Genomic DNA, 230,686 nt, shown 5'->3' with positions numbered 1-230,686 from the left:
AATAAAGTACTTTTCCCACATCCACTCGGTCCGATAATACTGACAAACTCTTTCTCATGTATAGAAGCATTTAATTCATGGATGATTGGTTTCTCATCGTAATGAAAAGAAACATTATGAAACTGTAGTATGTTCTTGCTCCTCAAATCCCCACATCTCCTTACGATAGGACATATCCCAGAATAAATATTCAAATCGACTGGAATATAAGAAAATCTCCTCTAATCTATCTAGTTCTTTCTCAGACTTTCCAACTGCCATTTCATTTAATAAATCTATTAACCAAATACAAAGATTACCGTATTCTTCCGAACTATATCCTTGAATCCACTCACCAAAAAACTCATGATCTCTTGCTCCAGGAATATCATTTAAACGCTTTCCAATTTCCCAGTAGCTCCACATACATGGAAGAAGCGCTGCTATTAATTCTGCAAGTGTGCCATTTTGAGATACAGACATCATGTAATTTGTATAAGCTAAATTTTTAGCAGATGGTTTTGCAGACTCTATCTCCTCTATAGAAATTCCAAGTCTTTTTGCATATTGTTTATGGATTGTCATTTCGCCATTTAATATTCCATCAATTTGTTCAGCGAACTTTCCCATTACTTGTGGATTCGTTGCTTTTACAACACCAATCGCATATAATTTTGCATAATCTAGCAGATATAAATAATCTTGAATAATATAATACTGAAATTTATCTTTTTCTAACGTGCCATCTCCCATACCCACTACAAACGGATGATTATGACTCATCTCCCAAACCGGTTGCACAGTTTCTAATAATCTATCGCAAAATTTCATTTCTCTATCCCCTTTCAATATATGTATCTAAATAAAAAACCACTTCTATATATAAGAAGTGGTTACAGCAAATAAAATTATACATTTATTCGATGTTCCACTTCCCTTCGCTAGTATTACCTAGATCAGGTGTTATAAGGGTTAAGGATTATTCCTCTCTCAGCAAATCAAGCACCCCTAGTGGTTTCAATATGAAATTTTCAAATAAAAAAGCCCCGTTTCTATACGCAAAGAAACGGGGACTCATTGTTAGTGTCCGAATTGCTTCCCTACGCTAGCATAATCTAGATCAGGTAATAAAAAGGATCAAAGGCTTACGGCCTACTCTCAGCTGGCAACACCAGCTCTCCTAGCAAACTATAAAATTATCACTGTCAGTATAACACCCTAATAAGACATCATCAACTATTTTAATTTTCTTAATTATCAACAAAAAATTAAAGTTATACAATACATACATTCTATTTTAGAAAATAAAACTCCAATTAATTGTTTAAAAAGGAATCATTATCCTCAAAAAATTTATTTTTATATTGATTTCATATTACATTTATGTGAATACACCCACTATATTATATCTTTATACTATAATAAAATTACAACTATACAACTAGAGGAGGTCTCTATTCCATGAATATGAAAGCTACTGCTTTAACAGCAACTACTGTAGCGATTGCTTCTTTACTTCCTTCTATGGGTGAAACAAATGTACAAAAAGCAAACGCTGAACAATTATCTAATGTTAAAACTGGGTATGTCAAAGTCGATCAAGTAGCATTACATACAGAAGATAACGTAAAGAGCACATCAATTGATACAATTCGCTTTAATACAAAAGTGAACATCCTTGAAACAACTAATGGTTGGTATAAAGTATCTGTTCATAATAAAGTAGGTTATGTACAAAAAGATGCTATTTTACTAAAAAACAAACTTCAATCTAATGATCAATACATCGTCAATGCTAATGCATTAAACGTTCGCTCTGAACCTAATTTAGAATCTTCCATTTTAGATGTATTACCAAATGGCAAGTTTATTACCGTTCAAGAAGATCAAGGCGAATGGTATAAAATATCACATAATGGCCAAACGGGTTACGTACAAAAAGCATTCATCTCTAATGGTTCACAACCCTTAGTAAAAGGAATCACCGTTCAAAATAATACAAAATATACTGTTGCAACACCTAATCTGAATGTACGTAGCAACACTAGTACAAGTAGCGCTCTACTCGGTTCATTACAAAACGGTACACAAGTACAAGTAGTAGAAACTGTAGGAACTTGGTATAAAATTCGTTTTGGCACAGGATACGGATATGTAGCAAAACACTATGTAGTACAAAATCAACCACAGACTAAAACAGATCAGCCTTCATCTATTCCAGCTGCTTTCAAATTCCCTGCTCAAGGAAGAATTAGCTCAACCTTTGATATACGCTGGGAACAAATGCATTATGGTATAGATATTGCTGCTCCAGGGAACGTCTCTATCCAAGCTGCTGCTGCAGGTAAAGTTGTGAAATCTTATTATTCAGCTAGCTATGGCAATGTTGTGTTCATTGCGCATCAAATCAATGGGAAATTATATACAACTGTTTATGCTCATATGAAGGATCGCACTGTACAAACTGGTGATCAAGTACAAGCTGGACAATTAGTAGGTCATATGGGCAACACAGGTCATTCATACGGGCAACATCTTCATTTTGAATTACATAATGGAGAATGGAATTTTGAAAAAACAAATGCAGTAAATCCACTGCCATATTTAGTTAGGTAAATTGTATGCCGCGCAATATACCTCTTATAATTGAATACGCAGCCTTTTTAGGTTTAATCTGTTGTTTAATCATTTACAATACAAACATTGTATTTTTATCTATTATTATTGCTTTTGTTGCATTAGAAATTATGATGGAATCATTTCAAGTGCAACTAAAACAAAAAATTGCCCATATTTATAACGCTATATTTCTTTTGAGTGCTCTCATAACAAATATAATTAGTAATGGCTTTTATTTATCTACTGTATTTCCAGTATTCTTTATGGCTGTTTTATTATTTGTAGCTAGATATATTAATGTCCCTTATAACCAAAAACAAAAACAAGAACAAGAAGCTTAGAAAGAGGAGACACTGTGTACCAATCTTTCAAAGATACTCCAATAAAATACATATTGCTTTTGTATAAGAAAGCCAATACTTTTTTTGGTATACAAGGAAGTTATACTGCACAACTTCTCCTATATGGAATGTTGTTTCTTGTTTTAATCACTTTCTCCTTGTTTTACTAACAAAAAAGGATCTCACATAAACTGGAGATCCTTTTTAATTTATATTAATTTTTCATATCGAAAATATTGTTTATCCACAAGCATATTTTTCATAAATAAAGCTCAGATTATATTTTTTCTCTAAGCTCATTCGTTGTTCGTCATCGCACCAATAGAAAAGAATATCATGAATCGTTGCGTAACGCTTATTTTTAAGAAATAGCCTAAAGAATGATGGTAAACAATCATGTAATTGTATAAATATATAATTGCGTAGTGTTTCTTCTTTATATTTAATGCCCTTACAAATATACAGTAATTCTTCACAATAATATGCATGCTGTGGAACTTGTATCATCTCGAAAAATGGCACATAAGATAGTAGCTTTCCAATAAAATGACCGTATCGATCCATTACTCCTATCGTCATATGCTCCATCATTTCTTTCATTACATATAAATAATCATCTACATGTGTTGTCTTTAATGGGTCTAAGCGATCGGAAATTTGAGATAATACAGCTCTTTGACATGCTAAAACTGCCTGACTAGGTCCATAATATGATAGGAAATCTGTACACTTACGATATTTCCGTAATAAATCATGTGTATATAAATCATATACGAAAGTATTACAATACATTGCTAAACTCATCATATCACTATTTAATTGCTCTTTTGATAATGATTTCGCTCTCTTACACATATAAAAGAATGTAAATTCCAATACTTCTTTATGAGATAATAAATGTTTACAATCGGTTATACATTTCTCATTAAATTTAACTCTATCCCAAATTTCAATATCCCTATCTGTCAATTCACCTATACGATATTTAATAATTAAATAGTTTAAAGCAACTGATTGCGTCAAAAGATCCCATGTTTCATATTCCAATGAAGTATGAACAAACTCAGCTAATCCTTGTGCTATCATAAAAGTATTTGCCTCTTCATACCAACCAATCTCTTGGCATAAGCGAAGAATACGCACTAAAGTTGGAATTTCATCTTTATGAAACTGCGGTAAATTCTTTACTTTATTCATGCCATATACGATAAATGCCGCTAAATTTTCTTCTTTATAAAATTCTTTCTCTTTCCATACTAATATAGTTCGTTCTTTCCCCTCACCTTTTGGGTGACAAGGTACAAGCAAAGAAAATAATTCAGCAAAATTATTTGGTTCTATATATGTATCTGTAACCAAATTCCAATTTGGATCGCCCTGTACAGCCTTCATATAATTCCCCTTCCCTTTTCATCTATGTAGGAAATATTAATTTATTATCGTACCACTAAAAATTAATATTGTTATATTCGAAATCTCTCATAATACTTATATCTATCAGTATATCATCTTTTCTCTTATTAAAAATGAAGAATAACAAATTTAAAAAAACTGTGGAAATTATTAACCATATCCTTATTATATAATGTCTCAGATACATCACGCTAACATATTAGTTTAATCCATATATACTAGAATAATGCATCTGAACTTTATATATAATTTAGCTCTTTATGAGTGACCATTAAAATCTCGGTTAATTAAAGTTTCAATTTACTCTGTACGCTCTGAGATTTCGCTCAAGGCAAATCCAGCTTGATCATCTGCCGATTCCCTTATAGCTAAATCTCCTAGTGCTAACATGCCAATAAGCTGACCACTATCAACTACTGGTAACCGTCTAATTTGATACTGTGCCATTAGCTCTGTAGCTTTTTCAATAGAATCATTTGGAGAAACTGAGATAATATTTGTTGTCATTACATTTGTAATTTTATTAGATCCAGGATGTTTTTCAGCAATCCCTCGAACAACTAAATCTCGATCAGTAACAAGCCCAACAACCTGCTCATTTTCAACAACAGGAATTAACCCAACCGATTCTTCCTTCATTTTTACAGCTGCCTCATATACATTGTCTAGCGGTGTACAATGTACAATATGGGTACTCATTAAGTCTCTAACTCGTGTCATTATTTATTTCCTCCTTTTTATACATACCATAGCTTTTCCAAAATTCCTTTATTTATTTCTGGAAAGTAAAATGATAAAAAGGATCAACAAAATAAAAAAGAGCCAGCATAATGCTGACTCTTTTTTGTATGACCCGTACGGGATTCGAACCCGTGTTACCGCCGTGAAAGGGCGGTGTCTTAACCACTTGACCAACGGGCCATGGCTCCGCAGGTAGGACTCGAACCTACGACCGATCGGTTAACAGCCGATAGCTCTACCACTGAGCTACTGCGGAATAATATATGGTGGGCCTAAATGGACTCGAACCATCGACCTCACGCTTATCAGGCGTGTGCTCTAACCAGCTGAGCTATAGGCCCATATACTTTACAGGGGCAGTAGGAATCGAACCCACACTGGAGGTTTTGGAGACCTCAGTTCTACCTTTAAACTATGCCCCTAAATGATGCCGGCTAGAGGACTTGAACCCCCAACCTACTGATTACAAGTCAGTTGCTCTACCAATTGAGCTAAGCCGGCATAAAAAAAATGGTGGCTCGGGACGGAATCGAACCGCCGACACGAGGATTTTCAGTCCTCTGCTCTACCGACTGAGCTACCGAGCCAACATAAATGGCGGTCCCGACCGGGGTCGAACCGGCGATCTCCTGCGTGACAGGCAGGCATGTTAACCACTACACCACGGGACCATTTGGTTGCGGGGACAGGATTTGAACCTGCGACCTTCGGGTTATGAGCCCGACGAGCTACCGTGCTGCTCCACCCCGCGACAATATTAAATTAAAAAATGGAGGAGGTAGAGGGATTCGAACCCCCGCGCGACTCTCGCCGCCTGTCGGTTTTCAAGACCGATCCCTTCAGCCGAACTTGGGTATACCTCCATGAAGGAAAAAATAAATATTTTATTATTATATGTCTAAACCATTTTTAAAAATGGAGGAGGTAGAGGGATTCGAACCCCCGCGCGATTCTCACCGCCTGTCGGTTTTCAAGACCGATCCCTTCAGCCGAACTTGGGTATACCTCCGAGACATATATTAAATAAAGTGGAGCCTAGCGGGATCGAACCGCTGACCTCCTGCGTGCAAGGCAGGCGCTCTCCCAGCTGAGCTAAGGCCCCATGTTTTTTGGAATATCGGGAAGACAGGATTTGAACCTGCGACCCCCTGGTCCCAAACCAGGTGCTCTACCAAGCTGAGCCACTTCCCGTTAATAAAAGCGCGCCCGAGAGGAGTCGAACCCCTAACCTCTTGATCCGTAGTCAAACGCTCTATCCAATTGAGCTACGGGCGCATATGGTGCCGAGGGCGGGGGTCGAACCCGCACGGTGGTCACCCACCGCAGGATTTTAAGTCCTGTGCGTCTGCCTGTTCCGCCACCCCGGCATGTCATATTGAAAATTGGAGCGGAAGACGGGATTCGAACCCGCGACCCCAACCTTGGCAAGGTTGTATTCTACCACTGAACTACTTCCGCAAGACATGTATGAGTTATTTTATTAAAAGTGCGGGTGAAGGGAGTCGAACCCCCACGCCAAAGGCGCTAGATCCTAAGTCTAGTGCGTCTGCCAATTCCGCCACACCCGCATGTTTTATTAAAAATGGTGAGCCATGAAGGATTCGAACCTTCGACCCTCTGATTAAAAGTCAGATGCTCTACCAACTGAGCTAATGGCTCTTAATGGCTGGGCTAGCTGGATTCGAACCAGCGCATGACGGAGTCAAAGTCCGTTGCCTTACCGCTTGGCTATAGCCCATTAATTAAGAATGGTGGAGGGGGGCAGATTCGAACTGCCGAACCCGAAGGAGCGGATTTACAGTCCGCCGCGTTTAGCCACTTCGCTACCCCTCCGACATATATGGTGGAGGATGACGGGATCGAACCGCCGACCCCCTGCTTGTAAGGCAGGTGCTCTCCCAGCTGAGCTAATCCTCCATTTTGCCTGGCAACGTCCTACTCTCACAGGGACAAGGTCCCAACTACCATCGGCGCTAGAGAGCTTAACTTCCGTGTTCGGTATGGGAACGGGTGTGACCTCTCTGCCATCATTACCAGACTGTATTCATTTAAGACAAGAATCATTTTAACTCATTTACTTTTAAAAGTCAACAAGTTTTTTATATTCTTTCAAAACTAGATAACATTGCTTCATATTATATGGTTAAGTCCTCGATCTATTAGTATTCGTCAGCTCCACATGTCACCATGCTTCCACCTCGAACCTATCAACCTGATCATCTTTCAGGGATCTTACTAGCTTACGCTATGGGAAATCTCATCTTGAGGGGGGCTTCATGCTTAGATGCTTTCAGCACTTATCCCTTCCGCACATAGCTACCCAGCTATGCCCTTGGCAGAACAACTGGTACACCAGCGGTGCGTCCATCCCGGTCCTCTCGTACTAAGGACAGCTCCTCTCAAATTTCCTACGCCCACGACGGATAGGGACCGAACTGTCTCACGACGTTCTGAACCCAGCTCGCGTACCGCTTTAATGGGCGAACAGCCCAACCCTTGGGACCGACTACAGCCCCAGGATGCGATGAGCCGACATCGAGGTGCCAAACCTCCCCGTCGATGTGGACTCTTGGGGGAGATAAGCCTGTTATCCCCGGGGTAGCTTTTATCCGTTGAGCGATGGCCCTTCCATGCGGAACCACCGGATCACTAAGCCCGACTTTCGTCCCTGCTCGACTTGTAGGTCTCGCAGTCAAGCTCCCTTATGCCTTTGCACTCTACGAATGATTTCCAACCATTCTGAGGGAACCTTTGGGCGCCTCCGTTACACTTTAGGAGGCGACCGCCCCAGTCAAACTGCCCACCTGACACTGTCTCCCGGGTCGATAAGACCCGTAGGTTAGAATTTCAATACAGTCAGGGCGGTATCCCACCAGCGCCTCCACCGAAGCTAGCGCTCCGGTTTCAATGGCTCCCGCCTATCCTGTACAAACTGTACCAAAATTCAATATCAGGCTACAGTAAAGCTCCACGGGGTCTTTCCGTCCTGTCGCGGGTAACCTGCATCTTCACAGGTACTATAATTTCACCGAGTCTCTGGTTGAGACAGTGCCCAAATCGTTACACCTTTCGTGCGGGTCGGAACTTACCCGACAAGGAATTTCGCTACCTTAGGACCGTTATAGTTACGGCCGCCGTTTACTGGGGCTTCAGTTCAGAGCTTCGCTTACGCTAACCCCTCTCCTTAACCTTCCAGCACCGGGCAGGTGTCACCCCCTATACTTCGCCTTACGGCTTCGCAGAGAGCTGTGTTTTTGCTAAACAGTCGCTTGGGCCTATTCACTGCGGCTTTCCGTTAAGAAAGCACCCCTTCTCCCGAAGTTACGGGGTCATTTTGCCGAGTTCCTTAACCAGAGTTCTCTCGCACACCTTAGGATTCTCTCCTCGCCTACCTGTGTCGGTTTGCGGTACAGGCACCTTTTATCTCGCTAGAAGCTTTTCTTGGCAGCGGGGAATCAAAGACTTCGCTCCATAAGGAGCTTCCCCATCACAGCTCAGCCTTCACGATAAGCGGATTTGCCTACTTATCAGCCTAACTGCTTGGACGTGCACAACCAATCGCACGCTTCTTCTATCCTTCTGCGTCCCTCCATTGCTCAAACGATAAAGAGGTGGTACAGGAATATCAACCTGTTGTCCATCGCCTACGCCTGTCGGCCTCGGCTTAGGTCCTGACTAACCCTGAGCGGACGAGCCTTCCTCAGGAAACCTTAGGCATTCGGTGGACGGGATTCTCACCCGTCTTTCGCTACTCATACCGGCATTCTCACTTCTAAGCGCTCCACCAGTCCTTCCGGTCTGACTTCACTGCACTTAGAACGCTCCCCTACCACTGATACCATTGGTATCAATTCGCAGCTTCGGTGGTGTATTTAGCCCCGGTACATTTTCGGCGCAGAGTCACTCGACTAGTGAGCTATTACGCACTCTTTAAATGGTGGCTGCTTCTAAGCCAACATCCTAGTTGTCTAAGCAACTCCACATCCTTTTCCACTTAATACACACTTTGGGACCTTAGCTGGCGATCTGGGCTGTTTCCCTCTTGACTACGGATCTTATCACTCGCAGTCTGACTCCTAAGGATAAGTCATTGGCATTCGGAGTTTGACTGAATTCGGTAATCCGATGAGGACCCCTAGTTCAATCAGTGCTCTACCTCCAAGACTCTTACACTTAAGGCTAGCCCTAAAGCTATTTCGGGGAGAACCAGCTATCTCCAGGTTCGATTGGAATTTCTCCGCTACCCACACCTCATCCCCGCACTTTTCAACGTGCGTGGGTTCGGGCCTCCATTCAGTGTTACCTGAACTTCACCCTGGACATGGGTAGATCACCTGGTTTCGGGTCTACGACCACGTACTAAACGCCCTATTCAGACTCGCTTTCGCTGCGGCTCCGCCTCTTCAGCTTAACCTTGCACGGGATCGTAACTCGCCGGTTCATTCTACAAAAGGCACGCCATCACCCATTAACGGGCTCTGACTATTTGTAGGCACACGGTTTCAGGATCTCTTTCACTCCCCTTCCGGGGTGCTTTTCACCTTTCCCTCACGGTACTGGTTCACTATCGATCACTAGGGAGTATTTAGCCTTGGGAGATGGTCCTCCCAGATTCCGACGGAATTTCACGTGTTCCGCCGTACTCAGGATACATTCAAGAGAGAACGAAGTTTCGACTACGGGGTTGTTACCCTCTACGACGGACCTTTCCAGGTCGCTTCGTCTACCTCGTTCCTTTGTAACTCCGTATAGAATGTCCTACAACCCCAAGAGGCAAGCCTCTTGGTTTGGGCTATGTTCCGTTTCGCTCGCCGCTACTCAGGAAATCGCATTTGCTTTCTCTTCCTCCAGGTACTTAGATGTTTCAGTTCCCTGGGTCTGTCTTCCATACCCTATGTATTCAGGTAAGGATACCATACCATTACGTATAGTGGGTTTCCCCATTCGGAAATCTTCGGATCAAAGCTTACTTACAGCTCCCCGAAGCATATCGGCGTTAGTCCCGTCCTTCATCGACTCCTAGTGTCAAGGCATCCACCGTGCGCCCTTTCTAACTTAACCAAACTAAAAATTAAAAAATATGAGCTACACTGTTATCTAGTTTTCAAAGAACATACATTTATATATGAGAGATAGTTCTCTCAAAACTGAACAAAACGAAACACGGAAACTTATATTGATGAACAGCGTTCATCAATTCTCCATAGAAAGGAGGTGATCCAGCCGCACCTTCCGATACGGCTACCTTGTTACGACTTCACCCCAATCATCTGTCCCACCTTAGGCGGCTGGCTCCAAAAAGGTTACCCCACCGACTTCGGGTGTTACAAACTCTCGTGGTGTGACGGGCGGTGTGTACAAGGCCCGGGAACGTATTCACCGCGGCATGCTGATCCGCGATTACTAGCGATTCCAGCTTCATGTAGGCGAGTTGCAGCCTACAATCCGAACTGAGAACGGTTTTATGAGATTAGCTCCACCTCGCGGTCTTGCAGCTCTTTGTACCGTCCATTGTAGCACGTGTGTAGCCCAGGTCATAAGGGGCATGATGATTTGACGTCATCCCCACCTTCCTCCGGTTTGTCACCGGCAGTCACCTTAGAGTGCCCAACTTAATGATGGCAACTAAGATCAAGGGTTGCGCTCGTTGCGGGACTTAACCCAACATCTCACGACACGAGCTGACGACAACCATGCACCACCTGTCACTCTGCTCCCGAAGGAGAAGCCCTATCTCTAGGGTTTTCAGAGGATGTCAAGACCTGGTAAGGTTCTTCGCGTTGCTTCGAATTAAACCACATGCTCCACCGCTTGTGCGGGCCCCCGTCAATTCCTTTGAGTTTCAGCCTTGCGGCCGTACTCCCCAGGCGGAGTGCTTAATGCGTTAACTTCAGCACTAAAGGGCGGAAACCCTCTAACACTTAGCACTCATCGTTTACGGCGTGGACTACCAGGGTATCTAATCCTGTTTGCTCCCCACGCTTTCGCGCCTCAGTGTCAGTTACAGACCAGAAAGTCGCCTTCGCCACTGGTGTTCCTCCATATCTCTACGCATTTCACCGCTACACATGGAATTCCACTTTCCTCTTCTGCACTCAAGTCTCCCAGTTTCCAATGACCCTCCACGGTTGAGCCGTGGGCTTTCACATCAGACTTAAGAAACCACCTGCGCGCGCTTTACGCCCAATAATTCCGGATAACGCTTGCCACCTACGTATTACCGCGGCTGCTGGCACGTAGTTAGCCGTGGCTTTCTGGTTAGGTACCGTCAAGGTGCCAGCTTATTCAACTAGCACTTGTTCTTCCCTAACAACAGAGTTTTACGACCCGAAAGCCTTCATCACTCACGCGGCGTTGCTCCGTCAGACTTTCGTCCATTGCGGAAGATTCCCTACTGCTGCCTCCCGTAGGAGTCTGGGCCGTGTCTCAGTCCCAGTGTGGCCGATCACCCTCTCAGGTCGGCTACGCATCGTTGCCTTGGTGAGCCGTTACCTCACCAACTAGCTAATGCGACGCGGGTCCATCCATAAGTGACAGCCAAAGCCACCTTTCAATTTCGAACCATGCGGTTCAAAATGTTATCCGGTATTAGCCCCGGTTTCCCGGAGTTATCCCAGTCTTATGGGCAGGTTACCCACGTGTTACTCACCCGTCCGCCGCTAACTTCTTGAGAGCAAGCTCTCAATCCATTCGCTCGACTTGCATGTATTAGGCACGCCGCCAGCGTTCATCCTGAGCCAGGATCAAACTCTCCAATAAAGTTAGTTTGTCTAGCATCTAAAAATAAAAATTGACGTTTCACGTTGTTTGTTTCGTTCAGTTTTCAAAGAACTTGTCCGCCGCTTCAGAAGCGACTTCATCATATTAACATCTTCATTTTTCGATGTCAACTAAGTTTTTAAATTTCTTTTTTGTCGTTTTCTGCGTTTCCGCATCAGCGACGTTTATTAATATACCATCATGATTTTTAAATAACAAGTGTTTTTTATAAAAAACAAAAAAAAAATTATCTATCCTACTTTCTTCTATAGAAAGAATTATTATCCTTCCTACTAAAAATAGTTATTCTGATTGTATACTACTACACTTCATTCAACCAAATTGCATTTCACAATACCTTCCCAGGTTTTCATTCTCTTCTATATTAAAGTTTATAATAATTATCCTTCTATAGAATAACGATATAACTTAGCCGTAAGAAAAAATCCCATCCACATTAAACAATTCCAATGCAAATATAAACTTAAGAATATTGTTAGAATTTTTTTACATTTAATTAATGAAAAATATCCATTTTTTGTTATATAGTAAGAAAGGATGTACTCAACTATAAATAAACCAATGGAGGAATTATTTTATGGATAGGTTAACAAAGTTTTCATTAAAAAACCGAGCTGCCATTATCATCATGATTTTTCTCATTTCCATACTCGGTGTTTATTCCGGCTCTAAATTACCTATGGAATTTTTACCAAGTATCGACAATCCAGCAATTACCGTCACAACCTTATCTCAAGGACTCGACGCTGAAACGATGACAAAGGATATAACTGATCCTCTCGAAAAACAATTTCGCAATTTAGAACACGTCGACACCATTACTTCTTCTACATACGAGGGATTATCACGTATCGACATTGCGTATACATCAAAAGCAAACATGAAAGATGCAGCACGCGAAGTCGAAAAAGCCGTCAATACAATTAAATTACCTAAAGATGTAACCAAGCCCGTAGTTAGTCAACTAAACACTTCTATGATTCCACTCGCCCAAATTACTATCCAGAAACAAAACGGGTTTTCAAAAGCAGATGAAAAACAAATTGAAAAAGAAATCGTACCACAACTCGAAAACATTGATGGTGTTGCTAATGTTATGTTTTTCGGAAAATCCACCTCTGAATTATCTATCGTACTTGATCCGAACCAATTAAAAAACAAAAACGTAACATCACAGCAGGTACTCACTGTTTTACAAGGAAAAGAAACTTCTACTCCAGCTGGGGCAATTACTGTTAATCAGGAAGAATACAACCTTCGCGTCATTGGGGACATAAAAAATGTAAATGACATTAAAAACATCACTGTGGTACCCCAAGTGAAATTGCAAGACATTGCTCAAATCGAAATCAAACAACACTACGATACAATCTCACATATAAACGGCGAAGAAGGCACTGGATTAATCATCATGAAAGAACCGAGCAAAAATGCAGTTGCAATTGGAAAAGAGATTGATAAAAAAGTTAAAGAGATAAATAAGGAATATAAAGATCAGTTTTCCATTAAACTTTTGGCCTCAACCCATGAACAAGTTGAAAATGCTGTTACTAGCATGGGAAAAGAAGTAATACTTGGAGCAATCGCTGCAACTCTAATTATCTTAATCTTTTTACGTAACTTCCGAACAACACTCATCGCTGTTGTCAGTATTCCATTATCTATTTTATTAACACTCTTTTTACTACATCAATCTAACATCACACTTAACATTTTAACCCTTGGTGGTTTAGCTGTTGCGGTTGGACGTCTCGTCGATGATAGTATCGTTGTCATCGAGAATATTTTCCGCCGTTTACAAAAAGATTCTTTCTCTAAAAATATTATTCTTGATGCAACGAAAGAAGTTGCCGTCGCAATTACTTCTTCTACTTTAACAACGGTCGCTGTTTTTTTACCTATCGGCCTCGTATCGGGAGCAATCGGAAAATTAATGTTACCTATGGTATTAGCAGTTGTATATTCTATTCTATCATCCTTAATCGTTGCACTCACAGTCGTTCCACTTATGGCTTTTTTACTACTCAAAAAAACAAAGCATCGAAAGCCAAGTTCTTCATCACGATATGTCGCTACGTTAAAGTGGTCTCTTTCTCATAAATTCATTATTCTACTTACTGCATTTTTATTATTTGCAGGATCAATTGCAGCCTATATATTACTACCGAAAGCAAACATAAAATCTGAGGACGACACAATGTTATCTATTAACATGACATTTCCAGCCGATTATAATACTGAAGCTCAAAAACAAAAAGCATTTGATTTCGAAAAGAAATTACTTTCTAATTCAGATGTAACAGACGTTATTTTACGAATGGGATCTAGCGCAGAAGATGCACAATGGGGGCAAACAACTAAAAATAACCTTGCTAGTATATTTGTAGTCTTTAAAAAAGGTTCTGATATTGATCAATATATTAAAGAGTTAAAAAAGGAAAATAAAACTTTTGAGCCTGCTGAACTTGATTATATAAAAACAAGTTATTCAAGCTCTGGCGGCGGCAACAACTTACAATTTAACGTAACAGCTACTAACGAAGCGGATTTAAAAGAGGCGGCTACTATCGTCGAAACAAAACTAAAAAGCATGGATGATCTTTCTAAAGTAAAAACGAATTTAGAAGACTCTAAGAAAGAATGGCAAATTCATATTGATCAAACAAAGGCTGAACAACTAGGTTTAACACCAGAAATAGCTGCGCAACAAGTAGCATTCCTTATGAAGAAGTCACCTATTGGCGAAATTACAATTAATAATGAAAAAACTACTATTATGATAGAACATAAAAAGGAAAACATTAGTAAACAAGAAGATATTTTAAATATAAACATACTATCACCTACTAATGGACCAATTCCTTTAAAAGACATCGCAACTATTTCAGAAAAACAAACGCAAACAGAAATTTTCCATAAAGACGGAAAAGAAACAATTCAAATTACCGCCGAAGCTTCAAATGAAGATTTGAGTAAAGTAAACACAGCAGTAAATAAAGCGATAACCGACTTAGATTTACCTAGCGGTTCAAAAGTAAATATCGCAGGAGCTACTGAATCTATGCAAGAGAATTTTACAGATTTATTCAAAATTATGGGGATTGCAATCGGGATTGTATATTTAATTATGGTTATCACCTTCGGCCAAGCACGCGCTCCTTTTGCAATCCTATTCTCCTTACCGTTAGCTGCTGTCGGTGGTATTTTAGGATTAATCATCTCAAGAACACCTGTTGATGTAAATTCCTTGATTGGCGCATTAATGTTAATCGGGATTGTTGTTACAAACGCTATTGTATTAATAGAAAGAGTCCAACAAAATCGGGAACACGGAATGGAAACTAGAGAAGCCTTACTTGAAGCAGGTTCTACTAGACTACGCCCAATTATTATGACAGCTATTACAACAATCGTTGCTATGCTCCCACTCCTATTTGGCCAATCCCAAGCAGGAAGTATGGTATCAAAAAGTTTAGCCGTCGTTGTCATCGGCGGTTTGGCAGTCTCAACTGTTCTTACATTAGTAGTCGTTCCAGTTATGTATGAACTATTAGATAAAATCGGGAGAAAAAGACGCTCCCGTAGGAAAATAAGCACTTCTACAGAAACACCTGATATTTAAAAATAAAAGACGTTATCTTCACAAATGAAGATAACGTCTTTTCTCTACTTAGTCATATAATCCATCATTTTTTCCACATATTGCTCTATAGGTTTACTAGAATCCACAATAAGGTATTCATTATTTAAAGGTCTTTGACTACCATTTAACCACTTTTCAAAACCTACTTCCGACTCCACCTTTTCAATTTGACTGATCATACGCTTACGTGTTTGCAGTCTCCTATTAATCTCTTCCATATCATTAAGATAACACTCAATATATTTATATTTCACACCATGTTTAGTTGATAATTTAATTCCTTATTCAACCATTCCCTCATATAAACACGGACTATCCAATATAACACTATGCCCTTGTTCTAAATAAGAATCAATCAATACCCATTCGGCATCATACGCAAGCCCACCAACAATCGTTGATTCAATTCCTTTTACTTTTAATGATTTTAACAACGCGGATTTCAAAACATCATGATCTATAATTACAGCACCTGTTAATTTCGCTATATACTTAGAAACTGTCGATTTTCCTGACCCAGGAAAACCTGACATTTGCAGAAAAAACAAATTAAAACTCCTCTCTAAATTACATCTGTTCGTCTATATAATTAATTACAAATTCAACAATCATTACATCCATTCCTTCTATATTAAAATACAAAAGAACCCCCTACCTATAAATAGAGAGTTCTTCTTTATAATTTATGCCGCTTTTACCTTTTTCGTTGTTTTACTTTTTCTTTTCGTTCCTGTAAAGCGCTTGTGTAATATAGACGCTATCAAGCGTGAAATAACATTGAATAGTAATACCATAATGATTAATACAGCTGCAGATTTTGTCGCAATCAACTTCGCATCTGGAATAACTCCTTCAGAATTTAATTTCCAAATGTGAACCGCTAATGTTTCAGCTGGTCTAAACGGATTTAAAGGATGCGCAGGGCTCGAGAAATCCGCTGCTGAATTTAAAATCGGGGATGTTAAACCCGCTGTGTAAATTAATGCTGCCGCTTCCCCAAATATACGACCCGCCGCTAAAATAATCCCTGTAATAATTTGTGGTAATGACGATGGGATAATAATACGAGCGATTGTTTGCCACTTCGTTGCACCTAATCCAAGACTTGCCTCTTTTACATTATGAGGAACTTCTGAAATCGCATTTTCACAAACACGCGTTAAACCTGGTAAATTTAAAATAGTTAAAGCAAGAGCACCACCCATTACTGTGTATCCCCAACCTGTCATTGTAACGAACACTAACAAACCAAATAAACCAACAACAATAGAAGGTAAAGACGCCATCGTCTCTATACATAGACGAACAAAATTTAAAAAACGTCCTTGTTTTGCGTACTCTGCTAAATATATTCCAGCACCTAATCCAAGAGGAATAGATATAATAAGCGTTATAACAAGCATGTAGAAGGAATTGAATAACTGCGGACCAATCCCACCACCAGCTCTTGTATTGCTTGGTTCTCCAAACAAGAAATTAGGATCCCAAAATCCCCATCCCTTTTGTAAAATCTCAAATACTAAGAACACTAGCAAAGCTACAACTAAAGCCGCAACCGCATAAAAGATACCCGTCCAAACTTTATTTACCGTTCTTGCATTCATTATTATCGCTCACCTCTTTGCCCAATCGCTCGAATTACTAAAATAAACAGGAATGAAATAACAAGTAAAATCATCGCTAAAGTCCATAGCGCATTGTTCCAAGCAGTTCCGTTCAATGTATTCGTCATGTCCATTGTTAAAATACCAGTTAACGTCGCTGTCGGACTATATATTCCTTCTGGTAATTTAATCGTATTCCCGATTACCATCTGAACCGCTAACGCTTCACCGAAAGCACGCGCTAAGCCTAAAACAACACCTGTTAAAATCCCTTTTTTCGCAGCAGGAACAATCACTCGGCTAATCGCTTGCCATTTCGTTGATCCTAGACCATAAGAAGCTTCTAAATAATCAAATGGAACAGAACGTATTGCATCAGAAGCGATACTAGCAATAGTAGGTAAAATCATAATACTTAATACAACAATACCCGCAATTAAACTAAAGCCTACTCCCCCAAACGAATCACGTAATAGTGGTACTAAAATCGTAACCCCTAATAATCCGTATACAACCGAAGGAATACCAACTAACAATTCTAGAACAGGCTTCAATACTTTATTTCCAAACTTTGGCGAAATTAAATTCATGAATATAGCAAGAGCTATAGCAATTGGTGCACTAATAATAACCGCACCTAACGAAACCACCGTTGAACCTACAATGAAAATTAAAGCCCCGAAGGATCCTTGATCAGCATTTGGATTCCATTTTGTCGATGTTAACATCTCAGTAAACGAGATACCACTTTGTGTAAAAGATTGAATACCTTTACCACAAATAAACGCAATAATAGCTAATGTGATTAAAACAATAAAAATACCACAAAACGTAACAAGTGATCTTCCTATATATTCACTTTTTACGTAATTAATTTGTTTTTTCCCCTTCATCACAGGACAGACCCCACTTCACAGATTGAAATGAACAGGACTGGCCTTGCAGCCAGCCCCATAAAACTTTATTACTTATTTAATTTAGACATTGGAATGTAGCCCATATCTTCTACTTGCTTTTCAAAGTCTTTACCTTTTACATAATCGATGTAAGCTTTTGTTGCTTCTTTCGCTTCACCTTTTGTTACCATATACTCGTAAGACCAGAATGGATATTTACCAGACGCAATGTTTTCAACTTTCGGTTCAGCACCATCAATTTTCACTGTTTGTAGTGCACCTTTTTTATCTCCAACCATGTAAGACATCGCTAAATAGCTTACTGAACCTGGAGTAGAATTGATAGCTTGCTCTACTGCACCGTTAGAATCTTGTGTTGTACCAGTTCCATCATTAATTTTCGCGTCTTTCATAATCGTTTTTTCAAATGTAGCACGTGTACCAGATGAAGCCGGACGATTAATTACGTTGATTTTTTCATCTTTTCCGCCTACTTCTTTCCAGTTTGTTACTTTTCCAGTGAAGATATCTTGTACTTGTTGCACTGTTAAGTTATCAACTTTTACATCTTTATTTACGACAAGAGCGAATGCAATACCCGCTACCTTGTTATCTACTAATTCTTTCGCCTTTTCAGCATCTTTTATTTTATCTCCAGACGGAACATCTGAATTACCAATTTGTACTGCACCAGATGCTACTTGGTTAATCCCAGTTCCACTACCGCCACCTTGAACTTGAATAGAAACTTTTGAATTTTTCTCCATGAATTTCTTTCCAGCTTCCTCCGCAAGAGGTAGAAGAGCTGTAGAACCAGCTGCTGCAATCGTACCTGATAATTCTTGTTTTGTATTATCGCTTCCTTTAGCAGTTTCTTTACTAGTTGTATCTTCTGCTTTCCCACACCCAACTAATGCTCCTGCTACCACTAAAGCTGCTAAAGAAAATTTAATACCTTTTTTCATAACCATGTCTTGTACCCCCATTTGGATTATCACTTTTCGAATTCATTTTCTTTCGAACACAAATTCATTGTAGGACAACAATATTATGTGAGTGTTAAGCAATTTTTAATTTTAAGTAAATGACGATAATCATCCTCAAAAGCTAGGAATCCCAACATTTGTAGTTAAAGAAGCAAACAAAAACCACACTAACTATGCTGTAATGTAAATTTATTCTTAACAATGTAAATTCAATGTAAATGTTTTTCTCTCTTTTTCCCTTTTAGTTAAAGTTACATTTACAATTCCGCTGTATTTTGTAACTTTTTCACGCCTAATTTATGCACATTAAAAAGAATTTCAGTAATATTTTTTAGTACAACTAAATAAATTGGAACAATTCTAAAATTAAATGAATATTTTTAAAGTACTAATTGACAGCATCATCCAATGTAGTCTACTATATTACTAACAAAAAGTTTACCTAAGGAAACTTTTTAAACTAACACTAAAAATATAGAGAAGAGGTAACTTTTATGGTATCGGCTAATACTAAACCCCTTTCCGAGTTTAAAACAGGGGAGTTTGTACAAATTGAGAAGATACAATTAGAAGGAACTATGAAACGACGTTTATTAGATTTGGGATTTATCCCAGGGGCAACGATTAAAGTATTGCAACGCAGTCCACTTGGAGATCCGGTCGCTTATCAAGTGAGCAACACAACTATTGCACTGCGCAAAGAAGAAAGCTCCCTTATTTTCGGGGTATTAATAGGAGATGATTTCAGATGAGCAAACATCGTATTGCTTTAGCTGGTAACCCGAATACCGGGAAAAGTACATTATTTAATACTTTAACAGGTTTAAAACAACATACTGGAAACTGGACGGGAAAAACTGTTTTAAAAGCTGAAGGAGAATATGAACATAACGGAAGTAATTATACATTAATAGATTTACCTGGAACTTACTCACTATACTCAAATTCCGCAGACGAAGAAGTAGCGAGGGATTATATTATATTCGAAAAACCAGAAGTAACTGTAGTTGTCATAGACGCAACTGCTATGGAAAGAAATTTAAATTTAGCACTCCAGGTGATGGAGATGACAAATAATGTAGTCATTTGCATTAACTTAATTGATGAAGCCGAGAAAAAAGGGATTGTTATCGATGAAAAGAAATTAGCAAAATCACTTGGTGTACCTGTCGTTAAAATTTCAGCACGTAACCGAGTAGGTATTGGTCATTTGCTAAATGTTATTGCAAAAGTAGCAAATAAAAAACTAATTCCAACACCAATTAAAATTACTTACAGCGAAAAAATCGAAAATATGATTCAGGAATTAGAACCACAAATTTATAAAGTGTTCGGTGATACGTATCCAGCACGTTGGATTGCGTTACGTATATTAGATGGAGATAAAAATTTCTTAACTACACTTCAAAAGCACCATAATGAACCACTTGTAAGGGAGGTCGTAATTAATGGAATCTCACTCAGCCAGTAAAGCTCTTCCATTAGACTATATTATTCAACATGCACAAACACTTTCAAAAGAAGATATACGAGATGATATAGTCGGAGATATTTACCGAACATCTGCAAGCATATGTAAAGAATCTGTCCAATATACAAATACTGATAAATTATATCGTTCCGAAAAACTAGATAAAATTTTCACATCTCCAATCTGGGGATTCCCAATTATGCTCGGTATTTTATCTATTATTTTTTATCTTACAATTGCAGGCGCTAACGTACCATCTGATATGATTGCCGAATTCTTCGGATGGGCCGAAGGATATTTAACATCTTGGTTCCAAGCAGCGCATGCACCTGAATGGTTACATGGCATTTTAATACTTGGTTTGTTCCGTGGTATCGGTGCTGTTATTAGCGTTATGTTACCACCTATGGCAATCTTTTTCCCTATGTTCGCGCTATTAGAAAACTACGGATACTTACCACGTGTCGCGTTTAATATGGACCGCTTATTCAAACGATCCGGCGCACACGGGAAACAATCTTTAACAATGGCAATGGGATTTGGTTGTAATGCAGCAGCCATTATGTCAACACGTATCATTGAATCACCACGTGAACGTATGCTAGCAATTTTAACGAACAACTTCGTTCCTTGTAACGGTCGCTGGCCTATGTTAATTTTAATGGCTTCACTATTTATGGCTGCTGGTTATACAGGCAGTATGCAAACATTGGTTACTGCTGGCGTTGTAGTTGGAATGGTTGTAATTGGTGTTATTATGACATTAACTGTTTCTTGGGTACTATCAAAAACAGCCTTAAAAGGGGTTCCAACTCACTACACACTGGAGTTACCTCCGTACCGCAAGCCAAAAGTTTGGAATACAATTGTTCGCGCAACACTCGATAAATCAATCTACGTTTTAAAACGAGCTATAGTTGTTGCTGCCCCTGCAGCTGCATTAACTTGGTTACTTGCTAATATTTTTATCGGTGACACAAGCTTACTTATGTATTTTGTAAATTTCCTAGATCCATTTGCTAAAATGTTAGGACTTGACGGGTTTATTCTAGCTGCATTCATTCTTGGACTACCCGCTAATGAAATTGTAATCCCAATTTTATTAATGTCTTACTTATCAACTGGGGCTTTAACTGAAATAGATGATTTTAATCAAATTAAAAATCTATTCCTAGAAAATGGTTGGACTTGGTTAACAGCGTTAAACACAATGTTGTTCTCACTTCTTCATTTCCCGTGTGGAACAACACTGGTTAACATATACAAAGAAACAAAAAGTGCAAAATGGACATTCTTATCGTTTGCAATCCCTACCGTTATCGCCATTGTTGTTACATTCCTCTCTACACAATTGGTACATTGGTTAGGGCTTGTATAAAACAAAGCATACATAGAAGGCATCCCCCTTCACATATGCTTTGCCCGAAAGAAACCTGAAAATCATTCAGGTTTCTTTTTTTGTACATCAGTATTCCACGGCTGCGCTCCATACGTTGTGAGTTTTTTATGAATGAAATAAATAGCCCCCGGCAGCACCGCCATTAATATCGTGCAACTAATTCCTAATCCAGTAAACAACTTTCATCACCTTATTTCACTCTTTTCGGTAAAGCTGAACCTGAATGTTCAATTGTTGGATGAACGTGAACAGTAATTTCAGCATTACTAAAGTAATTTTCGCCTTGATCCCAATTCTTACTTATTTTTGTCCATTCTTTATAATTATGTCTCTTATACACTTCCCCTAACTCTAATACATCTACCTTATATTTTTTTTGAACAAGCTTAATCGATTTTTGAATACGCTCCTCCATTTCTTCCGATATATCCTTCTCTAAACGCTTTTCATTCAAAACCTTTTTATGATCACTAAAGTGCAACTCAGCTATTGTACCTTCCAGAAATAAATAAATATTAAATTTCGGTTTTGTAGCATTCGTTGTGGATACTTTAATTTTTCGACGTAACTTATGAATTTCATATGTAATAAGTTGATTCTTTTTACGGATGGTAAAAAAACCTCCAATTTTTTTACCTATTATATAATTCATCCCTAATGTTTCTTCCCCACTCAAATTGCCTACACACTTATTATCCTTTCCACGAAACAATGCTGCACCGTTCATTTGTACTCCTTGCTTTGTTAGTTCCAGAATAGGCAATACAAAACTTCGGTTAGAGATCATCTTTTCCTGCACCTCACCAATTCTTGCAGCCTCAATCATTTGGGCATTTTTCGGAGGGTGTTCAGCTAACATATCAATATACTGCGCCGGTAAATTTTCAGGCTTGGCACTTTGTTTTAAAATAGCTTCGGCATTTTTATTAGAAACGAACAAACGAATATTTCTTCTCATCTCATGATCGCGAATATATACATCTAACGTATTTTGTAAAATGTATGGATGTGAAAGTAATTCTTCAGAGAAAATAATCACCTGTATATGAGGGAAAAATAATGTACGACTAATTTTTTTTGCGATTATTCTTATTTGTTCAAATACACTATCTGCTTTTGCACTAACATTAATATAATTTTCGCTATCCCCACCCCCTTGTCCGCCCTGTTGAGACAATTTACTAGGGAGTACCATCTGATAGGTCCCTTTCATAATTGGATTCGCTTTCTTCTCCTTCACGATATCGTAAGCCGCTCCTACTACAAATCCTCTTTCTTCTATCTCTTCTAACTCAGAACACCCACTCATAAATCCAGTTAAAGCCATAACCATTATAATTTTAAGAAGGTGTTTCATTGCCACCATTCCTTCTTTTTATTTTATATATAATTAAAACGAGCAAAGGAGCTAACACAACAAACCCCATATCTATCCAAGCTAAATAAGTCCCATAACTTGATAAAGTATTCAAACTACTAGGTATCATATTCACCATAAAAATAATAGGGGCACTTACGAAAATAAAAATATGTTTCTTCACTTTCGGAAACATAGCACAAAACAATAAAGATGCGACGTCATAATACATTGCTGTAGTGTTATAAATTGTAATAATCCAAGTCGTAAAAAAAATCGCATCAAACCTTTCTAAAAATCCTCCCCCAATTTCAATTTCTTTCCCTAATTCAATTGTTGGATATGTCAATCCACGTGTTGTCATATAAGTAAAAACGCTAATACAAGTTACATAAATTAAAATGTATGACAGTACGTTTACCATCACCGCTTTCGCGACTGCCATTGGCGCTTTTTTCGCTGTCTTATCATTTAGCAACACCGCATAAAATAAAGCTACTTCAAATCCAATAAACGTAAAAATAGAATTTTTAACTCCAACAGCATATTGACTTACTTTCGTTTGAAAAGCTGGTAGTAAATTATTTATTTCCATTAAATTTATATTCAATAAAGAAAGAAGTACTATTGCAATTAAAACAATAGGTAAGAATAAAACATTTAACCTTAATAAGGCTGCTCGTGATCCTGCTATTCCATAAATAACAACTAATAAGAAGAAGAAAGACAGTAGTTGTATCGGTGTATCACTAAATAAATACGTTTGAGAAATAACTGAAATCATTCGCGATTCATATGCTGTCAAAGCAGCAAACGTTAATACTAAAATACTACTAATTGTGTATGCAACAGGCTTCGTCAAATGCGCACTCGTATATTGAACAAAATTTTGTTTCGGAAATAAGATAGCTACTCTCGTCACAAACCAACCTAAAACTGCGCAAATCAATCCACCCAAAAGTAAGATAATCCAACCGTCCGAAAATAAAGTTTGGTTAGCGATATCTCTTGGCATAGACAATGCCCCTATACCAATAATGGTCGATGATACCGCAAACCCAATTTCCCGAGATCCAATCTCTTCATCGCCATACTCAAATGGTTTCACTTATTTTCGCTCCTTTGGACGTATTGTAGAATCTTTTGTTTGTAAGTACTCTGGTCTATCTTTCAACATCGATTTTGGCATGCGAATAAATTCTTCTTTCCAATCTTTATAAAATGCAGGAGCAATTGGGGTTGTATACGGTATACCAACACTTGTTAAATTTGTAATATGAATAGCAAGTGCAATCAGAGCTAGAATGATCCCATACAATCCAAAAGCCGTTGCAGCTAATACAAAGACGAAAAGTAAAATTCGGAACGTAATCGTAATACTATATACAGGAAGCGAAAACGTAGCAATCGCAGTAACCGCAATAATAATAACTAAAAACGGATTTACAATCCCTGCATTTACCGCAGCTTCTCCAATTACAAGACCTCCTACAATCCCTATCGTTTGTCCCATCGGTTTCGGCAATCGGATTCCAGCTTCTCGTATTAATTCCATAGTCAAGGCCATCATTAACGTTTCAATATATGCTGGAAACGGAACACCTTCCCTCGCACCCGCAATTGAATAAGCCAGTTTAGAAGGAATAAGTCCTTGATGGTAAGATACAAGCGCTACATACATAGCTGGTAACAAAACCGCAATTATACCTGAACCCATACGTAAAAATCTTAATAACGTTCCAATCACCCAGCGCTCGTAATGATCTTCTACAGATTGAAAAATATCAACAAATACGAGTGGCGCGATAAGAGCAAACGGGGATCCATCTACTAAAATGGCCGCCTTCCCTTTCGCTAATGAGGCTATAATATTATCAGGCCTCTCCGTATTCAAAAATTGTGGAAATGGGGATAAATTATTATCCTGAATTAATTGTTCAATCGTACCTGTTTCCAAAACGACATCTGTCACTATTGATTGAAGACGGCGATCTAACTCTTTTACAATGTGAGGATTAATAATATCCTCTATATATACTAGGGTTACTTCTTTCTGCGATCGCTTCCCCATAATATAAGATTGGAGCCTCAACTTTGGATCACGTAAACCGCGTCGGATTAACATTTTATTCACATTAATATCTTCATTTAATCCAACTCTCGGTCCGCGTATTAAATCTTCTGTCACTGGTGGTTCTAAACTTCTCTTCTCCCAAGCTCTACTATTAATAACGATAGCGGTTTGAATATTATCAATTAATATAACTGTATCTCCCGCTAATATCGCATTCATAATATCTGGAAACTTCTTCTTTACACCCACTTCTGCGATAGAAATAAAACGATCCAATAACGTTTGAACAACAGCTTCCTCATTTATAATTTCTTCGTATTGCAGTGTGCGAATGACATATTTATAAACATTATCCTTATCTGTCAATCCACATAAAAACACAACCGCACAACGTGTAAAACTCCCAGCAAGAGCAACTTCTCTAATTGTTAAATCATTAGGTGAACCTAACTCATCCCTAATTTCTTTCATAACTTCAAATAAGTTACCTTCAAGCTCTAACAATTTCCCCACCTAACTTCCTTTTCAACAAGTTTTTAGTTAGATTCCGCTAATAGAAGAAAATATATACAAAAAAGAGCTATCTCTTTGCAAAGATAGCTCCAATAAACGAATTACTTTTCTACTATTGTAGTGTTTTTCTTTATAAATACACCTTTTGTAAATCCACTAACTACAAACATCACAATCATATTAATTAACAATGCGACTATGCCCACATTCAAATCTTTTATATACTGCGGAAAACTCGGAAACATCGTAGCTATAGTTGAGCCAGATAAGGTAATATATGCGACCACTAACAGCCCAACTCCCATTCCTGCAATCGCTCCTTGCTTCGTAACAATTTGGCGTGGAAACAAGCTACATACAAGTGCAGGGAAAAGTTGCGTAACGATACTGTACCCCATTAAGAGAAGCGCTCCTATTGTTTCCCCTCCTTTAAATGTAAATAAAACTGCCACGAGCGTTACTACAGGCACAAATAATTTTGCCATCTTAGCAACTTGTCTATCTGAAGCAGATGGAACAATCGTTCGATAAATATTTTTTGCTAACAGTGTAGAAGCCGCCATAACAAGCATAGAGCCTGGAACCAATGCCGTTAATACTCCCGCACTACCAATAATCCCAATAAACCAAGGATCAAAAGTTTGTAAAGCAAGACGGACTAACGAAAGATCTACATCCGCTCCCTTTAACCCAGGAACTTGCAATATAGCAGCAAACCCTGCGAAAAATACGAAGAGTAACACTAAAGAATACAATGGCATAATTGCTGCATTTTTACGAAATACTTTTTCATTTTTTGCAGAAAAAGCAGAAGCAAATGTATGAGGCCACATATAGAAACCGAGGGCCGTTAATATAATAGTAGAAACAAACCAAGAAATACTCATTCCTTCTTCAGGTAAAGATAAAAATCCTGGTTTCGCTGCTTCTACAGCTTCAAACATCGGCTGAAATCCTCCATAATAATGATACGGTAAATATATACCTAAAAACATAACGATAAACAGTATCATAATATCCTTCAAAGCAGCCGTCCAAGCTGAACCGTGTATACCTGAAACCATTACATATATAGTTATAACAATGGCACCAATCCAAACCGCAACAACAGGTGATACCCTTCCGTAAGACGCTTCTGAAACGATAATTCCCAGTCCCTTTAACTGTAAAACAAGATATGGGATGATGGAAACAACACCAACAATTGAAACAATAAGTCCAAGCGCCTTACTTCTGTATTTCTTCGCAAAAAAATCCGACTGCGAAACAAGGTTATGCTCTTTTGCATACTTCCAAATCGGTGGTAATAAAAAATACGATAAAAGATAAGCTAAAGCGCCATAGCCTAAAATATAAAAGGTAGGTGCGCCTTTACTATATGCCCAGCCGCTTCCTCCTAAAAATGTAAACGTCGTATAAATTTCACCTGCCATAAGGAGAAAAACAAAAATAGTGCCAAACCCTCTTCCTCCAACTGACCATTGCTCTAAATTCATATCTTTTCCATGTTGTGCCCGAATCCCTAAAAATAGTGCGAGAAACAAAAATAAAATAATAATAAGTAATGCAGTCATTTTACATCCTCCTTATTAGCAGGATCAAACACGTACACAAGCCCCATACAAAGAGATGTAATAAACACTGATAATAATACCCAAAATAATAAAAAGGGCATCCCTAATACGTAAGGAGTAACCGAATTCGCAAATATTGGCCCAACTACTAAACAAAGAACTGGAATAAGCGCTAGGATGTGTATTTTCTTCATCTCATTCTCCTTTACTTATAAAATTCATAATGGCTGATACAAAGACTTCCACTCCAATCGGTAATGCATCTTCGTCAATCGTAAAACGAGGGTGATGGTGAGGATATATAATACCTTTCTCTTTATTTCCCGCTCCGATAAAAAAGAATGTCCCCGGTGCCTTTTGTAAAAACGCTGAAAAATCTTCTCCAGCCATCGTCGGCTGTAAACGAACAACTCTATCCCTTCCATAAAGTTGTAATGCCGTTTGTTCAATAAGATCTGTAGCTTCGTAGTCATTTACAACTGGTCGATATCCATATTCATATGAAAATGTATATTTCGCTCCGTAAGATTCCGTAATATACTTCACAATCCGCTCAATCTTCTTCTCTGTTTCACCTCGTAATTCATGTCTTAAACTTCTCACTGTCCCTTCAATCTCCGCTTGCTCTGGTATTACATTATGAGTTGTCCCCGCATGAAATTGTGTAACAGATATTACGAGAGAATCTAATGGATTCGTGAGGCGAGATACAATTTGCTGAAGTTGCGAAACGACTTGTGTTCCGATCGCAATACTATCCACCGTTTCATGAGGGATTCCAGCATGTCCACCTTTTCCCTCTATCTTAATTTTAAAAACATCTGGTGCAGCCATTGCAGGACCATAAATAACGCCTATTTTCCCAACCTCTAACGACGCCCAAAGGTGAGCACCAATAATATAATCCACACCTTCCATTACACCTGCAGCAACCATCTCCTCTGCACCACCAGGGAAATTTTCTTCAGCATGTTGGAATAGAAAACGAATCTCCCCTTTAATCTTCTCTCTTTCTTCTACTAACTTATGTACAACCCCAAGTAATATCGCTATATGTCCATCATGACCACATGCATGCATTACACCTTTATATGTAGAAATAAAATTAAACTCATTTTCTTCATGAATAGGAAGAGCATCCATATCGGCTCGAACCGCAACTGTTTTGCCCGGATGTTTACCTACTAACTTTGCCATCACACTATATTTAGTCGGCCGTGACACTTCTAAATATGGGAATTTCCGAAGTATATCGAACACAAACTGCGATGTTTTTTCTTCTTGAAAAGATAACTCTGGATACTTATGAAAATGCCTTCTCCACTCAACTAACTGATTTTTTGACAAAACAAATTCCTTTGCAACATCCATACCCCTTCACTCCTTCTTCACCAAGTTAAATGTTATTATAACGTGAATTGTTAACTTTTAAAAGAATCTTCTGAATTTTCAGCAATAATAATCCAAAAAGAAAAAGCCACCCAAAAGATGACTTTTTCATTATTATAAAATAGTAATTGCTTGTTTTCCCATTTGCTCCCAAGCTTTCTCAAATTCTGCTCGCGGAACAGCCAAACGCGGATTATTTTTAAGAGGATCATTTACATATACAAAGTTTTGATCATATCCAATTACTACTGCACTATGCTCATAATATGTAATTTTCACTTCACCTGAACTCGTATTCCATGTTTCAAAACTACTTTCAGCTAGCGGCTTAAACGTCGTATTAATAATGACCCATACCGGAGAACCAGAACTAATTACTTTATATATATCTTGCATGTCTCTACCTGTTAAATTAATTACTTTTTCAGGAACATATTTTTCTGCCAAATTAAAAATCGGTTGATTATATACACCATATCCAGGCTCTGCCTTTGTATAAATATTTCCAACAAACCCTTCGTAAGGATTTCCCCGTACGCCATTTTGTTCAAATGGAACGCGATGAATTTCGCTAGCAAGTTGCATCTTATCTACTTGTACACCTTTATATTGCAACAACATAGCTAAACTTGTCACTTCACATCCTCGAGGTAATTCTGGTAATTGTTTAATAAACGGAACATCCTCAATCATAGCTGCTTCTTTCATTTCAGATAGAAACTCTAAGCGTAGAACTTGCGCCTTTTGCATAATTTTATCTTTTCCTATAAAAAATGCAGCAGCAAGTATAATCCCAAAAACAAAAAGATATTTTAACTTTTTCATTATAAACAAAACTCCATTAATTATTATTTTACAGACACAACTCTTATCATTGTACCCTTCTTCTTACTAGTTTGCTAGAAAGATCATGTGAATTATCGTTCATAGAATTAATTGTAAAAATTCTAATTATTTTTAATAAAAAGAAAAATAAATATACATTTCCAGAATATTTTGCTAAAATCAAAATTGTTAACATGGTGAAGATATCACCATGTTAACAAACATTCTTAGAGTATTTAGTCATAGTTCGTTTTTTTACATACTCCATTCATTTCATAGTAAATAAACCGAGTGTGTGTTGCATCCCCCACTAATGATTAAAAACTCAGAATAAAACGAAGTTCACACATTCAAGAAAATACGGGGTGAGGGGCATATGAATCAACAAATTGAACAAACAGATTTAAAACGAACAATGAAAAGTAGACACCTATTTATGATTGCACTCGGTGGTGTTATCGGAACCGGGCTATTTATGGGATCTGGTCAAATTGTCCATAATGCCGGACCTGGTGGTGCTATTCTTGCATTTTTAGTCGGTGGATTTGTTATGTATTTAACGATGTTATGTCTTGGTGAATTATCCGTTGCTATGCCAGAAGCAGGTTCATTCCAAAGCTATGCAAGCAAATTCATTTCACCTGGTTTTGGATTTGTTGTCGGTTGGATGTATTGGCTAAATTGGGCTGTTACAGTTGGCGTAGAGTTAACAACTGTAAGTATTTTAATGAAACGCTGGTTTCCAGACGTTTCTTCATGGATTTGGTGCGTTACATTTGCAGCAGCGCTATTTCTCGTAAACGCTTTATCAGCAAAAGCATATGCAGAAGCAGAGTTTTGGTTCGCAAGTGTGAAAGTTGCAACAATTGTTATTTTCATCGTACTTGGTGGCGCTGTTATGTTCGGTCTACTAGACTTTAATGGAAAGCCAGCTCCGATGCTTCATAATTTCACTGAAAATGGCGGGCTATTTCCAAACGGTGCATTAGCTGTTCTTCTTACGATGATTACAGTAAATTACTCCTTCCAAGGAACAGAATTAATTGGAATCGCTTCAGGAGAAAGTGAAAATCCTGAAAAAACAATTCCAAAAGCAATCAAAAATACAATTTGGCGAACTCTCTTCTTCTTCGTCTTAGCGATATCAGTTGTTGTAGGTTTACTCCCGTGGCAAGAGGCTAATCTAGTCGAAAGTCCCTTTGTACTTGTATTTGATGTAGCCGGTGTCCCATATGCAGCAGACATTATGAACTTCGTTATTATTACAGCTGTATTATCCGTTGCTAACTCTGGTCTATACGCAAATTCTCGTATGCTGTGGGCGATGGCAAAACAAGGAATGGCAAGTCCAGCATTTACGAAATTAACTAAAAAAGGTGTACCGCTAAATGCATTAATTTTCAGCCTAATTTTCGCTAGCCTTTCCTTATTAACAAGTGTATTTGCGGCAGATACTGTCTTTCTAGTTTTAACATCTATTGCAGCGATGGCTGCTGTTGTCGTGTGGATGTCAATCGCCGCTTCACAGTTTTTCTTCCGTAGAAATTTCGTGAAAAATGGTGGCGACATAAATGATTTAAAATATCGTACACCGCTCTATCCGCTAGTTCCAATCGTAGCGTTCTCACTTAATTTCATTACATTTGTTAGTTTGGCTTTCATTCCAGATCAAAGAATTGCTCTTTATTGTGGCATTCCATTTATGATTATTTGTTACATTTTATACCAAGTTAAATATAAAAAAGTTGTCACACTTGAACAGCCACGAACTGTCACACAAGAAATAAACTAAATATACGAAATATTCAGCTATCTTTCTTATGATAAGATAGCTTTTTTCTATTTCTTGGATATCCTGGTATAACTTTATTTATCTTAAAATTTTCACAATCACGTTTTTCTCTGGAAAATAGTTTACAATGTAATCAAGTTACAAATGATATTCACCTTAAAAAGTGTGCATTTGTGTCTATTTTTTAACAATATATCAAAAACTATTGCCTTCTATAAATTAATAGGTTTATATTGTTTTATTGGCATAGTTTCAATCCAAGGAGAAAGGAGATTTTCAATCGTGCAACTAAAGAAAGCGTTTTGGAAGTTGGCTTCGCTTCTTCCGTTATCATTACTTCTGTTCCTCGGTGGCTGTGATAAAAAACTCGCAGTATTAAATCCGCAAGGACCTGTTGCAAAAGCACAGTATGATTTAATTGTTTGGTCATTCTTGCTTATGTCATTAATTATCGCAATTGTATTCATTCTGTTTACAGTCATCTTGATTCGTTATCGTGAAAAACCAGAGAATATGGACTATGAGCCACCTGAACAACACGGTAACACATTACTAGAAATTATTTGGACGCTTGTTCCTGTTATTATCGTTATCGCATTATCGATTCCAACAGTAAAAGCAACTTATGCTTCGGAAGAGGTTCCGAAAGAGTCCAAACATATTAAACCAGTTGAAATTTATGTTACATCTGCAAACTGGAAATGGTTATTCAGTTACCCAGAGGAAAAAATTGAAACCGTTAACTATTTAAACATCCCAGCTGGTGTACCAATTCAATTCAAACTGACTTCTGTCGGCCCAATGAATGCTTTCTGGGTACCAGAACTTGGTGGTATGAAGTACACAATGGATGGCATGATTATGGATCTTTATTTACAAGCTGACAAGCCAGGTTCTTACCTAGGCCGTAGTGCGAACTTCTCTGGTGAAGGATTCACACACATGGAGTTCGAAGTTGAAGCGAAAACTAAAGAGAAATATGACAAGTGGGTTAAAGAAGTACAAGAAACTGCTCCTAAACTAACAGAAGCTAAGTACAACGAAATTGTTAAACCTGGTGTAGTTGGTCGTATGACATTCTCTAGTCACCACTTAAGTTATGTAGATCCAAAATCACTTGAATATTGTGATTACAACTACTACAAAAACAAAAAATAATAGCTATTATTCCAACAGATTGGAGTGAACACAGTGAAGCTTGATGAATTCTTTGTCACAGGTGACCCGATTATTTACGGTGCAGACGCTTCTATCGTTCTTGTGACATTAGCAATCATTTTCGTACTAACAAAGTATAAAAAATGGAAATGGCTTTGGGACGAATGGTTGACAACTGTTGACCATAAAAAAATCGGAGCCATGTATATTATTTCTGCGGTTATCATGTTATTCCGTGGTGGTATGGATGGTTTAATGATCCGTGCACAGTTAACATTCCCAGAAACAACTTATTTAAACGCTGAACACTATAACGGAATCTTTACAACGCATGGTACAGTAATGATTCTTTTCATGGCAATGCCATTCGTTATGGGATTAATGAACCTTGTAGTACCATTACAAATTGGTGCTCGTGACGTTGCATATCCGTTCTTAAATGCTTTAAGTTTCTGGTTATTCTTTGTCGGAGCAATGTTATTCAACATCGCTTTCGTAATCGGTGGTTCTCCAGACGCTGGGTGGACTTCTTACTTCCCAATGGCAGGTACAGAGTTTACTTCAGGCGTAGGAAATAACTACTACGCAATTGCATTACAGATTTCAGGTCTCGGTACGCTAATGACCGGTATTAACTTCCTTGTTACTATCTTAAAAATGCGTACACCTGGTATGACTTTAATGAGAATGCCAATGTTTACTTGGTCAATCTTAATTACAACAATTATCATTATTTTCGCTTTCCCAGTATTAACAGTTGCTCTTGCATTAATGACATTTGACCGTCTATTCGATGCTCACTTCTTTACGATGGCGAGCGGCGGTATGCCGATGTTATGGGCCAACCTGTTCTGGGTATGGGGTCACCCTGAAGTATATATCGTTATTTTACCGGCATTCGGTATTTTCTCTGAAATCATTAGTACATTCTCACGTAAGCGTCTATTCGGTTACAGTGCGATGGTATACTCAATGGTTGCAATTTCTTTACTAAGTTTCGTCGTATGGCTTCACCACTTCTTCACGATGGGTGCAGGTCCAGCGGTTAACTCATTCTTCTCGATTTCGACAATGGCGATTTCGATTCCAACCGGGGTTAAGATCTTTAACTGGTTGTTTACACTGTATAAAGGACGTATCCGTTTTACAGTTCCAATGCTTTGGTCATTGGCATTTATTCCAAACTTCGTAGTCGGTGGGGTTACAGGGGTTATGCTTGGAATGGCAGCAGCTGATTATCAATACCATAACAGCTACTTCCTAATCGCTCACTTCCACTACGTATTAATCGCAGGTACAGTATTCGCTATGCTTGCTGGATTCACATTCTGGTATCCAAAAATGACTGGTCATATGTTAAATGAACGCCTAGGTAAATGGACATTCTGGATCTTTATGAGCGGATTCAACATCTGTTTCTTCCCAATGTACTTCTTAGGTTTAGACGGTATGACTCGTCGTATGTACACTTACTCTGAAAGTCTTGGATGGGGATGGCTAAACCAAATCGCATCTGTTGGTGCGGTAATGATGGGTATTGGCTTCCTACTTCTTTGCTACAACGTAATTTGGAGTGCACGTCACGGTGAACGTGACACAACTGGAGATCCATGGGATGGCCGTACACTTGAATGGGCAACTCAATCTCCTGTACAACATTACAACTTCGCGAAACTTCCTGAAATCAAAGAAGCTGATGCTTTCTGGTACATGAAAAAACGCGGAGAAACAGTTACACCAGCAGCAGAAGATATCAAACCAATTCACATGCCAAGTAACTCTGGTGTGCCTATTATTGCGTCTTTATTCTTCGGTCTTGCAGGTTTCGCATTAGTATTTAGCTGGTTCTGGCTTGCAGCAATCGGCGGCGTTGGTATTTTAGCTTGCTTAATCTATCGTTCATTCGATTATGATGATGGCTACTACGTAAGTGTTGATGAAATTAAAGAAACAGAACATATAGCATGAGAGGTGAAATGACATGGCGGCTTTAGATAAAAGCTTACCTTTGGAATATCAATCCGAACAAAGCAGATTGAATATCCTAGGATTCTGGATTTTTCTTGGGGCTGAAATTATGCTGTTCGCAACACTTTTCGCCTCTTATCTAGTCCTTGCTGGTCGTACGGCAGATGGCCCAACTCCAGCGCAACTGTTTGAACTTAAAACGCTTTTAATTCAAACATTACTACTTTTAACAAGTAGTTTCACATGTGGTATCGTAATTCACGAAATGCGTAAGCACAACCAAAAAGCAATGCTTGGATGGTTCATCCTTACATTACTTTTAGGTGCAGGTTTCCTATTCTTTGAAATCGAAGAGTTCATTATGTACATCGGTGAAGGCGCAACAATTCAAACAAGTGCTTTCCTATCTGCATTCTTCGTTCTTCTTGGAACGCACGGAGCCCACGTAACAGGCGGTATCATTTGGGCAACTTGTGTTATTATCCAAATTTTAAAACGAGGTTTAACACCAGTTACAGCTCGTAAAGTATTCATTATCAGCTTATACTGGCATTTCCTTGATCTAGTTTGGGTCTTTATTTACACACTAGTTTACTTGAACGGGATGGTGGCGTAAATGGCTCAAAACAACAATCAAGCAAACGGGCATGCGCATAGCGGATTCCCTTGGTCACACGTTTTCGGATTTATTTTATCGCTTGCATTAACGTTTCTAGCGTTATACGTGGCACTTTACACAACATTGCCACTTTCAACAGTCTTAACAACTATTATCATAATGGCTGTTGCGCAAGCATTGTTACAATTAATTATGTTCATGCATTTAAAAGAAGGAGAAGGAAGAGTTCAAATTCTTACAATGATATACAGTTTCTTCGTTGCAACTGCAACAGTTGGTTTAACTGTATGGATCTTCTTCTCAATGTAATGTACATGAAAAAGACTGCTGAGATTCCTCAGCAGTCTTTTTTTATCCCCTCCCCTATTACATCCACATTACGGAATTAACAACAGAATCATGAAAAATATACTTATTATGACAAATGTTAAGAAAAATCTTTCTTTATGAAATCGAATCCATATGCGTTGCTTTTCTACCTATTATATGGCTAAATAGGTACTATATTTATTTGAAGGGAGAGAACGCAATGGAACATCATACTTCTGTTCTATCACTTATGGTTGTCGTTGCAATCGCGTTTTTCGTTCCCCTTTTGTTACAACGCTTTAAATTAAAAGCACTTCCTGTTGTCGTTGCAGAAATTATTGCAGGAATCTTTGTAGGTAAAAGTGGGTTTAATATTATTGAGCCAGATATATGGCTTCAAGTTTTATCAACATTAGGATTTATCTTCCTCATGTTCTTAAGCGGTTTAGAAATTGATTTTTCTATCTTTAAACAAAAAGGGAAAAAAAATACGACAAACGAGCCAAATACATTTCAAGTAGCAAGCATTATCTTCTTATTTATTTTCATCTTATCTTATGCCCTATCATTACTATTCGTATGGCTAGGATTTGTAGATAATGCAATGTTCATGACTTTAATTATTTCAACTATTTCTTTAGGTGTTGTTGTACCAACATTAAAAGAAAACAACCTAGGAAAAACTGCAATCGGACAAATCATTTTATTAGTTGCTGTTATTGCAGACTTAGTTACAATGATTTTACTCGCTGTTTTCGTCGGATTAAATTCCGAAAGCGGCCAAAGTATGTGGCTCCTACTTCTTCTATTCGGTGCTGGTATTGTCATTTACTTTATTGCAAAACGCTTTAAAAACATTCCATACTTAGATAGTTTAAAAGCTGGTAGTGTACAAATTGATACACGAGCTGTTTTTGCACTCATTTTAATATTAGTAGGGTTATCGGAATCTGTTGGAGCAGAAAATATTTTAGGTGCCTTCTTAGCAGGTGTACTTGTATCGTTATTATCACCAAATGAAGATATGGTTGAAAAACTTGATTCCATCGGCTATGGTTTCTTCATCCCTATTTTCTTCGTAATGGTTGGTGTAAATCTAGAGGTATGGTCTATTTTCAAAGAACCTTCTAGCATGCTAATGATCCCAATCTTAATTGTAGGACTCTTTATTTCAAAACTCTTACCATCACTCGTCTTACGAAAATGGTATCCACGTAATATAGTACTTGGAAGTGCAATTTTATTAACATCGACACTTTCTTTAGTTATTGCGGCTGCACAAATTGGTGAAAAACTGGGGATTATCAGTCCAAGTTTATCTGCCTCTCTTATTTTAAGCGCAGTTATTACTTGTATTTTTGCACCTATATTGTTTAAAAAAATGTTCCCAAAAGTAGAAACACCAAAACCAAAAGTAGCTATTATTGGCGCGAGCAGAATTACCCTTCCGTTATCACTAGATTTAAAACGAGAAGATTATGACGTAACGCTATATATGATGCGTCAAAACAAAATAAATGATGAAGAAGCGAAATCGCATGACTTCCCTATCGTAAAATTAGATGACATCACAATCGCATCATTAACTGAACAAACAGCATTTGATGCAGATCGCGTCGTTGTTGCAACCAGTGATGATGAACAAAACTTATTATTGGCAGAACATGCAAAAGAGCTAGGTGTTGAACATGTTATTGCAAGTGTAGAAGATCCACTTCTACAAGAAAAAGCAACGCAAGAACATATCGCTGTATTCTCAACAATTAACTCTACACGTATTTTATTACGTGCGCTTATTGATAAACCTAGTCTCGTTCGCTTAATTACAACAGCAAACGAAACAGTACGCGAAGTTGAACTGCGCAGCAATAAATATAACGGCGTTGCGCTTCGCCGCCTCCCATTTTTAGGTGATGTACTTGTCATTCAAATCTACCGCGGTAACAAAGCATTAATACCACATGGTGATACAAGACTACAACACGGTGACACATTACTTGTAACAGGTTCAAAAGAACATATCGATACACTAAAAAACATATTAGAGTAAAAAATGCCCCTCACATAATTGAGGGGCATTTTTTTAACTTCATATGGTAAAATGTTACTATCACATATTATGAGGATGGATTACATTATGTCTATTGTAACTTTAGCTCTCTTATTATTAGCGGAAGTACTCATCGCCATTATTCTCATCGGTGTTAGCATTGAAATTTGCAGCTATGGTTGGAAAAAATCAACTGGAGTTAAATACTCATGCCTTTTACTTTCACTCTTCCTCGGAACCGCTAGTATACTCGGCCTTCTAGCTGCACCTGCATACTTCTTTATACAACTTATAGAAAAAGGTTTATAAGAAAGGATGATAACATGATTACTGTGCAATATATTGATGCATCCGAGACACACTTATTACGCCAAGCGGTGTTGCGTCCAAATCAGTCCCTAGCAGACTGTAAATACTCTTCTGACTACGAAAAAGACACATTCCACTTAGGCGCCTTTATAAACGCTGAGTTGATTAGCATCGCTTCCTTCTCAAAAGAAATATATCCTGATTTACAAAATGGTATCCATTATAGACTACGAGGAATGGCAACATTACCTAACTTTCGGAACAAAAGAGCTGGAAGCTCCTTAATTCATAAGGCAGAACAAGTTTTAAAAGAACGAAAAGCAAACATCCTATGGTGTAATGGCCGAATTACTGTAACTGACTATTACAAGCGATTAGGCTTTCAGGAGCATGGTGAAATTTTTGAAATTGAACCAATTGGCCTTCATAAAGTTTTGTATAAAAAGATATAAGAAAGGCTTTCCTCAATATAGGAAAGCCTTTCTTATATTTCAATCTTCTCTTTTTATTTTTTTCATATATATGTATATAAACAAACTTGGAACTAAAAAACAAGCAAACATAATAAGTCCTGTCATACTAATTTCCTTTATCGAAATATCTGGTGTTACAACGATACAAATAGCTAAAATCCCAATAATAATACCCACCGGAATGAATAATAGCTTCATAAAATAACGACGCGACACTCCGCCCGTATGCTCATACACTTCCACTGAATTTTTCAGATTTAAAAAGTTAATAATTATTATCCCGCCCATAAATACCATTAATAAATCCGAAACATTTTCATATCCTGCCCCTTGCAAGACATAGCGGTAAAAGACGATAGCTAGTATGACGATATTTTGTAAGATGAAAGCTAATCTAATATGTTTTAACCCTTCAATCATTAAACGTTCATCTTTCACGATTTTCATCCTACCACTCCTTTTCCTCCCAAAACAAATCATTCAACGTTTTATCTACTGCATAACAAATTTTTAAACATAAATCTAAAGATGGATTGTATTTCCCCTTCTCAATTAAACTAATCGTTTGCCTTGTAACGCCTACTTTTTCTGCTAATTGTTGCTGTGTTAAATCTAACTGAACACGCGCGACTTTTATTTTACTTACAGCCATTCATGTTCCTCCTCTACCTCTATTGTAACATATATATTCCATTAAGTAATTTATATTTTACGAAATCAATTAAGTTTTCACCTTATCCCAATTGGTGCGGGCTAATACACAGTGAGGATATCCCCTACTGCCTATAGTTTCACTTTATTATACACAAAAAGGGAGCCTCCCATAAGAAGGCCCTCTCCTATATTTATATTATAAGAATAAATGACATCCAAATAAGAATGCAAATAAGTATAGTAATGGATGTACTTCCATCCCTTTACCCTTCACAATTTTCAAGACTGGATATACTAAAAATCCAATTGCGATTCCATTTGCAATACTAGATGTTAACGGAATACCTATAAAAATTAAAAATGCTGGTAACGCATCTTCAAATTCATTCCAATTAATATCTCGAATGCTTTGTGCCATTAAACTACCTACTATAATTAACGAAGGAGCTGTAATAGCGGCTACACTTGATAAAGAAGCAATAACAGGACTAAAAAATGCCGTTATAATTGTTAGACCAACAACTACAATCCCTGTTAATCCAGTTTTACCACCTGCAGCAATACCTGCTGACGATTCAATCGTCGCTGCTGTTGGGCTTGTTCCAAAGATAGAACCTGTAGTCCCGCCAATTGCATCTGCAATAAACGCTTTACCAAAACGCTTCTCTGTATTGTCTGTAATTAAACCTGCTTGTTTAATTAAACCAAGTAATGCACCTGTTGTATCGAATAAAAGTACAAGTAAAAATGAAAATACAACACCATATAATCCGTATTCAATTACATCTGAAAATGCATTGATTGGGTTTGAAACGATAATACCCTCTGGCAAATGAGGCATCGCCACAATTTTATCAGCAAACTTCAATTGCCCTGTAAAGAAGGCGATAACTCCTGTCACAATCATACTAATAAATAATGCACCACTCACACGTAATGTCATTAATACCGCCGCTAATATTAAACCAATTAAAGTTAAAATAACAGCTGAAGAATGAAAATCACCAATCGTAACTAAATTAGATGGATGATCCACGATAATTCCAGAAAGGCGCAATCCAATAAAAGCAATAAATAGTCCAATTCCACCTGCAATTGCATGCTTTAAACTATCAGGAATTGCTAAAATTAACTTTTGCCTAAACGAAGTAAAAGATAATAAAAGAAAAATAATCCCTGTCACAAATACAGCTGAAAAGGCAACTACATATGTAATCCCTTCTGCCTTCTGTACAACAGAATAAGCAAAATATGCATTCATTCCCATAGCTGGAGCAATAACAATCGGGTAATTCGCGAAAATCGCCATACCTACTGTTCCAACAACGGTTGCAATAATTGTTGCTGTAAACGCTTGGTCAAATGGTACACCTGCATCAGATAATATTTTTGGATTGATGACAAGAATATACGCAAATGTAAAAAAAGTTGTGATGCCAGCTAAAAACTCTTGCTTCACAGAAGTGTTATATTTTTGTAATTGAAACATGCTTATGTACCCTTCCTACACCTGAATTATTATCACACATTCTTTTTCTTACTAGTATGTGAGAAAATATAATACTTAATCTTAACAATCAATAAAAAGAAGAGTCAATATATTCCCTAATAGTTCGAATTTTAAGTTTAAGTCTGACAAGTACAGATGTAGTACAGTTCATTATGATTATTTTTGTAGCATAACAGATAGAAATGTTTTATAATTTGAAATAGTTAAATATTTAGTAAACGCATTCAAATATCGTTCACTCTACAAGGGGGAGTCTTCTTATGCAGCACACAAACAAATCTGGAACTTTAAATCGTGGTTTAAAAGAACGACATATTACTTTAATGTCACTGGGCTCAGCTATTGGCGTTGGGCTATTTTTAGGATCCGCTTCCGCGATTAAACTAGCCGGTCCTTCTATTTTACTAGGCTATATGATTGCCGGACTCGTTATTTTTTTCATTATGCGAGCTCTCGGGGAAATGGCAATTGAACAACCTGTTGCCGGTTCTTTTAGTAAATATGCATATGATTATATCAGCCCACTCGCTGGTTATATTACTGGTTGGAATTACTGGTTCTTATGGGTGGTTACTTGTATGGCTGAAATTACAGCAGCTGGCATTTACATGCAGTACTGGTTCCCAGATATCCCGCGCTGGACTTGGGCGTTACTTGCTCTATTGTTAATGAGCGCTTTTAACTTCTTATCGGTAAAAGTATTTGGAGAACTTGAGTTTTGGTTTGCTCTAATTAAAATTGTCACAATTATCTGTATGATAGTAGTCGGAGCTGGTATTATTTTATTCGGATTCGGAAACGGTGGTATCGCTACTGGTATTTCAAACCTTTGGTCACATGGTGGCTGGTTCCCAAATGGTTTTTCTGGGTTACTACTCTCCATGCAGATGGTACTATTCGCTTATTTAGGCGTTGAATTAATCGGTGTTACAGCTGGTGAAGCTCAAAATCCGAAGAAAACACTCGCAAAAGCAATTGATAACGTGTTTTGGAGAATATTACTGTTCTACGTAGGAGCTCTATTCGTTATGATGGCAATTTATCCATGGAACGAACTTGGTGAGAAAGGAAGCCCATTCGTATTAACATTCCAGCAAATTGGTATCGCAAAAGCAGCAGGTATTATTAATTTTGTCGTATTAACAGCAGCTCTTTCTTCTTGTAATGGCGGTTTATTTAGTACAGGCCGTATGCTATTTACATTAGCTCAGCAGAAAAAAGCTCCTGAAAGATTTGGTCGTTTAAATAAAAATGGCATTCCAAGCCAAGGAATTGTAGCAACTGCTATCGTTTTACTCATTGGCGTTATATTAAACTATCTCGTACCTGCAAAGGTATTTACATGGCTTACTAGCATTTCAACTTTCGGCGCAATTTGGACTTGGGGCATTATATTAGTCGCTCAAATTAAATTCCGTAAAAGCTTGCCTACTCAAAATAAACAAAAGTTATCGTATAAAATGCCTTTATACCCATTAAGCTCATATTTCTCACTCGTTTTCCTTGTATTAGTACTAGGTATAATGGCGTATTCAGAAGATACACGAATTGCATTGATTGTCGGCCCAATTTGGCTTATCGGCTTAGCAATCGTATATTACATGAAAGGGTTTCATAAGATTGATGAAACACCTAACTCAAAAATTAGTTAAGCAAAGCACCCCTTCCTTATTACTTGGAAGGGGTGTTTTTATATCTATATAAATATTTCTCAACAAAATTCACGGTATTTTTACAATCTTTTAATATTTTTTATGTTTTCCGTCTTTATTTTTACAGAAAAATAAATTACATTATTAAAGCACATATATTTATTATTAGGGGGATTCTTCTATGAAGAATAAAAAATGGATTACATTTTCTTTAGCAACAGCAATTACACTAAGTATAGGGACCTCGTTCATACCGTCTACTTATGCCGAAAGCTCTGTAGACCCAGCTCCTGAAATTGCTGCAAAAGTTGTAAATCAAAACAATGGGAAGAAAGTATTATTCGATAATACACACGGTCAAACTGCTGGGACAGCTGACTGGGTTATTGACGGCGGCTTTTCTGACTTCGGAAACGGCATTGCAAAAAACGGTTATCACGTAAAAGAACTTCGTAAATCAACACCTATTACGTACGAAGACTTAAAAGGTTACAATGTATTTATCGTTCCAGAAGCTAATATTCCTTACAAAAAATCTGAGCAGGACGCTATGTTACAATATGTAAAAAATGGCGGTAGTATCTTCTTTATTGCCGATCATTACAATGCGGATCGTAATAAAAATCGCTGGGACTCTTCTGAAGTATTTAATGGATATAGACGCGGTGCTTGGGATAATCCAGCAAAAGGAATGTCTAATGAAGAAGCAAATTCACAAACTATGCAAGGAGTAGAAAGCTCTGATTGGCTATCTGACAACTTCGGTATTCGCTTCCGCTACAATGCACTTGGTGATGTTTCAGCGAAAACAATTGTATCGCCTGAACAATCTTTCGGAATTACAAAAGGTGTTTCTTCTGTAGCAATGCATGCTGGTTCTACTCTAGCAATTACAAATCCAAAACTAGCAAAAGGACTTGTTTACCTTCCAGAAAATCCATCAAAATGGAATAACGCTGTTGATAGTGGCGTTTATAATGGCGGTGGTATTGCAGAAGGCCCATATGCTGCAATTGCAAAAGTAGGACTTGGAAAAGCTGCCTTTATTGGTGACTCTTCTCCTGTTGAAGATGCTACGCCAAAGTACGTTCGTGAAGATTCTGGCCAAACAAAGAAAACTTACGATGGTTATAAAGAAGAAAACGATGCGATTTTATTAGAAAACATCGTAAATTGGTTATCGAATAAAGAGACATTTACAAGTTTAGATCAAGTAAATGGTTTACAACTTGATTCACCTACAGCTCTACAAACATTTGAACAGCCAAGCTTATCAACAGAACCACAACCTGAACCTTGGAGTGCACCAAATGCAGGTTATCAATGGTTTAATACAAATACTTTTAAACCAGGTTCATACGGTTATAACGGTGCGGTAACAACAAGCGACTACGTCGTTACACACCCTAGCATTCTACCAAACAATGAAATTTTCCAAATGAAGATTCAAGTAAACAACTTACTACCTAATACAACTTATAACAACTATTCTTTAGGTATTTTCACTACTGGTGGAACACAAGTAGCAAAAATTCAAAATACAAACGGCACTTGGCCATCTGCTTTTGGATATAGTAGTGCCTTCTCTTTCACAACAAACAGCTTAGGCTCTGCTGAGAAAGTTGTAAATGTACAGATTGATTCAAATACAACTGGACAAGCAACGCTTCGTCTACGTCAAAATACAACAGCGAAATATAATGAAACTGTAACGATTAATAAAAAATAATGAAAAAGGCAATCCATACATGGATTGCCTTCTTTTCACTTCTCTTCCTTCGAGAAAAACATTCTTGAAATAACGATACCTATACTACCGACGATTAGGAATAACACTGCCCTAATCATCATCGAAACCTCTGGTAAGTCAAGTAGGAATAACTTCCCTACCGTTACTACTAATACGATTAATCCAGCATATAATATTTCATTCATCTGTCTATAACGGCCAAACCAAACTGCAAATAACGCATATATCATCCATAATAACGATACAGATACGCTAATTATACTTCCATCTGTAGAAAGAACTTCACCAATTCTAGTGATTGTAATAAATACAATGACCATTAACCAGTAGAGTGCTATAGAGTACACATACTTACCAAAACTCGCTAACACTTCTTTCGCCTGTCTCATGCAATAATAGAACGTTCCTATTAAAATAAGATGAGCAACAAAACCTGCCGAAATAAATTGATCAAACGGGCTAAAAATCGTCTGTATCATTCCAATTGCGTAAATCGTTGCACTAACATACAACTTTATCTGTTGTTTTCCTTTAATAGAAGTAACCATACCGAGGAAACCTTGTAACAATAGTACGATCGCTGCATTCACTAAACTATACTCGTATAAAATCGCTAAACTAAATGCTCCCATTGCGAAACCAAATAAGAGATTTGTAAATGTAGAATGTCTATTTTTCCTATATTCAAATACGAACATAGCGGCATGCACGAGTGCACTAATAATTAATCCCCATGTTGTAAAATCAGGTATTTTTGAAATAGCTAGTATAAAGAACACTGCATTCGCACTAAATATCGCCAAACGCGGTTCTGGTATAAAACTTCTCTCCGTAAACATATGCCAAAATAATAGTAAATGAATCAAACCATATACAATCGTTAACTGTATTTGCAAGTTCTCTAATAATATTGACATAACAGCAAAGAAGACAAAAAGAACAATGGCCGCAACAGCGTAAGAAATCATATATAAATATTTATAACGATTTTTCAATCCATACCATAATAAACTAAGTGTTAACACTGTCTCATATCCAAAGAAAATATAAGGATTAGGAGTCGTACTATTTAACAAGAATGGCACGAAGAACGCTCCTACCGCTACGAAGATAGTAAGGTATTCCGAGTTATATCTTTTCGCTAAATAAATCCCTAAAATAACCCATGCAATATTAAAGAGAAACGCGATACTTGCCGGAATAAATGCATACAAATAATGTGCCGCAAACGTCGTTAAAACAATCCCCGAAATACTTCCTCCAACCAATACTAATCCTAACGCCTGCCGCTCTCTTTTAATTTGAATATCTCCTATATAATACAAACCGATAGATAATGCGATACCAAACACAATTCGTATTGCTGGTGTTAATAAACCAGCATCTACCCCTGCTTTAAATAACCAGATCACTCCAAGCAACATAATACCGACAAATACACGCGGTAACCACGTTTGACAAAACTTAATAATATTAAATGGCTCTGGTTTAAAAGCAGATATATCTACTTGTTTTACCTCATATTCTTGCACAGGCTCTTTTATCGTAACTATTTCTTCTTTTGGCTTTTCCTCCATTACCGTTTCAATATATTCTTTCTTTTCCTTACTAACATGTTGCTGAGCGTTCTCTACTTCTATTTCCCTTTGCTTCACTTTTAATTCAGCAAGTGCTTCTTGAATTGTTTCAATTGCCGTTTCGAGTGCTTCTATTTTCTTATCCAAATCCTTCTTCATACGCTACCCCCTTATTCGTAACTCTCATTAAACCTATATATTACCAATTATCTTTATCATACTCTTAGTCTATTCATTTTCAATAGTATTTTTTCCAAAAAAAGAAAGATGCCTTCCCAAAATAGGAAAACACCTTTTTACTCATTTATTCTTATTTAGAACAATGCTAACGATGACACCAACACACACGCCTATAATAGCTGGAACTATCCACCCAACACCTTCTGTATAAAATGGAATGTATTTTAATACTGACGTCCACTGATTCATCATTACATTTTTATTTAAAATATCAATTGCACTAAATATTGCTACAAACCAAACAGTTACTGCATATACGTATGCATACTTCCCAATATACTTATGGAATAACCCTAGAATAATAAGCGTTAATGCAATTGGATAAATAAATCCAAGAATTGGTACTGATACTTTTAAAATTTGCGTTAATCCTAAATTAGCTAAGATCATACTAACAACGCTTACTATAAATGCCCACACTTTATAAGATACTTTCGGAAATGCACTCGCAAAAAATTGACTACAAGACGTAACAAGTCCAATTGAAACACATAAACAAGCGATAGTAAAAATAAGACCTAATAAAACGACTCCGCCCTGTCCAAATAATGTAATCATAACTTGTGCTAACACTTTCGCACCGTTATCAAATGTTCCTAATGAGCCACTAATTGCCCCCACATATCCAAGGATGACATAAATAATAGATAATAATAGTCCTGCTCCAATTCCAGCAATACTCATATATTTCGCTAAACCTTTATCATCTTCAATACCCTTTGCACATAATGCATTTGCAATCACAATTCCAAAAATTAAAGCAGCTAACGCGTCCATTGTTAAATATCCATCTAAAAATCCTTGAAACATAGGAGCTTGTCCATAATTCCCCGCAGCCTCTTTCACGCCACCTACTGATGTAAACATACTTTTTATAAAAATAATGGCAATCATACATAATAATAATGGTGTTAAAACTTTCCCAAACAAACCCATTAACTTAGATGGTGATAAACTTAACCAATAAACAATACTAAAGAAAATAACTGTATAAAACAATAATACTCCGCTTCCTGCTTCAGGGAATAACTGACCTGGCCCCATTTCAAAGGCTAAACTTCCCGCACGTGGTATACCAAGCCCAGGTCCAATAAATACATACACGATACATGGAAAAATAATTGCAAATGAAGAATGAACTCTACCCGCTAACGTTTGAAAACTTCCTGCTTTTGCAATAGAGATAACACCTAATATAGGAAGACCTGTTGCTGATATAATAAATCCTACTAATGAAATCCACACATGTTCTCCTGCTTCATATCCAAGAAAAGGTGGGAATATAAGATTCCCTGCTCCAAAGAACATCGAAAATAACATAAGACTAATAAGTAAAATTTCTTTTTTCTGTAACAATTTCATTTCTTTCTCCTTCTTTAATTTTATCTCTTATGAAATCAATTCCACATATAAAAAAAGTACAATAACCTGCTTCCTTACAAAGAAAACATAGTCCATAGTCTATCACAAAAGAAACACCCCTTCTATAGCTATCCCCCTTTTCCAATTTCTTCTGAAAAATCAACCTTTATTGACTTATAATAGTTAATAAGGTAAAATATTAAATGTACAAAATTATTAACTTTGTTTTTGTTTGTGTCAGGAGGAAAATAAAATGGAATCAACGATACAACTAGAAAGAGAACAACAAAGAAAAAAGAAACATCCTCCAGGTTTATACTTACTCTTCTTTACAGAAATGTGGGAAAGATTTAGTTACTATGGATTACGAGGATTATTAACATTATATTTAACGACAGCTTTAGTAAGCGGTGGTCTTGGGTTTAGTCCCGCATGGGCACTCTCTATTTACGGATTTTACACTGGAGCCTGTTATTTCACACCAATGATTGGTGGATACTTAACAGATCGTTTTCTAGGTAGACGAAAAGCGATCACAATTGGTGGTATAACAATGGCAATCGGTAACCTTACACTATTTGCCTTGCAAAACCAATTAGGCCTATACCTCGGATTAGCGCTTATTATTATCGGTAACGGATTCTTCAAACCGAACATCTCTACACTGGTTGGAGAATTATACGAAGAGAACGATCCAAAACGTGATAGTGCATTTACCATTTTCTATATGGGTATTAACGTCGGGTCATTTTTAGCTCCACTCGTTTGCGGATTTTTATCAGAAAATTTATTCAAAACAACAGTTGATGGCGTTGTACATTACGGATTCCGTTACGGTTTCTTAGCCGCTTCAATCGGAATGATTATTGGACAAATTTTATTTACAACACTATCAAATCGCTTCCTTGGTAATATCGGTAAAAAACCAACTCGCGATTTACAAACAGCTGCTGGACAACCATCAGTAGGAGATACACCATTAACAAAAAAAGAAAAACAACGTACCGCAGTTATCGTCATTTTAACATGCTTCGTTGTCTTCTTCTGGGCTGGCTTTGAACAAGCTGGTAGCTCATTAACATTATATACAAACAAATTTGTAGACCGCTCTGTGTTCGGATGGGAAGTTCCAACATCTTGGTTCCAATCGGTCAATCCATTATTTATTATTTTGCTTGCTCCAGTCATTTCTGCATTATGGGCAAAACTTGCAACTCGCAAGCGCGGTGATTTAAAAATCCCAACTAAAATGGGACTTGGGATGATCTTGCTCGGTATCGGTTATATCATTCTCGTTATCGCAACATTAAAAACAGGTAGTGATGAACATAACATTACAGAAAAAGCAAACTTACTATTTATCGTCTTTACGTATCTTTTCCATACGTTAGGTGAGCTATTCTTATCACCTGTCGGACTATCAATGGTTAGTGCGCTTGCTCCGGTAAAATTAGCATCTTTACTAATGGGTGTATGGCTAGCAAGTTCAGGTATCGCCAACATTTTAGGCGGACAACTTGCAAGCTTCACAACTTCACTTGGATACGCTGAAGTATTCACAGTTATTGGCGCTGTGGCAATTGTATTAGGTTGTGTTTTATTATTAATTTCTAAGAAATTAGTGAAATGGATGGATTAAAAAAGATGAGGAATTTCTCCTCATCTTTTTTTATGCTGTTTTACCTTTTTCGATTGCTTGTTCGTACAGCTCTTTATGTTCTTTATATTCACTTGGTACGAAACTCTTATAGAAGAATGAGAACCAGCTGTCTCCCTTTTTATACCCTTCTTCTCGAATTTCCGCTGCTTTTTTATTCGATTTAAATCCTTCAGTAAACCATTTCTTTAACAATTCATTTCTTTCATACTTAGCAGGAACTTTTAAATCATAGTTTTCAAATGCATACTTATAGCCAGCTTTTTCTACTGCCTTTTTTGTAGACTTATAGCCTTTTTCATACGCTGTTTCATATGCCTTCACGTATACTTCTTTCTCTCTATTTCCAGGATTCTTTTCAGCTAGTTCTTTCCCTGTCTTTTCCCCTAACTCAGCTTGCTCTTTTTCAATTTTTTCTGTTCTTTCTTTATTCCCTACTTTGAATCCGTCTGCAATGTTTACCTTAAACTCTGGAGCAACTTGACTATCGTCCATCGTCTCTTGTGCTAAACCTTGTTCTTTTCCTTTTTCAAAATGCGTTTTCTTCTGCTCTTCTAAAGACCATGCGGCTGCATAAGTCGCTTTAAACGCTTGTTTATATGCATCAGATTTTCCAGCTACATGCACTTCTGCATCATTTTTTCCTGCTTTAAAATCAGTTTCTCCATTCTTTTGACCTTCAAGTTGACCTTTTTCCATATCAGCTTGGCGCTGCGCTTCCTCTTGCTTACGTGCCTCTTCAGCTTTTCTTTGTTCCTCGGCTACACGCTGTCTCTCTTCTTCAGCTTTACGCTGTGCTTCTGCAGCACGTTGTTTTTCAGCCTCAGTATTGCGCTGTGCTTCTGCTTGTCTCTCAGCTTCTACAGCACTATTATTATTCTGGCTAGGAGCTGGGCTCGTTGCACCACTACTAGAGGCTGGTTTATTGTGATAATGATATTCCCCGTACTGTAATCCCCATTTCTCACAATTTGTACGACACGTATGTCCGCCATTAGCATCTGTACGCCCTGGATGCGCATAAGCTGAAATTGGAGCTACCAATAACGCTATACTCGTTGTTAAAAGAAGTTTCTTCACCTGTTGTCTCACTCTTGTTCCTCCCAAAATATAGAATTCTAACTTTATTATACATAAATAGAAGAATACTTAAATACCAACCAAAATAATCTATTATTTCTCAACATTAGTAAAAAAGAAGGTGAACTCTTTAAAAAGTTCACCTTCTTTTTTACTTCTTCGCCTTCGTTCCTACTAAATCACCAGCAACAACATAACGCTTAGAATTATCCTTTACAGATACACATGTAATAAGCGTTATCTCATCTTTCCCATGATCCTCTACAACTTCCCACTTATCAGGAGTTACTTCAGATACACCAGTAACCGCATACTCATATTCATTTTCATTGTCATACAAATAAATTTTATCGCCTTTTTTCAAAGAAGCTATATCACTAAATAAAACACCTTTTTTAGACATGTTATGTCCTGCTAGTGCGTAATTCCCTTTTCCCATAACTTGATTCTCTTTTACTGTCGCTGCACCTGATAATAAGTTTTTTTCAGTAGAAGCTTTTAAAACAGGCAGTTCTACTGAAACACTTGGAATCGAAATACGACCGATTACTTGTTTCTTATCTAATGATGCATTCGCTACTTCCGCCAAGTCTGGTTGATTAATTTTGGAAGCATCTACAAATTCCGTCTCATGCTTTTCATAATCCATCTTTTGAACAGCCTGCACATTTTCAGTCTGTTTCTTTTCAGCCTGATATCCATCATAAAATGGCTTTCCAATTAACACGCCACCTACAACAAATAGAAGGATTGCTACTATACTATAAATTCTTTGCTTATTCATATACAATTCCTTTCCCTTACAAAATCTTACTCTATATAAAATGATAAAATAATATCGCTATATGTACAAGTATTAGCTTAAAAAGAAACCTTCTTGCCGGTGCAAGAAGGTTTCTTTTTAAGCTAATTTATTTCTGTATAGTGATACGTGAAATACTGTCATTTGAATAAAGAAAATAGAAAATAGAATATATAATGGGTATCCAGGAAGATATTCATTAATAATAGGCGAAAAAGTTAAAAATCCAACTGCACAAGGTAACACAAACCATAACGATACAAATGTTGTTCGACAAGCTTTATCCGTAATCGCTTTTTCACGTTCATCTTCTAGTGGAAATAATAATGGATACATCCAAAAAGATAAATTCTTATATTTTTTCTTTTGAATTCTATAAAAAATTGTAACTATAATAGCTCCAATAAATAATAAAATAAATGGTACTCCATTAACCGCTACTTCAAACGTGAATTTCTCGTTTTTAAATATATCTGCTAACTCTGTAATAACACTATAAAATTCAACAAATGTCCAGCATGCTAGTACAGTATAGAGTACATTTATAATATAAGAAAAACCAATTCTATTCATCCTCTTCCCCCTCCTTATTTAAAACAAACACGTCTTCCATCTTTAACTGGAATACATCACAAATCGTCAATGCTAGTAACAATGAAGGAACGTAATCCCCTTTTTCAATTGCTGCAATTGTTTGTCTCGTTACTCCAACCTTTTCTGCTAATACGCTTTGTGTAAAGTTAAAACGAGCTCTTAATTCTTTTACTCTGTTTAAAATGGTCAAATTTACCACCTCTCACCGTTATTGTATGCTATCCTTAACAAAATGTAAACTCAACCTAACATTATTATTATAAAAAAATCCAACTCTACGTATTGTAAAGTTGGATTACTTGTTAGTTTAAAATTGTAACTTTAACTGTTCTTCTGCCCCAGCTACTTGATGAACCTTTATCTGGCATTAAAACATCAATTCTATGCCCTTTAATAGCCCCACCAGTATCGGCTGCAATTGCTACTCCATAACCTTCAACATTTACAGTCTTACCTAATGGAATAACATTTGGATCTACAGCAATTAATTTCATTCCTGGGTTTGCAGTTAGATTATAACCTTTACCACCTGGTCCCCATGCAGAAAATACTTGTTGACCTGGTGCATAACCATTTTCCCCTGGATCAGCTGTATAAGCTGTAGCTTCTACATAAATTTCTTTCCCACCAGCAGTTGGCTTAGAAGATGGTTCAGGTTGTGCAGGTTTTGCAGGTTCTACCTTCGAATTATTATTAGCAACTGGTTCAGCTGGTTTACTAGCTTTTTCTTGCTTTTGCTTTTCAGCAATTTCTGCTTGCGCTTTCGCTAAAGCTTCTTGCTCTGCTTTTGCAGCCGCTTCTGCTTTTGCACGCTCTTCTGCCGCAATTCTTGCTGCTTCTTGCTCACGAGCAATCGTTTCTTGTACTGTCTTCATATTTGATTCAATTTTAGCTTTTTCTTCTGCTGCTAAATTAAGTTGACTTGCAACCTCATTATATTTAGCTTGAACTGTTTGTAAGTTATCTTGACGTTTTTTCAAGTTATCTTGCAGTTCAGCTTGCGATTTTGCTAATTTTTGTTTGTCTACTACTAAAGATGCTTCTTTTTCGTCAATTGTTTTCTTATCTTCTTCAATTTGACGAAGATCTTGTTCTTGTAGACGTAAAATTTCTTTATCAGCTTCTAGAATAGTAGAAACTGCGTTCATACGTTGTAAGAAGTCTGCAAAGTTTTTTGACTCTACTACAACTTCTACTACTAAACTTGTATTTGAACTGTTTTGAACAGAAACCATACGTTTTCTCATAATATCTTTACGAGCAAGGACTTTATCCTCCAAAACGATAATTTCTTCCTTTTTTTGTTCAATCTGCTTATGTGTTTCATCAATTTTACGTTGAATAGCAGCTTGATCCTCTTTATTTTTTGCAATTGTATTATTTAAATTATGTAGTTCGTTTTCGATACCTTTAATTTCTTTACTAACAGCTTGCTTCTCTTGCTCTTTCTTTTGCATTTCTGCATCGTTTTGTTGCAATTGCTGTTGCATGTTGTTAAGTTTCTCGTCGTTTGACTCTGCTTTAACAGCGACTGTACTAGAAAGACCGATAATTCCTGCTAATACTAGACAGCTGATTCGCTTAAAATAGTTCATAATCCGACTCCCTTCTTATACAGTTATACATGATTTATTTTACAGTTTGTTTACAAAACGATTAAATACAGTTTATTTTTCGTGACAAAAAAAAGAGAATTATGAATAAAATGTAATAGATTCTTAAATATTTAACAATTCCTATATTTAAAAAATACAAAAGATGCTAAAATCCAAATATAGAGAAAATATAACTTTCGAAGGCGGTTGAAATAAATACATGTTTACTCAAAAGAAATCACTCCAACATACAATTGCTCAATTAGAAGAGCGTATACAAGAATTAGAAGCAGAATTAAAACAAAAAGATATTGAAAAACAAGAGACTATTTCTACTATCCACGATCGTGTACAAAGCGTTGTCCAAGAGCACCAACTTGTAAATAACCAACACAATACACTCCAAAATTTAGTTCAACAATTAAGTTCATGTTTCGAAAATGTTTCAACACGTACGACACATTCCAATGAGTTAAATAATGAAATGTTACAAAAGGAACAAAGCTTAATTCAGTCTATTGCAGAAATTATTGACTGCTCTAATGAAGGTAAAGAATCCGTTCACCGCTTACTTATTGTAATTAATAAATTAGGTGAACAATCCCAACGCACGTCTAATAGTATGAATCATCTAAGCGAACGCTCAAAGGAAATCGAGCAAATTGTAGAAGTCATTCAAAACATTGCAGCACAAACAAATTTACTTGCTTTAAATGCGAGTATTGAAGCCGCACGTGCTGGAGAACACGGTAAAGGATTCGCTGTCGTTGCCAATGAAGTAAGAAAACTAGCAGAAAGTACAGCAGAAAGTACAAAAAACATAGGCAACTTAACGAAAAAAATTCAAGAAGAAATTGAAAAAGCATACGATAACACAAAAGATAATTTACATTTAGTCGATGAAGGTGTAGAAATGAGCGCCGATACAAATGCTAGAATTGAAAATATTTTAGTTATGATTCAAACGTTACAAAATGGTGCTACAAATGTTATTAAGGCTATTGAAAACCAAAAATCTTGTAATGATGACATATTACGAGAATTCGCTAACACACAACAAATGTTCCAAAAATTAAATACTACTATTATGAATCATATTCATGATGCTGAAAAAGTCGATGTTCAATTGTCTAAAAGTCTTCAAGGAACAGTAAATTCTTAATTAAAAATAAAAATCCCTTATACTGCTATGAGGGATTTTTATTTTATTTCGAATATTTATTTCTTTTCAATATTCATCCATATCTTTGTTATAATGGAAAAGTTGTTTCTTTCAACTAATAAACAAGGAGGTTATTATGGAACAATTTTACTACGTTTTAAAATATTTAATTCTCGGTCTGTTCCAAGGACTAACAGAACCAATTCCGATTTCTTCAAGTGGTCATCTCGTTTTAGCACAACATTTGCTAGGACTAAAAATAGAAGGGTTTAGCTTCGAACTACTTGTTAATTCAGCTTCATTATTAGCTGTATTACTTATTTATAGAAATGATTTAATTCGTCTAACGAAGAATGGTCTCTCTTATATATTTACAAGAGCAGAAGACGCAAAATCAGATTTCTTCTTTATTATTTATCTTGTTATTGCAACCATTCCAGCAGGTGTTATTGGTGTTTTATTTAAAGATTACATCGATCAGTACTTAAAAGGTGTGAAGATGGTTGGGATTTCCCTTCTTATTACTGCTGTCGGCCTTTGGATTATTAGAAATTTACGCGGTCGTAAAAATGATGGCGACCTTTCTATGAAAGATGCAATCATCGTCGGATTAGCACAAGCTTGCGCACTGATTCCCGGAATAAGCCGATCTGGTGCCACAATCGTAGCAGCAATGTTACTTGGTATGAAGCAAGAAACAGCTCTTCGCTTTTCATTCTTACTATACATTCCTGTTAGCTTAGGTGGCTTATTGTTAAGCATTACTGACATTGCAAATGATCCAAATCTAGACACATTATTCGTGCCATATGTTGTTGCATTCATCGCAACATTTATCATGACGTATATTTCACTAAAATGGTTTATGAACATTATGGCAAAAGGAAATTTAAAATATTTCTCTTTCTATTGTATTATCGTAGGTATACTTACTCTTATTTTCTTATAAAATGAAACTTACAAATTGAAAGCGAGTCATTCTATTACACTAGATGACTCGCTTTTTTATACCTTTATTAAGTGAAAATCTATCATTTACTTTGAATTTTCTGAATAGTATAATATTTTTTAAGTTCACTATTATAGTAAAGCTATCTTTCCTACTATTATCGTAAAAGAGGTGTTTATATGTTTATTGTTACTAAACTCATTCATATTAAGTACGGATATGAATGTGAGCTTCTTTATGGGCTTAAACAATATTATCCTTCTCCCGGAACGAACGGTTGTATTAACATAGAGTTTTCACATGTTCATCGTACAAATGATAAGACAGAATATATGATTCGTATGTTATGGAAAACACAACAAGATTACCATACATGGCTTTCTCAAAGAGAAAGAAATGTAACTTTGAAGCGCAAAATACAAGGCTATATCCTTTCTTCCAAATCAAATGCTAGCTATGTACATTAACCCTTCTCTTTTTATTCCTTACGAGGGGCAAAATGATAAAGTGAAACTTTAATCAGCTCTCATCAATCGGGCTGTTCACAAATAACGAGATAAGGCCCCTCTTACTTTTCATACTGTAAGAGGGCTTCTCTTATGCATACACTTTCTTCTCTTGACAATACAAACGAATAACATGTTTATTTTGTTGAAATACATCATGCGTCAGACGAATAATAATAAAGTTTCTTTTTGTTTGATCATCATGAACAAAAATCTGTTCTCCCTCCTGAAAACGCCATGCACTTTCAAAAGTCGTAATATGATCCCCACTTACAGAAAAAAGTTCATATCGCATCTCTTGTACCCTCTCTCAACTTATATAATCATAATATCCTTATATTAAATTTATTATAACTTAATTCCTATAAAATTAGTAATTATTTCTATTTCGAAAGATTTTAACTTTGTATTTAAATATTTTTAGCGCTATAATGATAAACGAATTTTTATTGAAAGGAGTTTTACTTTGACTGCATATTTATTTCCAGTGAAAACAGCGTTTATTTTATTTCCCTTTTTAGCAATGTTTCTTTTAATCCCTTTTTTAATATTTAATTATCGAAAATACGGTTATTTAAATAAATGGCGCTCATTTATTTTATACTCATTATTACTTTACTTATTAAATGCCTATTTTCTTGTTATTTTGCCGTTACCACAAACGTTTGATACTTGTAGCCTACAACCGGCTAATACACAACACATGCAACTCTCACCATTTTATTTCATACAAGAGATTAGTAGTCATACATCGGCAGTTTTAACGAAACCAGCTACTTATTTCTACTTATTAAAAGAGTCTGCGTTTTTACAAGTTGCATTTAATGTTCTATTAACTGTTCCATTCGGTATTTACTTACGTTATTATTTCCGACGTAGTTTCTTACAAACAATTTGCATTTCCTTTTTCCTTTCACTATTTTTCGAGCTAACACAAGTGACTGGATTATACGGTATATACAATTGTGCATACCGATTATTTGATATCGATGATTTGTTTTTAAATACATTAGGTGGCGTAATTGGTTTTATCATTGCACCAATATTTACGTACTTCCTTCCGAAGACAAATGAGTTAGATAGTCATATTGATTTGGAAACGAAACCAGTCGGATTCATTCGTCGCCTTATCGCGATGCAAATTGATTGGATTTTCTTATCTATCGTTGTACCTGTCGTTAAAAACAAAGGAAATTCTTTCTTCGTTTCTAATATGCAATCTTACACCAATATGTATGAACTCATTTTCATTACGTGTTCAATCCTTATTTACTTTATTATTATTCCATACTTTACGAATGGAAAAACAATTGGGAAAGCATTGCTTCGCATTCACCTGAAAGGAAAATCAGATCGTATTACATTAAAAGAACTATTTATTCGCTACGGTATATTTTATTTTGCGTTAGGCGGAATCAATTACATTCTTTCTAGTAGCTCTATGTTAAATCATACAGAGCCTTTAGTATTACTCGTTACATTGTTATTCCTATTTATCATTAACGGCCTATTTATTATTCATGTTTTACTGCATGTATTTAGCCGTGATAAACTACTTTTTTATGAACATATTAGTCATACAAGAAATGCAATTACACTAAAAAAAGCTGACAAATAATTATTTGTCAGCTTTTTTATATACATAATGTGAAACTTTAATCAGTGGGGGTCTTACTCCCCGGCAAATAGCGGGATAAATAACTTTTCTGCATAAGGATTAAAAAACATTCCAAGTTCATCTAGAGACTTCCTCGCCTGTAAAAACGAATGAAACTCTGGATATATATCTTGTAATTGCTCATACGATAATGTATGCATTTTCCCCCAATGCGGACGCCCTTCATACTTCAGAAAAATTTTTTCCACTTCGCCAAAGTAAGCAGCATATTTCATACCTTTATACATATGAACAGCGATATACGCTGAATCTCTTCCATAGGCTGGACTAAGCCATATATCATCACCTTTCACATAGCGGCATTCGATCGGGAAGTGCACCTTATACTTTTTCTTTTCAATAATATTTGAGATTTCTTCTACCACAGTCCTCATATACTTTGAAGGAATGCTATACTCCATTTCATAAAATGGTACCGTACGTGATGTAGCAAATACTTCATAGCTCGGGCCAATTATTTTTGTGTTTGGTACAGCCTTAGCTGATAATCGACTCACTCCTTTACTTATAGAAGGAAACCATTTACACCCTTTAGATAGTAAAGAGAACATCCTATTTTCAAGTAACTCCACCTTTAGTTTATGCCATTTCAAATCACTGCCTTGATTCGTTGTTTCGTTCGTAAGTTTTACTTGTACTTCATCAGAATAAGGAAAAACGAAAAATTCAAAGTGACGATGCTTCTTATACTCTTCTAGTTTGTTCATTACAGTAGATAATGACTGTTTTTCACTTTCATAAACGAGTGAATACGCTGGAATAACCTTCAATTTTATCTTTACAATGATACCTAACATTCCAAGTGACAACTGAAACGCTCTCCAATATTCTACGTTCTCAGCTTCCGAACAAACTATACTCTCACCATTAGATAAAACGGCCGTAATCTCTATAACTTGTGTTGATAAACTCCCAAAGGTAATACCCGTTCCATGAGTCCCCGTACTAATCGCTCCTGCAATAGATTGTGAATCAATATCCCCTAAATTTTCTTGCGCATAACCTTTTTCCTCAAGTAACTTCCCTAAATCATATAACTTTGTTCCTGCCCACACTTCAGCGACCATCTTCTCTTCATCAATATTCACAATGCCCTTCAATTCATCTAAAGAAACTAAAACTTCTTCGGTTTGCGCAAGGGGTGTAAACGAGTGTCCTGAACCAACAACACGAATTTTCCGCCCCTTTTTTCGTGCAAGCCCCACTACTTCTACTACATCTTGTATACTTTCTGGATACATCGTATAATGCGGCGTTCCTTCTACATTCCCTGTCCAATTCCTCCACTTTTGTCCCTTTATAGAAAGCATTGGCCATCCCCCCGATATGTTGAATACTCCCCAACAATCTCTCCTTTTTTAACACGATACAAAAAAGGAAAGCGCTCACATAATTCACCAGCCTTACTATGACGAAACAAAATGGACTCTCCTATATCCACTCGTTCCTCGCCGTTATAAAAAATTGGCGTTTGTACCTCGCCAGCACCTTCTAAAGCTAATAGTTTTGCACCCTTCGGTCTCCAAACTTCAGGCTCTTTATCTTTTCCAACTGCTCCTGAAGCAATATATCCACCACCTAGGCAAGTGTAAATAAACGGGACTGGTTTACGCACAACTGGTAAGGCAAATCCGACCGCTGGATGAAATTTCACCTCTTTATAATAATCAAACAGCTTCGGAGAATAAAAAGCAGAACCTATTGTAATCTCTGAAACTGAATTATCTTTCTCAGTTGTTTTTATGCTTCCTGTTCCGCCTCCATTTACAAACCTTAGCTCAATACCAAGTTTTTGTATTGCTTTTACAATATATTCTCTTCTTTCTTTCACTTCTAGCACTGATTTCTGCTTTAAATACGAAATCACTTTACTTTTCAGCCATTGATTCGGTATATGGTCTCCCACCCCAGCAATTTGAGCTTCATAACCCATCACACCATCTAACATTAAATATGATGACCTTCTCACCTTTTCTACTACTTTCAACGCATCCTGCACATTTTTTACTGGGGATCTTTGTACACCAAAATGAAATTGAAAGAAACGACTACTCATATCAATATCCAAACAAACACGAAAACATCCTTTAGATTTCTCAGTAATTTTTTCTAAATACACAATATGCTCTTCACAATCCACCATACAAGTTATAATGAAACCTTTCTTTGTTAGCAAACTAATTTCACACAAAGCTCTTTCATCATAAGCAGGATATCCGAGCAATAAATCATTAAATCCTTGTTCTATTAAAAATAAAACCTCTCTAGGTGAAAAGCACATAATACCTTGAAATCGATCATTTGCAGCTAAAATCTTTTGCATAATCGGAACAGAACGTAACGATTTACTCGCTATACGAATCTTCTTATTTCCACTTAACTCTATAATCGATTGAATATTTCTATCTAAAGCCACTTCATCCAAAAATGCACACGGTAATGGAACTTCTTTAAAAATTCCTCGATCCACATTTTTCTCTCCTCTTTTCAATATGTCTTATACATATTGGAAAGAAAGTATGATTTTCCTGTTTGCAAATAAAAAAAGTTTCTTCTTTACGAAGAAACTTTTTGAAACTACTTCATAGAAATAGTCGCCTCTACTGGATAATGATCAGAGTAATCATTATACGTATATTTTTGGAACCACGATGTAACAGTCCATTGTGGAGATTTCGGCTGTAACACCTTATTCTCTATATACGATGGGTTCGCATGGTCTTTGCTTGCAATAATATAATCTAAATATTCGGCAGGACTATCAGGGAAATTATATTTTGCAATACTGTTTGTCGTTGCATCCCAAGTCGCTGTATGTCCAGTATAAGATGGTACAGAAGCGTTCAATGTTTTAAACATAGATGCATACTCTGAATCATTATTGTTCTCTGCATTTATCTTATTTACGTTCATATCACCACCAATTAACACATACTCATTATTTGGTATATTTTTATTTTTAATAAAATCTTGAATTTCTTTTAATTGGTTCGTACGTACAGATGCTGGTGAAGTTTTTCCGCACATACTATCTTCAGCCTGCAAATGCGTCCCAATCACGTGAACGAAACGATCATTTTTCTTAATTTTCGTGTATACAAATCCTTTATTCGATAAATTATCTGGCCCGCATCCTTTTGCAAATACATATTGAATCTTTTCAGCGATTGGCCATTTGCTCACAATCGCAACGCCACCATCTTCAGGAGTTGAAGATGAATAGTTCCCTAACGTTTTATCCCATTCGCTTCCACTACTACGACCTAATACTGCTGTTTGATTTGGATATTCTTTCTTCAAATTGCCTAATAAACGATCTGAGGCACTATTATCAAACACTTCATTTAATATAACAACATCTTGATTCTTTATATAATCTGCCGCCCCGATTAAATCAGCACGCTCAGTTTGTCCCCAGTTTGGATATAAGTTTGTTGATAGCATATATACATTATGCGTCATCACTTTTAATGTATCATTTTGATTTGTAGATGCTTCTGCTTGAGCTGAAGTTCCGCTATATAAAGCTCCTAAACCAACCCCTAAGCTAAGTACACCTTTTAGCAATTTACCTTTCACGTTTCATACCTCCATGTATTGTATAGTCATAAAAAGGCCAAATACTCTATTCTGAGATTTGACCTTTTTCAAATACTTAACGATTTCCGTACGTATCAAACCAAAGCTGAATGTATCCAGCAGTAACACGTTGTGCATCCATTAAACGCTTACCTGTCATTGGTGTAACTTCAGCGCGCCATTTATCTGCATATTCTTGTGATACAGCTGCTCTTACGAACCAATCTTTCGTATTATCATTTACAATGCCAGCGTAATCTTGTTTCGCAACTACTGCCGCTCCATGAATCCAATCTTCTGGATTCGTACCTTTCCAGTTCCAATACCCATTTCCATCCGTTACTTTATAATTATCTTTTATCGTATCTACAAAGTTTTCATATTTAGAATGGAATCCTTGTGGATACGAAAGGTTCGTAAAGTTTGCCGCATGCATCGGTTGGTTTACATCCCCTAAATAATGAAGAGATAATCCTAAATAGAAGAATGCTTGTTTCATATCTTTATTTTTGTAAGACTCACCAGCTAATTTAAAATATTTAGCTCCAGTTTCCTTTGCCTGCTTTGCATACGGAATATAAGTTTTCCCATTGTCAGGGTCATAGAAATGTGAAGCAAATGTGCTATTATCATAATAAGGATTTTCATAGTCAGCAGCATAAATACCGTTCTCTAACTCAGTACGCCATTCATTTAATAGTGCAACTCGATCTTGTTTTACAAGTGTTGTATTACGAGACATAATATCAATTGCACGGTTTACAATCCATAAATGAGAATTCACGCCTTCTTTATGTTTATCTTCAGCAGACCAGCGCGGAATAACTCCAAATCTCTGTCCCCCATCATTTTCATGAGCAAATGCAACACTTTGTAATGGAGCAACTAATGTAATAGCTGCCGCTAAAGCAAGTACTTTCTTTTTCATATAAAATCCTCCATTTTATAATTGAATTATTGTAAACATTTTGTTAGGATCCTATGATGTCGTCCGGTTAACCTATGACTAGAATATCCCACCTTTCACGAAATTTCTATCACTAAATTAAAATATGCAAATGTTCATATCATTATAACTTTATACACAGTGAATATAATGAATGAATACACTTTCATTTTAATAAACTATTATTAAGGCTTGTCTAAACTAATGTAAAAAAAGAGTAAAGCATACACATGCTTTACTCTTTTTTTCTATTCGATAATATACTTGGCAATTGTACATTAACTGCCAACTTATGTATAAATCCAAACACTAATCCGATCCCTATAAATATGTATAATATCGTAAATATCTTTCCGAAGTCAGTTTTGGGACTAAATTGTCCATCACCGACAGTAGTCAGCGTCATAACGCTAAAATATAAAGCATCCAGAGGACGTAACCCCTCCACTGTACTATAAAAGATTGTACCAGATATTAATGTCAAAATTGTTAATACGAATAACACTTGAAATTCTTTATCTTTCCATGCTCGCAAACAAGCTTTTAGCATCCGTTTCAATGTCAACATAAATGAAAGCATTAGACTTCCCCTTCCAAACAAAATACCTTTAGTTACAGGAAAGTCTATCACCTTTCTGTACAGAAAAAAAGTAGCCCTCTTCTATTTCTAGAAAAGGGCTACTCTTTTCGATTCTATCTTATTTAGGTGAAACAAGAATTTTCACTTGTGTTTTATCTTTTACAAGTGCTCCAAATCCTTCTTCAACAACTTGATCCACTGTAATTTTTTTCGTAATTAATTTCTCTGCTTGAATTTGACCAGAGCTAATCAATTTAATAACAGCTGGGAAGATGTGACGGTATCCTAAAATACCAATAACTTCTTTTTCTTTTAATACTAAGTTATTTGGAGTAATTGTTGCGTCTTTTTCCCATACACTAACAATTACAGTTTGTCCTTCGAAGCTTGTACTTTCAATCGCTTGGCGTAGTACAACTTCAACACCTGTTACTTCAAAGCTAACATTTACACCTAAACCATTTGTTAAGTTACGAATTTCAGCTAACACATCTTGAGTTGCTGGATTTAATACATAATCCGCACCTGCTAATTTCGCTAACTCTTGACGTTCTTTAGAAAGTTCAACTGCAATAACAGGAGTTGCTCCTGCTGCTTTAGCTGCTTGGATAACAAGAAGTCCAATTGGACCGCAACCAAATACCGCTACAGCTTCCCCTTCTTTTAATTTACTTTGACGTACTGCATGAACTGCTACTGCTGCTGGTTCTACAAGCGCACCTTGTTCATACGTCATTTCATCTGGAATGTGATGAACCATATCTTCTGGTACTACTGTATATTCAGAGAAACCGCCGCCTTCTCCGCCAAGACCGTGGAAAACAAGTTGTTCACAAACATTGTAATGTCCATGTTTACAAGCTTCACATTTACCACAAGAATAAATTGGCTCTACAACAACGCGGTCTCCCACTTTATGAGATGTAACTCCTTCACCAATCTCTATTACCTCACCACTAAACTCATGACCTAAAATAACAGGTGCTTTCACATGTGTTAATGGATGTTCTTCTGTTGGAATAAAAATAGGCCCTGCTAAATATTCATGCAAGTCTGTCCCACAAATACCACACCATTTAACTTTGATTTTCACTGTTCCTGGTTTTACTGTTGGTTCTGGTACTTCTTCTACTCGTACATCACGTTGATTATGCCAAAGTAGTGCTTTCATTTTATACATCCCTCTCTATGTATATACTTAACCTGGTGAAGTTTACAATTCTATTATAATACTTCTATCCATATATTTCAAAAAAACAATCACGTTCCCACTAATTTTTTACAAATAACGTTCAATATTTTGTCACTTTGTACTTTTTTCCACATCTGTTAATTCAATTTCATTGCAGGTGAAATTAGCATTGTGCCATAATAGCATAGGAGAGGTGAATATCGCTTGAAATATTTTATTTACTTTATCGTTATCGTGGCATTTTTAGATACATTTTCACAATTACCTATTATGAGTACTTTCGCTCAAAGCCTTGGAGGAACTCCTCTTATTATCGGGCTAGTTGTCGGTATGTACTCATTCGCTAATATGATCGGTAATATTATTGCTGGAGCCGCTGTCGATAAATTTGGTGCAAAAAAAATCCTTTATATAAGCATGGGAATTACGAGTTTCATAGTCTTGTTATACACCGTTGTTCAAAGTGGTGAACAACTATTAGTTGTGCGCTTTATGCATGGATTTAGTGATGGCTTTTTAATTCCTGCTGCCTTTACATTTTTATCAAAACAAACAAATGCAAAAAGACAAGGAAAAGCAATGGCTCTATCTGGTGCTGCTGTTGGAACAGCCGCAATCGTAGGACCTGCTTTCAGCGGTATTATGAAAGCAACAGCTGGCGTAGAGTGGGTCTTCATTACTATTTCTATTTTAATGGCTCTTGGTACGATCGTATCTCTATTCTTCTTACCAAATAACGTATCAAGAAAAGATACATCAAGAACGCAAATGATGAACAAAGAAGATATGGTTGAACTTTTAAAATCAGAACCGTTATTACAAGCATATATTGGTGCTTTCACATTAATGTTTTCACAAGGGATTGTCACTTATATGTTACCAGTAAAAGTTGAGGCATTAGCGCTTAAAGCATCTACAACAGGCATGATGTTAAGTGTATTCGGTATTACTGCTATCCTCTTCTTCTTGCTTCCAACAAATCGTATTTACGATCGATTTAATCGTTCGAAACTAATGCTAATCGGAATTGCAGTTATGGCATTCGCATTATCTTTACTCGGATTATTTGCTACAAAAGGTATGCTCTTTATCGTAATGATGATTTATGGAATTGGATTCGCAATCCTCTTTCCGTCTATTAACGCTTTACTCGTTGAAAATACTACAGACGATAATCGCGGAAAGGCATTCGGATTATTTTATGCCTTCTTCTCATTAGGAGTTGTTGCTGGCTCCTTTACAGTCGGCGCAATCGGAGCATCACCTAGCATCAGCTTCATTATCGGGACAGCATTTTTATTAACATTTGCTGGGATGATTTATGTAAGAAGCAAAGTAAAAAAGACAATGATGGGATAATCCATCGTTGTCTTTTTTAAAATGCATATTGATATAATCCGTAATATAATGGAAGCGTTGGAATAATGCCAATTAATTTAAATATAAAAGGTAATGGCTCATCTCGCTCTTCATATAAACGAAAAACAAAAACTGCAGTTAAAGTCCAAATGACGCTAAACAAGAAGATACATTTCCAAACAATTGAGGTTAATATTTGTATATCAAATACAAAACCAAAGAGCCCTATCCACGTAATAATAGATACTACAAAGTCAAACTTTTGAATTGGTGTTTGAAACATACCCCTTACTAACGAAATAATAGCTAACATTGCTACAATAACTAAATATATTTTCCAAAGCATAATGATAATCTCCTATTCAATTCAACTTTTAACTTTCAGCAAACCATATTTAATAAACAATATAGCATTATATTTTTCATAGAAATAATACAATGGATAACAAAATAAAAAGAAAATAAGTACAGTTGGTACATTGTCTACAATAGAAAAATATTTTACTAGTAATTCCTTAATACTCTCTCCAATAATAATAAACAATGGAATTATACAAATCATCGCTAATATTAAACATGGCGTTACCCTTATTTCTTTCAACTTCACCTTACAATGTGGACACCTTAATGAAAAAGGATGCGGGAGATCAATAATATGCTGTACAGTAATATCCCCTTCACACTGTGGACATCCAATTACTTCTTTCATTTATCGCTTACTCCTTTCTATCTATAAAAAGAGCCCTATCGAATAGAACTCTTTTTGCCCAATATATTACTTTTGTGTATAACCAAATAACAATGTAAATAAATTGAGCCGTAAAGGCAATAATACATCTCTTCTTTTAAACAGAAAGTTTATAAATACTGACGATACTTCGACAATTTCCTCGGAAATATTTCCTTTCCTCACATAATTTGATACACTACACATGAATAAACACTTGTATTACATAAACTAAAATAATAACTTACTGTACAAATTAAAAAGCACACTCTTCATATGAAGAATGTGCTTTTATGTTATTAACGTTTAATCCAAACAGCGCCTGCCGATTTATCTTCTGCCTGTCCAACAACTTGGAATTTAAGTCCAAGGTTTGGAACTTTTCTTCCTGCATCTGCAATTTGCTTGTTACTATATACTTTTGAATCATCAAAAGTTGTAACACCTTGTAATCCAGAATAGTTAAACTGACCACGTGTTAATGAATTTACACTCCATGCTGGTGTTTTATCAAATGAAAATGCAGCATCTGCAATTTGCATGCCCGTATTACCGTATGCTGGTTTTCCGTTTAAATTACCAACTAGCGCTTCTGGATGAGAATCTACAACACCAAGGAATCCTTCACCTGGATGCACCCCAACCCAGTTATCTTTGAAACTATCATCTGCATACCAAACGACAAGACCTGTATTATACACTGGACCTTTTCCTGCTTTTAAACCATTATCTGATCCCGCATAGTTTCTCCACTCTAAGTAGTAATAATGAGCTTTCTTCTCTGTCCCATCAGAAACAACAAAACCATTTAAATTCATTTTAGACTGTCCTTCTGCATCATCAGAAAATACAACTTGTCCATCAACAGTTACATTTACATTGTCCATCGCAAAACCTTTATATGTTACAGCTGGATCTGTAATATAGTCTAATTGTAGTTTCACTTTTTTGCCTTTAAATTGACTTAAATCATATGATTTATCAATCCATTTCCCATCTGTTGTATCTTTATCTCCTTGGACTACTTTTTCTCCAAGTCTATCAATTAATGTTTTCGTTCCATCTTCTGTTACTGCATGTACTTCGACGAAATCGCACTCTGCTTCTAACTCATAATTTGCTTTATAATCGAATTTTGCATTTGTTCCTTTTGTTAAATCAAAGAATGGTGTCTCTAACGTTGTATGCATATCATCGCCTCTTGTACTATAATATGCATGCTTTCCAAACTCCGGTTTAATCGTTTCAACACTTTTACCTGGTAAGTTAACACGTACAACGCCTGGACGATTTGATTTCGTAACACTTTGATCAATATAGGTAGGAACTCCCACACCACTCTTAATTTTATCGTAATCTACTTCTAATATTTTTGCCCAGTTGCCACCCATATTCTTTTGTAAGAAGTCTTTATTTTGTGGTGAAAAACTTGTCGGCTCCGTTCCTGCGATTTTTCCTGTCCAACTACCTCCACTCATTAATGACCAAGCTTCGACAGGTGAACCATTTCCAGTATATTTCGTGTCATATTCATCTGGTAATCCAAGATCATGTCCAAATTCATGCGCAAACACACCTACAGCTCCATCTTCTGGTTCAATTGTGTAATCATGTGCTGCTACTTTTCCACCAAAGTAATCTACTTTTGATTTTGTACCTTCAATCGCTACTGGATCTACTGCTAATTTTGAACGATGTGACCAGATTGCATCATCACCTAATTTACCACCACCTGCTTCTTGACCAACACCAGCATGGATTACCATTAAATGATCAATTACACCGTCAGGTTCATTTTGATTCCCATCCCCGTTTGTATCATATCTATCAAACTGATCAAACTGAGATAAATCTAGTCCTTTCTCAGCAGCTGCATGCAAAGCTTCTTTCACTAAATCACGTGCACCTTTCGGACCTTTATTATCGTGACCACTGCTACCATCAGCTCCATAATCAGATGCTTTTCCTGGAACTGTTAGCCACTCCGTTACATATCCGTCTGTCGTATAACTACCACCAGACTGCTCTTCATAGTATTGTTTAAACGTTTTTACTTTTGAACCATCAAATAATGTATAAGGCTCCTTACCGAACAACATCTTTTGATAATGTTCTCTACTAAAGTCTTTCGAATACATATAACCTGGTGTTTGATCAATATTATTATGTTTATAATCACTAAATTCAACGAGTAGCACTAATACTTTATCCGATCGAACAGATCCTTTATATGGAGCTTGCTTTGCTTTTGAAGTTGGAACTTGCCCATTTAATTGCTTTTTATTTGGTTCTGGCTTTTGCTCAAGATTAATATTTTTTTCAGTCTTTTTTACATTTTCCTTTTCTTCCATCTTTTTCTCTTTTACTTTTTTTGTGAAATCAGACGTTTCTTGTGAGTGAGCATCTGGAAGAATTTCTTTGTTCGCCTGATCTCCTTGTTTCTTTTCAATATATTGCTCGACAGCCTTTTTCGTCTCTTCTTTAGAAGATGCTGGATTAATTGTTCCTCTTTCTTTCAAAGCTTCCGCTAAACGATCTTCTTGAATTAAATTGTAATCAATTGGCGTTGTAGACACATTCTCTTTCTCTTTTGCTGGCATTTCTGCATATGCTAACGGCGCACTCATTACAGATGTGCATCCGATAATTGCTGCAATTGCTAATGATGACAACACTTTAAATGGGGCTTTTCTTCTCATTCCATTTCTCTCCTTTTATAAAACTTAAAATTCAGATAAATCGGTGCGTTTTTGTCGAAATCTCTGTTTACTACCCTCCCTATATAAAAAGACATAATTCTATAAACATTAAACTTTCTGTTATAGAATCATGCCCTCCAGTTTTCTGGTCAGACCCTCTATCTGTTTATCCCTTGGTTCAACTAATAATCAGCGTGCTGATGAACAAAGCCCCCACTGATTAAAGTTTCACTTTATATCGAAATATGAAAAATAAAGAGTTATGTGATATATATTAAATATCTTATATAAAAAATTTAAAAGACAATATGCAAAATTGCATGAAAATTCTTTTAAATAAAAAAGAATCCTAGTCAATTAAACTAGGATTCTTGATTTTCTATTATTTCTCTTGTGTTTTTTCCCAATCAGCTAAGAATTTCTCAATTCCTTGATCTGTTAATGGGTGCTTCACTAATGAAGCAATTACGTTTGCTGGGATTGTTGCAATATGTGCACCGTTTAATGCTGCATCAGTTACGTGAACGCTGTGACGTACAGATGCTGCAATAATTTCTGTTTCGATGCCATGAATTGCAAAGATTTCTGCGATTTGACGAATTAAATCCATACCGTTATGACCGATATCATCTAAACGACCTAAGAATGGTGAAACATATGTTGCACCAGCGCGAGCTGCAAGTAATGCTTGAACTGCTGAGAATACTAATGTAACGTTTGTACGAATTCCTAAATCTGAGAATGCTTTTACTGCTTTTAAACCTTCTGTTGTCATTGGAACTTTTACAACAACGTTTGGAGCAATCTTCGCTAATTCTTTTCCTTCTTCAATCATTTTATCAGCTTCTAAGCTAATTACTTCTGCACTTACAGGTCCTTCTATAAAGCTGCAAATTTCACGAATACGCTCATGGAAATCTACGCCTTCTTTTGCTACAAGTGATGGGTTTGTCGTTACTCCAGCTACTACGCCTAATGCATTTGCCTCTTTAATTTCGTTAATGTTTGCTGTATCAATAAAAAATTTCATTTGTTATTCTTCCTTCCTAATTTTCATTTTATATTTATTTATTTTTCTTAATAAGCTCTAATTCAATCGGAATAGATTTGTCCACTTTTTTACCTTGTGTTATCTCTTTTGCTGTTTGCATCGCCTTCTCTCCGATTAATTCCGGTTTTTGAGCGACTGTTGCAGCCATACGCCCATCGTTAACCGCTTTCACAGCATCTTCTGTTGCATCAAATCCAACAACTACTACATCTGTTTTTCCAGCAGACTTCAATGCTTCAAGTGCACCTAATGCCATCTCGTCGTTATGCGCAAACACGGCTTTAATATCACCATTTGCTTGCAAAATGTTTTCCATAACAGATAATCCTTTCGCTCTATCAAAATCAGCCGCTTGTTTGGCAACTACTTTTAAAGACTTATCAGCTACGTTATGGAATCCTTTCCCACGTTCACGAGCAGCAGACGATCCAGGGATTCCTTCTAACTCAGCAACGTTTGCTCCTTCGCCAACTAATTCACGAATGTAATCACTAGCCATTTGACCACCTTCGATATTATTAGATGCAATGTGAGAAACAACCTTACCTGAATTCGCAACGCGGTCTACTGTAATAACAGGAACATTTGCTGCATTTGCCGCACTTACCGCTGAAGCAACAGCATCTGAATCGGTCGGATTAATAACAACTACATCGACACCCTTTTGAATTAAATCTTCAACATCGTTCGTTTGCTTCGCTGCATCATTTTGCGCATCAACAGCAATCAATTCGATGCCGCTATCTTTCGCTTTCTTTTCTGCACCCTTTTTCAAAGTTACAAAGAAGGGATTATTTAAAGTTGAAACAGAGAATCCAACTTTAATAGTTTTATTTCGACCTTTATCGCTAGAATCCTTTGCCCATTCTGGTGGTTCCATTGAACAACCAGCAGTAATGACCATAATACATGCAACGAGTATAAGTAACCATTTCTTCATGAACTGTCCCTCCATTACGCTTCTTTTCGACGATCAATTAATACAGCTAGTAAGATTACAAGTCCTTTTACAACTTGTTGGAAGAAAGAAGATACACCTAATAAATTTAAACCGTTATTTAGTACACCGATAATTAGTACACCGATGAATGTACCAACAATCCATCCTCTTCCCCCAGAAAGACTTGTTCCACCTAATACAACTGCTGCAATTGCATCTAATTCGTAAGAAGTACCTGCAGTCGGCTGTGCAGAATCTAGTCGTGATGTTAAGACAATACCTGCAAGCGCTGCCAAAATTCCGGAAAGACCGTAAATCATTACTTTAATTCTCGTAACATTAATACCTGATAGTGCTGCTGCTTCTTCATTTCCACCAATTGCAAATGTACGACGGCCAAATGTCGTTTTCTTCAAAATGAAGTACAGTACTGCGAAAGCGATCATCATTGTAACAGCTGGTACCGGAATACCAAGAAAATAACCGCGGCCAAACATTTGGAACATTAAATGATCACCAAGACCAGTGATCGGACGTCCGTCCATATAAACAAGCGTCAACCCACGAAAAATAGTCATTGTTGCTAAAGTTGCAATAAATGGAGCTACTTTTCCTTTCGCAATGATGATACCGTTTACAATTCCCATTACAAGACCTGCTAATAGTCCAACTGCCATTGCAAGGAACGGATCCATGCCACTTGCCATCATTCCAGCAACAAGTGCACTTGATAATGCTAAAATAGAACCTACCGATAAGTCAATACCCCCTGTTAAAATTACGAAGGTCATTCCGAATGCAATAAGCGCATTAATCGATACTTGACGCAGTATATTAAATAAATTTGGAATTTCAATGAACGCTGGATTTAAAACTGTAATTACGACGATAATTAATACTAAACCGATTAAAGAACCGAGTTGTTGTAATACATTCCCCTTCTTAGCCATCCTTACTCTCCCCCTGTAGCTAGTGCCATAATAGACTCTTGTGATGCCTCATCTTTCCCTAAAATGCCGCCGACTTTTCCTTCATGAATAACAAGAACTCGATCACTCATCCCTAAAACTTCCGGAAGCTCAGATGATACCATAATAACGGCATCGCCTTGCTCTGTAAGCTTATTCATGATAGAGTAAATTTCTTTTTTCGCTCCAACATCTACACCTCTTGTTGGCTCATCTAAAATGAGTAATTGCGGATGAATGCCTAGCCATTTTGCGATTACAATCTTTTGCTGATTTCCACCAGAAAGAGATTTCACTGCCTGCTCCCCGCTAGATGCTTTCACATTAAGAAGCTTCATCATATCTTCTGTAAACTGCTGTTCTAGCTCGTTGCTTAGAACACTTCCCTTTGAAAGACTTTCTAAATTCGGTAAAGCTAAATTTTCTCGAATTGAAAAATCTAACACTAATCCTTCAGACTTTCTATCTTCTGTAATGAAAGCAATTCTTTGTCTAATTGCATCTATCGGACTATCAATCTTTACTTCTTGTCCATTTATAAAAATTTGTCCAGAATCTAAAGGTTCATAACCAAATATCGCTTTCATAATATCAGTGCGACCAGCCCCCATCAAACCAGCTACACCAAGGATTTCACCTTTCCTCACTTGAAACGAAACATTTTCAAATTTCCCTTTCTTCGTTCCGTTACGCATTTCAAAAATGACATCACCAATTTGACTATTTCGCTCTGGGTAACGTTCACCAATGCTGCGCCCCACCATCATACTCACTACTTCATCAAATGATGTTTCTGGAATTAATCTCTTTCCGACGTATTCTCCATCACGCAAAATCGTAATGGCATCACATATTGAGAAAATCTCTTCCATACGATGCGAAATGTACACGAATGAAACACCTTCTTTACGTAACTTATTGATTACTGTAAAGAGCGTTTCGATTTCACGATCCGTCAGTGCCGCAGTAGGTTCATCCATAATAATAACGCTCGCGTTTGTCATTAACGCTTTCGCAATTTCGATAATTTGCTGTTGTCCAACCGATAGTTCCTCTGCTAACATAGCACCTCTTACATGCAATCCTAGCTCTGCTAGTTGCTGCTGCGCAATCGCGTTCATTTGTCGAGTGCGTAAAATACCTGTTTTCCCATACATTAACTCTTTACCGAGAAACATATTTTCAGCTACTGTTAAATTCGGCAATATGTTTAGTTCTTGATGTATAAATGCGATGCCGTACTCTTCAGCTTCTTTCGCATTTTTAAAGGTGCGCTCTTGCCCATCAATCGTGATTGTCCCACCATCTTTTTTGTATACACCTGTTAAAATCTTCATGAGCGTTGATTTACCCGCTCCATTTTCCCCCATCAATGCATGGACTTCTCCTGTTTCAATCATAAACTGTGCATTCTTCAAAACAGGATTGCCATTGAACGCCTTTGAAATATTTTTCATTTCAATATGCATTCCCATCACTTCCCTTTATTAAAAAATCACGCCTGCATGTAAAATTACATTTGCATAAGGCGTAGCCTCGCCTGTACGAATAATCGCCTTCGCTTTCTTTGTATGCTCTTTAAATTGTTCATGAGATACATACTCAAATGCTGGCTCTATTAATTTTTGCTCGATCTCTTTATTTACTTCCGCATTATTTATAATGACTTCTTCTGCTAACGTCACTTTTTCGATTGCCATATCATCAGCTACAACTTGTAACACCTCTAAAAAACTCGGTTTTCCAATCTCAACAGCTAAATCAATTCGTTTTACCCCGTCAGGAATCGGTAACCCGCAATCAGCAATTACAACCGTATCTGTATGCCCAAGTGAAGCAAGGACTGCCGCGATTTCACTGTTTAATACACCATGCTTTTTCATCCAACAATCACCTGCACTTCACGTACTCGATCTCTCGTTGGCATACCGCCCTGTGCTCCAAGTTTCGTTACAGAAAGACCACCGGCAATATTCGCGAAACGAATTGCTTTTTGAAGTGTCTCTCCTTCAGAAAGTGCAACTGCTAACGCACCATTAAATGTATCACCAGCTCCAGTTGTATCCACTACATCAACAGCAATGCTAGGAACATGTACAATCTCCGTGCCATTATGGAAACGAACACCGTTAGAACCTTCTGTCATCAATAATTTATTTGGATACTTCGCCAATAAATCTTCAATTGGTGATGTAAAATCATCTAATACAATGCGGCACTCATGTTCATTTGGCGTAATATAAGTTGCTTTTTCTAAAATTTCTTCTGATAAAACTTGTGCTGGCGCTGGATTCAACATAACAGGAATATTATGTTCCTCACAAATAGCCAATACATATTTTACTGTTTCAAGTGGAATTTCTAGTTGAAGAACAACCATATCCGCTTTTACAAGAAGGTCTTTGGAGCGATCTACAACTGACTTATTTACAAGAGCATTTGCCCCTTGTACGACAACAATACTGTTATCTTCTTCTGCTAAAACGATATGAGCAATTCCTGTCGTTCTATCTGTAACCGGTACCACATAATCGATAAAAATGCGTTCGTTCTCTAAATTTTTTCTAACTACTGTTCCATAATCATCATTTCCTACCGCTCCAACCATTGCTACATTTGCTCCTAACCTAGCTGCAGCAACTGCTTGGTTTGCCCCTTTCCCTCCTGGGATTGTATGAAACGCTTCACCAATTACTGTTTCTCCTGCTTTCGGCCGTTTTTTTGAAACAGCCACTAAGTCCATTGAAATGCTTCCTACTACTGCAATATTTGGCATCTGTTTCATCTCCTTACTTCGTTGTATTTCGTTCTATAATTTCAATCGGCAAACGATAGTGTTTCTCTTCTAATGTATTTCCTTCCATTTGCTCTAACAACAACTCTGTTGCAATTTTCCCCATTTCATATATCGGTTGTGCAACTGTTGTAATAGATGGATACATCATTTCTGTTAAAGAAATTCCATCAAATCCGATAATTTGTAAATCATCTGGAATGGCAATCCCCTTTTGAAGTGCAGCCTTTACAATACCAATCGCAATTAAATCATTCCCAGCAACAATACCATCAATATGCGGGTATTCTTCTAATAATTCCATCGCTACACGCTCACTATTTGCTGGATCAAACGTACTCTCCGCAATCATATACGAAAGGTTATTTTGCGTAATAACGTCTACAAAACCTTCAAAACGTTCATTTGCAGTACTCACATCACGTGGACCGCGAATATGTGCAATATGTTTACATCCTTTATCTAGTAACAACTTTGTCGCAGCCTGACTTCCTGCATAGTTATCTGCATATACAGTAGGAATACGCTCATTAAATATACGGTCAATCGCAACAACCGGGACAGATAAATTCATGTAATTAACACTATTTTGTGGATTTGTTGCTACAATAAATCCATCTACATTATTTTGTCTAAGTACATCAATGTATTGTTTCTCTTTTTCTAAACTTTCATCAGAGTTACAAAGGACAACTGTGTAACCTTGTTTATGTGCTACATCTTCTACGGCACGTGCAACTTCTGGAAAGAACGGATTCACGATATTTGGAACAACTAAGCCAATTAAACGAGACTTTTTATTATACAGTGAACGCGCTACTGTACTAGGCTTATAATCTAACATCTCAATTGCACGCTCTACCTTTTTTAATGTATCTTCGTGAACATATCCATTTTTATTTAAAACTCTGGAAACGGTCGCAACAGATACTCCCGCTAATTTCGCAACGTCTTTAATCGTACTCATTCTCTTTTCTCCTCATTTCATGTAACCGTTTACAGAAAATAATATAACGTATTTCTAAAAATACGTCAATCATTTCTCACTAAAAAGCTTTTAAGGTTATACTCAAAAAAGCACCGCCATAAGGCGATGCTTCTTCATTACGAGTATGATACAGTTTTTTCTTTTTCTTCTACAGCAGGCTCTTCAGCATCTTTTTTACGATCTGATAGTTTAATTTTTTGTAAGAAAATCGTAAAGATGGCACCTACTACGATAAATACTAATCCTGTTAAGAATACAGTATGAAGCGAGTCTACTAAAGAGTTTTTCAAAATAGGTACAATGCTGTTAGCAAACGCTTCTGGCATTTGTTTTAATGCCTCTGGGCTAAATAGCATCGAATATAAACCTTGTGGATCTGTGTGAATCATATCTTTAAATTTCGTTACCATTTGTCCCGCTTCTTTCGGGAATGTATCTAATACAGGTACTAATTTATTTGTTAACGTTGTACCTGAAGTGTTATTCATAATTGATCCTAAAATTGTAATACCAAATGTTCCACCAATTTGACGGAAGAACTGACTTGATGACGTTACGACACCAAGGTCTTTTTTCGGGAAGCTTTCTTGTAACGCTAATGTTAATGTCGGCATTACAAGACCCATTCCTAAACCGATAACCATCATATAAGAAGTAGCTGTAAGCTTCGTTGTGTGCATATCCATCGTTGTTAATAACCAGAAACCACCGGCCATAATAAGCATACCTGCGATAATTTGTGGTTTTACACCAACTTTTAATACAAGTTGCCCACCGATAATACTCATTACAATCATTGTAATCATCATTGGAGTCATAATTGTTCCTGATTCAGCAGCACTTACTCCTACAATACCTTGCATGAAGAATGGTACGAACATAATCGCGCCGAACATTCCAATACTCATAAAGAATCCAATCGCATTTAGTATTGTAAATGTGCGATTTTTAAAGAAATGCATTGGTAAAATCGGCTCTTCAGCTTTCGTTTCAACAATAACAAAGCTAACGATACCAATTACAGCTAGTGCGAATAAACCGATAATTTGCCAAGAATCCCATGCATAATCTTTTCCGCCAAACGTTAGCGCAAGTAATAAACTTACAACACCTAGAATCATCGTAAAGATTCCAGCGATATCAATTTTAATTGGTCCTGTTTGTTTATGTGATTTTAATCCCATTGCAATAAAGATTGTTGCTAAAATACCAACCGGTAAGTTAATGTAGAATACCCATCTCCAGTTCACTGCATCTACAATCCAACCACCAACTTGCGGTCCAATTACAGAAGCAAGACCGTATAACGCACCAAAAATACCTTGCCATTTCGCACGTTCTTTTCCCGTGAACATATCTCCAATAATAATCATAGCCATTGGCATCATAATACCGCCACCAAGACCTTGAATACCACGGAAAATAATTAATTCTGTCATACCATTCGCCATACCACATAACGCCGAACCAATCATAAAAATAACTAGCCCTGTTATATATACGTTACGACGACCAAGTAAATCCGCTAATTTACCTGCAATTGGTACAACTGTCGTTGATGTTAACATATAAGCTGTCGTTAACCATGTCATTAAACTTAATCCGCCTAGGTCACCGACGATACGTGGCATTGCTGTACCAACAATTGTTCCATCTAATGCAGCAAATAGCATCGCGATTACTAAACCGATTAACAACAACTTTCTATTTTGATTTTCTTGTTGCTCCATGTAATCTCCTCAATTCCTCTTAGTTATTCTCTTTTTTCTCTTGTGTCCCGCAAATAATGGTTTCTAACTTCTCAAAGAGACGTAATAAATCTTCTCTTTCTTGCAACTCTAAATGTGAAAAGTATTTTGCAATATGCTCGTTGCGAGCTGTCATTGCCTCTTCTACTCTAGCTTTCCCCTTTTTCGTTAACTCGATGATGACAACACGACGGTCATCTTTGTCGTGATAGCGTTCTACAAGTTCTTGATCGATTAGACGATCAATCATCACTGTAATCGCGCTAGGCTTCACATACATCTTTTTTGCTAATGTTGTCGCTCTTGAAGCCCCATAATGATCTAAAATCTTTAAAATATAAAACTGCGGTGGTGTAAGTCCTGTTGCTTGCATTTGTTCTAATAACTCCGTCTGCATTTTCTTTCCAATCGAAAAGGCAAGAGCTTGAATTTTATCGATATGCGTCATATCATTTGGCATGTTATCCACCTCTTATTTAAGCAATAAAATATTTAACGTATTTAAATATTAATCCCACGAACAAAATCCGTCAATACTTTTATTCATAAAAACGTTTACATTTTTGTCACAAAGTTGTATAATTTTCGACGAAGTTAATATTGACAGTCACGGAGAAACGGAGTACACGGCTATGAATCATAAAAAAGGAAACTTTTTTATATTTCATGGCCTTTTTATATTCTCTGTCTTAAAACGCTTCGAATTAATTAGGGGAGGATTTTCATTTTATGTTTTTCACACAATTATTTAAACCTGCGCCCCACGCGGAACGCTTACCAGCTGATCGCGTTGATAGCGAATACCGTAAATTACGTTTACAAGTATTCTTAGGTATCTTCATCGGTTATGCAGGTTACTACTTTGTTCGAAAAAACTTTTCACTAGCAATGCCATACTTAATCGAACAAGGCTTTAGTAAAGGGGAACTTGGGGTTATCCTTTCAGCAGTATCTATCGCTTACGGATTAAGTAAATTCTTGATGGGTATCGTATCCGATCGTTGTAATCCTCGCTACTTTTTAGCAGCTGGGCTATTTTTATCAGGTATCATTAATATTATTTTCGGCTCATTTTCTTTCATTACAACGAGCATTATACTTATGTTTGTACTTCAGTTTTTAAATGGATGGGTACAAGGTATGGGATGGCCTCCTTGTGGTCGTACGATGGTTCACTGGTTCTCTATTAGCGAACGTGGTACAAAAATGTCTATTTGGAACGTCGCTCATAATGTCGGCGGCGCGCTCATGCCTTCTCTTGTAACATTAGGCTTATACTTCTTTGCAAATGACTGGAAAAGTATTTTTTACTTCCCAGGTATTCTTTCAATTTTAGTTGGTATTTATGTATTAATTACGATGAAAGATACGCCTCAATCTTGTGGACTACCTTCTATTGAAGAGCATACTGGAGAATATCCACCAGATGAGAAAATAAAAGATCGCGAACGCGAACTTTCGGCAAAAGAAATTTTATTTAAATACGTACTAAACAATAAGTTTTTATGGTACATCGCTATTGCGAACGTTTTCGTATATTTCGTACGTTACGGCGTTGTAGACTGGGCTCCTACTTATTTAGTAGAAGAAAAAAGCTTTACTCATAGTAGCTCACGTACTGCTTACGCTCTATATGAATGGGCTGGTATTCCAGGTACACTTCTTTGCGGATGGATGAGTGATAAACTATTTAAAGGACGTCGTGCACCTGCTGGTATTTTATTTATGGTTGGTGTATTTATCGCAGTTCTTGTTTACTGGTTAAACCCTCCTGGTAATCCAATGGTTGATAGTATCGCACTTGTCGCAATTGGATTTTTAATTTACGGACCGGTTATGCTAATTGGGCTACACGCTCTAGATTTAGCACCAAAGAAAGCTGCTGGAACTGCAGCAGGCTTAACTGGATTCTTCGGTTACTTAGGCGGAGCTGCTTTCGCTAGTGCCGCTATGGGCTTTATCGTAGATGCATTCGGATGGGATGGCGGATTCATCTTATTACTTGCATCTTGCATACTTGCAATGTTCTTCCTTGCCCTTACTTTAAATACAGGTTCAACAAAACAAAAGCAAGCTTAAGTACAAATATTATACTTATCAAAAAAAGAGAGAGCATTCTTTCCAGAATACCTCTCTTTTTTCTACATATAAATCTTTTTTCTTACAAAAGATTTATTTCCCTCTTATATACGTGTTAACGCTTCCAAAACACTTCAACACCTAATACAACTGCATTCAACTTTTATATAAAAAGATTTTTGAATATTTTTTCAACTTATCCTTGTCAAACATTGTCAATTTATATTAAAATAACAACATACAAAATATTTAGTCTTTTCAGAAAAGATGGAGGGATAGCCATGAAGAATCCACTTCTTCGTATTGAAAACTTGCAAACTTCCTTTCGTATACAAGATCAGTATCATGCAGCAGTTGATAATGTATCCTTAACTGTGCATGAAAATGAAATTGTTGCTATCGTTGGTGAGTCAGGATGCGGAAAAAGTGCACTTGCCCTTTCCATTATGCGACTGCATAATGAAGCAAATACAAAATTACAAGGGCAGCTTTACTATAGAGATAAGGACTTACTAAGCATGTCAACCGCCGAAATAAATAAAGTACGCGGTTCAAATATCGGAATGATTTTCCAAGAACCTCTTACAGCACTCGATCCTCTTATGACAGTTGGAAAACAAATCGAAGAAAACTTAGACTACCATACAAGCCTTTCAAAAGTTGAAAAGAAAGAACGCACCTTAGAACTACTTCATCAAGTTGGTATTCCAAAACCAGAACTTACATATAAACAATACCCACACGAATTATCTGGCGGAATGAGACAAAGAATTGTTATCGCAATTGCAATTGCTTGTAAGCCAGGGCTCATTATTGCAGATGAGCCAACAACTGCACTTGACGTAACCATTCAAGCGCAAATTTTAGATTTATTACGTTCCATTCAAGAACAAACGAAAATGGGCATCATCTTAATTACACACGATTTAAGCGTCGTGGCCGAAACCGCTGATCGTATCGTCGTTATGTATGCAGGACAAGTTGTAGAAACAGGAACAGTCGAAGAGATTTTTAATAACCCTCTTCATCCATATACTCGTTCCTTATTAAATTCAATCCCGTCTGCATCTGCTGAAAAAGAAAAATTACATGTTATTCAAGGCGTTGTACCGACATTAGCTAAGTTACCTCGCACAGGTTGTCGATTCCAAGCACGGATTCCATGGATTAGACCTGATCAACATGAAGAAAATCCCGTTTTACATGAAGTAAAACAAGACCATTGGGTACGTTGCACTTGCTACAAACATTTCAATTTCCAACATAAGAAAGGAGATGACGTAACTCATGGCACTGCTTAAAGTAGAAGATTTAAAAGTACACTTTCCAATTAAAGGTGGTGTTTTCGGCCGTACATTAGATTACGTTCGTGCTGTTGATGGCGTAAGCTTCGAACTACAACCTGGCGAAACATACGGAATCGTTGGGGAATCTGGGAGCGGCAAATCAACAACTGGAAAAGCAATTATGCACTTAACAAAAGCGACAGGTGGTAGCATTCATTTTAATAATAGAGATTTAACAAAATTAAGTCGCTCAGAACTAAGAGAACAACGAAAAGATATTCAGATGATTTTTCAAGATCCTTATTCATCCTTAAACCCGAAGAAACGTGTTATGGATATTATCGCTGAACCACTTCGAAATTTTGAGAAACTCTCACCTGATGAAGAGCGTAGAGCTGTTCAAGATTATCTTGATAAAGTTGGATTAAATCCTGAGTCTATGTATAAATACCCACATGAATTTTCCGGTGGACAAAGACAGCGGATTGGTATTGCACGCGCACTTACACTAAAACCGAAGCTTATTATCGCAGATGAACCTGTATCCGCGCTTGACGTGTCGGTACAAGCTCAAGTTTTAAACTTCTTGCAAGATTTACAATCTGAACTCGGACTAACATACCTATTTATTAGTCATGATTTAGGTGTAGTTCGCCATATGTGTGACCGTATCGGTGTTATGTATCGCGGACGCATTGTGGAAGAAGCAACTAGTGCTGAAATTTATAATAATCCACAGCACATCTATACGAAGCGCCTAATATCAGCTATTCCTGATATTCGTCCAGAAAACCGCGAGCAACAACGTAAATTGCGTCGTGAGGTAAGCGTTGAGTATGAGAAATCATACGAAAGTTATTTCAATGAAAATGGTCGTGCTTACGATTTAAAACCAATCTCGCCAACACACCGGGTGGCATTACCTTAAGGGAGTGATAAAACATGTGGAAATTTATATTACGCCGGGTTTTAGTTATGATACCGCAATTATTCATATTAAGCGTACTCGTCTTTACACTGGCTAAGGCAATGCCAGGTGATGCATTAAGTGGCGCTGAACTAGCAAACCCAAAAGCCGATCCAAAAGTGCTCGAAGAACAACGTGAAAAACTAGGTTTAAACGATCCTATTCCCACTCAATATGTAAGGTGGATTTCAAATGCTGTACAAGGGGATTTCGGTATTTCTTACGCACATAAAATAAAAGTAACAGATATTATCGGGGAACGTCTTGGCAATACCATACTGTTAGCTCTTCTTATTCTTATTCTTACTTACTTAATTGCTATTCCACTTGGAGTTATAAGTGGACGTTGGAATGATACGTGGGCTGATCGACTCATTACGCTCTATAACTTTTTAGGATTCGGTACACCACTATTTATTTTCGGGTTAGTAATGTTATTCTTATTCGGCTTTTTATATCCAATTTTCCCTACGAGTGGTAGCGTTGATCCACAAGTTGCAACAGGATCATTTGATTACTATTTAAGTAAATTCAATCATATGATTTTACCAGCTTTATCTGGGGCATTAATTGGGACTGTAGGAACTGTACAATATTTACGAAGTGAAATTATCGATACGAAACATAAAGATTTTGTACGCACAGTAAAAGCAAAAGGTGTACCAGAATCTAAAGTATATTCCAGACATATTTTAAGAAATTCATTTTTACCAATTGCAGCATTTTTAGGATATGAAATTACAGGTTTAGTTGGAGGCTCTATTATTCTAGAAAATATTTTCGGCTATCCAGGAATTGGACAACTATTTTTCCAATCTATCACTCAACGTGATTTCAGTGTCGTAACTGCTCTTGTATTATTTACTGGATTCGCAACGCTACTCGGGACTCTTCTTTCCGATATTATTCTAAGCATCGTTGATCCACGTATTCGTATTGATTAATGGAGGTGAAGAAACGTTATGTTAGCAAATCCTGAAAAACAAACTGAAGTCATTCATTACGAAAAGAGCCCCTCTGGTTTCTCCATTATGTGGCGAGAATTTCGTAAAGATAAACTAGCAATGTTTTCTCTATTCTTTTTAGCTTTAATATTAATAGCCGTTTATGCAACTTCATTTATTATGAAGCAAGAAGATATCGTCCGAGTCGATTTGTTCGCTATTTATGACCCTCCTTCTGCTGAACATTGGTTAGGAACTGATTATGGAGGCCGTGATATTTTCGGACAATTAATTATTGGTACACGTAACTCCTTTACAGTTGGTTTAGCCATCACTCTTTTAGCAACCCTTATCGGTCTTACGACGGGACTAATTGCTGGCTATTTTGGCGGAGTTGTCGATAACATCATTATGCGTTTTATCGACTTCATGATGATTTTACCATTCTTAATGATTGTTATCGTGTTTATCTCACTCGTTCCAACTTTCAATATTACGACATTTATTCTCATAATGACCGCTTTCTTATGGGTCGGAAAAGCAAGGCTTATACGCTCTAAAGTATTGACTGAGAAAGAACTTGATTACGTATCTGCATCAAAAACATTAGGAACACCAAATTGGAAAATAATCTTCCAGCAAATATTACCTAATTTAAGTTCTATTATTATCGTAAATATCACATTAAATCTTGCTGGTAACATCGGAATTGAATCTAGTTTAACTTACTTAGGCTTCGGTCTACCAGAGAGCACACCAAGTCTTGGTACACTTGTAAGTTACGCAACTAACCCAGATGTATTACAAGAAAAGTGGTGGATTTGGTTACCCGCATCAATCATGATTTTAGTGTTGATGCTGTGTATAAATTTTATTGGTCAAGCGTTAAAGCGTGCGGCTGATGCGAGACAAAGAAAAGGATAAGGGGTGGAGAAGTTATGAACAAACCAAAACTGTACAAAGTATTAAGTACACTTGCTGCTTCAACATTATTACTATCTGCATGTGGGGGTGCTGATAGCGGTAGTAAAAAGGCAAACACAAAAAAAGTAGAAACAAATAAATTTAGTGCTGCTGTAAAAAATGACGGTAAAGAAATTAAAGACGGATCATTAACTTATGGACTCGTTTCAAATTCACCTTTCGCTGGTGTTTTAAGTAGGGTATTGTATGAAGTTGCTCCAGATTCAGAGATTATGGATTTCTTTGATGAACAATTATTAGCTACAGATAAAAACTGGGAAATTACAAATGACGGTGCTGCAACTTATACAATTTCTGAAGATAAAAAAACAATTACAATTAAAATTAAAGATAATGTAAAATGGCACGATGGTAATCCTGTAACAGCTGAGGATTTAGAATATTCTTACTTAATAATCGGTAATAGCAAATATACAGGTATCCGTTACGATACACAAATGCAAATGATTGAAGGTATGGAAGAATATCACAATGGAAAAGCTGACAAAATTTCTGGTATTAAAGTAGTCGATCCAAAAACAATTTCCATTACTTATAAAGAAGTAAACCCTTCACTAAAAACTGGTATTTGGACATATCCTACACCTAAAAAATATTTAGGTGATGTACCAATTGAAAAACTAGCTGAATCAGATAAAATCCGTCAAAATCCAATTGGATTCGGTCCATTTAAAGTGAAGAAAATCGTTCCTGGTGAATCAGTTGAGTATGAGCGTTTTGATGATTACTGGGGCGGCAAACCTAAGCTAAAAAATGTAACATTAAAAGTTGTAAATCCATCTATTGTTAGTGCATCTCTGAAAAAAGGTGATATTGATATTGCAGCAATTACTGCTGATCAATATCCGAACGTAAGTAAATTAAAAAACACACAACTAATTGGTAAAACTGACCTTGCTTACACTTATATCGGATTTAAGTTCGGACATATGGACAAAGCAAAGAATGAAGCTGTAATGGATAACGATAAGTTCAAAGACGTTCGTTTACGTCAAGCGATGGCACATGCAATTGATAGAGAAAAATTAGGAGAGAAAGTATATCACGGACTTCGCGTTCCAGCTAACTCTCCAATTCCACCATCTATGCCAAAGTACCATAATAATGATGTTGGTGCGTATAATTTCGATGTAAATAAAGCGAAAAAACTATTAGATGAAGCTGGGTATAAAGATAAAAATGGTGATGGATTCCGTGAAGATCCAAAAGGTAATGAATTGAAGATTAACTTCTTAACTAGTAGTGGTAGTGAAACAAGTGAACCGCTGGCTAAATTCTACATTCAATCTTGGAAAGATATCGGCTTAAAAGTAGAACTTGTTGATGGACGCTTACACGAATTTAATGCTATGCGTGATATGATTAAAAAAGATGATCCGAAGGTTGATATTTTTGCCGGTGCTTGGAACACTGGCTCTGACCCTGACCTTTCTGGCCTATGGGGCAAAAATGCCGGATTCAACTATCAACGCTGGGTAAATGATGAAAATACGAAGTTATTAGAAGCAGGATTATCAGAAAAAGCTACTGATGAAAAATATCGTAAAGAAGTATACGATAAATGGCAAAAATTAATTCATGACGAAGCACCGATGATTCCAATTCATTACACATTTGATTTAACAGGTGTTAATAAGCGCGTAAAAAATTATGATGTCAACACTGAAGTGAATCAAATAACTTCACATTGGAAAGACGTTACTGTAACAAGTGAGAAGCCAGAAGTAGAAAAATAAACATAAAAATAGCTCTTAGCATTTACATACATGCTAAGAGCTATTTTTTATTTTCATTGCTTTTCCTACTAATGATAACAACCAATTCCTTCCCTACTCTAATATTAAAAGATTTGATGAAATACCTTTATTAAAACAGCTAACGTAACAGATCCAGCAAATCCCCCTAAACAAATTAAGCTTACCCCTTGACTATATGACAAATTTTGAAATGATTTCATTGCTTCCATCCTCCCTATCTCCCCTTTGATACTTTTATTTTACCAATGGGAAAAATTTCATAACATCGATTTCTCTAACAACTAACTTACAAATTTGTAAGTTAACATCTTTTCAACTTATATATCTAGTATTTCCACAAATGAGAGTTATTTATACATAAAAAAGACCTCAGCTATACTAAGGTCTTTAGTTACATTTTATTTTATAATCATCACCGGACATTTCACTCGTTTTGCTATTTTATGACTTACACTACCAAGTACCATTTCTTGCAGTGTATTTAATCCTCTACTTCCCGCTATAACAAGATCTATATCTCCTGTATTTACATATTGAACAATTGTATCTCCAGGATCACCATGTAATATCGTAATTGTATAAGATATGTTCTCTTTCTTTAATAAAACTTCAATCTCTTTTAATTTATCTTTTCGACTAGCCGATATTGTTTCTAAATCTGTTTGACCTTGTATAATATCTGATTTTGCCGTTCTATTATCTACTACGTACACAACTTCAACATTTGTTTCTTCGCTACATTTCGCAATATATGTTGCATGTTCCGCTGCTCGAAGTGCATGTTCAGAACCGTCACATGCTAATATAATTTGTTTGTACATATGCTGAATCCCCTTTTCGTTATCCTACTCGTATTATATAATAAAGCCCCCTAAAAAGGAGGCTTTTAACTAGCAATTCTTTTATTATAAGTAGCTAAATTTGCAACAAGTTTTGAGCTACGTTCATTTAATCCTGTTATACTTACTTTCACACCACTTTGCTCATACTTTATGATAACTTTATCAATTGATGCCACCGCTGAATCATCCCATACGTGCGCATGAGTAAAATTCATTTCAATTTCTTTTACATCTTCATTAAATGAAAAATTATTTATGAAATCGGCTGTGGATGCAAAGAAAAGTTGACCGTGAATTTCGTATATTTTCTTATTTTCAATATATAAATGTTTCACGTGAATCTTTGCCATATTGAATGCAAATAACACCGCACTAATTACTGTTCCGATAATTACACCTACTGCTAAGTTATGTGTAATTAGGACAATCACAACTGTTACGATCATAACAAATGCGTTTCCTTTTGGTACTTTATGAATCGTTGTTACAGAGTTCCAATCAAACGTTCCGATTGAAACCATAATCATAACCGCAACTAAAGCTGCCATCGGAATATGAACGACATAATCTCCTAAAACGAATAGTAATACGATTAAAAATCCGCCCGCTACAAATGTTGATAGGCGACCTCGTCCACCTGATTTAATATTAATAACAGATTGACCGATCATTGCACATCCTGCCATTCCTCCGAAGAAACCAGCGACGATGTTTGCGATCCCTTGTCCGCGTGCCTCTTTATGCTTATTACTTTCTGTATGCGTCATATCATCTAAAACTGAAGCTGTTAATAAAGACTCTAGTAAACCAATAATTGCAAGCATAACTGCATAAGGTAAAATAATCCCTAATGTTTCTAATGTAAGTGGCACATCAGGAATACTAAAGAACGGTAATTCTTTCGGTAGGCTTCCCATATCCCCTACTGTTTTCAACTGTAATCCGCTCATAAGTGCAATACTCGTCACAATAATAATTGAAATAAGCGTAGAAGGTACAACCGTTGTAATACGTGGAAATAAATATATAATTGCAAGTCCTAATACAACGAGTGCATACATTTGCCAAGTTGCATTTTTAAAATGCGGTAATTGCGCTGTAAAAACTAAAATTCCAAGTGAATTTAAAAAACCACTCATAACAGATTTCGGAACAAACTTCATAAATGAGCTCAGTTTGAACACGCCAAAAATAATTTGGACAATACCTGTTAATATTGTTGTAGCAAATAAATATTGCAAACCATGATCTTTAACGAGCGTTACCATTAATAATGCCATTGCACCTGTTGCAGCTGAAATCATCCCAGTTCTTCCGCCAACAAATGAAATGGTAACTGCAATACAAAAGGCTGCATATAGTCCAACTGTCGGATCCACGCCTGCAATAACAGAGAAAGCTATCGCTTCAGGGATTAACGCTAAAGCAACGACAATTCCTGATAACACGTCCCCTCTCACATTAGAAAACCAATCATTTTTTATCGTTTGAAACAAAATACCACTCCTCTACTCCTTTATAATTTGATTTTCTCCATAAGAAAATCTAGCCGACTGTACGAAAGCTATTATATAACGAGTAGAAGATTTTTTACTATGTAAAAGTTTCCTAAAGAAAAAGACGCTACCTTAGTAGCGTCTTTTCTCATTTCATTAATGTCCACCGTGTCCTTGACCACTTTCCTGAACAATTTCTAACCTCTCATCTAGTATTCCTTGTGTTTCAAATGAAATATCACTCGTACTTCCTAATAAGAAGCCATGATTATATGGTCCAAGTGTTGGATCATCTTTAAACTTCGGCTGAATAGTAGCAAGGAAGTCATACACTGGTTGTGAAGCTTTCCCTTCTTCTAACAAGACAACAGGTGCGTGTTTACCCATATGTGAAAAAGGTGCCCCAGCAACTGCTAAATCTGGTGTTTTGCTTGAAACAAATGATAAACCGTGACCAGGTTTTGTGAATCCCCAGCCAAATTTTGTTTTTTCATCTTTAAATTTAGCGAACGCAATCGAGTTTTCTGTAGGAGTCTCTCCACTAATACGCGTTACTTTCCCGTATTTGCTTAACTCCTTTTCTACTTCTTTTGAAACAATTTTTTCTGGCCCTAATATATATATATTAGCTTTATCTTTTCTCATTTTTAATGCCTCTATTGTCGTTTCTGGCACTTTATTCTTTTCTGTATAGAGTAGTGGTTCCGGCATATGAGAAATCCAGTTTACAGCGGGTGTTGTATATAAACGTCCTTCTTCTGCAGATGAACCGATAATAACACTATTTGGGTAGCTTCCTGTTATATCCGCATACTCCTTATCAACATCTTTCGCAAATATAGCTGGGTCCGTTTCTTTTATTTGTTTTACTTTATAACCTTTTAATTGTTCAAGCGCGCTAGTACCTACATCCCCCATCACCATAATTTGTGTTCCATCTTTCGTTCCGATTGGATTTAATCGTTTTATTTCTTTTAACGTCATTTCTGGTATTTTTTCTTTTTCTATAAATAAAATCGGTCCGTTATTCGGATGATGAATAAGGTCTGCACTCGCAATACCTAATTGCCACTCGCTCACTGGTACTAAAATAACAGCACCTGGCTGGTTCTCTTTATGGGTTGCTGGCCATATCGTTTGCGAAGTTAACACTGCCATTTGCAGGGGATCATTTGTATTTAACCTCGTCACATTTTTTAAACTTGTCGTTAATAAATCATTCGATGCCCCTTCGTTCATTTCTTTTGGCGCCGTTACCTCCTGATTCATTTTCATTTCCTTTTGCTCTGTTTTTTTCTCTTTTGTAGATTCATGGTTTTTATGGTCTGTATTCGTTTGTCCGCATGCAGCAAGACCAACTGCTGTAATTATTGTTATCCCAAAAATTCGGGTCATTTTTTTCACTATACCGCCTCCGTATTAATCATTTTTGAGCCAATATGATTACCTAAAATGTAATTTCAACTCCACAATAACAAGCAATTCTGAAGAAATTATGCAGACACATCATAATCTGCACCATTTCTTCATGATTTTGCATTACACTTTAAGTAACGATTATAAATATGGAGGGCTCTCTATGATTGATATACTGCTCGTAGACGATGAACCGAGAATGCTTGAATTATTAACTCTTTATCTTACTCCAATTGGATATAACTGCGTATGTGCGAATTCAGGAGAAGAAGCTATTTTACATATAGAAAATCAAAACTTTAAATTTGTTTTACTCGATATTATGATGCCAAAGATGGACGGATGGGAAACGTGCAAAAAAATCCGATCTTTTAGTAACATTCCTATCATTATGGTTACAGCTCGTGATCAAACAGTAGATGTCGTTCAAGGATTAAAACTCGGAGCCGATGATTACGTAACGAAACCTTTCCATGAAGAAGAACTTTTCGCAAGAATTGAAGCCGTTTTAAGACGTACAAATGAACATAAACAAATCCAATATCACGGTATTGTATGGGATGAAACAAAACACTTCGTTTCTGTCCATAATGAAGAGCTCCTTCTCACACCAATTGAATTTTCTTTACTCGGATTATTTTTACGCCATGTGAACTACGTATTAAACCGTGATCAGCTCATCGAACGAATTTGGGGGTTAAACACAAATACAGAAGATCGCACAGTCGATTCACATATTCGCAATTTACGTGATAAATTGCGAAAAGCACATTTCCCTATTGATCATCATTTAAAAACTGTTTACGGAGTCGGATATCGATGGGTTGATACTCTAGATTAAGGAGCAAAGCAATGAAGCGAATTTCTATTCAGCTCGGATTTTATTTTTTGATTGTTACACTTTTAATCGAAAGTGTTCTATTTGTCTCGCTTTATTATAGCCTTGTCAACAATAGAGTAAATGAAGAAATGACAGCTTTATTAAAGCGCGGAAATAGTCACAGAGATGTCCTTGAAAAGTATTTTGATAAGCAAACAATCTCCCATGTTGCACTAATGGAATCCGAAGCCGAAACTACTGTTGTTATTACAAATGCAAATAAGGAGGTACTAGCTAAATCCAATGAAATAAATACTACTATAAAAAAGCATATTGAAAAGATGCAAACACGGACAGATCATGACGGAGCAATTATAGAGAATCATTGGAAAACATCTAATTATATATGTACAGTTAGCCCCATTGTAGTAGATGGAAAACATAAAGGCTATGTGTACATGTTTCTTGGAACAGAATCAATTGAAAAGTTGGTTAATGGATTAACGAAACAATTCATTATTGCTGGTGCTATCACGTTTCTACTCACAGTCATCACAATTTTCCTATTATCACGTTTATTAACAAAACCATTGTTACACATGAAACATGCCACTGAAAAAATGAGTAAAGGCGATTTGTCCGTTTCGTTAACGACTACTCGAAATGATGAAATTGGCGAACTAGCATCATCTATTCAAACGCTCGCAAATGATTTACATTATATGAAAACAGAGCGAAGTGAATTTCTAGCAAGTGTTGCTCACGAATTACGAACACCGTTAACATACGTAAGAGGTTATGCTGACATTGCTTTAAAAGAAAGCACCTCTCCTGAACAACGTTTGCGATATTTATCAATTATAAAAGATGAGTCTGATTACATTACAAACTTAGTTCAAGATTTATTTTCACTTGCACAAATGGAACAACATAACTTTTCTATTCAAGTAAAGGAAGTGCATTTACACACCTTCCTTACTCGCATAGCTGAAAAAGTAAACGCCATGTATAAAGAAAGATACATTAAAGTTTCTTTCTCTTGTTCTCCTACATTGCTAGTAAACTTAGATGAACAGCGATTTGAACAAGTTATAGTAAACATTTTAAATAACGCTTATAGACATTCAAAAGAACATTCTCATATAAACATTTCTATTACAGAAGAACATAAACGTATCTCCATTACAATTGAAGATGAAGGCGAAGGTATTCCTCCTGAAGACCTCCCTCACATTTTCGACCGCTTTTATCGTGTTGATAAAGCTAGATCACGAGCTACAGGTGGAACTGGTTTAGGACTATCTATCGTGAAGGAAATTGTAGAGCTACACGGCGGGAATATTACAGTAACGAGTGAAGTCAATCACGGGTCTTGCTTTATAATTTCATTACCATCTATAAAGAAACACGACTATCATTAGTAGTCGTGTTTCTTTATCATCTTACTTTATAATATAAATTTACAAATTGCCCAAAACGTTTCGTATCCGTTAAAGTTAAATTAATTTCTGGATTCTTTTCTTTAAATAATGGGACACCTGAGCCTAATATATGCGGTGTAATCGTAACAATATATTCATCAATTAGATTATTTTTAAAGAATTCTCTCAGTAGCTCTCCTCCACCAACCATCCATATTTTAGACCCTTCTTGTGCTTTTAACCTTTTTGTAAACTCCACTACATCTTCATTTACAAATTCCACGTTTCCGTCTGAACCTTTTTCTGAACGAGAAAAAACATAACATGCTTTATCTAAGTACGGGAATGTTTCCGTATGCTCTACTACATAATCGTACGTTTTCTTTCCCATAATTATTGTATCAATTGTTTCGTACATTTCTGTATAACCGTTATCTCCCTCTCCTTCCGTTTCCATTAACCACTCTAAATCATCATTTTCTTTCGCAATATATCCATCTAAACTCGCCGCTATAAATAAAACTATTTCACGTGACATATCTTTTCCTCCTTGTATCTCATCTTGATAACATATGATGTAAACAATATACTAACAATAAAACATGACAATTTATGTCACGTTAAAAAGAAAAGGTGATACATTTGTCAAAAGCTAAACGCTTATTAGATATTCTTATATTTGCTTCTGCGAAAAAAACATTTACAGCTCAAGAAATAGCTGATGAATTTAATATTTCCGTTCGTACGGTTCATAGATACATTTTAGATTTAAGTGATATGGGATTACCCATTTATGCTGAACAAGGTCGTAATGGAGGATATAAAGTATTAACAACTAGGGTCATTCCACCTATCTTATTTACGGAAGAAGAAGCAGTCTCCATCTTTTTTGCCTTTCAATCTTTAAGCTACTACAGAGACTTGCCTTTTAATACAGAAATCAATTCTGTCACTCATAAACTATATAGCTCTATACAACATGAGGCGAAAGTGAAAGTTGATAAAATACGTTCTTATATCGCCTTTTGGAATCCGAAGAGAACAATTGAGACCCCACTTTTAAACGAAGTGTTAACAGCGGCTATTGAAAATAAAAATTTACACTTTCAATACGAATCTAAATCAGGGATAAAAACAAAACATGTTCATCCGATTGGTGTATATGCTCACGACGGGTTATGGTACTTACCGTCCTATGACTTCGGTAGAAAAAAAGTATTACTGTATCGCGTTGATCGTATTCTCTCAATATTATCGATGGAAGAAAATACAGATACATTCATGAATTTAGAAGAGTGGTTTGCCTCTAACTCTAACGTAGTACACAATCCTACTCAGTTACATGTTTTACTGACAACAGAAGGCGTACGCCAATGTAAAAGCGTTCCTTATCTTGAGGAATTCGTTATAGTAAACGCGGATGGGACAGGATATATACATTCAACAATTGATAAAGGTGAGATTAACTTTATTACTCCTTTATTTTATAGACTTGGAAAAGATGCAAAAGTTTTAGAACCGAAAGAATTGATAGATGGTTTACGTATACGTGCGAAAGAAATTTTAAGTATGTATGAAGACGAAAAAAGCTGCTAAATATAAGCAGCTTTTTGTGTATTTGTTCCTATTGTTTTGACTGTTGACGAATATCAAACCACCAACGATGTTTCGCATTCATATTTTCAGTGTCGCCAGTCCCTCTGTAATTGAAAGCATCCAAAAAGATTGAATCTAGTTTATCCTCATCTACAAAATAACCTAGATTAACCTTTACAGTTTGTCCTGGTGTGATACTGCCAATATTGTAAAAGCTTTTTCCATCTCCGTGAGGTTCTAAATAATCCACTTCACCCGTCATAATATTTCTTTCTGCAATTCCATCTTTCCCAGCATAATTCCATACATTTCCTTTACCTTTAAGCACTTGTATGGATGGATGCATATAAATTTCTTCTGTCTCCTGTTTACCTATATTTTTCACTGTTGTTGTCAGGTAGACAAATTTAGGATGAATTAATTTTGACTCTACTAGTTTATCAATTGAATCTTTACCATTTCCAACTTTATATTCATCCCGTCTATATGGTATCAATTGTCCCCCTTGATCCAAAGCTTGATTCTCGCTTAGTCTTCCTAATCCCATTTCATTAAAGTTTTCTTGCTTAAAATCTTTGATCGAATCAAAAACTTCAACTTTTTCTATCACATATTCAATTTGGCTCTGATCCATAGATATCGTTACTGGAACCTTTTGTCCTATATGAAATAGTCGTTTGCTATCTTTTTTCAAAGGAATCACCTTAGTTGTTTTACCTTCTTGGCTAAAATACTTTTTATCATAATCACTTATATGTGATGACTTTTCTTTTGACGTGGGCTCAAGTGAAATGCTCCCTAACACATCTATCATTTGTTCTTCGTTTATATCGTTTCCAATATAACTTTGTAACATAATTCCCTCTTCCTTAAAATAGAGAAAAATCACTCTATTAAACATTAAATCTTTATTACCAGTTTCTCTATGGACAATTACTGCCTTCTTACCATTTATCTCTTGTTCTTCATAACTTTTCGAGTACAGAGTTGGAAAATCTGAATTCCCCCCTACTCTCCAAAGAGCAAATGAAAATCCACCTAGTGCGTAGTTATCTTTAAATGAATATTTCATAGCACTGTCATCAATTGCTTCCATATTTTCTGGTAATTTATCGATTTTCAGCTTATACCACTTATCAGCCTTTTTCGTGTCCTTATTTGTTACCGACACATTTACTTCATAATTTTGTTTTTGGACAATCATATTATAGACTTTCACTGCACCAAAAACGGTTGTCGGCATACCAATCAATAAGCAAGCAGCAGCGATTAACATACGATGTCTTTTACTCTTTTTCTGTGGTCGCTCGCCCTTCAGCTTCATTTCCTCCATAAACAGTTTCTTTTTGCGCGTATATGTATGTGAAAATTCATGTTGTTCTTCGGATTTATCAAAATCATCTAAAGCAATTTTTTCAGCAAGTTCATATATTTCTTTGGAGTTCTTTGAATTCGTCATGTTGTATACCTCCTATCATATTTTGGACTCGTTTTCGAGCGCGTTCAAACTGCTTGCGGACATTAGCCTCCGTAATCCCCATTACACTTGAAATTTCTTGATACGTTAAGTTATAGAAGACTTTGTACTTAAACACCTGTCTGTTAGATTCATTTAACTCTTTTAGCAATGTATCAATTTGAACCTCAGACATTTTACGTTTTCCCCACTCTTCAATATTTTCATCTACTGCTTCTATTGATTCTCTTTCATATTCTTCTAAAAATGTTTCATGTCGTTTATTTTTCCGGTAACTATCAATCGCCTTGTTTTTCGCGACCCTCAAAATATAGCGTTTAAGCTCTTGAGTAGCCAAGCTATGGAGCTTTTCCAAGTTCTTATAAAGAGTAATAAACGTCTCTTGAACCGCATCTTCAGCCTGTTGAATATTATTTAAAATAGAATAAGCTACATAATAAATTTTTTGTTCATACAACTCATATAGCTCTTCCATCTTTTCATAATCGTTGTTTGTAACTTTCATATAATTCCTCCTCTCACTCTATATAACGAATGAGCACTGTAACTTTGTGACACTACAAAATCTTTTTATAGATAAAATTTAATAATAGAATAAGCAAAAGCCCAATTTCTCTATTGTAACTAAGAAATTGGGCTTTTTAATATTAGAATTTTCCTGACTGTATCTCTAAGAAAAATTCTTTTACACCTTTTCAATATGCAGTATTTGCTCTATCGCTTCTTTTAACAAATTCTTTGTCTCTTCAAAGTTATGATTCTTCTTTTCCTCCGGTTGCACCGTATAAAACTCAGCAAACGAACGCTCTTTATATCTTGGTACGACATGCATATGGTAATGTGTTAACTCGTTAAATACTCCACCATTTTGACAAACTGTAATTCCATCTGGTTTATATAATGCCTTAATCGCTTTTGCAATCAGCTTAGAAGCATCCATAATTGATCTTGCTACAACGTCATCTAATTCGTCTACTTCTACAACATGCTGCTTTGGCACAATTAAAGTATGTCTTGGGTAGAAAGGCGCATGATCTAAAAAGCAAGTTACATAATCATCTTCATATACTTTATATATTTTTTCCTCTTCGTTTGCTAATTTACAACCTAAACAGTCCACTACACTTTCCACTCTTTCTAAAAACATAAAAACGTGAGAATACGGCTCTCACGTTTTTATGTTTTACTTTATCAATTCAATCGTTTCCGTAACCTTTATACTATCTTTTACAGATTGAACAATCGTGCAATTTTTCACTGCAAGCTGCAATGCTTTGTCCAACTGCTCTTCTGTAATGTTTTCCGCTTTAATTTTATAGTGCAAATGAACACTTTCAACTGGTTTGGATAAAGCTTCACTTCTACCAATTTCAGTTTCGATCGTAAACGTATCGTATGTAATACGTTTCTTTTCTAAAATTGTTCGAAAGACAATTGCACTACATCCTGCGATAGAAGAAACGAGTAATTGTAACGGTGAATACCCGTTTTCTTTTCCAATCGCTAATTGAGCGTACGATAAATCTGCCTTTATATCATCGTGTTTGATTGTTAGTTTCATTTGTTTTGTCCATCTCCACTTTCATCGGTTTCTGCTGTTTCTTACTCATATAATAATAATATATATAGCAGAAAATGATAAATGGAATACCGCAGTATAACGCCATTCTTTGTTCAGGAATAAACGCTAAACTAATAACAACGATGCTATTTGTAATTAAAGCTAAAATTGGAACAATCGGATATAGTGGTGTTCTATACTTTAAGTCCTCTAACTTTCCTCCGCCTTTTATATACTGACTTCTAAAGCGAAGTTGCGATAGAGCAATAATGATCCAACTTGAAACAGCCGATAAACCAGCTATCGATAATAAGTACATGTATACTGTATCTTCTGCAAGGAAACTTGTGAATAGGGATAATCCAGCTACCGCAATCGTTACGACTAGCGCTGTAATTGGAATACCACGTTTATTTACTTTCTTGAAAGAAGTTGGTGCCATTCCTTCATTTGCAAGTGACCATAATATACGTGTCGCTGCATATAATCCAGAGTTCGCTACAGATAATAACGCAGTAATAATAACGAAGTTCATAATATCAGCTGCATATGGAATACCGATTTTATCAAATACAACTACGAATGGACTTTCAATTACGCCTGCTTCCTTCCAAGAAATTAATCCTACTAAAATTGTCATTGTTAAAATGAAGAATAACATAATACGCCATACTGTATTACGGATCGCACGTGGAATTGTTTTTTCTGGATTTTCACTTTCTCCCGCTGCAATTCCGATTAACTCTGTTCCTTGGAACGAGAAGTTAACTGTAATCATTGTAAGTAATACGGCAGCTAGTCCATTTGGGAAAAGTCCACCATCGCTTACAAAGTTAGAGAAAAGAGGTGCTGCTTCTTTTCCGTCATACGATATAAATCCTAATAATGCACTACCACCAAGAACAACAAATGCAAGGATTGTAATTACTTTAATACTAGAAAACCAAAATTCTAATTCGGCATAACTTTTTGCCGAAATTGCGTTTGAAGCATATAAAATAACGCCGAATACAAGGCACCATACCCAAACATCAACATTTGGAAACCATCTTTTCATCATTAAACCGATTGACGTTAATTCTAGTCCTACTGTTACTGCCCAGCCAAGCCAGTATAACCAGCCAATCATAAAGCCCGTTCCTGGTCCAATAAACTTCGTTGCATACTTTTGGAAAGATCCCGAAACCGGCATTGCTACCGTTAACTCTCCAAGACAAAGCATTGTTAAATACATAATAAATCCGCCTACTAAATATGAAAGGATGGCTCCCCCTGGTCCAGCCTGATTAATAGTGTAACCTGAACCTAAGAAAAAACCAGTTCCGATTACACCACCTAGTGCGATCATAAATAAATGTCTACTCTTCATCGTACGATGTAATTTCTCATTCGTTGGTTGCTGCATCTAAATCCTCCCCCTACCATACCCCTATGTCTTGTTAAAATTTTCTGATAATAAAAATATACACGAAAGCGATTACATTTTCTATATAAAATTAAAACTTTTCTGATAAAATAATATAAAAAATCTAATTATTGCAAGATTTAGATTCTATTTAGAGGAAAATAAGGATAAACAAGGAAAAAACTCTTACATATATTGTAAGAGTCAACGAAGTTCTAACCTTCTCGATAAAATTGATAAACTATAATTTACGATAAAATACATACAAGCAACTACTATAAACGTCGGAATCATATAATTTACATTTTGCCCGCTAATAATTTGAGCATTATGAATAAGCTCTGGTAGTGATATAACGACTGCTAGCGCTGTATCTTTCAGCAATGAAATAAACTGACTGACAAGTGGCGGGACCATTCTTCTTAATGCTTGTGGCAAAATAATATGCCACAGCGCTTGAACATACGTTAATCCGGAAGACCTCGCTGCTTCGATTTGCCCTTTTTCGATAGATAATAGACCACTTCGAACAATTTCAGATATCATTGCAGCTTCAAATATTGTTAAAGCAACAATTGTAGCTGTTATAATTTCTAATTTCAAGCCTGCTTCTGGAAGTGCAAAATACGTGAAAAATATAATTAACAGTAGTGGTAAGTTTCGAATCACTTCAACGATAATTCCTAATATTTGTGAGACGACAGGTATTTTCGTGTAGCGCAATATTCCTATTACACTACCGATAATAAAGCTAAGTACAATTGCTACGAGCGCTACCTCTAACGTTATAAGTAATCCTTTTAATAAAAATAGAATATGATCCCCTGTAATTGCTCCCTTAAAATCCATTTACACCGCCTCCTTTGCCAAGCGTTTTTCTAAATAACGCACTAGCATACTGAGCGGAATTGTTAATATTAAATAAAACATCCCGACAAATATATAAACATCAAACGTAACAAACGTCTTCGTTGAAATTAAATCTCCTTGATACATTAAATCAGTACCAGCGATAATTCCGAGTATGGAAGAGTTTTTTACTAAATTGAGAAATTGATTTCCTAGAGGAGGAATTACGATTTTCATCGCTTGAGGTAAGACAACATAATACATCGCCTGTACATACGTTAACCCTGAAGACCTTGCTGCTTCCATCTGACCTTTCGCGACTGATAGAATACCAGCGCGAATGACTTCCGCAATAAAAGCTGCCGTATATACCGTAAGCGTAACTGTTCCTGCTACAAAACCATTTAAAGTAATTCCTATTACAGGTAAAGCGAAATAAAATATAAATGCAATTAATACGAGTGGAATATTTCTTACAAACTCTACAAAAGCTGATCCTACCCAATTTAAAATACGAATCGGTGCAATACGCATTACCGCCAAAATTACTCCTAAAATAAAGCTTCCTATTAATGCAATTACACTAGACATAACTGTATACTTAAAGCCTTCTAAATACATATCAATGTTATTCGTTAGTATAGAAAAATCAGGCACATATTCTCCCCTCTTTCTTTACAAGAAGAGGATGAGCATCCCTCATCCTCTCACTCTTATTATTTATTCCAATTAAGTGTCACTTTATTTTTCTTGTTTTTGACCAATCCATTTCTCATACAATTTATCGTATTCTCCATTCGCTTTCATATCTTTTAGCAAGCTATTAATCTCTTTCGTTAAATCATCTGCACCTTTTTGCACTGCAATTCCGTACGGTTCATCTGTGAAAATTTTCCCTACAACTTCATAATTTGAATCTTGTTTTGCCATGCCGTAAAGAATTGCATTATCTGTCGTTAAAACATCACCTTTTCCTGCTTTTAACGCCGTAAACGCCTCACTGTAATTTTCAAATTCTAATACAGTCGCTTCTGGTGACTTTTGACGAATGTTATTTGTAGATGTTGAGCCTTTTACAGCTAATACTTTCACACCTTGTTTTATATCATCAATACTCTTAATATTGCTTCCTTTTTTCACAAGTAACGATTGCCCTGCTTTAAAATATACATCTGAAAAATCCACTTCTTTTTTGCGTTCTTCCGTAATTGTCATTGTTGCAATAATTGCATCAATATCACCATTTTTCAGCATTGGAATACGTGTTTTAGACGTTACTTCTTTCAGCTCTAGCTTCTTTTCATCTCCAAGAATCTTTTTCGCCAGTGCCTTCGCGACATCAACATCGAAACCCTCTACCTGCCCTGTTGAAGGATTTTTTAATCCAAATAAATTCGTATCATTCTTCACCCCAACTACTAATTTCCCTCGTTTCTTAATTTGCTCAACAGCCCCGCCTTGCTTCGTATTTGTTTCCTTTGCCTCATCTTTCTTACTTCCGCATCCAGCAACAACAAGCACGAATAAACATGAAAATACGATTAAAGTAAATAACTTTTTCATTTTAAGCATGAAATTCCTCCTCTAATGATTTAGCACCCGACTTAAAAATAAACGGGCTCTTTCTTGTTCAGGGTTTGCAAAAAAGTTCGCCGGTGTTGTATCTTCAATAATTTGGCCATCATCCATAAATAAGATCCTATCTGCTACCTCTCTAGCAAATCCCATTTCATGCGTGACAACGACCATTGTCATCCCTTCTTTAGCCAGTGCTTTCATAACATCAAGTACCTCTCCAATCATCTCTGGATCAAGAGCAGACGTAGGCTCATCGAATAGCATAATTTCCGGCTGCATCGCAAGTCCTCTAGCAATTGCTACCCTTTGCTGTTGTCCTCCGGATAGTTGATGCGGATATACATTAGCCTTCTCCGGGATTCCTACTTTCTCTAAATAAAACATTGCTGTTTTTTCTGCTTCTTCTTTGGAAACTTTATTTACTTTAATAGGTGCTAGTGTAATATTTTGAAGAACCGTTTTATGCGGGTATAAATAAAAATGCTGAAAAACCATCCCGATATTTCGGCGTAATTCATTCATATCTGTTTTTGCATTGTGTACCTCCGTATTTTGTACGATTAATTCTCCGTCGGTAATTGTCTCTAGCTGATTTATACACCGAAGCAACGTGCTTTTTCCTGATCCTGAAGGACCAACTACTACTACCACTTCGCCTTTTTTCACTTGCACATTAATATTTTTCAAAACTTGAAAGTTGCCATAATATTTATTTACGTTACGAAACTCTATCAACATACTCACCCCTTCCCCTAACAAAGCATGTACATTCTTTTTATATTCAAAAACAGTCCCAAAAATAACTTTTAGCTTCAATTTGTCCATAAAAAAAAAGCAAAGAGTTTCCCCTTTGCTTCTTCATTTCTATTCTGTTAAGATACTTCTTCTTTCTTATCTTTCCCGTATTCATGCTCCCAGAAATCAGCATTTTTAATTCCTAATTCCTGCGGATCAAATACTGGATCTTTACCTTCTTTTTTCTGCTTTTCATAGTCTTTTAATGCGATCAATGCTGGTTTTTGTAGTAGTAAAATCGCGATAATGTTAACCCATGCCATAATCCCTACACCAATGTCACCTAAAGCCCATGCTGTTGCAGCTGTTTTTACACAACCATAGAATACGACTCCTAAGAATACAAATTTTAGTACGATGGACATCCAAGGACGGTCTTTATCACGATTTAAGTATGCAATATTCGTTTCTGCAATGTAGTAATACGCCATAATTGTTGTAAACGCGAAGAATAGTAAAGAGATTGCAACGAAACCATTTCCAAATCCAGGGAAAACAGATTCTACCGCTGCCTGTGTATAACCAGGACCCGGCTGTGCACCATTTAATTTATTGACGATAAAGTTTTTTCCGCTTGCATCAAATACGTTATACATGCCTGTAATAATCATCATAAATGCTGTTGCTGAACAGACGAATAATGTATCAATGTAAACGGAAAATGCTTGTACTAACCCTTGTTTAGCTGGATGTGATACTTCAGCAGCTGCCGCCGCATGGGCCCCAGTTCCTTGCCCTGCTTCATTGGAATAAATACCACGTTTTACTCCCCAAGAGATTGCTAAACCAATAATTCCACCAAAAGCTGCTTCTAATGCAAATGCACTTTTTAAAATTAACATGAAAGCATCTGGTAATTTTTCAATATTCATAGCAACAATGACGCAAGCTACTAAAATATAACCAAGCGCCATAAATGGCACTACAACTTGCGCTACGTTAACAATTCGCTTAACTCCACCAAAAATAATAAGCGCTAATGCCGCTACTAATACCGCTCCAGATACAGAAGTATTAATACCGAAAGCTGTTTCCAAACTTACAGCAATACTATTTGCCTGAACACCCGGTAACAGCATCCCCGTTGCAAGAATTGTTGCTGCAACGAATACTAATGCATACCATTTAACCCCTAACCCTTTTTCAATGTAATAAGCTGGACCACCACGGAATTGGCCTTGATGCTTCGTCTTATATATTTGTGCAAGTGTCGATTCTACATAAGCAGAACCTGCTCCTAGAAAAGCTACCACCCACATCCAAAAGACAGCTCCTGGACCACCAAATGCAACAGCCGTTGCAACACCCGCAATATTTCCTGTTCCAACGCGCCCTGATAAAGAAAGTGCTAACGCCTGGAACGAAGAAACACCAGCATCCGATTTTTCTCCTTGAAATGTAAGCTTCACCATTTCTCCTACATGCCTTACTTGTAAAAACCTCGTTCGAATGGAAAAATATAAACCTGCTCCTAAACATAAATAAACAAGTGCTGGACTCCAAACAATATTATTGATCCAACTTACGATAGCTTCCAACATTCCCCCTCCTCTTTTTTATAAAGAATATTCAGAATATATATATAAAATTATAAGTGTATACCGAATCTAGGACAATATTATTTTAATAAAGTAAACATATTTTTGTATAAAAAAACAAAGTACATATTTGTTTTATATACTTTGTTTTGAACTAAATGTATTATATATTCACAATTGCTTCTTTTTTGATAATTCTTCCGTATAGCTCTTCCGATAATTTCAAGAAATTATCAGGCATATCTTTCCCTTTAAACTTCTTTTGAAGCGTTCCATATAAACCTATATCACGTAAGCGTAAAAATAGTGGTAACGATTCATACCAACTATCCGCCAGCCTGTGCTCATATTCGTATCCTTTTCTTAACACTTGTAACTGTTTACGAGCGAATGTCGTCTTCTCCTCCACTGTCCACGGTGTAAAAAGGACCGAGTAATAAAGAACCATTGCCAAATCATGAATGAAGTAATTATAGGCCGCATCATCAAAATCAAAGATTGTAAGCTCTTTCCCATCATAATGGAAATTACCTGGATGAATATCGCCATGCATAAGGCCGAATGTTTCTCTTCCAATTGGAAGAGTCTTTATTTCCCCCATTAATACAGCAGCAACCTCTTTCACTTTCTCATCTTCTAATTCATTAACAATTCCACTTTCGTCTTCTTCCCACGTATCACGGTAGTCTGTTTTAGGATAATCCATTGTAAGGCGATGCAGTTGTCCAATCGCTTTTCCCCACGCTTCAAAATAAGCATTTCCCCAATAAGGCGATTCTTCTCCTTTTACTTGCTCACCTTTTGCATATGTAAATAAGGAAGCGAAAAAGAAAGTCCCATCCTCTGCTGCGATTTCTTCTACAAGATTTTGAGACGTTGAATAAAGAGGTCCTGCTACCTTTGCCCCATTCTCCGCAACATATCGTAAAAAATCTAGTTCAGCCTCTACCTCTTGTTTAGAGCGATGAGAAGAATGTGTTAAACGTAATACGTAATCTTCATCATTATCACCCTTCGCCTTAAAAATATAATTCTCAAAATCTCCAAGTGGCTTTTCTTCCACTGTTACATGAAACAAATTCGCTGCTGTTTTTAAAATCTCTTTTGTAAAAACACGTTCTACAGCTATTTCCATATGTATCCCTCCTATATATCTTCTTAATTCGACACAAATGTGAGAAGTACTGCTATGAATAATCTAAAAACAAAAAAGGTTGATTCACTAAATCAACCTTTACATTATTAAAAGTTTTATTTATCAATTCTTCATCAATTGATTCTCGTATATAACATTTATTTTTATTTCTCTTCACCTTTTGTCTGCATTGAATTGAAAGTCCAATTTAATTTTAATGAATCTCCTTGAAATACATTTTGCTCTGCATTATTATCTACAAATGTGAACATTACATAGAAAGTATCATCATCACCAGGAGCAAGTCCATTTCCTTCTCGGTCTACAACACCTTTTTGTACAAGATCAGGAATACTTCCATTTTGCGTAGATACCTTTAATTCAGATAATGTAGTAGACCAAATTGGAACCTCATTTTTATCCAAATTCCACAAGAAATCAACACGGATATGATCACCAAAATCAGCATTTCCATTATCTCCTTTAGCATCGATTACACTGTAATCTGTCAGGAGTTTCACATCTCCTATTGCTAAAGTTCCTTTGTTTACTAATTGAAAACCACGCTCCATTTCATCACCTGGTTTAATATTATCGACATTAATAACAACTTCAGGATTCACACTCAAATCTAAAGTACCCGCTGCAAAAGTGTTTTGTGACACTTCCTTATCACTAAAATACGCATATGTTCCCCCGCTAATTAAAGATAAGCCAAGTGCTGCAGTTACAACACCCATACCAAGTTTTTTCTTAATACTCATTTCACAAGTCCCCCTATTTTTAAAGTTCAAACTACAAACCTTATTTCCATCCCACAAAATAATTTAAGCAACTACCTTGTCCCACAGCGAAAGTGAACCAAATTTAAACTAGTTACTTCATATATCAAAACGACTATTACTTTTAAAATAACCGGTAATGTTACCGTAAATCATTACCGGTTATTTGTTAGCCAATCTCATTTCATTTACTATTCATTGTCTGATTGCATTATTTACTCTAGAAGTTTGCCCACTTATTTTTTTGGTTCTAAGCCAATAGAGCGTAAGATTTTATCTAATGTCACTGGACCTACATTTTCTTTCGGTTTCTGATTTTCTTTAGCATCTGGACTCTTTTTCAAGAAGTTTTTCTCAATAAAACGAATATCTGTTTCATCTACAACACCATCTTGATTTATATCTCCATCTTTTACAGATACTTTTCCTTTTCCATACGATAAAGCTGCTATTCTAGCATCTTGAATGTCTACCATTTTATCTCCATTTACATCACCTGCAAGGTTATCATCCATGTCAACTCTAAAGTTTTGTCCCACTAATTCACCGTCTTGCACCTTCCCTATTTTTGTTGTTAATTTACTATTTAAATGACCTGGCATTTCTACGAAAATATCATATTCTTTATCGCTTACTGGGACACTATGAATTTCAAATTGCCCGTTATCACCAATCGTTCCTGTATATTTCTTTCCATCCTTGCCAACTGCGTACACTTTTGCTCCTAGTTTTGTATAGTCTTTCTTACCTAAATACCCCTCTTCATTCAAGAAAGCTTCCGGGCCAATATACCCTGTAATCGTTGAATGTTTCGAAACAATAGCAAAAGATTTATCTTTAAACGCAGGAATCTCAATGCCTTCTGATGCAACAGCTTTTGTATAAGAGAACTTCTCTACTCCAAATGCAGTTAAATCATTAAAGTATTCATCGTTCGTCATCTCGAATGTAACATCTAAAAATGGTGTATCTCCATCTAATCCTTTAAATTCTTTTCCTTCTAATGATGCCCCAACTTTCACCTTGTTTTCCCAAGCTCCTTCTTCACTTATCTTCGGATCTTCTAATTTAAGGTTCAGTCCATGTTGTTTTACATATTCCGTAAGTGCTGGATTTGGTTTCACATCTGTAAATTTAAAGAGCTGCTTGTAATAAGGAATTTCAAATGTACCTGACATAAGCTGTTTTACATTATTAAGATTCAAAGTTAATGTAATTTTCTCTCCTAATTTGATTTTATCTTTGTCATAACTTGGAACAGCGTATTCTGTCCCTTCCTTTACAAAGACGTAATCTTTATATCCAGTTGCCATATTCCCTGCAGTTGCAAGATCATATCCAAATAATTTTAAATTTAACGGCTCGTTTATTTCCTCTGGAAGTACTCCAAATTTAAAATCACCATTTGCTTGAATTGTATTCAGCCAACCTGATGGAAAGGCTGAGTTTTGATAATATACAATTTGGTTCGCTTTTTGATCATACTGCAAGCCTTTTGCCTTCAATGCATCTACTGTAGAATCATAAATATTACCATGCACCCATAATGCACGTTGGCCGTCTTCTTCTTTAAACATAGAATCATTGACTTCATGTATACCAGGTTGTACATCCTTAAATTTCATTTCCGGTATAACATTATCAATGATAATGCTATCGCCTTTTGTATACGATTTTCCTTCTTTATCATATCCAACGAAGTTCAATTCGTAATCTCCATCAGGCAACATAACAGGTTTATCCCCAATTGGATGAGCTGGATCTCCTGTGAATGGAAGTACATACCCTCCCATACCAGAAAACATCATATATTCAATATTCGGTGTTAGACTACTTGCATTAAGTGTACCAACGACTCCTAATGCCTTTCCTGTCTTTCGGTCCTTCACAACTGCATCAATAGTTTCAAGAGGACTATTTAGTTTAAATGTCAAAGGCGAACTTGGTCTCTCCATAAACGGATGGAATTTAGATGCATCTGTTGCCATTGCATCTCTCAGTAAATCTACAGACGCAATCCCTTTTTCTGTGAATTTAACTGCAAATGGTACTTGATATACTTCTTTTTCATTGTTTTTATTTGAAATATGAATATAGCCCTCATATCTACCAAATTCAGCGTTTTCTGGAATGATAATTTCAGGGCTAATTTCCTCTGATGTACTAGGAGCTACTTTAATAGAATCTGGTACATTTAGCTTCACACCATTCTTCGCTGCATCTCGCACACCTACACTTGTAGATGAAAACTCTACTTCTAATTTAAACTCTTTTCCATCAGTTTTACTGCTGTTCTTAATTAAGACTTTTCGACTATCTTTAATAGGCCCATTTTCAATTTGATTTTTATACCCAAACGCAATAGAACCTGTTTTTTCTTCAATTTCTACTTCTTCATCATCTACAACGTTTGATGTTTTATCGATAACCTCGATAGATGTATCTGCATGAACTGCACGATATGCATCAATTCGTCCAGAGCCCACCTCAAATACAGAACGCTCTTCTTTTAGGTCAACTGCGGTATTCATAAGTGCTTCTTTTACTTCAAATGGACTATAGTTTGGATGTTCTTGTAAAATAAGTGCCGCTACCCCTGCAGTATGAGGAGTTGCCATAGATGTACCTGACATACGTCCATACGCTACCGGATAATTTTCTCCATCTTTTGGATCATTAATATATTCAGGAACAGTTGAGAAAATAGACACACCTGGTGCTACAATATCTGGCTTAATATCATCTGTTTTAGTTGCAGGACCACGGGAGCTGAAATCAGCCAAGTGATCTCCCTCTGTTTTTATATTACTAAGTTCTCCAAATGCTAACGACACATCTCCTTGTACAGCTTTTGCTTGCAATTTCTCACCATCTACTTTTGTTAAGCGGAACGATGGAATAGATGAAGTACTTTCCCCAAGATAACTTGTAATTTCCCCATCTACATTGTTGTATACAATTACCGCCTTTGCGCCTGCTTCCTTAGCATTTTTAATTTTTTCATCAAATGTAATCTCACCACGTTGGATAAGAGCTAACTTCCCTTTTACATCTTTCCCTGTAAAATCACCTGATTTCCCAAGCCCTGCATATACAACCGATAAGGATTGTCCTTTCAAATCTTCAATCTTATCAGTAAAGCTTTTTCCAAGTAGCATCATCTTATCTACATGTACATCACCTGCATCGGCGGAAAACGTTGGAATATTCACTGCAGCGTCACTGGCTCCAACTGTAATTGGAAGTGCTGCTGCACTAGGTGATCCTATAGTACCTTCTTCCGGACCACTATTACCAGCTGCTACTACTGTAACAACACCTGCTAACATCGCATTGTTCACTGCAACAGAAGTAGGATATAAAGGATCATTAATAGACGCTCCTAGTGATAAATTGATAACATCCATATCGTCTTTCACTGCTTTATCAATCGCAGCAAGAATACCGCTTGTTTGTCCACTTCCATATGGACCTAATACGCGATATGAATATAAGTCTACATCTGGAGCAACGCCCTTCACTGCATAATCCACACTATTCTGTTTGTCTGCAGCAATTGTCCCAGCTACATGCGTACCGTGGGATGTATAATATGCACTTCCCTCATAAATCTCAGGATATCCTCCAGAATTTTGCCAATCCTTATACGTTGTCTCCATTGGATCAGCATCATTATTAACAAAGTCCCATCCTTTTATTGAGTTCGGATCTATTTTAGTTGGATCTTCACCTTGTTTTGCACGATACCCTTTATATGCATCTTTCAAATCCGGGTGGTTGTAATCAATACCTGTGTCTAGTACACCTACCTTAATTCCTTTTCCTGTTATTTTTTCATCATGTAGCTTGTCTACACCAATTTGTGGTACACTATCTGCCATTTTTGGTTCAACAGCAGTCTTAGCTGTTTCTTTCGGCAAATCAATTTTAACCTCATGATCTTCCCATACGCGCTTAACGATACCGGTACGAACTAAGTCTTCGATTATATTTGCTGGTAAAGAAATCGCTACACCATTAAAAGCATTCTTATATTCTCTTGTTATCTTTGCAGATTTTACATTTGTCCCTTTCTCTTTATTCTTTTGAAGCTGTTCAAGCTCTGCTTTAAACCCTTTATGTGATGCCTCTACCTTTTGTTCCGCATTTGAAAGAGCTATCTTTTTCCCTTTAGCCGCTTGTTTTAATACCTCAATTTTGCTAGGCGCTTGCTTAAATTCTATAATCACATTTACATTATTAGGACTTGCTGTATTGATACCTGGCGAAATAACAAAACCTGGTTTTGTATCTAACGTTTTTAAGGCATTACGTTGTTCCTTTGTAAGGCCTTTTAAGATAGCATCTGCATCATCAATTCCAGTTAAAGTAGATGTATTTACCTCTTCCGCTAATACGTTATATGGAATCCCTTGAGACAATAACATTCCAACTGTTAACGTTCCAATAAGAACCTTTCCAAATTTCCCTCGTTTCATATTGCATCTCCCCATTATTAATATTATTTTTTGAAACAAATTGATTCTTAAATTCCCATGTAGCATCGGAAACTCTATCAATCTCAATCTTTTGTATCATGAAAGATTTCCAACGCCACTACCATCCCCATACCTCATATAGCTAACCACTCACTTTACTCTTTTTATAAGAGCCCCCCATCATTTATTTCCAACAAAAGATTTTCATAAAATGAATTATTAACAATATTAAAATGTAATTCTATTTTTATTATTTCACATTTTGATTATTCTGAAAATTAAACAAAAGGAGTATCTTTTCTCTAAGGATTCTATGCCTACATAGTACAAAAGAACTATCTTGTCCTTTATTCTTTGTGATACAGAATAAATCGACACGATAGTTCTTTGATAGATTTCTTATTTAATCTAGCGGAACCAATTGATTTCGAACTGCATAAATCACTGCTTGCGATCGACTTTTCACATTTAGTTTTTTAAAAATTTTATTGATGTGTATTTTAACTGTTTTATCACTAATATATAAAACTTCAGCAATTTCTTTATTACTAAGTCCTTTTACTAGTTCAAAGAGAATTTCCTTTTCACGTTCCGTCAGTTCATTTTCATTTGATTCTACTTTCATTTTTTGCTGATGATATGTAATTAATTTTTTAGTCATACGCGGATGAATAACTGAATCACCTCGATATAACATTCGAATTGCTGCTACTACCTGCTCTGATGAGGAATCCTTCAATAAATAACCATCAGCACCGGCCTGAAGTGCATCCATTAAATACTCATCATGTTCATACATTGTAAACACAAGTACTCGGCAACTCGGATAAATTTTTTTCACTAACTCTGTAGCTTCAATCCCATTTTTCCCTGGCAGGTTAATATCCATCAAAATACAATCTGGTCCGCATTCTTCTACTTTTCCCAATACTTCATCCCCAGAGCTAGCTTCTCCAACCACTTTCATATCAGATTCATCTTCTAGTATGCTCCGAATTGCATCCCGTAAAAAAGCATGATCATCTACTACTAATATTTTAATCATTTTACGCACCCCTTGTTTGTGAATCTGGAATTAACAGTGTAATTTCTGTCCCCTTTCCTATAGAACTATCAATCTGTAAAGTAGCCCCTAATTGGTCAGCTTGTTCATTCATATGTAATATACCATAATGTGGCTCATTCTTTGTTTTAACCATAGACTCAAATAGTGAAAATCCAACTCCATTATCCTTAACCCTTAAAAGAACGTGTTCACTTTGATAACTGAGTAAAACATCAGCCTTTTTTGCTTGTGCATGTTTTACAATGTTTTGCAAACTCTCTTGTAATGTATCAAATATAACTCTTTCTTTTGAAAAACTAAGCGCACGTGCATGACCTCTTTCATGATAGGTAATGTCTAGTTCATATTCTCGTTTTAAAGATTTTATTTTACTTGCTATTGCCTGCTTAAGGCCTAATTGTTGTGTCGGATATGGTTTTAAAGCATAAATAGAATAGCGAACTTCTCCTAGACTTCCTCTTAAATCTTTTATGCTTTTCTCAACTACTTGCTGCATATCTTTTGGTTTATCATGGTATTTTTTCCGTGCGGATTCTAGTTGGAATATTACCCCCGCTAATGTTTGCGCAATACCATCGTGAATTTCACGGGCAATTCTATTTCTTTCTTCTAAAATCATTCTTTTTTTCTGTTCAGAAATCAATATCCTTGTTTTAACAACGTTAGCTAATTGGTTAGAAAATGTAGCTAACGACTGTACATCTTCTGGAAAGAAACCCGCATTTCTACTTTTCCCTGCAACAAACATTCCGACTAATTCATCATTTACTATAAGAGGAAAATATACAAGTGAGCGTATAACACTATCAAATATTTCATCTCCAGGAGCCGTACCAATTTTCCAATCATTAAATACAAGATTTTTAGAAAGTTTCTCAAACGCCCTTAATATTTCTGAATCATCAGAAATATGAGAGCGCACTTTCCCATCTTTTAATAGAATACTCCAGTTCCCATCATCTTTTGTCCATATTACATATGCTTGTATGCCAAAAAAACCTTTAAGTGCTTGTTTAATATGTTTCAAATTTCCTCCAGTTAATCCTCGACTAATTTCGGTCGTAATAAGAAATAACTCATATAATCGTTCCTTCTCCATCCTTATCCGTACAGAAAAAGAACTAATAACTGAAGCTGCTACAAGTGGAAAAAAGAAAAACAGTACTGTAATCTCGTTTATTTCCACACTATATATACTAATTAATACATGCATCAGGGCCGCATAAGAGAAACCAAAAGTTTCGCAAAGAAATACCGTTACAGTTTTTTTATACCACTGATATATTGAATATGGCTGTGGAAGAAGTATCATCAACAAATCGTAAAAACGATTGTTGAAAAAACAAAAAAACACGCAAAATAATAACAAAGATATTAAATTTTCATATAGAACTGACATAACTATCTTATTAAGTAATAAGGACATACATTTGTTTGAAAACCATTCGGCCAAAATCAAACTAAGTGCATGCTGAGTACTATTAAATAACATTCTTTGTATCGGTGAACGACGATGCAGGTGAATAATTAGCGTTACGAGTACAATAGCAGTAATAGTTATATGGATTCCAAACTGCCAACTCATAGCATAGATTATCGGAAAAGTAAGCGAGCTAGTTCCTCTCCAAAATCTTACAGGAAAATACTCTGCAATCCCCATAAATAGTAACAACATTATTAGTATTGTTGAATGAGAAGGGATTTTAATTTCAAGTAAAGATATAGTTATAGTAACCAAACCAAGAAAAGAAATAAAATAAAGATAAGAACTAGCAATCTTTTCTCTCATAAAGATAGAATTTACATCCTTCAAAACAACCCCTTCTTTCTTTATAAAAACTTCATTTTCCCTATTATCCAATAAAAAACCGGCACTGGCAAAATGGAAGAACATCCACTAGCCAATCACCGGCTGTGTACTGTACCTAAAAAGGCAAGACACAATACTAGTATTATAAATCGCTTTTCTTAAATTTCCTATTCATCAAATGATGTAATTATGCATCCCGCTAGATTTACTCTCCTATAGTACAAAAGATATATATTAATATCGCAAATATATACGTTCTTTCCATTTCCCTACTTTTCTAAAAAATCCAAGCATAATTTTCTCACAAAAAACAAAAATTAACAGAAATAATTTCAATGTAAAGGAGATGGAAAGTATGACCGAACAGAAGCACTCACAACAAGATAATAACAAAAAGCATATGTTTCCATCACTTCCGGAAAATATTAATTACATTGAAAATAAGCTATGTCACTCAGATGATATAAAAAAATTAGATGTCCCTTTTCAAAACGGAAAAGGAACAATCTTATATATCGAATCTTTAGCAGACCCAAATTTGATTCACCAATTAGCTCTTGAGCCTTTATTAACTCGGTCGGATTTGGCTTTAGATAAAGCTTTTGCCACATTAAATATGAAAAAAGAAACAAATTTAAATTACGGTGTGCAGCTTTTATTACAAGGAAAATCATTATATTTTCATGAACACGTCGACAGTTTTTTTATTTTCGAAACAGCTTTATCTTTAAAGCGAGATATAGCAGAGCCTGATAATGAAGGGATTGTGCGCGGTCCACATACTGGTTTTGTAGAGGATCTAGCAACTAATTTAGCTTCGATTCGTAAGCTCATAAAAAGTCCAAATATCGTCGTTAAATATTTCACACTTGGTGAAGAAATGCATACGAAAGTGGCAATTGCTTATATGCAAAACATAGCGAATGACGATTTAGTTACAGAAGTAAAAAGAAGGTTAGAAACGATTAAGACAGATGCACTTATGTCTCCGGGATATATACAAGAATTTATAGAGGATACGTCTTTCTCACCATTTCCACAACAATTAAATACAGAGCGACCAGATAGAACTGTCGCTAATTTAATGGAAGGCCGAGTTGCTATTTTATCTGACGGAGATCCAACAGCACTTATCGTTCCTGTTACGTTATTCGCTTTCTATCAATCACCAGATGATTATAATAACCGCTGGATTGTTGGATCTTTCGTCCGAATGATTCGCTTAGTGAGTTTCTTAATTGCTTTTCTCTTACCAGCTATATATATCGCAACCGTAGCCTTTCATCCTGATGTATTGCCGCTTGAACTTGTGTATACAATTAAAGCTTCATTAGAGAAAGTACCACTTCCTCCTATTTTTGAAGCTCTCTTAATGGAATTAATCTTTGAATTATTACGGGAAGCTGGTATTCGCTTGCCAAGCCGAGTTGGACAAACAATCGGTATTGTAGGTGGTTTAGTAATTGGTGATGCAATTGTAAAAGCTGGACTTGTTTCTTATACGATGATCATTGTTGTAGCTTTAACTGCCATCTCATCTTTTCTCGTTCCATCAAACGATATGAGTTCAGCAGTTCGAATTCTTCGTTTTCCATTAATGATTCTTGCTGCTATATTCGGATACGTCGGAATATCATTCGGTCTAATTATAACTTTCGTTCATTTATGTCAATTACATTCATTTCATACGCCATATCTTTCTCCTGTTGCCCCGATGCGGATAAAAGATATGAAAGATTCTTTTGTAAGACTTCCAATTTGGTCGTTTTGGGAACGACCACATGATCCAAAACCGAAAAAAATGCAACGACAACATGTAACGAGAGAGGATGAGGACGGTGACAAACACGCAAAGTAAAATTTCGCTCGTTCAATTTACCTTTTTCGTTATTCAATGCCAAATCGGAGTTGGTATCCTTTCTCTACCTAACCGTCTTCACCCAATAGCAAAAGGTGGTGGATGGATTTCCGCGCTCATCGCCGGGCTTGCGATTCAGCTTATTATTTTACTAATGTGGCTTTTCTTAAAACGATTCCCTGATGCAGATATGTATGAAAGTGTTTGTATGCTATTTGGTAATAAGTTTGGAAAACTATTAGGCTTTGCTTATGTTTTTTATTTTACGCTTATCGGTATGACAGTTATGTTGAATGCTTGTAATGTCATTAAAGTATGGATATTACAAGCTACTCCTTGGTCTGCCATTCTCATGCTATTTACGATAGCTTGCTGCTATATAGCCTATAATACATTTAAAGTCATCGTACGATTTTATGTCATGGCCTCTATCCTCATTATTCCAATGGCCCTTTTAATTGCCCTAGGGCTTTCCCGAGCTGATTTCTCTTATATTTTTCCAATTACAGAAGCCGGCTGGTGGAATATAATTCAAGCATCCAAGGAAACAATTACAGCCATGTATGGTTTTGAAATCATTCTTATCGCTTTTCCAAAAGTAAATGGCAGTTCTGTCGCAAAACTGAAGGCCATTTCTATCGCTAATGGATTTGTAACACTTTTTTATACTTTTACTGTTTGGATTTGCTTTATCGTATTTAGTCCAAAACAAATTGAGCTTATTCCAGAACCAGTTGCTTACTTATTACGTTCCTTACATATTGGGATTATAGACCGGACGGATTTACTATTCATTCCCATATGGATGATAACAGTTGCAGCTTCTATCGCTAGTTATTATTGCGCTGCTTCAATCGGAGTGGGACATATATTCAATCTTGCTAATCATAAAAAAGCTGTTCCAATCATTGGTATTATTGCTTTTAGTGTAGCCTTATTTATAGATACACCTGAAGAATTAAAAGTAATCTCAACTTTCACTGATAAGTTCACGTATATTTTTATTGTTGTCCTCCCTCTTTTATTTCTACTTTATTCTGTGATACGAAATAAGAAAGGAGAACAGTATGTTCACAAGAAAAGTTAAATTACTTTCTATATTATGTGCTAGTTCCCTCCTTTCTGGCTGTTGGGATCAAGAACCATTAAGGGAAGCAAGGTTAGCTTATAGTATTGGATCTGATATTACGGAAGAGAATAAACTCCAGCAAACAATCGAGCTCGTAAAAAGTTCAAGCGGAGAGCAATCTTCATTCGAAAATGAAATACATTCAGCAACGGGGCATAACATAAGGGATACAAGCGATGCCCTAAAAAAAAATGTGACTGGGAATATTCGTTATTTTAAATATGGTGTTCAATTACTAGGAACCAAAATTCTAAAAAAAGGTATATTACCTTATTTAGATGTCAGCTTTCGGGACCCAACAAACCCAACTGCTTTAGTAAAACTTATTGCAGTAGATGGTGAAACATCCGAGATACTAGAAAAAAAGAAAGTAGGAAATTTACTAATTGGAGATTTTCTAAAGAAAAAAGTGAAAAGCTTAGAAGATATGAGTGTATTTCCAAAAGAAACTTTAGAGACAGCTGCTACAAAAATGTTAGATCCCGGTAAAGACTTTACCCTCCCTTCTATAAAAATAAAAGGAAAAGAAGTGATTACAAACGGTCTAGCTTTATTTAATAATGATAAATTAACTGGGCATTTACCTTTGAAACAATCTGTTTTATTCGTATTATTAACTGGAAAAATGGGAACAAGTGCCCGTATAACCCAAAAGCTTACTAGCGATGAATCAGAGAAAACATCTGATTATTTAACAATGGAAATTAGCAATCGAAAGTTAAAACGCGACTTAAAAATAACAACAGATAAAAAAGGAAATGTTTATGCTCACATTAAGCTCCAACTAAAAGTTATAGCGCTTGAAGCTCCGAGAGATAATCTTTACAAAATGGATGAAAGAAAAAAACTAAATAAAGAATTGTCTAAACAACTTACGAAAGAAGCTAAAAAGATAACGAAAAAGTTACAAAAAGCAAACTGTGATGCTTTCGGTATCGGCAGACACCTTATCGCCTACCACCCTGACTTATGGAAGAAGAAAAATTGGAATAAAGATTATGCAAAAGTAAAATTCAAACCTGAGGTAGAGGTAAACATTTTGTACAGTGGTGTCCTAAAATAAAAGGTTGTATGCCCATGCGGCATACAACCTTTTTATTTCGTATATCGATACACAATTGATTCATATGGTCTTAAGCTAAGTTTTGTAATATTCTTGCTAGCATCTTTATAATTCGACAGTAGTATTTCTTGTTTCATTCCATCTAATTGAACTTGCGCTGGTACAGAGTACGTTATTTCTTCTCCGTAGAAATTATTTATAGCAAGTAGTACTTCACTTCCTGTAGTACGAGTATATGCCCAAATTTTAGGATCATTTTTATCCAAAATAGCATATTCTCCTTCTGTAATTACATCATATGTTTTTCTAAGTTCTATTAACTTTTTATAATGATAAAATACGGACTCTTTATCTTCTAAGGCCTTCTCTACGTTTATTTCTTTAAAGTTTTCAGCCGCTGAAATCCAAGGTGTACTTGTTGTAAAACCACTGTTCATCTCTTCATTCCACTGCATTGGAGTGCGCGAGTTGTCACGAGATTTTTGCTTTAAAATCCCTATAATCTCTTCTTTTGATAGCCCTTCTTTTAGCTTTATATCGTATATATTTAACGATTCCACATCACGATATTGCTCGATGGACTCAAATTTAGGATTCGTCATACCGATTTCTTCCCCTTGATAAATGTAAGGCGTTCCTTGCAGCATGTGCATGGCTGTCGCTAACATTTTTGCAGATTCGTTTCGGTACTTCCCGTCATCACCAAAGCGTGACACGATGCGAGGCTGGTCATGATTACACCAAAATAACGCATTCCATCCTCCGCCTTTTTGCATTTCAATTTGCCAGTTAGACATAATCTCTTTTAATTTAATAAAATCAAACTCTGCTTTCGTCCACTTATCACCATTCGGATAATCTACTTTTAAATGATGGAAACTAAACGTCATGCTTAATTCATTACGCTCAGGATTAGAATATTTAATACAATTATCAATTGTCGTAGATGACATTTCTCCAACTGTAATTACATCTTTTCCTTCAAAAACATTTCGGTTCATCTCTTGTAAATATTCATGAACACGCGGACCATCTGTATAATACTTGCGTCCATCACTTGTCGCAGTACTACCTTCATCGTTTAAGAAGCATTGGTCTTTTGAAATTAAGTTAATGACATCTAATCGGAATCCTGTTACTCCTTTATCCAGCCAAAAACGCATCATATCATATACTTCTTCACGAATTTTTTCATTTTCCCAATTTAAATCAGCTTGTGTTTCATCAAATAAATGTAAATAATATTGCTCCGTCTTCTCATCATATTTCCAAGCAGATCCACCAAACTTAGACTGCCAATTATTTTTTTCATCACGCCAAATATAGTAATTACGATATGGACTATTTTTATCTTCCTTCGCTTCTTTAAACCACTTATGTTCAGTCGAACTATGATTTACAACAATATCAAGCATAATCTCAATGTTACGTACTTTCGCTTCCTCTAAAAGTTCTTCAAACTCTTCCATCGTTCCGTAAGATGGATCAATGCTGTAGTAATCACTTACATCATATCCATTATCATTTTGTGGTGATTGGTATATCGGTGTTAACCATATATAATCCACTCCGAGTTCTTTTAAATAATCTAGTTTCTCTGTAACCCCTTTTATATCACCGGTTTCTCTATTGTAATAACTATTAAAGCTCTTCGGATAAATTTGATAGACTACACTTTTATGCCAATCCTTCATGTTTAACTTCCTCCTACTTCTGTTTGACTCTTTTTGCAAATAACCATGTTAAAGTAAATGGGATTACAACTGCAATAATCATTCCGACAATAAACATTGGAATCGATTTCGGAATGATAGAAATAAATGCTGGTAATCCGCCAATTCCGATAGCAGGTGCTAATACACCATTTAATGTAATGAATATCGCTGCCACAGCAGACCCTATAATCGCTGCATAGAACGGGAACTTATTTCGTAAATTCACACCAAACATCGCTGGTTCTGTAATACCGAAGTATGCTGAAATGGCTGATGTTGATGCCATACTTTTATCATTTTGATTTTTAGAAATCCAGAACATCGCAAGTGCCGCACTACCTTGCGCAATGTTAGAAAGAGCGATCATCGGCCAAATAAATGTACCGCCATGTTGTGCAATCAATTGTAAATCAATTGCAATAAACATATGATGCATACCTGTAATTACAAGCGGTGCATATAACGCTCCAAATAATACTGCTCCAACTACTGGTACTGTTTCATATACACCTACTAATCCTACTGTTAATAAATCTCCAATATGACGTGTAACCGGACCGATAATTCCTAATGCTAACACACCTGTCACAACGATTGTTGTAATTGGTACAACTAATAATTGAATTGCATTTGGTACATGTTTCTTTAAGAAAATTTCCACTTTACTTAATACAAATGCTGCTACTAAAACAGGTAAAATTTGTCCTTGATATCCTACCTTCTCAATTTGGAACAGTCCTAAAATATTGAAGTACTCAATCTTTTGACCCTCTAAACCAGTCGCTGCTTTTCCATAGTCCCAAGCGTTTAATAAGGCCGGGTGCACAAGCATTAATCCCATAACAATCCCTAGTATTGGACTACCACCAAAACGCTTCGTTGCTGACCACCCGACAAGTGCTGGTAAGAATACGAATGCTGTATTGGCCATCATATTAATTAAATCCCAAAGCCCGCCTAAGTTCGGATAAACATCTAATAAATTTTTCCCATCAAAAAATAAGTCCTTTGCCCCTAATAGATTGTTAATACCCATTAGTAAACCAGCTGTTACTATCGCTGGTAATATCGGCATAAATACATCCGAAAATATTTTCACAAACTTTTGAGCTGGATTTAACTTCTGATTTCCAGAGTCTTTTACGTCAGCTACAGTCGATTCTTTCATACCTGCAAGCGTTATCAATTCAGCGTAAACACGATCTACATCCCCTGGACCAATTACAACTTGAAATATACCAGCGTTATGAAATGCTCCTTTCACTAATGAAACAGACTGTAATTTATCATTATCTATTTTACTTTCATCTTTTAAAGCGATACGGAGCCTCGTCACACAATGTGCAGCTTGTTCAATATTGTCTTTCCCACCAATATACTGCAACACTTCCTCTGCTGTTTTACGATAGTCTTTCCCCATATTCCCGTCCCTCTTTTCTTTATTTGATACCGTTTACAATTACATATTAACTCGTATATATAAGTTAGTCAACACTCGTATATACGAGTTTGTGTTTTTTTTATAAAAAAAAGAGATGAAACAATATTTTGTTCCACCTCTTTACTTCCTGCGTGCCACATCCGAAAAGTGAAAAATATCTAAACGGTGGCGTGATTCTGTATATTCAAACTGACTTCCATCATACAAATGTGTAAAGTTTTTCACAACGACAACATAGTCTGTTCCATTTAAATCTAAATACTTTCTGTCATCCTCTGTACATGGCTGTACTTCAATTACCCTCTGCGAATAACTAATGTGTAGCCCAAGCTCTTTCTCGATGTATTTATAAATCGATGCTGTTGCAATTTCTTTCGTTAATCCTGGAATAAACTCAGATACAAAATGATTTATATCTAAAATTACTTTTTCTCCATCAATATTTCGTACACGTTTAATATGGTCAATCTCTGTTTTTTCTTTTACATTTAATAATTTCGCAATTTCTTTTGTGGCTTTTTCTTTGCCCATTTCCACAACTTCTGTAATACAATGACGTCCTAAACGTTCATTTTCTTCTTGGAAACTTACAATACCGCCAAAATTAAATTCAATATTCTTTCGCTTTAAAACAAAAACACCTTTTCCATGAATTTTTTGCACATATCCACGCTCTTGCAGTAAATCTACCGCTTTTCTTACCGTTCCTCGGCTTGCCCCATACTGCTTCATTAATTCTGTTTCTGATGGGATTTTGCATCCCTCTTTTAATTGTTTATTATCAATAGATTTACTGATTTCTGTATAAATTTGTTCATACTTACTCATCATCTACAATAGCCCCTTGTCACCTTCTAATTCTATATGTATTATAACATGCTTCACTCTTCTGCCAATCTCTCACTTATTTTCCAGTACAAGAAAAATATAGGTAAATATTTAATCTTTAAAACGTATTTTTATAAAAATTTTTATATTTTTCTTTTCATTCAAAAAAACATGTAGTATACTAACTTCAAAATCAGAGGAGAAAGGGAGCAAAGAACTATGCTTACTTATACAACAACTGTAGTTACATTTGCACAAAAACATCATCATCATACGTAACCCTTGAAACCTAGCGGAAAAATTACGCGTAGGTACAAGGGTTATTCCCGTTGTACCTACGTTAGGCAAAGAGCCATGTAGGTATTTTTTATCTACATGGCTCTTTTTTTATTGTCAAAAAGCTAGTAAAAAATGATGTTTAAGCAAAACTTACTACAAAGGAGTTAACAAAAATGGAAACGAAAAAATGGGGATTATGGGTTTTAACAGCATTTGTTATCGGGAATATGGTTGGCGGTGGCGTATTTATGCTTCCAGCAAATTTAGCACAAGTATCAGGTCCGATGGGTTCTACACTCGCATGGAGTATTACAGGACTTGGCGTATTTATGATTGCACTTGTATTTGGAAATTTAGCGATTCGGAAACCAGAATTAAAAGCTGGACCACAAAGCTATGCTCAAGCTATGTTTCCTTCAAAAAAAGCTGGTAAAGTTGCAGGATATAGCATGGCATGGGGATATTGGGCTGCTAACTGGGCTGCAACAGCATCTGTTATTATTTCCTTTGCTGGATATTTATCAACATTCTTTCCAGTTTTACAAAGTAAGCAAATTCTTTTTTCAATAAATGGATTTTCACTGGAACTCGGAAAAGGATTAACTTTCCTCGTATGTAGCCTTATGCTTTGGGGAATTCAATATATTCTTTCTCAAAATATTGATCGAGCTGGAAACATGAATCTACTTACTACCATTGCAAAAATTATCGGATTTACAATGTTTATTGTAATTACATTATTCATTTTCAACGCCTCTAATTTCGGAGACGGTCAAACCTTTATGAATGAAGCAGGACAATCAATCTCATTAGGTGGACAAATCAATTCAGCTGCTATTGCAACACTCTGGGCATTTATCGGTATTGAATCAGCAGTTATGCTTTCTAATCGTGCAAAATCACAGCGCGATGTAAAAAAAGCTACGATTTTCGGATTAATTATCGCTCTTCTTATTTACATGTCAATTACTTTACTTACAATGGGAGCTCTTCCGCAAGATGCTTTAAAAGAGTCTCAAAAACCTTTAGTAGACGCATTAAATTTAGCAATTGGAAATAAAGGTGCATATATAATGGCTTTACTCGCTCTTATATCTTTATTTGGATCTACAGTTGGCTGGATTGTTGTTAGTTCAGAAGTACCTTACCAGGCAGCAAAGAATGGACTTTTCCCTAAGTTTTTCGGGAAAACAAATAAAAAAGGTAGTCCTTCAAAATCATTATTGATTACAAATGTAATGACGCAAATCTTCTTATTTTCAACGATTTCTGGTACTGTTTCAGAAGCGTATAGTTTCGCTATCGTCGTAGCAACATTAGCCTATTTAATTCCATACCTTGTTTCTACTCTGTACCAATTCAAACTGGTTATTACAGGAGAAACGTATGATATAATGCCTGGTTCTCGAATAAAGGACGGGATCATCACTACATTAGCATTTGTATACTCAATTTGGGTTATCAAAACAGGAACTGCTGACTTAAAAACGTTCTTCTTAGGAATTGGATTGTTCGTATTAGGTCTTATTCTTTATCCTGTACTAATGAAAGACTCACAAAAAACGGATTAAATAAAGAGAAGCTGCTGGCTTCTCTTTTTTATTAAAAATCTGTAATTAACTTTTCTTTTAGCTCTCCTACAGATAAAGGTTTCGCATAATAAAATCCCTGTACATAATCACAGCTCATTGATTGTAACAAACTCTCTTGCTCTACTGTTTCTACCCCTTCAGCAACTACTGCTAAATTTAAACTATGAGCAATTTCAATAACGGATTTTACAATCGTTCGTTCTGGTTGTGCGTGATCATAATGAAATTCACGAATAAAATTACGATCAATTTTTACAATATCCAGTGGTAGTTGTTTTAAATAATATAAGGAAGAATAGCCAGTTCCGAAATCATCCAAAGCAATTAAAACACCCATATTTCTTAATTCTTGTAATGTAGCAATAATATAATCAAAATGGCGAACTGCAATACTTTCCGTTATTTCCAATATTAAACGGTTCGGAGGAAAACCAGTCCTCTTTAAAATGCTACGTACAGACAAAATAAAACGTTTCTGCATTAATTGTTGTATAGATAAATTCACAGATAACTTTAGTCCTTCTTGGTAATTTGGCAATGTTTTAAACAATCGGCATGACTTTTCTAATACCCAGTCTCCTAGCTTTATAATAAGTCCAGACTCTTCAGCAACAGGGATAAATTCGCTTGGTGAAATAGGTCCGTCTTCTGTCATACAACGTACTAGAGCTTCTATACCAGAATATCTCTTCGTTTTCAAATCAATAATAGGCTGCAATGCTACATCTAACTCTTCATCACGAATTGCCTTTTGCAAAGCAAACTCAACTTTCATTCTACGATTTATTTTCGCGCGTAGCTCATCTGTAAAGAAACATGCAGCATTTCTCCCCTGTTCTTTTGCACTATACATAGCTAAGTCGGAGTTTTTCAATAACGTTTCCACGTCTTTTCCATCTTGTGGATAAGAACAAAGTCCTAGACTAGCTGAAATGTATACTTCATGGCCTTCCAGCATAAATGGTGCCTGAAAACATGACAACACAGATGTCGCTAACTGACTCATATCATCTTGTCTATGATTTTTTGTTAACAGCACAAATTCGTCGCCACCTAGCCTAGCCAGAACATCTTTCTCTCCTAGTACATAATGCAACCTTGAAGCGACTTCGCTTAAAAGTAAGTCCCCTATCATATGACCTAACGTATCATTTACTAATTTAAAACGGTCCAAATCAAAGTAAATCATACCAAATTCTTTTTTATCTGCAATCAATTTATTAACGGTCGTTATTAATTGCAAACGGTTCGGCAAACTCGTTAAAGCATCATGATAGGCAAGTTCCCTATAACGACTTTCACTTAGCCGCAACCTCTGTTCCGCTTCTTTTCTACTACTAATATCATTTCGGATTGCGATAAACTGGTATGGCTCTCCTTTTTCATTTAAAAATGGAACAATTGTTGTTTTGACCCAATAATATGTACCATCTTTCGCTCGATTCCGAATCTCACCTGTCCATACTTTCCCATTCAAAATACGTTTCCATAAGTTTTGAAAAAAGGTTTTCGGATGATGACCTGAATTTAAGATACGGTGATCTTTTCCAATTAATTCTTCTCTTTTGTATTTAGAGATTTCACAAAATTTATCATTTACATATGTAATAAGACCTTTTCGATCTGTAATTGCAACAATTGAAGACTCATCTAATGCTAACTTTAAATCTCGCAATGAAGAGTCATATAATGCATGACCTCTCTGTTCTAGCATGCGCATCTCTCCTTGCTTCTATCTGACTAAAACACAACCTGTTTCTCTTCATAGAAATAGAGACATTTCATTTTCTAATACTAGCCCATTACATAAATTATCTTTTTAAATAGACCGATTAAAATAACATAATATTATTTGTAATAAAAAGCAATATTATACCGTTCCAATTATAACTAGTAGCTTCTCATCTCCCTAATTATTTCGCGCCTTATTATACTGCAATCCCTTTAAGTGGCTCTATGCAAGCCTTGTTTCCAACTAATACCACTCACATCTGATCTCTTTGTTTTTAATAACGAAATAGAAATTAGAACATACTACATAACTATTCACGAATAATAATATAAAACTCTACATCAATGTATATGTTTTTGAATTACAATAACAAAATATTAACATATTTTCACCTTAATTTTGGAAGTATTTTATAAATAAATACCGTATTAAACTAAAAAAGAGGATAGCCTCTTTTTTAGTTTAATACGAATATGGTATTTGCTGATAACCTGGGTATGGCATTGGATACGTTACAGGGTATGGTGATGGATAAGCTACTGGATATGGAGCCGGATAATATCCTCCACTTGTTGCACCTGTTAATGCACCCGCTGTCAGTCCGCCTAACACTCCTCCTGCAAAGCTTCCAGGGAAAAATCCGCCTCCCCATGAACTACCACCACCCCAGCCCCAGCCGCCTCCGTGATGATGATGGTGATCATAGTGATTGTGTCCTCCATGGTGATGATGTCCGCCGTTATGATTGTGTCCTCCATGATGATTCCGATAGTACAATCCATTATTTTCTATATAATTCATGTTTCTCCGCTCCTTTTTGATTTTTTCATTTTCATATGCGTTAAGAGTGAGATAAAAAATGGGATAGTACACTGTATGTAGGACAAATGCGGAAAGTATAGGTGAAATGTCTATATTTTGTAAAAAAAGAAAAACACCTTATAATAAAGATGTCATATTACATCTTCTATTTAAGAAGTCTATATTGAAAAAAGATTAGGGGAATTATATAGAAATGAAGAAGCCTATCGTTCAATTACTATTAATATTTACAATTGTATCTATCGTTCTGTTCCTATTAAATACATCGTATATCTCGTTATATACATTTGTCGGTGCTCTATGGTCCATCACAATCGTAGGAATTTCATTCGTTATTTTTATAGAAAATAGATCTCCACAAAGTACATTAGCATGGTTTTTAGTATTAGCACTTCTTCCTATTATAGGTGTGCTTTTATACGCTATTTTCGGACGCAGCCGCTGGAGAAGAAAAAAACATCTCCATCGTTCAGAAGAACAAAGAAAATTATTCCGTGAAATATTAGAAGGAAGAAGACTAGAGTTATTACTCACAGTCCCACTAAATGAACGTTCCTTACATTTAACAGAAGTCATACAAAAATTTGGGGGCGGTCCTGCCGCAGATAAAACAACTACAAAACTTTTAACAAACGGAGATCAAACATTTTCAGAAATTTTGCGAGCTATAGAGCAGGCAAAACATCATATACATATTCAATACTACATTTATAAATCTGATGAAATTGGTACAAAAGTTCGAGATGCTTTAATACAAAAAGCAAAAGATGGTGTTATTGTACGCTTCCTTTATGATGGCCTTGGAAGTAATACGTTAAGAAGACGATTTTTACAACCTATGAAAGAAGCTGGGATTGAAATTGTAGAATTTGACCCTATTTTTTCAGCTTGGTTACTTGAAACTGTCAATTATCGTAACCATCGAAAAATTGTTATTGTAGATGGAGAAATTGGTTTTACCGGAGGACTCAATGTCGGCGATGAATATCTTGGCCGTTCAAAGAAATTTCCTGTTTGGCGTGATAGTCATTTAAAAATAGAAGGAAAAGCATTATATAAATTACAAGCAATCTTTCTAGAAGACTGGCTCTATGCCTCTAGTGGTTTAAATACTTATTCCTGGGATCAATTCATGAATAGACAATACTTCCCAGGTAAAGAGATTTCAAATGCAGAAGGTGCTGTTCAAATCGTAGCAAGCGGACCAAGCTCCGATGATAAAAGTATTCGTAATACATTATTAGCTGTTATGGGCTCTGCAAAAAAATCCATTTGGATTGCTACACCCTACTTTATTCCAGATCAAGAAACTTTAACATTATTACGCTTAAGTGCAATTGCCGGAATAGATGTACGGATTTTATATCCAGGTAAAAGTGATAGCATCATTAGTGATCAAGCATCTCAATCCTATTTCACTCCGCTTTTAAAAGCTGGTGCTTCTATTTACAGTTATAAAGATGGTTTTATGCATGCAAAAATTGTACTCGTTGATGATACAATTGCAACTATTGGAACAGCAAACATGGATGTACGTAGCTTTGAATTGAATTACGAAATTATTAGCGTACTTTATGAATCAAAAACAGTTCACGATATTAAACGTGATTTTGAAGAAGACTTTAAACATTCAACTGAAATTAAATGGAACTCTTTCCAAAAAAGAAGTATAAAAAAACGCATATTGGAGTCTTTCATGAGGCTCATTTCTCCTTTACTGTAAGCAATCAACTTCATCTTGATTGCTTTTTCTTTTCCCTTTATCCTCCTTCCTTTTCTTTGCATACCATATTAAAACAAGTTATCATAAGATGTATTACTTTATGAAAATAATGTTAGGTGGGAAATACATGTTAGAACAATTTCATATACATTCTGATTTAAAACAACAGCTTTCTACGATTCATGAAAAGAATAAACAAGAAGCTGGTGAAAATGCACATTTAATCGGAACGAAAATATATAAAGCGTCTGATAATAGCATTATTGAAGATGCGATTACAGCACTTCTTCTTGGCAAGAACATTCTATTAAAAGGACCGACTGGTAGTGGTAAAACAGTACTAGCGGAAACTCTTTCTTCTTTATTCCAAAAACCAATGCATAGCATTAACTGCTCTGTCGACTTAGATGTAGAAGGTATTTTAGGATACAACACACTACAAACGAAAGATGGTGCATCTGAAGTTTCATTCGTTAACGGTCCTCTTATGAAAGCAATGAAGAACGGTCACTTCCTATATATTGACGAAATCAATATGGCAAAACCTGAAACTTTACCGCTACTTCACGGCGCATTAGATTACCGTAAAATGATCACAAACCCATTTACACAAGAGGTTGTATACGGTGATGACGAATACCGTGTAATTGCTGCGATTAACGAAGGTTACGTTGGAACAAGTGAACTAAATGAAGCATTAAAAAACCGTTTCGTTATTATTGAAGTTCCTTACATTCAAGGTGACACATTAAAAGAACTATTATTAGCAGAATCAAAATTAAATGATGTTGCAACAATTGAAAAGTTTGTTGCATTTGCAAGCGACCTTATGCCTTTAGCTCGCGATGGACGTGTAAGTGAAGAAGCAGCAAGTATTCGTGGTATTATCGACGCATGTGATTTAGGTGTATATATTCCTGTTATGCGCGCTATTGAACGAAGCATAATTGCAAAACTTAATGATGAAACAGAACAAATGACTGTCCGTGAATTAGCAGAAAGTTATTTCTTTGAGGGATAATTTATGAGACAAATTTTTAGTGACAAAAAAATTGATGCGTCGCTGTTTCTACAAATGGAAAACTTAATGTATGCCCTTCTAAAAGAAGACGATGCCTATCTTGAATACGGCTATAAAGCATACTACGACGAAATTGAAAAGAAAGTTGTCATTAGTCACTTTTGGGATGATCGAAAAGAAGAAGATACAGTAATCGGATTAAAAAGCGAAGTGTTCTTAAAAGCACTTGGTAATAAACATTACTCGGACATGACTTTAATTCGTTCGTATGCGATTGAATTGCAAGAATCGCCCCTAAAAAAGTTTTTAACACAATTATTTGTTCTATTAGAAGATTTACGCGTTGAGGAAATCGTAAAGAACTTACGTCCTGGCACGAAACATATTTTTAAACGCCGAAAAGAAATGTACCGCAATTATTTCGGCTCTCAAAATGAAATAAACCGCGTTCGTAATTATCACGGTGATCGTCTATTTTGCCTATGCTATCTTTCATTAACGAGCGATAAATATGAAATGTTTAATAATGAATATTTTGAGCAAATTGAAGCGATTTTACATGAAACATTCCAAGCACGTAATACAGAAGATATTATGTATATCATTGAGAAAATTCGCTATCGCTTAGAGGCGCTTCTTGAAAGTGATATGCTTAACAACTATTTCGGACATGCCCCACTTTACTTATCTGTTCTTGCAGACGAAAAGAACTGTCGCGTCGAAGATTTAGCAAATGATGATACGCAGCTTATAGATGACGATGAAAATAAAAACAAAATGGATGAAAGTTTCTCCACATGGCATCGTGAAAATAAAAATAACGAAAACGAGAACTTTTTACGCTTTGAATTAGAAAGCGGAACAAAAACAAACATGATGGGCGATACTGCTCGTGAATCAGAAGATGGCGACCAAGCACTTGGTTCTGTACAAGGTACTTCTCAAAAAAGTACACAATCCAACTTTGATGGCGCTGATACAGAAGAAGCAAGGGCTTCACACGCTTCTAGCCAGCACGACGGTGCATATGGGAAGTATAATGTAGGTGCTTCTCATACATTTAAAGAAGCTCGCAAAGTAAATATTGATGAGAAAAAAGATTACCAAGCTATCAAATCAGTCGTCAATAAAGATGTAAAAGAATTAAAGAAAATTATCGAAAAAACGATTGAAAATAAAACGAATGCGAATAGTGATAAATATTACGGAAGACTTCGTAAGAAATTCCTTCGTATTTATACCGAAAAACAACCGCGGATGTTTTATAAAAAAGGACAAGAGTCACAAGAACTCGATGTTGCATTCCAACTGTTAGTTGACTGTTCTGGTTCTATGTATAACAAAATGGAAGAAACGAAGAAGAGTGTTGTACTATTCCATGAAGCTTTAAAATCTTTAAAAATCCCGCACGCTATTAGCGGATTTTGGGAAGATGCCTCTAGCGCTAAACCTGAAGATAAGCCGAACGTTATCCATGAAGTTGTAAATTATAAAAACTCAACGTTACCAAACGTTGGTCCAGAAATTATGCAACTTCGTGAAGAAGAAGATAACCGCGACGGATATATTATTCGTATCGTTTCTGAAAAGCTTGCCAAAAGACCTGAGAAACATAAATTCTTACTAGTCTTCACAGACGGTGAGCCTTCTGCGCTAGACTATCAACAAGACGGAATTTTAGATACGCATGAAGCTGTTAAACTCGCGCGTAAAAGTGGTATGGAAGTAATCGGTATCTTCATCGAAGAAGGCGAAGCGAAAGAAGCAACTTATCAATTGATGAAAAACATTTATAACCATCACTTCTTAGTTGCAAATCACGCTGAAGATTTACGTCTAAAGATTAAACCACTATTGAAAAAATTATTACTGAAGACGATTGAATAGAAAATAGGAGCCTTGTGGCTCCTGTTTTTTCGTTCAATTACTTTGTTTCTGGTTGAAACTTGTATGGAATGGCTACTTCTAACAAAGATTCAAATCCTCCGTCATAGTATGGGAAGCGCTCATTCGCAATTGTTCGATCCACCCACTCTATTGCAGAAATTTCACCTTCATCTTCCGCAATAAGTTCACCTTTTACTACATTCGCTCGGAATGTAAAAAATAGTGCATGATTCCCTGATTCTTCAAAGAATTTTTCATTGATCGCAACAAGTCCACCTAACGCAGCAGTTAAACCTGTCTCTTCTTTCACTTCCCTTATTAGTGCTTCCTCTAATATTTCACCTTTTTCCACAGCCCCGCCTGGCAATGACCAAACGTTTTGTTCTACATTATGTACCATTAATATTTTATCTGTTTCTTCGTCATGTATTAGTGCATATACGACATCAACTCTCTGCATAAGGCTTCTCTCCCTCCAAAAATGATGAAGAGCCGATTCCTAAGAATCGACCCTTCTTATTAATTCATCACTAACTCAGCTGCAAGCTTTTTTTTTAACTTAGCCAGCATGTCAGTTGTCATTTTATCTAAATCGTATTCTGCTTTGAAGCCCCACTCTTTCATTGCTGCTGTTGCATCAATAGAGTTTGGCCAGCTATCAGCGATTGTTTGACGAGCTGGATCTACTGCATAATCCATTGTAAACGTCGGAATGTGTTTACGAATTGACGCTGCAATTTGCTCTGGCTCGAAGCTCATTGCTGTAATGTTAAATGCATTTCTATGCACTAGCTTACTTGGATCAGCTTCCATTAATGAAATGATTGCTTGTAAAGCATCAGGCATATACATCATGTCCATGTACGTTCCTTCAGCAATGTATGAGGTGTATACACCTTTTTTAATCGCCTCATAATAAATTTCAACTGCATAATCAGTTGTTCCGCCTCCTGGAGGAGCTACGTAAGAAATTAAACCTGGGAAACGGACACCGCGCGTATCTACGCCAAATTTTTGATGATAATAATCACATAGTAATTCTCCTGCTACTTTGTTTACCCCATACATCGTAGTAGGACGCTGAATTGTATCTTGCGGTGTATTATCTTTTGGCGTCGATGGACCGAATGCACCGATAGAACTTGGCGTGAAGAACTTACAGTTTAATTCACGAGCTGCTTCTAGAGCATTTACAAGTCCACCCATATTTAAATTCCATGCAAATAACGGATTTTTTTCTGCTGTTGCTGAAAGTAAAGCTGCTAAATGAATAATTGTATCTACTTCATTACGCTTTGCGATATCATGTAGTTTTTGTCCATCTGTTACATCTAACGTTTCAAATGGACCAGACGTTACTACTTCACTGTCTGTTTCACGAATATCTGTTGCAATAACATTTGATGCGCCGTATACATCACGAAGTTTCATTACTAGTTCAGAACCAATTTGCCCTAAAGAACCGGTTACTAGAATTTTTTTCATTTTCCCCACTCCTCATTTGCAAGCTATTCAAAAGATGTCGTTACTTAAATGATGCCCATTTCTTTTCCTACTTTTTCATACTTAAGAATTGCTTCATCTAACATTTCTTTCGTATGAGCTGCTGTAGGCATATTACGAACGCGCCCTGTTCCTTTTGCTACAGTTGGGAACACGATAGATTTTGCGTATACGCCTTCTTCATTTAGACGTTTACTAAATTCTTGTGTTAATACTTCGTCCCCAATAATACAAGGTGTAATTGGCGTTTCACTTTCCCCAATGTTAAAGCCAAGTTCTTTTAACCCTTGTTTTAAATAACGACCGTTTTCCCATAGACGATCATGTAACTCTGTGCTTTCCATTAAGATTTCAATTGATCTCATGCAAGCTGCCGCATCAGCTGGTGTTAATGCTGTAGAGAATAAGAATGGACGTGAACGAACTTTTAACCAGTCAATTAAGTTTTGTTTCCCTGCTACATATCCACCAATTACCCCAATTGCTTTTGATAATGTACCAATTTGGAAATCAACTTTATCAGAAAGACCGAAGTGCTTTACAGTTCCTGCACCTTTTCCAAGTACACCTGAACCGTGTGCATCATCTACGTATGTCATTAAATCTAACTCTTCTGCAATCTCAACAATTTCTGGTAGTTTTGCAACATCTCCATCCATTGAGAAAACACCGTCTGTAATTACCATTAATTTATTGTAAAGACCTGATTCTTTCGCCGCGATTGCTTTTTGGCGTAAATCTTCCATATCAGAATGTTTATAAACAATAATTTTTGCTTTTGATAGACGACTACCGTCAATAATAGATGCATGATTTAATTCGTCTGAAAGAATCGCATCATTTTTATCCATAACAGCTGAAATCGCTGCCATATTACAGTTAAATCCTGATTGATAAGCAATTGCTGCTTCTGTATGTTTAAACTTTGCAATTGTTTCTTCTAACTTAATATGCAAATCTAAAGTACCGTTAATTGTACGAACAGCCCCTGCTCCAACACCGTACTTATGAATAGCACCAATTGCTGCTTCTTGCAAACGGCTATCTGTTGCTAATCCAAGATAGTTGTTTGAAGATAAGTTAATATATTCTTTTCCGCCAATTGTAATGATTGGTCCATTCGAACTCTCAAGCGGATCAATTACGTTATAAAGCCCCTTTGATTTTAAATCCTCTAAATTTTCTTCTAAAAATTTCGCAAGTGTTTTACTAGACATTGTGAAGCCTCCCATCGTTCATGTAAGCGGATTATTGTCTTAATAGTTCTAATAATCCCTCTACTAGCTTAACACGTTTTCAGAATTTATTATAGAAAAATAGTTTAAAGTAACCGCTTACAATTCTAGATTATATATGATTCATTACAATAAATCTATCATTTACTTTTCATATTTGATAGAATTAAAAAAATATTTAGGGAGGCTTCAAACATGGCATTTACAGAATCTGATGTATACAATAACACAGCATTTTTCGAACAATATATGAAACGAAGATACCGAGAAAATAGCCCAAATGAATCCATTGAAAAACCAGTATTCTTTCAGCTCATTGGTCATGTGCAAGGAAAACAAATTCTCGATTTAGGCTGTGGTGATGCTAAGTTTGGTGCGGAATTATTAGAAAAGGGATGCTACTCTTACACCGGCATTGAAGGCTCCGAGCTTATGTATGGAAAAGCTAAAAAACAACTAGAAAATAAAAATGGATCTGTTCATTTTTTAAACCTCAAAGATTATACCTATCCCTCTTCCACTTTTGATTTAGTAACCTCTAGACTCGCCTTACATTATATTGAACATCTTGATATCATTTTTCAAAATGTGTTTCAAACTTTAAAAACAAATGGCACCTTTACCTTTAGCGTTCAACATCCCGTTATTACTTCTTCATTTGAAAGCTTACAAACAAGTGGTAAAAGAACGAGTTGGCTCGTCGATGATTATTTTAAACTAGGCAAACGGGTTGAACCATGGATTGACCAAGAAGTTATTAAATATCATCGTACAACGGAAGAGTATTTCACATTATTACAGCAAGCCGGATTTACCATTACATCATTAAAAGAAGCTACACCAAATCCAACCTATTTTCAAGATGAAGAAGAGTATAAACGTCGCTTACGTATTCCTCTCTTCCTCTTATTTTCTTGTACCAAATAAAAAAACGATGAATCACTCATCGTTTTTTTATCTCATTGCCTGAGCAACTTCTTTAACTACACGTCTTCCTCTTCCGTGCGGGATACAAAGCGGTGTTCCAAACAACGGATCCGTACTAATTTGACACTCCATTCGGAATACATCACGTACTAGTTTCTCATCTACCACTTCTTCAGGTTTACCTTGTGCATATATTTGTTTATCTTGAATTGCTACAATGTTATCTGCATAGCGGCATGCTAAATTCAGATCATGTAATACCATAACAATTGTTCTTTGTTCTGTTTCATTTAATTCGAATAATAAATCTAGCACTTCAATTTGGTGAGTCATATCTAAGTATGTAGTTGGCTCATCCAGTAAAATGATATCTGTATCTTGTGCAAGTGTCATTGCGATCCAAGCACGTTGACGCTGCCCACCTGAAAGAGCATGCACATCACGCTCAGCAAATTCTGTCATACCTGTTGCTGCAAGTGCCTTCTGTACCATTTCCTCGTCTTTTTCTGACCATTGCTTCAGCCATGTTTGATATGGATAGCGCCCTTGCTTTACAAGTTGTAATACTGTAAGTCCTTCTGGTGCTTGTGGTCCTTGCGGTAAAATCGCCATTTGACGAGCAATTTGCTTCGTTTGCATACTTTGAATTGCTTGATTATCTAACAAAATATCACCATTTGTTGGCTTTAATAATCTAGCTAGTGAACGTAATAAAGTTGATTTCCCGCAACCGTTAGAACCGATAAAAATTGTAATTTCTCCTTTTGGAATTTCTAAGTTCAGCTCATCAATAATAATTGTTTCACCATAAGACAACGTCAAGCGTTTCGTCTCCAATGCTTTTTGCATATTCATCTCCCTTTATGAATTCCGACTTTTATAAAGTAAATAAATGAAATAAGGTGCACCAATTGCTGATGTAAATACCCCTGCTGGAATTTCAAGTGGTGTGAAAATTGTACGCCCTATTAAATCTGCAGCAAGTACTAGAATTGCACCGACAATAGCTGCAACTGGGAGTAATGCACCGTATAAAGAACCAACTAATCTTCGTGAAATATGAGGTGCCATTAAACCGACAAATCCAATCCCTCCGGCAAAAGCTACCGCACCACCAATTAAAGCTGTACTAAGTAATAACATAAATACACGCGACTTCGTTAAAGGAACCCCAAGTCCTACCGCTATATCATCCCCTAGCTCTTGTGCATTTAAATGCCTAGCTGCGATAAATGATATTACTGTTAAAATGAGAACCCAAGGCGCAAGTACCATAACATTTTGCCAAGAAGAGCCGTAAACGGTACCCGTAATCCATACATTCGCTTGGCTCGCTTGATAAATTGGTGCTAGCAACATAAATAATGTTGTCGCCGCCTTCGTTAATGCCCAAAATCCAACACCAATTAAAACGAGACTAATTGGTGATAATCCATCATTTTGCCATGCAAATAAGTATACAAAAACCGCTACAATCGTTGCTCCTGCAAAAGCTGCGAGCGGCATATAATGAATACTTACCGTTAGTGCATTATTTTTATCACTAAATAGCGCTAAAAATAATACAACTGCGACACTTGCCCCGCCCGTAATCCCGATGATATCAGGAGAAGCAAGTGGATTTCGAACGAGCCCTTGTAAAATACAGCCCGCTACCGCAAGCGCAATTCCTACGAGGATAGCAATTAAAATACGCGGCATACGAAACTTATTTACAACCATATTTGACATTGCATCGCCATTTCCGGTAATTGCTTGCCATACGTCATAAGGAGCAATTTTCATGTCTCCCATACCTGCGCTCGCAAAGAATAATCCTATTAAAACAACTAGTAAACTTAACAAGACGAGACAAGCTCGTTTATACATTAAAAACGAGAGCTCGCCTTTTCCTATACGAAACGGAATATATTTCTTCATTTGCTAAGCCCTCTCTTACGTGCAATATAAATAAAGAACGGTGCTCCAATAAATGCTGTCATAACTCCTACTGGTACTTCTTGTGGCATAATGACATATCTTGCTGCTATATCAGCCAATATTAGTAGTATTGCACCTAACAATCCGCTATAAGGCACTCTCCATCTGTGGTCAACTCCAACAAGAAATCTAGCAAAATGCGGAGTAATAATTCCAATAAATCCAATTGGACCAGCAACCGCAACTGAACCACCAGACAATAGTACAATAATAAGTAACACGAATGATTTCATTAAAATTGTTCGTTGTCCAAGTCCTTTCGCGACGTCTTCTCCCATCATCAATGTATTTACTTTCCCTGCCATCATAAGAGATGCAATCCATCCTATTAATAAATATGGGAATACAGATTGTAAAATTTCTAACTTTCTCCCTTGCACAGATCCAGCAAGCCAAAATAATACCTCTTCAAGTGCTTTTTCATTTAACACAAGTAATCCTTGTGTTAATGATGAAAATAACGCACTAATTGCGACCCCTGCTAACGTTAACTTCAGAGGAGTAGTCCCTTCTTTTCCTAAAGAACTAGAAGCAAATACAAGTACAGCGGCAACCGCCGCTCCTAAAAAGGCAATCCATGTGAAAGCTGATAATGATGTTACTGAAAAGATTACAATTGCTACAACTATGAAGAACGCAGCACCTGAATTTAATCCAATAAAATCTGGAGAAGCAAGTGGATTCTTAGTTAAAGTTTGCATAAGACAACCCGCGATGGCTAAACTAGCACCAACACTTGCTGCTATAAGTGCCCTTGGAAGGCGCACATTTTGAATAATAATATGTTCATTAGAACCATTAAAATGGAAAAAAGCATCTAGCGCTAATTTCCAGCTCGTATTTGTATATCCGAAAATAATACTTCCCCAAATACAAATAACGACTGCAATGATTCCAACAAATAATCCAATCCATTTTGCTTGATTTGTTTTTAATAACATGCAGCGTTTCCCCTTCAATGTATAATGATACGTTGTAAGTGTATTTCAACTTAATTCTTATTGTCAACGGAAATGAGAATTATTTTCAACCATATGTATTGACAATCAAAAGATAAAGGCTTAATATCATGCTTGCTATTGAAAAATATTCTCAACATGTAGGGGGTACATAATGAATTTCATGCGGAAGAAATCGTTTACAGTATTTGTATTTTTACTAGCATTTTCAATGCTTTTAAGCGCTTGTGGAAAATCAAATAACAAAGAAGAATCTACAAAAGAAGATAATAAAAAAGAAGTGGTTACTGTAGAACATGCAATGGGTAAAACAGAAGTTCCTGCTAATCCAAAACGTGTAGTTATCTTAACAAATGAAGGAACTGAAGCTTTACTTGAATTAGGTGTGAAACCAGTTGGTGCTGTAAAGTCTTGGACTGGTGACCCATGGTATCCACATATTAAGGATAAAATGAAAGATGTAAAAGTTGTTGGTGATGAAGGACAAGTTAACGTTGAAACAATTGCTTCTTTAAAACCAGACTTAATTATCGGTAACAAAATGCGCCACGAAAAAGTGTACGAACAACTAAAAGCAATTGCACCTACTGTATTCTCTGAAACATTACGTGGTGAATGGAAAGATAACTTCAAATTTTATGCAAAAGCATTAAATAAAGAAAAAGAAGGTCAAAAAGTTGTAGCTGATTACGAATCACGTATGAAAGATTTAAAAGGCAAACTTGGTGATAAAGTAAATCAAGAAATCTCTATGGTTCGTTTCATGCCTGGTGATGTTCGTATTTATCATGGTGACACATTCTCTGGTGTTATTTTAAAAGAGCTTGGATTTAAACGCCCTGGCGATCAAAATAAAGACGACTTTGCAGAGCGTAACGTATCTAAAGAACGTATTTCTGCAATGGATGGCGACGTATTATTCTACTTCACATTCGATAAAGGAAATGAGAAAAAAGGCTCTGAATTAGAAAAAGAATATATCAATGATCCGCTATTTAAAAATTTAAATGCAGTGAAAAATGGTAAAGCATACAAAGTTGATGACGTTATTTGGAATACAGCTGGTGGTGTAATGGCTGCTAACCTACTATTAGATGATATCGAAAAACGCTTTGTTAAATAATTTTATTCTAACCAGCTCTCTCTTTGATGGAGCTGGTTTTTTCATTTCACTGAAGTGTCACATTATTTCATTTTGTATTTTTATTCCCAATATGTTATATTATAAAAGTAAATAGAATATATTTTCTCTATATCAGAATAGATGTTGTAATCTAAATTTTCTGATTAATCACTATTTTATTTTCTTTTAGAATTCAATTATTACATTTGAAAACGCTTATCATCTCGTTTTCAGGGCAAAATACAGTAACGGTTGAAGAAAAATAGAACTTTTTTAGAAATTTTCTTTCTATTTCCATATAATTCTATTGACTTCTAAATATTTTGTAAATTAAAATGATTACATAAATATCCGTTATACAGGATTAGGGGGAAACAAAAATGGATGCAGCTTTAAAATTAGACAAAGCTGGAGAGCAACAATCACCAAAAAAACATCCACCAGGGTTGTATTTGTTGTTCTTAACAGAAATGTGGGAAAGATTTAGTTATTATGGAATGCGTGGCCTTTTAGTTCTTTATTTAACAACTGCTGCTGTTAGTGGTGGGTTAGGATTTGATAAGGCAGTCGCAGTGCAATTATATGGTACTTTTACAGCGGCAGTATATTTCATGCCAATTATAGGCGGATGGCTAACGGATCATTATATCACAAGACGTCATGCCATTACTCTCGGCGGAATTATTATGGCAATCGGCAACTTTGTACTATTCTCAATGAATACAAAAACAGGACTATTTCTAGGATTAATACTATTAGTTATTGGTAATGGGTTCTTCAAACCAAATATTTCTACACTGTTAGGTGAATTGTATGGTGAAAATGATTCACGTCGTGACAGTGCATTTACTATCTTCTATATGGGTATTAACGTAGGTGCTTTCTTCGCTCCACTTATTTGTGGATTTTTAGCAGAAGATTTCTTTAAAACAAGCGTTGATGGCGTTATGGTTATGGGATATAAATACGGATTCTTAGCAGCTTGTATCGGTATGATTATTGGACAAATTGTTTTCAACTTATTAGCTCCTCGCTACCTTGGTACAGCAGGAACAACAATTGTTGGTAAAAAAACAAAAAATCAACCTGCAATCGAAAAGAAACCTTTAACAAAACAAGAAAAAAATCGCACTTGGGCAATTGTAATTTTAACTTGTTTCGTAGTATTCTTCTGGGCAGGCTTTGAACAAGCTGGTAGTTCTTTAACACTTTATACAGATAAATTTGTTGATCGTACAATTTTTGGATGGGAAGTTCCAACATCTTGGTTCCAATCCGTTAATCCAGCGTTCATCGTACTCCTTGCACCATTCGTATCTATGCTATGGTTAAAACTTTCTAAATCAAAGCGTGGCGATTTAAAAATACCAACAAAAATGGCATTTGGTATGATTTTACTAGGTATAGGTTACCTGGTTTTAACATTAGCGGTTCTAAAAACTGGAAGTAGTGAAGCTGATATAACTGTTAAAGCAAACTTATTATTCATCGTTATCACTTATATGTTCCATACAATTGGAGAACTATTCTTATCACCAATCGGTCTATCAATGGTAAGTGCAATTGCACCTGTTAAATTAGCATCATTACTAATGGGTGTATGGTTAGCTGGTTCAGGTATGGCTAACTGGTTAGCTGGTAAACTTGCTTCCTTTACACAATCATTAGGATACCTTGAAGTATTTGCAAGTATTGGTATTATCGTTATCGTCTTAGGACTTGTACTCCTTCTCTTCTCTAAAAAAGTTGCGAGTATGATGGAATAATACAAAAAAAGACGCTTCTAAAATTAGAAGCGTCTTTTTTATTATTTCTCCTCTAAAGCTGTCACGTCCACATGAACGCTCTCACCAGGATTAGATACATCATACACTTGAGCACTCCCCTTCTGCTCATCACAGCTCTCAATCCATACTGGTACGCCCTCATATGTAACGTCAATTCTACTTGAAGAAGATAAGATTTGTTTCACACGTTTCACATCCATACTAATATCCCTCCTTTTGCTTACTACACTCCTTTCTATTTTTTCTTTTCCTTTTAGAATATATTCCGTAAAGCAGCATGTTGATTGATAGTCATTTCTTCCTCACATGCTAATATTTACTCTCTCGCTACCTTTCTGACAAATAAAAAAAGACGTATATTCTACACGTCTCTTTCCATAATATTCAAATTTTAAGAAAATAATGTTTTTACTACCGCACTTACTTTATCATTATGGATTTGGTAATACACTTCTAATCCTCGTCTTTCAAAGCGCACTACTTTATTTTGCTTTAACTTCGTTAAATGTTGTGAAACCGTTGATTGCGGAATTTCTAATACTTCCTGTAGTTGTGTTACATTACATGTTCCTCTTTGCATAAGTTCCATTACTAGACGTAGACGAAGTGGGTGAGCTAACGCTCTTAACATTTGTACATCTTCTTCTGAAATACGACATTCGAATTGATTTTGGCTCATAAAGTTCCCCTCATTTTCGTTTTTATTTGCGTTTTTATGTTCTTTTTATTTATTTATATATCTGTTCTTATATTTCCTGTTACGACATAACTTTATCAACCTATAAAGCCGAAAAATTTTTCCATTTTCATCAACAAAAATTCAGGAAAAAATCCTTGTTGATTTTGAATATTATACTATATGATATAACGAAAAAGCAAAATAATGGCCTACGAATACTTTGCTTGCAAACGTTGTTTTATCAGGCTTTTTGTTATATTTTCACCTCATTGAAATGCACAGTAACGGTATTGTAAAATACCGTCTATAATTGATAACCTATCGTAATGTAGCTGAACTATACTTAACCTCTTTGTTACGCTAAAAGGAATTTTCAGTAAAAAGAGATGATGTGGTATTAAAAATTTGTTTCTAATTTTTTATTCGTATTGCAAGCGGTTGGACTGTTGTGCAAAACTTCCTATTAAATCCACTCACCATTCCTCCCTCACTAGATCAAACAGGACAGATCAGTTCATATATCAAACTTTATACTCGATATAAAAGATGGCATCTAATATACGCCTATAAGGAACATGCCATCTGAATAAGCAAAATAATATGCAAATAACTTATACAGCACACTTAAATTCATTTGAGTGTGTTTTTTGTCTACTTTATGAACAAAGCTTTTCTTTTAACACTATTATGGAATAATTATACTTTTTTACGTTGACAATAGTGTTGAAGGAGAATATACTAAGCATGTAAGTTGATTGTGAATAGTTTCACAAATAATGTGAATTTCTTCACATATAATAGATAGGAGTTGTCATTATTATGAGTACTTGGACACAAATTTATGACCCATTAAACAATATTTGGTTATCTGCACTAATCGCAGCACTTCCAATCTTTTGTTTCATCATTTGTTTAATGGGATTCAAAATGAAAAGTTACATGGCTGGTCTTTATAGTGTGATTGTCGCTATTATCCTTGCAATATTTGTTTATAAAATGCCAGCAACAGTAGCTGTAGCATCTGCCGGGTTCGGTGTTTTATCTGGATTTTATCCAATTTGTACTATCGTTATCGCTGCAATTTTCCTTTACAAATTAACTGTTAAAACAGAGCAATTCAATATTATTCGCGATAGTATTTCAAGCATTACAAATGATCAACGTTTACAAGTATTATTAATCGCTTATTCTTTCGGTGCTTTCTTAGAAGGCGCAGCTGGTTTAGGGGTTCCAGTTGCTATTACAGCTGCACTACTTGTAGGTATGGGATTTAACCCATTAAAAGCAGCAGGTATTTGTTTAGTAGCTAATATCGCTGGTGGTGCTATGGGTGCTATGGGTATTCCAGTTACAGTACCAGCACAATTAACTGAACTTGACGCATTAACTATCGGTCGTCAAACTGTTCTTATTTTACCTTTCATTAGTATCATCTTACCTTTCTTACTTGTTTCAATGGTCGATGGAATTAAAGGTATTAAAGAAACTTGGCAAGGTATTCTTGTAAGTGGTGTTTCTTTCGCAATTACTCAGTTCCTTGTAACTTACTTCTTAGGCGCAGAACTTACTAACATTTTCGCAGCCGTTGTAAGTATGATTGCTCTTGCATTATTCTTACGTGTTTGGCAACCAAAATCTTCTACTAAAGAAGAAAAACAAGAAACTAAAGTATCACATACATTCAATCAAATTTTATATGCTTGGTCTCCATTCGTATTCTTAACTGCATTTGTAACAATCTTTAACTTAAAACCGATTAAAGCTTTATTTGCTCCAGATGGTGCGTTAGCAAACTTAGTATTTAACATTCAGTTCCCTGGTCTTCATAATGCTGTTATGAAAACTACACCAATTACAAAAGCTGATACACCTTTCGCAGCTGTTTTCAAATTCGATGTATTCTCTTCTACAACTACTGCGATTGTACTAGCAATTATCGTTTCACTTATCGTTTACCGCGTAAAAGGTAAAATGGTTAAAGAATTAATGATTGAAACAATGAAAGAATTAAAAGCTCCAGTATATACAATTTGTAGCGTTATCGCTTTAGCTTACGTAGAGAACTACTCTGGTATGTCATCTACACTTGGACTTGCATTCTCTTCTACTGGTAATGTATTCCCAGTTCTTTCTCCAATCTTAGGATGGATTGGCGTATTCATTACAGGTTCAGTAGTTTCAAGTGGTTCTTTATTCGCACCACTTCAAGCAGTAACAGCAGACCAGTTAAACATCGTTCCTTCTACACTCGTTGCCTTAAACGTAGTAGGTGGTACAATGGCAAAAATGGTTTCACCACAATCTGTAGCAGTTGCTTGTGCCGCAGTTGGACTAGTTGGGAAAGAATCTGCTCTATTTAAAACAGCAATGAAATACAGTTTAATCTTCTTAGCTGTTATTAGCTTACTTCAATTAAACGCTGTATTTAATATCTTTTAAAAATAAAACACCGATCCAAATGGATCGGTGTTTTTCACATTACATTTTTTTATTTTTTAATAAAGAAGCTCCAGCAATTTCAGGGTGAGTCATTTCGAATGGATCTAAAATAATATCCAATTCCTCTTCTGTCAGTACACCATGTTCTAAACATAACTCCCTAACAGATTTTCCTGTTTCAATTGCTTCACGTGCAATACGAGATGCTGCTTCATAACCAATATGAGGATTAACTGCTGTAATAATTCCAACACTTTTCTCAACATATTGCTTCAGCAATTCTTCATTTGCTGTAATTCCTTCAATACAATATTCACGGAATACACGGAATCCATTATTCATAATACTTATAGATTGAATTAAATTAAATACAAGCACAGGCTCCATTACGTTTAACTCTAATTGTCCTGCTTCTGATGCTAAGCAAATTGTATGATCGTTTCCGATTACTTGGAATGCGACTTGATTAATTACTTCTGCCATAACTGGATTTACTTTACCTGGCATAATCGATGAACCCGGCTGACGTGCTGGCAATTGAATTTCAGCTAACCCAACACGTGGACCAGACGCCATAATACGAAGATCGTTTGCAATTTTAGACATGTTCATCATACATACTTTAAGTGCTGCAGATACTTCTGTGTATGCATCTGTATTTTGCGTTGCATCAACTAAATGCTCTGCACCAACAAGTGGGAATCCACTAAACGTTCTTAAATGTTTTACCACTTGTTCAATATACGTAGGATTTGCATTTAATCCTGTACCAACAGCTGTCGCCCCCATATTCACTTCATATAAATGTTGACGAGACTGTTTAATTCTTTTTATATCACGCTCAAGCACTCGGCTATACGCTTCAAATTCTTGTCCAAGGCGAATTGGAACTGCATCTTGTAAATGTGTGCGTCCCATTTTAATAACGTGATCAAACTCTTTTGCTTTTTTACGAAAAGCAGAATGAAGTGCTTCCATTGTAATAAGAAGCTCTTCTAACATCATAAGAGTTGCAATATGAATCCCTGTTGGAAACGCATCGTTCGTTGATTGGGCCATGTTCACATGAGTGTTTGGGCTAATTTTCGCATACACCCCTTTTTCATACCCCATACGTTCTAACGCTCTATTCGCAATTACTTCATTTGTATTCATATTAATAGAAGTTCCGGCTCCGCCTTGAATAGGATCCACGATAAATTGATCATGAAACTTTCCATCAACAATTTCTTGCGCTGCTTCTGCAATTTCATGTCCAATGTCTTTAGCTAAGTAACCAGTATCTATATTCGCAAGTGCCGCCGCTTTTTTCACAATTGCCATTGCTGTAATGAGTGATGGATGAATGCGATATCCTGTAATTGGGAAGTTTTCTACGGCACGTAATGTTTGTACACCATAATAAGCTGCATTTGGTACTTCTTTTTCACCTAAAAAATCTTTTTCTATACGTATATCCTTCGTTGCTATCATTTTTATCACCTATACTTTTTCATTCTAAATCCTTATCCAAAAAATCCGCCCTCTAAAAACACGAGTATCATTCAGAAGAATTTTTCAGTATCCACCTTCACTATATAGCACCTTTTTTGAAAGCGCAAACATTTATTTTTCTGTATATCCTTTTTATTAAAGTTTATAGAAAATCATTCTTCTACTTTCCTTATTTCCACTCGTTTAATTTGATGCATATCCTTTTCAAGGACTTTAAAATAAAAACCGTGTTTCTCAATAACATCTCCTTCAGCAACGATTTGTTTTTGTACCATAATCCAGCCACCAATTGTATCTACATCATCAGCAATTAAATGTATGCCAAGCAAATCATTTACTTCACTAATAAGCACTTTTCCCTCTACGATTTTATAACCTTCACTTACATGCTCTATAGGTGGATTCTCATCTTCATCGTATTCATCTCGAATTTCTCCAACAATTTCTTCTAAAATATCTTCTAGTGTAACAATCCCTGCTGTACCACCATATTCATCATACAATACAGCTAATGGAATGTGTTTTATTTGCATTTGTAATAGTAAATCATGAATTGGAATATTTTCTAGCACTTCAATAACTGGCCTTGTATATGGCATAATCGAGCACTCCTCGTCCCGATTCCCATCCATATAACGAATAAATAAATCTTTTACATTAACCATCCCAATAATTTCATCTTTATCTTCACCAAATACAGGATATCTCGTGTACTTTTCTTGTGCGATTACTTTAATATGTGTTTCAAATGGTTCGTCCTCATATAAGCCTACAACTTCCGTACGAGGTACCATAATTTCTTTTGCTACTCTATTATCAAATTCAAAAATATTATTTACATATTTAAATTCCCTTTGGTTAATCTCTCCGCTCTCATAGCTCTCAGATAAGATTAACCTTAATTCTTCTTCTGAATGAGCTACTTCATGTTCAGAAGCTGGATGTAATCCGAATAAACCAGTTACAACCCTCGCTGAACCATTCAAAGCCCAAATAAACGGATACATAACTCGGTAAAAATAAATAAGTGGTTTCGATAACAATAAGCTAACTTGTTCTGCTTTTTGTATAGCAAATGTCTTTGGAGCAAGTTCCCCAATGACAACATGTAAAAATGTAATTACTGCAAAGGCAATAATAAATGAAACTGTACTGGAAATTGCAGGTGAGAATTGTAATTTTAAAAACAACGGCTCGAGTAAATGTTTAATAGTTGGTTCCCCTAACCACCCGAGCCCTAAAGCAGTAATTGTAATACCTAGCTGACAGGCCGATAAATATTCATCTAAATTTGACGTTACCTTTTTAGCTGCCAGTGCACCTCGTCTTTTTTCGCTAACGAGTTGATCAATACGACTGCTACGTACCTTAATAATTGCAAATTCAACAGCCACAAAAAATGCTGTTAACCCAATAAGAATGACTACCATCAATAATTTTAAAATATCCACATATGTCCTTTAGCTTTCTTAGCTAAAGTTACACCTCCTTTTAAAAAGAAGTTTCACTTTAGTTTCTTCAATTATTGGAAAGCAACTCTATATAAAATCCACCAATTTTCAAACCTCATACAATTCTAAAGGTAAACCATCGGGATCTTGGAAAAAGACGAATTTCTTCTCCGTTATTTCATCAATACGGATCGATTCTGTCTCAACACCACATTGATTTAAATGCTTCACAGCTTCTTCTATATTTGTAACAGCAAATGCTAAATGTCTAAGACCTGCTGCTTCTGGAAAACTTTTGCGCTCAGGCGGATTTGGAAATGAAAATAATTCGATTTGATACTCTTCTCCTACACATAAATCTAATTTATAAGAATCTCGTTCCTTTCTATATACTTCATTAAGTTCTTTAAATCCTAATATTCTAGTATAAAAATCCTTTGACGTCTCATAATTCGAACAAATAATTGCAACGTGATGCACTCTACATATATTCATACTCTCTCTATTCCTTTCTTTACCAAAGATGCATATTCTCTCTTGAAATGAAAAACATATATAGCAGAATATCTCTTTTAGGGGGCTTATCATGAAATTCATTACTTTTTTCGTCGGACTAATTGTTGTTTTCTTGCTCGCTTATATTGCTAGCAATAATAAGAAGCATATTAAATTTAAACCAATTTTTATCATGCTTATTATACAGTTAATTTTAACCTATTTACTACTAAATACAGAAGTCGGCCTCATACTAATTAGAATCATTTCCAGTTTGTTTACCAAGCTACTCGAGTATGCTGCTGATGGAATAAATTTCGTATTTGGTGGTCTTGCAAATAAAGGTGAAATGCCATTTTTCCTTACTGTATTATTACCAATCGTCTTTATTTCTGTTTTAATTGGCATATTACAACATTTCAAAATACTACCATTTTTTATTCATTGGATCGGGTACTTTCTTAGTAAAATAAATGGTCTTGGGAAATTAGAATCTTACAACGCTATCGCCTCTGCCATTGTCGGCCAATCAGAAGTTTTTATTACAGTGAAAAAGCAATTAGCTCAAATTCCAAAACACCGTCTTTATACACTTTGTGCCTCTGCTATGTCAACCGTATCTATGTCTATCGTAGGTGCCTATATGACAATGATTGAACCTAAATATGTAGTAACTGCACTCGTTCTCAATTTATTTAGCGGTTTTATTATCGTACTCATCATTAACCCTTACGACGTTAAAGATGACGAAGATATTTTAGAAATCAAAGGTGAAAAACAGAGCTTTTTTGAAATGCTTGGAGAATACATTCTTGATGGTTTTCGTGTAGCCATTGTTGTCGGCGCTATGCTCATCGGATTCGTCGCATTAATTAGTTGTATTAATGACCTGTTCCTCATTATATTCGGTATTACGTTCCAACAATTAATCGGCTATGTATTTGCACCTATCGCATTCCTTATCGGTGTACCAAGTTCTGAAATTGTCGCAGCTGGCAGCATTATGGCAACGAAGCTTGTAACGAATGAATTTGTCGCAATGATGGACCTCAGTAAAATTTCTAATAGCCTTTCTCCCCGTACAGTTGGTATTATTTCTGTTTTCCTTGTGTCTTTTGCCAATTTCTCTTCCATTGGTATTATTTCAGGTGCGGTAAAAGGACTAAACGAGGAACAAGGAAACGTTGTTGCGAGGTTTGGCCTTAAATTACTATATGGAGCTACTCTCGTTAGTATTTTATCTGCAATTATCGTAAGCATTATGTTGTAATTAGGTAAAATTTTATCATTTTCTTATCCCTATCTTTTGTATACAATAACGAATAGGTGTCTTATAAATAATCAAGACATCTATTTTTTATACATGTACAATCGCTTTTATTTAGCGTAAAATATTTTTTATGTGTTTGAATACACTTCTAAATGTATACACTTTGATAGTTTTAAAGGAGAAAAAATGATGAAATCCGACACGAACAACAATACGCGAGCCAAAAAAGGACGCTCAAAGAAAAAACGCCTACTTTGGTTCCTTCTTATTCCATTACTAATTGTAGCACTTGGAGCAGGAGGCTACTCCTTCCATATATACAGTAAAGCAAAGTCCGTCTTAAATAATGCTTATGCTGAACTAGGTCGAGGAGATAAGTCCAGCAAACGTGAAAAAGCTGTTAAACCTATGACCGACAACATTTCCGTACTTATTATGGGTGTTGATGAAAGTGAAATTAGGGAAAAAGGTTATGGAAAAGCGACTCGAACAGATGCGTTATTACTTGCAACAATTAATAAAAACGATAAATCCGTTAAACTTGTAAGCATTCCACGTGACTCACGCGTCTACATTAAATCACGTGATAAATACGATAAAATTACACATGCGCACGTATTCGGTGGTGTAGACAGCACAATTGATACGGTAGAGAACTTTTTAGATGTTCCAGTTGATTACTATGTAAAATTCAACTTTAAATCCTTTATTAAAATTGTTGATTCTCTTGGTGGTATTACTGTAGACGTTCCAGTTGAGTTCACAGAGCAAAATAGTAAAGATGAAGCAGATGCAATTCATCTTAAAAAAGGACGTCAACATTTAAATGGAGAAGAAGCATTGGCGCTAGCTAGAACTCGTCATATCGATAGTGATTATATGCGTGGCCAACGACAACAGCTTGTATTAGAGGCCATTGCTGAAAAGGCACTATCTCTTAATTCCATTAATAAAATCGGTGGCCTACTAGACGCTGTCGATAAAGATTTAAAAACCAATTTAACGTTTGATGATATGATGACAATTACAAAAAATTCAATGGATTCAAATTTAAAGATGGAAAAAATGCAAGTAGAAGGTACAGATAAATATATAGGTGGTATTTATTATTACGTTCCAAATGAAAAAAGCGTCGACACTATTTCAACTACCCTTCAAAAACATCTCGGTGTTACGAATAAAAATGAACATAAAAAATTATAATAAAAAGGCTGCTAGATCTTTCTAGACAGCCTTTTTATTATATTTTTCAACATATTTTTCATACACATTGTGACAAGAAGTGACAATTATTACAGCGATGTAACATTTTTTATGAAAACATTACACACACAGTGAAAATAATAGTATACTAGTACGTACATAATGTTATTTTCATCATTTTTATACAAAAAATGTAATACATATATTTATACATAAATTTCTGGGGGGAAATAAATGAAGCTAAGTAAAATACTGATTGGTTCTGCAATTGCTGGGGGCATATTACTTTGTGTAGGCGGTGTTGGAGGATATCAATATGTATCCAAATTAAATAATCAATTAGATACTACTGCATTACCAAATACTACATTTGAAGGTATTTCTCTCGACGGAAAAAATAAGAAAGATATTCAAGCAATTATTAATCAAAAGGTAGCTGAATTAGATCAAAAATCCCTTACCTACATATTCCAAAACGATAAACAAACTTACATATGGAAAGATTTAGGGATAAATTATAAAGAGAAAGATATTATTAACAAAATCTTTAAAGAACAAGAAGGAAACGTAATGAATCGTTACAAAATGCGTAAGCAAGCTGAAAACGGTGAATTAAAACGTGACTATAAATTAACACCACAATTAAATGCAACAGCTTATGAAACCTTTATAAAAGATAAATATAATGAAACATTAAAAAATCCTGTTAACGCAGAATTAAGTATTGAAGGCTCAACAGTAAATGTTAGTCAAAGCCAAAACGGAGAAAAAATTGATAAAGGGAAACTAAGCGGTTTAACAAATGAAGCTATTACTACTGGTAAATCAGATGTTACATTACCAGTTACATTCATAAAACCAGAACGTTCTACAGAAGACATACAGAAAATGGGTATTAAAGAAGTCATTGCTGAATATTCTACTCCAATGGCTGGCCGTAACGGAAATCAATCATTTAACGTAAATAAGTCAGCTAATACTTTAAGTGGGGTTATTGTCGCACCTGATGAAACATTTAGTTTTAACGGTCGCGTTGGCGTAACTGATGCTGCACATGGTTATAAATCTGCAGCAGTATATTCACAAGGTAAAGTAATACAAAGTGCAGGCGGAGGAGTTTGCCAAGTCAGTAGTACATTATACAGTGCAGCTTTAAGGGCAGATTTAGGCATTGTTTCTCGAAGCAATCATTCTATGCCAGTAAATTATTTACCACTTGGGCAAGATGCAGCAGTAGCAGATTATGGTCCAGATTTAAAATTTAAAAATAATACGGGCAATCATATTTATATTCAAGCATTTTCAAATGGAGGTAGTATTACTACACGCATTTTCGGTACAAATACTGGTAAAAATGTTGAAGTTTCTTCTCAAGTAATTAGTAGGACTAGTGATAAAATCACAGCGGTTACGTATAAAAAAGTAACACAAAACGGGGAAGTAATATCAAATGGACAAATTTCAAAAAGCGTATATAAAAGCGCTCCAAAAGAATAGATAATATCCACCGAATAGCATAAAGAAAAAGGCGTGATTATATCACGCCTTTTTCTTTTGCAGTAATAGTAAAAAAGTTTCAAGATGGTCTTTCGTTTCTTCTAAAGACCACATACGATTGCCTTGCTTCGTAGCTAATACACACGCCTCTTCCCACGCGTTCTTTTTCTTCATATTTATTAATTCATCACGTAATTTCAAAACAATTTCTTCGTCTTCTTGTTCAATAAACTCTTCCATCACGCTTACTATTTCATCCTCATGAACACTTAACGTACAGTACGATTTAAGAAAGTATTGTAACGTCGTATACATAATGTACTCCCCCTTCTTATTTATCAGATGGATAAGAAGTAATAATCTTAAACCCTAATTCTCCTGACTTATCTCTTGCTAAAACAGTAACAGTTTTTACCAACTTGTCTTTTACACTCATATTTTTCTTTATTACCGTTTTTCCAACCGGGAATGAATGTGTTGTATTTAGTACGAGACGAGCCTCTTTAGAATTTTTTAACCAGTCTTGAATTTCCTTATCATGCTGCTTCAAACTATCTTTTACAGCTTTCGTTGCTGTTTCCTTGTCATAGTATGTACTTGCTGCTGATACTTTATCTGTCTTCAAGCGATTCTTCAAATCTTCTTCTGATTTGCCTACATGTCTTTCAATCGTATGACCATTTTTAGGTGGCCCTTCCATTTCATCTAAAATATTATCACTAATTTTTTCTACTGATGTCGATTGATTCCCTGTTTGTTTCTCTGTTTTTTGTTCTTTTCCTGCACATCCACTTAAGATCAGCATTAGTGCCAATAAACCACTCAAGAAAAGACTACTTATTCGTTTCATCATATCACCTCTTTCATGATTATTATCGCAACTTCACTAAAAGTCAATTTCACAACGAAAAAATCTATCAGTTTTCATTTTTTCCATCTATTTTTCCATATTTACCCGCGCAATTTCATCAATCCTCTATTTTTCTACTTTTATAATATATACCCCCTATATTTTATGATTATTTCCCAGATGAAAACACTGATAATATAACTATAGAACTCTTTTATATAAAGGTTTTTATAGTGTTTTTCAAAATAATTTAAAATACCCCTGTTTTTATATACCCAATACCTATATAAGGTATAAAGACCCCTTCTTATCAACGTTTTTCTACATTATGTAAATTTACCCTTGCCTATACAAACGAAATATGGTGTAATGCAAAAAAAGATAAAGGATTTTAAACAATGGCTGAAACGATTCAAAATTTCTTAACAGAATACTATTCAATCGCAATTCCACTTAGTATCTTAATTAACATCATCATTAGTCTTTTAGGTTTTATCCCTAGTATTTTTTTAACCGCCATTAATATACAGCTCTTCGGTGTAACAAATGGCACAATCATTTCGATCGCAGGTGAGGCCTTAGGGGCTATTATCTCGTTTTATATTTACCGCATGGGCCTTCAAAAGTTCACTCACGATAAAGTAAATAAGTACCCAAAGGTAGAGCGTCTTCTTTATGTACAAGGTAGAGAGGCCTTTCTACTCGTTCTATCGTTTCGATTGATACCTTTCATCCCATCAAGTATCGTGACTTTATTTGCAGCTCTAGGGAAAATGTCATTACTCTCCTTCAGTATTGCCAGTACAATAGGTAAAATACCGGCATTATTGATTGAAGTATATTCGGCATATCATGTTATGAACGGAACAAATGAAGCGAAGTGGATTGTAACAATCGCAGGTTGCATTGGATTGTTCTATTTGTGGAAAAAATGGAGAAAAAAATAAAGAAGGAGCCTATGCTCCTTCTTTATTTTTGAAGTATTTTATTAATAGCTGTCCCTTAAATCCTTAATTTACACCAACAGCACTAAATGATTGCTTCACTGCATTTACTTCTGCAGAGCTAGCACCATATAAATCCGCTGCAGCTTGTACTGCACCAGCACGAGCTTGGCTAAATGTAGTAGATTGCGTGAAATATTGTGTATTTGCACGGTAATAAATTGCACCTAACTTATCTTTACCAATGCCCGTTACAGTTACACCCGAATGCGTACCACCATTTGCTAATAAATAAGCTTGTTTGTTAATGATACCACTGTTTGTATGAACCCCACCGTTATCACTAGTACCAGTGTAACGCTTAGAATAATGGTCTGGGTCACCATATTTCGCTGGATCACTCATAGAGCGAAGCGCATCTCCTGCTTTACCAGGCGTGTAAATATCTTCACCAATCTCCCAATCTGGGTTACGGTTATCATAGAATTCTACTAAAGTACCAAAGATATCAGAAATCGCTTCATTTAACGCTCCTGATTCATTTTGATAAATTAAGTCCGAGCTATTTTCCGTAACAGCATGCGTTAATTCGTGACCAATTACGTCAATTCCACCAGATAATGAAGTGAATGTTACACCATCTCCATCTCCGTATACCATTTGTGAGCCGTTCCAGAATGCATTATTATACTTACTTCCGTAATGAACTGTTGATTTTAACGGTGCCCCTGCATCATTAATAGAGTTTCTATTAAATGTAGCTTTATAATAATCATATGTTTTACCTGCATAGTAATGAGCATCTACTGCCGCTGCATCATACGCTGCATTGAAAACATTATCTGCATCTAACCATAAAGTTCCTGGCAATGTAGTACGATTTTTCGCATCATATGTGAAAATCGTTGCTCCGCGCGTATTATCTTGTAAGTAGTAAGATGAGCCCGATAATGTTGTATTGAGTGATTTCGTATCTCCTAATACACCTTTACCAGTTCCTACTTTATTTGTTCCTGTTACAGGTTTTACTACTGCTTTCGCATCCTGTTTAGGAGCCTCTTGCTTAACTGGTGATTTATCTTCATTTGTTACATGATCCAATTTATTATATTTATTTAATACTTTACCGCTGTCTGCCTCAATGAAATAGTAGTAGTTTCCTGGACTTGGATCTAAGAAGTTTAGATTTACAACGTATGCATATGTTGTTTCTTCACCATTTTGATATACATATAAGTCCGCTTTTGGTTCTACCTCATATTTCGGTGTTCCCCCTAAATCTTGCTGCGCGATTTCAATCGCTTTTGCGCCTTCAATCTTATTTTTATTTTTCAACTTTTCCTTCTTGTCTAAATCAGGTGCAACTGTTCCAGACAATACTTTTAAAGAACCGTCTTTACTTACGTGAGCTACTTGAGTAGAACCCCATACAGGTACTCCTTCGTAAACTTGTTGCATACGTACTACTGTTGAATCAGTTACAGCATCTTTCTTCACTTGTTTCACTTTGAAAGAATCTTGCGCACTCTTTTCCCCTAGCTTGTAATCACCTTTTGCTGCGTTTAAGTAATCAAACACAACAGATTCTGCTTTCTTACCAGTCGCTCCAGTTAGATCACCAGAAATAAACTCAGGTGACTGTACTGTCTCATTGTACTTCTTCGTAGAGAGTACATTTTTAGAATCCGCAAATGCAGAGCCTGTCCCTCCAAACGTTGTAACTGCCATTCCTGTCGCTAACACTAACGCTAAACTTTTCTTTTTCATGAACCTTCCCCCTAATAAAAATTTTTTTGAAAAAGAGTAGTTTCATATTAGCATTATGTTTCCACTATTAATATACTAAAAATTCAAATAATTTTTTTCTCAAGTTTTGTAGAATTTTGAGGAACAAATATTGAAAAAACCCTTTCCGATTGGAAAGGGTGGAGATTATAAATTAACTTGTTCAACAGTTTTAGCTTGTTGACCAACAATATCAGGTTTACTGCTATATTGATGTATTCCTCCAGCAACTGTAAGAGTCAATATAAACGCCAATACTCCAAATACCATCTTTTTCATGTTTATTCCTCCTTATTATCATTCATTAAATCAATAACTAACCTATAATATCGATTACTTTCTTCAAATCTCGATAAACTGGAAAAATGTTCTGCTAGTTCAACGTATACTTTCTTTAATTCTATTTTATTTCCTGCAGATTTATACAACGGGATAGCCTCATTTTCCAAAAATGCTTTATAATCTTTTGCTTCTTCAAAATATTTATATCTAAGCATTAAAAGCAAATATAATTTTGCATTAAATCTCTCTTCCTGTTTTGCTGCATCAATTCCCTTATCAATTAATGTCCTTGCCTCTTCCAATTCTTCTAATTTAATGCATACTAATGCCATTTCGTATATTGTATCTAAATAGTTTAAATCTATTTGTTTTTGAAGTTGTAGACTATCTAAATAATATTTTTTCGCTTGCTGATATTTGCCTTTTTTATAATAGATACTTCCCATATTACTTAAAGTAATAGCTAATAGTACATCCTTATCAGCAAAAGATGTGGCCTCTCTCAATATACTCTCATACATTTTTAAAGCTTCTTCATACTGACCTTTTTCTGTATAACTTACCGCAATAAGGATTTGGCAATTAATTATGTTTCTAAACTTATATTCACTACGAAATCCTTCTAATGCCATATTTACAAAATGAATTGCAAGATGATGAATATCTAAATGAGTATATGCAAGCGCTATATTATAATACAAACCTGTTTCATGATACCCTTGTTCTTTGGCCATTACTTCTGTTTTTAATAAGTAATCTAGCCCATCCTTCCATCTATACTGTAAACAGCACAATAATCCTCTACTATACATATATAACAACTTCTGAAATGGAGAATATTTTTTATATACCTTCTTCAACTTATCTAATTCTTCTTCGAGTGCAGAAATATCCCTTTTCATAATTAAATAACGTGTATACAGCAGTTTATAATAATTTATAATTTCAAAATCCAACACATGCTTCATTTCACCTTGCAACTCTTCATATATACGTTCTACTTGTTGCTTGTCTAAATGAACTAGTGCATTTAACCATTCATCTAGCTTCCCCTTCACATCTTCTTCTACATCTCTCAAATCCGTCACGGCAATTTCTAGTCTTGTGCAGAGCAATTGTAGAATTTCTTCTGATGCTTCGATCTTTCCATTTTCAATCTTACTTAAGTATGAGACAGAACAAATGCCCTGACATAATTCTTCTTGTGTCATTTTTTGCTGAAGCCGTTTGTAAAAGACTTGTTTGCCTATTTTTTCTAATGTTTGTTGCATTGTCCTCCTCCATTCTCATTACCCCATTACTCTAATAATACATAAAATTCGGAGAAATATAAATTGATAAATATAAATTTTCTAAAAAATATGCATAATTTCATTTTTTTCTCTCTTGACTTCACTTCAATATCTCTTCTTTGCTACGAATGGTGAAAAATTGGTATACTATAACCAAATTATGGAGGTGTTCTCGCGATGACTCATTATAAAGACGATAGTTATGCCTTACATACAGACCTATATCAAATCAACATGGCTTATACATATTGGAAAGATGGTATTCATAATCGCCGTTCCGTGTTTGATTTATACTTTCGAAAGCTTCCATTCGAGAACGGTTATGCTGTTTTTGCTGGCCTTGAGAAAATTGTAGAGTACATAGAAAATTTCAGCTTTACTGAAAGCGATATCGCTTATTTAGCAGAATTACAATTTGAAGAAGAATTCCTTCATTATTTACAAAATATGAAATTCACTGGGACGATTCGTAGTATGCAAGAAGGTGAAGTTGTATTTAATAACGAGCCTTTATTACGCGTTGATGCACCACTCGGTGAAGCACAAATTATTGAAACCGCTCTCTTAAATATTGTGAATTACCAAACATTAATTGCAACAAAAGCTGCTCGTATGAAACATGCTGCAAATAATGATGAGCTTTTAGAGTTCGGCACAAGACGTGCCCACGAGTTCGACGCTGCCCTTTGGGGGACGCGTGCTGCCTTTATTGGTGGTTTCTCCTCTACAAGCAATGTTCGTGCTGGGAAACGCTTTGGGATCCCTGTAGCTGGCACACATGCGCACTCGTTCGTTCAAGCATATCGCGATGAATACGTCGCATTTAAGAAATACGCTGAAACTCATAAAAAGTGCGTCTTTCTCGTTGATACATATGACACATTGAAATCTGGTGTTCCAAATGCAATTCGTATTGCAAAAGAATTTGGGGATCGTATTGATTTCTATGGTATACGTCTTGATAGTGGTGATATGGCTTATTTATCGAAAAAGGCACGAAAACTACTAGATGAATCAGGGTTTACAAATACAAAAATTATCGCTTCTAGCGATTTAGATGAATACACAATTATGCACCTTAAATCTCAAGGAGCAAAAATTGACGTATGGGGCGTTGGGACGAAATTAATTACGTCCTTTGAGCAACCTGCATTAGGGGCTGTTTACAAACTTGTTGCGATTGAAGATACTGACGGAAAATTAAATGATACGATTAAAATTTCATCTAATCCTGAAAAAATTACCACTCCAGGACTGAAACGAATTTATCGTATTATCAATCGGGTTAACAATCATGCAGAAGGCGATTATATTGCGTTAGATTCTGAAGAACCTGAAAAAGAAGAGCGCTTAAAAATGTTCCATCCAGTTCACACATATATAAGTAAATTCGTAACAAACTTTGAAGCCCGTGAACTCCATAAAGACATTTTCGTTAACGGTGAAAGAACATATGAACTACCAAGTATATTAGATATTCAACAATATAATGAACAGAGTCTCGCTCTATTTTGGGAAGAATACATGCGAACTTTAAATCCCGAAGAGTATCCTGTCGATTTAAGCCAAGAATGTTGGGATCATAAAATGAATTACATTCAAACAGTTCGAGAACAAGTTGAAAAAAACATACAAAAGTAAACAGAGAAGTTTCTCCTTCTCTGTTTTTTTCAATACTATATGGATATTTGTAAAAAATATATTAAAATAATAAGACGAATGTTTTTTATTTGCAAATTTTAATATTATGCTATTTAAAAGTAAAATAATATTTGATATTATTTTATTGAATCAATTTCAACAAAATCACTAATAAAAAAGAGGACGCAGGTTGCGTCCTCTTTTTTATAAATCTTTCACTCGTAATACACGCATTGCATTTAACACTGCAAGTAGTGTCACACCAACATCTGAGAAAACAGCTTCCCACATTGTTGCAATACCAAAGGCACCAAGTAATAGAACGATCCCTTTTACACCTAAAGCAAAGATGATATTTTGCCACACTATACTTCTTGTGCGTTTTGCAATTTTTACAGCTGTCGCAATTTTTGAAGGCTCATCAGTCATAATAACGATGTCTGCCGCTTCAATTGCTGCATCTGATCCTAAACCACCCATCGCAATACCAACGTCTGCACGGGCTAATACTGGTGTATCGTTAATACCGTCACCAACGAAGGCAATTTTTTCTTTTCCATGCTTCGCTGCATCAATTTTTTCAATCTCTTCTACTTTTTGTTGCGGTAGTAATTCCGCATGAACTTCATCTAAGCCTAATTCTTTACCGACAGCTTCACCAACTGTTTTTGCATCACCAGTTAACATTACTGTCTTTTTAATACCTAGTTCTTTTAACTTTTGAATCGCTTGTTTCGAATCCTCTTTCACCTCATCAGAAATAACAATATAACCTGCATATTTTCCATCTACAGCAACGTGAACTAATGTACCTACTGTTTCTGGTTGTTTAAATTCAATATTTTCTTTTCTCATTAATTTTGCATTACCTGCAAAAATTTCTTTTCCTTGTACTTTTACGACTGTACCGTGACCAGAAATTTCGTTATAATCATCGATTATTTTTTCATCAATTGATTTTCCATATGCCTTTCGAATAGATTGGGCAATTGGATGGTTAGAATACACTTCAGCAAATGCCGCATACTCTAATAACTCTTCGCTTGTAGTACCTTCGCTCGGTTCCATTTTTGTAACTTTGAAAACACCTTTTGTTAATGTTCCTGTTTTGTCAAAAACAATATATTTTACATCATTTAAAGCTTCTAAATAGTTACTACCTTTTACTAACACACCACTTTTAGATGCACCACCGATACCTCCAAAGAATCCAAGAGGAATGGATACAACTAACGCACATGGACAAGAGATTACTAAGAACACTAAAGCTCTATAAATCCACTCAGAGAATGTAGCCCCTTCTAAAATAAGCGGTGGAATAAACGCCATGATCGCCGCTGTAATAACTACAACTGGAGTGTAGTAACGCGCAAACTTCGTAATAAAGTTTTCTGTCGGTGCTTTTTTACTACTTGCATTTTGAACTAAATCTAAAATTTTTGATACAGTAGATTCACCAAATTCTTTTGTAACTTCAATTGTTAATACACCATTTTGGTTTACAAAACCACTTAATACGTCATTACCAACTTCTACTTCACGCGGTACAGATTCACCTGTAAGTGCTGAAGTATCCATCATTGATGTTCCCTCGACTACTTTTCCGTCTAATGGTACTTTCTCACCCGGTTTTACGATAATATAATCGCCGATTTGTACATCTTCCGGTGATACTTGTTTCGTTTCATTTCCAACCTTTACATTCGCATAATCAGGACGAATATCCATTAATGAAGTAATTGATTTTCGAGAGCGGTTTACCGCAATGCTTTGGAATAGTTCTCCTACTTGATAAAATAGCATTACTGCTACGGCTTCTGAATATTGCTGAATTGCAAAGGCTCCTACAGTTGCAATTGCCATTAAGAAGTTTTCATCAAATACTTGGCCGCGAGTTATGTTTCTTACCGCTCTCCAAACGATATCTCCACCTATTAATAAATAAGCAAGGACGAATAACGGAATTGTTACCATTTGTGGTAAGCTCGCTAATGCAGCAATTGCTGTCAAAATTCCGCCGACCACTAATCTCCCTACCATCTTTTTCACGTTTGCTTCACCATGATCGTGACTATGTCCGTGGTCATGACCGTTCTTCTCTTCACGAACAACTTTCACATCTGGCTCTAACTTTTGAACGACATTTGTTATATTTGCTACAGTTGCTTCTAGTTCTCTTTTATTCGCAACTTCTACTCGTAGTTTCTTCGATACGAAATCAACAGTTGCTTCTGAGACAGCTGGCATTTCCTTCACTTTATTTTCAATTTTCATTGCACAGTTCGCGCAATCTAAACCTTCTAATATAAATACTTCTTTAGCAATTTTATTTTTTTGTTCTTCTTGCACTTTAATATGCGGTTCTAATTTTGTAACGAGTTGTTTTGCTTCCGTAACAACTTCGTTTTCTTTATTTTGTGCTGTTTCTAAGATCATTGTCTTTGTTGCGAAGTTTACAGAGCAAGAATTTACTCCTTCTATATTCCCAACACCTTTTTCAATTTTCATTGCACAATTCGCACAATCTAAACCTTCTAACATCAGTTTCTTTTTCACTAACGCTTCAGCCATCGTTCTCCCTCCTCGCGTTCTTTTTATTCTTCTTCGTTTACGTGTTCAAACGCTTGCTCGAAGATATGAATTACGTGCTGGTCAGCTAACGAATAATAAACAACCTTTCCTTCTTTACGATTCTTCACAAGTTTCGCTTGCTTTAACACACGAAGCTGATGCGAAATAGATGATTGTGTCATTCCTAATAAATAAGCTAAATCACAAACGCACATTTCAGCTTCAAATAGCGCATGTAATATTCTCGTACGTGTACGGTCACCTAATACTTTAAATAGTTCTGCTACTTTACTTAAACTTTCATCAGTTGGAATTGTTTGTTTTACTTGCTCAACAACTTCTTCATGAATTATCGTTTGAGAACATGTCTCTTGTGGTGTTTCTACTTTATTTCCAGCCATTATAGCTCACCTCTTTAATTGAACATATGAACAATCATTCATATATCTTATACTCTTATTATATGAGCGCCTACTCATATGTGTCAATGAAATCTGAATTTTTTTTATGAACATTTCGTTCACATTTTAGTAAGGCATATACATATTTTCCGCATCCTCTATATTCTCATACAAAAAAGGATGTACAATTCGCACACCCTTTTTTACTTACTTTTCATTTTTCACCGCATCCACAATTAAAGAAACAAATCCTAACTGATTATCCCGATTTCTATGGTCAAAACGTTTCGAACGATAAATAAATCCATCTTTCTCATTCCAATCATTATAGTGAAACTTACCATTCTCATCACAGTATTCTAAGAGCCTCACTTGAAAACCTGCTGATTCAAACATGGACGTGATTGTTTTATAGTTATGAACAATTTTATGGCTTGCTGCAGGATGATCTAATGGACCAGGTCCCCCCACTTGTACCCCTTGCTGATATTCTTCATCTGGAAAAAATGCATCTGGTACTGCACAACGAATATATCCATTCTCCATTAAAAACTCATAACAAATTTTTGCAGCTTCAATTCCTTCTTCATATGATAAATGCTCCCATACATGCTCTGCCAAAATGACTGATAAAGAATTAGATTGAAACTTATCAAGCCAAGTTTCTCTCCGTAATAAATTTAATTCTTCTTCATTCGTATGTAACCAACCAGGGTTATTATTATAATCCTCTGCTCCAACAACAACTTTTATTTCTTCCATTTTTCTCACACCCTTTTTTCATATTCCGACATAAAAATTCAACAAAGTAATATATGTTCCCTTTATTTCAAAAAAAGAAAAAGCCTTGCGCGCTCCCTAGACGCACAAGGCTTACTGTGTTTATATCCCTTTAATTAGCTTGTTCTAAATTATCCTGCGAACTTCCATCGTCTTTTAAATGACTATGTTTTTTCGAATAAACAAAGTATACAACTACTCCAATCGCTAACCAAATACCAAAGTATATCCATGTTGTTAACGGTAAATTTACCATTAAGAATAGACAACATGCAATTGAAATAATCGGTAAGATCGGTACAAGTGGTACCATAAATCCACGTTGTAATTTCGGATGCGTTTTACGAAGAATGATAACAGTTACACCAACCATGGCGAATGTTAATAACGCTCCAATATTCGCTAAATTCGACAATTCTTTTAAATCGATAAATCCAGCAATTAAAGCACTACCAATTCCTGTTAACCAAACTGAAAATGTTGGCGCTTCAGTCTTCTTGTTAATTTTCGCAAAAGATTTTGGTAATAAACCGTCACGACTCATTGCGAAGAATACACGTGTTGTCGCATAAATGTAAGCGAAAATTACAGCCATAATACCGATTACAGCTCCAATAGCAATTACACCAGCCACTTTATCTTGTCCTACAACCTCTAACACATATGCCATCGCTTCCGGTACATCTAGCTCTTTATAAGAAACCATACCCGTCATAACGAGACAAACTACAACATAAATGATTGTACAAATAACTAACGAAGCAATAATACCAATTGGTAGATCACGTTGCGGATTTTTTACTTCTTCAGCAGAAGTTGCTAATGCATCAAATCCTAAGAAAGCAAAGAATACTGCTGCTCCCCCTGCGAACACTCCACTTAAACCGTAAGGTGCAAATGGTATCCAGTTTTCTGGTTTCACGTAGAATACACCAACTGCAATGAATAAAACAACAATACCAATTTTAATTAATACCATTATGTTATTCACACGCTTACTTTCTTTCGTACCTCGTGATAATAACCAAGTTATCACTAACGTAACGATAACTGCTGGTAAGTTTACCATACCACCTTGCGCTGGAATTGTTAGCAACGCTTTCGGAATTTCAAGTCCCAGTCCACTCACTAAATTATTGAAATAACCAGTCCATCCGCCAGCTACTGCGGCAGTCGTTACGACATATACGGATAGTAATGTCCATCCCATTAAATGAGCAACAAACTCACCAATTGTTGCATACGAATATGTGTACACACTACCTGAAACAGGAAGTGTAGATGCAACTTCTGCATAACATAATGCTGCAAATCCACAAACAATTGCTGCAATCATAAATGAAAAAATAACTGCTGGACCAGCATCTCTTGCTGCTACTAATCCAGTTAATACTAGAACTCCTGTACCAATTATCGCACCAATCCCTAGCATTGTTAGGTCAAATGCCCCTAGCGTTTTCGTCAAAGTTTTACTTTTACTTTCCCCTAACAATTGCGTAACGGATTTCTTTTTAAATAGGTTGGCCACGATGTATGCCCCCTTTTACTAAGAAGAGCTAAGAGGTATTATCTCTTAGCTCTTATCATGTTGTATTATATATTGTTCGATTTTGTTTTGTATAATGCTTCTATTAGCAAGATACTGTTTCTGCTTCTAATAATTCTTTAGCACCTTTGTACTCTACACCGTGAGCTTCTGCAACTGCTTCAAATGTTACATAGCCATCTAATGTGTTAATACCTTTTAGTAATGCAGAGTTGCCTAGGCAAGCTTCTTTGTAGCCTTTGTTAGCAATTTGTACTGCATATGGTACTGTTACGTTTGTTAATGCAAGAGTTGATGTACGTGGAACCGCACCTGGCATGTTTGCAACTGCATAATGAACAACGCCGTGTTTTTCGTAAGTTGGGTTATCATGAGTTGTAATACGGTCAGTTGTTTCGAAAATACCACCTTGGTCAATCGCGATATCTACAACAACAGAACCTGGTTCCATTGATTTAATCATTTCTTCTGTTACAAGTTTTGGAGCTTTTGCACCTGGGATTAATACTGCACCGATTACAAGATCAGACTCTTTTACAGCTTCTGCAATATTGTAAGGATTAGACATTAAAGTTTTTACTTGGTTTCCGAAAATGTCATCTAATTGACGAAGACGTTCTGCGCTTAAGTCGATGATTGTTACATCCGCACCTAGTCCAACTGCAATTTTAGCAGCATTTGTACCAGCTTGTCCACCACCGATGATTGTTACTTTACCACGTTTAACTCCTGGAACACCTGCAAGTAAGATACCTTTACCGCCTTTGTTTTTCTCAAGGAATTGCGCACCAATTTGTGCAGCCATACGACCAGCTACTTCACTCATAGGTGCAAGTAATGGTAGAGAACGGTTTTCTAATTGTACTGTTTCATATGCAATCGCAACAACTTTCTTCTCAATTAACGCTTTTGTTAATTCTGGCTCTGGAGCTAAGTGTAAGTATGTGAATAAGATTAAGCCTTCACTGAAGTGTTTGTATTCGCTTTCAATTGGTTCTTTAACTTTCATAACCATTTCCATGTTCCAAGCTTCTTCAGCTGTATCAACAATTTTTGCTCCCGCTTCAACATATTGAGCGTCTGTGAAACCAGATCCTAAACCTGCACCCTTTTGAATGAATACTTCGTGATTGTTACGAATTAAATGTACAACACCTGCTGGTGTCATTGCCACACGGTTTTCGTTGTTTTTAATTTCTGCTGGTACCCCAATACGCATAATGAAATGCCCCCTTATAATTAACAGAAAAAAGAGATTCTTTTTTCTTTTTGTAATAATTAATAACTTATGTCCTTATTCTAGCATAACTTAAAAGTTATGAAAACGCTAACATATCATTTTTCTAAAGTTTATATATTTAGAATAGTGTAAATATATAAAACATTGATTCTATTAGGGGTTTCGTGACATTCCATTATCTTTCACTCAATTTTTATTATACTTCTTCAAAATAAACAGTAATCATTTATTATTTGACAATAATGTAACAATGTAAAAAACTAAGCGATAACGTATACATATACAGTTATTACTTTACTTAATACTTTAGAGATATATTCTTTTCACAAAAAAACAGCTGCTAGCATTTAGCTAGCAGCTGGGTAACTTATAAATAATTTTAAAAACAAATCATCTGTCGTTTCAGTAATTTTATCAAACAGATCACTTTCTTCCGCTTCTTGCTCTTTTAACATCTTAATTGTTTCACGTGCATCTTCAGGGTAATCAGTTATGATACCATCTACGTTTAACTTATAATATGCCTTTAAATTTTCCATATCATTTACTGTCCATACGTAAATTGGTTTGTTTAACTTCCTTGCTTCTTTTACTAATTTCTTATTTAACATATATTCTTCTGCTACGTAAAAGTCAGCCTTCACATTCTTTAAGTTAGCTCTACTTGCATACAATATATACCCTACTTTTATATCTGGATTTGCACGCTTAAACTCTTTAATAAGCGGATAGTGTAACGTTTGAATTACACATTGCTTCTCAAATTCATTATCTTTAATCGTTTTTAAGACTTTGTTTACAAAGTCTTTTTCGCCCCCATGAAGCTTCACTTCTATATTAAGTTTGATTTTGCCATTTGCTAGCTTAATGATTTCATCCAGTGTACTTATTTGTCCTGAAAGTCCATCTTGACTAAGGGTAAGCTGCCTTAACTCAGCCATCGTTAAATCTGACACATGCACATTTGCATTTGCGAGACGTTTCAGCTTCAAATCATGTATAACCGCTAGTTCACCGTCTTTCGTTTGTAATACATCTATTTCAGCGTAGTCTGCTTTTGCATCAATAGCACCTTGCACAGCTTCTTTCGTATTTTCTACGCCTTTTGATATATACCCGCGGTGCGCCATAATAATCGGTTCTTTATACGAATTTGAAATAAACGTTACAATGAAGGCAACGACCATTCCCGCAGTAATAATCCCTACAATGTATACGCCAATGAATTTCCAACGATGTTTTTGGAAGAAACATTTATCTGCTTTCGTTTTCGAATAATCTAATCCTTCTTCTAATAAAACATCTTCAACCGGTACCTTTTGTAAGTATAATCGCGTAATCGCCATAATATAAAATGGCGTCACGATAAAGCTGAATAAATACAATGTGCTCGTTAAAAATACAGAAATCGTTGATTCAGCTAATAATGCAAATGTTCCTTTCGGGTTTGTAAATTCATAAACACCCCATAGGCACAATAAATATATTCCCAAAAATACGACATATACAATTCCAATTGAAATAAAAAATCCTACTAAAAAGAGTAGTACTTTAAAAAAGCTTTCCTTTACTAAATTTGCACTTTTACGTGCTGCCACGCGAAATGATTTTTGCTCTAAAACAACAATAGGTAGAACGAAAATCCATCGAAGATTCAAATACGCGACTACAGCAAAGAACGTGTAATAACCAACTTGCCCCATCGTTGTCTTAAACAGTTCTCCTGTAATAAAGTTAGGAATTTGAATTTGCGGGATTAATGCCGTTTCATATCCCATATTTAAAAGAGGCAACAATACGACAGCATATAAAATAAATCCTGGTAAGCAATATGTGAAAAGAGTAGGTAAATACGTTACCGTTTTATATAAAATCGGACGTAATTTCACCTTCTGTCTTTTATGAGCGAAATACGAAATAATAATAAGCACCGCAAATTCCGTAAAGATAAGAAACAGTGCTAACAATGATAAAATTACGATTGCTAAGATGCCATAAGGCGTCTTTAAAAACGCTAATAATTCATCATTTGTCGCATTTGCATAACCACCAAAATACAATAACTTATTAAAAATAATTCCAAATAGCGGAACAAACACAATCGCTGCTAATAATTTATAAGCAAGTTGAAAAGTTAATACATTCCAAAAAGCAAATTTAACTGTTTGAAAGGAATGTCTCATTACTCCTGGTATAGATAGTTTTTTACGGTGTTGCATATATTCCTCCAAATTCTAAAACGGTATTTGAGATGGATTCCATATTTCCAGTTCTAATCCATCTTTTTAATAATAATATATTCCGCTTAACATGAACACTCTTATACATATAATGAAAAAAGTGATGGCTACTTCCCATCACTTTTTCATTTATTCTATTTTTTCTCTAGCCCTTGTCCAAATGCTTTCAAGAAGCTAAAACCGAATGTAATAGCTCTATTGATATCTGGATCTTTTAATACTTTAAAGAAATCCATCACTTTTGTTTTTTTGCCACTATTTAATTCATCTGTTGCAAATTGCAATCCTGTAACTAAACTTGACGTAATTTGCTTCGTTATTTCTGGGTCAACTGAAGATAACGCTTCTCCTGCCCCCATCATATTATTTAACGCATTTTTAACGGGTTCACGATTTAATTGCTCCACAGCGATTTTTGAAACATCTTCCTTCGCAGCAAGTAAACTAATTGCCGCATCTAATATACCAGCCTTCTGCAACTGTGCTAAAAGCTGCATCGTTTCTTCTACTGCTTCACGATTATTAGATAGCTCATTTAGAAGTTCATCTGCTACTTGCTGTTTCTGTTCTTCCTCTGTTACAACTTTCTTTTTAATTACAGTAATTTCTTTCGCCACTCTCTCCGCCCCCTAGTCCACAAGTGATACGTATTGTTTTCTTTGCCATTTTTGCTGGATTTCAACACCGTTTTGCGGATTACGCTTTTTATCTCTCGGGTTTGAAGATGGTAACGGACGATTCCCTTTTTCACGTAGTACACGCATCTTTACCATCGTTTGTTTGTACGCTGGTGTACACGTATAAAGATCTGTCGCCGTTCCAGTTAAAATATTGATTGCCTCTTCATTTACCGTTGCATGCATCGGTAAATATAGCTCTTTCCCCGTTACACGATCTGTAACAAGTGCCTGTACTTTAATTTTCCCAAATGGTGATGCTAATTCTACAAGACCACCATCTTTCACATTGCGCTCTAGGGCAAGTTCAGGCGAGATTTCAACGAACACTTCAGATACTTTAGATAAAATACCAGCCGATTTATTCGTCATATTCCCTTCATGGAAATGTTCTAACATACGACCATTATTTAAAAGTAAATCATACTCATCTGGCGCTACAACTGGTGGTACCCATTCATCTAATGATAGACGAGCTAGTTTATCTGGGAAGTTAAATCCGTCCACATATAATAGTGGTGTATCGCTGCCATCATGGCTACCCCAACATAAACTATTCCATCCTTCTAAACGATCGTATGTTGCCTGAGAATATAAAGGTGCAAGCGATGCAATTTCATCCATGATTTCACTTGGATTTTCATAATTCCAGTCCCCGCCAAGTGCACGAGCTACTTTTTGTAAAATCCACCAGTCTGGCTTTGAATCACCAAGCGGCTTCAATACTTCATATAATCTTTGAATACGGCGCTCTGTATTCGTAAATGTTCCCTCTTTTTCTAAGCTTGGTGCTGCCGGTAAAATAACATCAGCAAAACGAGCTGTTTTCGATAAGAACATATCTTGAACAACAAGGAAATCTAAATTCGCTAAAATATGTTGTACATGGTTGGCATTCGAATCTACTAAAGCCATTTCTTCACCCATAACATACATACCACGCAGTTTTCCTTCATCTGCCGCAAGTAACATTGCAATATTATTTAAGCCTGGTGCTTTCGGAATTGTAGTACCGTATGCTTTTTCAAATTTCGCACGGAGCGCATCATCTGAAACTGCTTGGTAACCTGGAAGCCAGTTTGGTAATGTTGCCATATCACAAGCGCCTTGTACGTTATTATGTCCGCGTAATGGATATGCTCCTGCACCAGGACGACGATAATTACCCGTAACAAGCAATAGATTTGAAATTGCTGCTGAAGTTGTACTTCCTCCAGTATTTTGAGTTACACCCATTCCCCAAAGTACACAAGTACCATCTGCTTCATATACCATACGAGCCATTTCTTTCAGATTTTCTTTCGAAATCCCCGTAATTTCTTCTGTATAATCAAGCGTATACTTTTCTACCATTTTGCTATATTCATCAAAATTCTTTACATTTTCAGCTATGAACTTTTTATCGTGCCAATCTTGATCAATAATATATTTCGTAATACCAGCGAGCCATACGTAATCAGTTCCTTGGCGCGGATGAATGAATAAATCCGCACGCTCTGCCATTTCATGTTTACGAAGGTCCGCCACAATTAATTTTTGGTCATGTAATTTATGAGCACGTTTTACACGCGTTGCAAGTACAGGATGTCCTTCTGTTGGATTTGCTCCAACGATAATGACAAGGCCAGCTTCCGCAATATCTTTCACTGTTCCAGCGTCCCCGCCCATACCGACAGTTTTAAATAAACCGTCTGTTGCTGGAGATTGACAATAACGGGAACAGTTGTCTACATTATTCGTTCCATATATTTGACGGGCTAATTTTTGCATAAGATAATTTTCTTCATTCGTTACTTTTGAAGAAGAAATAAACCCAAATGCATCACTGCCATATTCTGATTTAATATGCTGCATATTGGATGCAACAACTTCAAGAGCCTCTTCCCATGAAGCTTCAACAAACATATCTCCTTGGCGAATTAATGGCTTTGTAATTCGATCTTCACTGTTTACAAAATCCCATCCAAATTTTCCTTTTACGCATGTGGAAATACCGTTAACCGGCGCATCTGAAACAGGCTGTACTTTCAAAATGTGGCGGTCTTTCGTCCATACTTCAAATGAACAACCTACACCACAAAATGTACAAACTGTTTTTGTTTTATTCACTTTCGTCTTACGCATCGCAGCCTCTACTTCTGAAACTGCTAAAATACTACTATATCCAGGCTCTACATCCTTTACAAAATCAATCATCGGATCTAACACATCTGGTTTCAATCCAGTCATGAATCCAGCTTCACCCAGCATTGTTTTTTCCATTAACGCATTACATGGACATACTGTTACACATTGCCCACAACTTACACAAGATGAGTCATTTATACTTACACCATTGTCCCATATAACACGTGGACGGTCTAAGCTCCAATCAATCGATATAGTTTCATTCACTTGTAAGTTTTGACATACTTCTACACACTGCCCACAAGCAATACATTGATTTGGATCATATCGATAAAATGGATGTGACATATCCACTTCACACGCACTTACTTTCGGCTCATACGGATATTTCTGTTCCTCAATTCCCATCATATGTACTGTATTGTGGACTTTACAGTTACCATTATTGTTATCACAAACGGTACAATACAATAGATGATTCTCTAATATTCGATCCATTGCCTCAGTCTGTGCCTCTTTTGCACGCTGGGACTGTCTTTCGATATGCATACCGTTCTCTAATTTCGTTGAACAAGCACGCAATAATTTTCCATTTACTTCTACAATACACGTATCACAAGTTTGAATTGGATCTACTTCTGGTACATGACAAATTTGAGGATGTTCCAAATTACTCTCGTTAAATAATTGTAGTATCGTCTTTTCACCTGATGCAGAAAATTCTTTACCATCGACGGTTACACGGACTGTCTGTTCTGCCATAGTTTCCCCTCTCCTTACAACCAACTGTACAACACAATTATGAATCCGTTTTCAAAACCACATTACTGTACATATTTTTGAAACGCTCTACCCAAATACTTTCTTATGAAGTCGATTCTAGATGTTATAAGGTATAACTACGAAAGCTTGAAAATATCACTATTCTACAGTTCTATTATATCGTACATATACAATAATAACCAAAATAATCTGTGATCTTCTTGTTAATAGGTGTTTTTATTTTTCCCATTGTTTTATGATAAATGTGGGAGAGAAATACATATAAAAGGGGAATTAAATATGGGGCCTACGCAAGAGACTTATACAATTGTACGTTATCAATCTGGTACATTTTCAAAACAACTTGACGAGATTGTTACAGAATCTCCTATTACTATTAAATTGAATGGTGAAGAATATGTAACAGTCGTATGCACACCAAATTATATTGAAGATATGGTAATTGGTTTTTTAATTTCTGAGGGGATTATTTCTTCCTATAACGATGTTGAAGAACTATGGGTTCAAAAAGATAACGGAATTGTCCATGTAAAATCATCAAAAGTGAATCCGCTCTATCAAACTTTATATAATAAACGATACATCACTTCTTGCTGCGGAAAAGGTAGACAAGGTTTTATTTTCGTAAACGACGCAGCAAAAGCAAAAGACTTACATGATATACATGTAAAAATTACTCCTGAAGAATGTTTTTACTTAATGAATACTTTACAACAATCTTCCACTACCTTTCGCCAAACTGGTGGTGTTCACAATACCGCGCTATGTGATCGAAATAATATCCTTCTATCAAGAATGGATATCGGAAGACATAATGCATTAGACAAAATATACGGTCATTGTTTACGCAATGATATATCTGTTAAAGGAAAAATTATCGCATTTAGCGGACGTATTTCATCCGAAATTTTACTCAAAGTTTCAAAAATCGGATGTGAAATTGTTCTATCTAAATCTGCCCCAACAAAACTAGCATTGCAACTCGCTCACGATTTAGGCATTACAGTCGTAGGATTTATCAGAAATGAATCCTGCAATATTTACACACATCCACATCGAATTGATGGTTATCAATCGAATAACTAAAATAACTCCTCAATCGAGGAGTTATTTTAGTTATGAAAATGTAATATATTAAAGACTTGAATAGTTAATAAAGTTAATATATAATTTCATTACATATTAAAAAACAAAACATTGTAGCATATATCTTTTCATTCTTTTACAAATTAAAAGAGACTGCTAACAAAACACATACACAATCTTATAAAAGTAATGGATTTATTTTATTTGCAATCGACCAAGGAGGTTACAACTATGGAAATTCGCTTATTAACGACAGAGGACGCAGAAATATATTTAAAAGTTTGTATGGAAGGTTTAACGAAGAACCCGGAAGCTTTTAGCTCTTCCTATGAAGATGTTTTGAAACATGAGGATCCTGTAGCTGCTATGGCAAAACGATTAAGCAATCCGGATAAGTATACTCTAGGGGTCTTCAAAGATGATGATTTAATCGGCATTGCTACTTTAGAAACAAAGCCTTTTATTAAACAAGAACATAAAGCAAAAATCGGTTCCGTTTTCGTTTCCCCAAAAGCGCGTGGCCTTGGAGCAGGACGAGCTCTTATTAAAGCAATTATTGAAAATGCCGATAAATTACATGTAGAACAACTTATGCTCGATGTTGTAGTTGGTAACGCTGGTGCCAAAAAATTATATGAATCATTAGGTTTCCAAACTTACGGCGTACAAGAGCGTTCATTAAAACATAACGGTCAATATTGGGACGAGGAACATATGGTTCTGTTCTTAAATGATTAATACTTCAATATAGTTTTCCAAAAGCATCTTTTTATTAAGAAAGATGCTTTTTTCATTACAACAATGTAATCTTCATGTCACCTTTATCGATCGTACCAAACCTTTCCATTCATTATACTAAAAATATAAAGTGAAACTTTACTCAGTGGGGAACTACATCCCACGTTAATCGCATGTACTTGATATGTAGAGGAGAATGTGACATGAAACAAAACAAACGAGCTATGCTTTTAATATTTACTACAGCAATTATAACTTCTGGATTAGCAATTTTACCTTGGTTTATCATATGAACACTCCCCCACTTAGCAAAGCTTGAAGTGGGGGTTTCTAACGTTTCGACCTAACGGACGATTAACGTCAGGGGAGTTAACACATTAGCGAGCTGTTTCACGCCTTCCCCCTAACAACGAAAAAAGCTGATTGCTTCTTAAGAAGCAATCAGCTTTTTTTATATTATAAAATCCCCAAAATTTTATTTACGCAACTTATAATAATAACCATAGATACGGCAACGCACATGACAACCGTATTACGATCTTGCTTTTCTTTTTTTGAAATTTCTTCTTTTGAATTCATGTGTATGATCTCCTTTTAAAAAAAGTGTGAGATAGGAAATTTTTCTTATCCGATGCGAGGTGAATACGAAAACCCTCTCTATCTCACATACACAATAGAATGGAATTGTCATTTTATAAATAAAATGACATGACGTTATGTCGCAACATAGGGTATTTTGTGTCGCTACGTTTTCTATTATAAAAAATAGTTGTGCAAAACTAGTGCATTTTTTATGTCAATTACTCTGAGCGAAAAAATCAGCCCTCCATTCAATCACATAAAAAGAGTTTTTTATTATTTTCATGTAAACTATACAAGTAGAATGAACAGTTTGGGGTGCACAAGATTATGGTAAAAATTTTATTAGTAGACGATGAAGAACGTATGTTACGATTATTAGATCTGTTCTTAAGCCCTCGCGGCTATTTTTGTATGAAAGCTACCTCTGGCCTTGAAGCACTAAAATTAATCGAACAAAAAGAATTCGATATTATTTTATTAGATGTTATGATGCCAAATATGGATGGATGGGATACTTGCTATCAAATTCGTCAAATTTCCAACGTTCCTATCATTATGTTAACAGCTCGCAACCAAAACTACGATATGGTGAAAGGCCTCACGATGGGCGCAGATGATTATATTACAAAACCATTTGATGAGCATGTATTAGTCGCGCGAATCGAGGCTATATTACGCCGTACAAAAAAAGATGGCTTTGTTAGTTTCAATGGTATTGAGTGGGATAAAACGAAACATACTGTCACAGTTTATGATGAAAAAATCTCGCTAACTCCTATCGAATTTTCGTTACTCGGGCTATTTTTGCAAAATACAAACCGTGCTTATAGCCGAGATGATTTAATCGAAAAAATTTGGGGCTATGAAACAGATATCGAATATAGAACAATTGACTCACACATTCGTAATATCCGTGATAAACTACGCAAAAAAGGATTTCCGATTGAAGATTACCTAGAAACGGTCTATAAAGTCGGATATAAATGGAAAAGTGAATAATTACTTCGGTCAGTGGGAAATCGTATACCACTGACTCTTTATTATGAATAAGGTATGGTGAAAAAATGAGTAAACTTTCCCTTAAAATTGGGACATACTTTTTAATATTAGCTTTATGTATTGAAACAATTGCTTTCGTATCTTTTTATAAAAGCCTTTCAAAAATGCGTATTGTAGAGGAAACAGATGCTCTTTTAGAGAAAGGTAATCGCTATAGTAAAAAAATTAAAAGCCGCGAGAGACGGGATGAATATTATAAAGAAATGAAACACGCTGAACATAATAAAAATCCTAAACGTCCTGTGTACCCTGAGTTCGATATTACGAATGAGGCTGCACACTTAGTTGAATCGGAATCAATTTCTAACTCCGATATAGCTATCATTATTACTGACCATAACGGCAAAATTATTTCCACCTCAGAACCCGTAACAAAAGATATGCAAAAACAACTTACTTGTAAAACAGAAACTGTCCCAGACGGCGGCTTAGTCGTTGAAAGGAACTGGAAAAAATCAAAGTTCATCACAACAGTAAGCCCACTTAACACAACAAAGTTTCAAGGAAAGCTATATATGTTATTAAAAACATCTTTCCTAGAAAATATGTTGCTTAAACTCATGAACCAATTTCTTATCATTAGCGTTTTAACAATTATTTTAACAACAATTTCTGTCTTTGTTTTTTCACGCGTTATTACAGAACCACTTGTAAAAATGAAAAGAGCGACAGAAAAAATGTCAAAATTAAACAAGCCAATTCAATTAGGTATTAAACGAAATGATGAACTCGGTAGTTTAGCAAAAACAATTGAAGATTTATCGAGTGAACTTACGTATATGAAAAAAGAGCGCAATGAATTTCTCGCTAGTGTCGCTCATGAACTATTAACTCCATTGACCTATATGAAAGGTTATGCAAAGGTAGCAAAGAGAGACTCTTTAACAAAAGAGGAGCGAGAAGAATACTTACAAATCATTGAGGATGAAACGGATAGTGTAACCGATCTCGTCCAAGATTTATTTATGCTTGTACAATTAGAACAACACCAATTTGTTATAAAAAAACAAAAAGTGCTTCTTCAGCCATTTTTAGAACGAATGGTAGAAAAAACAAAAACAACATTAACAAATAAGCAAATGCAGCTTCATGTATATTGCAAAGATGATTTAGAAGTTTGTATAGACGAAAGACGTATGGAACAAGTTATGTTAAATTTATTACACAACGCTTATCAACATTCGCCAGAAAACACAGCCATTACGATACGTGTACTTACAAAAACAGATTCTTTTACAATAAGTGTACAAGATGAAGGTGAAGGTATTCCTGAAGAAGATATCCCGCATATATTTGACCGTTTTTATCGTGTCGATAAATCTAGAACACGAGCTACAGGCGGAAAAGGTATCGGGCTAGCTGTTGCAAAGGAAATTGTAGAATTGCATAACGGTTCTATTCTAGTAACAAGCCAATTAGGAGCGGGAACAAACTTTATAATCGAGCTACCTTTTGAATAATATGCGTGTGAAAACACCAGTAGTAGTAAACACTACTGGTGTTATTTTGTTCATAAAAACAGCTCATATAAGCTAAGCTTTTGAAATTATTCTTATTTCAATATAAAATAAAGGTACATTTGCAAAGATTTGGAGGGTGATATAATTGGATATCCATGTATTAACAAAAGACGAAGCAGAAATTTACTTAGAACTTCGCGTAGAAGGATTAAAGCAAAACCCTGAAGCATTCAGCTCTTCTTATGAAGATATTATTAATAAAGAGTGTGCGATTGAATATAAAGCACAAAAATTAGCACAAGATGAAAACTATACGCTAGGTGCATTTAAAGATGGAAAATTAATCGGGGTTGCAACACTGGAAACGAAACCATATGTAAAACAAGAACATAAAGCTAAAATCGGTTCTGTATATGTATCTCCAAAAGCACGCGGACTTGGAGCAGGAAAAGCACTTATTAAAGAATGTCTTGAGCTTGCTAAATCTTTAGAAGTAGAACAAGTTATGCTTGATGTTGTTGTTGGCAACGATGGAGCGAAAAAACTTTATGAATCATTAGGTTTTAAAACATTCGGTGTACAAGAACGTTCATTAAAATATAACGGACAATATTGGGACGAAGAGCATATGGTCTTATTCTTAGATGAAAATAAATAATAAAAAACATCCTCATGTTTGGAGGATGTTTTTTACTTTCTTGTAAACCATGCCGTGTGTAATAATTGAATCGCTTTCGCAATTTCTTCCTCTGATAATATCGCAAACCCAAGTAAAACTACATTCTCAGGCGCCGTACCGTCTTTATAGTACGTAGACACAGGATATATTTTGATACTATGTTTCGCAGCTTCTTGAATTAATTCTTCTTCCCGCATTCTATTATGCACTTTTAATAAAATGTGTAATCCCGAATCTTCTCCTATCACTTCAACACGATTAGAGAAATATTTCTCTATTTCAAAAACAAGTCGATCTCTCTTCTTTCGGTAGACGACACGCATTTTATGAATATGTTTTTCCCAATAGCCTTCATTTAAAAATCTTCTAATCACTTCTTGGTCCATTCTTGAAACACTTTGTGTATAAAATAAATATTGCTGTTGATACTTTTTAATTAATTTCTTCGGCAACACCATATAGCTCATCCGTAGCGATGGCAATAATGCTTTAGATAGCGTCCCCATATAAATAACTTTCCCCTCTGTATCTAACCCTTGCAGCGCCGGTATAGGCTTTCCAGAATAGCGAAATTCACTATCGTAATCATCTTCAATAATATACCTGCTCTCTTCTTTCTTTGCCCATTGTAAAAGCTGCATCCTTCTCGTAATAGGCATAATCATTCCATATGGAAACTGATGGGAAGGTGTAACAAATACAACATTCGCATTGCTATTTTCTAAATCTGCAATACAAATTCCATCTCTATCTAAAGATAACATTTGGACTCTTGCTTCTCCCTGTTCAAAAACAACCATCTTTCTATGATACCCTGGGTTTTCAACTGCATAATTGCTTCCCTTTAACAATTGAAACAATAGTTTCACTAATATTTGTGTTCCCGCTCCTAATACAATTTGACTAGCTGAACAACGTACACCTCTAGATTCATACAAATAATTCGTAATCTCTTCTCTTAAGCTCGCTTCTCCTTGAGGGTGTCCTAGAAAGAGAAGTTCGTTATTATGCGGCTGCCATATTTCATTTACAATTTTCCGATACATATTGAATGGAAAAGCATTTGTATCAATTCCTGTTTGTGTAAAATCAAATTTATAACTCTTCTCCTGAAACGGTACTTCTTCTATTCTCTCTCCGCTATCCTCTACATGAGCCATTTGCTCAATCTTGCATACAAAATAACCTTTTCTCGATATCGACTCAATATAACCTTCTGCAAGTAATTGTTCGTACGCTGCCTCTACTGTATTTTTACTTACCTGTAAATGTATCGCTAACTTTCGCTTAGCCGGTAATTTCGTAAAAGGGACAATTGATCCATCTTTAATCTCTTTTTTTATATACTCATACAATTGCACATATAATGCCTTTTTACTATTCATATTTAAATTAGGCGTTAATTCTAACATAATATCTGACCCCTTAATAAAACTAAAATCTGATACTTTTTACAGTACCAGATTTTATATATAATTCCTTTTATCATGTCACACATAAAAAATCAAATACTGGAGAGGAGAAACATGATAATGAACAATGGTAGACGTATCGGACTTATTATGATTATTACAGGGGCTACATTATGGGGATTATCTGGTCCAATGATTCAGTGGCTATTTCAGCATACTAATGTATCCTCAATTGATTTTTTAACAATTCGATTGTTGCTTGCAGGAATATTTATTTTGTCTTTCTTACTTATAAAGAAACAAAATATATTTCAAATTTGGAAACACCCTAGATATTCTATACAACTTATTATTTTTTCTATTCTCGGCATGCTCGGTGCGCAATACGCCTTTATCGAAACGGTTCATATTAGTAATGCAGTCACAGCAACGCTATTTCAATTTCTAGGCCCTGTTCTTATTACCATGTATGTTGCATTTGAACAAAGAAAATTCCCTGCTTCCATGCAACTATTCGCAATTATAGCCGCGCTAATAGGAACATACTTTATTATTACAAATGGCTCAATTGAAAATATTGTTTTATCCAAAAAAGCTATTATTTTTGGACTATTAACAGCAATCGGATTTGCATTTTATACCCTTCATCCGGCTTCTCTCATTAAAGAATGCGGGACAACTGTAGTAATTGGTTGGGGGATGTTAATCGGAGGAATTGCACTACTTATTTATAATCGTTCATTCGGGTGGAATCAATTTTCACAAACCCTTACACTAAAAACTTTTTCTATGCTTATTCTTATCATTATTAGTGGTACCCTTTCTTTCCTTCTATATATCGGTAGTCTTAAATATTTAGCAGCAACAGAAACAAGCATTTTATCTAGCATTGAACCCCTTGTAGCTGCCATCGTTTCAATCACTTGGCTAAATGAATCTTTTGGAACATATCAATTATTAGGCGGCGTATGTATCGTTCTGTCCGTTATTTTTTTGACGATGCCTCAAAAAGAAACCGAACCAACCTATACAACGGAACAAATATAAAATGAAACTTTAATTAGTGGGGACTATCTCCCACTAATTATTAACCTACACCAATCGGGCTTTTACGGGATAAAAATGTCAAAAGAGGTCGTACAAAACTTACGACCTCTTTTTATACTTTAAAGGAATTGTCCCGCCTTCTAGCAAATACAATTACACTAACAATAAAAACTAGGAGTGTGGCACCATGAAAAAAATCGGAACTATGCTACTTCTCTCCTTCCTCATCACTGGATGCACACCAGCACAACCTGATTCAAAAGCATCTAAAACTGAAGCTGTCGCAACGTCATCCAATCAAGTGAACGCACCTTCCTTCTTTCATCTTAGTGTTTTAAAAGATGTAAATTGGGAAGAAGCCCCCTCATTCATAGACGGAAAAATACCTTTAAAAGGCATCGAAGGAAAAATCGCAATGGCTGATAGTCCTATTATCGCGAATGAACAAAATGAAATAATGTGGTACTTTCTAGATTCTGAAATACCAACTGGAAAATTGTCTATTATTGCGCTAAAACAAGGATCTGTAACTCCGACACCAGTACTCTTTCAAAAAGAAACTTCCAAACAAACTTGGACCACTTCAAATACAATCGATTCTACTGCAAACGAACTCCCTCTCACTATGTCACTACCTTCATCTGGATTATGGTTATTAAATATATATGTGAATGAAAAATATTATGATCAGTTTGTAATCACTGCCGAGTAAAGTGACAAAAATAAACCACTTTCTTACAATAATGTAATTTCTATGTCATGTACTTCGATAGTTGAATTATCTCTCTTCTCTTATACTTAAAGTAAGAAATGAAACGAGGAGAGATGAGAGATGAAAAAAATGATAGAAGTAATCGTAGCAGTAACTGAGGTTTTAGTGAATGGTAAACAAGTTGCAATGGAATTAAATAAATAGTGAAGAAACATAAATAATTCTACACTTCTTCATTATTTTGATTTCTTATCTCAAAAAAGCAGTGCCTTTTAGGCACTGCTTTTCGCTATTAATAACTTGGTATTTTCGTAATTTGCGCCACGCCTGAATCAATAGCTGCTTTCGCTACTGCTTCTGCAACACTTGGAACAACTCTTTTATCTAATGGATTCGGGATTACATAATTCGCATTACGTTCTTCGTCAGTAATGATGTTAGCGATCCCATATGCTGCCGCTAATTTCATCTCTTCTGTAATATCAGTTGCGCGCACATCTAACGCACCGCGGAATATTCCGGGAAACGCCAATACATTATTTACTTGATTCGCATAATCCGAGCGCCCAGTTCCTACTACAGCTGCCCCAGCCTCTAATGCATCCTCAGGGAAGATTTCTGGAATTGGATTCGCCATTGCAAACACAATTGCTTTCTCATTCATCGTCTGTACAAGTTCTTTCGTTAATACGTTAGGAGCAGATACGCCAATAAAAATATCAGCTTGGTGAATCGCTTCTTTTAACGTTCCACGCACATGTTCACGATTTGTCTTTTTTGAAACTTCAATTTGTGCTTCGTTCATCCATGTTTCACCTTCACAAACAATACCTTCTAGGCTAACTAACGTAATGTGCTTTGCACCAGCCTTTAATAATAATTTTCCAATTGCAATTCCTGCCGAACCCGCACCGTTAATCACGATTTTCACATTATCCATTTGTTTGCTAACAACTTTTAATGCATTAATAACAGCTGCTAAAACGACAATAGCTGTTCCATGTTGATCATCATGGAATACAGGAATATTCGTTTCTTCTTTTAATCGTTTTTCAATTTCAAAACAACGCGGTGCTGCAATATCTTCTAAATTAATCCCTGCAAATGTAGGCTCTAAATTTTTTACAAGGGTAACGATTTCATCTACATCCGTTGTGCCTAAACATAATGGGAAAGCATCTACATTCGCAAATTTCTTAAATAAAATACTTTTTCCTTCCATAACAGGCATAGCCGCTTTCGGTCCAATGTTTCCTAAACCAAGTACCGCTGTTCCATCTGAAACAACTGCCACCATATTGCCACGTGCTGTATAGTCATACACCGTTTCTTCATCTGCCGCAATTGCTTTACACGACTCCGCTACACCTGGTGTATACGTCAGGCTTAAATCATCCGCTGAATTTACCTCCACTTTACTTGTAATTTCAATTTTCCCTACTAATTCTTTATGCAATAACAATGATCTTTCATTAATTTGATTTGCTAACATACTTATAATCTCCCCTTAATTTGACAAGCTAGCTATACGAATATAGCTAGCTTGTTTGATCATGAAAACATTTTTAATAATATTGTCGCCGTTACAACCATTGCCGCCCCGCCTAAACGAGTTGAAATTTGCGCGAACGGCATTAATTCCATACGATTTGAAGCCGATAAAATAGCAACATCTCCAGTTCCGCCTAAACCGCTATGACATCCAGTTACAATCGCCGATTCAACTGGATACATCTTCATCACTTTCCCTACAAGAAAACCTGATGCTACCATTGTAAGAACAACCGATGCGCACACAACAACATATCCTACTGAAAGAACTGCTGCTACGTCTTTTAACGGAATATATAGCAATCCTAATCCAACCATTAAAGGCCAAGTTAAATTCTTCGAAATAAATTTATATAAATGGAATGCTCCTTGCTCCATTTTTGCTGGCATTAATTTAAAGTATTTCACAAGTGCTGCTGAGAAAATCATAATGATTGCCCCAGGAATACCGATGAACTTAGAAGCAAATCCTCCGAAGATGAAGAACGTACACGCAATTAATAAACCTGCTCCCATTAATGAGAAGTCAATTGGCTTCTCTGTATTTTGTTCTTTTAATAATTCTGCTTGATTGTCTGTTTTCACTAATACACCGTTACCACTAAGCTCCGGTTTCTTCTCACCTAAACGCTTCATATACCCTGCACTTACAATTGCGAACATATTTCCAATAATAGCTGCTGGAATAAGCTGTGATACAAACGTCGCTGATGATTCATTTAAAATATCACTATAAGCTAGCGACAATGGTAAAATCCCTTCCCCGATACCACCACTCACAATTGGTACGATGATAAAGAAGAATGTGTGCTTCATTTCAAATCCAAATAATGAACCGACCAATAACCCTACTGCTACAGAAGCTAACGTCCCTACTACTAAAGGAATAAACATGCGAACGAAACCTTGTACTAACACTTTACGGTTCATTCCTAAAATACTTCCGACTACTAAACAAGAAATATATAAATATAAAAAGTTCGATTTTTTCATTAACATAGTCGCAGCTTCCATTGAAGCTGGATTCATCCAGTTAAAAAATACAAGTAATGATGGAATAAATAACGAAAGTATTGCTGGACCGCCGATATTTTTTAAAATTGGAATTCTCATCCCAATATCGCCTAAGAAAATCCCCATGATCATAATAACTGCAAATCCACCAATCATATCTGCTGGCAATTTATTATATACAGATGCCCCATAAATAATAGCAGCCAATACTACATATAACGGTAAAGGTATAACACCGATTTTTACATTCATAATTTTAGAAGCGAAAGATTCTCTTTGTACTTCATTTCCTTCAGAAAATGATACCGCTTCCACATTCTTTTGAATTCCCATATGGCACCCCCTCGTTTTCTTAATAACAATATTAAAACGCTTTCAATAGTAAAAATAGTTTTTGTAAGTTTTGTAATTGATTTTGTAATTAAAAAAAGTATAAGCGACTCATATTAAGTCGCTTATACGTAAAACTCTATTTTCTTTTGATCAACACATCTTAATTTACTTACAGGTCTGCCCACATGTTGGTACATCATTTCGTTTTCTAACACTCCAATGTCAGTCAAAAACATTACATATTTTCGAATAGAAACTCTTGAAATTCCAACTAATTGTGCCATTTCATCTGTTGTAAACACTCTTCCATTCAACGACTCGATCTTCTGCCAAATTAATTGCAACGTTTGCTTCGTTAACCCTTTCGGAAGCTCTTTCGTGACAGTAGGCTCCCTTTTTTCTTTTTGTAAAATTAACGAATCTAATTCCGATTGACTAATTTTTTGTTGTTCTTTCATGAAAGTAAGTTTTTCTCGATATATAGTTAATGCCTCTTTAAATCGTTCAAATGTAAATGGTTTAATTAAATAATCTACTACACCATATTGTAATGCTTTTTTAATACTTCCCATATCATGTACAGCTGAAATCATTATAATATCAATTTCTTTTTCTTGGTTCCGGATATACATTAAAAGCTCAAAACCAGTCTCTTCAGGCATAAAAATATCAAGTAATACTAAATCTACTCGTGATTTCTCTAATATTTCGATCGCCGACTTTACTGAGTTAACTGCTTGAACAAGTTCAAATCCTCCTACTTGCTCTAAATAATGCGTATTTAGCATTGCTACCATCGGGTCATCTTCTACAATTAAAACTTTAATCATATTTGCCTCTCATCCCTACCTTTAGGTATTTCAATTGTTATCGTTGTTCCCTTACCTACTAATGAATGCATATGAATTTCCCCATTTATTCGCTGTATACTTTCTTTTACAAGATACAAACCATAACCGCGGTTATCTCCCTTTGTGGAATAACCTTTCGTAAATAATTCCTCTATTTCTTTTTCTTGTATACCTTTTCCCGTATCTTGTACTGTAATAGTTAGTATATCCCCATGTTGTATCTTAACTTCAACTCGCTTCTTTTCACAATTCGTAACTGCCTCTAATGCATTATCAATTAAATTTCCGACAATCGTAATAAGTTCATGAGTAATACTTTCATCATCTATTTCCGGCATATAAGAATCTTCACTTATAATTAATTTTATATTTTTCTCTCTAGCATAGCTGAGCTTACCTAGTAAAAAACCAGCAAATACTGGACTTTTTATTCTTTTCATAACTCCACCAATTTCATATTGATGCTCTGATACCATGCCGCTTATATACTTCTGTAATTCTTCATACTGCTTCATATGTGTAAGCCCTAATACGACATGCATCTTATTCATAAACTCATGAGATTGTGCCCGTAATGCTTCTGCATATAGTCTAATACCAGTTAGTTCCTCTGCTAGTTTTCTAATCTCTGTTTTATCACGAAATGTTGCAATTGCACCAACTATTTCTCCTTTTACATATAAAGGAACTCGATTCGTCACAATCGTAATTCCGTAAATATTTTGTTCTTCGTTTAATTGTACTTCTCCCGTTTGCAATACTTCTTTTATACGTGAATTTGGCATATACAACTCAACATCTTTACCGATAAAATCTTCTTCAAGTCCGCTTTTTTTAAATAGACGTTTCGCTTCATTATTAATTAACGTTACTCTAGCCTCTTTATCTACAGCAATAATACCTTCCTTTACAGATTGTAGCATCGTATTTCTTTCTTCAAGAATTTTTGCTATCCTGTGCGGCTCAAGACCGAATAAACTTTTCTTTATATGTCTAGCTAGCAATATTGCTCCTATAATTCCGACTAATACACCAACTCCGACACCAATATAAATGATATGTCTACTTTCCTTAACTCTCTCTTTTACATTATCTGCTGAAATACCAACAGCCACTGCTCCAAGTTGTTCACCTGTTTCAGAAAATATTGGTACAAACACTCGCATGGAAATACCTAAAGTTCCTTCTGCTAACGATACATGTTCTTTTCCTTTCAATACAGGCCCTTCATCCCCGCCAATAAAATGATGACCTATTTTTTGAGGATCTGGATGAGATTTTCTTATTCCATCCATGTCCATAACTACAATAAATTGAACACCTGTGTTTTTTAATATCCTATTTGTATACGTTTGGATTGCAGAGGTATCTGCTTTCCCAACCAAACCATCGATTACAATCGAATCATTCGCCACAATGTGTGCAATTGTTTTTGCCTTCTCTGATTGGCTATCCTCCGTCGTCCGTTCCACATTATGACTAATTAATACATCTGTCACAAGTAAAGAAAAAATTACAACTGTACAAACTAACAATGTAATCGTTTTCCACAAATTCCATAGTCTTTTTCTTTTTTTCATCCCGTTAATGACTCCCCTAATTGCTGAATAGAAAAATAAGTAAGGTGATATTATTTTCACCTTACTTATCTGCTATTATTATACTTTAAATTTACTAGTCATCGCTTGTAGTTCTTCGGCCATCTCAGCTAAGTTTTGCGAAGCTGAACTAATTTCTTCCATGGAATTAACCTGTTCTTCTGTTGAAGCTGCAACACTTTGCATACTAGCTGTATTTTCTTCTGCAGCAGCTGCAATTTCATCAATAGCATTTGTCACTTCATTTGCATCTCCAGCAATTCTCTTCGTTGTTTCTACCATTTGATTAACTTGAGAAACAATATGTGTAGTAGAACTTAAAATTTCCGTAAAACTTACTTTCGTTTTTGTTACAACATCAAGGCCTTGTTGAACTTCTCCATTCACATTATCCATTGCCTTAACAGTATGTTCAATATCCGCCTTAATTTCTGCGATTAAATTTGCAATCTCTCCAGATGACTCTCCTGATTGCTCTGCTAATTTTCTAACCTCATCTGCTACAATAGCAAATCCTCGTCCCTGTTCACCTGCTCTTGCTGCTTCAATAGCCGCATTCAAAGCTAATAAGTTCGTTTGAGTAGCGATGTTTTGAATTGCTTCAGAAATAGCCCCTACCTGCTTTGATTTCTCATCAAGAAGTTTAATAATAGCATCTGACTCGGATACTGATTTAGAAATAGACTGCATTTGTTTTGCGGTTTGTTCAACTAAATCTTCTCCCTCTTCAGCTCTTTCTCGCGCATGTAATGAGGAAATAGAAATTGACTCTGCGCTTCCAGTTACATCTTGAATTGCTGTATTTACTTGTTGCAATGTAGCCGCACCTTCTTCAACACCTTGACTTTGTGATTCGGCCCCACCTGATACTTGTTCCATTGCAATTGTAATTTGGTCTGTCGCATCATTTGCTTGCTGTACGCTCGCTGTTAACTCTTCTGCCGATGCTGCAACATGTTCTGCTGAAAAGCTTATTTGGGTAATAACATCTTGTAAAGACGTAGACATTTCATTAAATGAATTCCCTAATTTTCCTATGTCATCCTTGGAATGGATTGTAATTTTCTCTGTTAAATCTCCCTTACTAATTTTATATGCCGATTCAGCTATTTTTCGTAATGGCCTTGTAATAGACTTTGTAATGAAATAAATTAATACACTACCAAATGCAATAGCGATAGCAATGACAATCAAAGTCTTATAAAACACTGGACTGGCAGCTTGAGTAATTTCTTCATCGAACATAACGCCAACTACTTTCCAGCCTGTTTTCTCATTTGTTGCAAAGATTAAATTCTTTTTATCATCTTGTTCTGTATAAGACACATTTCCTTGTTTATCTTCATAAATTGGTTTAATCCAAGGATCAGTAACTTTTGCACCTGGTTTTCTAGATGGATGACTAACAATTTGCTTATTTTGATCTAAAATAACTGCATAACCTTTTTCACCAATGTTAATCATTTTGGAAATTTTTAAGATGTTATCTAAGTTTAAATTAATTCCTATAACACCTTTACCATCTTTTACTTCTTTCGCAATTGTCACTACCATATTTTTTGTAGATGCTGATTGATATGGTGCAGTAACAATTACTTTCCCTTTATTTTCATGTGCTTCTTTATACCAAGATCTATCTGTTGGATTATACCCATCAGCCATTTGGATAAATGGTTCTCTTATAAACTTTCCCGTCTCTGTTCCAATATAAATACCTTCTACTTCTGGATGAAGCTTTATATATTGTGCTAACTTCGTTCTTACTATTTCTTCTTGTCCGTTTGGATATGTATCCTCTGTTAAGATGTCTGCAAAGTACGTCGCATCAACAAATTTCTCTTCTATATTTTGAGAAATAACAGTATTTAAAACTGAAATATTCTCCTTTGCTTTATCTGTCATTTGATGTTCAAAATTTGTTTTGGCAGTTTGATATGAAACACCACCGATAATAATTCCTGGTATAGTTAAAATAATAAAAAATGAAATGATTAATTTTTTATTGATACTCATACATTTAACCCAGTTAAATATTTTTTGCATAATAAGCCTCCTTTATGTAATGTGGATACTTGTGTCATTTTATACAATTAACATATATAAAACAATATATAATGATAACATGTAATTTTTTCGTCAATTATGCATTTTTGCATATTCAATCCTTATACGTATTTTAATCATAAAAATAAGAGAACTTTAGCATTATATATGCTAAAGTTCTCTTATTTCTTAACAGCTTCTACTCTATAAAACTTTTCTTATAATCCTCAAATGTTTTATCCTTCCCCTTATAGTCATATTACTAAAAATCTTCGTCCTAATTTATTTAGCGCTCTTTACATAACTAATTGCCTGACTTCCCATTTGTACCCATGCCTGTTCAAAGGCTTCTCTCGGTACTTTTACATCTAAGCTATCCTCAAGTGGATCTCGAATATATACAGATTCCTGATCATACCCAATAAGTACAACACAATGTTCATTATACGTAATAGAAACATCTCCACTATTTGTTTCCCATGTAGTAAATTCATCTTCATCTAATGGTGCAAATGTTGCATTCGTGATCATGACTACAGGTTTCCCTGCTTTTACACTCTTATAAATTTCTTCTATATTCTTCCCTGTTAAGTCTACAGCTTTATTAGGTAAATATTTTTCCGCTAACTGAAAAAGTGGCCCATGATATACACCGTATCCTGATTCAGAGAATGTATAAATATTACCTACAAATCCTTCATTTGGATTCCCGCGCACACCATTGTCTATAAAATCAACTTTTTTTATTTCATTTGCTAATGTCATCTTATCCACTGAAACACCAGCGTATTGTAACATCATCGCTAAGCTTGTCACTTCACAGCCTCTATCCAATTCTGGTAACTGCTGAATTAATGGAACATTTGATAAGATGACTTTTTCATCGTTATTACTAAACTCCGTTTCTTTTCCTCTTTGTATATTTGAGAATGTTAACTTCTCTACATACTTTGGAATTCCATTTGTATATACACTCCATATTGCTGTACCTAGTAAAGCTGTACATATATACCACTTCAATTTTCTTATCGCTTTCACGCCCTTATTAATTCGTTAAATAAGAATAAAATGCGTCAGCATCCGTTCGTATCATCGGTACAAAATTTAGTTCTTTTCCTTTTTCAGGCTGATCTTTTTTTATCTTTTCCGCTAACTCTTGAATATTCATATTCATTTTATCCATATTAAGCTCATCTGCCATTTGTAGCACCATTTGTTCATTAATTTCTCTTAATATTTGATATATATCTTTACCATACAAATCAATATGATATTTTTTTGCTTCTTCCTGTACTTTTTGTTCGTACACTTCTTGTGCTAACTCTTCAATTTCTTTTCCTTTTTGAGAAATGTCTAACTTTCCTGCTTCTTCTCTTACTTTCTTTCCGTAGATTTCTTCCGCGATGTCTTCGATTTCTTTTCCATCTGTCGAAATACCTAATTTATCTGCTTCATCTTTAATTTTAATCGCATTAATTTGAGTAATTAAATCTACAATTGATGTATTCTCTATAGATATACCTAGCTTTAATGCTTCTTGCTTTACTTTTGTTTCATAGATTTCTTCTGACAGCGTCCCAACATCTTTTCCTTCAATCGATATGCCTAACTGCTCTGCTTCCCTTCCTACTTCTGTTTCATGAATTTCTTTTTCTAGTGTAATTTGTTCTTTTCCTTCCGTTTCAATACCTAGTTTCTCTGCTTTTTCTTCTGTATGCACTGCATGTATCTTACCATTGTTCAATTGTTCTTTACTGCGCTGCGTGTAATCAGTCTTTCCTTTTGATGTTTCAGAAGGAGAGGCACCCCCTAATATAATTAAACTCATTACTCCAATAGCGAATACCGTCATCATTTTCTTTTTCAAAATTAATTCCTCCCTCTTATACTTTCTTTCCCATCATTCCCCTAGTTTTTTTAATACTATACATACATCTCATCGCTGCTTGAGATAACATTATGATTGATAAAACTCACTCACATACACCTAGTCTCTTCTTCATGTAACGAACTTTCTTTATGCCATACATAATATAAATAGTTTCTTAACTTTATCTTAAAAAAAGACGACCTTGTAAAAACAAGATCGTCTTCTTACTTATATTCTTTGATTTTTAGGGAATATCACTTCAAAGCAAGTTCCATCTCCCCATTTGCTCTCTACTGATATTTTTCCATAATGCTTTTCTACAATCCAATTTGCGATTGAAAGACCTAATCCAGCTCCTTCTGACGTACTTCTTGCTTTATCCCCTTGATAAAAACGATTAAATAATTTCGGAATATCCTCTTCTTTCACTCCTATCCCGTCATCTTTCACCTGTATACGAATTGAACTACTCGTTTGCGTGCAATCGATTTGAATATGCCCACCTTCGTTTGTATACTTCATCGCATTATCTAACAGTATGACCATCATTTGATGAATCCGCTCTCTATCCCCCATAAAAGATACACCACGTTCTACTTTTAGCATCATTTCTTTTTCTTGATAAGAAGCAATCTCCTTATATGGAGCTACTATTTCTTCTAACAATTTATCAAGTTCAAATGTTTTCTTATCCATCTCAATTTGATTAGAATCAGAACGTGCTAGCAATAATAAATTACTAACAAGTTTCGATAACCGCCTACATTCTTTTGAAATTGTAGAAATATCCATCGCTTTTTCTTCTATAGTAGCGGATGGTGACTGGAATAAAACATCCGTTTTTGATTGAATAACTGCAAGTGGTGTCCTTAGTTCATGTGATGCATCAGAAACGAATTGTTGCTGTTTCTCCCATGAATTTTGAATAGGTACAAGTGCTCTACCAGCTAGGAAAAAGCCGATACCTATCGCACAGAGGCTTCCTATGCTACAACCTATAACGAGAATTAAAAATAAAGTATTTAACATTCCTTCTTCCGCTGTTATATCTCGCACGATTTGAACTATTTCTCCATCTTTTTGAAGCGAAAATGCTCTAAAATATCGTCCTTGTACTTCAATATCTTGTAAATCCTCTAATTTTTTTGGAGAAAACTTTTCCAAATTCTCTTCAAAAATAGAACGAAATTTACGGTTATCGCCCTCTATTTTCACTATTTTTCCATTCCAAGTTATTCTAGTTACTCGCGGATCTCCAATTTGGATATTCTCCATGCGTTTTCTTGGTGGTATTTTAACATCTAATTTTTCTCTATACTGAGCTATCATTTTTATAGATTGATCCACTTCATTATAAATACGCTTATATGTGTATGAATAAATAATACTACCTAATATACCTATTAATAGAATAAATACTAATGAGTTCACTATAGTCAAACGAATGCGTGTTTTTTGAAACATACTTCCGTTTTTCATTGTTCTTTTAATATATATCCAATACCTCGAACGGTTTGAATATCTTTCTGATAACCGGATGGCTCTAATTTTTTACGTAAATGATGCACATACACTTCTACAATCGCTACTGTCGTATCTGAATCAAATCCCCAAACACGATCAAAAATTTGTTCACGCATTAAAATCTTCCCGCTATTTTGAATGAGATACTCTAGTAGCTCATATTGTTTCAATGTCAGCTTAATACCTTGTCCATCTACTTGAACATCTTTATCTTTTCCGAACAATTCAATCCCTCTATAACGAATCGTTTGCTGCGTTGTTAAACTACCACTTCTGCGTAGTAAAGCGCGAATTCTCGCTTTTAATTCAGGGGCCTGAAATGGCTTAACGATATAGTCATCTCCACCAAAGTCCAATCCCTTCACCCGATCTTCTAAAGAATCTCTCGCTGTCAAAAACAGGACTGGTGTTTCAATCTTTTCATCACGTATTTTTTGAATCACTTCAAATCCGTCCATCCCTGGCATCATCACATCCAGCAAAATTGCATCATATATATTTTGAAGAGCTAAAAACAATCCATCTTCTCCATTTATTGCCGTATCTACTTCAAATTCATCACGCAAAATTTGTACGATAGACTCTAATAACGAAGCATTATCTTCTACTACAAGTAAACGCATGCTCTCACCTTCCATCAAATAGTTCAATTCTATTTATTATTACATTTCTTCTCTTCATAACAAAAGAATGTAGTTGCATTACGTAATTTCATTTTTAACTATTTCCTTCTAAAATTTTGAAGTTTTATTATAAAAACTTTGTCTTAAATTTAGCTTAATAAAAAATTGAAAGAAATAAGATTCCTCTTATCTCTTTCAATTTTTTATTACATATACCTTTTTACTCGGCAACTCTAAACAATTTAGCTGACCGCCATACACAGCCCCGCCATCAATTCCAATAATACGATTACTACCAAAATACACTCCGCACTCCTCACTACCATGAAGCGTTTTTGTTTCCGTATGCCCAAATACAACAACCTTTTCACCGCTATATCCATTATGAAATTCATTACGGATCCACATTAACGTATATGGTTCAGATTCAGAAACTCGTTTCATCGGTTCAACCCCAGCATGTACAAATATATACTCTTCTGTTTCAATATAATGATCTAATTCTTGAATAAACTTTATATGTTCCTCTAATACACGAGAGTGTAAAATTGGTTTTTGGAAGTCTTTCTCATTAACCACAATATCTTCTTCTACAAATCCATAGCTATATAATGTCTTATCTCCACCATTTCTTTTTACCCAATGGTTCCATGAACGTTCCTCATTTGTCGTTAACGCCTTAATCATCATATCTTCATGATTTCCCTTTAAAATGAGTGCTCCCTCTTCTTTCAATTCTCTTACCTTTTCAATTACAGCACGCGCATTTGGACCACGATCTACATAATCTCCCAGTAAGATTAATTGATCCTGTTTCGCATCATATTGAGCTTCTTCCAATAACTGTTCAAACTTTTCTATCTCTCCATGAATATCACTAATAACAAGAATTCTTTTCATATTATCCCCCCTCTTTCTAATTATAGTTCAAAACAACGGAAAATTCCGAATCTTAACCTTGAATCATATTTATCACGCATTAACGGGCCGTAAGACCCCCACTGATTAAAGTTTCACTTTATTACAAACTAAACTATTACCCTTACAACAATGTAAGTCTCTTGTCATCCAATTCGATAGTTGTAATTACTGTATTTCCTTATACTGAAAGTAAGAAATGAAACAAAAAACAAGGAGAGATGAGAGATGAAAAAAGTAATGGAAGTTGTAGTAGCGGTAGTAGAGGTTTTCGTAAATGGTAAACAAGTCGCAATGGAGTTAAATAAATAATGAAAAGGACAACATTCACTCTAGACCCTTTACTCATATAAAAGAGATAAGACTTCATCATTTCTTTGATCCCTTATCTCCCTATAAAGAAAGCCGTATCCCTTTTAAGGATACGGCTTTCTCTTATTTTTGACTCGTACGAGCTGAAATACTAATTGCTCTATCTGTTGCTTTGGCAGCTTCATCTAACGCTTCTTTACTATTCTTCCCGTCATACATCGCTTCTAATGCTTTTACAACTGCATCTCGTGATTCTGGGAATACACTAATTAAAGCACCTTGTGTTGCTGGAGATTGCTTTGTCGCTTGCAGTTGATCTACTGTTACTTTCAACTGCGGATATTTTTCATATTGCTCTTTTACTAATGGCTCATTATATGCATCTGGATTAATTGAGAAATAACCTGTTGCAGTATGCCATTTCGCTTGTACGTCTGGCTTCGTTAAATATTTCATAAAGTCCCAAGCACCTTGTTGCGTTTCTTCTGAAACCATATTCGTCATCCATAATGATGCTCCCCCAATAACAACACCATTTTGTTTCGAATCCTCTGGATATGGAATATATGAAACACCTACATTAAACTTAGATGCATCAATTAAATCACGAACACCTGCTGAAGAATCTAAATACATAGCAACTTGTCCAGACTGGAACGCAGCACGAATATCATCCCAACTTGCTCCATACTTTCCAAGGGCGCCAGCTTTATTTAAATCATCTAACATTCCAAATACTTTCTGTCCTTCTTTACCGTTAAATACCGCCTTCTTTGCAGCATCCTTACGACCGTTTTCGTTATCTACATATAAAGCACCTTGTGTCGCTAACAATTCTTCAAAGAACCAACCGTAGTTAAGCATGGAGAATCCATATTGTTTTACATTTCCGCCTTCTTTAATCGTTAACTTTTTCGCTGCTTCTTGTAATTCCGCATATGTTTTTGGAGCTTTCTCTGGATCTAAGCCCGCCTTTGCAAAAGCAGCTTTATTATAAATTAATACTGGTGTAGATGAATTAAATGGCATAGAATACATTTTTCCATCAACTGAATAATAATTTGTAATTGCTTTTTCTAATTTTGACGTATCGTACTTATCTTTTTTTATCCAGCTATCAATTGGTGTGATTTTTTTGCTATCAATCATATATTTCGTTGTAATTTCACTCGATTGAACAAGAGCTGGCGCTTCTTTCGTTGCAGACATCGTTCTAAATTTCGTTAAAGACTCTTCATATGTCCCTTGGAACTCTGCCTTTATCTCGTATTTATTTTGCGACTTATTATAGTCTGCAACAAGACCATCTAGTACTCCTTGTGTTTTTCCACCCATCGCATGCCAGAAGCGAATTACAGTTTTATCACCATTTTTTTCAACTGGTGCTACTTTTGCCTGTGCTTCAGGTTTTCCCTCTGTTTTACTATTTGAACAAGCGGCACTAGATAATGCCATTGTTGCTGCCATTAATAAAGCAGCACCTTTTTTAACTAGACTCATTTAAATCTCACCTTCTCTTAGTTATTTAATTGCACCTTTTGTTAATCCTTGTTGTAATTGCTTTTGCCCTAAAAATAGTAAAATCAATGTTGGAATAACGATAACCGTAACACCGGCCATTACGCTTCCCCAATCAGTTGCAACTTCTTGAGACTGAAGCTGCTTTACACCGATTTGCACTGTTCTTACTTTTTCATCAGTGGTCACTAAAAGTGGCCATAAATACATATTCCATGTTGTTAAAAAGCTATATACTCCAAGCGTAATAAAACTCGTTTTACAATACGGTATTACAACGCTGAATAAAAATCTTATATTTCCAATCCCTTCAATAAAAGCAGCTTCTTTCAGTTCATTCGGGAGTGTCATAAAATGTTGACGTAACAAGAAAATACCGAAAGCTGTTGCAAAAAACGGCACTGTCATCCCAGCGAAACTATTGATCCAGCCAAAGTTTTGAATCGTTAAAAAGTTAGGTACCATCGTTGCTTCCCACGGAATAAGCATCGTTGAAATAAACAGGAAGAAAATTAAGTTTCTCCCTTTAAATTGAAGAAAAACAAAAGCATACGCCGCTAAGCTTGATACGATAAGTTGTCCAATCATAACGACTGTCGATACAATTAAACTGTTATATAAGTATGTAAAAAGTGGTACTTTTTGAAAAATATTAATGAAATTATCAAAAGTAAATTGAGTTGGAAATAACCTTCTCATTTGAATATCGTCTGGTGTCATAAAGCTTATTAAAAACGCATACAGTACAGGAAAAAATACCATTACTGCACTAATTATGAGCAGCATGTATAATAGGAAATTTTGCTTCCACTGTTTAACAATCATTTATAATGCACCTTTCTCTCAGCAAACTTAAATTGAAGTAATGTAGCAATGAAAATGAAAACAAATAATACCATCGCTTGTGCACTTGCTGTTCCAAATTGATGATTCACAAACGCCTCTTTGTAAATCGAGTACACAATTAAATTCGTTGCATCATTCGGTCCACCGTGCGTTAAAATATCAATTTGTCCAAAGCTTTGGAACGCACTAATTAACGTTACTGTTACAATAAAGAATAAAGTTGGCGATAGCATCGGTAATGTAACACGGCGAAGCTTATATAAATAACTAGCACCATCTATAGATGCACTCTCATATAAAGACGTATCGATATTTTGTAAACCACCTAATATAACTAAAAATGCAAACCCTGTATTCACCCAAACTGTTGTAACTGATACAGAGAATAGTGCCCAGTCCGGGCTCGTTAACCATGCGATTGCAGGAAGATTCATAGCGGCTAATATATTATTAAATAATCCTACACTTGGATGAAATAAAAATAGCCAAATCACTGCACTAGCAGCTACTGAAATTCCCATCGTCGAAGAAAACAGAACTCGGAATAACCCAATACCTCTTACCTTTCCATTTGCAATCAATGCAAGAAACAAAGCAAATATAATACTTGTAGGCACTGTATATAAAACAAATAGTAAAGTTGATTTTATACTTTTGTAGAAGGCTGGATCAGAGAATAAATATTGATAATTTTCTAAGCCAACGAAAAGATTAGCTTCTCCATGTATATCGGTTAAATAAAAACTATAGTAAATCGTCCTAAACAATGGATAGAACAGAAAAATCGAAAATAGCAAAATAGATGGCGCCAAAAACAATAATCCTATTCTTAAATCTTTCGTTCTCCCCCATATTTTTTTCTTTTTTGACACCTTTGTTTGAACTGGTAACTTACTTACTTCGATCATTATTTCGCCACCACTTTCAACTCTTCTTCAGCTACCACTTTTAAGCGTTCATTCGTGTTTTCGTTAAAGAAGCATAACTTTTCTTGTGAGAATAATAATTTTACTTTGTCACCTTTGTTCAAGAGTAACTGTCCGATGACTTTCGCACTCCAAGTTGTTCCATTTACCGCAAAGTTTAATATAGATTCATTCCCTAATACTTCTACAGATTGCAGCGTCACTTCTTGTCCTTCCTCAGACAGTGCAATATGCTCAGGACGCATGCCTATACGAATTATTCCTTCTGGTAATTGCTTTAACTGTCCAATAGATAATGGAATTTGCAATTTCCCTATATGTAATACACCTTTTTCTTTATCCACTTCTCCATCATTTATATTCATAGAAGGAGAACCTATAAAGCTTGCAACAAATTCGTTTGCTGGTTCGTTATATATGTCAAGTGGTGTTCCAACTTGCTGTATACTTCCTTTATTTAAAACCATGATACGATCTCCCATAGTCATCGCTTCTATTTGATCGTGGGTAACGTAAATCATCGTAATTCCTAATCGCTGCTGAATTTCTCTAATTTCAATTCTCATTTGCGCACGTAATTTCGCATCTAAATTCGAAAGTGGTTCATCCATTAAACAGATTGGTGCTTGACTCACGATCGCCCTAGCAAGCGCAACACGCTGTCTTTGTCCGCCTGATAATTGACCTGGTTTCATTTTCACATACTCTTTCAGTCCTACCATTTCAATAGCTTCCATTAGTCGCTTTTGTCGCTCTTCTTTTTGTACTTTTCTTACCTTAAGTCCAAATAAAATATTTTCTTCTACAGATAAGTGTGGATATAATGCATAATTTTGAAATACCATTGATAGATTACGGTCTTTCGGCTCTAGATCATTTGCAACACGTTCATTAATAATTAAATCTCCCGAAGAAATCTCTTCTAAGCCAGCGATCATTCGTAATAATGTGCTTTTCCCGCATCCCGAAGGTCCAACTAAAACAAAAAATTTGCCCTTCTTAATATGAACCGATACGCCTTTAACCGCTGTCTCTTCTGCATTTTTATATACCTTTGAAACATTTTTCAATTCAATCACAAAGTTGCACTCCTTTTTTCTTCATGTATCCATACTTCATAATGACTTGTTGAAATCGCACTTGCTCCTGCACGAATTGCAATTTCCGCAACTTCTCGCGTTTGAATCAACCCGCCTGCAATAATAGGAAACTCTATTTCCTCTACTAGCTGTTTAATTATAGAAGGCATAATCCCCGGCATAATCTCTACTGCATTTGGTCTAGTCGTTTTACAATTTTCAATTGATTTAGTAAGAGATAAAGTATCTACAATAAAAATACGTTGAATTGTTTTCAATCCAATTTTATTAGCATTTCGAATTGTCGAACCCTTTGTTGAAATAATACCTTGTGCCCCGATAACATCTTGAATATACAAAAGCGCTTCCTCTGTATTCGTATTTAAACCTTGTATAAAATCACAATGAAGAAATACATCATGTCCATGTTTCTGCAATTCATATACACGCTCTGGTAATTCCAGCATTGAACCAGTCATAAGAAAAACTGTTTTCGGCAATTTTTTGTATGCTTTGTATCCTTTCCAATCCTTTATCATCGCAATATAAGGTTCTTTAAACATTTATTCCACCTAACTGTTCTATTTTTATCCAAACTAAAAACACCTACTTACATAGAACGCCTTTCTCCTTATTTGAACTCTAGGGAATAGAGCACACCTAAGAAAGTGGCACATTATATGTAAGTGGGTGTTCTCAAATGTTCTCTACCCTAGTTATTTTGTTACCTTTACTATATTACGCATTTATTAAGTCAGTTTTGATAGATTGTTAATTAGGTGTTAACCGAATGTTAATATTCACCATATCACCATTTGCATTAATCTATATATTTAAATACAAACAAATAGAACGAAACAATACTTAAAATTCAATCAATATGTAAATTCATTCCATAGTTAATAAGTTTTAGTTTGCTTGCCACTGCTTGCGAAGCAAAATTATCCCAAGCAGTACTATAAAGTGGAATGCGCTTTTCCTCTTGTATTGATAAGGCCCAGGCTGTAACAACATCAGTACCATATCCATTCCCTTGAAATTCCGCTAAAGTTTCCACACTTGCCTCAGCAGCTACGGGCGTACTTCTGGCACTGCAACAAACAGAAACTACCTTTTCATTTTTTACAATTGCAAAATAAGGTTTCCTCCATTCCATCTGTTCTATTAGATTAGGAAAATTTTCTCGCAAAAGCTCTCTATTCTTCTCAGTTATTTGTATTGTTCTAGTCGGCTTATGTAAATTACTATGAAACATGAAAGCAGGACCCATCCAAATATTTTCCACTGTTCTTTCTTCATTTAATATATTAATAATCTTTGCTATCTCTATATGCTTTGAAGGTTCTCGAATTAACTTCTCAATCTTACTTACCGTTTCATCATCCACATTACAATGATATCTCGTTATACTCCCTTCACGAGTTCTGCCAAGAAAAAAACGTGGTGCTTTCGGATTTCCTTGTTCATTTACATATTTCATTTTTCCTACTCGATTATGAACAAATAAAACCTCTGCCTGAATTACTATTAAATCAAGTTTTGAGAGCCTCATTTTTATCCTCCTTATTTACTCCATTTACCATCCATTCATAATCTATTTTTCATGTTCAAAATAAAAATCCCATTTAAATACACATTACTGAATCCATCATACTAACTGATTTCTTCATTCTGTCTATCTAAATGGGATTATTTTTCGTTTTTTACTCTACTGGTTGTTGTGGCTGTACTACTTCATTCGCTCCAGCTAACCTCAACATATTTACAATATCTTTAAAACCTCTTTTTTCAGCGTATTGCAGTGGCGTCAGATGTTCCTTGTTAGCCATGTTTACATCTGCACCGTGATCAATAAGCAATTGAATTACTTTCTTATGGTTTTCACTACCATTTCCTAATACAATTGCTTCTAATAGCGCTGTTCCACCACGTTCATTTTTATAATTCACATCAATATCTGTATGCTCTAATAATTCTTTAACAACCTCTACATGGCCACGTTCAGATGCAGAAATAAGTGCTGTCCCACCTGACCTAGTCGTTTCTTTCGTATTAACTCCTGCATTAATTAATACTTTTACAATATCCGTATATCCTTCTCTACTTGCATAAAGAAGTGGATTACTTTTTTTCTCATCTTTAATTTCAATATTAGCACCTGCACCAATTAATGCTTTAACTGTCTCTACATGATTTTGGTACGTCGCTGCAAGGACAGGCGTTTCTCCGTTGTCACCTTCTACGTTTATATTCGCTCCATCCTGAATCAACTTCATAGCTGTCTCTGTGTCTCCAAGAGTAGCTGAAAGTAACAACTGTTTGTCCATTAAATTTATACTTTTCTCTTCTTTAGATTCTTCCTGTTCTTTATGCTTCTCTTTTTTCTTTTCATTTTTCACATGAACCGGTTTCGATTCTGGTTCTTCTTGCTTATCGCAAGCCACTACCGTCATTAAAAGTCCTAATAAAATACATAATAAAATTTTTTGTTTTCTCACAACTACAGCTCCTATGAAAGATAATGTTTTCTTAACCATTCCTCCATCACATACAATAACTCTTCTTGAGTACATTTATCCATAAGCCCTTTAGATTCCTTCTTTAATCGGATTATCTTAAGCTTATACTATGTTTCTCAACCTATTGAAATGATACGCCTGATGGCCCCATCATTAACATTATGAAGCAATTAGTTTAGCACGTTTTTACCGCATTTGTATATATTTCTAAAAAGTACATAAATGATTGCTTTAGGTTACTATATTCCATTGTAACCGTTCTGCTAAAAATTTTACACCTTTTCTATATTTGCACCTGAGTAATAATAGAAAAAGACAACTACATAGTTGTCTTTTTCTATTAATGATGTCCACCATGATTTCCTGCTTTCGGTTTCCCCATCATCTCTTTATTCATTTCCCATTTATGCTCTGCTAGCTCTTTATACGAAAGAACTTTCCCCTTATAGTTAGATACAAAGCTCTCTGCATCTTTTTTATTTTTAAATGAAATGACATTATAAGCCATCGGTGTCGTTATTGTTTTATCATATACGTAAGTAGCGTCTTCTAACGAAATCCAATCTTTCGAATCATAATCTCGGACAAATTTCTCTTTCGTCTTTTCATCTGAGTTGATCTCCATCCATTTATACATACAACCGATATCATCAAACTTTAACGCTTTTCCATTTTCTAAAATAATTTCTGTTGCAAATTGATTATCTGTTACCCCAATTTGGCAAATATCACATTTATCATGTTTCTCATCAATGGCAACAGCTGCTGTTTCCTTTTTCCCACACCCGACTACCGTAAATACGAAACATAAACATATAGCAAGTACTACATATTTTACTTTCATCAATATTCCTCCCTAGAAACCGTATACTCCACGAAAAGAATACCAAAAGGTTGTGTGAGATTTGTGAAAAAACAATGTGCTTTTTGTAATATAGGAAACAAAAAAAGATGTGTAGTTATTTCTACACATCTCTCATCACTCGCAACCTGTAATTAACAAATCATCTTCTAATTTAACTAATAATGTATCCGCACTAATTTCCTGTCCAACTTCTACATTTACCAATCTTATATTTCCACTAATCCCGACTGCAATTTTTTTAAGCTCACCGTCATTTTTTCGGATCATCAATAATTTTTCCCATTCATATACGTAAGAAGATTCATTAATAAAAATCTCCTCTACTTTTCCTTCATAAGAGCTATAAATCTCTTCAATTCTCGTTTTCATATAACATCTACTCCCTATTTCACACTTCACTATTTTCATCTTATTCTACCATTCTTACGAGAAGCAGCTTACTTTTTAAAAATTCAAATTAACTACCGTGAACAAAATGAACAAAATAAAAATTATGCTTCTAATGATGTTATTTTTCAAATTATTTACCATTTGAATAGATGCTTTTATTATAAATAAAAAACCTTTTCTGAATTTTTATTCTATTTTGAAAGCGCAATCATTCTTTTGAGGGGGAAATTACATGTTAGCACTACTTGGATTTGCGATGGTATTTGTCTTTATGTTTTTAATTATGACGAAACGTATGTCAGCGCTAGTAGCATTAATATTAATTCCGAGTGTTTTTGCATTAATTGGCGGATTCTATGCCAATATGGGGCCAATGATGTTAGAGGGGATTCAAAAATTAGCACCTACTGGTATTATGCTTATGTTCGCTATTTTATATTTTGGGATTATGATTGATAGCGGTTTATTCGATCCTGTCATTAGTAAGATTTTAAAATTTGTAAAAGGAGATCCTTTAAAAATCGTTGTCGGAACGGCTATATTGACTATTATCGTTTCTCTAGATGGTGATGGTACAACAACATACATGATTACAGTTTCCGCAATGTATCCGCTATATAAGCGCCTTGGAATGAACCCCCTCATATTAGCTGGAGTTGTTATGTTAGGGGCAGGGGTAACAAATCTTACACCTTGGGGTGGACCCACAGCTCGTGTTATGAGCGCACTTGGACTTGAGGCTTCCGAATTATTTACACCTCTTATTCCAGGAATGATTGCTGGTGCAATTTGGGTTGTTTTCGTTGCCTACTATCTTGGAAAAAAAGAAAGAAAACGTTTAGGAATTATGGATGTACAGTATTTAAAACAAATGCAAACAATGGATGAGCAAGCTGCAACTGTCGAAGCAGCAGTGCATAAACGTCCTAAACTTCTATGGATTAACTTTTTATTAACCGCCACATTACTTGTCTGTCTCATACTAGAAGTTATGCCGTTACCTGTTTTATTTACAGTCGCTTTTGCTATCGCTGTTATGATTAACTATCCAAACTTAGAGCAACAGAAAGAACGTATTGCTTCTCATGCAGGGAATGTATTAGCAGTTGTTTCTCTCGTATTTGCTGCCGGTATTTTCACTGGTATTTTATCTGGAACAAAAATGGTAGATGCAATGGCTAACAGTGTAGTAACTCTTATACCAGATGCACTTGGACCACAACTACCAATTATTACAGCACTTCTCAGTATGCCATTCACATTTTTCATGTCTAATGATGCATTTTACTTCGGGGTATTACCTATTTTGACGAAAGCTGCTGCTACTTACGGAATTAGTGCAGCTGAAATGGGACGTGCTTCCTTACTTGGGCAACCCGTTCACTTATTAAGTCCTCTTGTCGCTTCCACTTATTTATTGGTCGGAATGGCCAAAGTTGATTTCGGTGAACATCAACGCTTCACTTTATTGTGGGCCGTTGGAACGACAATGGTTATGTTAATTACCGGAATTGTGATTGGGATTATTCCAATATAAGATGCAAAAAAACAGTAGAAGAAATAAAATCCTCTACTGTTTTTATTATGAAGAAACAAGAAAATAACGTCTCTCCGGTCTCCCAACACTTCCATATATTAGCTCTGCGTGGACTTTCTTCCTAGATATCAAATACTCTAAATAGCGCCTTGCCGTTGATCGGCTTACTCCAATCATTGAGCTTAACATTTCTGCTGTAATCCCTTCTTCATTAACTGTTAACATATGCTTTTTTACTTTCGCTAAAGTATAAGGATCTATCCCTTTCGGGGCATATTCTATTTGATCTCCCTTCACGCCTCTTTGAGACCATAAATATTCAATTTGCTCCGTAGATAATTGATTGTTTTTCTTTAACTGTATAATCTTTTTTTGATAGCCTTCCAGACTTGCTTTAAATCGGTCAAACATTAGTGGCTTTACGATATAATCTGTTACTCCACCTCGCAGCGCGTGCCTTACTACTTCTGTTTCCGATGCCGCTGTAATCATAATAATATCTGTATCGTGCAAATGATGCCTAATATATGTGACAAGTTCCGTTCCTTGCATATCAGGTAAGTACACATCTAATAAAACAAGCTGTGGCTTCACAAGCTCTAGCCATTCTTTCGCTTGTTCTCCAGTCGTTGCCGTTCCAATTACTTTAAATCCCTCAATTTTTTCAGTAAAACGACGATGAATGTCTGCAATCCGAATATCATCTTCTACAATTAATACTTCAATCTCCTCACCCATTACTATTCGCCTCTCTCTTTCGGTAGTGCAATAATAAATAACGCACCACCTAAATCCCCTTTTTCGATTGCAATACTTCCATTTAAATCTTCTACTAACTCTTTCACTTTTGCTAATCCATACCCTCGCTCTCCTCCTTCTTTCGTCGAAAAGCCTTTATAGAATATGCTAGTAATTATTTCATCATGAATCCCTTGCCCTGAATCTTCCACTTCAATTAATATTTCTTCTCCAATATCAGTTACAAACATCCTTACTTTCTTATCATTCTCTTCATTTTTTTCAATTGCTTCAAATGCATTCGTAATTAAATTCCCTAAAATAGAAACGACATAATTACTCTCAATATGTGGACTTAATTTGTCTAAACCACTTTCTCTATCTAGCATAAAATCAATCTTCAACTCTCGTGCTCTATTATAAAATCCAATTAAAATTCCACCTAGCCATGGATTTTGAATCCGCTTCATAATAAATTGAACAAAATCTTGATATACCGCTGTTTCCTTATGAATAAGCTCTAAAGCATCTTCGTATGATTCTAATTGGATAAGACCTGAAAGCGTATACAATAAATTGTTATATTCGTGCGTTTGCGCTCGTAATGCCTCTGTATATTGCTTCGTCTGAGATAATTCTGCTGTTAACTGATCCATTTCAGATTTCAAACGTAAGCTCGATACAACGCCAGTTACTTTATTCTTTACTTTAATAGGTAGACGGTTCGCAATAACAGCCTGTCCTTTTATATTTAATTGACGATCAAACTGTTCTTCACCAGTTTGAAGTACATCTAGTATCGTTGAATTAGGAATTACATTTAAAATAAATTCCCCAATAATATTTTGTTGCTTATCTAGCGAAAGAATATCATAAGCTGCTTGATTGACTAAACTAATCATGCCATTTTTATCGATTACAATAATCCCTTCACGTACAGATTGAATCACTGTACTATGCTCTTCATATAAAGATGAAATTTCTTCTGGTTCCATCCCGAACATCATTCTTTTTATACTTGCCGCTAAATATATAGAGCCGATTATCCCAATTAAAAGACCTATTATTGTAATCCAAAATACACGCTTTCCATACACTTCTACCGCTCCATGAATATCAGCCATTGAAAACCCAACAGACACCACACCAATAATTTCATTTTCCTGGTTACGGACTGGGACTTTCCCACGCAACGAAGGGCCTAATGATCCATTAGCTTTAGAAACATAAGATTTCCCTTCTAATAAAACGCCTTTATTATCTCCGCCAACCATTTTTTCTCCTATTTTATCTCGCTCAGGATGTGCATAACGAATCCCCTCTTTGTTTCCAACTACAATAAAGTCAGCCTCTGTATCAATTCGAATTTTTTCTGCGATTGGCTGAATAATAGAAGCTGGATTTTCTTTTTGAAAAGCTTCCTGAATTTCTGGTATCGCGGCAACTGTTTTCGCAACATGCAAAGCCCGTTTACCAATTTGCTCTTCTACCGTTTCAGATAATATGTAATAAAATAAATAACTCGTTAGCATAAGTACAACTAAAATAAGTGTACTAATAGTTAATGTAATTCTCGGTTGGAGTTTTAATTTTTTAAATTTCAAAACCATTCCCCTAACATGATTAAAGATAGAATTTAAAGAAAATACAGTTTTTTATTATCATAACACGGTTACTATATATTTCTTTCTTTTTTATCTTCATAAAAAAAGAAACGAAGCATAAGTACTACTTCGTTTCTTAACAGTTTATTATTATATTTTAAACTTACCAATCATCTCTTGTAATTCTTCTGCCATTTGTGATAAATGGACTGCTGCTGCATTTATTTCATCTACTGAAGCTAATTGTTCCTCAGAGGAACCAGCAATATTTTGAACACTTACGGCATTTTCTTCAATCGTAGCTGCAATTTCATTAATAGATGCACTTACTTGTTTTGCATCTACCGTCATTTGTTTTGCTACATCTACCATGCTATCAATTTGTACAACTGTATCATTTGTAGACTTCAATATTTCGACAAAGCTTTGCTTCGTTTCATTTGCAACTACAAGTCCAGATTGTACTTCTGCTCCAACTTGATTCATAGAGCTTACTGTTTCTTTTATATCAAATTGAATCTCTTTCACTAGGTTCCCAATTTCCGTAGAAGACTGTCCTGATTGTTCTGCTAGCTTTCGCACTTCATCTGCTACAATTGCAAATCCTCTACCTTGCTCTCCAGCTCTCGCAGCCTCAATTGCCGCATTTAACGCTAATAAATTTGTCTGTTCTGCAATATGTTGAATTACTTCAAGGATTGCTCCAATTTGTTTCGACTTATCGTCTAACAAACCAATGATTTTGTCTGACTGTGAAACAGACTCATGAATTAATTGCATTTGATTCACAGTTTGTTCAACTAACTTCCCACCATTTTCAGCTTTTTTCTTCGTATACATAGAGGCTGTAGATACTAATGAAGAACTATCTGCAACACGCTGAATTCCTTCTGTAACTTCTTCTAACAATGTTGCTCCTTCTTCAACTTCTTTCGTTTGTATTTCTGCACCACTTGATACTTGCTCTATAGCCTGTGTAATTTGCTCCGTTGCTTCGCTTGTCTGCTTCATACTAGCTGTTAATTCTTCTGAAGATGCCGCTACATGACTTGCTGAAGTGTTTATATTGGAAATGACACTTTGTAACGATGCAGCCATCTCGTTAAAACTTTCTCCTAGCTGTCCAATTTCATCTTTAGAATGAACTGTAATTGATTCTGTTAAATCACCTTCACTAATCTTCTTCGATGATATGACAAGTTGTTTTAACGGTTTAATAATAGACGCAATTATGAAGTAAATTACAATCCCACCGATTATTAGTGAAATTCCAAGAACGGTTATTGTTTTATAGAAAATAGGTTCAGCCGCTTCGATAATTTCTTTGGAAGGCATAATTCCTGCTATTTTCCATCCAGTTTTCTTATTCGTTTTAAAAGTGATATTGCGATCTTCACCATCTAATGAATAATGAAAATCCCCAGCTTCCTGTTTATACAATTCTTTACTAAGTTTCTCTTCTAATTTCTCTCCTGGCTTCATTTTCGGGTGCGCTACTACATTTTTATCTTGATCAAATATCGCTACATATCCTTCCTTACCGATATTAACCATCTTAGAAGTAGTAACAATATCATTAATGATTAAGTCAATCCCAAGAACTCCACTTTTATCCTCGTTTTGTTTTGCTAGTGTAATAACAATATTTCCTGTCGTTTTTGACTTATATGGAGCAGTTACAATTACTTCTCCGCTTTTCTTCACTGCCTCTTTATACCAATCTCTTTCTGTAGGATTATATCCATCTGGCATCTGAATAGCTGGTGATTGAATGAACTGTCCATTACTAGATCCTGTATAGATTGCTTCCATTTCTGGATGCAGTTTATTGTATTCTTCTAGTTTATTTTGTATGTTTTGAATTTGATCTGCTTGGTAACTTGATTGTGTAAATAATTTCGTAAAATAAGTTGCATCTATTTTTTTACTATCCAATTCCTTATTAATTACATTATCCAAAATTTTTATATTATCTTTCGCCGAGTTTAAAATTGTTTCATTAAAATTCGTCTTCGCCTGTTGATAAGACGTCCAACCAATTACAATACTTGGAAGAATTAAAATAATAATAAATGATACAAGTAACTTTGTTTTTAAACTACTACTCCTTAATTTCCCTTGAAACATACTTCTACCCCTCCATACCGTTTTAAATGTAATTAATTAACATTTAATCTTTCTATAAAAATAATACGATTTAAATGTATCAATGAGACTCTCTATCTTTTTATACATCTAAAGAATTGATACATATCTTTTTCATTCTATATAAATTAAATAATTAAAACAATGTATAAAAATGTATATTATTCGCAATATTATAATTCATAGGAGAACCTCTAGTATTTCACTTACTAGAGGTTCTTTCCACCTTACTATTCTTTATCTACTTCTTTTTTCTCATCTTCTACTACAGATACAACAGGTTTATCGCTTGATAATTGTTGTACCGCTCCTTTTCCTGCAAATCCTTCTAATAGCTCTTTTAAGTCAATGCCAGAAGAAGCTTTTAACGTTTCTTGCATCGTTGCCATTAAATCAGTCGCATAACCCGCAACTTTTCCGGCCCCGCTATTTTTACCACCGCCGCCTGTATCGACAACTGTGATTTTATCAATATTACTAAGCGGACTTGCAAGTTCCTTCGCATAACTTGGAAGCATTTTAAGAACCATATCCATAATTGCCGCTTGACCATATAATTCAAATGCTTCTGCGATTTTTTGTTTCGCTTCTGCTTCTGCTAAACCTTTTAATCTAATAACATCTGCCTCTGCTGTTCCTTGCGCTTTTTGTACTTCCGCTTTCGCTTGACCTTGTGCTTTTTCAATTTCCGCCTTCGCTAAACCTTCTACACGTACTTCTTCTGCACGTGCTCTCGCTTCTGCTTCAATCTTATATTGATCCGCATCGGCTTTTTTAATTTGTTTTACTTTTTCTGCTTCCGCTGATTGCTCAACAGCATAGCGATCTGCATCGGCTTTTTTCTTAACTTCTGCATCATATTGCTTTTCACGACGCGCAATTTCTTTTTCTTCTAACTCAATTTGCTTTTCACGCTCAATGATTTTAACGCGCATTTGCTCTTCTGTAACACCTTGTTGTGCTTTCGCTTGTTGTAATTCGTAAGAAAGATCCGCATCTGCACGCGCTTGTTCTTGTTCTCTCTTATAAGACTGTACTTTTAATTCTTTATGTTTTTCAGCTTCAGCGATTTGTGCATCACGTTGATATTCTGCTTCTTTTGCCTCTTTTTCAGCACGGGCTTTTTCAATACGTGCTTCTTTTTCACGCTCTGCATTCGCAATTGTTGCATCACGCTTAACTGTCGCAATTTGGGGCTGACCAAGCGCATCTAAGTATCCGTTTTTATCCATTATTTCTTTAATTGTGAAAGAAACAATGCGAAGTCCCATCTTCTTTAAATCTGTAGAAGCTACTTCATGTACCTTTTGAGCAAATTGCTCTCTATTACTATACGCATCTTCTACTGTCATAGAAGATAAGATAGCACGGAGATGCCCTTCTAAAACTTCTTTTGCTTCTATTTTTAACTCTTCTGTTTCTTTTCCTAAATATTGTTCAGCTGCTGTGGAAACTTCTTCAATTGTTGATCCCACTTTAATAATAGAAACACCGTTTACTGTGATCGGTACACCTTGTTTCGTATACGTATCACGTGTACCAACTTCTAATTTATAGTTTAATAAGCTTAAAGGCTCTGCTCTCTGCATAATTGGAACTACGAAAGTACCGCCCCCACGAATAATCTTAATCTTCTTTCCATCATCAGTGGTAACTACATTCTTTCCTCCACCAAGCCAGTTCCCTGTAACAATTAACGCTTCATCCGGACCAACCGTACGATACTTCGTAATAAATACTAAAATGAGTAGAATTAAAATTGCGAGTAAAACTCCACCGATAATTAATGGAATCGTCATGTAAATTCCCCCTTATAATTTTGGTTTCTTTAAAGAATAAGCGATGTTTTGTACAAGTAAAACACCATCTTGGACTCCCTCGATAATAACCTCTGTTCCTTGCGAAATATCTTTTTTTCCAACAGTTTTAGCTGGGATTGCATTACTTCCAAATTGGGATGAAATTAATACTTCACCAAATCCTTCTGTAGGAATTGTCGTAATGACTTCTCCTTTGCAACCGATAAATTCATCCATACGTTGCATCGTATTTTGTTCTGCTTCTGCAATCGGTTTTAAAATTAGTATTTTCATGATGAAAACACCGATAAAAGATATAGCAAATGCAGCCCCGAAAATAGTAATACTATTAAAGGAGAATAAGTACTCTCCTATATAACTAAGCCCACATAACATGGCGAAAAAACTAAGTAATAAAGTAACAACGGATACAGATCCGCCCCCAAAACTAAATATCGATTCAAATATATCTCCAAAAAAGATATAAATAACAGTGAGTATAGTAGCAATAATAAATCCGTATAAATAAATTGTTTCAAGTGGATAACCAAACAAAGCCATTTCTTATCCCCCTCTCTTAAACAATCCCCTTTTTTGTTATGTGTATGCCCCACCTCTTTCAAAGATTATTGTTCTTAATTTTCAGTCATTTACCTTTTAAATAAAAGCCTGTAAGACAGGCCTCTAAAAAAGAACAGGAGAAACCTATTGTGACAGGCTCCTCCTAGAAAATAACCGATATATTATATATCTATATAATATACTATTTTCCACAAAAAGTAAAGTTAAACATACATTGGAAAAGCACTTATTTTACTGACAATTCGTATGTTCCATCGCCATTATCATATTTATATACATACAAGTAATACTTACCTGGTTTTGCATTAAATTTTGCTTCTATATGATTCCCATTAGCTTGACCGTAAGCCGCATAATTTTGCATATCTGATTCATGGTGAAGTACCCATGTCATCCCAATTCCATACTCATTTAAAACAGAAATGTCGATATCTTTCGCTGATGCTACATTAAATGTATAAACATCAGTGTGGTCCCCGCCAATAAGACTACCTTTTATAGTACTATTTAGCCCGATACGATTTGCTTCCTCTGGACGATTATTTGGTTCTGATTCTGTTAAACTTCCATCTTTAATCGTAACAGTTGTTTCGCTTCTGCTCTCTTTTCCCTTATCATCTTTTACTCTTAACGATACTTTATAAGAACCTTCTCTTTCATATACATGTACTGGATTCACTTCTGCACTTGTGCTTCCATCTCCAAATTCCCATAAATAAGAAGCAATTTTTCCATCTTCATCGTTTGAGCCATCACTTTTAAATTGAATTCCCTCTTTTACAAGACCACTATAAGGGCCATTTATATTAACCGTTGGAGCTTTATTTTCTCCATCATCTTTTGCGATTCCATGGAAGACTACATCATATTCAAATTCATTTGAGCTATTCACACGATAATTGACGAAGTATGCTGTAACAGTTTTGTAGCCACTCCATTCTTTTTGCGCCAATTGTTCTAAAGATTCATTTACTCTTTTACTCATTTCTTTCCAATCTTCTGATTCACCTTTTGTGACACTACCTGTATACGTACCTTCTAATGTAAATGTATTAAAGAATTGAGAATTATGTTTTGTCATTTTTGTATCTTTCATAGGCAACGTATCACTAATTTCTTTCTTCACCGCTGCTAATGACTTCGTTTCATGTTCAGCTAAATAATCATCAGCTACTTCTGGTACAGTGTATGTATCTTGATTATCAATTAACTGCTGCATATACTCTTGATACTCTTTATTTAACTTAGGATCTTTACTTAGATTTTCACGATATGCATCATAATTTTTCACGTCATTCGCACGAATCAAATCTTGAATTTTATCAAATGTTTCAAACTGATGCGTATATAAGTAAGACTGCAATGCGAACGAGTAATTATAGAAATCCCAAGAACCGTATTTAGCAAATAGTGTACGCTCTGCTGTATAACGGCTTGCAGGATCAGATGATAATCCGCTAATTATACTCTTTCTTGGTACAACGTTATTCGTACGAGTAGATCCTGCGAAAAACTCTGCATTTCCTTCTTGGAACCAAGTTAACCTTTCATTTTGATACATATCTCCTCTTCCAAATAGACCTGGTACTTCATATCTACCTTGCAGGTAATGAGTAAATTCATGACGGAATAACTCTTCTAAACTATAAATACTTTGCTCTGGTGTACGCTCATATGTAAAGAATGTACCTGTCTCTTCAATATAAATTCCACCGTTGTTTGTTTCATATCCATACAATTGTCTATTTAACTGATATTCATCTGGACTATTATAAATTACGATCGTTAATACATCATCCGCATTTCCTGGCTCTAACGCTTTGTCATTTCCAATTACACGGTGATACTGTGCCTTTACTTCCTTCGCAGCCCAATATAGTCTCTTAATTTTTTCTTCTGATACTTTATCTCCTGTTTTGAACACAATTGATCCATCGTCGAATGTATACGTTTTTGGTAAGTATTGCTCTTTTCCTTCTTTACGTATTTTCTCTAAATCTACTGTATTCCCGCTATAATCTTTACCATTATAATTTGTTGTAATTTGTTCTACCGCAACAAAATACGGTTCACTTAAGCGCGGGTACATATGCATCGCTTGTGTAACAACCTCTAATCCTTTATTTGGATTGATATGAAACTTCCCTAAACGGCTAGCAAAATAAATGCCATTATTAACGAGCCATTTATTTTCTGGCGTTACTTCATTTAGAAGAGCAATACGATTTATTTCATTAATAAACCCATCTACTTTTCCATACCACATCGTTTCATTCGCTTCTTTACGAGCCTCAGTTAAGTACGACTGTATATCATAGTCAATACCTTGCATAATATCGTATATTGCTTGTCCCTTCATTCGATCATTTACATAAGTAGTATAATTATCATTGTATTGCTTTAAAATATTCGATGCGTATTGAACCGTTTCAACATCGCTTGAAGCATTACTAATTAATTTACCGTATGCAGATACGACTGTATCTTGTTCAACTGTACCAAGCTTAAAGTTTGGATTTTTTGCGATTGCTTTTAAAGCAGGTAAACATTTATCCTGGAAGCTTCTTTCATTTAAGTCGCTTAATTCACTATTATAAAATGCAAGATAAAAAGCTGAACGCAACACTTCAGTAAACGTTTGAATTCCTTTTGAATCATCTTTCGTAAATGTACTACCTCTATGAGCTAATTCATCTATAATGACTTGCATTTTTCCTTTATCTTTATAAAAAGCCTTTGCATCTTCATTAAACTGGAATAAGTCTGTAATTTGGTGCCACTTAATACTGCCTAACGTTTCAACTAATTCTTGATCATTCATTTTGTTTAAATCAGCCATTGAATAGCTTTCTTTAACTTGCTTTACTGCAGTTTTCTTCGTAATAGATGCTGGTCGCTGTGAAAAATCTCCTACTTTTAAACGTTCTTGAAATGATAAAGTTTCATCAACTTTTGAAATATGTCCAACTTCATCTACCGACTTTTCAATTCCAACCGGTTTCGTTTTCAACACGTTATACGGTACTTTTTCTTCCGCTGCTGCATGAGTTTGAAGTGCCCCTAACGATAAAGCCATTGTACTAATGCTAAGCATCACTTTATTGATCTTTGATTTCTTGTTCATATCCTTGCCCCCTATTTTAATATTCCATTCAAGAATTTAACATAAAATCTGGATGTAACAATATAAAATGCAATATTTCATATTATTTCTTCCTATAATTTGTACATATCGTGAACGCATTTCTCTTTACCTCCCTAAAACAAATTACATCCTTTCATGTTACATAAAGGGAATTTTTTGACAATTAAAAACTTAATTGTTATGATTATTATAATTGTTAACTTTATTAAATAAGGGTGGGATTCTATGATAAAAAAAGAAAACAGTGTATTTTATATCTCCTTCTTGCTAACAACATTATTCATTATATGGGGAATTACCCCAGCAAGTTGGATACAAGGCTACGATTTACAAAGTGTTACATCTTCTTTAAACTCATTTATCCTCAATAAATTTGGGTGGTTTTACTCTCTACTTATGACTACAATGATTATTTTGGCTGCTTATTTAGCATTTTCTAAGTACGGTTCTATTCGTCTTGGTAAAGATGGAGAAAAGCCAAAATATAATTATCCATCTTGGCTATCCATGTTGTTTGGGGCAGGAATGGGAATTGGACTCCTCTTTTATGGAATCGCTGAACCGATTTCACATTTTACAGATCCATTAACAGGAAAAGCAGGTACAGAAGAAAGCGCCAAACTCGCTATGCAATATTCATTTTTCCACTGGGGACTCTTTCCGTGGTCACTATACGCAATGGTCGCTTTAACAATTGCATATTTCACATTCCGCAAACAAAAAGGTAGCACTATCGGGGCTACAGTTACTCCATTATTTAATCGATCGAAAAATTCTCGTATCGGAAAAACAGTTGATATTTTAGCTGTTTTAGCCACAGTGTTTGGCATTGTACCATCTGTTGGGATTGGTGCTCAACAAATTGCTGGAGGATTAAGCTATTTATTCCCTTCCATTCATAACACTTTACTTACCCAGCTCGTACTTATAGCTATCTTCGCTGTTTTATATTTAACAAGTGCACAAACTGGCTTAGATCGTGGGATTAAATATTTGAGTAACTTGAATTTCTCTCTTGCAGGTATTTTACTCATCTCTTTCTTACTTTTAGGGCCAACCGTATTTATTATGAAATATTTCACATCTACGCTCGGTTCTTATATTGGAGCTTTGCCTAGTATGGGATTAAATTTAGGAGCATTTAATGAAAAATCTTCTTCTTGGATTGAAAACTGGACTATTTTCTATTGGGGATGGTGGATTTCTTGGTCTCCATTCGTCGGCACATTTATCGCACGTATTTCTAAAGGGCGTACAATAAAAGAATTTATTTTTGGAGTTGTATTAGTCCCAACTCTTATCTGTACATTTTGGTTTGCAGTATTTGGTGGTACCGCAATTCATATGGAAATGTTCCAATCGCTTGGAATAGCTGATGAAATTGCAAAAAATGGTACAGAGATTGGATTATTTGCTGTTATTTCACATCTACCATTCTCTACATTTTTAACGATTATCGGGTTAATTTTAGTAGCCACATTTTTCGTTACTTCTGCTGATTCAGCAACATTTGTTGTTTCCATGCAAACGAGTAACGGAAGCTTATCACCGAAAAATAGTTTAAAACTTATATGGGGATTAACAATCGCGATCATTGCAGCTCTTTTATTACAAGCTGGAGGATTAAATGCACTACAAATTGCAGCTATAATCGCAGCACTACCATTTTCTATCGTAGTCGTTCTTATGGTTACTTCGCTCTTTAAAGAGCTGCGAAAAGAAGATGTTAATTCGCAAACGAAAGAAGTATCTCAAAAAATAAAAAAAGTTATGTAACAATTGGCACCTCAAATTACTTCTGAATCCGTGATGACTGAGGAAAAAAGTAAATTAATAAAACCCATTCATATGAAATATTATTTTCATACGAATGGGTTTTTCACTCTATTTCTCATACAAAAAGACATCATCATATGCATGTTTCTAATGAAACTACCATGATAATGTCTTCTCAAAAAACAAAAGATTAATTATATATAATAATAAAATTAAACGTTATTTATTTCTTAAATAATCTCTTTCTAAATACGAACATACTTAGTGCGGAAAGAACAAATGTTATTCCAGAAAGTAAAGTCAATGTGCTAGCTTCACCGCCTGTTGATGGTAAAGATTTCTTACCTTCCTCTGGCTTATTAGCATGTTGTTTATTTAAGGTGTTTGCTTTTCTTCCCTCGTTTTCAACAACTTGATTATTCTCTTTTGGCTCTTGATCCAATCCTGTCGCTGATTCTTTTACCTCTTCAACTTCTTTCGTTGGCTCTTTTACTTCTTCTTTCGCTTCTTCAATTTCTTTCGTTGGTTCTTTTACTTCTTCTTTTGCTTCTTCAACCTCTTTTATTGGCTCTTTTATTTCTTCTTTCGCTTCTTCAATTTCTTTCGTTGGTTCTTTTACTTCTTCTTTTGCTTCTTCAACCTCTTTTATTGGCTCTTTTATTTCTTCTTTCGCTTCTTCAATTTCTTTCGTTGATTCTTTTACTTCTTCTTTTGCTTCTTCAACCTCTTTTATTGGCTCTTTTATTTCTTCTTTCGCTTCTTCAATTTCTTTTGTCGGCTCTTTTACTTCTTCTTTTGCTTCTTCAACTTCTTTCGTTGGTTCTTTTACTTCTTCTTTTGTTTCTTCAACTTCTTTCGTTGGTCCTTTTACTTCTTCTTTTGTTTCTTCAACTTCTTTCGTTGGTTCTTTTACTTCTTCTTTTACCTCTTCAACTTCTTTTGTTGGCTCTTGCTCATCTTCTTTTCCCACTATATTCTGTATAACTGTTCCGTTAAATCTTATACTAATTTCATCAGAATCTAAATCAAATTGATACACCTTTTCACCTAGGGTACTCCATTTTATTACTCCGTTATTAAACGTCCCTCCCTCACTTGCCAATTGAATATTTTCAATACTTTCTCCTTCTAAATCATATACAGGAACTTGAATTTCTTCGTTTATTTTTGCATCATTTAAAATGATATTTTGTCTTCCCACGTCAATTGTAAACCACTGACCTAATTGTATTAACGGCCTTACATCACGAATCTCATTTCCAGCTAAATTTAAGCTAAATAAGTTTAGCATGGAACCAATAACCGTTACATCTTTAATATGATTGTCCGCAAGATTTAACCACTGTAAATTTTCCAATGAAGATAGTGGTGTTATATCTTCAATTTGATTATGAGATACATTCACATTATTCAATTGTTTCAAGTTTGAGATAAACTCAATATTTTTCAGGCCTACTCCTTCTAAAGTGAGTTTTTCTAAGTTCGTCATGTATTCTAAACCTGTTATATCTTTTATCTCATTTCCTTTTTCTTTAAGTATCTCTAATTTTTTAATCTGCAATAAATCTTCTTTTGTGATAGGAGCGTTTACATTCTCTCTACCTAAATTCTCTTTATTAATATGTTGTTGTAAAGTTTTATCGAGAATTACATTTTGACTTTCTTTTTGTTTTTCAACTATATTCTGTATAACCGTGCCATTAAATCTTATTTTACTTTCAGTAGAATTAGTATCTAGTTTAAATTCATATATTTTTTCTCCAGGACTATTCCATTTTATAAATCCGTTATTCAGAGTAGCCCCCTCACTTTGTAGATTAATATTTTGAAGTGGCTCTCCTTTAAGGTTGTATACTGGGATTTTTATTTCTTCATCTACACTTGCTTCATTTAAAAAGATTTTTTGTCTTTGAATGCCAATTGAAATTCGCTTACCTAATTCCTCAACAGGCCTTACGTCAAAAATTTCATTTGCTCCAAGATTTATCTCATGTAAATTTGTTAAAGTGCTCAACGGCGATATATCAGAGATATAATTCTCTTCTAAATTCAGCACTTGTAAATTTCCTAATTGAGATAGTGATGATATATCTTTTATTTCACTATCAGAAATTTCTAGTTCAATAAGATTACTCATTTTACTAATAGATTCAACATTATTAATTTTATTGTTCCCTATCCATAATAGTTCCACATTATTTAATCGATCAATTCCCGTAAGATCACTGATTTGATTATTTGCTAAGTATAATTGTTTCATAGTTGATAATGTAAATAATGGCTGGATATCTTTAATGTTATTACCGATTAAATCTAATGTTTTAATTTTTTTCATTTTACTTAATGGTGTAAGATCAGAAATTTTATTATCTCTTAAAAAAAGCATATTAATATTCTCTAACTGCTCAATTGGGTGAATACTTTCAATTGAATTAGACGTTAAATCAACGTACTTCAAACCTCTCAATTTCGAGATGGCTGATATGTCTTTTACATTAGACTCTCGTAACGTCAACTTCTCTAAGTTTGTCATATACTCTAAACCAGTTATTTCAGTTATTCCTTTGCCTGAATAAATGGATAATGTTTTAATTTGTAATAAATCTTTCTTTGTGATTGGCGCATCTACATTATCTCTATTTAAGTTATATTTATTAATATATTTTTGTAATTGCTTATCTAATATTACATTTCCGTTTTCATCTTGTTGCTCCTCTTTATTTTCCTTTTGTTTTTCTGGAACATTGTTCTCTAAATTCAATGTATTTACTTCAAACTGTACTTGGTACTTATTATCATAGGCCATTGTTGGAATATAAATATGCATTCGCATATTATACCTTTTTCCTAATTCCCCTACTTCAAACTGAATCACTTTCGTTCCATTTTTCTTTTTATCTTCTGATATTACTTTCACATCATGAAACACACCTGGAGTATGAATATCCTCTGTTTTCAAGTATTGAAAGAAATCACTATCACTTAATGTTGCTGTTACAATTTTCTTTCCATTCTCAATTGTTAATTTCGGATCCTTTATATAAACAGCTGCCATAGACTCTTCATTGGTTTTATCTTTATACGCTTTAATAACAGCGTCATATGTACCATCTTCTAAACCTTGTCCCGTTTTATTCGTCTCAATTGCTACTGCCGCTAAAGCAGGTGTTGAATAAACAGCAAACGGAAGTGATAACGTCGCCACTATAATCATTGCATTTATACGTTTTCTTTTATTTTGTTTCAACTTTACATCTCCTCTGAAATATATAATTCGAAATGTAATCATTTCTCGAATAAATGATAATGATTTTCATTATCATTATCAACTAAAAAAATAAAAAGTTTACAAAAAAAGAACCTCTTTGAAAGAGGTTATGCCATTTTCTCACCTGATTCTTCTCTAAAAAAGCTTTTCATCGCATGAAATACGTCTGCTTTTTGCTTTAAAATATAGTATCTAAAGTTTTCATCTTTAATATTTTTATAGGCTGACATGAGTGTACTGTGGCGATTATACTGGTTCACTTCCCCATATCCAAACATATTACATTTCTTCATTAATTCTTCCACAAGCTTTACACATCTAGCATTATCTGATGTTAAATTATCACCATCTGAAAAATGGAATGGATAAATATTATAGCGGTCTGGTGAATATTTATTATCGATTAGCTCGAGTGCTTTTTTGTATACGGAGGAGCAGATTGTTCCACCACTTTCTCCTTTTGAAAAGAATTCTTCTTCTGTAACGACTTTCGCTTCTGTATGATGAGCAATAAATTCAATATCAACTGTTTCATACTTTGTGCGTAAAAATCTTGTCATCCAGAAAAAGAAGCTACGTGCCATATACTTCTCCCACATTCCCATCGATCCACTCGTATCCATCATCGCTAAGACAACAGCCTTTGAATCTGGCTTTAATACTTCATTCCAAGTACGGAACTTTAAATCTTCTTGATGAATTGGATGGAAAGATGCTTTACCACGCATCGCATTTCGTTTATATGCGGATATCATTGTTCGTTTCTTATCGATATTTCCCCATAACCCTGTTTTTCTAATGTCATTAAATTCAACATGTTCAATCCGGTTTTCATCTATTTCTTTTCTCTTTAAATTAGGCAGCTCTAACTCTCTGAAAAACGCTTGCTCTAATTCTAAAATAGAGACTTCAGCTTCATAGTAATCTTCCCCAGCTGCATCTCCTGCTCCTTGCCCTTTTCCTGGCCCTTTTTGTTTTTGACCACCTGATCCATCTCTCGCAACGACATCACCAACTTTGCTGTCACCGTTTCCTTGCCCTACATGTTTATTTTTATCATAATTGTATCTAATCTTATATTCATCTAGAGAACGAATTGGTATTTTTACAACATCCTTGCCATTAGACATAACTATACTTTCTTCTGTTACAAGATCGGGTAAATTATTCTTAATTGCCTCTTGTACTTTTTCTTGATGGCGCTGTTGGTCGTCATATCCTTTGCGATGGAGGGACCAGTTTTCCTGTGAAATCGTATAATTTGGTTGATTTTCTTCGCCCATTCCTTTCCCTCCTTACTGTAATTGTCTTCCTGTATGAACAGCAAGCTACAAATTTTGTTCTGTAATGTGCAAGCTAGAATATTTGAAAGGTAACTGCCCATAGAAAATCATCCCATAAACATTTATAACGTTTTTCATACAATACCCCGAGCATCCTAAACAAAATTTTGCCACTCACATAATAGAAAGAAATATTCAGCCACTGATAAGAAAGAAACACAATGCATTGTTGCACACATTTTTACTTTGCAACATATTGTATTGTGTTGGCTTTTTTCGTATGAATGGTTGGTTACTCTATCATATGCATATTGTAAAAATAATTGACAATAAATTCATCAAATTGCATCTTAATTTATTACATTTGGACAAGGTATGACACTTTACACACATATGAACGGATAATAAAACGCTGTCCCGCAAAATACAAGAGACAGCGTTTTGTTATCAAACTATCGGTTTAACAAGCTACCTACATAGCGTAGTAATTCATTTGCTGAAGAAGAATTATAGCCATGCTCATCAATTAAACGCGCAACAACATCATTGATTTTCTTAAGCTGATTTTCGTCCGGTGTTTTCGTTGATGTTGTAATTTTCACTATATCTTTTAAATCAGCAAATAGTTTTTTCTGAATCGCTTCACGAAGACGTTCATGTGAATTATAATCAAAGCGTTTTCCTTTACGGGCATAAGCAGAAATGCGAATTAAAATCTCTTCACGGAATGCTTTCTTAGCATTTTCTGAAATTCCAATTTGCTCTTCAATTGAGCGCATTAGTTTTTCATCTGGACTCATTTCTTCCCCTGTTAACGGATCACGTAATTTCGATTTATTGCAGTACGCCTCGACGTTATCTAAGTAATTATCCATAAGCGTCTTAGCTGATTCTTCATATGAATAAACAAACGCTTTTTGTACTTCTTTCTTCGCGATTTCATCGTATTCTTTTCTCGCTAATGAGATGAAATTCATATAACGTTCACGGTCTTCATTACTAATCGATGGATGCTGATCCAGCCCATCTTTTAAAGATCTAAGTACATCTAACGCGTTAATAGATGGTACCTCTTTTCGAATGATTGTAGACGAAATTCGGTTAATGACATAACGAGGATCAATACCCTTCATACCTTCATCTTGATATTCGCGTTGTAATTCTTCTACATCAATCGCATTATAACCTTCTACCGTTTCTCCATCATACAAACGCATCTTTTTAATTAAATCAATATCCGGACGCTTCGGATCTTTTAAACGAGTTAAAATAGTGAACATTGCTGCAACGCGAAGTGTATGTGGTGCAATGTGAACATTCGACACATCACTTTCACGAATCATTTTTTCATAAATATGTTCTTCTTCACTTACTCGTAAATTATAAGGAACTGGCATTACAATAATTCTTGAGTGTAATGCTTCATTTTTCTTATTTGCTATAAATGAGCGATACTCTGTTTCATTCGTATGCGCTACAATTAATTCATCTGCTGAAATAAGCGCAAATCTTCCCGCTTTGAAATTCCCTTCTTGCGTAAGCGATAATAAGTGCCATAAAAACTTCTCATCGCATTTTAACATCTCTTGGAACTCCATCATTCCTCGGTTTGCCTTATTTAATTCTCCATCAAATCGATACGCACGCGGATCTGATTCTGAACCATATTCTGCAATCGTAGAAAAGTCCAGACTACCTGTTAAATCTGCAATATCCTGTGATTTTGGATCAGACGGGCTAAATGTACCAATCCCTGTACGGCGATCTTCAGAGAAGAAAATACGCTCTACAACTACATCCTCAATTCTTGATCCGTATTCTTGCTCTAAACGCATGACATTTAGTGGTGATAAATTCCCTTCAATTCTAACTCCATACTCATCAAAGAAATCATCTCGTAAATGATGTGGAATTAAATGCAGTGGATCCTCATGCATTGGGCATCCTTTAATTGCAAAAATTGCTCCGCGATCTGTTCTTGAATATGTTTCTAATCCTCGTTTCAACATCGTAACTAACGTTGATTTCCCTCCACTAACAGGACCCATTAATAATAAAATTCTTTTTCTAACATCTAATCGTTTTGCAGATGGATGAAAATATTCCTCTACAAGACGTTCTAGAGCATCCTCTAATCCAAAGAGCTGATTACTAAAGAAGTTATACTTTCTTCTACCATCAACTTCTTCAATTCCGGCATCTTTTATCATATTGTAAATGCGAGAGTGTGCTGTTTGAGCCACCCATGGTCTTTCTTTCACAAGCTCCAAATACTCCGCAAACGTACCTTCCCATTGTAAACGTTCTTCTGCTGCTCGATGCTGTTCAATCTTTTTTAGAATATCCATTATAGCTCCTCCCCCATCTCCTTGTTCAATCGGATTATTATAAAAGGTATGCTAGGATGTCCTTAAACATTCTTTAAATCAAAACGAAATATATAATAGCACGCTAAAATTCTCTCCAAAATTCAAAGAAAATTCTGTATAATATAGGTATTAACGTTTTTACACTGCTATTCATTATAAATAAATTCTTTTCTTCTAAGAACCTTACATACATTTTGGGTAATAAATAAAACTCGTGAACCGAAAAAAGTAAGGAGGATATTAGTATGAAATTATTATTAATTTTAGGTGTATCACTCACATTTCTTACAGCTATTTTTACATCCGGTTACAATGACAAACCAGGTACACATAAAAAATGATGTGCTTTTAGCACATCATTTTTTTATGCATTTTTTTATGCATTATTTATAATACATATTTTCCATATCATATTTGGATAGTGGTCGGCTATAATAATAACCTTGTACAAGCTTCACATTCTTTTCTTTCAAAAACTGTATTTGCTCCTTTTTTTCTACTCCCTCTGCAATTACATTCAATTCTAAAGTATGAGCTAAATGAATAATTGCAGCTGTAATATTCGTATCACGTTCATCTATATGTATACCTTCCATAAAAGAACGATCAATTTTTAAAGTATCAATTGGATATGTTTTTAAGTAACTTAAAGATGAATAGCCTGTTCCAAAATCATCTAAATGAATCTTTAAATTTTGTTCTTTTAATTGTAGTAACACTCTCTTCGATATATCTTTATGTATAAGAGCTCCTTCTGTAACCTCTATCGCTAATAAATGAGCTGGTACATTGTACTTATTTAAAGCCCGTGTAATCATCTCTATTAATGTAATAGAGCGAAAGTGTCTAGCTGAAATATTAACTGCAATTGGGACCACTTCATATCCTTTATTTAACCATTCGCGCAGTTGCTGACACACTTGATTTACTACCCATTCATCGAGCTTAATAATAAATCCTGTTCTTTCTGCCAACGGAATAAATTGGTTTGGAGAAACAAATCCTAATTCCTTATTCTCCCACCTTATTAAAGCTTCCATACTAGCTATTTTTTTCGTTTCAATATTAATTTGTGGCTGATAATATAAGAAAAACTCGTTTTTTTCTATAGCACGATGTAACTGGTTTTCTATTATAAACCTTTGTTCACGCTCACAGTCTAATCCACTACAATAAAAATGATAATGTCCTTTTCCTTTTTCTTTTGCTTTTTCTAAAGCAGCATCGACCCTCTGAAATAGTATTTTTTCATCTTCTCCATCTGCTGGAGCCATTACAATTCCAATTGACGCACTTAAATATACATCTTCTTCTTCGATTACAAAATATTCACTAATATTTTTCAGTATGCTTTTTGCAACTTCCTCTACACATTCTTTCGTTATATTTTCTATCAACATAACAAATTGATCATCGTGTTCTCTAAATAAGTGCATACCTTCTATTTTTAGATTGCTTAAACATTCTGTAACTTTTTGTAATACTTTATCTCCCTCTTTATGACCAAATGTATCATTAATACGATGAAACTCATCTAAATCTATAAATACAAGCGCAAAATTTATACTCTCATTTAAAAAAGTATTTAACTTATTTGCACATGAAATTCTATTCATTAATCCCGTTAACTGGTCATAGTAAGCTAAATATTCTGTTCGCATTTCGTTTAATACTTGCCTTGTAACATCTCTCGTAACAATATAAACTCCAACAATTTCACCGTTCACAATAATCGGGATAGTTCTCAAAGAAATATATAGCTCGTACCCTTCTTTATGAATATATTTCTTTGAAACAATTTGTTTTGCTTTTCCTTGCATCGATCCCTTAAATATAATTTGAAAATCTTTTTCATATTCTTTATTAATGAATTCAAAAATAAATTTATTATTTAATTCCTCATACCGGTATCCAAATATTTCATACGTTGCCGGGTTTGCATATGTAACTCTCCCTATAGAATCTATAGATATAATTGAGTCATTATTATATTCCAGTAACGACTTAAATAACATTTGTTTTTCCTCTATCTCTGTCTTCTCCTCAATTTGAGCTGTAATATCTCTTGTAATACAAATAACAAATTGACATATTCCTTCTTCATCGCAGACAGGATTAAGTGAAGATTCATAATGTATCTCACCTTTTGGTAATTTGACTACATCACAAAAAGTGTGTGCTTTCGCTTCTCTCACTACTTTTTCATATTGCCTTTGCAATATCCCCGCTATATCTTTTGGTAATACTTCTGCAAAAGTTTTTCCATAGCACTCTTTGCTTAACCTAGCATAATCCATTCCTATTTTATTCACATACATATATTTAAACGTTTCATCATCAATAACTTTCAATATAAATACTAAATCTTGAATAGCATGTAATAACCCTTGTCTAATTAAATCCATATCTATCATACTTAAAAAGGTATTTTGATTACTATATTCTTCCTTCATATTTATCTCAACCCGTCTTATCTATTTTTAATCATATATCCCATTCTATATGATTATGTCCTCTCTTTTAAACGTATGATCACATATTATTTTTATTTTATAAAAAAAAGTCGCCATATGGCGACTTTTAATAAACGATTTCTAAATCTAATCCAGGGTAATTTTGTTGACGGAATGCTTCATAAATTAAAATTGCTGCTGTATTAGATAAATTTAATGAACGTACTTTATCTGTCATTGGAATACGTAAACAATGATCAAAGTTTTCTTCGATTACATTAGCTGGTAAGCCGTTTGTTTCTCTTCCAAATACAAAATAGTAATCCTTCTCGCGCTTGCTATAGTCAAACGCTGTATGAGCTTTCTCGCCATACTTCGTTAAATAGAAGAATTCACCATCTTTATTTTTTTCATAAAATTCTTCAATTGAATCATAATACGTAATTTTCACGTGCTGCCAATAATCTAATCCGGCACGCTTTAACATTTTATCATCCGTTGAAAATCCAAGCGGTCTAATCAAATGTAATTCTGTTCCAGTTGCTGCACAAGTACGAGCAATATTTCCTGTATTTGCTGGAATTTCTGGCTGATATAAAACAACATGTACTCCCACGCGATATTCACCTCTGTTTTTTGTCTACTACGTATTATACCACTTGAGCGAAAAATCTCTACCCATTAATAATATGAAAGAATTTATATTTCATTTGTGGTGTATATTTACTAGAGTCTTCATAGTTCCAATAACGTCGACGGCTATTCGCTGAATGTGCATTTACAAGCGGCATACCATCTGCATCTTTTGCTACTACAATCGTCGTATGATTCCATCTTCCGTCATCCTCGAAATCATAAGCAATTACATCTCCAAGAATAAGTTCTTCTGGCCTCTCTACCGCCTCTGCTCGAAGTCCTGTTGTAGCACCTGACAAATACCAATAAAAAGAATGTGCAACAGCCCAGCTCCAACTCCACTGATTCTCCCTTTGCCACCATCCTTTACGAATATTAGGATATCCGTTCATAGGTACTTCTCCAGTATGAAGACATTGAGAAATGAAATTCGTACAATTATCAGGGAAATTACGATACATAGGATTTCGGTCATCCCACCAACGCTCTGCATATTTCACTGCCTCTAAACGATTATACTGATAAGAACCGTACTTCTCTTTCGTAATTTCCCTTTCTAATGTCTCACCCATTCTAATTTCTTCTGACACTTCCATATCATAATCGCCTATAATCCGACTATTATTTAAACAAACTCTTCGTTTTAATTGTTCCTCTTCAATATAAAATAATTCTTTATGCTTAATTAAATATTTAAAATGTATTTGATAATCAATTTCTTGATGGTCATTACTATTTAATTGTCTAATGAAAGAAACATCCGCAGTTGCTTTCACTATATGTGCACTACGCCTTTGAAACAATTGTTTCTTTCTCTGTGCCATTTGTAGTAAATCCTCAGCAATACCATCCACGTCTGTTCGTTTCTCTGTGATATATGCTAAAAACTGTTGTACTTGCTTTTCAATATTCATTTTTACAGCCATTTCGTTTCCCTCCCATATTACAATATGAAAAAGGGAAATATTATCTACTCTTTTTTCTGTGCTAACAATTCAAGCCCGCGATTCATTTCATGAAGTACTTCTTCATCTTTCTCACGTTCCATCGCTTTCTCAATCGCTTCGCCTACTCCATCTCCCCCAATTTTCCCAAGTGCCCATGCTGCCGTTCCGCGCAATACCGGTCTTGGGTCATCTTTCATAACACCAATTAAATCAGGAATTGCCGATGCTTCTTTAAAATGTGCTAATGCTAAAATCGCATTTCTTTGCAGTGGCTTTTTCCCTCTCCATGACCCTGACATAATCCCATATTTCTCTTTAAAATCACGATTACTAATTGTTAAAAGTGGCGTTAATAATGGTTTAACTAGCTCAGGATCCGGCTCCATCTCAGGATGATTATGAAAATCCATTCCTTTGTTTTTCGGGCAAACAGTCTGACACGTATCACATCCATATATACGATTTCCTATTTTATCGCGATATTCTTCAGGTAGGAATCCTTTCGTCTGTGTTAAAAACGCAATACACTTCTTCGAATCTAACTGTCCCCCCTGTATTAAAGCACCTGTAGGACAAATATCGATACATTTCGTACAGCCCCCGCATTGATCTTCTATCGGCTTATCTGGCGGGAATGGAACATTTGTAATCATTTCCCCTAAGTATACGTACGAACCGAATTCAGGTGTAATAATAGCACAGTTTTTCCCACTCCAGCCAATGCCTGCACGCTCTGATACAGCTCGATCACTTAATTCACCTGTATCAACCATGGACTTCACTTCTATATCTGGAAGTTTTTCAATTAAATATGCTTCTAATTTTTGCAAACGATCTCGTAAAACAAGATGATAATCTTGTCCCCAAGAAGCACGGCAAAAAATTCCACGGCGTTCTCCACGCTTACTTAATGGTGCATTTTTTAATTTTGAAGGATATGCTAAAGCAATCGCAATAATTGATTTAGCACCCGGTAATAAAAGTTGCGGATTCGTTCTCTTCTCTATATCAGGCTCTTCAAATCCAGATTGATAATTTAATTGTTGTTGCTGGATTAAGCGCTGCTTTAATTCCTCAAAAGGAGAAGCACTCGCAAAGCCTATTTTATCTATGCCAATTGTTTTACTATACGCAATTACATCTTGCTTTAATTGTTCAAAATCCACTCTTAATCGCCTCCTCAGATGAATCCATCATCCCTTATGTAACGACTTTATTGGTTAGTAATTCACTTTTGGAATACTATTATTTACTTCTATTTTCGCATGTAATTATATTTTTCAAACATTAAAAAACGCAATGCCTCGTTTATCTCGGAAACGAAACACTGCGTTGATCACAATTTATAGAAAAACATTTAATAAAATTTGGAGCGGGTGAAGAGAATCGAACTCTCGACCAGAGCTTGGAAGGCTCTTGTTTTACCACTAAACTACACCCGCAAATATGAATTACATATAAGATATTAGAATAACTTATGTAAAGTAGTATAGCATGTTAAAAAAATAGAGGCAAGAATTTTATCGAAAAAAGTCGAAAAAGTGATGAGAGACCTCATCACTTTTTCAATTCTTTATCAATGGCCTTCTTCATACTATCGAAATCAGGGTTTGCAAGATTTCCGTTTACATATACTGAAGGAGCACCTTGAACTTTTAATTTTTGAGCACGATCTGAATCTTTACGTACTTTTTCTGTAATTTCTTTACTGTGTAAATCTTTCTTAAATTGCTCTACATCAACTTTTGGAAGTTTCTCTTTCACAATGCTAAGAAGCAAATCTTCTGTAATCCATTCTTCCGTATCTTTCTTTTGATTTTGATAAATCTCATCATAGAAAATCCAGAATGAATCTTTATCTTGTTTATAAATTGCTTCACCAGCTGCTGCACCTAAATCCGAGTCTTTTCCGATAAATGGGAAGTTAATAAAATATAACTGCACTTTGCCTTTATCAATATACTCTTCTTTTAATCGAGGTAATACTGTTACATCCCAAGTACGACAAGCAGGACATTTGAAGTCTCCAAATTCAACTACCTTAACTGGAGCATCATCTTTCCCTAAAGATTGTTGCGTGGAATAAGCAAACATCTCATTCCCTTTATCTTTTTTGTCATTTATGATGCTATACGCAATTGTTCCAATTACAATCAATACTGCGATAGAAAAAACTATACCAAGAGCCATGAGTTTATTTGATTTCATATACATTCCTCTTTAAATTCATATTCTGTATACAGCATTGTACACAATACACATAATATCAACACTTATATACGTCACGCAATGAACACGCTCACATAAATTACAAAAACACAATAATTGTGACGATATTGTGTCACAATTTGTCACAATTTATTCAAAAAAAGAAGCTCCTCTGTAGGAACTTCTCTTAACTTACTGCTTTTTTACGCGCGCTATTTAACATCGACTGCTCTATTTTTATATCATGACGAATTACCAATTTCTCACTAACTGCTTGAACATACTCATCATGGCTTATATAGCCTTCTTTCTCCATTAGTCTCAAAACGACATTTCGTCTCTCTACTGCTTTATCATAATTTTGGGCAGGTGAGTAATAAGCAGGTGCTTTTACTACAGCAGCCATCATTGCACTTTCAGCCAACGTTAATTCGTTCACCTTTTTACCGAAGTAAAGGTTTGCTGCTTTTTCAATTCCCCATGCTCCTTCACCATAATAAATGTTACTTACATATAATTTTAAAATTTCATCCTTCGTAAATGTGCGTTCAATTTTTTTCGTATAAAAAATCTCTTTCCACTTACGAGAAAATGTACGCTCATTAGTTAAAAAAGCATTTTTAGATAGCTGCTGTGTAATCGTGCTTCCTCCTTGCACGACACCACCAGCCTTTATATTCTCAACAGAGGCCCTAATAATTGCTATATAATCTAAACCGTTATGATGATAAAATCTTTTATCTTCTGTCGCAATAAATGCATGTGTTAATGATTCTGGCACCTCTAACTTAGCCGGTACATGTAATTTACTAATATCACTTTTCTCAATCATTACATTTCCAATGAATAATAACGTACAACTTAACAATAATAATAATATAATGGCTTTATAAAAAAGTTTAGTCATTGGATTTAATGCAACTTTTTGATGATAGTTCACCCTAGATAATACTCGTTCTTTCATCTTGAACACCTCTTTTCCACACAGCATATAATTCTTACTTTAAGAATACATTGTTGTAAAAAAATATCCCATCGATTTCTCTTACACGTACCTTACATCATTGTAAGGTATAAAGTGAAACTTTAATCAGCCCTCACCAATCACGTTCCCGGCAAATAGCGGGGTAAAAAAGTATTGTATCACAGACCTTTTTTATCTACTATTCATCTGAAATATTGAATATAGATTATATTCAATCACGAATAACCAATAACAGAGTAAGCCTTAAGGCTATTATATTTTCACTTTACACTTTAATTATATCATCTACAAATATATATACTTTTGACTATCTAGTAATCTTAATGTATATAACATATACATTATACAGAACAAACGTTCTACAAATCAATACTAACACTATTATTATTTTGACCTTTTTCTTAAACAGTATACAAAAAAGAGTAGTGATTTGAATGTATCTCAAATCAGCTACTCTTTTCTTTACAATCTTCCTATTAAATTATATGGCTGTACTTCCCACGTTTCATATGGAATACAATGTGTTACTCTCATTGCATCAAGCGTTCTGGATTTCATATGAGGACGAGTTATATACTCATCTATGTTCTCTTCATTTAAATCAACAAATTTAGCCTCTTGTATTTCTTCAGGTTGAATTTTTATTTCGCCACTCACATATGCTACTTTAAAAACAACAGCTAGAATGTGCATAGAGGCATTATAATAAACCCCGGTAATTCCGATAGGCTTCACCGTTTACCCTGTTTCCTCTTTTATTTCCCTACAGACAGCTTGATCGAGTGCTTCTCCTTCTTCTACCTGTCCTCCTGGCATTTCCCACGTATCAGCTCGCCAGTGTACCTTTGTTAATAACACTTCATTTTTCTCATTTGTTAAATAACCTGCTACGGCAACTATATGCTTTGGTGTCTTATGTTCCATACTAAGCCTCCTAGAAATAATGGTTATTTCATATATCCCTACAAGCATATTCCCTATCTACACCAAAATACCTTTAATAATTCATCACCTTAATTAACTTCATAAAAAAAAAAGCCCCTATTCGTTAAACGAACAGGGGCTTTCATGGTACTACTCTCCTAAGTCTACGTTGTGGTAAACTTGTTGTACATCTTCTAAATCTTCTAATGCATCAACCATTTTTTCAAATTGTACTTGAGCATCTTCAGGAAGTGTAACATCACTTTGTGCAAGCATTGTTAATTCTGCAACTGTAAATTCTTCAACACCAGCACCTTTAAGTGCAGATTGTACTGAATGGAATTGATCTGGTTCAGCATACACGATAACAGCATCTTCTTCTTCTAGAATGTCACGTGCATCTACATCTGCTTCCATTAAAATTTCAAGAACTTCATCTGATGTTTTACCTTCAAGGCCGATAACAGCTGTCGCATCAAACATGTAAGCTACAGAACCGTTTACACCCATGTTACCACTGTTTTTGCTAAATGCAGCTCGTACATCTGCTGCAGTACGGTTTACGTTATTTGTAAGTGTATCTACAATAACCATAGCTCCATTTGGTCCAAATCCTTCATAACGAAGCTCGTCATAATTTTCCTCTGAACCGCCTTTTGCTTTTTCAACTGCACGATCAATAATTGTTCTTGGTACATTGTATGTTTTCGCACGTTCTAATACGACTCTAAGCGCTTGGTTTGATTCTGGATCTGGCTCGCCTTGTTTTGCCGCCACATAAATTTCACGTCCAAATTTCGCGTATATACGGCTTGTATTTGCATCTTTTGATGCTTTTTTGTCTTTAATATTGTTCCATTTACGGCCCATACTTTCCACTCTCTTTCTCGTTTTAAATCTACATAAAAATATTAATATGAAATATAATGTGTGTTCAACACATTTTTAAAAGAAATATAAAAAGTTCATTTTTGATTCATATTACAGACATAATATAAATCACTATCATTTTGTTCTTTCGACAAGTTATATTATACATGAATTCCTAAGTTTATTACGAATTTTAGCATCACATAATATAATTTAACAAAAAAGACTTTAAGATTTCTATTAGAGTCTTTTTATATTGCTGATACTAATTTCCATAATATCCCTATAACTACTTTCTACTGTTGTATAATAAAAATAGGAAAAAATTTAAAGAAAAGATGAAGGGAGAATTATGACACATTCAAATGAAAAAAATCACATGCTTTTAAAGGAATAGGAGAAAAGTTAAACCCAACTATCTATCAAGTAAGATTCATGAAATTAGATGAACCAATCCAATTTGAGGCGTTTCCTGAATTGAAGGAATTAGGGGACTGGTTAAGTACTTCAACGCAAATGTGGGCGTGCCACTCAACAATGTATAAGTACAACAGAGAAGAGTTTAAAAAGAAGTTTTTAGAAATTACAAACTTAACCGTTGATAATGTACTAATATCTACTGGTGGTGTCGGATTTAACTTCATGTCACCGGGTGGAGAAATTCTCTCTAAATACCGCAATTAAAAGGATAAAATTGAATGTTTGTTTTTATCCTTTTAATGTTTCGCAGTTTACTCACCGTACACTTTTTGTGCTTATTTTGTCATGTAATGAAAAGAAAACAAAAAAACTCTATACTAATTGTATAGAGTTTTTTTACGACGTTCATGATACCGATGGTCGGGGTCGAACCGACACTCCCGAAGGAACACGATTTTGAGTCGTGCGCGTCTGCCAATTCCGCCACATCGGCACAAAAGAAAAGGCGGCAACCGGATTTGAACCGGTGATAAAGGTTTTGCAGACCTCTGCCTTACCACTTGGCTATGCCGCCATATTAAATTTTATTGGAGCGGAAGACGGGATTCGAACCCGCGACCCCAACCTTGGCAAGGTTGTATTCTACCACTGAACTACTTCCGCAAAAATGGCTGGGCTAGCTGGATTCGAACCAGCGCATGACGGAGTCAAAGTCCGTTGCCTTACCGCTTGGCTATAGCCCATCGAATTCTTACTTAATTATATGTAAGTATCAATTAAATTATTTGTAATTTTTAAAATAAAAATGGGGCGACTGATGGGAATCGAACCCACGAATGCCGGAGCCACAATCCGGTGCGTTAACCACTTCGCCACAACCGCCATGTTGTGTAAATATATTTGGCAGGGGCAGTAGGAATCGAACCCACACTGGAGGTTTTGGAGACCTCAGTTCTACCTTTAAACTATGCCCCTATGTAAATGGTGGAGGGGGGCAGATTCGAACTGCCGAACCCGAAGGAGCGGATTTACAGTCCGCCGCGTTTAGCCACTTCGCTACCCCTCCGAAACTTACATGGTGCCGGCTAGAGGACTTGAACCCCCAACCTACTGATTACAAGTCAGTTGCTCTACCAATTGAGCTAAGCCGGCATATTTTATTGAAATAAATGGTGGCTCGGGACGGAATCGAACCGCCGACACGAGGATTTTCAGTCCTCTGCTCTACCGACTGAGCTACCGAGCCTTATTAAAATGGCGGTCCCGACCGGGGTCGAACCGGCGATCTCCTGCGTGACAGGCAGGCATGTTAACCACTACACCACGGGACCATTTGGTTGCGGGGACAGGATTTGAACCTGCGACCTTCGGGTTATGAGCCCGACGAGCTACCGTGCTGCTCCACCCCGCGATAATACTATTCATATAAAATTTATATGGTGGAGGATGACGGGATCGAACCGCCGACCCCCTGCTTGTAAGGCAGGTGCTCTCCCAGCTGAGCTAATCCTCCAAAGTGGTGACCCGTACGGGATTCGAACCCGTGTTACCGCCGTGAAAGGGCGGTGTCTTAACCACTTGACCAACGGGCCAAATATTATAAATCCTATGGCGGAGAGCAAGGGATTCGAACCCTTGATACGCTTGTGACGTATACACGATTTCCAATCGTGCTCCTTCGGCCAACTCGGACAGCTCTCCAATGGCTCCGCAGGTAGGAATCGAACCTACGACCGATCGGTTAACAGCCGATAGCTCTACCGCTGAGCTACTGCGGAATAATATTGCCTGGCAACGTCCTACTCTCACAGGGACAAGGTCCCAACTACCATCGGCGCTAGAGAGCTTAACTTCCGTGTTCGGTATGGGAACGGGTGTGACCTCTCTGCCATCATTACCAGACATTATTCTTTTGAGACAATCATTATTATAACTTATTTACTTTAAAAGTCAACAAGTTTTTTATATTCTCTCAAAACTAGATAACATTTGCTACATATTATATGGTTAAGTCCTCGATCTATTAGTATTCGTCAGCTCCACATGTCACCATGCTTCCACCTCGAACCTATCAACCTGATCATCTTTCAGGGATCTTACTAGCTTACGCTATGGGAAATCTCATCTTGAGGGGGGCTTCATGCTTAGATGCTTTCAGCACTTATCCCTTCCGCACATAGCTACCCAGCTATGCCCTTGGCAGAACAACTGGTACACCAGCGGTGCGTCCATCCCGGTCCTCTCGTACTAAGGACAGCTCCTCTCAAATTTCCTACGCCCACGACGGATAGGGACCGAACTGTCTCACGACGTTCTGAACCCAGCTCGCGTACCGCTTTAATGGGCGAACAGCCCAACCCTTGGGACCGACTACAGCCCCAGGATGCGATGAGCCGACATCGAGGTGCCAAACCTCCCCGTCGATGTGGACTCTTGGGGGAGATAAGCCTGTTATCCCCGGGGTAGCTTTTATCCGTTGAGCGATGGCCCTTCCATGCGGAACCACCGGATCACTAAGCCCGACTTTCGTCCCTGCTCGACTTGTAGGTCTCGCAGTCAAGCTCCCTTATGCCTTTGCACTCTACGAATGATTTCCAACCATTCTGAGGGAACCTTTGGGCGCCTCCGTTACACTTTAGGAGGCGACCGCCCCAGTCAAACTGCCCACCTGACACTGTCTCCCGGGTCGATAAGACCCGTAGGTTAGAATTTCAATACAGTCAGGGCGGTATCCCACCAGCGCCTCCACCGAAGCTAGCGCTCCGGTTTCAATGGCTCCCGCCTATCCTGTACAAACTGTACCAAAATTCAATATCAGGCTACAGTAAAGCTCCACGGGGTCTTTCCGTCCTGTCGCGGGTAACCTGCATCTTCACAGGTACTATAATTTCACCGAGTCTCTGGTTGAGACAGTGCCCAAATCGTTACACCTTTCGTGCGGGTCGGAACTTACCCGACAAGGAATTTCGCTACCTTAGGACCGTTATAGTTACGGCCGCCGTTTACTGGGGCTTCAGTTCAGAGCTTCGCTTACGCTAACCCCTCTCCTTAACCTTCCAGCACCGGGCAGGTGTCACCCCCTATACTTCGCCTTACGGCTTCGCAGAGAGCTGTGTTTTTGCTAAACAGTCGCTTGGGCCTATTCACTGCGGCTTTCCGTTAAGAAAGCACCCCTTCTCCCGAAGTTACGGGGTCATTTTGCCGAGTTCCTTAACCAGAGTTCTCTCGCACACCTTAGGATTCTCTCCTCGCCTACCTGTGTCGGTTTGCGGTACAGGCACCTTTTATCTCGCTAGAAGCTTTTCTTGGCAGCGGGGAATCAAAGACTTCGCTCCATAAGGAGCTTCCCCATCACAGCTCAGCCTTCACGATAAGCGGATTTGCCTACTTATCAGCCTAACTGCTTGGACGTGCACAACCAATCGCACGCTTCTTCTATCCTTCTGCGTCCCTCCATTGCTCAAACGATAAAGAGGTGGTACAGGAATATCAACCTGTTGTCCATCGCCTACGCCTGTCGGCCTCGGCTTAGGTCCTGACTAACCCTGAGCGGACGAGCCTTCCTCAGGAAACCTTAGGCATTCGGTGGACGGGATTCTCACCCGTCTTTCGCTACTCATACCGGCATTCTCACTTCTAAGCGCTCCACCAGTCCTTCCGGTCTGACTTCACTGCACTTAGAACGCTCCCCTACCACTGATACCATTGGTATCAATTCGCAGCTTCGGTGGTGTATTTAGCCCCGGTACATTTTCGGCGCAGAGTCACTCGACTAGTGAGCTATTACGCACTCTTTAAATGGTGGCTGCTTCTAAGCCAACATCCTAGTTGTCTAAGCAACTCCACATCCTTTTCCACTTAATACACACTTTGGGACCTTAGCTGGCGATCTGGGCTGTTTCCCTCTTGACTACGGATCTTATCACTCGCAGTCTGACTCCTAAGGATAAGTCATTGGCATTCGGAGTTTGACTGAATTCGGTAATCCGATGAGGACCCCTAGTTCAATCAGTGCTCTACCTCCAAGACTCTTACACTTAAGGCTAGCCCTAAAGCTATTTCGGGGAGAACCAGCTATCTCCAGGTTCGATTGGAATTTCTCCGCTACCCACACCTCATCCCCGCACTTTTCAACGTGCGTGGGTTCGGGCCTCCATTCAGTGTTACCTGAACTTCACCCTGGACATGGGTAGATCACCTGGTTTCGGGTCTACGACCACGTACTAAACGCCCTATTCAGACTCGCTTTCGCTGCGGCTCCGCCTCTTCAGCTTAACCTTGCACGGGATCGTAACTCGCCGGTTCATTCTACAAAAGGCACGCCATCACCCATTAACGGGCTCTGACTATTTGTAGGCACACGGTTTCAGGATCTCTTTCACTCCCCTTCCGGGGTGCTTTTCACCTTTCCCTCACGGTACTGGTTCACTATCGATCACTAGGGAGTA

At 35.7% G+C, this 230,686-nt stretch carries 184 protein-coding genes, 36 tRNA genes, 5 rRNA genes, 7 pseudogenes and 2 riboswitches (2 of these 234 cut by a window edge); of the genes and pseudogenes, 57 read left to right on the top strand and 175 right to left on the bottom strand.

The annotated features are described in order from the left end of the window. Both QCI81_RS18150 and tenA read right to left on the bottom strand, forming a co-directional pair. On the bottom strand, nucleotides 1-146 hold the 5' portion of the coding sequence (locus QCI81_RS18150; protein WP_001256790.1) for an ABC transporter ATP-binding protein. It extends 604 nt beyond the left edge of the window; only the first 146 of its 750 coding nucleotides appear in the window; its start codon is at nucleotides 144-146; the stop codon falls past the left edge of the window. After that, entirely contained in the window at nucleotides 115-810 is a 696-nt protein-coding gene (tenA, locus tag QCI81_RS18145) for a thiaminase II (protein ID WP_000666826.1), read from the bottom strand. Before tenA ends, QCI81_RS18150 begins: the two co-directional genes overlap by 32 nt. Nucleotides 811-895: 85 nt before the next feature. Continuing rightward, a riboswitch (TPP riboswitch) is annotated at nucleotides 896-999 on the bottom strand. A 60-nt stretch (nucleotides 1,000-1,059) separates the two neighbouring features. Next, a riboswitch (TPP riboswitch) is annotated at nucleotides 1,060-1,171 on the bottom strand. A 269-nt stretch (nucleotides 1,172-1,440) separates the two neighbouring features. Here tenA and QCI81_RS18140 point away from each other — a divergent pair. Together QCI81_RS18140 and QCI81_RS18135 are read left to right on the top strand one after the other, a co-directional pair. Continuing rightward, a complete protein-coding gene (locus QCI81_RS18140) occupies nucleotides 1,441-2,595 on the top strand; it encodes an SH3 domain-containing protein (protein WP_001056046.1) in 1,155 nt (384 codons plus the stop codon). A 5-nt stretch (nucleotides 2,596-2,600) separates the two neighbouring features. Beyond that, nucleotides 2,601-2,939, top strand: coding sequence for a hypothetical protein (locus QCI81_RS18135; RefSeq protein ID WP_001137818.1), 339 nt, complete (start codon nucleotides 2,601-2,603; stop codon nucleotides 2,937-2,939). A gap of 240 nt (nucleotides 2,940-3,179) precedes the next feature. Here QCI81_RS18135 and QCI81_RS18130 read toward each other — a convergent pair whose 3' ends face one another. The 25 genes from QCI81_RS18130 to QCI81_RS18010 form a co-directional block, all read right to left on the bottom strand. Then, entirely contained in the window at nucleotides 3,180-4,331 is a 1,152-nt protein-coding gene (locus QCI81_RS18130; RefSeq protein ID WP_071731147.1) for a DUF3965 domain-containing protein, read from the bottom strand. A 321-nt stretch (nucleotides 4,332-4,652) separates the two neighbouring features. Next, nucleotides 4,653-5,072, bottom strand: coding sequence for a CBS domain-containing protein (locus QCI81_RS18125; RefSeq protein ID WP_000199012.1), 420 nt, complete (start codon nucleotides 5,070-5,072; stop codon nucleotides 4,653-4,655). 129 nt (nucleotides 5,073-5,201) lie between these two features. Beyond that, a tRNA-Glu gene (locus tag QCI81_RS18120) sits at nucleotides 5,202-5,273 on the bottom strand. Between the two features lies 1 nt (nucleotide 5,274). Next, nucleotides 5,275-5,349, bottom strand: a tRNA-Asn gene (locus QCI81_RS18115). Between the two features lie 8 nt (nucleotides 5,350-5,357). Then, nucleotides 5,358-5,434, bottom strand: a tRNA-Ile gene (locus QCI81_RS18110). A gap of 10 nt (nucleotides 5,435-5,444) precedes the next feature. Next, nucleotides 5,445-5,515: transfer RNA gene (locus tag QCI81_RS18105), tRNA-Trp, on the bottom strand. 6 nt (nucleotides 5,516-5,521) lie between these two features. Continuing rightward, a tRNA-Thr gene (locus QCI81_RS18100) sits at nucleotides 5,522-5,594 on the bottom strand. Between the two features lie 10 nt (nucleotides 5,595-5,604). Continuing rightward, nucleotides 5,605-5,680: transfer RNA gene (locus QCI81_RS18095), tRNA-Phe, on the bottom strand. 8 nt (nucleotides 5,681-5,688) lie between these two features. After that, nucleotides 5,689-5,764, bottom strand: a tRNA-Asp gene (locus QCI81_RS18090). A 3-nt stretch (nucleotides 5,765-5,767) separates the two neighbouring features. Further along, nucleotides 5,768-5,844, bottom strand: a tRNA-Met gene (locus QCI81_RS18085). A gap of 19 nt (nucleotides 5,845-5,863) precedes the next feature. Continuing rightward, a tRNA-Ser gene (locus QCI81_RS18080) sits at nucleotides 5,864-5,956 on the bottom strand. A gap of 53 nt (nucleotides 5,957-6,009) precedes the next feature. Further along, nucleotides 6,010-6,102 (bottom strand) — tRNA-Ser (locus QCI81_RS18075). Between the two features lie 20 nt (nucleotides 6,103-6,122). Further along, a tRNA-Ala gene (locus tag QCI81_RS18070) sits at nucleotides 6,123-6,195 on the bottom strand. Nucleotides 6,196-6,210: 15 nt separating this feature from the next. After that, nucleotides 6,211-6,284: transfer RNA gene (locus QCI81_RS18065), tRNA-Pro, on the bottom strand. A 10-nt stretch (nucleotides 6,285-6,294) separates the two neighbouring features. After that, nucleotides 6,295-6,368, bottom strand: a tRNA-Arg gene (locus tag QCI81_RS18060). 3 nt (nucleotides 6,369-6,371) lie between these two features. Beyond that, nucleotides 6,372-6,460, bottom strand: a tRNA-Leu gene (locus QCI81_RS18055). 16 nt (nucleotides 6,461-6,476) lie between these two features. Continuing rightward, a tRNA-Gly gene (locus QCI81_RS18050) sits at nucleotides 6,477-6,551 on the bottom strand. 29 nt (nucleotides 6,552-6,580) lie between these two features. Beyond that, nucleotides 6,581-6,661, bottom strand: a tRNA-Leu gene (locus tag QCI81_RS18045). A gap of 15 nt (nucleotides 6,662-6,676) precedes the next feature. Next, a tRNA-Lys gene (locus QCI81_RS18040) sits at nucleotides 6,677-6,752 on the bottom strand. Between the two features lie 4 nt (nucleotides 6,753-6,756). After that, nucleotides 6,757-6,831, bottom strand: a tRNA-Gln gene (locus QCI81_RS18035). Between the two features lie 11 nt (nucleotides 6,832-6,842). Further along, a tRNA-Tyr gene (locus QCI81_RS18030) sits at nucleotides 6,843-6,926 on the bottom strand. An 8-nt stretch (nucleotides 6,927-6,934) separates the two neighbouring features. Continuing rightward, nucleotides 6,935-7,010: transfer RNA gene (locus QCI81_RS18025), tRNA-Val, on the bottom strand. Nucleotides 7,011-7,015: 5 nt separating this feature from the next. Further along, nucleotides 7,016-7,131: ribosomal RNA gene (gene rrf, locus QCI81_RS18020) — 5S ribosomal RNA — on the bottom strand. A gap of 101 nt (nucleotides 7,132-7,232) precedes the next feature. Next, a 23S ribosomal RNA gene (locus QCI81_RS18015) occupies nucleotides 7,233-10,154 on the bottom strand. A gap of 146 nt (nucleotides 10,155-10,300) precedes the next feature. Then, nucleotides 10,301-11,852 (bottom strand): 16S ribosomal RNA (locus QCI81_RS18010). Together the 16S, 23S and 5S rRNA genes with 20 tRNA genes alongside form the textbook arrangement of a ribosomal RNA operon. Before the next feature lie 598 nt (nucleotides 11,853-12,450). Here QCI81_RS18010 and QCI81_RS18005 point away from each other — a divergent pair. Further along, nucleotides 12,451-15,495 carry an efflux RND transporter permease subunit gene (locus QCI81_RS18005; RefSeq protein ID WP_071732204.1) on the top strand — a complete coding sequence of 1,015 codons (3,045 nt, stop codon included), beginning with the start codon at nucleotides 12,451-12,453 and terminating at the stop codon, nucleotides 15,493-15,495. Between the two features lie 44 nt (nucleotides 15,496-15,539). On the opposite strand, the pseudogene QCI81_RS18000 reads toward QCI81_RS18005, so the two are convergent. From QCI81_RS18000 to QCI81_RS17985, 4 genes and pseudogenes are all read right to left on the bottom strand, one after another. After that, a pseudogene (locus QCI81_RS18000) lies at nucleotides 15,540-16,064 on the bottom strand (P-loop nucleotide/nucleoside kinase family protein). Nucleotides 16,065-16,199: 135 nt separating this feature from the next. Continuing rightward, entirely contained in the window at nucleotides 16,200-17,120 is a 921-nt protein-coding gene (pstA, locus tag QCI81_RS17995; RefSeq protein ID WP_098919687.1) for a phosphate ABC transporter permease PstA, read from the bottom strand. Between the two features lie 2 nt (nucleotides 17,121-17,122). Further along, nucleotides 17,123-18,013, bottom strand: coding sequence for a phosphate ABC transporter permease subunit PstC (pstC, locus tag QCI81_RS17990; RefSeq protein WP_000676676.1), 891 nt, complete (start codon nucleotides 18,011-18,013; stop codon nucleotides 17,123-17,125). Between the two features lie 71 nt (nucleotides 18,014-18,084). Next, the gene (locus QCI81_RS17985) at nucleotides 18,085-18,987 is read right to left on the bottom strand and encodes a phosphate ABC transporter substrate-binding protein PstS family protein (protein ID WP_000245112.1); all 903 of its coding nucleotides are present in this window, start codon (nucleotides 18,985-18,987) and stop codon (nucleotides 18,085-18,087) included. Nucleotides 18,988-19,496: 509 nt separating this feature from the next. Between QCI81_RS17985 and QCI81_RS17980 the strand changes: the two genes are divergently transcribed. Genes QCI81_RS17980 through QCI81_RS17970 form a run of 3 tightly spaced genes read left to right on the top strand, consistent with a single transcriptional unit; the run spans nucleotide 19,497 to nucleotide 21,851 of the window. Then, nucleotides 19,497-19,754, top strand: a complete 258-nt coding sequence (locus tag QCI81_RS17980; RefSeq protein ID WP_000252989.1) for a FeoA family protein — start codon at nucleotides 19,497-19,499, stop codon at nucleotides 19,752-19,754. Beyond that, nucleotides 19,751-20,473, top strand: coding sequence for a FeoB small GTPase domain-containing protein (locus QCI81_RS17975; RefSeq protein ID WP_000033865.1), 723 nt, complete (start codon nucleotides 19,751-19,753; stop codon nucleotides 20,471-20,473). Before QCI81_RS17980 ends, QCI81_RS17975 begins: the two co-directional genes overlap by 4 nt. Then, nucleotides 20,451-21,851, top strand: coding sequence for a nucleoside recognition domain-containing protein (locus tag QCI81_RS17970; protein WP_000443602.1), 1,401 nt, complete (start codon nucleotides 20,451-20,453; stop codon nucleotides 21,849-21,851). Before QCI81_RS17975 ends, QCI81_RS17970 begins: the two co-directional genes overlap by 23 nt. 62 nt (nucleotides 21,852-21,913) lie before the next feature. Here QCI81_RS17970 and QCI81_RS17965 read toward each other — a convergent pair whose 3' ends face one another. The 8 genes from QCI81_RS17965 to QCI81_RS17930 all read right to left on the bottom strand — a co-directional run bounded on the left by QCI81_RS17965 (nucleotide 21,914) and on the right by QCI81_RS17930 (nucleotide 29,604). Beyond that, entirely contained in the window at nucleotides 21,914-22,051 is a 138-nt protein-coding gene (locus tag QCI81_RS17965; RefSeq protein ID WP_000493991.1) for a hypothetical protein, read from the bottom strand. 11 nt (nucleotides 22,052-22,062) lie between these two features. Continuing rightward, a complete protein-coding gene (gene gerLC / locus QCI81_RS17960; RefSeq protein ID WP_071732206.1) occupies nucleotides 22,063-23,229 on the bottom strand; it encodes a spore germination protein GerLC in 1,167 nt (388 codons plus the stop codon). After that, nucleotides 23,213-24,337: a spore germination protein GerLB gene (gene gerLB / locus QCI81_RS17955; RefSeq protein ID WP_000802006.1), complete on the bottom strand. Its 1,125-nt coding sequence runs from the start codon at nucleotides 24,335-24,337 to the stop codon at nucleotides 23,213-23,215. The genes gerLC and gerLB overlap by 17 nt, the downstream gene beginning before the upstream one ends. Beyond that, nucleotides 24,338-25,816 carry a spore germination protein GerLA gene (gene gerLA / locus QCI81_RS17950; RefSeq protein ID WP_146632322.1) on the bottom strand — a complete coding sequence of 493 codons (1,479 nt, stop codon included), beginning with the start codon at nucleotides 25,814-25,816 and terminating at the stop codon, nucleotides 24,338-24,340. It lies immediately after the preceding gene. A gap of 101 nt (nucleotides 25,817-25,917) precedes the next feature. After that, complete coding sequence (locus QCI81_RS17945) at nucleotides 25,918-27,390, bottom strand: sodium:solute symporter family protein (protein ID WP_063546480.1); 1,473 nt, start codon at nucleotides 27,388-27,390, stop codon at nucleotides 25,918-25,920. After that, nucleotides 27,387-27,584 (bottom strand): DUF3311 domain-containing protein, encoded by a 198-nt coding sequence (locus QCI81_RS17940; protein WP_000719836.1) that lies wholly within the window; start codon nucleotides 27,582-27,584, stop codon nucleotides 27,387-27,389. The genes QCI81_RS17945 and QCI81_RS17940 overlap by 4 nt, the downstream gene beginning before the upstream one ends. Nucleotide 27,585: 1 nt before the next feature. Further along, the gene (locus QCI81_RS17935) at nucleotides 27,586-28,761 is read right to left on the bottom strand and encodes an amidohydrolase (RefSeq protein ID WP_000382087.1); all 1,176 of its coding nucleotides are present in this window, start codon (nucleotides 28,759-28,761) and stop codon (nucleotides 27,586-27,588) included. A 132-nt stretch (nucleotides 28,762-28,893) separates the two neighbouring features. Next, the gene (locus tag QCI81_RS17930) at nucleotides 28,894-29,604 is read right to left on the bottom strand and encodes a C39 family peptidase (RefSeq protein ID WP_000734491.1); all 711 of its coding nucleotides are present in this window, start codon (nucleotides 29,602-29,604) and stop codon (nucleotides 28,894-28,896) included. Nucleotides 29,605-29,980: 376 nt separating this feature from the next. Here QCI81_RS17930 and QCI81_RS17925 point away from each other — a divergent pair, with 376 nt between their 5' ends. The 8 genes from QCI81_RS17925 to QCI81_RS17890 all read left to right on the top strand — a co-directional run bounded on the left by QCI81_RS17925 (nucleotide 29,981) and on the right by QCI81_RS17890 (nucleotide 38,261). Then, complete coding sequence (locus QCI81_RS17925; protein WP_023521196.1) at nucleotides 29,981-31,396, top strand: amino acid permease; 1,416 nt, start codon at nucleotides 29,981-29,983, stop codon at nucleotides 31,394-31,396. Nucleotides 31,397-31,678: 282 nt separating this feature from the next. After that, nucleotides 31,679-32,554, top strand: coding sequence for a cytochrome aa3 quinol oxidase subunit II (locus QCI81_RS17920; protein ID WP_001176165.1), 876 nt, complete (start codon nucleotides 31,679-31,681; stop codon nucleotides 32,552-32,554). Between the two features lie 33 nt (nucleotides 32,555-32,587). Then, the gene (qoxB, locus tag QCI81_RS17915; RefSeq protein ID WP_000762374.1) at nucleotides 32,588-34,522 is read left to right on the top strand and encodes a cytochrome aa3 quinol oxidase subunit I; all 1,935 of its coding nucleotides are present in this window, start codon (nucleotides 32,588-32,590) and stop codon (nucleotides 34,520-34,522) included. Between the two features lie 13 nt (nucleotides 34,523-34,535). After that, on the top strand, nucleotides 34,536-35,138 hold the full coding sequence (gene qoxC, locus QCI81_RS17910; protein WP_000729314.1) for a cytochrome aa3 quinol oxidase subunit III: 603 nt from the start codon (nucleotides 34,536-34,538) through the stop codon (nucleotides 35,136-35,138). After that, the gene (qoxD, locus tag QCI81_RS17905; RefSeq protein WP_000068425.1) at nucleotides 35,139-35,450 is read left to right on the top strand and encodes a cytochrome aa3 quinol oxidase subunit IV; all 312 of its coding nucleotides are present in this window, start codon (nucleotides 35,139-35,141) and stop codon (nucleotides 35,448-35,450) included. Between the two features lie 220 nt (nucleotides 35,451-35,670). Next, on the top strand, nucleotides 35,671-37,500 hold the full coding sequence (locus QCI81_RS17900) for a monovalent cation:proton antiporter family protein (protein ID WP_063546478.1): 1,830 nt from the start codon (nucleotides 35,671-35,673) through the stop codon (nucleotides 37,498-37,500). Between the two features lie 51 nt (nucleotides 37,501-37,551). Continuing rightward, nucleotides 37,552-37,809, top strand: coding sequence for a DUF4022 family protein (locus QCI81_RS17895; protein WP_071732208.1), 258 nt, complete (start codon nucleotides 37,552-37,554; stop codon nucleotides 37,807-37,809). 14 nt (nucleotides 37,810-37,823) lie between these two features. Beyond that, nucleotides 37,824-38,261 carry a GNAT family N-acetyltransferase gene (locus QCI81_RS17890; RefSeq protein WP_023521193.1) on the top strand — a complete coding sequence of 146 codons (438 nt, stop codon included), beginning with the start codon at nucleotides 37,824-37,826 and terminating at the stop codon, nucleotides 38,259-38,261. 39 nt (nucleotides 38,262-38,300) lie between these two features. Here QCI81_RS17890 and QCI81_RS17885 read toward each other — a convergent pair whose 3' ends face one another. The 3 genes from QCI81_RS17885 to QCI81_RS17875 form a co-directional block, all read right to left on the bottom strand. Continuing rightward, complete coding sequence (locus QCI81_RS17885) at nucleotides 38,301-38,729, bottom strand: hypothetical protein (protein WP_063546476.1); 429 nt, start codon at nucleotides 38,727-38,729, stop codon at nucleotides 38,301-38,303. Between the two features lies 1 nt (nucleotide 38,730). Next, on the bottom strand, nucleotides 38,731-38,934 hold the full coding sequence (locus QCI81_RS17880; protein WP_000301183.1) for a helix-turn-helix transcriptional regulator: 204 nt from the start codon (nucleotides 38,932-38,934) through the stop codon (nucleotides 38,731-38,733). Between the two features lie 198 nt (nucleotides 38,935-39,132). Next, nucleotides 39,133-40,425 (bottom strand): NCS2 family permease, encoded by a 1,293-nt coding sequence (locus tag QCI81_RS17875; protein ID WP_071732209.1) that lies wholly within the window; start codon nucleotides 40,423-40,425, stop codon nucleotides 39,133-39,135. 281 nt (nucleotides 40,426-40,706) lie between these two features. On the opposite strand from QCI81_RS17875, the gene QCI81_RS17870 reads away from it, so the two are divergent. Further along, nucleotides 40,707-42,098, top strand: a complete 1,392-nt coding sequence (locus QCI81_RS17870; protein ID WP_001164901.1) for an amino acid permease — start codon at nucleotides 40,707-40,709, stop codon at nucleotides 42,096-42,098. Nucleotides 42,099-42,279: 181 nt separating this feature from the next. Beyond that, a complete protein-coding gene (locus tag QCI81_RS17865; protein WP_000791514.1) occupies nucleotides 42,280-43,827 on the top strand; it encodes a DNA-binding protein in 1,548 nt (515 codons plus the stop codon). Between the two features lie 35 nt (nucleotides 43,828-43,862). On the opposite strand, the gene QCI81_RS17860 is transcribed toward QCI81_RS17865, so the two are convergent. Both QCI81_RS17860 and brnQ1 read right to left on the bottom strand, forming a co-directional pair. Continuing rightward, complete coding sequence (locus QCI81_RS17860; protein WP_063546474.1) at nucleotides 43,863-45,584, bottom strand: DUF2339 domain-containing protein; 1,722 nt, start codon at nucleotides 45,582-45,584, stop codon at nucleotides 43,863-43,865. A gap of 141 nt (nucleotides 45,585-45,725) precedes the next feature. Continuing rightward, the gene (gene brnQ1 / locus QCI81_RS17855; protein ID WP_071732210.1) at nucleotides 45,726-47,027 is read right to left on the bottom strand and encodes a branched-chain amino acid transport system II carrier protein BrnQ1; all 1,302 of its coding nucleotides are present in this window, start codon (nucleotides 47,025-47,027) and stop codon (nucleotides 45,726-45,728) included. Between the two features lie 253 nt (nucleotides 47,028-47,280). Here brnQ1 and QCI81_RS17850 point away from each other — a divergent pair, with 253 nt between their 5' ends. Next, nucleotides 47,281-48,666, top strand: a complete 1,386-nt coding sequence (locus tag QCI81_RS17850; protein ID WP_000446273.1) for a peptide MFS transporter — start codon at nucleotides 47,281-47,283, stop codon at nucleotides 48,664-48,666. 30 nt (nucleotides 48,667-48,696) lie between these two features. Here QCI81_RS17850 and QCI81_RS17845 read toward each other — a convergent pair whose 3' ends face one another. The 5 genes from QCI81_RS17845 to QCI81_RS17825 all read right to left on the bottom strand — a co-directional run bounded on the left by QCI81_RS17845 (nucleotide 48,697) and on the right by QCI81_RS17825 (nucleotide 52,755). Then, nucleotides 48,697-49,776, bottom strand: a complete 1,080-nt coding sequence (locus tag QCI81_RS17845) for a YHYH domain-containing protein (protein WP_071732211.1) — start codon at nucleotides 49,774-49,776, stop codon at nucleotides 48,697-48,699. Between the two features lie 139 nt (nucleotides 49,777-49,915). After that, nucleotides 49,916-50,548, bottom strand: coding sequence for a class A sortase (locus QCI81_RS17840; RefSeq protein WP_001041724.1), 633 nt, complete (start codon nucleotides 50,546-50,548; stop codon nucleotides 49,916-49,918). A gap of 117 nt (nucleotides 50,549-50,665) precedes the next feature. Further along, on the bottom strand, nucleotides 50,666-51,139 hold the full coding sequence (locus QCI81_RS17835; RefSeq protein ID WP_071732212.1) for a DUF2178 domain-containing protein: 474 nt from the start codon (nucleotides 51,137-51,139) through the stop codon (nucleotides 50,666-50,668). Beyond that, entirely contained in the window at nucleotides 51,132-51,350 is a 219-nt protein-coding gene (locus QCI81_RS17830; RefSeq protein WP_000154019.1) for a helix-turn-helix transcriptional regulator, read from the bottom strand. Before QCI81_RS17830 ends, QCI81_RS17835 begins: the two co-directional genes overlap by 8 nt. 112 nt (nucleotides 51,351-51,462) lie before the next feature. Beyond that, nucleotides 51,463-52,755, bottom strand: a complete 1,293-nt coding sequence (locus QCI81_RS17825; RefSeq protein ID WP_071732213.1) for a 3D domain-containing protein — start codon at nucleotides 52,753-52,755, stop codon at nucleotides 51,463-51,465. Between the two features lie 631 nt (nucleotides 52,756-53,386). Between QCI81_RS17825 and QCI81_RS27220 the strand changes: the two are divergent. The 3 genes and pseudogenes from QCI81_RS27220 to QCI81_RS17810 all read left to right on the top strand — a co-directional run. Next, nucleotides 53,387-53,917, top strand: a pseudogene (locus tag QCI81_RS27220) (methyl-accepting chemotaxis protein); the annotation flags it as partial. Nucleotides 53,918-54,053: 136 nt separating this feature from the next. After that, complete coding sequence (locus tag QCI81_RS17815; protein WP_064532065.1) at nucleotides 54,054-54,866, top strand: undecaprenyl-diphosphate phosphatase; 813 nt, start codon at nucleotides 54,054-54,056, stop codon at nucleotides 54,864-54,866. A 179-nt stretch (nucleotides 54,867-55,045) separates the two neighbouring features. Next, a complete protein-coding gene (locus QCI81_RS17810; RefSeq protein ID WP_000471243.1) occupies nucleotides 55,046-55,333 on the top strand; it encodes a hypothetical protein in 288 nt (95 codons plus the stop codon). A gap of 130 nt (nucleotides 55,334-55,463) precedes the next feature. On the opposite strand, the gene QCI81_RS17805 is transcribed toward QCI81_RS17810, so the two are convergent. Further along, nucleotides 55,464-55,667 carry a hypothetical protein gene (locus tag QCI81_RS17805; RefSeq protein ID WP_001268332.1) on the bottom strand — a complete coding sequence of 68 codons (204 nt, stop codon included), beginning with the start codon at nucleotides 55,665-55,667 and terminating at the stop codon, nucleotides 55,464-55,466. A 171-nt stretch (nucleotides 55,668-55,838) separates the two neighbouring features. Between QCI81_RS17805 and QCI81_RS17800 the strand changes: the two genes are divergently transcribed. Then, complete coding sequence (locus QCI81_RS17800; RefSeq protein ID WP_000128017.1) at nucleotides 55,839-56,990, top strand: VanZ family protein; 1,152 nt, start codon at nucleotides 55,839-55,841, stop codon at nucleotides 56,988-56,990. Nucleotides 56,991-57,043: 53 nt separating this feature from the next. On the opposite strand, the gene QCI81_RS17795 is transcribed toward QCI81_RS17800, so the two are convergent. From QCI81_RS17795 to bdhA, 6 genes are all read right to left on the bottom strand, one after another. Then, complete coding sequence (locus QCI81_RS17795; RefSeq protein WP_071732214.1) at nucleotides 57,044-58,360, bottom strand: D-arabinono-1,4-lactone oxidase; 1,317 nt, start codon at nucleotides 58,358-58,360, stop codon at nucleotides 57,044-57,046. After that, entirely contained in the window at nucleotides 58,348-59,520 is a 1,173-nt protein-coding gene (locus QCI81_RS17790; RefSeq protein ID WP_071732215.1) for an amino acid deaminase/aldolase, read from the bottom strand. The genes QCI81_RS17795 and QCI81_RS17790 overlap by 13 nt, the downstream gene beginning before the upstream one ends. A 107-nt stretch (nucleotides 59,521-59,627) precedes the next feature. After that, nucleotides 59,628-60,629: a sphingomyelinase C gene (gene sph / locus QCI81_RS17785; RefSeq protein WP_000676799.1), complete on the bottom strand. Its 1,002-nt coding sequence runs from the start codon at nucleotides 60,627-60,629 to the stop codon at nucleotides 59,628-59,630. A 76-nt stretch (nucleotides 60,630-60,705) separates the two neighbouring features. Continuing rightward, nucleotides 60,706-61,557, bottom strand: coding sequence for a phospholipase CerA (cerA, locus tag QCI81_RS17780; protein ID WP_000730997.1), 852 nt, complete (start codon nucleotides 61,555-61,557; stop codon nucleotides 60,706-60,708). 253 nt (nucleotides 61,558-61,810) lie between these two features. Further along, on the bottom strand, nucleotides 61,811-62,155 hold the full coding sequence (locus QCI81_RS17775; protein WP_000948241.1) for a potassium channel family protein: 345 nt from the start codon (nucleotides 62,153-62,155) through the stop codon (nucleotides 61,811-61,813). A 118-nt stretch (nucleotides 62,156-62,273) separates the two neighbouring features. Beyond that, nucleotides 62,274-63,326: a (R,R)-butanediol dehydrogenase gene (bdhA, locus tag QCI81_RS17770; protein ID WP_071732216.1), complete on the bottom strand. Its 1,053-nt coding sequence runs from the start codon at nucleotides 63,324-63,326 to the stop codon at nucleotides 62,274-62,276. A gap of 225 nt (nucleotides 63,327-63,551) precedes the next feature. On the opposite strand from bdhA, the gene QCI81_RS17765 reads away from it, so the two are divergent. Then, nucleotides 63,552-64,706 (top strand): MFS transporter, encoded by a 1,155-nt coding sequence (locus QCI81_RS17765; protein WP_000873271.1) that lies wholly within the window; start codon nucleotides 63,552-63,554, stop codon nucleotides 64,704-64,706. A 16-nt stretch (nucleotides 64,707-64,722) separates the two neighbouring features. On the opposite strand, the gene QCI81_RS17760 is transcribed toward QCI81_RS17765, so the two are convergent. The 12 genes from QCI81_RS17760 to QCI81_RS17705 all read right to left on the bottom strand — a co-directional run bounded on the left by QCI81_RS17760 (nucleotide 64,723) and on the right by QCI81_RS17705 (nucleotide 77,081). Then, on the bottom strand, nucleotides 64,723-65,052 hold the full coding sequence (locus QCI81_RS17760; protein WP_000964465.1) for a hypothetical protein: 330 nt from the start codon (nucleotides 65,050-65,052) through the stop codon (nucleotides 64,723-64,725). Nucleotides 65,053-65,073: 21 nt separating this feature from the next. After that, nucleotides 65,074-65,415, bottom strand: a complete 342-nt coding sequence (locus tag QCI81_RS17755) for a hypothetical protein (RefSeq protein ID WP_000665760.1) — start codon at nucleotides 65,413-65,415, stop codon at nucleotides 65,074-65,076. Nucleotides 65,416-65,732: 317 nt separating this feature from the next. Beyond that, entirely contained in the window at nucleotides 65,733-68,132 is a 2,400-nt protein-coding gene (inhA2, locus tag QCI81_RS17750) for a M6 family metalloprotease immune inhibitor InhA2 (RefSeq protein WP_071732217.1), read from the bottom strand. Between the two features lie 382 nt (nucleotides 68,133-68,514). Continuing rightward, nucleotides 68,515-69,162 carry a fructose-6-phosphate aldolase gene (fsa, locus tag QCI81_RS17745; RefSeq protein ID WP_000667666.1) on the bottom strand — a complete coding sequence of 216 codons (648 nt, stop codon included), beginning with the start codon at nucleotides 69,160-69,162 and terminating at the stop codon, nucleotides 68,515-68,517. 34 nt (nucleotides 69,163-69,196) lie between these two features. Further along, entirely contained in the window at nucleotides 69,197-70,123 is a 927-nt protein-coding gene (gene rbsB, locus QCI81_RS17740; protein ID WP_000758975.1) for a ribose ABC transporter substrate-binding protein RbsB, read from the bottom strand. Nucleotides 70,124-70,137: 14 nt separating this feature from the next. Further along, entirely contained in the window at nucleotides 70,138-71,073 is a 936-nt protein-coding gene (locus QCI81_RS17735; RefSeq protein WP_001074649.1) for an ABC transporter permease subunit, read from the bottom strand. Nucleotides 71,074-71,075: 2 nt separating this feature from the next. Further along, nucleotides 71,076-72,560 (bottom strand): ribose ABC transporter ATP-binding protein RbsA, encoded by a 1,485-nt coding sequence (gene rbsA, locus QCI81_RS17730; RefSeq protein WP_002163845.1) that lies wholly within the window; start codon nucleotides 72,558-72,560, stop codon nucleotides 71,076-71,078. A gap of 18 nt (nucleotides 72,561-72,578) precedes the next feature. Then, nucleotides 72,579-72,974: a D-ribose pyranase gene (gene rbsD, locus QCI81_RS17725; RefSeq protein WP_000716151.1), complete on the bottom strand. Its 396-nt coding sequence runs from the start codon at nucleotides 72,972-72,974 to the stop codon at nucleotides 72,579-72,581. Continuing rightward, nucleotides 72,971-73,867 (bottom strand): ribokinase, encoded by an 897-nt coding sequence (gene rbsK, locus QCI81_RS17720; RefSeq protein WP_001132865.1) that lies wholly within the window; start codon nucleotides 73,865-73,867, stop codon nucleotides 72,971-72,973. The genes rbsD and rbsK overlap by 4 nt, the downstream gene beginning before the upstream one ends. 13 nt (nucleotides 73,868-73,880) lie before the next feature. Further along, nucleotides 73,881-74,852, bottom strand: coding sequence for a ribose operon transcriptional repressor RbsR (gene rbsR, locus QCI81_RS17715; RefSeq protein WP_071732218.1), 972 nt, complete (start codon nucleotides 74,850-74,852; stop codon nucleotides 73,881-73,883). A 137-nt stretch (nucleotides 74,853-74,989) separates the two neighbouring features. Continuing rightward, nucleotides 74,990-76,603 (bottom strand): MDR family MFS transporter, encoded by a 1,614-nt coding sequence (locus tag QCI81_RS17710; protein ID WP_000437647.1) that lies wholly within the window; start codon nucleotides 76,601-76,603, stop codon nucleotides 74,990-74,992. 19 nt (nucleotides 76,604-76,622) lie between these two features. Continuing rightward, the gene (locus QCI81_RS17705; protein ID WP_001132365.1) at nucleotides 76,623-77,081 is read right to left on the bottom strand and encodes a MarR family winged helix-turn-helix transcriptional regulator; all 459 of its coding nucleotides are present in this window, start codon (nucleotides 77,079-77,081) and stop codon (nucleotides 76,623-76,625) included. A gap of 269 nt (nucleotides 77,082-77,350) precedes the next feature. On the opposite strand from QCI81_RS17705, the gene glpT reads away from it, so the two are divergent. From glpT to opp4A, 6 genes are all read left to right on the top strand, one after another. Continuing rightward, complete coding sequence (glpT, locus tag QCI81_RS17700) at nucleotides 77,351-78,700, top strand: glycerol-3-phosphate transporter (protein ID WP_000466388.1); 1,350 nt, start codon at nucleotides 77,351-77,353, stop codon at nucleotides 78,698-78,700. 281 nt (nucleotides 78,701-78,981) lie between these two features. Then, entirely contained in the window at nucleotides 78,982-80,001 is a 1,020-nt protein-coding gene (locus tag QCI81_RS17695) for an ABC transporter ATP-binding protein (protein ID WP_071732219.1), read from the top strand. Then, nucleotides 79,988-80,914: an ABC transporter ATP-binding protein gene (locus tag QCI81_RS17690; protein WP_001196381.1), complete on the top strand. Its 927-nt coding sequence runs from the start codon at nucleotides 79,988-79,990 to the stop codon at nucleotides 80,912-80,914. The genes QCI81_RS17695 and QCI81_RS17690 overlap by 14 nt, the downstream gene beginning before the upstream one ends. Nucleotides 80,915-80,928: 14 nt before the next feature. Beyond that, nucleotides 80,929-81,897 carry an oligopeptide ABC transporter permease gene (opp4B, locus tag QCI81_RS17685; protein WP_000265452.1) on the top strand — a complete coding sequence of 323 codons (969 nt, stop codon included), beginning with the start codon at nucleotides 80,929-80,931 and terminating at the stop codon, nucleotides 81,895-81,897. Between the two features lie 18 nt (nucleotides 81,898-81,915). Next, nucleotides 81,916-82,821: an ABC transporter permease gene (locus QCI81_RS17680; protein ID WP_000880730.1), complete on the top strand. Its 906-nt coding sequence runs from the start codon at nucleotides 81,916-81,918 to the stop codon at nucleotides 82,819-82,821. Between the two features lie 14 nt (nucleotides 82,822-82,835). Further along, on the top strand, nucleotides 82,836-84,617 hold the full coding sequence (gene opp4A, locus QCI81_RS17675) for an oligopeptide ABC transporter substrate-binding protein (RefSeq protein ID WP_001039729.1): 1,782 nt from the start codon (nucleotides 82,836-82,838) through the stop codon (nucleotides 84,615-84,617). A 104-nt stretch (nucleotides 84,618-84,721) separates the two neighbouring features. Here opp4A and QCI81_RS17670 read toward each other — a convergent pair whose 3' ends face one another. From QCI81_RS17670 to QCI81_RS17655, 4 genes are all read right to left on the bottom strand, one after another. Next, nucleotides 84,722-84,838 carry a DUF4027 family protein gene (locus QCI81_RS17670; RefSeq protein ID WP_002094283.1) on the bottom strand — a complete coding sequence of 39 codons (117 nt, stop codon included), beginning with the start codon at nucleotides 84,836-84,838 and terminating at the stop codon, nucleotides 84,722-84,724. Between the two features lie 198 nt (nucleotides 84,839-85,036). Continuing rightward, nucleotides 85,037-85,459, bottom strand: coding sequence for a universal stress protein (locus tag QCI81_RS17665; RefSeq protein WP_000278001.1), 423 nt, complete (start codon nucleotides 85,457-85,459; stop codon nucleotides 85,037-85,039). Nucleotides 85,460-85,524: 65 nt separating this feature from the next. Then, on the bottom strand, nucleotides 85,525-86,976 hold the full coding sequence (locus QCI81_RS17660; RefSeq protein ID WP_071732220.1) for a SulP family inorganic anion transporter: 1,452 nt from the start codon (nucleotides 86,974-86,976) through the stop codon (nucleotides 85,525-85,527). 156 nt (nucleotides 86,977-87,132) lie between these two features. Then, nucleotides 87,133-88,380 carry an ArsR family transcriptional regulator gene (locus QCI81_RS17655; RefSeq protein WP_071732221.1) on the bottom strand — a complete coding sequence of 416 codons (1,248 nt, stop codon included), beginning with the start codon at nucleotides 88,378-88,380 and terminating at the stop codon, nucleotides 87,133-87,135. 175 nt (nucleotides 88,381-88,555) lie between these two features. On the opposite strand from QCI81_RS17655, the gene QCI81_RS17650 reads away from it, so the two are divergent. Next, complete coding sequence (locus tag QCI81_RS17650; RefSeq protein ID WP_000565468.1) at nucleotides 88,556-89,233, top strand: response regulator transcription factor; 678 nt, start codon at nucleotides 88,556-88,558, stop codon at nucleotides 89,231-89,233. Between the two features lie 11 nt (nucleotides 89,234-89,244). Further along, nucleotides 89,245-90,633, top strand: a complete 1,389-nt coding sequence (locus QCI81_RS17645; RefSeq protein WP_071732222.1) for a sensor histidine kinase — start codon at nucleotides 89,245-89,247, stop codon at nucleotides 90,631-90,633. Nucleotides 90,634-90,649: 16 nt separating this feature from the next. On the opposite strand, the gene QCI81_RS17640 is transcribed toward QCI81_RS17645, so the two are convergent. Further along, nucleotides 90,650-91,171: a dihydrofolate reductase family protein gene (locus QCI81_RS17640; protein WP_071732223.1), complete on the bottom strand. Its 522-nt coding sequence runs from the start codon at nucleotides 91,169-91,171 to the stop codon at nucleotides 90,650-90,652. Between the two features lie 95 nt (nucleotides 91,172-91,266). On the opposite strand from QCI81_RS17640, the gene QCI81_RS17635 reads away from it, so the two are divergent. Next, nucleotides 91,267-92,229, top strand: coding sequence for a helix-turn-helix transcriptional regulator (locus QCI81_RS17635; protein ID WP_340137273.1), 963 nt, complete (start codon nucleotides 91,267-91,269; stop codon nucleotides 92,227-92,229). A 28-nt stretch (nucleotides 92,230-92,257) separates the two neighbouring features. Here the strand turns inward: QCI81_RS17635 and QCI81_RS17630 are convergent, their stop codons facing one another. From QCI81_RS17630 to QCI81_RS17560, 15 genes and pseudogenes are all read right to left on the bottom strand, one after another. Then, a complete protein-coding gene (locus tag QCI81_RS17630; RefSeq protein ID WP_071732225.1) occupies nucleotides 92,258-93,688 on the bottom strand; it encodes a DUF4367 domain-containing protein in 1,431 nt (476 codons plus the stop codon). Continuing rightward, nucleotides 93,654-94,211 carry an RNA polymerase sigma factor gene (locus QCI81_RS17625; protein WP_071732226.1) on the bottom strand — a complete coding sequence of 186 codons (558 nt, stop codon included), beginning with the start codon at nucleotides 94,209-94,211 and terminating at the stop codon, nucleotides 93,654-93,656. Before QCI81_RS17625 ends, QCI81_RS17630 begins: the two co-directional genes overlap by 35 nt. Nucleotides 94,212-94,391: 180 nt before the next feature. Further along, on the bottom strand, nucleotides 94,392-94,826 hold the full coding sequence (locus QCI81_RS17620) for an HIT family protein (protein ID WP_071732227.1): 435 nt from the start codon (nucleotides 94,824-94,826) through the stop codon (nucleotides 94,392-94,394). A 63-nt stretch (nucleotides 94,827-94,889) separates the two neighbouring features. Next, on the bottom strand, nucleotides 94,890-95,267 hold the full coding sequence (locus QCI81_RS17615) for an OsmC family protein (protein WP_000778853.1): 378 nt from the start codon (nucleotides 95,265-95,267) through the stop codon (nucleotides 94,890-94,892). After that, nucleotides 95,242-96,672 (bottom strand): amino acid permease, encoded by a 1,431-nt coding sequence (locus QCI81_RS17610; RefSeq protein ID WP_001187093.1) that lies wholly within the window; start codon nucleotides 96,670-96,672, stop codon nucleotides 95,242-95,244. Before QCI81_RS17610 ends, QCI81_RS17615 begins: the two co-directional genes overlap by 26 nt. 204 nt (nucleotides 96,673-96,876) lie before the next feature. After that, nucleotides 96,877-97,521, bottom strand: coding sequence for an amino acid ABC transporter permease (locus QCI81_RS17605; RefSeq protein WP_000345978.1), 645 nt, complete (start codon nucleotides 97,519-97,521; stop codon nucleotides 96,877-96,879). Beyond that, complete coding sequence (locus QCI81_RS17600) at nucleotides 97,522-98,178, bottom strand: amino acid ABC transporter permease (protein ID WP_001112682.1); 657 nt, start codon at nucleotides 98,176-98,178, stop codon at nucleotides 97,522-97,524. It lies immediately after the preceding gene. A gap of 84 nt (nucleotides 98,179-98,262) precedes the next feature. Beyond that, nucleotides 98,263-99,093 (bottom strand): glutamine ABC transporter substrate-binding protein GlnH, encoded by an 831-nt coding sequence (glnH, locus tag QCI81_RS17595; protein ID WP_071732228.1) that lies wholly within the window; start codon nucleotides 99,091-99,093, stop codon nucleotides 98,263-98,265. 12 nt (nucleotides 99,094-99,105) lie between these two features. Continuing rightward, nucleotides 99,106-100,027: pseudogene (locus QCI81_RS17590) on the bottom strand (amino acid ABC transporter ATP-binding protein). After that, nucleotides 99,972-101,432 carry an alanine/glycine:cation symporter family protein gene (locus QCI81_RS17585; RefSeq protein WP_023521044.1) on the bottom strand — a complete coding sequence of 487 codons (1,461 nt, stop codon included), beginning with the start codon at nucleotides 101,430-101,432 and terminating at the stop codon, nucleotides 99,972-99,974. The pseudogene QCI81_RS17590 and the gene QCI81_RS17585 overlap by 56 nt, the downstream one beginning before the upstream one ends. Before the next feature lie 163 nt (nucleotides 101,433-101,595). After that, a complete protein-coding gene (locus QCI81_RS17580; RefSeq protein ID WP_053565255.1) occupies nucleotides 101,596-102,567 on the bottom strand; it encodes a phosphotransferase enzyme family protein in 972 nt (323 codons plus the stop codon). Nucleotides 102,568-102,731: 164 nt separating this feature from the next. Next, nucleotides 102,732-103,331 carry a TasA family protein gene (locus tag QCI81_RS17575; protein WP_000023370.1) on the bottom strand — a complete coding sequence of 200 codons (600 nt, stop codon included), beginning with the start codon at nucleotides 103,329-103,331 and terminating at the stop codon, nucleotides 102,732-102,734. 254 nt (nucleotides 103,332-103,585) lie between these two features. Beyond that, on the bottom strand, nucleotides 103,586-107,827 hold the full coding sequence (locus QCI81_RS17570; RefSeq protein WP_071732230.1) for a S8 family serine peptidase: 4,242 nt from the start codon (nucleotides 107,825-107,827) through the stop codon (nucleotides 103,586-103,588). Nucleotides 107,828-108,230: 403 nt separating this feature from the next. Next, nucleotides 108,231-108,872, bottom strand: coding sequence for a response regulator (locus tag QCI81_RS17565; RefSeq protein ID WP_000590668.1), 642 nt, complete (start codon nucleotides 108,870-108,872; stop codon nucleotides 108,231-108,233). 1 nt (nucleotide 108,873) lies between these two features. Next, nucleotides 108,874-110,706, bottom strand: a complete 1,833-nt coding sequence (locus tag QCI81_RS17560) for a GAF domain-containing sensor histidine kinase (RefSeq protein WP_002182443.1) — start codon at nucleotides 110,704-110,706, stop codon at nucleotides 108,874-108,876. Between the two features lie 352 nt (nucleotides 110,707-111,058). Here QCI81_RS17560 and gerKA point away from each other — a divergent pair, with 352 nt between their 5' ends. The 3 genes from gerKA to gerKC are packed head-to-tail and all read left to right on the top strand — an operon-like array spanning nucleotide 111,059 to nucleotide 114,753. Then, the gene (gene gerKA, locus QCI81_RS17555; protein WP_071732231.1) at nucleotides 111,059-112,561 is read left to right on the top strand and encodes a spore germination protein GerKA; all 1,503 of its coding nucleotides are present in this window, start codon (nucleotides 111,059-111,061) and stop codon (nucleotides 112,559-112,561) included. Then, the gene (locus QCI81_RS17550) at nucleotides 112,542-113,648 is read left to right on the top strand and encodes a GerAB/ArcD/ProY family transporter (protein WP_061456776.1); all 1,107 of its coding nucleotides are present in this window, start codon (nucleotides 112,542-112,544) and stop codon (nucleotides 113,646-113,648) included. Before gerKA ends, QCI81_RS17550 begins: the two co-directional genes overlap by 20 nt. Continuing rightward, nucleotides 113,629-114,753 (top strand): spore germination protein GerKC, encoded by a 1,125-nt coding sequence (gene gerKC, locus QCI81_RS17545; RefSeq protein ID WP_071732232.1) that lies wholly within the window; start codon nucleotides 113,629-113,631, stop codon nucleotides 114,751-114,753. The genes QCI81_RS17550 and gerKC overlap by 20 nt, the downstream gene beginning before the upstream one ends. 32 nt (nucleotides 114,754-114,785) lie before the next feature. On the opposite strand, the gene treC is transcribed toward gerKC, so the two are convergent. The 3 genes from treC to treR all read right to left on the bottom strand — a co-directional run bounded on the left by treC (nucleotide 114,786) and on the right by treR (nucleotide 118,740). Beyond that, the gene (gene treC, locus QCI81_RS17540; protein WP_071732233.1) at nucleotides 114,786-116,447 is read right to left on the bottom strand and encodes an alpha,alpha-phosphotrehalase; all 1,662 of its coding nucleotides are present in this window, start codon (nucleotides 116,445-116,447) and stop codon (nucleotides 114,786-114,788) included. Between the two features lie 13 nt (nucleotides 116,448-116,460). Beyond that, on the bottom strand, nucleotides 116,461-117,888 hold the full coding sequence (gene treP, locus QCI81_RS17535; protein WP_000513942.1) for a PTS system trehalose-specific EIIBC component: 1,428 nt from the start codon (nucleotides 117,886-117,888) through the stop codon (nucleotides 116,461-116,463). A gap of 141 nt (nucleotides 117,889-118,029) precedes the next feature. Next, on the bottom strand, nucleotides 118,030-118,740 hold the full coding sequence (gene treR, locus QCI81_RS17530) for a trehalose operon repressor (RefSeq protein ID WP_071732234.1): 711 nt from the start codon (nucleotides 118,738-118,740) through the stop codon (nucleotides 118,030-118,032). A gap of 449 nt (nucleotides 118,741-119,189) precedes the next feature. Here treR and QCI81_RS17525 point away from each other — a divergent pair, with 449 nt between their 5' ends. Next, nucleotides 119,190-120,587 (top strand): amino acid permease, encoded by a 1,398-nt coding sequence (locus QCI81_RS17525; protein ID WP_353810862.1) that lies wholly within the window; start codon nucleotides 119,190-119,192, stop codon nucleotides 120,585-120,587. Between the two features lie 31 nt (nucleotides 120,588-120,618). Here QCI81_RS17525 and QCI81_RS17520 read toward each other — a convergent pair whose 3' ends face one another. Both QCI81_RS17520 and QCI81_RS17515 read right to left on the bottom strand, forming a co-directional pair. Then, nucleotides 120,619-122,322, bottom strand: coding sequence for a putative bifunctional diguanylate cyclase/phosphodiesterase (locus QCI81_RS17520; RefSeq protein WP_071732235.1), 1,704 nt, complete (start codon nucleotides 122,320-122,322; stop codon nucleotides 120,619-120,621). A gap of 480 nt (nucleotides 122,323-122,802) precedes the next feature. Continuing rightward, nucleotides 122,803-123,141 carry a hypothetical protein gene (locus QCI81_RS17515; protein WP_001106382.1) on the bottom strand — a complete coding sequence of 113 codons (339 nt, stop codon included), beginning with the start codon at nucleotides 123,139-123,141 and terminating at the stop codon, nucleotides 122,803-122,805. 214 nt (nucleotides 123,142-123,355) lie between these two features. On the opposite strand from QCI81_RS17515, the gene QCI81_RS17510 reads away from it, so the two are divergent. From QCI81_RS17510 to QCI81_RS17500, 3 genes are all read left to right on the top strand, one after another. After that, nucleotides 123,356-124,885, top strand: a complete 1,530-nt coding sequence (locus QCI81_RS17510; protein ID WP_023521037.1) for a cardiolipin synthase — start codon at nucleotides 123,356-123,358, stop codon at nucleotides 124,883-124,885. A 127-nt stretch (nucleotides 124,886-125,012) separates the two neighbouring features. Next, nucleotides 125,013-125,906, top strand: a complete 894-nt coding sequence (locus QCI81_RS17505; protein ID WP_000892988.1) for an ATP-binding protein — start codon at nucleotides 125,013-125,015, stop codon at nucleotides 125,904-125,906. Nucleotides 125,907-125,909: 3 nt separating this feature from the next. Next, nucleotides 125,910-127,793, top strand: coding sequence for a vWA domain-containing protein (locus QCI81_RS17500; RefSeq protein WP_071732236.1), 1,884 nt, complete (start codon nucleotides 125,910-125,912; stop codon nucleotides 127,791-127,793). A 37-nt stretch (nucleotides 127,794-127,830) separates the two neighbouring features. Here QCI81_RS17500 and QCI81_RS17495 read toward each other — a convergent pair whose 3' ends face one another. Genes QCI81_RS17495 through QCI81_RS17485 form a run of 3 tightly spaced genes read right to left on the bottom strand, consistent with a single transcriptional unit; the run spans nucleotide 127,831 to nucleotide 130,513 of the window. After that, nucleotides 127,831-128,253, bottom strand: a complete 423-nt coding sequence (locus QCI81_RS17495; protein WP_001189938.1) for an NUDIX hydrolase — start codon at nucleotides 128,251-128,253, stop codon at nucleotides 127,831-127,833. A 59-nt stretch (nucleotides 128,254-128,312) separates the two neighbouring features. After that, entirely contained in the window at nucleotides 128,313-129,278 is a 966-nt protein-coding gene (locus tag QCI81_RS17490; protein WP_071732237.1) for an L-threonine 3-dehydrogenase, read from the bottom strand. 44 nt (nucleotides 129,279-129,322) lie between these two features. Beyond that, nucleotides 129,323-130,513, bottom strand: coding sequence for a glycine C-acetyltransferase (locus QCI81_RS17485; RefSeq protein ID WP_000095905.1), 1,191 nt, complete (start codon nucleotides 130,511-130,513; stop codon nucleotides 129,323-129,325). Between the two features lie 213 nt (nucleotides 130,514-130,726). Between QCI81_RS17485 and QCI81_RS17480 the strand changes: the two genes are divergently transcribed. Further along, nucleotides 130,727-131,458, top strand: coding sequence for a class I SAM-dependent DNA methyltransferase (locus QCI81_RS17480; protein ID WP_000885974.1), 732 nt, complete (start codon nucleotides 130,727-130,729; stop codon nucleotides 131,456-131,458). A 27-nt stretch (nucleotides 131,459-131,485) separates the two neighbouring features. On the opposite strand, the gene QCI81_RS17475 is transcribed toward QCI81_RS17480, so the two are convergent. From QCI81_RS17475 to QCI81_RS17465, 3 genes are read right to left on the bottom strand one after another with little or no spacing between them, the layout of a single operon-like run. Then, nucleotides 131,486-132,307, bottom strand: a complete 822-nt coding sequence (locus QCI81_RS17475; protein ID WP_001167953.1) for an ABC transporter ATP-binding protein — start codon at nucleotides 132,305-132,307, stop codon at nucleotides 131,486-131,488. A gap of 12 nt (nucleotides 132,308-132,319) precedes the next feature. Continuing rightward, nucleotides 132,320-133,378 carry a FecCD family ABC transporter permease gene (locus QCI81_RS17470; protein WP_000760059.1) on the bottom strand — a complete coding sequence of 353 codons (1,059 nt, stop codon included), beginning with the start codon at nucleotides 133,376-133,378 and terminating at the stop codon, nucleotides 132,320-132,322. After that, the gene (locus QCI81_RS17465; protein ID WP_000925211.1) at nucleotides 133,375-134,379 is read right to left on the bottom strand and encodes a FecCD family ABC transporter permease; all 1,005 of its coding nucleotides are present in this window, start codon (nucleotides 134,377-134,379) and stop codon (nucleotides 133,375-133,377) included. The genes QCI81_RS17470 and QCI81_RS17465 overlap by 4 nt, the downstream gene beginning before the upstream one ends. Nucleotides 134,380-134,551: 172 nt before the next feature. On the opposite strand from QCI81_RS17465, the gene QCI81_RS17460 reads away from it, so the two are divergent. Both QCI81_RS17460 and QCI81_RS17455 read left to right on the top strand, forming a co-directional pair. Then, nucleotides 134,552-135,520, top strand: a complete 969-nt coding sequence (locus QCI81_RS17460) for an ABC transporter substrate-binding protein (protein WP_001010277.1) — start codon at nucleotides 134,552-134,554, stop codon at nucleotides 135,518-135,520. 380 nt (nucleotides 135,521-135,900) lie between these two features. Beyond that, entirely contained in the window at nucleotides 135,901-137,286 is a 1,386-nt protein-coding gene (locus QCI81_RS17455) for a peptide MFS transporter (RefSeq protein ID WP_069354950.1), read from the top strand. A 41-nt stretch (nucleotides 137,287-137,327) separates the two neighbouring features. Here the strand turns inward: QCI81_RS17455 and QCI81_RS17450 are convergent, their stop codons facing one another. After that, a complete protein-coding gene (locus QCI81_RS17450; protein ID WP_000382679.1) occupies nucleotides 137,328-137,507 on the bottom strand; it encodes an acid-soluble spore protein H in 180 nt (59 codons plus the stop codon). Between the two features lie 191 nt (nucleotides 137,508-137,698). Beyond that, the gene (locus QCI81_RS17445; RefSeq protein WP_000081428.1) at nucleotides 137,699-137,986 is read right to left on the bottom strand and encodes an ArsR/SmtB family transcription factor; all 288 of its coding nucleotides are present in this window, start codon (nucleotides 137,984-137,986) and stop codon (nucleotides 137,699-137,701) included. Between the two features lie 819 nt (nucleotides 137,987-138,805). Here QCI81_RS17445 and QCI81_RS17440 point away from each other — a divergent pair. After that, nucleotides 138,806-140,425 carry an L-lactate permease gene (locus tag QCI81_RS17440; protein WP_071732238.1) on the top strand — a complete coding sequence of 540 codons (1,620 nt, stop codon included), beginning with the start codon at nucleotides 138,806-138,808 and terminating at the stop codon, nucleotides 140,423-140,425. A 39-nt stretch (nucleotides 140,426-140,464) separates the two neighbouring features. Here QCI81_RS17440 and aspA read toward each other — a convergent pair whose 3' ends face one another. The 3 genes from aspA to gloA2 form a co-directional block, all read right to left on the bottom strand. Further along, nucleotides 140,465-141,898 carry an aspartate ammonia-lyase gene (gene aspA / locus QCI81_RS17435; RefSeq protein WP_071732239.1) on the bottom strand — a complete coding sequence of 478 codons (1,434 nt, stop codon included), beginning with the start codon at nucleotides 141,896-141,898 and terminating at the stop codon, nucleotides 140,465-140,467. A gap of 173 nt (nucleotides 141,899-142,071) precedes the next feature. Beyond that, a complete protein-coding gene (locus tag QCI81_RS17430) occupies nucleotides 142,072-143,370 on the bottom strand; it encodes a hemolysin family protein (protein WP_071732240.1) in 1,299 nt (432 codons plus the stop codon). A gap of 108 nt (nucleotides 143,371-143,478) precedes the next feature. Continuing rightward, entirely contained in the window at nucleotides 143,479-143,865 is a 387-nt protein-coding gene (gloA2, locus tag QCI81_RS17425) for an SMU1112c/YaeR family gloxylase I-like metalloprotein (RefSeq protein ID WP_001017676.1), read from the bottom strand. A 91-nt stretch (nucleotides 143,866-143,956) separates the two neighbouring features. Here gloA2 and QCI81_RS17420 point away from each other — a divergent pair, with 91 nt between their 5' ends. From QCI81_RS17420 to QCI81_RS17410, 3 genes are all read left to right on the top strand, one after another. Beyond that, a complete protein-coding gene (locus QCI81_RS17420; RefSeq protein WP_071732242.1) occupies nucleotides 143,957-145,135 on the top strand; it encodes a NupC/NupG family nucleoside CNT transporter in 1,179 nt (392 codons plus the stop codon). A gap of 186 nt (nucleotides 145,136-145,321) precedes the next feature. Next, nucleotides 145,322-146,338, top strand: a complete 1,017-nt coding sequence (locus QCI81_RS17415; protein ID WP_002153524.1) for an LCP family protein — start codon at nucleotides 145,322-145,324, stop codon at nucleotides 146,336-146,338. Nucleotides 146,339-146,572: 234 nt separating this feature from the next. After that, nucleotides 146,573-147,835 (top strand): VanW family protein, encoded by a 1,263-nt coding sequence (locus QCI81_RS17410; protein WP_071732243.1) that lies wholly within the window; start codon nucleotides 146,573-146,575, stop codon nucleotides 147,833-147,835. A 42-nt stretch (nucleotides 147,836-147,877) separates the two neighbouring features. Here the strand turns inward: QCI81_RS17410 and QCI81_RS17405 are convergent, their stop codons facing one another. Then, entirely contained in the window at nucleotides 147,878-148,150 is a 273-nt protein-coding gene (locus QCI81_RS17405) for a hypothetical protein (protein ID WP_065482127.1), read from the bottom strand. A 16-nt stretch (nucleotides 148,151-148,166) separates the two neighbouring features. Then, nucleotides 148,167-148,685, bottom strand: coding sequence for an RNase A-like domain-containing lipoprotein (locus QCI81_RS17400; RefSeq protein ID WP_000822706.1), 519 nt, complete (start codon nucleotides 148,683-148,685; stop codon nucleotides 148,167-148,169). A 398-nt stretch (nucleotides 148,686-149,083) separates the two neighbouring features. Between QCI81_RS17400 and QCI81_RS17395 the strand changes: the two genes are divergently transcribed. Next, on the top strand, nucleotides 149,084-149,632 hold the full coding sequence (locus QCI81_RS17395; protein WP_000852216.1) for a TVP38/TMEM64 family protein: 549 nt from the start codon (nucleotides 149,084-149,086) through the stop codon (nucleotides 149,630-149,632). Nucleotides 149,633-149,695: 63 nt separating this feature from the next. Here QCI81_RS17395 and QCI81_RS17390 read toward each other — a convergent pair whose 3' ends face one another. The 3 genes from QCI81_RS17390 to QCI81_RS17380 form a co-directional block, all read right to left on the bottom strand. Continuing rightward, a complete protein-coding gene (locus tag QCI81_RS17390) occupies nucleotides 149,696-151,396 on the bottom strand; it encodes a M4 family metallopeptidase (protein ID WP_071732244.1) in 1,701 nt (566 codons plus the stop codon). Between the two features lie 165 nt (nucleotides 151,397-151,561). Next, the gene (gene nprX, locus QCI81_RS17385; protein ID WP_000738910.1) at nucleotides 151,562-151,693 is read right to left on the bottom strand and encodes a quorum-signaling peptide NprX; all 132 of its coding nucleotides are present in this window, start codon (nucleotides 151,691-151,693) and stop codon (nucleotides 151,562-151,564) included. A gap of 2 nt (nucleotides 151,694-151,695) precedes the next feature. Further along, entirely contained in the window at nucleotides 151,696-152,967 is a 1,272-nt protein-coding gene (locus QCI81_RS17380; protein ID WP_001187961.1) for a tetratricopeptide repeat protein, read from the bottom strand. A 198-nt stretch (nucleotides 152,968-153,165) separates the two neighbouring features. Here QCI81_RS17380 and QCI81_RS17375 point away from each other — a divergent pair, with 198 nt between their 5' ends. Then, nucleotides 153,166-154,629 carry a nicotinate phosphoribosyltransferase gene (locus tag QCI81_RS17375; protein ID WP_071732245.1) on the top strand — a complete coding sequence of 488 codons (1,464 nt, stop codon included), beginning with the start codon at nucleotides 153,166-153,168 and terminating at the stop codon, nucleotides 154,627-154,629. Between the two features lie 204 nt (nucleotides 154,630-154,833). On the opposite strand, the gene QCI81_RS17370 is transcribed toward QCI81_RS17375, so the two are convergent. The 8 genes from QCI81_RS17370 to fdhF form a co-directional block, all read right to left on the bottom strand. After that, nucleotides 154,834-157,200, bottom strand: a complete 2,367-nt coding sequence (locus tag QCI81_RS17370; protein WP_071732246.1) for a heavy metal translocating P-type ATPase — start codon at nucleotides 157,198-157,200, stop codon at nucleotides 154,834-154,836. A gap of 23 nt (nucleotides 157,201-157,223) precedes the next feature. Beyond that, nucleotides 157,224-157,601, bottom strand: coding sequence for an ArsR/SmtB family transcription factor (locus QCI81_RS17365; protein ID WP_000918378.1), 378 nt, complete (start codon nucleotides 157,599-157,601; stop codon nucleotides 157,224-157,226). Nucleotides 157,602-157,808: 207 nt separating this feature from the next. Further along, the gene (locus QCI81_RS17360; protein ID WP_061661010.1) at nucleotides 157,809-158,363 is read right to left on the bottom strand and encodes a class I SAM-dependent methyltransferase; all 555 of its coding nucleotides are present in this window, start codon (nucleotides 158,361-158,363) and stop codon (nucleotides 157,809-157,811) included. Between the two features lie 130 nt (nucleotides 158,364-158,493). Further along, nucleotides 158,494-159,909 carry an amino acid permease gene (locus tag QCI81_RS17355; RefSeq protein WP_001284897.1) on the bottom strand — a complete coding sequence of 472 codons (1,416 nt, stop codon included), beginning with the start codon at nucleotides 159,907-159,909 and terminating at the stop codon, nucleotides 158,494-158,496. A 103-nt stretch (nucleotides 159,910-160,012) separates the two neighbouring features. Further along, the gene (ald, locus tag QCI81_RS17350) at nucleotides 160,013-161,146 is read right to left on the bottom strand and encodes an alanine dehydrogenase (RefSeq protein ID WP_001219741.1); all 1,134 of its coding nucleotides are present in this window, start codon (nucleotides 161,144-161,146) and stop codon (nucleotides 160,013-160,015) included. A 368-nt stretch (nucleotides 161,147-161,514) separates the two neighbouring features. After that, nucleotides 161,515-163,386: a glycerophosphodiester phosphodiesterase gene (locus tag QCI81_RS17345; protein ID WP_001164720.1), complete on the bottom strand. Its 1,872-nt coding sequence runs from the start codon at nucleotides 163,384-163,386 to the stop codon at nucleotides 161,515-161,517. A gap of 155 nt (nucleotides 163,387-163,541) precedes the next feature. Beyond that, nucleotides 163,542-164,024: a helical membrane plugin domain-containing protein gene (locus QCI81_RS17340; RefSeq protein WP_001040540.1), complete on the bottom strand. Its 483-nt coding sequence runs from the start codon at nucleotides 164,022-164,024 to the stop codon at nucleotides 163,542-163,544. A 12-nt stretch (nucleotides 164,025-164,036) separates the two neighbouring features. Continuing rightward, entirely contained in the window at nucleotides 164,037-166,973 is a 2,937-nt protein-coding gene (gene fdhF, locus QCI81_RS17335; protein ID WP_016125452.1) for a formate dehydrogenase subunit alpha, read from the bottom strand. A 300-nt stretch (nucleotides 166,974-167,273) separates the two neighbouring features. On the opposite strand from fdhF, the gene fdhD reads away from it, so the two are divergent. Both fdhD and QCI81_RS17325 read left to right on the top strand, forming a co-directional pair. Continuing rightward, the gene (gene fdhD, locus QCI81_RS17330; protein WP_000529238.1) at nucleotides 167,274-168,080 is read left to right on the top strand and encodes a formate dehydrogenase accessory sulfurtransferase FdhD; all 807 of its coding nucleotides are present in this window, start codon (nucleotides 167,274-167,276) and stop codon (nucleotides 168,078-168,080) included. Nucleotides 168,081-168,311: 231 nt separating this feature from the next. Next, complete coding sequence (locus QCI81_RS17325) at nucleotides 168,312-168,818, top strand: GNAT family N-acetyltransferase (protein ID WP_000405868.1); 507 nt, start codon at nucleotides 168,312-168,314, stop codon at nucleotides 168,816-168,818. A 456-nt stretch (nucleotides 168,819-169,274) separates the two neighbouring features. Here the strand turns inward: QCI81_RS17325 and QCI81_RS17320 are convergent, their stop codons facing one another. After that, nucleotides 169,275-169,397 (bottom strand): hypothetical protein, encoded by a 123-nt coding sequence (locus tag QCI81_RS17320; RefSeq protein WP_001085006.1) that lies wholly within the window; start codon nucleotides 169,395-169,397, stop codon nucleotides 169,275-169,277. Between the two features lie 330 nt (nucleotides 169,398-169,727). Here QCI81_RS17320 and QCI81_RS17315 point away from each other — a divergent pair, with 330 nt between their 5' ends. From QCI81_RS17315 to QCI81_RS17305, 3 genes are all read left to right on the top strand, one after another. Then, a complete protein-coding gene (locus QCI81_RS17315) occupies nucleotides 169,728-170,399 on the top strand; it encodes a response regulator transcription factor (RefSeq protein WP_000238956.1) in 672 nt (223 codons plus the stop codon). 65 nt (nucleotides 170,400-170,464) lie between these two features. Beyond that, a complete protein-coding gene (locus QCI81_RS17310; RefSeq protein ID WP_000041023.1) occupies nucleotides 170,465-171,919 on the top strand; it encodes a HAMP domain-containing sensor histidine kinase in 1,455 nt (484 codons plus the stop codon). A gap of 145 nt (nucleotides 171,920-172,064) precedes the next feature. Beyond that, nucleotides 172,065-172,577 carry a GNAT family N-acetyltransferase gene (locus tag QCI81_RS17305; RefSeq protein WP_000351212.1) on the top strand — a complete coding sequence of 171 codons (513 nt, stop codon included), beginning with the start codon at nucleotides 172,065-172,067 and terminating at the stop codon, nucleotides 172,575-172,577. Nucleotides 172,578-172,609: 32 nt separating this feature from the next. Here the strand turns inward: QCI81_RS17305 and pdxR are convergent, their stop codons facing one another. After that, complete coding sequence (gene pdxR / locus QCI81_RS17300; protein ID WP_065211573.1) at nucleotides 172,610-174,010, bottom strand: MocR-like pyridoxine biosynthesis transcription factor PdxR; 1,401 nt, start codon at nucleotides 174,008-174,010, stop codon at nucleotides 172,610-172,612. Nucleotides 174,011-174,130: 120 nt separating this feature from the next. Here pdxR and QCI81_RS17295 point away from each other — a divergent pair, with 120 nt between their 5' ends. Next, complete coding sequence (locus tag QCI81_RS17295) at nucleotides 174,131-175,057, top strand: DMT family transporter (RefSeq protein WP_064531986.1); 927 nt, start codon at nucleotides 174,131-174,133, stop codon at nucleotides 175,055-175,057. 187 nt (nucleotides 175,058-175,244) lie between these two features. Beyond that, nucleotides 175,245-175,769, top strand: coding sequence for a DUF4871 domain-containing protein (locus tag QCI81_RS17290; protein ID WP_000719680.1), 525 nt, complete (start codon nucleotides 175,245-175,247; stop codon nucleotides 175,767-175,769). Between the two features lie 292 nt (nucleotides 175,770-176,061). On the opposite strand, the gene QCI81_RS17285 is transcribed toward QCI81_RS17290, so the two are convergent. The 20 genes and pseudogenes from QCI81_RS17285 to QCI81_RS17195 form a co-directional block, all read right to left on the bottom strand. Beyond that, nucleotides 176,062-177,261, bottom strand: coding sequence for an NAD(P)-dependent malic enzyme (locus QCI81_RS17285; protein ID WP_000880781.1), 1,200 nt, complete (start codon nucleotides 177,259-177,261; stop codon nucleotides 176,062-176,064). Nucleotides 177,262-177,320: 59 nt separating this feature from the next. Next, nucleotides 177,321-178,667: a 2-hydroxycarboxylate transporter family protein gene (locus tag QCI81_RS17280; protein ID WP_000512722.1), complete on the bottom strand. Its 1,347-nt coding sequence runs from the start codon at nucleotides 178,665-178,667 to the stop codon at nucleotides 177,321-177,323. Between the two features lie 122 nt (nucleotides 178,668-178,789). Beyond that, on the bottom strand, nucleotides 178,790-179,497 hold the full coding sequence (locus QCI81_RS17275; protein WP_000598666.1) for a response regulator: 708 nt from the start codon (nucleotides 179,495-179,497) through the stop codon (nucleotides 178,790-178,792). After that, complete coding sequence (locus QCI81_RS17270; RefSeq protein WP_071732247.1) at nucleotides 179,494-181,098, bottom strand: sensor histidine kinase; 1,605 nt, start codon at nucleotides 181,096-181,098, stop codon at nucleotides 179,494-179,496. Before QCI81_RS17270 ends, QCI81_RS17275 begins: the two co-directional genes overlap by 4 nt. A 78-nt stretch (nucleotides 181,099-181,176) precedes the next feature. After that, nucleotides 181,177-181,995: a methyl-accepting chemotaxis protein gene (locus QCI81_RS27215; protein WP_438285312.1), complete on the bottom strand. Its 819-nt coding sequence runs from the start codon at nucleotides 181,993-181,995 to the stop codon at nucleotides 181,177-181,179. Nucleotides 181,996-182,115: 120 nt separating this feature from the next. Then, nucleotides 182,116-183,018: pseudogene (locus QCI81_RS27210) on the bottom strand (HAMP domain-containing protein); the annotation flags it as partial. A gap of 423 nt (nucleotides 183,019-183,441) precedes the next feature. After that, nucleotides 183,442-184,197: a C39 family peptidase gene (locus QCI81_RS17260; RefSeq protein WP_000644447.1), complete on the bottom strand. Its 756-nt coding sequence runs from the start codon at nucleotides 184,195-184,197 to the stop codon at nucleotides 183,442-183,444. Between the two features lie 7 nt (nucleotides 184,198-184,204). After that, the gene (locus tag QCI81_RS17255) at nucleotides 184,205-185,026 is read right to left on the bottom strand and encodes a hypothetical protein (protein ID WP_000728574.1); all 822 of its coding nucleotides are present in this window, start codon (nucleotides 185,024-185,026) and stop codon (nucleotides 184,205-184,207) included. 231 nt (nucleotides 185,027-185,257) lie between these two features. Then, a complete protein-coding gene (locus QCI81_RS17250; RefSeq protein ID WP_000788471.1) occupies nucleotides 185,258-186,508 on the bottom strand; it encodes a sensor histidine kinase in 1,251 nt (416 codons plus the stop codon). Continuing rightward, nucleotides 186,505-187,176: a response regulator transcription factor gene (locus QCI81_RS17245; RefSeq protein WP_001238624.1), complete on the bottom strand. Its 672-nt coding sequence runs from the start codon at nucleotides 187,174-187,176 to the stop codon at nucleotides 186,505-186,507. Before QCI81_RS17245 ends, QCI81_RS17250 begins: the two co-directional genes overlap by 4 nt. Nucleotides 187,177-187,371: 195 nt before the next feature. Further along, nucleotides 187,372-188,076 (bottom strand): metallophosphoesterase family protein, encoded by a 705-nt coding sequence (locus QCI81_RS17240; protein ID WP_000821972.1) that lies wholly within the window; start codon nucleotides 188,074-188,076, stop codon nucleotides 187,372-187,374. A gap of 453 nt (nucleotides 188,077-188,529) precedes the next feature. Next, entirely contained in the window at nucleotides 188,530-189,906 is a 1,377-nt protein-coding gene (locus tag QCI81_RS17235; RefSeq protein ID WP_353810861.1) for an ABC transporter substrate-binding protein, read from the bottom strand. Nucleotides 189,907-189,927: 21 nt separating this feature from the next. Continuing rightward, entirely contained in the window at nucleotides 189,928-190,749 is an 822-nt protein-coding gene (locus QCI81_RS17230) for a carbohydrate ABC transporter permease (RefSeq protein WP_000635946.1), read from the bottom strand. Then, complete coding sequence (locus QCI81_RS17225) at nucleotides 190,746-191,678, bottom strand: carbohydrate ABC transporter permease (protein WP_000573794.1); 933 nt, start codon at nucleotides 191,676-191,678, stop codon at nucleotides 190,746-190,748. The genes QCI81_RS17230 and QCI81_RS17225 overlap by 4 nt, the downstream gene beginning before the upstream one ends. Then, a complete protein-coding gene (locus QCI81_RS17220) occupies nucleotides 191,678-192,775 on the bottom strand; it encodes an ABC transporter ATP-binding protein (protein ID WP_071732248.1) in 1,098 nt (365 codons plus the stop codon). The genes QCI81_RS17225 and QCI81_RS17220 overlap by 1 nt, the downstream gene beginning before the upstream one ends. After that, nucleotides 192,772-193,338: a glycerol-3-phosphate responsive antiterminator gene (locus tag QCI81_RS17215; protein ID WP_000472004.1), complete on the bottom strand. Its 567-nt coding sequence runs from the start codon at nucleotides 193,336-193,338 to the stop codon at nucleotides 192,772-192,774. Before QCI81_RS17215 ends, QCI81_RS17220 begins: the two co-directional genes overlap by 4 nt. 308 nt (nucleotides 193,339-193,646) lie before the next feature. Continuing rightward, the gene (locus QCI81_RS17210) at nucleotides 193,647-194,327 is read right to left on the bottom strand and encodes a GNAT family N-acetyltransferase (protein ID WP_001239779.1); all 681 of its coding nucleotides are present in this window, start codon (nucleotides 194,325-194,327) and stop codon (nucleotides 193,647-193,649) included. 151 nt (nucleotides 194,328-194,478) lie between these two features. After that, nucleotides 194,479-195,348, bottom strand: coding sequence for an ankyrin repeat domain-containing protein (locus QCI81_RS17205; protein WP_000287335.1), 870 nt, complete (start codon nucleotides 195,346-195,348; stop codon nucleotides 194,479-194,481). A 286-nt stretch (nucleotides 195,349-195,634) separates the two neighbouring features. Further along, entirely contained in the window at nucleotides 195,635-196,138 is a 504-nt protein-coding gene (locus tag QCI81_RS17200; RefSeq protein ID WP_000865665.1) for a nitrous oxide reductase accessory protein NosL, read from the bottom strand. Nucleotides 196,139-196,273: 135 nt separating this feature from the next. Further along, the gene (locus QCI81_RS17195; protein ID WP_000857376.1) at nucleotides 196,274-196,528 is read right to left on the bottom strand and encodes a hypothetical protein; all 255 of its coding nucleotides are present in this window, start codon (nucleotides 196,526-196,528) and stop codon (nucleotides 196,274-196,276) included. 253 nt (nucleotides 196,529-196,781) lie between these two features. Between QCI81_RS17195 and QCI81_RS17190 the strand changes: the two genes are divergently transcribed. Further along, nucleotides 196,782-198,086, top strand: a complete 1,305-nt coding sequence (locus tag QCI81_RS17190; RefSeq protein WP_000880474.1) for a CitMHS family transporter — start codon at nucleotides 196,782-196,784, stop codon at nucleotides 198,084-198,086. Between the two features lie 45 nt (nucleotides 198,087-198,131). On the opposite strand, the gene QCI81_RS17185 is transcribed toward QCI81_RS17190, so the two are convergent. From QCI81_RS17185 to colA, 7 genes and pseudogenes are all read right to left on the bottom strand, one after another. After that, the gene (locus tag QCI81_RS17185) at nucleotides 198,132-198,824 is read right to left on the bottom strand and encodes a response regulator (protein ID WP_000503464.1); all 693 of its coding nucleotides are present in this window, start codon (nucleotides 198,822-198,824) and stop codon (nucleotides 198,132-198,134) included. A 2-nt stretch (nucleotides 198,825-198,826) separates the two neighbouring features. Then, entirely contained in the window at nucleotides 198,827-200,434 is a 1,608-nt protein-coding gene (locus QCI81_RS17180) for an ATP-binding protein (RefSeq protein WP_003269387.1), read from the bottom strand. Nucleotides 200,435-200,578: 144 nt separating this feature from the next. Then, a complete protein-coding gene (locus QCI81_RS27205; protein ID WP_445117591.1) occupies nucleotides 200,579-201,439 on the bottom strand; it encodes a methyl-accepting chemotaxis protein in 861 nt (286 codons plus the stop codon). 81 nt (nucleotides 201,440-201,520) lie between these two features. Next, nucleotides 201,521-202,555, bottom strand: a pseudogene (locus tag QCI81_RS27200) (HAMP domain-containing protein); the annotation flags it as partial. 248 nt (nucleotides 202,556-202,803) lie between these two features. After that, nucleotides 202,804-204,372: a flotillin lipid rafts scaffold protein FloT gene (locus tag QCI81_RS17170; protein WP_000154998.1), complete on the bottom strand. Its 1,569-nt coding sequence runs from the start codon at nucleotides 204,370-204,372 to the stop codon at nucleotides 202,804-202,806. A 12-nt stretch (nucleotides 204,373-204,384) separates the two neighbouring features. Further along, on the bottom strand, nucleotides 204,385-204,933 hold the full coding sequence (locus QCI81_RS17165) for an NfeD family protein (RefSeq protein WP_001173146.1): 549 nt from the start codon (nucleotides 204,931-204,933) through the stop codon (nucleotides 204,385-204,387). A 247-nt stretch (nucleotides 204,934-205,180) separates the two neighbouring features. Beyond that, a complete protein-coding gene (gene colA, locus QCI81_RS17160) occupies nucleotides 205,181-208,078 on the bottom strand; it encodes a collagenase ColA (RefSeq protein ID WP_064531951.1) in 2,898 nt (965 codons plus the stop codon). 246 nt (nucleotides 208,079-208,324) lie between these two features. Here colA and opuD point away from each other — a divergent pair, with 246 nt between their 5' ends. After that, nucleotides 208,325-209,875 (top strand): glycine betaine transporter OpuD, encoded by a 1,551-nt coding sequence (opuD, locus tag QCI81_RS17155; RefSeq protein WP_064531949.1) that lies wholly within the window; start codon nucleotides 208,325-208,327, stop codon nucleotides 209,873-209,875. A gap of 223 nt (nucleotides 209,876-210,098) precedes the next feature. Here the strand turns inward: opuD and QCI81_RS17150 are convergent, their stop codons facing one another. From QCI81_RS17150 to QCI81_RS17095, 12 genes and pseudogenes are all read right to left on the bottom strand, one after another. Continuing rightward, nucleotides 210,099-213,122: a leucine-rich repeat domain-containing protein gene (locus QCI81_RS17150; protein WP_353810860.1), complete on the bottom strand. Its 3,024-nt coding sequence runs from the start codon at nucleotides 213,120-213,122 to the stop codon at nucleotides 210,099-210,101. A 128-nt stretch (nucleotides 213,123-213,250) separates the two neighbouring features. Then, the gene (yhbH, locus tag QCI81_RS17145) at nucleotides 213,251-214,426 is read right to left on the bottom strand and encodes a sporulation protein YhbH (protein WP_000503516.1); all 1,176 of its coding nucleotides are present in this window, start codon (nucleotides 214,424-214,426) and stop codon (nucleotides 213,251-213,253) included. A 452-nt stretch (nucleotides 214,427-214,878) separates the two neighbouring features. Beyond that, nucleotides 214,879-216,774: a PrkA family serine protein kinase gene (locus QCI81_RS17140; protein WP_000353273.1), complete on the bottom strand. Its 1,896-nt coding sequence runs from the start codon at nucleotides 216,772-216,774 to the stop codon at nucleotides 214,879-214,881. 404 nt (nucleotides 216,775-217,178) lie between these two features. After that, nucleotides 217,179-219,248, bottom strand: a complete 2,070-nt coding sequence (locus tag QCI81_RS17135) for a sensor domain-containing protein (protein ID WP_064531944.1) — start codon at nucleotides 219,246-219,248, stop codon at nucleotides 217,179-217,181. 127 nt (nucleotides 219,249-219,375) lie between these two features. Further along, nucleotides 219,376-219,864 (bottom strand): tRNA (uridine(34)/cytosine(34)/5-carboxymethylaminomethyluridine(34)-2'-O)-methyltransferase TrmL, encoded by a 489-nt coding sequence (trmL, locus tag QCI81_RS17130; RefSeq protein ID WP_000538147.1) that lies wholly within the window; start codon nucleotides 219,862-219,864, stop codon nucleotides 219,376-219,378. A 58-nt stretch (nucleotides 219,865-219,922) separates the two neighbouring features. After that, nucleotides 219,923-220,810 (bottom strand): amidase domain-containing protein, encoded by an 888-nt coding sequence (locus QCI81_RS17125; RefSeq protein ID WP_071732251.1) that lies wholly within the window; start codon nucleotides 220,808-220,810, stop codon nucleotides 219,923-219,925. A 44-nt stretch (nucleotides 220,811-220,854) separates the two neighbouring features. After that, on the bottom strand, nucleotides 220,855-221,997 hold the full coding sequence (queG, locus tag QCI81_RS17120) for a tRNA epoxyqueuosine(34) reductase QueG (RefSeq protein WP_000345209.1): 1,143 nt from the start codon (nucleotides 221,995-221,997) through the stop codon (nucleotides 220,855-220,857). A gap of 202 nt (nucleotides 221,998-222,199) precedes the next feature. After that, a tRNA-Gly gene (locus QCI81_RS17115) sits at nucleotides 222,200-222,273 on the bottom strand. A gap of 115 nt (nucleotides 222,274-222,388) precedes the next feature. Further along, nucleotides 222,389-223,039 (bottom strand): DsbA family protein, encoded by a 651-nt coding sequence (locus QCI81_RS17110; RefSeq protein ID WP_000841308.1) that lies wholly within the window; start codon nucleotides 223,037-223,039, stop codon nucleotides 222,389-222,391. Between the two features lie 187 nt (nucleotides 223,040-223,226). Continuing rightward, the gene (locus QCI81_RS17105) at nucleotides 223,227-224,003 is read right to left on the bottom strand and encodes a transglycosylase domain-containing protein (protein WP_071732252.1); all 777 of its coding nucleotides are present in this window, start codon (nucleotides 224,001-224,003) and stop codon (nucleotides 223,227-223,229) included. Between the two features lie 483 nt (nucleotides 224,004-224,486). Next, a pseudogene (locus tag QCI81_RS17100) lies at nucleotides 224,487-224,948 on the bottom strand (NUDIX hydrolase). A gap of 150 nt (nucleotides 224,949-225,098) precedes the next feature. Further along, a complete protein-coding gene (locus tag QCI81_RS17095; RefSeq protein ID WP_000532949.1) occupies nucleotides 225,099-225,818 on the bottom strand; it encodes a YebC/PmpR family DNA-binding transcriptional regulator in 720 nt (239 codons plus the stop codon). A gap of 352 nt (nucleotides 225,819-226,170) precedes the next feature. Here QCI81_RS17095 and QCI81_RS17090 point away from each other — a divergent pair. Further along, nucleotides 226,171-226,489: pseudogene (locus tag QCI81_RS17090) on the top strand (DUF3884 family protein). Nucleotides 226,490-226,649: 160 nt separating this feature from the next. On the opposite strand, the gene QCI81_RS17085 reads toward QCI81_RS17090, so the two are convergent. The 17 genes from QCI81_RS17085 to QCI81_RS17005 form a co-directional block, all read right to left on the bottom strand. Beyond that, a tRNA-Leu gene (locus QCI81_RS17085) sits at nucleotides 226,650-226,731 on the bottom strand. Between the two features lie 10 nt (nucleotides 226,732-226,741). After that, nucleotides 226,742-226,812: transfer RNA gene (locus QCI81_RS17080), tRNA-Cys, on the bottom strand. Nucleotides 226,813-226,826: 14 nt separating this feature from the next. Further along, a tRNA-Gly gene (locus QCI81_RS17075) sits at nucleotides 226,827-226,901 on the bottom strand. 5 nt (nucleotides 226,902-226,906) lie between these two features. After that, a tRNA-Gln gene (locus tag QCI81_RS17070) sits at nucleotides 226,907-226,981 on the bottom strand. A 63-nt stretch (nucleotides 226,982-227,044) separates the two neighbouring features. Continuing rightward, nucleotides 227,045-227,120 (bottom strand) — tRNA-His (locus QCI81_RS17065). Nucleotides 227,121-227,139: 19 nt separating this feature from the next. Next, nucleotides 227,140-227,213 (bottom strand) — tRNA-Trp (locus QCI81_RS17060). A 7-nt stretch (nucleotides 227,214-227,220) separates the two neighbouring features. After that, nucleotides 227,221-227,304, bottom strand: a tRNA-Tyr gene (locus QCI81_RS17055). A 10-nt stretch (nucleotides 227,305-227,314) separates the two neighbouring features. After that, nucleotides 227,315-227,390, bottom strand: a tRNA-Thr gene (locus QCI81_RS17050). A gap of 18 nt (nucleotides 227,391-227,408) precedes the next feature. Further along, nucleotides 227,409-227,484, bottom strand: a tRNA-Phe gene (locus QCI81_RS17045). A gap of 9 nt (nucleotides 227,485-227,493) precedes the next feature. Beyond that, nucleotides 227,494-227,569: transfer RNA gene (locus QCI81_RS17040), tRNA-Asp, on the bottom strand. A 3-nt stretch (nucleotides 227,570-227,572) separates the two neighbouring features. Next, nucleotides 227,573-227,649, bottom strand: a tRNA-Met gene (locus QCI81_RS17035). A gap of 26 nt (nucleotides 227,650-227,675) precedes the next feature. Beyond that, a tRNA-Val gene (locus tag QCI81_RS17030) sits at nucleotides 227,676-227,751 on the bottom strand. 4 nt (nucleotides 227,752-227,755) lie between these two features. Next, a tRNA-Glu gene (locus tag QCI81_RS17025) sits at nucleotides 227,756-227,830 on the bottom strand. 17 nt (nucleotides 227,831-227,847) lie between these two features. Further along, nucleotides 227,848-227,939 (bottom strand) — tRNA-Ser (locus QCI81_RS17020). Nucleotides 227,940-227,941: 2 nt separating this feature from the next. Continuing rightward, a tRNA-Asn gene (locus tag QCI81_RS17015) sits at nucleotides 227,942-228,016 on the bottom strand. An 8-nt stretch (nucleotides 228,017-228,024) separates the two neighbouring features. Further along, nucleotides 228,025-228,140: ribosomal RNA gene (gene rrf, locus QCI81_RS17010) — 5S ribosomal RNA — on the bottom strand. Nucleotides 228,141-228,241: 101 nt separating this feature from the next. Next, nucleotides 228,242-230,686 (bottom strand): 23S ribosomal RNA (locus QCI81_RS17005) (it continues 477 nt past the right edge of the window).

Source organism: Bacillus cereus group sp. MG20 (assembly GCF_040459885.1).
GTDB lineage: Bacteria > Bacillota > Bacilli > Bacillales > Bacillaceae_G > Bacillus_A > Bacillus_A cereus.
The sequence above is the reverse complement of the archived record's forward strand: the minus strand, read 5'-3'. Positions and strand labels throughout refer to the sequence as shown.

What these genes read in the sequence shown, in the direction of transcription:
- rbsA (WP_002163845.1), bottom strand. Translation starts at nt 72,560, where the DNA reads ATGCATATTGAAATGAAAAATATTTCAAAGGCGTTCAATGGCAATCCT.
- QCI81_RS17320 (WP_001085006.1), bottom strand. Translation starts at nt 169,397, where the DNA reads ATGAATTCAAAAGAAGAAATTTCAAAAAAAGAAAAGCAAGATCGTAAT.
- QCI81_RS17455 (WP_069354950.1), top strand. Translation starts at nt 135,901, where the DNA reads ATGGATGCAGCTTTAAAATTAGACAAAGCTGGAGAGCAACAATCACCA.
- glpT (WP_000466388.1), top strand. Translation starts at nt 77,351, where the DNA reads ATGTTTTTCACACAATTATTTAAACCTGCGCCCCACGCGGAACGCTTA.
- QCI81_RS17930 (WP_000734491.1), bottom strand. Translation starts at nt 29,604, where the DNA reads ATGAAAAAGTTAAAATATCTTTTTGTTTTTGGGATTATACTTGCTGCT.
- qoxC (WP_000729314.1), top strand. Translation starts at nt 34,536, where the DNA reads ATGGCGGCTTTAGATAAAAGCTTACCTTTGGAATATCAATCCGAACAA.
- QCI81_RS17395 (WP_000852216.1), top strand. Translation starts at nt 149,084, where the DNA reads ATGGCTGAAACGATTCAAAATTTCTTAACAGAATACTATTCAATCGCA.
- QCI81_RS17095 (WP_000532949.1), bottom strand. Translation starts at nt 225,818, where the DNA reads ATGGGCCGTAAATGGAACAATATTAAAGACAAAAAAGCATCAAAAGAT.
- QCI81_RS17885 (WP_063546476.1), bottom strand. Translation starts at nt 38,729, where the DNA reads ATGAAAATCGTGAAAGATGAACGTTTAATGATTGAAGGGTTAAAACAT.
- QCI81_RS17445 (WP_000081428.1), bottom strand. Translation starts at nt 137,986, where the DNA reads ATGAGCCAAAATCAATTCGAATGTCGTATTTCAGAAGAAGATGTACAA.
- QCI81_RS17525 (WP_353810862.1), top strand. Translation starts at nt 119,190, where the DNA reads ATGGAAACGAAAAAATGGGGATTATGGGTTTTAACAGCATTTGTTATC.
- rbsB (WP_000758975.1), bottom strand. Translation starts at nt 70,123, where the DNA reads ATGAAGAAATGGTTACTTATACTCGTTGCATGTATTATGGTCATTACT.
- gerKC (WP_071732232.1), top strand. Translation starts at nt 113,629, where the DNA reads ATGTTCACAAGAAAAGTTAAATTACTTTCTATATTATGTGCTAGTTCC.
- gerKA (WP_071732231.1), top strand. Translation starts at nt 111,059, where the DNA reads ATGACCGAACAGAAGCACTCACAACAAGATAATAACAAAAAGCATATG.
- QCI81_RS17250 (WP_000788471.1), bottom strand. Translation starts at nt 186,508, where the DNA reads ATGAAAAACGGAAGTATGTTTCAAAAAACACGCATTCGTTTGACTATA.
- QCI81_RS17185 (WP_000503464.1), bottom strand. Translation starts at nt 198,824, where the DNA reads ATGGGTGAGGAGATTGAAGTATTAATTGTAGAAGATGATATTCGGATT.
- yhbH (WP_000503516.1), bottom strand. Translation starts at nt 214,426, where the DNA reads ATGGGCGAAGAAAATCAACCAAATTATACGATTTCACAGGAAAACTGG.
- QCI81_RS17500 (WP_071732236.1), top strand. Translation starts at nt 125,910, where the DNA reads ATGAGACAAATTTTTAGTGACAAAAAAATTGATGCGTCGCTGTTTCTA.
- pstC (WP_000676676.1), bottom strand. Translation starts at nt 18,013, where the DNA reads ATGAAGGGGAAAAAACAAATTAATTACGTAAAAAGTGAATATATAGGA.
- QCI81_RS17310 (WP_000041023.1), top strand. Translation starts at nt 170,465, where the DNA reads ATGAGTAAACTTTCCCTTAAAATTGGGACATACTTTTTAATATTAGCT.
- QCI81_RS17170 (WP_000154998.1), bottom strand. Translation starts at nt 204,372, where the DNA reads ATGACGATTCCATTAATTATCGGTGGAGTTTTACTCGCAATTTTAATT.
- QCI81_RS17895 (WP_071732208.1), top strand. Translation starts at nt 37,552, where the DNA reads ATGTTACTATCACATATTATGAGGATGGATTACATTATGTCTATTGTA.
- QCI81_RS17615 (WP_000778853.1), bottom strand. Translation starts at nt 95,267, where the DNA reads ATGAAACTAACAATCAAACACGATGATATAAAGGCAGATTTATCGTAC.
- brnQ1 (WP_071732210.1), bottom strand. Translation starts at nt 47,027, where the DNA reads ATGAAATTGTTACAGAAAAAAGAAATTTTACTTATTAGTCTTATGTTA.
- QCI81_RS17865 (WP_000791514.1), top strand. Translation starts at nt 42,280, where the DNA reads ATGAAGAATAAAAAATGGATTACATTTTCTTTAGCAACAGCAATTACA.
- fdhF (WP_016125452.1), bottom strand. Translation starts at nt 166,973, where the DNA reads ATGGCAGAACAGACAGTCCGTGTAACCGTCGATGGTAAAGAATTTTCT.
- QCI81_RS17645 (WP_071732222.1), top strand. Translation starts at nt 89,245, where the DNA reads ATGAAGCGAATTTCTATTCAGCTCGGATTTTATTTTTTGATTGTTACA.
- QCI81_RS17835 (WP_071732212.1), bottom strand. Translation starts at nt 51,139, where the DNA reads ATGAATAGAATTGGTTTTTCTTATATTATAAATGTACTCTATACTGTA.
- QCI81_RS17225 (WP_000573794.1), bottom strand. Translation starts at nt 191,678, where the DNA reads ATGATCGAAGTAAGTAAGTTACCAGTTCAAACAAAGGTGTCAAAAAAG.
- QCI81_RS17850 (WP_000446273.1), top strand. Translation starts at nt 47,281, where the DNA reads ATGGAATCAACGATACAACTAGAAAGAGAACAACAAAGAAAAAAGAAA.
- QCI81_RS17695 (WP_071732219.1), top strand. Translation starts at nt 78,982, where the DNA reads ATGAAGAATCCACTTCTTCGTATTGAAAACTTGCAAACTTCCTTTCGT.
- QCI81_RS17440 (WP_071732238.1), top strand. Translation starts at nt 138,806, where the DNA reads ATGAGTACTTGGACACAAATTTATGACCCATTAAACAATATTTGGTTA.
- QCI81_RS17375 (WP_071732245.1), top strand. Translation starts at nt 153,166, where the DNA reads ATGACTCATTATAAAGACGATAGTTATGCCTTACATACAGACCTATAT.
- QCI81_RS17110 (WP_000841308.1), bottom strand. Translation starts at nt 223,039, where the DNA reads ATGAAATCAAATAAACTCATGGCTCTTGGTATAGTTTTTTCTATCGCA.
- QCI81_RS17640 (WP_071732223.1), bottom strand. Translation starts at nt 91,171, where the DNA reads ATGTCACGTGAAATAGTTTTATTTATAGCGGCGAGTTTAGATGGATAT.
- opp4A (WP_001039729.1), top strand. Translation starts at nt 82,836, where the DNA reads ATGAACAAACCAAAACTGTACAAAGTATTAAGTACACTTGCTGCTTCA.
- inhA2 (WP_071732217.1), bottom strand. Translation starts at nt 68,132, where the DNA reads ATGAGAAGAAAAGCCCCATTTAAAGTGTTGTCATCATTAGCAATTGCA.
- QCI81_RS27215 (WP_438285312.1), bottom strand. Translation starts at nt 181,995, where the DNA reads ATGGAACAAGTATCAGGTGGGGCCGAATCACAAAGTCAAGGTGTTGAA.
- QCI81_RS17195 (WP_000857376.1), bottom strand. Translation starts at nt 196,528, where the DNA reads ATGAAAACGAGAATTGAAGAGATTTATAGCTCTTATGAAGGAAAAGTA.
- aspA (WP_071732239.1), bottom strand. Translation starts at nt 141,898, where the DNA reads ATGATAGCAACGAAGGATATACGTATAGAAAAAGATTTTTTAGGTGAA.
- QCI81_RS18125 (WP_000199012.1), bottom strand. Translation starts at nt 5,072, where the DNA reads ATGACACGAGTTAGAGACTTAATGAGTACCCATATTGTACATTGTACA.
- opp4B (WP_000265452.1), top strand. Translation starts at nt 80,929, where the DNA reads ATGTGGAAATTTATATTACGCCGGGTTTTAGTTATGATACCGCAATTA.
- QCI81_RS17245 (WP_001238624.1), bottom strand. Translation starts at nt 187,176, where the DNA reads ATGCGTTTACTTGTAGTAGAAGATAATGCTTCGTTATTAGAGTCTATC.
- rbsR (WP_071732218.1), bottom strand. Translation starts at nt 74,852, where the DNA reads ATGAGTACGATTAAAGACGTTGCGAAATTAGCGGGAGTATCTGTTGCG.
- QCI81_RS17570 (WP_071732230.1), bottom strand. Translation starts at nt 107,827, where the DNA reads ATGAAACGAGGGAAATTTGGAAAGGTTCTTATTGGAACGTTAACAGTT.
- QCI81_RS17980 (WP_000252989.1), top strand. Translation starts at nt 19,497, where the DNA reads ATGGTATCGGCTAATACTAAACCCCTTTCCGAGTTTAAAACAGGGGAG.
- QCI81_RS17275 (WP_000598666.1), bottom strand. Translation starts at nt 179,497, where the DNA reads ATGATTAAAGTTTTAATTGTAGAAGATGACCCGATGGTAGCAATGCTA.
- QCI81_RS17875 (WP_071732209.1), bottom strand. Translation starts at nt 40,425, where the DNA reads ATGTTTCAATTACAAAAATATAACACTTCTGTGAAGCAAGAGTTTTTA.
- QCI81_RS17775 (WP_000948241.1), bottom strand. Translation starts at nt 62,155, where the DNA reads ATGCTTTCATTTATGTTGACATTGAAACGGATGCTAAAAGCTTGTTTG.
- QCI81_RS17970 (WP_000443602.1), top strand. Translation starts at nt 20,451, where the DNA reads ATGGAATCTCACTCAGCCAGTAAAGCTCTTCCATTAGACTATATTATT.
- rbsK (WP_001132865.1), bottom strand. Translation starts at nt 73,867, where the DNA reads ATGCCAAATATTGCAGTAGTAGGAAGCATTTCAATGGACTTAGTGGCT.
- QCI81_RS17890 (WP_023521193.1), top strand. Translation starts at nt 37,824, where the DNA reads ATGATTACTGTGCAATATATTGATGCATCCGAGACACACTTATTACGC.
- QCI81_RS17200 (WP_000865665.1), bottom strand. Translation starts at nt 196,138, where the DNA reads ATGAAAGTAAAATATGTAGTACTTGCTATATGTTTATGTTTCGTATTT.
- QCI81_RS17315 (WP_000238956.1), top strand. Translation starts at nt 169,728, where the DNA reads ATGGTAAAAATTTTATTAGTAGACGATGAAGAACGTATGTTACGATTA.
- QCI81_RS17370 (WP_071732246.1), bottom strand. Translation starts at nt 157,200, where the DNA reads ATGGCTGAAGCGTTAGTGAAAAAGAAACTGATGTTAGAAGGTTTAGAT.
- QCI81_RS17610 (WP_001187093.1), bottom strand. Translation starts at nt 96,672, where the DNA reads ATGCAGCAACCAACGAATGAGAAATTACATCGTACGATGAAGAGTAGA.
- QCI81_RS17205 (WP_000287335.1), bottom strand. Translation starts at nt 195,348, where the DNA reads ATGTACTCAAGAAGAGTTATTGTATGTGATGGAGGAATGGTTAAGAAA.
- ald (WP_001219741.1), bottom strand. Translation starts at nt 161,146, where the DNA reads ATGCGTATTGGGGTACCAGCAGAAATTAAAAACAACGAAAACCGTGTG.
- QCI81_RS17705 (WP_001132365.1), bottom strand. Translation starts at nt 77,081, where the DNA reads ATGCCAAATGATATGACGCATATCGATAAAATTCAAGCTCTTGCCTTT.
- glnH (WP_071732228.1), bottom strand. Translation starts at nt 99,093, where the DNA reads ATGCTTAAAATGAAAAAGTTATTTACTTTAATCGTATTTTCATGTTTA.
- QCI81_RS17465 (WP_000925211.1), bottom strand. Translation starts at nt 134,379, where the DNA reads ATGTTATTAAAAACAAATCAAGCAAAATGGATTGGATTATTTGTTGGA.
- QCI81_RS17285 (WP_000880781.1), bottom strand. Translation starts at nt 177,261, where the DNA reads ATGTTAGCAAATCAAATTAATGAAAGATCATTGTTATTGCATAAAGAA.
- QCI81_RS17880 (WP_000301183.1), bottom strand. Translation starts at nt 38,934, where the DNA reads ATGGCTGTAAGTAAAATAAAAGTCGCGCGTGTTCAGTTAGATTTAACA.
- QCI81_RS17580 (WP_053565255.1), bottom strand. Translation starts at nt 102,567, where the DNA reads ATGGAAATAGCTGTAGAACGTGTTTTTACAAAAGAGATTTTAAAAACA.
- QCI81_RS17280 (WP_000512722.1), bottom strand. Translation starts at nt 178,667, where the DNA reads ATGGGAATTCAAAAGAATGTGGAAGCGGTATCATTTTCTGAAGGAAAT.
- QCI81_RS17165 (WP_001173146.1), bottom strand. Translation starts at nt 204,933, where the DNA reads ATGGCTTTGTTTGGTTATCCACTTGAAACAATTTATTTATACGGATTT.
- QCI81_RS17360 (WP_061661010.1), bottom strand. Translation starts at nt 158,363, where the DNA reads ATGGAAGAAATAAAAGTTGTTGTTGGAGCAGAGGATTATAATAATAAC.
- QCI81_RS17860 (WP_063546474.1), bottom strand. Translation starts at nt 45,584, where the DNA reads ATGAAGAAGGATTTGGATAAGAAAATAGAAGCACTCGAAACGGCAATT.
- QCI81_RS18130 (WP_071731147.1), bottom strand. Translation starts at nt 4,331, where the DNA reads ATGAAGGCTGTACAGGGCGATCCAAATTGGAATTTGGTTACAGATACA.
- QCI81_RS17135 (WP_064531944.1), bottom strand. Translation starts at nt 219,248, where the DNA reads ATGAAGGAAGAATATAGTAATCAAAATACCTTTTTAAGTATGATAGAT.
- QCI81_RS17760 (WP_000964465.1), bottom strand. Translation starts at nt 65,052, where the DNA reads ATGCTTTGGAAAATATATTTAGTTATTGTAGCAATGTTAGCTATTATT.
- QCI81_RS17475 (WP_001167953.1), bottom strand. Translation starts at nt 132,307, where the DNA reads ATGCAAAAAGCATTGGAGACGAAACGCTTGACGTTGTCTTATGGTGAA.
- gloA2 (WP_001017676.1), bottom strand. Translation starts at nt 143,865, where the DNA reads ATGAATATATGTAGAGTGCATCACGTTGCAATTATTTGTTCGAATTAT.
- QCI81_RS17495 (WP_001189938.1), bottom strand. Translation starts at nt 128,253, where the DNA reads ATGCAGAGAGTTGATGTCGTATATGCACTAATACATGACGAAGAAACA.
- QCI81_RS17390 (WP_071732244.1), bottom strand. Translation starts at nt 151,396, where the DNA reads ATGAAAAAGAAAAGTTTAGCGTTAGTGTTAGCGACAGGAATGGCAGTT.
- QCI81_RS18135 (WP_001137818.1), top strand. Translation starts at nt 2,601, where the DNA reads ATGCCGCGCAATATACCTCTTATAATTGAATACGCAGCCTTTTTAGGT.
- QCI81_RS17680 (WP_000880730.1), top strand. Translation starts at nt 81,916, where the DNA reads ATGTTAGCAAATCCTGAAAAACAAACTGAAGTCATTCATTACGAAAAG.
- QCI81_RS17870 (WP_001164901.1), top strand. Translation starts at nt 40,707, where the DNA reads ATGCAGCACACAAACAAATCTGGAACTTTAAATCGTGGTTTAAAAGAA.
- QCI81_RS17460 (WP_001010277.1), top strand. Translation starts at nt 134,552, where the DNA reads ATGAATTTCATGCGGAAGAAATCGTTTACAGTATTTGTATTTTTACTA.
- QCI81_RS17815 (WP_064532065.1), top strand. Translation starts at nt 54,054, where the DNA reads ATGGAACAATTTTACTACGTTTTAAAATATTTAATTCTCGGTCTGTTC.
- QCI81_RS17490 (WP_071732237.1), bottom strand. Translation starts at nt 129,278, where the DNA reads ATGAAAAAAATTCTAGTAACCGGTTCTTTAGGGCAAATTGGTTCTGAA.
- QCI81_RS17105 (WP_071732252.1), bottom strand. Translation starts at nt 224,003, where the DNA reads ATGAAAGAACGAGTATTATCTAGGGTGAACTATCATCAAAAAGTTGCA.
- QCI81_RS17625 (WP_071732226.1), bottom strand. Translation starts at nt 94,211, where the DNA reads ATGAAAGTTACAAACAACGATTATGAAAAGATGGAAGAGCTATATGAG.
- pdxR (WP_065211573.1), bottom strand. Translation starts at nt 174,010, where the DNA reads ATGTTAGAATTAACGCCTAATTTAAATATGAATAGTAAAAAGGCATTA.
- QCI81_RS17985 (WP_000245112.1), bottom strand. Translation starts at nt 18,987, where the DNA reads ATGGTTATGAAAAAAGGTATTAAATTTTCTTTAGCAGCTTTAGTGGTA.
- QCI81_RS17180 (WP_003269387.1), bottom strand. Translation starts at nt 200,434, where the DNA reads ATGGTTTTGAAATTTAAAAAATTAAAACTCCAACCGAGAATTACATTA.
- treC (WP_071732233.1), bottom strand. Translation starts at nt 116,447, where the DNA reads ATGAAGGATTGGCATAAAAGTGTAGTCTATCAAATTTATCCGAAGAGC.
- QCI81_RS17410 (WP_071732243.1), top strand. Translation starts at nt 146,573, where the DNA reads ATGAAGCTAAGTAAAATACTGATTGGTTCTGCAATTGCTGGGGGCATA.
- QCI81_RS17295 (WP_064531986.1), top strand. Translation starts at nt 174,131, where the DNA reads ATGAACAATGGTAGACGTATCGGACTTATTATGATTATTACAGGGGCT.
- QCI81_RS17505 (WP_000892988.1), top strand. Translation starts at nt 125,013, where the DNA reads ATGTTAGAACAATTTCATATACATTCTGATTTAAAACAACAGCTTTCT.
- QCI81_RS17485 (WP_000095905.1), bottom strand. Translation starts at nt 130,513, where the DNA reads ATGTCTAGTAAAACACTTGCGAAATTTTTAGAAGAAAATTTAGAGGAT.
- QCI81_RS17210 (WP_001239779.1), bottom strand. Translation starts at nt 194,327, where the DNA reads ATGAGGCTCTCAAAACTTGATTTAATAGTAATTCAGGCAGAGGTTTTA.
- bdhA (WP_071732216.1), bottom strand. Translation starts at nt 63,326, where the DNA reads ATGAAAGCACTACTTTGGCATAATCAACGTGATGTACGAGTAGAAGAA.
- QCI81_RS17510 (WP_023521037.1), top strand. Translation starts at nt 123,356, where the DNA reads ATGAAGAAGCCTATCGTTCAATTACTATTAATATTTACAATTGTATCT.
- treR (WP_071732234.1), bottom strand. Translation starts at nt 118,740, where the DNA reads ATGATGAGTAAGTATGAACAAATTTATACAGAAATCAGTAAATCTATT.
- QCI81_RS17230 (WP_000635946.1), bottom strand. Translation starts at nt 190,749, where the DNA reads ATGATTGTTAAACAGTGGAAGCAAAATTTCCTATTATACATGCTGCTC.
- QCI81_RS17650 (WP_000565468.1), top strand. Translation starts at nt 88,556, where the DNA reads ATGATTGATATACTGCTCGTAGACGATGAACCGAGAATGCTTGAATTA.
- QCI81_RS18005 (WP_071732204.1), top strand. Translation starts at nt 12,451, where the DNA reads ATGGATAGGTTAACAAAGTTTTCATTAAAAAACCGAGCTGCCATTATC.
- QCI81_RS17810 (WP_000471243.1), top strand. Translation starts at nt 55,046, where the DNA reads ATGTTTATTGTTACTAAACTCATTCATATTAAGTACGGATATGAATGT.
- rbsD (WP_000716151.1), bottom strand. Translation starts at nt 72,974, where the DNA reads ATGAAAAAGCATGGTGTATTAAACAGTGAAATCGCGGCAGTCCTTGCT.
- opuD (WP_064531949.1), top strand. Translation starts at nt 208,325, where the DNA reads ATGATAAAAAAAGAAAACAGTGTATTTTATATCTCCTTCTTGCTAACA.
- QCI81_RS17575 (WP_000023370.1), bottom strand. Translation starts at nt 103,331, where the DNA reads ATGAGTATTAAGAAAAAACTTGGTATGGGTGTTGTAACTGCAGCACTT.
- QCI81_RS17940 (WP_000719836.1), bottom strand. Translation starts at nt 27,584, where the DNA reads ATGAAGAAAATACACATCCTAGCGCTTATTCCAGTTCTTTGTTTAGTA.
- QCI81_RS17380 (WP_001187961.1), bottom strand. Translation starts at nt 152,967, where the DNA reads ATGCAACAAACATTAGAAAAAATAGGCAAACAAGTCTTTTACAAACGG.
- QCI81_RS17925 (WP_023521196.1), top strand. Translation starts at nt 29,981, where the DNA reads ATGAATCAACAAATTGAACAAACAGATTTAAAACGAACAATGAAAAGT.
- QCI81_RS17235 (WP_353810861.1), bottom strand. Translation starts at nt 189,906, where the DNA reads ATGAGTCTAGTTAAAAAAGGTGCTGCTTTATTAATGGCAGCAACAATG.
- QCI81_RS17140 (WP_000353273.1), bottom strand. Translation starts at nt 216,774, where the DNA reads ATGGATATTCTAAAAAAGATTGAACAGCATCGAGCAGCAGAAGAACGT.
- QCI81_RS17825 (WP_071732213.1), bottom strand. Translation starts at nt 52,755, where the DNA reads ATGAACTATTTTAAGCGAATCAGCTGTCTAGTATTAGCAGGAATTATC.
- QCI81_RS17415 (WP_002153524.1), top strand. Translation starts at nt 145,322, where the DNA reads ATGATGAAATCCGACACGAACAACAATACGCGAGCCAAAAAAGGACGC.
- QCI81_RS17270 (WP_071732247.1), bottom strand. Translation starts at nt 181,098, where the DNA reads ATGAAAAAAAGAAAAAGACTATGGAATTTGTGGAAAACGATTACATTG.
- QCI81_RS17670 (WP_002094283.1), bottom strand. Translation starts at nt 84,838, where the DNA reads ATGAAATCATTTCAAAATTTGTCATATAGTCAAGGGGTAAGCTTAATT.
- QCI81_RS17405 (WP_065482127.1), bottom strand. Translation starts at nt 148,150, where the DNA reads ATGTATACGACGTTACAATACTTTCTTAAATCGTACTGTACGTTAAGT.
- gerLC (WP_071732206.1), bottom strand. Translation starts at nt 23,229, where the DNA reads ATGAAACACCTTCTTAAAATTATAATGGTTATGGCTTTAACTGGATTT.
- QCI81_RS17935 (WP_000382087.1), bottom strand. Translation starts at nt 28,761, where the DNA reads ATGGATGTTGCAAAGGAATTTGTTTTGTCAAAAAATCAGTTAGTTGAG.
- QCI81_RS17365 (WP_000918378.1), bottom strand. Translation starts at nt 157,601, where the DNA reads ATGGCTGGAAATAAAGTAGAAACACCACAAGAGACATGTTCTCAAACG.
- QCI81_RS17420 (WP_071732242.1), top strand. Translation starts at nt 143,957, where the DNA reads ATGAAATTCATTACTTTTTTCGTCGGACTAATTGTTGTTTTCTTGCTC.
- QCI81_RS17290 (WP_000719680.1), top strand. Translation starts at nt 175,245, where the DNA reads ATGAAAAAAATCGGAACTATGCTACTTCTCTCCTTCCTCATCACTGGA.
- fdhD (WP_000529238.1), top strand. Translation starts at nt 167,274, where the DNA reads ATGGGGCCTACGCAAGAGACTTATACAATTGTACGTTATCAATCTGGT.
- QCI81_RS17345 (WP_001164720.1), bottom strand. Translation starts at nt 163,386, where the DNA reads ATGCAACACCGTAAAAAACTATCTATACCAGGAGTAATGAGACATTCC.
- QCI81_RS18140 (WP_001056046.1), top strand. Translation starts at nt 1,441, where the DNA reads ATGAATATGAAAGCTACTGCTTTAACAGCAACTACTGTAGCGATTGCT.
- QCI81_RS17710 (WP_000437647.1), bottom strand. Translation starts at nt 76,603, where the DNA reads ATGGAGCAACAAGAAAATCAAAATAGAAAGTTGTTGTTAATCGGTTTA.
- QCI81_RS17690 (WP_001196381.1), top strand. Translation starts at nt 79,988, where the DNA reads ATGGCACTGCTTAAAGTAGAAGATTTAAAAGTACACTTTCCAATTAAA.
- QCI81_RS17470 (WP_000760059.1), bottom strand. Translation starts at nt 133,378, where the DNA reads ATGAAGAAATATATTCCGTTTCGTATAGGAAAAGGCGAGCTCTCGTTT.
- QCI81_RS17975 (WP_000033865.1), top strand. Translation starts at nt 19,751, where the DNA reads ATGAGCAAACATCGTATTGCTTTAGCTGGTAACCCGAATACCGGGAAA.
- QCI81_RS17795 (WP_071732214.1), bottom strand. Translation starts at nt 58,360, where the DNA reads ATGCTTTCTATAAAGGGACAAAAGTGGAGGAATTGGACAGGGAATGTA.
- QCI81_RS17240 (WP_000821972.1), bottom strand. Translation starts at nt 188,076, where the DNA reads ATGAAAAGAATTCTTGTTATTAGTGATATTCATGGAGAGATAGAAAAG.
- QCI81_RS17665 (WP_000278001.1), bottom strand. Translation starts at nt 85,459, where the DNA reads ATGTACAAACAAATTATATTAGCATGTGACGGTTCTGAACATGCACTT.
- fsa (WP_000667666.1), bottom strand. Translation starts at nt 69,162, where the DNA reads ATGAAATTTTTTATTGATACAGCAAACATTAACGAAATTAAAGAGGCA.
- QCI81_RS17605 (WP_000345978.1), bottom strand. Translation starts at nt 97,521, where the DNA reads ATGGATTTTAAGGGAGCAATTACAGGGGATCATATTCTATTTTTATTA.
- treP (WP_000513942.1), bottom strand. Translation starts at nt 117,888, where the DNA reads ATGGGGAAAGACTATCGTAAAACAGCAGAGGAAGTGTTGCAGTATATT.
- QCI81_RS17840 (WP_001041724.1), bottom strand. Translation starts at nt 50,548, where the DNA reads ATGAATAAGCAAAGAATTTATAGTATAGTAGCAATCCTTCTATTTGTT.
- cerA (WP_000730997.1), bottom strand. Translation starts at nt 61,557, where the DNA reads ATGAAAAAGAAAGTACTTGCTTTAGCGGCAGCTATTACATTAGTTGCT.
- QCI81_RS17630 (WP_071732225.1), bottom strand. Translation starts at nt 93,688, where the DNA reads ATGACGAATTCAAAGAACTCCAAAGAAATATATGAACTTGCTGAAAAA.
- tenA (WP_000666826.1), bottom strand. Translation starts at nt 810, where the DNA reads ATGAAATTTTGCGATAGATTATTAGAAACTGTGCAACCGGTTTGGGAG.
- QCI81_RS17400 (WP_000822706.1), bottom strand. Translation starts at nt 148,685, where the DNA reads ATGAAACGAATAAGTAGTCTTTTCTTGAGTGGTTTATTGGCACTAATG.
- QCI81_RS17450 (WP_000382679.1), bottom strand. Translation starts at nt 137,507, where the DNA reads ATGGATGTGAAACGTGTGAAACAAATCTTATCTTCTTCAAGTAGAATT.
- QCI81_RS17755 (WP_000665760.1), bottom strand. Translation starts at nt 65,415, where the DNA reads ATGAAAGAAGTAATTGGATGTCCACAGTGTGAAGGGGATATTACTGTA.
- QCI81_RS17520 (WP_071732235.1), bottom strand. Translation starts at nt 122,322, where the DNA reads ATGCTAGAACAGAGAGGTCATGCATTATATGACTCTTCATTGCGAGAT.
- QCI81_RS17480 (WP_000885974.1), top strand. Translation starts at nt 130,727, where the DNA reads ATGGCATTTACAGAATCTGATGTATACAATAACACAGCATTTTTCGAA.
- QCI81_RS17900 (WP_063546478.1), top strand. Translation starts at nt 35,671, where the DNA reads ATGGAACATCATACTTCTGTTCTATCACTTATGGTTGTCGTTGCAATC.
- QCI81_RS17215 (WP_000472004.1), bottom strand. Translation starts at nt 193,338, where the DNA reads ATGTTTAAAGAACCTTATATTGCGATGATAAAGGATTGGAAAGGATAC.
- QCI81_RS17735 (WP_001074649.1), bottom strand. Translation starts at nt 71,073, where the DNA reads ATGGCTAAGAAGGGGAATGTATTACAACAACTCGGTTCTTTAATCGGT.
- nprX (WP_000738910.1), bottom strand. Translation starts at nt 151,693, where the DNA reads ATGAAAAAGATGGTATTTGGAGTATTGGCGTTTATATTGACTCTTACA.
- QCI81_RS17325 (WP_000405868.1), top strand. Translation starts at nt 168,312, where the DNA reads ATGGAAATTCGCTTATTAACGACAGAGGACGCAGAAATATATTTAAAA.
- QCI81_RS17125 (WP_071732251.1), bottom strand. Translation starts at nt 220,810, where the DNA reads ATGGCTGTAAAAATGAATATTGAAAAGCAAGTACAACAGTTTTTAGCA.
- QCI81_RS17190 (WP_000880474.1), top strand. Translation starts at nt 196,782, where the DNA reads ATGTTAGCACTACTTGGATTTGCGATGGTATTTGTCTTTATGTTTTTA.
- QCI81_RS17515 (WP_001106382.1), bottom strand. Translation starts at nt 123,141, where the DNA reads ATGAATTATATAGAAAATAATGGATTGTACTATCGGAATCATCATGGA.
- QCI81_RS17805 (WP_001268332.1), bottom strand. Translation starts at nt 55,667, where the DNA reads ATGCGATATGAACTTTTTTCTGTAAGTGGGGATCATATTACGACTTTT.
- QCI81_RS17945 (WP_063546480.1), bottom strand. Translation starts at nt 27,390, where the DNA reads ATGACTGCATTACTTATTATTATTTTATTTTTGTTTCTCGCACTATTT.
- pstA (WP_098919687.1), bottom strand. Translation starts at nt 17,120, where the DNA reads ATGAATGCAAGAACGGTAAATAAAGTTTGGACGGGTATCTTTTATGCG.
- colA (WP_064531951.1), bottom strand. Translation starts at nt 208,078, where the DNA reads ATGAACAAGAAATCAAAGATCAATAAAGTGATGCTTAGCATTAGTACA.
- QCI81_RS17565 (WP_000590668.1), bottom strand. Translation starts at nt 108,872, where the DNA reads ATGATTAAAATATTAGTAGTAGATGATCATGCTTTTTTACGGGATGCA.
- QCI81_RS27205 (WP_445117591.1), bottom strand. Translation starts at nt 201,439, where the DNA reads ATGAAGCAGACAAGCGAAGCAACGGAGCAAATTACACAGGCTATAGAG.
- qoxD (WP_000068425.1), top strand. Translation starts at nt 35,139, where the DNA reads ATGGCTCAAAACAACAATCAAGCAAACGGGCATGCGCATAGCGGATTC.